This is a genomic window from Ensifer adhaerens (assembly GCF_002940685.1).
Lineage (GTDB): Bacteria > Pseudomonadota > Alphaproteobacteria > Rhizobiales > Rhizobiaceae > Ensifer > Ensifer adhaerens_E.
Window position 1 is genome coordinate 168,995 of sequence record NZ_PNFP01000004.1, and the last position, 226,215, is coordinate 395,209.

The 226,215-nt window shown below is 63.3% G+C and carries 214 protein-coding genes, 1 pseudogene and 1 riboswitch (2 of these 216 only partly in view); of the genes and pseudogenes, 104 read left to right on the top strand and 111 right to left on the bottom strand.

All coding sequences use genetic code 11. The features are described 5' to 3' along the window. The 6 genes from C1A35_RS09420 to C1A35_RS09445 form a co-directional block, all read right to left on the bottom strand. A protein-coding gene (locus C1A35_RS09420; protein ID WP_104664072.1) for an SUF system Fe-S cluster assembly protein crosses the window boundary here: on the bottom strand, positions 1–96 show its start. Its footprint begins 285 nt before the window's first position; 96 of the gene's 381 nt are visible here — the first part of the coding sequence; it begins with the start codon at positions 94–96; its stop codon lies beyond the left edge, outside the window. Between the two features lie 69 nt (positions 97–165). Further along, complete coding sequence (locus C1A35_RS09425; RefSeq protein WP_104664073.1) at positions 166–1,407, bottom strand: cysteine desulfurase; 1,242 nt, start codon at positions 1,405–1,407, stop codon at positions 166–168. Between the two features lie 130 nt (positions 1,408–1,537). Next, the gene (sufD, locus tag C1A35_RS09430; protein ID WP_104664074.1) at positions 1,538–2,818 is read right to left on the bottom strand and encodes a Fe-S cluster assembly protein SufD; all 1,281 of its coding nucleotides are present in this window, start codon (positions 2,816–2,818) and stop codon (positions 1,538–1,540) included. A gap of 22 nt (positions 2,819–2,840) precedes the next feature. Beyond that, complete coding sequence (gene sufC / locus C1A35_RS09435) at positions 2,841–3,596, bottom strand: Fe-S cluster assembly ATPase SufC (RefSeq protein WP_034794631.1); 756 nt, start codon at positions 3,594–3,596, stop codon at positions 2,841–2,843. A gap of 80 nt (positions 3,597–3,676) precedes the next feature. Further along, on the bottom strand, positions 3,677–5,146 hold the full coding sequence (gene sufB, locus C1A35_RS09440) for a Fe-S cluster assembly protein SufB (protein WP_104664075.1): 1,470 nt from the start codon (positions 5,144–5,146) through the stop codon (positions 3,677–3,679). Between the two features lie 150 nt (positions 5,147–5,296). Then, positions 5,297–6,463 (bottom strand): cysteine desulfurase family protein, encoded by a 1,167-nt coding sequence (locus C1A35_RS09445; protein ID WP_104664076.1) that lies wholly within the window; start codon positions 6,461–6,463, stop codon positions 5,297–5,299. A gap of 224 nt (positions 6,464–6,687) precedes the next feature. On the opposite strand from C1A35_RS09445, the gene C1A35_RS09450 reads away from it, so the two are divergent. Both C1A35_RS09450 and C1A35_RS09455 read left to right on the top strand, forming a co-directional pair. Then, positions 6,688–7,365 (top strand): alpha/beta hydrolase, encoded by a 678-nt coding sequence (locus C1A35_RS09450; RefSeq protein ID WP_065777154.1) that lies wholly within the window; start codon positions 6,688–6,690, stop codon positions 7,363–7,365. Between the two features lie 195 nt (positions 7,366–7,560). After that, entirely contained in the window at positions 7,561–8,382 is an 822-nt protein-coding gene (locus C1A35_RS09455) for an alpha/beta fold hydrolase (RefSeq protein WP_104664077.1), read from the top strand. On the opposite strand, the gene C1A35_RS09460 is transcribed toward C1A35_RS09455, so the two are convergent. Both C1A35_RS09460 and C1A35_RS09465 read right to left on the bottom strand, forming a co-directional pair. Beyond that, on the bottom strand, positions 8,377–9,576 hold the full coding sequence (locus C1A35_RS09460) for a GGDEF domain-containing protein (protein ID WP_104664078.1): 1,200 nt from the start codon (positions 9,574–9,576) through the stop codon (positions 8,377–8,379). The two genes, C1A35_RS09455 and C1A35_RS09460, sit on opposite strands and share 6 nt — an antisense overlap. Before the next feature lie 140 nt (positions 9,577–9,716). Next, a complete protein-coding gene (locus C1A35_RS09465; protein WP_104664079.1) occupies positions 9,717–10,850 on the bottom strand; it encodes an anhydro-N-acetylmuramic acid kinase in 1,134 nt (377 codons plus the stop codon). Between the two features lie 98 nt (positions 10,851–10,948). Between C1A35_RS09465 and tyrS (C1A35_RS09470) the strand changes: the two genes are divergently transcribed. Beyond that, positions 10,949–12,202 carry a tyrosine--tRNA ligase gene (tyrS, locus tag C1A35_RS09470; protein ID WP_104664080.1) on the top strand — a complete coding sequence of 418 codons (1,254 nt, stop codon included), beginning with the start codon at positions 10,949–10,951 and terminating at the stop codon, positions 12,200–12,202. Between the two features lie 50 nt (positions 12,203–12,252). On the opposite strand, the gene C1A35_RS09475 is transcribed toward tyrS (C1A35_RS09470), so the two are convergent. Continuing rightward, positions 12,253–15,645, bottom strand: coding sequence for a YhdP family protein (locus C1A35_RS09475; RefSeq protein ID WP_104664081.1), 3,393 nt, complete (start codon positions 15,643–15,645; stop codon positions 12,253–12,255). Between the two features lie 127 nt (positions 15,646–15,772). On the opposite strand from C1A35_RS09475, the gene C1A35_RS35860 reads away from it, so the two are divergent. From C1A35_RS35860 to C1A35_RS09500, 6 genes are all read left to right on the top strand, one after another. Then, positions 15,773–16,000 (top strand): hypothetical protein, encoded by a 228-nt coding sequence (locus C1A35_RS35860; RefSeq protein WP_158665031.1) that lies wholly within the window; start codon positions 15,773–15,775, stop codon positions 15,998–16,000. A 55-nt stretch (positions 16,001–16,055) separates the two neighbouring features. Next, positions 16,056–16,523: a peroxiredoxin gene (locus C1A35_RS09480; RefSeq protein ID WP_104664082.1), complete on the top strand. Its 468-nt coding sequence runs from the start codon at positions 16,056–16,058 to the stop codon at positions 16,521–16,523. Between the two features lie 7 nt (positions 16,524–16,530). Next, positions 16,531–17,358, top strand: coding sequence for a ferritin-like domain-containing protein (locus tag C1A35_RS09485; RefSeq protein ID WP_104664083.1), 828 nt, complete (start codon positions 16,531–16,533; stop codon positions 17,356–17,358). 105 nt (positions 17,359–17,463) lie between these two features. Then, positions 17,464–18,798, top strand: coding sequence for a M23 family metallopeptidase (locus C1A35_RS09490; protein ID WP_234822841.1), 1,335 nt, complete (start codon positions 17,464–17,466; stop codon positions 18,796–18,798). A gap of 185 nt (positions 18,799–18,983) precedes the next feature. Beyond that, positions 18,984–20,492 carry a DEAD/DEAH box helicase gene (locus C1A35_RS09495; RefSeq protein ID WP_104664084.1) on the top strand — a complete coding sequence of 503 codons (1,509 nt, stop codon included), beginning with the start codon at positions 18,984–18,986 and terminating at the stop codon, positions 20,490–20,492. A gap of 8 nt (positions 20,493–20,500) precedes the next feature. Further along, positions 20,501–20,932, top strand: coding sequence for an NUDIX domain-containing protein (locus tag C1A35_RS09500; protein WP_104664085.1), 432 nt, complete (start codon positions 20,501–20,503; stop codon positions 20,930–20,932). Positions 20,933–21,026: 94 nt separating this feature from the next. Here the strand turns inward: C1A35_RS09500 and C1A35_RS09505 are convergent, their stop codons facing one another. The 7 genes and pseudogenes from C1A35_RS09505 to C1A35_RS09535 form a co-directional block, all read right to left on the bottom strand. Then, a complete protein-coding gene (locus C1A35_RS09505; RefSeq protein ID WP_077961152.1) occupies positions 21,027–21,344 on the bottom strand; it encodes a TfoX/Sxy family protein in 318 nt (105 codons plus the stop codon). Position 21,345: 1 nt separating this feature from the next. Next, entirely contained in the window at positions 21,346–22,962 is a 1,617-nt protein-coding gene (locus tag C1A35_RS09510) for an NTP transferase domain-containing protein (RefSeq protein ID WP_104664086.1), read from the bottom strand. Next, the gene (locus C1A35_RS09515; protein ID WP_104664087.1) at positions 22,959–23,663 is read right to left on the bottom strand and encodes an XdhC family protein; all 705 of its coding nucleotides are present in this window, start codon (positions 23,661–23,663) and stop codon (positions 22,959–22,961) included. The genes C1A35_RS09510 and C1A35_RS09515 overlap by 4 nt, the downstream gene beginning before the upstream one ends. A 2-nt stretch (positions 23,664–23,665) precedes the next feature. Beyond that, the gene (locus C1A35_RS09520; RefSeq protein WP_104664088.1) at positions 23,666–23,998 is read right to left on the bottom strand and encodes an XdhC family protein; all 333 of its coding nucleotides are present in this window, start codon (positions 23,996–23,998) and stop codon (positions 23,666–23,668) included. 23 nt (positions 23,999–24,021) lie between these two features. Further along, positions 24,022–25,278, bottom strand: coding sequence for a vWA domain-containing protein (locus tag C1A35_RS09525; RefSeq protein WP_440271514.1), 1,257 nt, complete (start codon positions 25,276–25,278; stop codon positions 24,022–24,024). Next, entirely contained in the window at positions 25,278–26,207 is a 930-nt protein-coding gene (locus C1A35_RS09530) for an AAA family ATPase (RefSeq protein ID WP_104664089.1), read from the bottom strand. Before C1A35_RS09530 ends, C1A35_RS09525 begins: the two co-directional genes overlap by 1 nt. Before the next feature lie 113 nt (positions 26,208–26,320). Then, positions 26,321–26,847 (bottom strand): annotated as a pseudogene (locus C1A35_RS09535) (flavin reductase family protein). A gap of 260 nt (positions 26,848–27,107) precedes the next feature. On the opposite strand from C1A35_RS09535, the gene C1A35_RS09540 reads away from it, so the two are divergent. The 7 genes from C1A35_RS09540 to C1A35_RS09570 all read left to right on the top strand — a co-directional run bounded on the left by C1A35_RS09540 (position 27,108) and on the right by C1A35_RS09570 (position 33,076). Then, positions 27,108–28,199, top strand: coding sequence for a branched-chain amino acid ABC transporter substrate-binding protein (locus C1A35_RS09540; protein ID WP_104664090.1), 1,092 nt, complete (start codon positions 27,108–27,110; stop codon positions 28,197–28,199). Next, positions 28,196–29,203 carry a P1 family peptidase gene (locus C1A35_RS09545; RefSeq protein WP_199772898.1) on the top strand — a complete coding sequence of 336 codons (1,008 nt, stop codon included), beginning with the start codon at positions 28,196–28,198 and terminating at the stop codon, positions 29,201–29,203. The genes C1A35_RS09540 and C1A35_RS09545 overlap by 4 nt, the downstream gene beginning before the upstream one ends. A gap of 76 nt (positions 29,204–29,279) precedes the next feature. After that, positions 29,280–29,957, top strand: a complete 678-nt coding sequence (gene rpe / locus C1A35_RS09550; RefSeq protein ID WP_104664369.1) for a ribulose-phosphate 3-epimerase — start codon at positions 29,280–29,282, stop codon at positions 29,955–29,957. Further along, positions 29,954–30,697, top strand: coding sequence for a DUF2259 domain-containing protein (locus C1A35_RS09555; protein WP_104664091.1), 744 nt, complete (start codon positions 29,954–29,956; stop codon positions 30,695–30,697). The genes rpe and C1A35_RS09555 overlap by 4 nt, the downstream gene beginning before the upstream one ends. Beyond that, the gene (locus tag C1A35_RS09560; protein WP_104664092.1) at positions 30,694–31,254 is read left to right on the top strand and encodes a hypothetical protein; all 561 of its coding nucleotides are present in this window, start codon (positions 30,694–30,696) and stop codon (positions 31,252–31,254) included. Before C1A35_RS09555 ends, C1A35_RS09560 begins: the two co-directional genes overlap by 4 nt. A gap of 62 nt (positions 31,255–31,316) precedes the next feature. Continuing rightward, positions 31,317–32,618 (top strand): adenylosuccinate lyase, encoded by a 1,302-nt coding sequence (gene purB / locus C1A35_RS09565; protein ID WP_104664093.1) that lies wholly within the window; start codon positions 31,317–31,319, stop codon positions 32,616–32,618. Positions 32,619–32,770: 152 nt separating this feature from the next. Further along, the gene (locus C1A35_RS09570) at positions 32,771–33,076 is read left to right on the top strand and encodes a PilZ domain-containing protein (RefSeq protein ID WP_077961142.1); all 306 of its coding nucleotides are present in this window, start codon (positions 32,771–32,773) and stop codon (positions 33,074–33,076) included. Between the two features lie 90 nt (positions 33,077–33,166). Here the strand turns inward: C1A35_RS09570 and C1A35_RS09575 are convergent, their stop codons facing one another. Continuing rightward, positions 33,167–33,982 carry a DUF2189 domain-containing protein gene (locus C1A35_RS09575; RefSeq protein ID WP_104664094.1) on the bottom strand — a complete coding sequence of 272 codons (816 nt, stop codon included), beginning with the start codon at positions 33,980–33,982 and terminating at the stop codon, positions 33,167–33,169. A gap of 262 nt (positions 33,983–34,244) precedes the next feature. Between C1A35_RS09575 and C1A35_RS09580 the strand changes: the two genes are divergently transcribed. Together C1A35_RS09580 and C1A35_RS09585 are read left to right on the top strand one after the other, a co-directional pair. Then, positions 34,245–34,799: an RBBP9/YdeN family alpha/beta hydrolase gene (locus C1A35_RS09580; RefSeq protein WP_104664095.1), complete on the top strand. Its 555-nt coding sequence runs from the start codon at positions 34,245–34,247 to the stop codon at positions 34,797–34,799. A gap of 166 nt (positions 34,800–34,965) precedes the next feature. Beyond that, positions 34,966–37,488, top strand: coding sequence for a sensor domain-containing protein (locus C1A35_RS09585; protein WP_104664096.1), 2,523 nt, complete (start codon positions 34,966–34,968; stop codon positions 37,486–37,488). 73 nt (positions 37,489–37,561) lie between these two features. On the opposite strand, the gene C1A35_RS09590 is transcribed toward C1A35_RS09585, so the two are convergent. Continuing rightward, positions 37,562–37,876, bottom strand: coding sequence for a DUF1476 domain-containing protein (locus tag C1A35_RS09590; protein ID WP_104664097.1), 315 nt, complete (start codon positions 37,874–37,876; stop codon positions 37,562–37,564). A 331-nt stretch (positions 37,877–38,207) separates the two neighbouring features. Between C1A35_RS09590 and purC the strand changes: the two genes are divergently transcribed. The 4 genes from purC (at position 38,208) to C1A35_RS09610 (ending at position 40,541) form a co-directional block, all read left to right on the top strand. Beyond that, positions 38,208–38,972 carry a phosphoribosylaminoimidazolesuccinocarboxamide synthase gene (gene purC / locus C1A35_RS09595; RefSeq protein ID WP_034794646.1) on the top strand — a complete coding sequence of 255 codons (765 nt, stop codon included), beginning with the start codon at positions 38,208–38,210 and terminating at the stop codon, positions 38,970–38,972. 16 nt (positions 38,973–38,988) lie between these two features. Next, complete coding sequence (gene purS, locus C1A35_RS09600; protein ID WP_034794427.1) at positions 38,989–39,231, top strand: phosphoribosylformylglycinamidine synthase subunit PurS; 243 nt, start codon at positions 38,989–38,991, stop codon at positions 39,229–39,231. Between the two features lie 174 nt (positions 39,232–39,405). Then, positions 39,406–40,077 carry a phosphoribosylformylglycinamidine synthase subunit PurQ gene (gene purQ / locus C1A35_RS09605; RefSeq protein ID WP_104664098.1) on the top strand — a complete coding sequence of 224 codons (672 nt, stop codon included), beginning with the start codon at positions 39,406–39,408 and terminating at the stop codon, positions 40,075–40,077. Positions 40,078–40,133: 56 nt separating this feature from the next. Continuing rightward, entirely contained in the window at positions 40,134–40,541 is a 408-nt protein-coding gene (locus C1A35_RS09610; RefSeq protein WP_104664099.1) for a hypothetical protein, read from the top strand. A gap of 96 nt (positions 40,542–40,637) precedes the next feature. Here C1A35_RS09610 and C1A35_RS36360 read toward each other — a convergent pair whose 3' ends face one another. Beyond that, entirely contained in the window at positions 40,638–40,943 is a 306-nt protein-coding gene (locus tag C1A35_RS36360; protein ID WP_234822842.1) for a DUF1127 domain-containing protein, read from the bottom strand. A 31-nt stretch (positions 40,944–40,974) separates the two neighbouring features. On the opposite strand from C1A35_RS36360, the gene C1A35_RS09620 reads away from it, so the two are divergent. From C1A35_RS09620 to C1A35_RS09655, 8 genes are all read left to right on the top strand, one after another. Next, complete coding sequence (locus C1A35_RS09620; RefSeq protein WP_104664100.1) at positions 40,975–42,393, top strand: aminotransferase-like domain-containing protein; 1,419 nt, start codon at positions 40,975–40,977, stop codon at positions 42,391–42,393. Between the two features lie 92 nt (positions 42,394–42,485). Further along, positions 42,486–43,064 (top strand): acyloxyacyl hydrolase, encoded by a 579-nt coding sequence (locus C1A35_RS09625; protein ID WP_104664101.1) that lies wholly within the window; start codon positions 42,486–42,488, stop codon positions 43,062–43,064. A 197-nt stretch (positions 43,065–43,261) separates the two neighbouring features. Continuing rightward, complete coding sequence (purL, locus tag C1A35_RS09630) at positions 43,262–45,493, top strand: phosphoribosylformylglycinamidine synthase subunit PurL (RefSeq protein WP_104664102.1); 2,232 nt, start codon at positions 43,262–43,264, stop codon at positions 45,491–45,493. 236 nt (positions 45,494–45,729) lie between these two features. Next, complete coding sequence (locus tag C1A35_RS09635) at positions 45,730–45,963, top strand: BolA family protein (protein WP_034794447.1); 234 nt, start codon at positions 45,730–45,732, stop codon at positions 45,961–45,963. Positions 45,964–45,969: 6 nt separating this feature from the next. Next, the gene (locus C1A35_RS09640; protein WP_104664103.1) at positions 45,970–46,215 is read left to right on the top strand and encodes a hypothetical protein; all 246 of its coding nucleotides are present in this window, start codon (positions 45,970–45,972) and stop codon (positions 46,213–46,215) included. A 131-nt stretch (positions 46,216–46,346) separates the two neighbouring features. Further along, on the top strand, positions 46,347–46,685 hold the full coding sequence (gene grxD / locus C1A35_RS09645; protein ID WP_104664104.1) for a Grx4 family monothiol glutaredoxin: 339 nt from the start codon (positions 46,347–46,349) through the stop codon (positions 46,683–46,685). Positions 46,686–47,162: 477 nt separating this feature from the next. Further along, the gene (locus tag C1A35_RS09650) at positions 47,163–48,401 is read left to right on the top strand and encodes a multidrug effflux MFS transporter (protein WP_104664105.1); all 1,239 of its coding nucleotides are present in this window, start codon (positions 47,163–47,165) and stop codon (positions 48,399–48,401) included. A gap of 101 nt (positions 48,402–48,502) precedes the next feature. After that, the gene (locus tag C1A35_RS09655; RefSeq protein ID WP_104664106.1) at positions 48,503–49,795 is read left to right on the top strand and encodes a multidrug effflux MFS transporter; all 1,293 of its coding nucleotides are present in this window, start codon (positions 48,503–48,505) and stop codon (positions 49,793–49,795) included. A gap of 71 nt (positions 49,796–49,866) precedes the next feature. Here C1A35_RS09655 and C1A35_RS09660 read toward each other — a convergent pair whose 3' ends face one another. From C1A35_RS09660 to C1A35_RS09680, 5 genes are all read right to left on the bottom strand, one after another. Further along, positions 49,867–50,691 (bottom strand): inositol monophosphatase family protein, encoded by an 825-nt coding sequence (locus C1A35_RS09660; protein WP_104664107.1) that lies wholly within the window; start codon positions 50,689–50,691, stop codon positions 49,867–49,869. Further along, positions 50,688–51,572, bottom strand: a complete 885-nt coding sequence (gene ttcA, locus C1A35_RS09665; protein WP_104664108.1) for a tRNA 2-thiocytidine(32) synthetase TtcA — start codon at positions 51,570–51,572, stop codon at positions 50,688–50,690. The genes C1A35_RS09660 and ttcA overlap by 4 nt, the downstream gene beginning before the upstream one ends. A 132-nt stretch (positions 51,573–51,704) precedes the next feature. Continuing rightward, positions 51,705–52,652, bottom strand: coding sequence for a glutaminase (locus C1A35_RS09670; RefSeq protein WP_104664109.1), 948 nt, complete (start codon positions 52,650–52,652; stop codon positions 51,705–51,707). A gap of 153 nt (positions 52,653–52,805) precedes the next feature. Continuing rightward, entirely contained in the window at positions 52,806–53,423 is a 618-nt protein-coding gene (gene rpsD / locus C1A35_RS09675; RefSeq protein ID WP_104664110.1) for a 30S ribosomal protein S4, read from the bottom strand. 228 nt (positions 53,424–53,651) lie between these two features. Next, positions 53,652–54,179, bottom strand: coding sequence for a MarR family winged helix-turn-helix transcriptional regulator (locus C1A35_RS09680; protein ID WP_104664111.1), 528 nt, complete (start codon positions 54,177–54,179; stop codon positions 53,652–53,654). 109 nt (positions 54,180–54,288) lie between these two features. Between C1A35_RS09680 and C1A35_RS09685 the strand changes: the two genes are divergently transcribed. Then, positions 54,289–54,624 carry a cupin domain-containing protein gene (locus tag C1A35_RS09685; protein WP_199772899.1) on the top strand — a complete coding sequence of 112 codons (336 nt, stop codon included), beginning with the start codon at positions 54,289–54,291 and terminating at the stop codon, positions 54,622–54,624. A gap of 79 nt (positions 54,625–54,703) precedes the next feature. Here C1A35_RS09685 and C1A35_RS09690 read toward each other — a convergent pair whose 3' ends face one another. Further along, positions 54,704–56,224: an ATP-binding protein gene (locus tag C1A35_RS09690; RefSeq protein WP_104664113.1), complete on the bottom strand. Its 1,521-nt coding sequence runs from the start codon at positions 56,222–56,224 to the stop codon at positions 54,704–54,706. A gap of 343 nt (positions 56,225–56,567) precedes the next feature. Between C1A35_RS09690 and C1A35_RS09695 the strand changes: the two genes are divergently transcribed. After that, a complete protein-coding gene (locus tag C1A35_RS09695) occupies positions 56,568–56,753 on the top strand; it encodes a hypothetical protein (protein WP_104664114.1) in 186 nt (61 codons plus the stop codon). Here C1A35_RS09695 and murI read toward each other — a convergent pair. From murI to C1A35_RS09710, 3 genes are all read right to left on the bottom strand, one after another. Continuing rightward, positions 56,750–57,595, bottom strand: coding sequence for a glutamate racemase (gene murI / locus C1A35_RS09700; protein ID WP_104664115.1), 846 nt, complete (start codon positions 57,593–57,595; stop codon positions 56,750–56,752). The genes C1A35_RS09695 and murI overlap by 4 nt on opposite strands. Next, positions 57,582–58,427, bottom strand: a complete 846-nt coding sequence (locus tag C1A35_RS09705; RefSeq protein WP_104664116.1) for an RNA methyltransferase — start codon at positions 58,425–58,427, stop codon at positions 57,582–57,584. Before C1A35_RS09705 ends, murI begins: the two co-directional genes overlap by 14 nt. Positions 58,428–58,491: 64 nt before the next feature. Next, on the bottom strand, positions 58,492–60,468 hold the full coding sequence (locus tag C1A35_RS09710) for an FUSC family protein (RefSeq protein WP_104664117.1): 1,977 nt from the start codon (positions 60,466–60,468) through the stop codon (positions 58,492–58,494). A 278-nt stretch (positions 60,469–60,746) separates the two neighbouring features. Between C1A35_RS09710 and C1A35_RS09715 the strand changes: the two genes are divergently transcribed. Beyond that, on the top strand, positions 60,747–61,961 hold the full coding sequence (locus C1A35_RS09715; RefSeq protein WP_043614565.1) for an NADP-dependent isocitrate dehydrogenase: 1,215 nt from the start codon (positions 60,747–60,749) through the stop codon (positions 61,959–61,961). Positions 61,962–61,984: 23 nt separating this feature from the next. Beyond that, a complete protein-coding gene (locus C1A35_RS09720) occupies positions 61,985–62,581 on the top strand; it encodes a demethoxyubiquinone hydroxylase family protein (RefSeq protein ID WP_104664118.1) in 597 nt (198 codons plus the stop codon). A 30-nt stretch (positions 62,582–62,611) separates the two neighbouring features. Here the strand turns inward: C1A35_RS09720 and C1A35_RS09725 are convergent, their stop codons facing one another. Together C1A35_RS09725 and C1A35_RS09730 are read right to left on the bottom strand one after the other, a co-directional pair. Continuing rightward, positions 62,612–63,607 (bottom strand): carbon-nitrogen hydrolase family protein, encoded by a 996-nt coding sequence (locus C1A35_RS09725; protein WP_104664119.1) that lies wholly within the window; start codon positions 63,605–63,607, stop codon positions 62,612–62,614. Positions 63,608–63,814: 207 nt separating this feature from the next. Beyond that, entirely contained in the window at positions 63,815–64,666 is an 852-nt protein-coding gene (locus tag C1A35_RS09730) for an AraC family transcriptional regulator (RefSeq protein ID WP_104664120.1), read from the bottom strand. Between the two features lie 281 nt (positions 64,667–64,947). On the opposite strand from C1A35_RS09730, the gene C1A35_RS09735 reads away from it, so the two are divergent. Beyond that, positions 64,948–65,682: a metallophosphoesterase gene (locus tag C1A35_RS09735; protein ID WP_104664121.1), complete on the top strand. Its 735-nt coding sequence runs from the start codon at positions 64,948–64,950 to the stop codon at positions 65,680–65,682. 166 nt (positions 65,683–65,848) lie between these two features. Here the strand turns inward: C1A35_RS09735 and alaS are convergent, their stop codons facing one another. Both alaS and recA read right to left on the bottom strand, forming a co-directional pair. After that, positions 65,849–68,512 (bottom strand): alanine--tRNA ligase, encoded by a 2,664-nt coding sequence (alaS, locus tag C1A35_RS09740; protein ID WP_104664122.1) that lies wholly within the window; start codon positions 68,510–68,512, stop codon positions 65,849–65,851. Positions 68,513–68,743: 231 nt separating this feature from the next. Further along, the gene (gene recA, locus C1A35_RS09745) at positions 68,744–69,832 is read right to left on the bottom strand and encodes a recombinase RecA (protein WP_104664123.1); all 1,089 of its coding nucleotides are present in this window, start codon (positions 69,830–69,832) and stop codon (positions 68,744–68,746) included. 320 nt (positions 69,833–70,152) lie between these two features. Between recA and C1A35_RS09750 the strand changes: the two genes are divergently transcribed. From C1A35_RS09750 to C1A35_RS09760, 3 genes are all read left to right on the top strand, one after another. Beyond that, the gene (locus tag C1A35_RS09750; protein ID WP_104664124.1) at positions 70,153–71,100 is read left to right on the top strand and encodes a carbohydrate kinase family protein; all 948 of its coding nucleotides are present in this window, start codon (positions 70,153–70,155) and stop codon (positions 71,098–71,100) included. Positions 71,101–71,131: 31 nt separating this feature from the next. Continuing rightward, positions 71,132–72,061 carry a pseudouridine-5'-phosphate glycosidase gene (locus C1A35_RS09755; protein WP_104664125.1) on the top strand — a complete coding sequence of 310 codons (930 nt, stop codon included), beginning with the start codon at positions 71,132–71,134 and terminating at the stop codon, positions 72,059–72,061. A gap of 76 nt (positions 72,062–72,137) precedes the next feature. Continuing rightward, a complete protein-coding gene (locus tag C1A35_RS09760) occupies positions 72,138–72,416 on the top strand; it encodes a hypothetical protein (protein WP_104664126.1) in 279 nt (92 codons plus the stop codon). A gap of 61 nt (positions 72,417–72,477) precedes the next feature. Here C1A35_RS09760 and cckA read toward each other — a convergent pair whose 3' ends face one another. Next, complete coding sequence (cckA, locus tag C1A35_RS09765) at positions 72,478–75,114, bottom strand: cell cycle histidine kinase CckA (RefSeq protein WP_104664127.1); 2,637 nt, start codon at positions 75,112–75,114, stop codon at positions 72,478–72,480. Between the two features lie 267 nt (positions 75,115–75,381). On the opposite strand from cckA, the gene C1A35_RS09770 reads away from it, so the two are divergent. Continuing rightward, positions 75,382–76,347 carry a flagellar biosynthetic protein FliO gene (locus C1A35_RS09770; RefSeq protein ID WP_104664128.1) on the top strand — a complete coding sequence of 322 codons (966 nt, stop codon included), beginning with the start codon at positions 75,382–75,384 and terminating at the stop codon, positions 76,345–76,347. A 177-nt stretch (positions 76,348–76,524) separates the two neighbouring features. On the opposite strand, the gene dksA is transcribed toward C1A35_RS09770, so the two are convergent. Continuing rightward, the gene (gene dksA / locus C1A35_RS09775; protein WP_034794589.1) at positions 76,525–76,944 is read right to left on the bottom strand and encodes an RNA polymerase-binding protein DksA; all 420 of its coding nucleotides are present in this window, start codon (positions 76,942–76,944) and stop codon (positions 76,525–76,527) included. Between the two features lie 90 nt (positions 76,945–77,034). Next, positions 77,035–77,364 (bottom strand): hypothetical protein, encoded by a 330-nt coding sequence (locus tag C1A35_RS35865; protein ID WP_158665032.1) that lies wholly within the window; start codon positions 77,362–77,364, stop codon positions 77,035–77,037. On the opposite strand from C1A35_RS35865, the gene C1A35_RS09780 reads away from it, so the two are divergent. The 3 genes from C1A35_RS09780 (at position 77,345) to C1A35_RS09790 (ending at position 80,580) form a co-directional block, all read left to right on the top strand. Further along, on the top strand, positions 77,345–77,854 hold the full coding sequence (locus C1A35_RS09780) for a SixA phosphatase family protein (protein WP_104664129.1): 510 nt from the start codon (positions 77,345–77,347) through the stop codon (positions 77,852–77,854). The genes C1A35_RS35865 and C1A35_RS09780 overlap by 20 nt on opposite strands. A 147-nt stretch (positions 77,855–78,001) precedes the next feature. After that, on the top strand, positions 78,002–79,498 hold the full coding sequence (locus C1A35_RS09785; RefSeq protein WP_104664130.1) for a YcjX family protein: 1,497 nt from the start codon (positions 78,002–78,004) through the stop codon (positions 79,496–79,498). Then, positions 79,495–80,580: a YcjF family protein gene (locus C1A35_RS09790; protein WP_104664131.1), complete on the top strand. Its 1,086-nt coding sequence runs from the start codon at positions 79,495–79,497 to the stop codon at positions 80,578–80,580. Before C1A35_RS09785 ends, C1A35_RS09790 begins: the two co-directional genes overlap by 4 nt. A gap of 15 nt (positions 80,581–80,595) precedes the next feature. Here the strand turns inward: C1A35_RS09790 and C1A35_RS09795 are convergent, their stop codons facing one another. Continuing rightward, on the bottom strand, positions 80,596–81,387 hold the full coding sequence (locus C1A35_RS09795; protein ID WP_104664132.1) for a molybdopterin-binding protein: 792 nt from the start codon (positions 81,385–81,387) through the stop codon (positions 80,596–80,598). Further along, entirely contained in the window at positions 81,384–82,247 is an 864-nt protein-coding gene (locus tag C1A35_RS09800; protein ID WP_104664133.1) for a cytochrome b/b6 domain-containing protein, read from the bottom strand. The genes C1A35_RS09795 and C1A35_RS09800 overlap by 4 nt, the downstream gene beginning before the upstream one ends. A gap of 236 nt (positions 82,248–82,483) precedes the next feature. On the opposite strand from C1A35_RS09800, the gene C1A35_RS09805 reads away from it, so the two are divergent. Further along, positions 82,484–83,035 carry a hypothetical protein gene (locus C1A35_RS09805; protein ID WP_104664134.1) on the top strand — a complete coding sequence of 184 codons (552 nt, stop codon included), beginning with the start codon at positions 82,484–82,486 and terminating at the stop codon, positions 83,033–83,035. An 84-nt stretch (positions 83,036–83,119) separates the two neighbouring features. Here C1A35_RS09805 and folK read toward each other — a convergent pair whose 3' ends face one another. The 3 genes from folK to folP form a co-directional block, all read right to left on the bottom strand. Next, positions 83,120–83,644: a 2-amino-4-hydroxy-6-hydroxymethyldihydropteridine diphosphokinase gene (folK, locus tag C1A35_RS09810; RefSeq protein ID WP_104664135.1), complete on the bottom strand. Its 525-nt coding sequence runs from the start codon at positions 83,642–83,644 to the stop codon at positions 83,120–83,122. Then, a complete protein-coding gene (folB, locus tag C1A35_RS09815; RefSeq protein WP_077961106.1) occupies positions 83,634–84,002 on the bottom strand; it encodes a dihydroneopterin aldolase in 369 nt (122 codons plus the stop codon). The genes folK and folB overlap by 11 nt, the downstream gene beginning before the upstream one ends. A gap of 118 nt (positions 84,003–84,120) precedes the next feature. Beyond that, entirely contained in the window at positions 84,121–84,972 is an 852-nt protein-coding gene (gene folP, locus C1A35_RS09820) for a dihydropteroate synthase (RefSeq protein ID WP_104664136.1), read from the bottom strand. A gap of 107 nt (positions 84,973–85,079) precedes the next feature. Between folP and C1A35_RS09825 the strand changes: the two genes are divergently transcribed. Next, positions 85,080–85,709 carry a DUF922 domain-containing Zn-dependent protease gene (locus C1A35_RS09825; RefSeq protein ID WP_104664137.1) on the top strand — a complete coding sequence of 210 codons (630 nt, stop codon included), beginning with the start codon at positions 85,080–85,082 and terminating at the stop codon, positions 85,707–85,709. Positions 85,710–86,149: 440 nt separating this feature from the next. Here C1A35_RS09825 and C1A35_RS09830 read toward each other — a convergent pair whose 3' ends face one another. Further along, entirely contained in the window at positions 86,150–86,470 is a 321-nt protein-coding gene (locus tag C1A35_RS09830) for a 2Fe-2S iron-sulfur cluster-binding protein (protein ID WP_104664138.1), read from the bottom strand. Between the two features lie 233 nt (positions 86,471–86,703). After that, positions 86,704–87,072 (bottom strand): Hpt domain-containing protein, encoded by a 369-nt coding sequence (locus tag C1A35_RS09835; RefSeq protein WP_104664139.1) that lies wholly within the window; start codon positions 87,070–87,072, stop codon positions 86,704–86,706. Between the two features lie 854 nt (positions 87,073–87,926). Here C1A35_RS09835 and C1A35_RS09840 point away from each other — a divergent pair. Further along, positions 87,927–94,190 (top strand): kinesin, encoded by a 6,264-nt coding sequence (locus C1A35_RS09840; RefSeq protein WP_440271517.1) that lies wholly within the window; start codon positions 87,927–87,929, stop codon positions 94,188–94,190. A 286-nt stretch (positions 94,191–94,476) separates the two neighbouring features. On the opposite strand, the gene C1A35_RS09845 is transcribed toward C1A35_RS09840, so the two are convergent. The 6 genes from C1A35_RS09845 to C1A35_RS09870 all read right to left on the bottom strand — a co-directional run bounded on the left by C1A35_RS09845 (position 94,477) and on the right by C1A35_RS09870 (position 102,503). Next, entirely contained in the window at positions 94,477–94,860 is a 384-nt protein-coding gene (locus tag C1A35_RS09845) for a hypothetical protein (RefSeq protein WP_104664141.1), read from the bottom strand. A gap of 650 nt (positions 94,861–95,510) precedes the next feature. Beyond that, a complete protein-coding gene (locus C1A35_RS09850) occupies positions 95,511–96,380 on the bottom strand; it encodes a cytochrome c1 (RefSeq protein ID WP_104664142.1) in 870 nt (289 codons plus the stop codon). 32 nt (positions 96,381–96,412) lie between these two features. Beyond that, positions 96,413–97,693, bottom strand: a complete 1,281-nt coding sequence (locus C1A35_RS09855) for a cytochrome b (RefSeq protein ID WP_104664143.1) — start codon at positions 97,691–97,693, stop codon at positions 96,413–96,415. Positions 97,694–97,707: 14 nt separating this feature from the next. After that, positions 97,708–98,286, bottom strand: a complete 579-nt coding sequence (gene petA / locus C1A35_RS09860) for a ubiquinol-cytochrome c reductase iron-sulfur subunit (protein ID WP_034794992.1) — start codon at positions 98,284–98,286, stop codon at positions 97,708–97,710. Positions 98,287–98,665: 379 nt separating this feature from the next. Beyond that, positions 98,666–100,531, bottom strand: coding sequence for an ABC transporter ATP-binding protein (locus C1A35_RS09865; protein WP_104664144.1), 1,866 nt, complete (start codon positions 100,529–100,531; stop codon positions 98,666–98,668). Between the two features lie 118 nt (positions 100,532–100,649). Then, positions 100,650–102,503 (bottom strand): ABC transporter ATP-binding protein, encoded by a 1,854-nt coding sequence (locus C1A35_RS09870; protein ID WP_104664145.1) that lies wholly within the window; start codon positions 102,501–102,503, stop codon positions 100,650–100,652. 483 nt (positions 102,504–102,986) lie between these two features. Between C1A35_RS09870 and C1A35_RS09875 the strand changes: the two genes are divergently transcribed. Continuing rightward, a complete protein-coding gene (locus C1A35_RS09875; protein ID WP_104664146.1) occupies positions 102,987–103,448 on the top strand; it encodes a tRNA (cytidine(34)-2'-O)-methyltransferase in 462 nt (153 codons plus the stop codon). An 84-nt stretch (positions 103,449–103,532) separates the two neighbouring features. Here C1A35_RS09875 and C1A35_RS09880 read toward each other — a convergent pair whose 3' ends face one another. Next, entirely contained in the window at positions 103,533–104,108 is a 576-nt protein-coding gene (locus C1A35_RS09880; RefSeq protein ID WP_104664147.1) for an NADPH-dependent FMN reductase, read from the bottom strand. A 76-nt stretch (positions 104,109–104,184) separates the two neighbouring features. Here C1A35_RS09880 and soxR point away from each other — a divergent pair, with 76 nt between their 5' ends. Next, positions 104,185–104,655, top strand: coding sequence for a redox-sensitive transcriptional activator SoxR (soxR, locus tag C1A35_RS09885; protein ID WP_104664148.1), 471 nt, complete (start codon positions 104,185–104,187; stop codon positions 104,653–104,655). A 22-nt stretch (positions 104,656–104,677) separates the two neighbouring features. On the opposite strand, the gene C1A35_RS09890 is transcribed toward soxR, so the two are convergent. Both C1A35_RS09890 and C1A35_RS09895 read right to left on the bottom strand, forming a co-directional pair. Next, positions 104,678–105,871: an MFS transporter gene (locus C1A35_RS09890; RefSeq protein ID WP_104664149.1), complete on the bottom strand. Its 1,194-nt coding sequence runs from the start codon at positions 105,869–105,871 to the stop codon at positions 104,678–104,680. Between the two features lie 143 nt (positions 105,872–106,014). Beyond that, positions 106,015–106,275 carry a hypothetical protein gene (locus C1A35_RS09895; RefSeq protein WP_060585034.1) on the bottom strand — a complete coding sequence of 87 codons (261 nt, stop codon included), beginning with the start codon at positions 106,273–106,275 and terminating at the stop codon, positions 106,015–106,017. A 210-nt stretch (positions 106,276–106,485) separates the two neighbouring features. Between C1A35_RS09895 and hemF the strand changes: the two genes are divergently transcribed. Both hemF and C1A35_RS09905 read left to right on the top strand, forming a co-directional pair. After that, entirely contained in the window at positions 106,486–107,397 is a 912-nt protein-coding gene (gene hemF, locus C1A35_RS09900; RefSeq protein ID WP_104664150.1) for an oxygen-dependent coproporphyrinogen oxidase, read from the top strand. A gap of 292 nt (positions 107,398–107,689) precedes the next feature. Further along, positions 107,690–109,162, top strand: a complete 1,473-nt coding sequence (locus C1A35_RS09905) for a hypothetical protein (protein WP_104664151.1) — start codon at positions 107,690–107,692, stop codon at positions 109,160–109,162. A gap of 86 nt (positions 109,163–109,248) precedes the next feature. Here C1A35_RS09905 and C1A35_RS35870 read toward each other — a convergent pair whose 3' ends face one another. After that, complete coding sequence (locus C1A35_RS35870) at positions 109,249–109,425, bottom strand: hypothetical protein (protein ID WP_158665033.1); 177 nt, start codon at positions 109,423–109,425, stop codon at positions 109,249–109,251. A gap of 154 nt (positions 109,426–109,579) precedes the next feature. Here C1A35_RS35870 and C1A35_RS09910 point away from each other — a divergent pair, with 154 nt between their 5' ends. Beyond that, positions 109,580–109,852 carry a BON domain-containing protein gene (locus C1A35_RS09910; protein WP_104664152.1) on the top strand — a complete coding sequence of 91 codons (273 nt, stop codon included), beginning with the start codon at positions 109,580–109,582 and terminating at the stop codon, positions 109,850–109,852. 6 nt (positions 109,853–109,858) lie between these two features. On the opposite strand, the gene C1A35_RS09915 is transcribed toward C1A35_RS09910, so the two are convergent. From C1A35_RS09915 to C1A35_RS09930, 4 genes are all read right to left on the bottom strand, one after another. Next, positions 109,859–110,473 carry an ABC-type transport auxiliary lipoprotein family protein gene (locus C1A35_RS09915; RefSeq protein ID WP_104664153.1) on the bottom strand — a complete coding sequence of 205 codons (615 nt, stop codon included), beginning with the start codon at positions 110,471–110,473 and terminating at the stop codon, positions 109,859–109,861. An 86-nt stretch (positions 110,474–110,559) separates the two neighbouring features. Continuing rightward, on the bottom strand, positions 110,560–111,930 hold the full coding sequence (locus tag C1A35_RS09920; protein WP_104664154.1) for an MlaD family protein: 1,371 nt from the start codon (positions 111,928–111,930) through the stop codon (positions 110,560–110,562). 82 nt (positions 111,931–112,012) lie between these two features. Next, positions 112,013–112,822, bottom strand: coding sequence for an ABC transporter ATP-binding protein (locus C1A35_RS09925; protein WP_104664155.1), 810 nt, complete (start codon positions 112,820–112,822; stop codon positions 112,013–112,015). A gap of 13 nt (positions 112,823–112,835) precedes the next feature. Then, positions 112,836–113,963, bottom strand: a complete 1,128-nt coding sequence (locus C1A35_RS09930; protein ID WP_440271518.1) for an ABC transporter permease — start codon at positions 113,961–113,963, stop codon at positions 112,836–112,838. Between the two features lie 260 nt (positions 113,964–114,223). On the opposite strand from C1A35_RS09930, the gene dgcA reads away from it, so the two are divergent. Next, positions 114,224–115,207: an N-acetyl-D-Glu racemase DgcA gene (gene dgcA, locus C1A35_RS09935; RefSeq protein ID WP_104664157.1), complete on the top strand. Its 984-nt coding sequence runs from the start codon at positions 114,224–114,226 to the stop codon at positions 115,205–115,207. Here the strand turns inward: dgcA and C1A35_RS09940 are convergent. Then, a complete protein-coding gene (locus C1A35_RS09940) occupies positions 115,159–116,379 on the bottom strand; it encodes an MFS transporter (protein WP_104664158.1) in 1,221 nt (406 codons plus the stop codon). The two genes, dgcA and C1A35_RS09940, sit on opposite strands and share 49 nt — an antisense overlap. 97 nt (positions 116,380–116,476) lie before the next feature. Continuing rightward, positions 116,477–117,316: a UDP-2,3-diacylglucosamine diphosphatase gene (locus C1A35_RS09945; protein ID WP_104664159.1), complete on the bottom strand. Its 840-nt coding sequence runs from the start codon at positions 117,314–117,316 to the stop codon at positions 116,477–116,479. Positions 117,317–117,489: 173 nt separating this feature from the next. Here C1A35_RS09945 and C1A35_RS09950 point away from each other — a divergent pair, with 173 nt between their 5' ends. The 4 genes from C1A35_RS09950 (at position 117,490) to C1A35_RS09965 (ending at position 122,829) form a co-directional block, all read left to right on the top strand. Further along, a complete protein-coding gene (locus tag C1A35_RS09950; protein ID WP_104664371.1) occupies positions 117,490–119,802 on the top strand; it encodes an NADP-dependent malic enzyme in 2,313 nt (770 codons plus the stop codon). A gap of 270 nt (positions 119,803–120,072) precedes the next feature. Then, the gene (locus C1A35_RS09955) at positions 120,073–120,810 is read left to right on the top strand and encodes a helix-turn-helix transcriptional regulator (RefSeq protein ID WP_104664160.1); all 738 of its coding nucleotides are present in this window, start codon (positions 120,073–120,075) and stop codon (positions 120,808–120,810) included. Between the two features lie 140 nt (positions 120,811–120,950). Further along, a complete protein-coding gene (locus C1A35_RS09960; RefSeq protein ID WP_104664161.1) occupies positions 120,951–121,595 on the top strand; it encodes an acyl-homoserine-lactone synthase in 645 nt (214 codons plus the stop codon). A gap of 154 nt (positions 121,596–121,749) precedes the next feature. Continuing rightward, complete coding sequence (locus tag C1A35_RS09965; protein ID WP_234822843.1) at positions 121,750–122,829, top strand: DUF2865 domain-containing protein; 1,080 nt, start codon at positions 121,750–121,752, stop codon at positions 122,827–122,829. A 13-nt stretch (positions 122,830–122,842) separates the two neighbouring features. On the opposite strand, the gene bluB is transcribed toward C1A35_RS09965, so the two are convergent. The 3 genes from bluB to C1A35_RS09980 form a co-directional block, all read right to left on the bottom strand. Further along, positions 122,843–123,535 (bottom strand): 5,6-dimethylbenzimidazole synthase, encoded by a 693-nt coding sequence (gene bluB / locus C1A35_RS09970; RefSeq protein WP_104664162.1) that lies wholly within the window; start codon positions 123,533–123,535, stop codon positions 122,843–122,845. Positions 123,536–123,581: 46 nt separating this feature from the next. Further along, a riboswitch (cobalamin riboswitch) is annotated at positions 123,582–123,791 on the bottom strand. 28 nt (positions 123,792–123,819) lie between these two features. Then, positions 123,820–124,632 (bottom strand): SDR family oxidoreductase, encoded by an 813-nt coding sequence (locus C1A35_RS09975; RefSeq protein ID WP_104664163.1) that lies wholly within the window; start codon positions 124,630–124,632, stop codon positions 123,820–123,822. Between the two features lie 89 nt (positions 124,633–124,721). Continuing rightward, positions 124,722–125,915: a phytanoyl-CoA dioxygenase family protein gene (locus tag C1A35_RS09980; protein ID WP_104664164.1), complete on the bottom strand. Its 1,194-nt coding sequence runs from the start codon at positions 125,913–125,915 to the stop codon at positions 124,722–124,724. Positions 125,916–126,018: 103 nt separating this feature from the next. Between C1A35_RS09980 and C1A35_RS09985 the strand changes: the two genes are divergently transcribed. Continuing rightward, a complete protein-coding gene (locus C1A35_RS09985; RefSeq protein ID WP_104664165.1) occupies positions 126,019–127,032 on the top strand; it encodes a LacI family DNA-binding transcriptional regulator in 1,014 nt (337 codons plus the stop codon). A gap of 21 nt (positions 127,033–127,053) precedes the next feature. Here the strand turns inward: C1A35_RS09985 and C1A35_RS09990 are convergent, their stop codons facing one another. The 5 genes from C1A35_RS09990 to C1A35_RS10010 form a co-directional block, all read right to left on the bottom strand. Further along, positions 127,054–128,553, bottom strand: a complete 1,500-nt coding sequence (locus C1A35_RS09990; protein ID WP_158665034.1) for a sensor domain-containing diguanylate cyclase — start codon at positions 128,551–128,553, stop codon at positions 127,054–127,056. A 238-nt stretch (positions 128,554–128,791) separates the two neighbouring features. Continuing rightward, on the bottom strand, positions 128,792–130,528 hold the full coding sequence (locus C1A35_RS09995; protein WP_104664167.1) for an ankyrin repeat domain-containing protein: 1,737 nt from the start codon (positions 130,526–130,528) through the stop codon (positions 128,792–128,794). A 164-nt stretch (positions 130,529–130,692) separates the two neighbouring features. Beyond that, positions 130,693–131,520 carry a TolB family protein gene (locus tag C1A35_RS10000; protein WP_104664168.1) on the bottom strand — a complete coding sequence of 276 codons (828 nt, stop codon included), beginning with the start codon at positions 131,518–131,520 and terminating at the stop codon, positions 130,693–130,695. A 24-nt stretch (positions 131,521–131,544) separates the two neighbouring features. Next, positions 131,545–131,880 (bottom strand): hypothetical protein, encoded by a 336-nt coding sequence (locus C1A35_RS10005; protein ID WP_104664169.1) that lies wholly within the window; start codon positions 131,878–131,880, stop codon positions 131,545–131,547. Between the two features lie 3 nt (positions 131,881–131,883). Beyond that, positions 131,884–133,566, bottom strand: a complete 1,683-nt coding sequence (locus tag C1A35_RS10010; protein WP_104664170.1) for an NAD+ synthase — start codon at positions 133,564–133,566, stop codon at positions 131,884–131,886. 268 nt (positions 133,567–133,834) lie between these two features. On the opposite strand from C1A35_RS10010, the gene C1A35_RS10015 reads away from it, so the two are divergent. The 5 genes from C1A35_RS10015 (at position 133,835) to C1A35_RS10035 (ending at position 139,970) form a co-directional block, all read left to right on the top strand. Continuing rightward, positions 133,835–135,763, top strand: a complete 1,929-nt coding sequence (locus C1A35_RS10015) for an LTA synthase family protein (RefSeq protein ID WP_199772909.1) — start codon at positions 133,835–133,837, stop codon at positions 135,761–135,763. Positions 135,764–135,878: 115 nt separating this feature from the next. Then, positions 135,879–136,427 carry a DUF1003 domain-containing protein gene (locus tag C1A35_RS10020; RefSeq protein ID WP_104664172.1) on the top strand — a complete coding sequence of 183 codons (549 nt, stop codon included), beginning with the start codon at positions 135,879–135,881 and terminating at the stop codon, positions 136,425–136,427. Positions 136,428–136,710: 283 nt separating this feature from the next. After that, the gene (locus C1A35_RS10025) at positions 136,711–137,133 is read left to right on the top strand and encodes a TadE/TadG family type IV pilus assembly protein (protein WP_104664173.1); all 423 of its coding nucleotides are present in this window, start codon (positions 136,711–136,713) and stop codon (positions 137,131–137,133) included. A gap of 1 nt (position 137,134) precedes the next feature. After that, positions 137,135–138,868, top strand: coding sequence for a pilus assembly protein TadG-related protein (locus tag C1A35_RS10030; RefSeq protein WP_104664174.1), 1,734 nt, complete (start codon positions 137,135–137,137; stop codon positions 138,866–138,868). Between the two features lie 184 nt (positions 138,869–139,052). Next, positions 139,053–139,970: a hypothetical protein gene (locus tag C1A35_RS10035; protein WP_104664175.1), complete on the top strand. Its 918-nt coding sequence runs from the start codon at positions 139,053–139,055 to the stop codon at positions 139,968–139,970. 4 nt (positions 139,971–139,974) lie between these two features. Here the strand turns inward: C1A35_RS10035 and C1A35_RS10040 are convergent, their stop codons facing one another. The 3 genes from C1A35_RS10040 to C1A35_RS10050 all read right to left on the bottom strand — a co-directional run bounded on the left by C1A35_RS10040 (position 139,975) and on the right by C1A35_RS10050 (position 142,562). Continuing rightward, the gene (locus C1A35_RS10040; protein ID WP_104664176.1) at positions 139,975–140,373 is read right to left on the bottom strand and encodes a GFA family protein; all 399 of its coding nucleotides are present in this window, start codon (positions 140,371–140,373) and stop codon (positions 139,975–139,977) included. A gap of 180 nt (positions 140,374–140,553) precedes the next feature. Further along, positions 140,554–141,927 carry a class II 3-deoxy-7-phosphoheptulonate synthase gene (locus C1A35_RS10045; protein WP_104664373.1) on the bottom strand — a complete coding sequence of 458 codons (1,374 nt, stop codon included), beginning with the start codon at positions 141,925–141,927 and terminating at the stop codon, positions 140,554–140,556. Positions 141,928–142,307: 380 nt separating this feature from the next. Then, on the bottom strand, positions 142,308–142,562 hold the full coding sequence (locus C1A35_RS10050) for a hypothetical protein (protein WP_104664177.1): 255 nt from the start codon (positions 142,560–142,562) through the stop codon (positions 142,308–142,310). A 153-nt stretch (positions 142,563–142,715) separates the two neighbouring features. On the opposite strand from C1A35_RS10050, the gene C1A35_RS10055 reads away from it, so the two are divergent. Then, positions 142,716–143,579 (top strand): LysR family transcriptional regulator, encoded by an 864-nt coding sequence (locus C1A35_RS10055; RefSeq protein ID WP_104664178.1) that lies wholly within the window; start codon positions 142,716–142,718, stop codon positions 143,577–143,579. A gap of 6 nt (positions 143,580–143,585) precedes the next feature. Here C1A35_RS10055 and gor read toward each other — a convergent pair whose 3' ends face one another. The 3 genes from gor to rpiA form a co-directional block, all read right to left on the bottom strand. Beyond that, a complete protein-coding gene (gor, locus tag C1A35_RS10060) occupies positions 143,586–144,974 on the bottom strand; it encodes a glutathione-disulfide reductase (protein WP_104664374.1) in 1,389 nt (462 codons plus the stop codon). Between the two features lie 197 nt (positions 144,975–145,171). After that, the gene (locus C1A35_RS10065) at positions 145,172–145,717 is read right to left on the bottom strand and encodes a DUF2059 domain-containing protein (protein WP_104664179.1); all 546 of its coding nucleotides are present in this window, start codon (positions 145,715–145,717) and stop codon (positions 145,172–145,174) included. A 118-nt stretch (positions 145,718–145,835) separates the two neighbouring features. Further along, entirely contained in the window at positions 145,836–146,531 is a 696-nt protein-coding gene (rpiA, locus tag C1A35_RS10070; RefSeq protein ID WP_104664180.1) for a ribose-5-phosphate isomerase RpiA, read from the bottom strand. Positions 146,532–146,754: 223 nt separating this feature from the next. Here rpiA and C1A35_RS10075 point away from each other — a divergent pair, with 223 nt between their 5' ends. Further along, positions 146,755–147,429, top strand: coding sequence for an HAD family hydrolase (locus C1A35_RS10075; RefSeq protein WP_104664375.1), 675 nt, complete (start codon positions 146,755–146,757; stop codon positions 147,427–147,429). 42 nt (positions 147,430–147,471) lie between these two features. On the opposite strand, the gene C1A35_RS10080 is transcribed toward C1A35_RS10075, so the two are convergent. Continuing rightward, positions 147,472–149,361 carry a L,D-transpeptidase family protein gene (locus tag C1A35_RS10080; protein WP_104664181.1) on the bottom strand — a complete coding sequence of 630 codons (1,890 nt, stop codon included), beginning with the start codon at positions 149,359–149,361 and terminating at the stop codon, positions 147,472–147,474. Between the two features lie 509 nt (positions 149,362–149,870). Between C1A35_RS10080 and fumC the strand changes: the two genes are divergently transcribed. After that, a complete protein-coding gene (gene fumC / locus C1A35_RS10085) occupies positions 149,871–151,262 on the top strand; it encodes a class II fumarate hydratase (protein WP_199772910.1) in 1,392 nt (463 codons plus the stop codon). A 192-nt stretch (positions 151,263–151,454) separates the two neighbouring features. Then, positions 151,455–152,525: a GGDEF domain-containing protein gene (locus C1A35_RS10090; protein WP_104664183.1), complete on the top strand. Its 1,071-nt coding sequence runs from the start codon at positions 151,455–151,457 to the stop codon at positions 152,523–152,525. Between the two features lie 99 nt (positions 152,526–152,624). On the opposite strand, the gene C1A35_RS10095 is transcribed toward C1A35_RS10090, so the two are convergent. Both C1A35_RS10095 and C1A35_RS10100 read right to left on the bottom strand, forming a co-directional pair. Continuing rightward, positions 152,625–153,233 carry a pyridoxamine 5'-phosphate oxidase family protein gene (locus tag C1A35_RS10095; RefSeq protein ID WP_104664184.1) on the bottom strand — a complete coding sequence of 203 codons (609 nt, stop codon included), beginning with the start codon at positions 153,231–153,233 and terminating at the stop codon, positions 152,625–152,627. Positions 153,234–153,359: 126 nt separating this feature from the next. After that, positions 153,360–154,268, bottom strand: coding sequence for an alpha/beta fold hydrolase (locus C1A35_RS10100; RefSeq protein WP_104664185.1), 909 nt, complete (start codon positions 154,266–154,268; stop codon positions 153,360–153,362). 47 nt (positions 154,269–154,315) lie between these two features. Here C1A35_RS10100 and C1A35_RS10105 point away from each other — a divergent pair, with 47 nt between their 5' ends. Continuing rightward, positions 154,316–154,798: a MarR family winged helix-turn-helix transcriptional regulator gene (locus C1A35_RS10105; protein ID WP_199772900.1), complete on the top strand. Its 483-nt coding sequence runs from the start codon at positions 154,316–154,318 to the stop codon at positions 154,796–154,798. A gap of 54 nt (positions 154,799–154,852) precedes the next feature. Here C1A35_RS10105 and C1A35_RS10110 read toward each other — a convergent pair whose 3' ends face one another. After that, complete coding sequence (locus C1A35_RS10110; RefSeq protein ID WP_104664187.1) at positions 154,853–155,227, bottom strand: gamma-butyrobetaine hydroxylase-like domain-containing protein; 375 nt, start codon at positions 155,225–155,227, stop codon at positions 154,853–154,855. 300 nt (positions 155,228–155,527) lie between these two features. Between C1A35_RS10110 and moaA the strand changes: the two genes are divergently transcribed. Next, on the top strand, positions 155,528–156,577 hold the full coding sequence (moaA, locus tag C1A35_RS10115; protein ID WP_104664188.1) for a GTP 3',8-cyclase MoaA: 1,050 nt from the start codon (positions 155,528–155,530) through the stop codon (positions 156,575–156,577). Between the two features lie 138 nt (positions 156,578–156,715). Here the strand turns inward: moaA and C1A35_RS10120 are convergent, their stop codons facing one another. Continuing rightward, complete coding sequence (locus tag C1A35_RS10120; RefSeq protein ID WP_104664189.1) at positions 156,716–159,259, bottom strand: methyl-accepting chemotaxis protein; 2,544 nt, start codon at positions 159,257–159,259, stop codon at positions 156,716–156,718. Positions 159,260–159,714: 455 nt separating this feature from the next. Between C1A35_RS10120 and C1A35_RS10125 the strand changes: the two genes are divergently transcribed. From C1A35_RS10125 to mobB, 3 genes are read left to right on the top strand one after another with little or no spacing between them, the layout of a single operon-like run. After that, positions 159,715–160,623: a DMT family transporter gene (locus tag C1A35_RS10125; RefSeq protein ID WP_104664190.1), complete on the top strand. Its 909-nt coding sequence runs from the start codon at positions 159,715–159,717 to the stop codon at positions 160,621–160,623. A gap of 9 nt (positions 160,624–160,632) precedes the next feature. Further along, entirely contained in the window at positions 160,633–161,298 is a 666-nt protein-coding gene (mobA, locus tag C1A35_RS10130; protein WP_104664191.1) for a molybdenum cofactor guanylyltransferase MobA, read from the top strand. Continuing rightward, positions 161,295–161,834: a molybdopterin-guanine dinucleotide biosynthesis protein B gene (gene mobB / locus C1A35_RS10135; protein ID WP_104664192.1), complete on the top strand. Its 540-nt coding sequence runs from the start codon at positions 161,295–161,297 to the stop codon at positions 161,832–161,834. Before mobA ends, mobB begins: the two co-directional genes overlap by 4 nt. On the opposite strand, the gene C1A35_RS10140 is transcribed toward mobB, so the two are convergent. From C1A35_RS10140 to C1A35_RS10150, 3 genes are all read right to left on the bottom strand, one after another. Then, positions 161,831–163,426, bottom strand: coding sequence for an SEL1-like repeat protein (locus tag C1A35_RS10140; RefSeq protein ID WP_104664193.1), 1,596 nt, complete (start codon positions 163,424–163,426; stop codon positions 161,831–161,833). The two genes, mobB and C1A35_RS10140, sit on opposite strands and share 4 nt — an antisense overlap. Positions 163,427–163,618: 192 nt before the next feature. Further along, positions 163,619–164,362 carry a polysaccharide deacetylase family protein gene (locus tag C1A35_RS10145; RefSeq protein WP_104664194.1) on the bottom strand — a complete coding sequence of 248 codons (744 nt, stop codon included), beginning with the start codon at positions 164,360–164,362 and terminating at the stop codon, positions 163,619–163,621. Positions 164,363–164,503: 141 nt separating this feature from the next. After that, a complete protein-coding gene (locus tag C1A35_RS10150) occupies positions 164,504–166,762 on the bottom strand; it encodes an OmpA family protein (RefSeq protein ID WP_104664195.1) in 2,259 nt (752 codons plus the stop codon). A 417-nt stretch (positions 166,763–167,179) separates the two neighbouring features. On the opposite strand from C1A35_RS10150, the gene C1A35_RS10155 reads away from it, so the two are divergent. From C1A35_RS10155 to C1A35_RS10170, 4 genes are all read left to right on the top strand, one after another. Then, the gene (locus C1A35_RS10155; RefSeq protein WP_104664196.1) at positions 167,180–167,962 is read left to right on the top strand and encodes an ABC transporter substrate-binding protein; all 783 of its coding nucleotides are present in this window, start codon (positions 167,180–167,182) and stop codon (positions 167,960–167,962) included. A 170-nt stretch (positions 167,963–168,132) separates the two neighbouring features. Next, positions 168,133–168,936, top strand: coding sequence for an ABC transporter permease (locus C1A35_RS10160; RefSeq protein WP_104664197.1), 804 nt, complete (start codon positions 168,133–168,135; stop codon positions 168,934–168,936). Beyond that, a complete protein-coding gene (locus tag C1A35_RS10165; protein WP_104664198.1) occupies positions 168,933–169,763 on the top strand; it encodes an ABC transporter permease in 831 nt (276 codons plus the stop codon). Before C1A35_RS10160 ends, C1A35_RS10165 begins: the two co-directional genes overlap by 4 nt. A gap of 164 nt (positions 169,764–169,927) precedes the next feature. Further along, positions 169,928–170,194: an usg protein gene (locus C1A35_RS10170; RefSeq protein ID WP_104664199.1), complete on the top strand. Its 267-nt coding sequence runs from the start codon at positions 169,928–169,930 to the stop codon at positions 170,192–170,194. Between the two features lie 103 nt (positions 170,195–170,297). Here the strand turns inward: C1A35_RS10170 and C1A35_RS10175 are convergent, their stop codons facing one another. Then, complete coding sequence (locus C1A35_RS10175; protein WP_104664200.1) at positions 170,298–171,023, bottom strand: DUF2270 domain-containing protein; 726 nt, start codon at positions 171,021–171,023, stop codon at positions 170,298–170,300. A gap of 183 nt (positions 171,024–171,206) precedes the next feature. Between C1A35_RS10175 and C1A35_RS10180 the strand changes: the two genes are divergently transcribed. From C1A35_RS10180 to C1A35_RS10190, 3 genes are all read left to right on the top strand, one after another. Next, positions 171,207–172,034, top strand: a complete 828-nt coding sequence (locus C1A35_RS10180; RefSeq protein ID WP_104664201.1) for a class I SAM-dependent DNA methyltransferase — start codon at positions 171,207–171,209, stop codon at positions 172,032–172,034. A 112-nt stretch (positions 172,035–172,146) separates the two neighbouring features. After that, positions 172,147–173,016 (top strand): NAD(P)-dependent oxidoreductase, encoded by an 870-nt coding sequence (locus tag C1A35_RS10185; RefSeq protein ID WP_104664202.1) that lies wholly within the window; start codon positions 172,147–172,149, stop codon positions 173,014–173,016. Further along, positions 173,013–173,714 carry a DNA alkylation repair protein gene (locus C1A35_RS10190; protein WP_104664203.1) on the top strand — a complete coding sequence of 234 codons (702 nt, stop codon included), beginning with the start codon at positions 173,013–173,015 and terminating at the stop codon, positions 173,712–173,714. The genes C1A35_RS10185 and C1A35_RS10190 overlap by 4 nt, the downstream gene beginning before the upstream one ends. A gap of 19 nt (positions 173,715–173,733) precedes the next feature. On the opposite strand, the gene C1A35_RS10195 is transcribed toward C1A35_RS10190, so the two are convergent. From C1A35_RS10195 to C1A35_RS10205, 3 genes are all read right to left on the bottom strand, one after another. Further along, positions 173,734–174,222 carry an Lrp/AsnC family transcriptional regulator gene (locus C1A35_RS10195; RefSeq protein WP_104664204.1) on the bottom strand — a complete coding sequence of 163 codons (489 nt, stop codon included), beginning with the start codon at positions 174,220–174,222 and terminating at the stop codon, positions 173,734–173,736. Positions 174,223–174,287: 65 nt separating this feature from the next. Further along, positions 174,288–174,926, bottom strand: coding sequence for a uracil-DNA glycosylase family protein (locus tag C1A35_RS10200; protein WP_104664205.1), 639 nt, complete (start codon positions 174,924–174,926; stop codon positions 174,288–174,290). Next, on the bottom strand, positions 174,919–175,506 hold the full coding sequence (locus tag C1A35_RS10205) for a thermonuclease family protein (protein ID WP_104664206.1): 588 nt from the start codon (positions 175,504–175,506) through the stop codon (positions 174,919–174,921). Before C1A35_RS10205 ends, C1A35_RS10200 begins: the two co-directional genes overlap by 8 nt. A gap of 308 nt (positions 175,507–175,814) precedes the next feature. On the opposite strand from C1A35_RS10205, the gene C1A35_RS10210 reads away from it, so the two are divergent. Next, positions 175,815–177,350 carry a sensor histidine kinase gene (locus C1A35_RS10210; RefSeq protein ID WP_104664376.1) on the top strand — a complete coding sequence of 512 codons (1,536 nt, stop codon included), beginning with the start codon at positions 175,815–175,817 and terminating at the stop codon, positions 177,348–177,350. Positions 177,351–177,353: 3 nt separating this feature from the next. Next, a complete protein-coding gene (locus tag C1A35_RS10215) occupies positions 177,354–177,911 on the top strand; it encodes a GNAT family N-acetyltransferase (protein ID WP_104664207.1) in 558 nt (185 codons plus the stop codon). Here C1A35_RS10215 and C1A35_RS10220 read toward each other — a convergent pair. Both C1A35_RS10220 and cobT read right to left on the bottom strand, forming a co-directional pair. Then, complete coding sequence (locus C1A35_RS10220; RefSeq protein WP_104664208.1) at positions 177,901–178,314, bottom strand: diacylglycerol kinase; 414 nt, start codon at positions 178,312–178,314, stop codon at positions 177,901–177,903. The genes C1A35_RS10215 and C1A35_RS10220 overlap by 11 nt on opposite strands. Positions 178,315–178,542: 228 nt before the next feature. Beyond that, complete coding sequence (gene cobT / locus C1A35_RS10225; protein WP_104664209.1) at positions 178,543–179,559, bottom strand: nicotinate-nucleotide--dimethylbenzimidazole phosphoribosyltransferase; 1,017 nt, start codon at positions 179,557–179,559, stop codon at positions 178,543–178,545. Between the two features lie 245 nt (positions 179,560–179,804). Between cobT and C1A35_RS10230 the strand changes: the two genes are divergently transcribed. The 3 genes from C1A35_RS10230 to C1A35_RS10240 are packed head-to-tail and all read left to right on the top strand — an operon-like array spanning position 179,805 to position 181,548. Continuing rightward, positions 179,805–180,593 (top strand): adenosylcobinamide-GDP ribazoletransferase, encoded by a 789-nt coding sequence (locus C1A35_RS10230; RefSeq protein ID WP_104664210.1) that lies wholly within the window; start codon positions 179,805–179,807, stop codon positions 180,591–180,593. Positions 180,594–180,628: 35 nt separating this feature from the next. After that, entirely contained in the window at positions 180,629–180,850 is a 222-nt protein-coding gene (locus tag C1A35_RS10235; protein ID WP_104664211.1) for a DUF1289 domain-containing protein, read from the top strand. Continuing rightward, a complete protein-coding gene (locus C1A35_RS10240) occupies positions 180,847–181,548 on the top strand; it encodes a TIGR02281 family clan AA aspartic protease (RefSeq protein ID WP_104664212.1) in 702 nt (233 codons plus the stop codon). The genes C1A35_RS10235 and C1A35_RS10240 overlap by 4 nt, the downstream gene beginning before the upstream one ends. A gap of 27 nt (positions 181,549–181,575) precedes the next feature. Here the strand turns inward: C1A35_RS10240 and C1A35_RS10245 are convergent, their stop codons facing one another. From C1A35_RS10245 to C1A35_RS10285, 9 genes are all read right to left on the bottom strand, one after another. After that, complete coding sequence (locus C1A35_RS10245; RefSeq protein ID WP_104664213.1) at positions 181,576–182,337, bottom strand: ABC transporter permease; 762 nt, start codon at positions 182,335–182,337, stop codon at positions 181,576–181,578. Next, the gene (locus C1A35_RS10250) at positions 182,334–183,260 is read right to left on the bottom strand and encodes an ABC transporter ATP-binding protein (protein WP_104664214.1); all 927 of its coding nucleotides are present in this window, start codon (positions 183,258–183,260) and stop codon (positions 182,334–182,336) included. The genes C1A35_RS10245 and C1A35_RS10250 overlap by 4 nt, the downstream gene beginning before the upstream one ends. A 106-nt stretch (positions 183,261–183,366) precedes the next feature. After that, on the bottom strand, positions 183,367–183,852 hold the full coding sequence (locus tag C1A35_RS10255) for a YeeE/YedE family protein (protein WP_104664215.1): 486 nt from the start codon (positions 183,850–183,852) through the stop codon (positions 183,367–183,369). After that, entirely contained in the window at positions 183,849–184,256 is a 408-nt protein-coding gene (locus tag C1A35_RS10260) for a YeeE/YedE family protein (RefSeq protein WP_104664216.1), read from the bottom strand. The genes C1A35_RS10255 and C1A35_RS10260 overlap by 4 nt, the downstream gene beginning before the upstream one ends. After that, positions 184,253–184,585 carry an ArsR/SmtB family transcription factor gene (locus C1A35_RS10265; protein ID WP_104664217.1) on the bottom strand — a complete coding sequence of 111 codons (333 nt, stop codon included), beginning with the start codon at positions 184,583–184,585 and terminating at the stop codon, positions 184,253–184,255. Before C1A35_RS10265 ends, C1A35_RS10260 begins: the two co-directional genes overlap by 4 nt. 638 nt (positions 184,586–185,223) lie before the next feature. Then, positions 185,224–186,474, bottom strand: coding sequence for an extensin-like domain-containing protein (locus tag C1A35_RS10270; RefSeq protein WP_104664218.1), 1,251 nt, complete (start codon positions 186,472–186,474; stop codon positions 185,224–185,226). 327 nt (positions 186,475–186,801) lie between these two features. Beyond that, entirely contained in the window at positions 186,802–187,353 is a 552-nt protein-coding gene (locus tag C1A35_RS10275; RefSeq protein WP_104664219.1) for a Kazal-type serine protease inhibitor family protein, read from the bottom strand. 258 nt (positions 187,354–187,611) lie between these two features. Further along, a complete protein-coding gene (locus tag C1A35_RS10280) occupies positions 187,612–188,049 on the bottom strand; it encodes a barstar family protein (protein ID WP_158665035.1) in 438 nt (145 codons plus the stop codon). A 9-nt stretch (positions 188,050–188,058) separates the two neighbouring features. Then, entirely contained in the window at positions 188,059–189,873 is a 1,815-nt protein-coding gene (locus C1A35_RS10285; RefSeq protein WP_104664221.1) for a methyl-accepting chemotaxis protein, read from the bottom strand. Between the two features lie 273 nt (positions 189,874–190,146). On the opposite strand from C1A35_RS10285, the gene C1A35_RS10290 reads away from it, so the two are divergent. From C1A35_RS10290 to C1A35_RS10300, 3 genes are all read left to right on the top strand, one after another. Then, a complete protein-coding gene (locus C1A35_RS10290) occupies positions 190,147–190,536 on the top strand; it encodes an acyl-CoA thioesterase (RefSeq protein WP_104664222.1) in 390 nt (129 codons plus the stop codon). A gap of 11 nt (positions 190,537–190,547) precedes the next feature. After that, on the top strand, positions 190,548–191,138 hold the full coding sequence (locus C1A35_RS10295; RefSeq protein WP_104664223.1) for a hypothetical protein: 591 nt from the start codon (positions 190,548–190,550) through the stop codon (positions 191,136–191,138). A gap of 127 nt (positions 191,139–191,265) precedes the next feature. Next, complete coding sequence (locus C1A35_RS10300) at positions 191,266–191,910, top strand: TerC family protein (RefSeq protein ID WP_104664224.1); 645 nt, start codon at positions 191,266–191,268, stop codon at positions 191,908–191,910. A gap of 93 nt (positions 191,911–192,003) precedes the next feature. Here the strand turns inward: C1A35_RS10300 and C1A35_RS10305 are convergent, their stop codons facing one another. Then, positions 192,004–192,357, bottom strand: coding sequence for a DMT family protein (locus C1A35_RS10305; RefSeq protein WP_104664377.1), 354 nt, complete (start codon positions 192,355–192,357; stop codon positions 192,004–192,006). Between C1A35_RS10305 and C1A35_RS35875 the strand changes: the two genes are divergently transcribed. Then, positions 192,356–192,544, top strand: a complete 189-nt coding sequence (locus C1A35_RS35875) for a hypothetical protein (RefSeq protein WP_158665036.1) — start codon at positions 192,356–192,358, stop codon at positions 192,542–192,544. The two genes, C1A35_RS10305 and C1A35_RS35875, sit on opposite strands and share 2 nt — an antisense overlap. Before the next feature lie 296 nt (positions 192,545–192,840). Next, on the top strand, positions 192,841–193,284 hold the full coding sequence (locus tag C1A35_RS10310) for a TIGR02594 family protein (protein ID WP_104664225.1): 444 nt from the start codon (positions 192,841–192,843) through the stop codon (positions 193,282–193,284). A gap of 68 nt (positions 193,285–193,352) precedes the next feature. Here the strand turns inward: C1A35_RS10310 and C1A35_RS10315 are convergent, their stop codons facing one another. From C1A35_RS10315 to C1A35_RS10325, 3 genes are all read right to left on the bottom strand, one after another. Further along, complete coding sequence (locus tag C1A35_RS10315) at positions 193,353–193,868, bottom strand: GNAT family N-acetyltransferase (protein WP_199772901.1); 516 nt, start codon at positions 193,866–193,868, stop codon at positions 193,353–193,355. 269 nt (positions 193,869–194,137) lie between these two features. Next, entirely contained in the window at positions 194,138–194,452 is a 315-nt protein-coding gene (locus C1A35_RS10320) for an EthD family reductase (RefSeq protein ID WP_104664227.1), read from the bottom strand. 160 nt (positions 194,453–194,612) lie between these two features. Continuing rightward, on the bottom strand, positions 194,613–195,110 hold the full coding sequence (locus tag C1A35_RS10325) for a GNAT family N-acetyltransferase (RefSeq protein WP_104664228.1): 498 nt from the start codon (positions 195,108–195,110) through the stop codon (positions 194,613–194,615). A 254-nt stretch (positions 195,111–195,364) separates the two neighbouring features. Here C1A35_RS10325 and C1A35_RS10330 point away from each other — a divergent pair, with 254 nt between their 5' ends. Together C1A35_RS10330 and C1A35_RS10335 are read left to right on the top strand one after the other, a co-directional pair. Beyond that, on the top strand, positions 195,365–197,119 hold the full coding sequence (locus C1A35_RS10330) for an adenylate/guanylate cyclase domain-containing protein (RefSeq protein ID WP_104664229.1): 1,755 nt from the start codon (positions 195,365–195,367) through the stop codon (positions 197,117–197,119). A 6-nt stretch (positions 197,120–197,125) separates the two neighbouring features. Beyond that, positions 197,126–199,297, top strand: coding sequence for a CHASE2 domain-containing protein (locus C1A35_RS10335; RefSeq protein WP_104664230.1), 2,172 nt, complete (start codon positions 197,126–197,128; stop codon positions 199,295–199,297). 185 nt (positions 199,298–199,482) lie between these two features. Here C1A35_RS10335 and C1A35_RS10340 read toward each other — a convergent pair whose 3' ends face one another. Beyond that, complete coding sequence (locus C1A35_RS10340; RefSeq protein ID WP_104664231.1) at positions 199,483–200,451, bottom strand: FecR domain-containing protein; 969 nt, start codon at positions 200,449–200,451, stop codon at positions 199,483–199,485. Between the two features lie 250 nt (positions 200,452–200,701). Between C1A35_RS10340 and uvrB the strand changes: the two genes are divergently transcribed. From uvrB to tyrS (C1A35_RS10355), 3 genes are all read left to right on the top strand, one after another. Further along, positions 200,702–203,695, top strand: a complete 2,994-nt coding sequence (gene uvrB / locus C1A35_RS10345; RefSeq protein WP_104664232.1) for an excinuclease ABC subunit UvrB — start codon at positions 200,702–200,704, stop codon at positions 203,693–203,695. Between the two features lie 337 nt (positions 203,696–204,032). Continuing rightward, positions 204,033–206,375, top strand: coding sequence for a protein kinase domain-containing protein (locus C1A35_RS10350; protein WP_158665037.1), 2,343 nt, complete (start codon positions 204,033–204,035; stop codon positions 206,373–206,375). Between the two features lie 371 nt (positions 206,376–206,746). Beyond that, positions 206,747–208,009, top strand: coding sequence for a tyrosine--tRNA ligase (gene tyrS, locus C1A35_RS10355; RefSeq protein WP_104664234.1), 1,263 nt, complete (start codon positions 206,747–206,749; stop codon positions 208,007–208,009). A gap of 133 nt (positions 208,010–208,142) precedes the next feature. Here tyrS (C1A35_RS10355) and C1A35_RS10360 read toward each other — a convergent pair whose 3' ends face one another. Beyond that, complete coding sequence (locus C1A35_RS10360) at positions 208,143–209,741, bottom strand: arylsulfatase (RefSeq protein WP_104664235.1); 1,599 nt, start codon at positions 209,739–209,741, stop codon at positions 208,143–208,145. A gap of 178 nt (positions 209,742–209,919) precedes the next feature. Here C1A35_RS10360 and C1A35_RS10365 point away from each other — a divergent pair, with 178 nt between their 5' ends. Beyond that, on the top strand, positions 209,920–210,906 hold the full coding sequence (locus C1A35_RS10365; RefSeq protein WP_104664236.1) for an AraC family transcriptional regulator: 987 nt from the start codon (positions 209,920–209,922) through the stop codon (positions 210,904–210,906). A gap of 35 nt (positions 210,907–210,941) precedes the next feature. Here C1A35_RS10365 and C1A35_RS10370 read toward each other — a convergent pair whose 3' ends face one another. After that, entirely contained in the window at positions 210,942–211,283 is a 342-nt protein-coding gene (locus tag C1A35_RS10370) for a winged helix-turn-helix transcriptional regulator (protein ID WP_234822845.1), read from the bottom strand. Between the two features lie 163 nt (positions 211,284–211,446). Here C1A35_RS10370 and C1A35_RS10375 point away from each other — a divergent pair, with 163 nt between their 5' ends. Beyond that, positions 211,447–212,331 (top strand): NAD(P)-dependent oxidoreductase, encoded by an 885-nt coding sequence (locus C1A35_RS10375; protein WP_104664238.1) that lies wholly within the window; start codon positions 211,447–211,449, stop codon positions 212,329–212,331. 186 nt (positions 212,332–212,517) lie between these two features. Here C1A35_RS10375 and C1A35_RS10380 read toward each other — a convergent pair whose 3' ends face one another. Beyond that, positions 212,518–213,249, bottom strand: a complete 732-nt coding sequence (locus C1A35_RS10380) for an LssY C-terminal domain-containing protein (RefSeq protein ID WP_104664239.1) — start codon at positions 213,247–213,249, stop codon at positions 212,518–212,520. 210 nt (positions 213,250–213,459) lie between these two features. Continuing rightward, a complete protein-coding gene (locus C1A35_RS10385) occupies positions 213,460–214,047 on the bottom strand; it encodes a J domain-containing protein (protein ID WP_104664240.1) in 588 nt (195 codons plus the stop codon). A gap of 642 nt (positions 214,048–214,689) precedes the next feature. On the opposite strand from C1A35_RS10385, the gene C1A35_RS10390 reads away from it, so the two are divergent. Next, complete coding sequence (locus tag C1A35_RS10390; RefSeq protein WP_065774817.1) at positions 214,690–214,902, top strand: cold-shock protein; 213 nt, start codon at positions 214,690–214,692, stop codon at positions 214,900–214,902. A gap of 303 nt (positions 214,903–215,205) precedes the next feature. On the opposite strand, the gene dusA is transcribed toward C1A35_RS10390, so the two are convergent. The 3 genes from dusA to C1A35_RS10405 all read right to left on the bottom strand — a co-directional run bounded on the left by dusA (position 215,206) and on the right by C1A35_RS10405 (position 217,611). Further along, complete coding sequence (gene dusA / locus C1A35_RS10395) at positions 215,206–216,285, bottom strand: tRNA dihydrouridine(20/20a) synthase DusA (RefSeq protein WP_104664241.1); 1,080 nt, start codon at positions 216,283–216,285, stop codon at positions 215,206–215,208. A gap of 167 nt (positions 216,286–216,452) precedes the next feature. Continuing rightward, a complete protein-coding gene (locus tag C1A35_RS10400; protein WP_104664242.1) occupies positions 216,453–216,815 on the bottom strand; it encodes a hypothetical protein in 363 nt (120 codons plus the stop codon). Positions 216,816–216,828: 13 nt separating this feature from the next. Further along, positions 216,829–217,611 (bottom strand): hypothetical protein, encoded by a 783-nt coding sequence (locus C1A35_RS10405; protein ID WP_158665038.1) that lies wholly within the window; start codon positions 217,609–217,611, stop codon positions 216,829–216,831. 438 nt (positions 217,612–218,049) lie between these two features. Between C1A35_RS10405 and C1A35_RS10415 the strand changes: the two genes are divergently transcribed. Then, positions 218,050–219,102: a hypothetical protein gene (locus C1A35_RS10415; RefSeq protein WP_158665039.1), complete on the top strand. Its 1,053-nt coding sequence runs from the start codon at positions 218,050–218,052 to the stop codon at positions 219,100–219,102. Between the two features lie 114 nt (positions 219,103–219,216). On the opposite strand, the gene C1A35_RS10420 is transcribed toward C1A35_RS10415, so the two are convergent. After that, a complete protein-coding gene (locus tag C1A35_RS10420) occupies positions 219,217–220,017 on the bottom strand; it encodes a glycosyltransferase family 25 protein (protein ID WP_158665040.1) in 801 nt (266 codons plus the stop codon). Here C1A35_RS10420 and C1A35_RS35880 point away from each other — a divergent pair. From C1A35_RS35880 to C1A35_RS10450, 8 genes are all read left to right on the top strand, one after another. Further along, positions 220,016–220,417 carry a hypothetical protein gene (locus C1A35_RS35880; RefSeq protein ID WP_158665041.1) on the top strand — a complete coding sequence of 134 codons (402 nt, stop codon included), beginning with the start codon at positions 220,016–220,018 and terminating at the stop codon, positions 220,415–220,417. The genes C1A35_RS10420 and C1A35_RS35880 overlap by 2 nt on opposite strands. A 142-nt stretch (positions 220,418–220,559) precedes the next feature. Next, complete coding sequence (locus C1A35_RS37090) at positions 220,560–220,682, top strand: hypothetical protein (RefSeq protein ID WP_272939259.1); 123 nt, start codon at positions 220,560–220,562, stop codon at positions 220,680–220,682. Between the two features lie 174 nt (positions 220,683–220,856). Beyond that, positions 220,857–221,249, top strand: a complete 393-nt coding sequence (locus C1A35_RS10425) for a hypothetical protein (protein WP_104664247.1) — start codon at positions 220,857–220,859, stop codon at positions 221,247–221,249. 169 nt (positions 221,250–221,418) lie between these two features. Then, positions 221,419–221,607, top strand: coding sequence for a hypothetical protein (locus C1A35_RS10430; RefSeq protein ID WP_104664248.1), 189 nt, complete (start codon positions 221,419–221,421; stop codon positions 221,605–221,607). A 196-nt stretch (positions 221,608–221,803) separates the two neighbouring features. Beyond that, positions 221,804–222,040: a DUF982 domain-containing protein gene (locus C1A35_RS10435; RefSeq protein WP_104664249.1), complete on the top strand. Its 237-nt coding sequence runs from the start codon at positions 221,804–221,806 to the stop codon at positions 222,038–222,040. Positions 222,041–222,366: 326 nt separating this feature from the next. Next, the gene (locus C1A35_RS10440) at positions 222,367–222,573 is read left to right on the top strand and encodes a hypothetical protein (protein WP_043625188.1); all 207 of its coding nucleotides are present in this window, start codon (positions 222,367–222,369) and stop codon (positions 222,571–222,573) included. 249 nt (positions 222,574–222,822) lie between these two features. Beyond that, entirely contained in the window at positions 222,823–223,509 is a 687-nt protein-coding gene (locus C1A35_RS10445) for a fumarylacetoacetate hydrolase family protein (RefSeq protein ID WP_104664250.1), read from the top strand. 76 nt (positions 223,510–223,585) lie between these two features. Beyond that, a complete protein-coding gene (locus C1A35_RS10450; RefSeq protein WP_104664251.1) occupies positions 223,586–224,119 on the top strand; it encodes a gamma carbonic anhydrase family protein in 534 nt (177 codons plus the stop codon). A 48-nt stretch (positions 224,120–224,167) separates the two neighbouring features. Here C1A35_RS10450 and C1A35_RS10455 read toward each other — a convergent pair whose 3' ends face one another. The 3 genes in view from C1A35_RS10455 to C1A35_RS10465 are tightly spaced (each overlapping or abutting the next) and all read right to left on the bottom strand, a layout consistent with a single transcriptional unit that may run on beyond the window. Further along, positions 224,168–224,563 carry a Fur family transcriptional regulator gene (locus C1A35_RS10455; RefSeq protein ID WP_104664252.1) on the bottom strand — a complete coding sequence of 132 codons (396 nt, stop codon included), beginning with the start codon at positions 224,561–224,563 and terminating at the stop codon, positions 224,168–224,170. Continuing rightward, positions 224,563–225,393 carry a zinc ABC transporter permease subunit ZnuB gene (gene znuB / locus C1A35_RS10460; RefSeq protein ID WP_104664253.1) on the bottom strand — a complete coding sequence of 277 codons (831 nt, stop codon included), beginning with the start codon at positions 225,391–225,393 and terminating at the stop codon, positions 224,563–224,565. The genes C1A35_RS10455 and znuB overlap by 1 nt, the downstream gene beginning before the upstream one ends. Beyond that, on the bottom strand, positions 225,386–226,215 hold the 3' portion of the coding sequence (locus C1A35_RS10465; protein WP_104664254.1) for an ATP-binding cassette domain-containing protein. Its footprint extends 76 nt past the window's final position; the window shows 830 of its 906 coding nt (coding positions 77–906); the start codon falls outside the window, past its right edge — the gene reads right to left on this strand; the stop codon is at positions 225,386–225,388. The genes znuB and C1A35_RS10465 overlap by 8 nt, the downstream gene beginning before the upstream one ends.

Below are 226,215 nucleotides of genomic sequence, written 5' to 3' on the forward strand. Positions count from 1 at the left end.
GTCGTCGCTGAGGCGCGCAAGTTCCTCGGCCGGGATCGCCGAATGCACGATGCCCTCGCGGACGTCGACCTTTTCTTCCGTAGCATCAAGGCTCATGTCGGCCTCCTGGACTTTCTCTTGTGGTTCAGAAGATTAGGGTAAATCCTTGAACCTTTTGCAAACTTCCTAAGCGAAGAACTTTCGGGCGTGCTCCAGCGCATCCACCAGAGCATCGACTTCGGCCCGCGTGTTGTAGAGCCCGAAGGATGCACGGCATGTGGAGGTCACGCCGAAGCGTTTCAAGAGCGGCTGCGCGCAATGGGTGCCGGCGCGAACGGCGACACCGGCGCGGTCAATCACCATCGACACATCATGCGAATGAATGCCGGCAAGCTCGAAGGCGAAGATGCTGCCCTTGTCGGGAGCGTTGCCGAACACGCGCAGCGAATTGACCGTGGACAGGCGTTCGCGCGCATAGGCCGTCAGGTCGGCCTCATGCGCCTGGATGGCGGCGCGGCCAATCTTTTCCATGTAGTCGAGCGCATAGCCAAGGCCGATCGCCTGGACGATCGGCGGCGTGCCGGCCTCGAAGCGGTGTGGCGGGTCGTTGTAGGTGACATAGTCCTCGGTCACCACCTCGATCATCTCGCCGCCGCCGAGGAAGGGCTGCATTTCCTTCAGGCGGTCGGTCTTGCCGTAGAGCACGCCGACACCGGAGGGGCCGTAGAGCTTGTGGCCGGTCATCACATACCAGTCGCAGTCGATGTCCTGCACGTCGACAGGCATGTGCACGGCACCCTGGCTGCCGTCGACCAGAACCGGAATGCCGCGCTCGCGGGCGATGCGGCAGATCTCCTTGACCGGAACCACGGTTCCAAGCGCATTCGACATGTGGGTGATGGCGATGAGCTTGGTCTTGTCGGTCAGGCACTTGACGAAATCGTCGACGTTGAGCGCGCCGTCGTCGTCGACCGGGATCCAGACGAGCTTGGCGCCCTGGCGTTCGCGGATGAAGTGCCAGGGAACGATGTTGGAGTGGTGCTCCATGATCGAAAGCACGATCTCGTCGCCTTCCCCAAGCTTCGGCATGCCGTAGCCATAGGCGACCGTGTTGATCGCCTCGGTCGACGACTTGGTGAAGATGACATTGTCGACCGAAGGGGCGTTCAGAAAGCGGCGCACCTTCTCGCGTGCCGCCTCATAGGCTTCCGTCGCGGCATTCGACAGAAAATGCAGGCCGCGATGGACGTTGGCATATTCGTTGGAATAGGCATGGGAGATCGCGTCGATGACCACCTGTGGCTTCTGTGCCGATGCGCCGTTGTCGAGATAGACGAGCGGCTTGCCATAGACGGTTTTCGACAGGATCGGAAAATCCTTGCGGATCGTTTCGACGTCGTAGGCGGGCACCGGTACCGAGTGTTCCATGTCTTCAATCCAATTTCGCCACAGCGCCGCGCGTCCGTGCGGACGCGCTAAGCGCACTGCAACATGTTGAAGCGCTGCGCAATTTTACCCTCAAATCGATGCCGATTTAAGGAATTACGCAGGCAGCCCGTCAGGCGTGCTTGTCGAGCCAGGTCGAGATGACCTCTTCGAGGGACTCGACCAGCGCTTCGTGGTCTTCCAGCTCCTCGACGATCTCCGCGACGAAGGCATTGACGAGCATGGCCCGCGCCTTGTTCTCCGGAACGCCACGCGCCATCAGATAGAAGAGCTGCGTGTGGTCGATGTCGGCAACCGTCGCGCCGTGACCGCACTGCACGTCGTCGGCAAAGATCTCGAGTTCCGGCTTGGCCGACAGGTCGGCGTCGTCGGACAGAAGCAGCGTGTTGCACGCCATCTTCGCATCGGTCTTCTGCGCGTCCTTGGCGACCAGGATCTTGCCCTGGAACACGCCCTTGGCGCGGTCGAACACGACGTTGCGGATGATCTCCGTCGACGTGGTGTGCGGCACGTTGTGGCCGAGCGTGAAGGTCACGTCCGTATGGGTCTCGCCGCCGAGCAGGTTGATGCCGCGCAGCTTGAAATCCGCGCCCTCGCCGCTCGTCTTGCCGTGGATCTCCTGGCGCACCAGCTTGCCGCCGGCGTTGATCACGAAGAGATGCAGCTTGGCGTTCTTGCCGAGGTCGAAGCGGATCTGGCCGAGATGGGTATCGGCAGCACCCTGCTGCTGCAGGATGATCCAGACGACGTCGGCACCTTCGTCAAGCGTCACGTCGCTGACGGACGAAACGAAGCTCTCGCCGTCCTTGGTCGACAGATGCCGCTCAATCACGGTTGCCTTGGCATTGGCGCCGAAGGTGACCGGGAAGCGCGTATGGGCCTGGCCGAGGCTCTGCACCAGCTGGATTTCCAGCGGGTCTTCGAGCGTGGTTTCGGCTGCGACAGCGATTTCGAGGCCGCCGCGGACAAGGCCGCCATTGATGCGGCCGATCGCGTCGTCAAAGCCGAGCACGGCAAGGCCGGCGGCAGCCGAACCGTCAAGCAGGCTGTCGACGTAGGAACGGACCGTTACGCCTTGCGGCGGGTTGCCCTTGAGGTCGGCCTGGCCGTTGCGGATGGAGAGCACCGTCGAGCCCGGTACCAGCGCGTCGACACGGTCGGCGAAGGCTGTCGGGTCGGCGGCGGGAACGGCGCGCAGCAGCGTGCGCAGGTCGGTGTAGTGCCAGGATTCGACGCGGCGGGTCGGAAGGCCGGCCGTGCGCAATTCGTGCACCAACGTGTCACGAACCGAAAGCACGGAGCCGTCACCCGGCAGATCGCCGATCTGCGCGGTATAGGCGTCGACGAGCGCCGTCTCGGCAGCCGTCATCTTGATTGCCTGTTGCATATTCATTCGAACACTCCTTCAACAGGCGTCAGGCCGCGGCCTCGATGATATCCGCGTAGCCGTTGGCTTCGAGTTCGTGCGCCAGCGTCTTGTCGCCCGACTTGATCACCTGGCCCTTGTAGAGCACGTGCACCGTGTCCGGCACGATGTAGTCGAGCAGGCGCTGGTAGTGGGTGATGACGACGACGGCGCGGTCCGGCGAGCGAAGCGCGTTGACGCCATCGGCGACGATCTTCAGCGCGTCGATATCGAGGCCGGAGTCGGTTTCGTCGAGAACGCACAGCTTCGGCTGAAGCAGCGACATCTGCAGGATTTCGGCGCGCTTCTTCTCACCGCCGGAGAAACCGACATTGAGCGGACGGCGCAGCATTTCCGGAGCGATCTTGAGTTCGGCGGCCGCTTCCTTGACGCGACGCATGAATTCCGGCGTCGTCAGTTCATCTTCGCCGCGATACTTGCGCTGCTCGTTCATCGCCACCTTCAGGAACTGCATGGTGGCAACGCCAGGGATTTCGACCGGATACTGGAAGGCAAGGAAGATGCCCTTGGCCGCACGCTCGGACGCGTCGAGTTCCAGGATGCTCTCGCCGTTATAGAGGATGTCGCCTTCGGTGACTTCGTAGTCTTCGCGGCCCGACAGGATGTAGGACAGCGTCGACTTGCCGGAGCCGTTCGGGCCCATGATGGCGGCAACTTCGCCGGCCTTCACGGTGAGGTTCAGGCCACGGATGATTTCGGTGCCGTCTTCGGCGATGCGGGCGTGCAGGTTCTTGATTTCAAGCATTTCTATCGTCCTCTTGGGAAACGAACGTTTGTTCGCGCGCAAACTCGTGGTGCGCGCCATTCAATTTTCAGTCCAGTGCCTTAGCCGACCGAGCCTTCCAGCGAGATGCCGATCAGCTTCTGCGCTTCGACGGCGAACTCCATCGGCAGCTCCTGAATGACTTCCTTGACGAAGCCGTTGACGATCAGGGCGATCGCCGCTTCGGTCGGGATGCCGCGCTGCAGGCAGTAGAACAGCTGGTCCTCGGAAATCTTCGACGTCGTCGCCTCGTGCTCGAACTGTGCCGTCGAGTTCTTCGCCTCGATGTAAGGAACGGTGTGCGCACCGCACTTGTCGCCGATGAGCAGCGAATCGCACTGGGTGAAGTTGCGGGCGTTCTCAGCCTTGCGGTGGGCCGAAACCTGGCCGCGATAGGTGTTTTCCGAGACGCCTGCGGCAATACCCTTGGAGACGATGCGGCTCGACGTGTTCTTGCCGAGGTGGATCATCTTGGTGCCACTGTCGATCTGCTGATGGCCGTTGGAAACGGCGATCGAGTAGAACTCGCCGCGCGAACCGTCGCCGCGCAGGATGCAGGACGGATACTTCCAGGTGATCGCGGAGCCGGTTTCGACCTGCGTCCAGGAGATCTTGGAGTTCTTGCCACGGCAATCGCCACGCTTGGTGACGAAGTTGTAGATGCCGCCCTTGCCTTCCTTGTCGCCCGGATACCAGTTCTGCACCGTCGAATACTTGATCTCGGCGTCATCGAGCGCAACGAGTTCGACGACGGCAGCGTGTAGCTGGTTCTCGTCGCGCTGCGGCGCGGTGCAGCCTTCGAGATAGGACACGTAAGCACCATCTTCGGCGATGATCAGCGTGCGCTCGAACTGGCCGGTGTTCTTCTCGTTGATGCGGAAGTAGGTGGAGAGCTCCATCGGGCAACGAACGCCCTTCGGCACGAAGACGAAGGAGCCGTCGGTAAAGACCGCGGAGTTCAGCGTCGCGTAGTAGTTGTCGGTCGTCGGAACGACGGAGCCGAGATACTTCTTCACGAGATCGGGATGCTCGCGGATCGCCTCGGAGATCGACATGAAGATCACGCCGGCCTTCTTCAGCTCTTCCTTGAAGGTGGTGACGACCGAGACGCTGTCGAAGACGGCGTCGACGGCGATCTTCGACTTCTGCACGCCCGCGAGGATTTCCTGTTCCTTCAGCGGAATGCCGAGCTTTTCGTAGACCTTGAGGATCTCCGGATCGACTTCGTCGAGCGACTTCGGACCCGTCACGCCCTTGGGAGCGGCGTAATAGTAGATCTCGTTGAAGTCGATCTTCGGGTAGCTGACGCGCGCCCAGGTCGGCTCTTCGAGCGTCAGCCAGCGGCGATAGGCCTCAAGACGCCACTCGAGCATCCATTCCGGCTCGTTCTTCTTCTCGGAAATGAAGCGAATGATATCTTCCGAGAGACCCTTCGGGGCCTTCTCGACTTCGATGGTCGTCTCAAAACCGTATTTGTACTGGTCCACGTCGATCTGACGGACCTGATCGATGGTCTCCTGCACGGCAGGCATGTCGTTCTCCAATCTTGCCGGATCCAAGGTCCGGCAGCTTGTCAACACGATGCGCTCGGCGCACCGCTTATGTAATGGCTAAAAGGCGCTTTTCACCCTGTTTGCCAAGCGGAAAATTGCTTTTCCGCAATTTCGTCCTGTCCGGCCGTCTCAGGCCGCTTGCCCGGGCGCTCGTCTTCTTGCTGCTACCTTTGCAAAGACCGCTGCGCAACGTTCGATATCTGCCTGTGTCGTCGCCTCGCCGATCGAGATCCTGAGCGCACCCTGGCGCGGATCATAACCCATCGCCGTCAGCACGTGGCTTTGCCCGACCTTCCCGGACGAACAGGCGGAACCCGCCGACAGCGCCACGCCTTCGAGGTCGAAGGCGATCTGTCCCGTCTCGGCCTTCAGCCCAGGAAGCGTGAAGAAGATCGTGTTGCCAACGCGCGAAACGTCGCGGCCGTGAATGACAACGTCGTGAGCGGCTGCAAGCATCTCGGCTTCCAGCCTGTCGCGCAGCGCCGCAATCGCGCTCATCCGCTGGCCCACGCCTTCGCTCGCCTTTCTGGCGGCTGCGGCAAAGCCGGCAATCGCCACCGTGTTTTCCGTGCCCGACCGATGCCCCTTCTCCTGTCCGCCGCCGCGGATCAGCGGCACTGGCATCATCACCTCGCCGCGCGCCACCAGCGCGCCGACGCCCTTCGGGCCGCCGATCTTGTGCGAGGAGAGAATGAGGAAATCGCAACCGAGGTCTTCGATCGAAATCGGCACGCGGCCGGCGGCCTGCACCGCATCGACGACGAGAATGCCGCCATGGGCGCGCACGATCTCGGCGATCTCTGCGACCGGCTGGATGATGCCCGTCTCGTTGTTGACCAGCATGACGGCGACCATAGGCAAGCCAAGCTGGCGATCATGCGCCGCCAGCAGGTCCTGCAGCGCCGAGATCTCGACGACGCCGTTCGACGTGACCGGGATTTCGCTCAGCGCCTCGCGGGCAAAACGTCCGCCTTCGCGCACGGCCGGATGCTCGATTGACGAGGCATAAAGCCTGCCGATCTTCAGCGGCGTGCGGCCCATGCGGAAATCGGGTGTCAGCACCAGATTGGCGGCTTCCGTTGCACCGCTGGTAAAGGTGACGCTGGCAGCTTTCGCACCGCAAAGTGCAGCCACGTCGCGGCGGGCGTTTTCGATGAGCGTGCGTAGCGCGCGGCCCTCGCCATGGACGGACGAAGGGTTGCCGACGAGGTCGAGCGTCGACAGGCAGGCCTCGCGCGCTTCGGGAAGAAGCGGCGCCGTGGCGTTCCAGTCCATATAGATGCGCGAACCCGACATGATTTCCTTCGCTAGATCAACAGGCCGCAAGCCGGCAACCTCTGGCGATGCATTTTCCTTGAATTTTCCGCGCCGCTTGTCCTATGAGACGAAGCACAAGGCGGAATGCCCGCACAGAAGTTTTGAACGGTTCTAAACTAGGTTTTAGAAAAGCTGACTGCTTTCGTCAAGACTGATCGCGATCTGAACCCAAGATTCGAACCAGGAACACTCCCGGAGAGCCAATGCCCGAAATCATCTTCAACGGACCCGCTGGCCGCCTCGAAGGCCGCTATCAGCCTTCGAAGCAGAAGAGCGCGCCGATCGCCATCATCCTGCACCCGCATCCGCAGTTCGGCGGCACGATGAACAACCAGATCGTCTACCAGCTCTTCTACATGTTTCAGAAGCGCGGCTTCACCACGCTGCGGTTCAATTTCCGCGGCATCGGCCGCAGCCAGGGCGAGTTCGACCACGGCGCCGGCGAACTCTCGGATGCGGCCTCCGCGCTCGACTGGGTGCAGAGCCTGCATCCGGATTCCAAGAGCTGCTGGGTTGCCGGCTATTCCTTCGGCGCCTGGATCGGCATGCAGCTCCTGATGCGCCGCCCGGAAATCGAAGGCTTCATGGCGGTCGCACCGCAGCCGAACATCTACGATTTCTCGTTCCTGGCACCCTGCCCGTCCTCGGGCCTGATCATCAACGGCGATTCCGACAAGGTCGCGCCGGAGAAGGACGTCAACGGTCTCGTCGAGAAGCTGAAGGCCCAGAAGGGCATTCTGATCACCCACCGCACCGTGCCCGGCGCCAACCACTTCTTCAACGGCCAGGTCGAAGGCCTGATGACGGAATGCGAGGACTACCTCGACCGTCGCCTCAACGGCGAACTGACGCCGGAGCCGGCCGCCAAGCGTATTCGCTGAAAACCCGGCCAAGTACAGGAGCGCCGCGTACCCTTCGGGTGCGCGGCGTTTTTTATGACGCCCGGTGGTCGGGCGCCCGAAGGCTGTGACACCGCTCACCCGATAGGATGAGTTTCAGCGCCGTGTGATCGGCGTATAGTGCAAGTCTAGGCTGTTTGGGTGGGCAGAACCGAGCAATATTCACGGGAGGGGGCCATGTCGCAGGTGTCGAATGTGACGGCGTGCGAACCGAGGTGGCTAACCCTGCCCGCCACTCCACAGCGTCCGGCCGGCGGTCGAGAGGGTGTTGTCGAGGTTGCAGACGCCAGGATCTGGTACGCTGTGTACGGTTCGGGCGCTCCCGTCATTCTGCTGCATGGCGGGCTCGGCAATTCCGACTATTGGGGGCTTCAGGTCGGCGAGCTCGCCAAAACCTGGCAGGTCATCGTGATGGACAGCCGCGGCCACGGACGCAGCTCCCGAGGCAGTGGGAGCATGAGCTATGATCTGATGGCAGGCGATGTCATGGCACTGATGGCTCACCTGACGTTGCCGAAGGCGGCCATCATCGGCTGGAGCGACGGTGCGATTATCGGGCTCCTGCTGGCGATTCGGCATCCGGATCTCATAGCCGGTGTCTTTTCCTTCGGGGCGAACAGCAATCCGTCCGGAACACACGATTTTACCAAGAGCGTAGTCTTCAACGCCTATATCGCGCGAACGGGCGAAGAGTACGCCCTGCTGTCGTCGACCCCGGGGGGATTTAAGCGCTTCTTCGACGAGATGATGGTGATGTGGACTTCGCAGCCGAACATCGCAGCCGGCGACCTTCAGAAAATCCGGGTCCCTGTCTGGGTGGTGGATGGCGACCATGAGGAAGCCATCAAACGGGACGAAACGCTGTTCATCGCCGACAACATTCCGGGGTCCGGCCTGCTGATCCAGCCTGAGGTCAGCCATTTTTCGATACTGCAGAACCGAAGACATCCTCCGGTTTCTCCGAGAGAAATGCATCGCCTAGACGCCGGTCGTCTATGACCGCCCGATCCAGTGCGGAACGCTGGGGTTGACGACCGTGGTCGGTGCTTCGGCACATTCGACGCGGTTGCGGCCATTCGCCTTGGCGGCATAGAGCGCCTTGTCGGCGCGTTGTATCACCGGATCCAGCGCCTCGCCGCTGCCGACGGCGGTGACGCCGAAGCTCGCCGTCACCCTTGCCGCTTCCGGAAGTCCGCCGATCTGCTGGGACATGATCGCCGCACGCATGCCGTGGGCGACGACGCGCGCTTCGGACAGATCCGTGCAGGGCAGGAAGACCGCGAATTCTTCGCCGCCCAGGCGGCCGGCAACGGCACGGTTCGGCATCACGTCCATCAGCACCCGCGCGAACCGGCGAATGACCTCGTCGCCCGTGAGGTGGCCGTAGGTGTCGTTGACGAGCTTGAAGCGGTCGAGGTCGGCGAGGATAAGCGTGCCGGGCGTCGGGGTGGCGCGGGCGTGCAGGAGTGGCATGACCCGCTCGATGAAGCCTCGGCGGTTGTAGAGGCCGGAGAGCAGGTCGATCTCCGAGCGCGCCTGTGCATCGTCGACGATCTCCTTGACCATGACACCGAGCATGGCAAGGCCGGCACCGACGATGAGGATCGCGCCAAGCGCCTGCGAAATGAGCGCGAAGGGACTTGAAACATAGTCCTGGGCGGTTGCGCCGGAACCGGCAGCCACCGCTGCGTAGATCTTTATCAGGTAGTAGGCGGCAGAGAGCGCCAGCAGGCCGAAAAGCACCCAGTCGAAGAACGTGCGGCGGCCGGAGCGAAGGACGACGGATGCCGTCCACGCCTGGATCACGACGAAAGGTGCCTGGTACGGGATGGCATGCTGCCAGGTGCCCCTGGGCAGGTCGTAGATCGCCAGGTCCAGGACGACGCCGGCAGCGAAGAAGGCACCGAGCAGGGGCAGCCGCGCCGGCACCTGATAGAAAAGACCGAGGCCGAAACGCAGAAGACAGAAGCCGCCGAGCACGCAGGCAAACGCGCTGACGGCGAAGAGCCGCGGGGTCGAGGAAAAGGGAACGATGGTTTCGCAGACGGCGGCAAGCGAGGCGACGGCAAATCCGGCGGCGCACCAGAGAGCCGCGCGCCGCTGCCGGCTCTTTGCGGCAATGATGAGAAATGCGGCCGTGAATATCTGCGCGATGATGAAGTTCACAGCCAGCAGAGAAATCGCACCACCCATCGACGAACCTGAAACCTCGTGCGGCACCGGGCCGCTCTTCGCCACCTTCTGTGGCAGCGGCCAGGATACTAAGTCGCTGTTGCGAAAATTTGATTAATCCGTTCGGGTGGCAAGTAAATGCCAGGCTCGAACGATCAATGTCAAGTTTTCCCGGCGAACCGGCCGCCGCTTACGGGATGCCGGACGCCCGTCGTCCCCGGATAGGTGAGCGGCAGACCCTGCAATGCCCGCACGGCGAGGTATGCCCAGGCTTCGGCCTCCATCGAATCGCCATTGAAGCCGACTTCCTCCGCCGCAAGCACCGTGGCCCCCTCGCCTTTGGCGAGCGAGGTGAGGTCGCGCATGATCACGGGGTTGAGCCGGCCGCCGCCGCAGACGATATAGGTGGCCGGCCGTTCCGGCAGATGCCCGGCCGACGTGATGATCGCCGCCGCCGTGACGTAGGCGAGCGTGCGGGCACCGTCGGCGAGGCCGGCATCGCTTCCGGCCGGCGGCCCAAAATCGTTGCGGTCCAGCGAGCGGCGCGTGGTCGCGGTGAAGAAGGGGTTGGAGAGATAGCGTTCGGCAAGCGCCGGCAGCACCGTCCCCTCGCTGGCGATCATGCCGCCCTGGTCAAAGGGAATGCCGGCATGAGCCTCGACCCATTGGTCGATCAGCGTGTTGCCGGGCCCGCTGTCATAGGCAATGAGCGTCTCGCCTTCGCCGATGCCCCCGCCGATGAAAGTGAGGTTCGAAATGCCACCGATGTTGACGAAGACAACCGGTGCCGCAAGGCCGGCCGCGCCCCGAGCGAGTGCCGCGTGGTAGGCGGGGATCAGCGGCGCGCCCTGCCCTCCATGTTCCATGTCGTTGGCGCGCATGTCGTAGATCACGTCGACGCCCGTCTCGCGGGCCAGCAGCGGGCCGTCGCCGATCTGCACCGTCAGGGCCTCGTCGGGACGGTGCAGCACCGTCTGCCCGTGAAAGCCGATCACGTCGATGTCCGCCGCCGACAGGCTGTTCTGCTTCAGAAAGGTCTTCACCGCTTCCGCATGCCGCAGCGTCAGGTCGCGCTCGAGGTCGGCAAGTGCACCCGGCCTTTCATCGCGCTGCGTGATGGCCTTCGCATCGACCAGTCCCTGCTTCAGCCGGTCGCGGAAACGCGCGTCATAGGAAAAGCCCGCGGATGGACCGCGTTCGACGACGGTTTGCCCGTCGGTCCTCAGCAAGGCGACATCGATGCCGTCCATGCTCGTGCCACTCATCAGGCCGATTGCCGTTCTTGTCTGCGTCATGCGGTCAACATTTCCAGAATCACTTTTGAAGTGATTATGCGCAAAAACAGTGCTAAACGCCCGTTCGTTCAAAAACTCCCCCGCAAGAGAGACAGATCATGTCCGGTTTCAAGTCCGATTTCCTTCACACCCTCAGCGAGCGTGGTTTCATCCACCAGATCTCCGACGAGTCTGGTCTCGATGAACTGTTCCGGAAGGAAACCGTGACGGCCTATATCGGCTTCGACCCGACGGCGCCGAGCCTTCATGCCGGCGGCCTGATCCAGATCATGATGCTGCACTGGATGCAGGCGACCGGCCATCGGCCGATCTCGCTGATGGGCGGCGGCACCGGCATGGTCGGCGACCCGTCGTTCAAGGACGAGGCGCGGCAACTGATGACGCCGGCGACGATCGAAGCCAACATCGCCAGCATCAAGACGGTCTTCTCCAACTACCTCACCTATGGCGAGGGCTCCAAGGACGCGTTGATGATCAACAACGCCGACTGGCTGCTGGGCATCAACTACCTCGAATTCCTGCGCGACGTCGGCCGCCACTTCTCGGTCAACCGCATGCTGTCGTTCGACAGCGTCAAGACGCGGCTTGATCGCGAGCAGTCGCTGTCCTTCCTCGAATTCAACTACATGATCCTGCAGGCCTACGACTTCGTCGAGCTGCACAAGCGCACCGGCTGCCGCCTGCAGATGGGCGGATCGGACCAGTGGGGCAACATCATCAACGGCATCGACCTCGGCCACCGCATGGGCACCGAGCAGCTTTACGCGCTAACTTCGCCGCTGCTGACCACGTCGTCGGGCGCCAAGATGGGCAAGTCCGTCAACGGCGCCATCTGGCTCAACCCGGACATGCTGTCGGCCTATGATTTCTGGCAGTACTGGCGCAACACCGAGGATGCCGACGTCACCCGCTTCCTGAAGCTCTACACGACGCTGCCGATGGCCGAGATCGAGCGGCTCTCCAAGCTTGGCGGGTCCGAGATCAACGAGGTCAAGAAGATCCTGGCAACCGAAATCACCGCCATGCTGCACGGCCGCCCAGCCGCCGAGCAGGCGGCGGAAACCGCCCGCAAGACCTTCGAGGAAGGCGCGCTCGCCGACAACCTGCCCTCGGTCGAGATCCCGGCCGCCGAGCTTGAAGCCGGCCTCGGCCTCTTGACGCTGATCGTGCGCGCCGGCCTTGCTGCGTCCAACGGCGAAGCGCGTCGGCACGTGCAGGGCGGCGCCGTCAGGATCAACGACGAAGCCGTCAGCGACGAGCGCCGGGTCATCGGCACCGGCGACGTGACCGCCGACAACGTCGTCAAGCTGTCGCTGGGCAAGAAGAAGCACATCCTGGTGCGCCCGGCCTGAACCGAGCCGCTTCAGATGGAATGAGAAGGCCGGCCCAGCGCCGGCCTTTTTCATTGGAACTCGAAGATGCTGCGGAAGACGCCCGGCGCGATGATCGACAAGGGATTGATCGTCAGCTTGGGCTGATTGAACGGGCCGTTGAGCTTGAAGGTGATGCCGAGCAGGCCACGGTCGCGGCCGTTGCCGAGAAGCACGCCGATCAGCGGCAGTTCGCCGAAGATGCGGTTGAGGCCATAGGCAGGCATGAAGGTGCCGGTCATGTCCATGATGCCGTTGTTGTCGCGAACAGTCCCCTGGAACGTCGCGCCGACATCCGTGCCGCGCAGGACGCCGCCGTCGACGCGGATCGCGCCGCGGTCGAGCGCAAGCTGGGCGAAGCCGCGCTCGAACCGGGCCGAGCTCACGTCGATGTCGCGGCGCACGGCCTGATTGAGGCTCCGGCCGTCCGCGCCTGTCGGCGTCGACACCATCGATTGCAGGCGCTGTTCGCCGACAAGCTGGAACTTGCGGATATCGACGCTGCCGCGCCAGGAGCGGCCACCGCGGTCGCGCAGCTTGAGATTGAGCAGGCCGCCGCGCATGTTCTGGTAGATGTCGGCAAACCGCGCCAGCGCCCCGGCGTCGCCGGAGGTCAGTTCCAGCGTGTTGTCGGCGCCGGCCTTGGCGAGCCGGGCGACGAGCGCCTGGCCGCTGCTGGTGACGGCCGAAAGATTGACGTCCTCGATCTGGCGCCCGCGCTCGCCATAGACGAGATTGACGTTGGACAGGAACTCGCCGTTGAAGCCGGTAACGCGGCCAAGCTGCGCCTTGATCGTGACATCGTCGCCCGCGTCCTGGCTCTGATCGCTTCCGGCCTTCAGCTGGGCCAGGATCGGCCTGATGTCGGCAGCGGCACCCGTCAAGACCGCTGTGTAGCCGCCCTTGTTGCGGTCGACGGAGACCTTGAAGTCATCTCCCTGTGCCAGGCGCACATTGTCGAAATCGGCCGATACGAGGCCGCCATCGTCGACATGCAGAGCGCCGCGCGCGCCGAAGCCGTCGCCGGAAATGGCGAAGTCGCTGATACTGGCCCCATCGTCGCCTTCGCTTGAGACGAACTGCGCCTCGGCGGGTATGCCCACGCCCTTGCTCCAGCCGATCCAGGGAAGCGAAAGCGCAGCCTTGGCGAGCCCGATCTTCACTTTTTGCTTGCCGGTCTCGTCGATCGTCACATCTATGGCGATCGGTCCGGAGATGATGCGCGACAGGCCCGGCGTGAGGTTCCGCCAGACGGCATCGTCGAGCGTGCCGAAAATCCGGCGCGAGCGTTTCACGGTCGAGTTCGATTCGACCGGCTCCGTCAGGACGACCTTGATCTTGGCCCCTTCAACGCGGGCGTCGGCATCAAGGAGCGCCTGCTGATTGTCCACCCGGAAGGTGCCGACGATGTCTTCGGCCGAGCGTCCGAACATCGCCTTGTTCACCGTAACGCCGTCAAGCTGCATCTCCACCTGATAGAGCGGCTTCGGCGGATGCTGGTCCGAGATCAGTCCGAAGCGCGCCCCGACGACGGCCGTCAACGGGCCGCTGAAATCCTCCGGCAGCAGCGGTGTCTTCTGCAGCGCCTGGATCGGCTTGTAGCTGACGAGTTCGGCGATCGCGTCGGCATTTCCGCCGACCTCGATCTTCATCTCGGCCATAAGAGGTTTGGTGTAGACGTCGGGCAGGATGAATTCGCCGCCGTTGAGCGCGACCGAGCGTCCCGACGGGAAGAAGGCGGTGCCTTCCTCGATCCGGGCGGTCATGCGCTGGCCGCTCAGCTTGAATTTTCCGGCCGTGTCGCGCAGCGGCGGTATTTCGCCCGTGATGTTGATGCGCGTGTCGTCGATATCGAAGTTGATGTTGAGTTCCTGCTCGTTGAGCTTCAGTTCGCCTTCGTTGTTGGCGATTCGGCCCTCGGCGACCGACACTTCGATGCGTGCATTGGTGACCGTGCCGCCGAAGAGGTTTGCGATCGCCCAGCGGCGGGCGCCCTTGGCCAGCCACCACGGCCACAATTGCTTGACGGCCGTCGCCTCCATGCGATCGCTGACCGAGGCGAAGCTGATCTGCGGCGAGGTCTTGCCGAAGGCGACCGAAAGCGAGCCGTACATGGAGCCGAGCGGGCTCGATACCGCGAGCTGATCGAAGATCAGCCGGCGCTTGTCCGACACGAAGCGACCATTTGCCTTGGCATCGAAGATCAGCGGCGGGTCGGCAACGTCTTCCGGCGCCGAGCTCGCGTTCTTCAGCAGGAGATCGATGGCGAAGCCCTTGTCCGTGGCGCCGGCAATCTTGTCGAGGTCGATGATCGCGCCGGTAAACGGAAAGGTCGAGCGGCCAATCTTGACCATCGACGGCAGGATCTCGACGGACGAGCGCTCGAAGTCATAGGCGACCTCCATCTGCGAGGCATTGAGCGTCGAGACGAGGTTGCCGGCATGGAATTCGCCCTTGGACGTGCGCACCGTTACGCGCAGATCCGGTTTCGCGTTCCCGGCTGCCCGTGTCGCCTTCAGTTGCAGCCCGGCCGACGCGACCACGCCGAAGGGCGGCTCCGAACCCGATTTGCCATGGTAGAAGAATGGCGCGAGCGGCAGGTTGGTGATCGCCGCTTCGAAGCCGGTCACGTGTCCCTTGTCGCCAAGAGCGTCTGCGCTGAGATCGACATCCACCCCGTCGACCGTGACGCTGCCCTTCACGCTCATCGAGCCGCCGGCATCGCGGTTGAACTCAATCGCGTTGGCGACAATGGGGACGATGCGATCGCGCGAACCGATGACGGAGAAACTGAAATCCGAAAGCGTGACCGTCTGGCTGCCGCGGCCAGCCGCCATCTGCGACATGCGGTCCACGTGGGAGAATATTGCCTCCAGGGCATCGCCGACGTCGGCAATGCGAATCCTGGTCAGATCGAGCGGTTCGCCGCGGGGCAGCAGCCCGGTGTCGAAATCGCCGCCTTCCGCTTCGAGGTTGGAGACGGCGATCCGCCCGGTCACCAGCGCCAGCGGGTCGAGCGCGATCGAGATGGCGCGGAGCTTGGCGACCGGCTGGCCGGTGGACGCTTCGCTCAGTGCCACTTCGCGCGCCCTGAGCGCGATCGCGCCGCTTGCGGTCATGCGCACGACCGTGCTGCCGACCTCGGCGCGGTAGTTGTCGCCGAGCGCGGAATTGAGCGCGCTGCGCGCGCGCGCGTTGAGCGTGCTGTCCATCAGCCCGCTTTCGATGACAACGACGAGGATTGCAGCGATGGACAGCGCAAGCAGCGACGTCAGCAGCGCAATCTTGGCGCACAGGCGCACGGCTCTGCTCTTGCGTGGCGCGTGCACGATCATGGGCTCGTGCGCCTGCGCCGAAGGCAACGCATGCAACGCGACGATGTCTTTCTTGCGAAAGCCGACTTTTTCGCCGCGGATCTCACTCATCAGCGCGGACGTCCTCCGTTCGATACGAGTTTTGCCGGCGCCCCTTCTCCATCGTTTCGGGGGCGACCGCTTCTCGCTTCCTGTAGACCACATGTCGTCATGCCGAGTCACCAAGGGGTGCCGGACCATGCTGTGGAAAGGCACCACCTGCGATGGGAATCGCGCGCGCAGGCGACTGCAACGTTTCGTAGCGGCCGATGCCGTCCGAAACCTGTCGAATCTAGCACAAATGCGCTGGACGGCAGTCGACGATTTTCGCTATGCCCAAGAGCGCCGCGCGCCTTGCGGCGCGCACATGGCGCTCTGGCACATCGAGCACTGCACGTTTTGCCCTCAGATCGGCAAAGACCAATAAAAACATGCAGTAACGCGCGATTGTCTGCAAAACTTGGCGGAAGGAAGGTTTAATCATGGCAAGACCCGCTCCCGGAGATGTCGCTCCCGACTTCACCCTGCCGCGCGACGGCGGCGGCACGATCTCGCTCTCTGCCCTGCGCGGCCGCCCGGTCGTGCTGTTCTTCTATCCGAAGGACGACACGCAGGCCTGCACGCTTGAGGCGATCTCGTTCTCGCAGCTTGCCGACGAATTCGCGGCATCCGGCATAGCGCTGATCGGGCTCTCGCCTGATTCGGTGAAGAAACACGACCGCTTCGCCAAGAAGCACAACCTGACGGTGACGCTGGCCGCCGACGAGGAGAAGTCTGCCGTCGATGCCTATGGCGTCTGGGTCGAGAAGATGATGTACGGGCGCAAGTATATGGGCGTCGAGCGCTGCACCTTCCTGATCGGCCCCGACGGCTTCGTCGCCAAGGTCTGGGAAAAGGTGAAGGTCGACGGCCACGCCCGCGAAGTCCTTGAAGCCGCAAAGGCGCTCTGAGGAAGCGATGACCGAGTTGCCCGTGTTTCACAGCTTGCGGGGCGGTGCCGTCGAAGCGATCCGCGCCGCGGACCTTGAGGTCAAGACCGCGCTCGCCCAGGAAGCCGCGCGGCGCTGGCAGCGCCGCACGCTGTCGCTGCGTTCGCCGCTCGACCGGCCGGTGCCGGTGCGCCCGGGCCGGCCCGACAAGCCGGTGCTGACGCCGCCGACGCAGGTCAAACGCCGGTCTCTCGGCTCGTTGAAGGGCCGCATCGCGCTCCTGCACTCCATCGCCCATATCGAACTGAACGCCGTCGATCTCGCTCTCGATATCGTCGCCCGCTTTGCGACCGAGCCGGTGCCCAATTCCTTCTTTGACGGCTGGATGCGCGTCGCCTTCGAAGAGGCAAAGCATTTCCGCATGGTCCGTCAGCGCCTGAACGATCTCGGCGCCGACTATGGCGACCTGCCCGCCCACGACGGCCTCTGGCAAGCGGCGCACGATACGCGCAACGACCTGACGGCACGGCTTGCCGTCGTGCCCCTCATCCTCGAAGCACGCGGTCTGGACGTGACGCCGGCGCTTCAGGCCAAGATGCGCGAAACCGGCGACTTCGAGAGCGCGGCCGTGCTCGATGTCATCTACGAGGATGAGAAGGGCCACGTCGCCGTTGGTGCCAAATGGTTCCGCTTTCTGTGCGCCCGCGAGAAGAAGGATCCGGCGGCGACCTTCCAGGCGCTGGTGCGCGCCAATTTCCGCGGTCCGCTTAAGGCGCCGTTCAACGACATCGCCCGGGCGGAGGCCGGCCTGACGCCGTCCTTCTACCGCTCGATGACCGCGTCGACCAACCGCTAGGCCGATATCACCTTCCCGCAATGATCCTTACCGATTGTTAACCCTAACGAAGTGTAATGATCCGCAGGTGATGCGAGGCAACGCGCACATGGCGGGAGAGAACGGGTGTCTGGACATCAGGCAAATCGTGCCTTTGGAAAACGCAAAGAGAATCATGTTCTGATCCTCGCCAGTGGCGACAAGGTCCGGCACATGACCGTGCGCCCCTGGATGGCGGCGCTCGCCGTCTCCTTCGCCGGCGTCTGCAGCATCGGCTATCTTGCCGCCACCTCCTATCTGGTTCTGCGCGACGACCTCATCGGCGGCACGATTGCCCGCCAGGCCCGCATGCAGCATGAGTACGAGGATCGGATCACGGCGCTGCGGGCGCAGGTTGACCGGGTCACCAGCCGGCAATTGCTCGACCAGCAGGTGGTCGAGGAGAAGGTCGAGAAGTTGTTGCGCCAGCAGATGGCGCTGACATCGCGCAACGGCAAGCTCGGCGCCCTGGTCGAAAGGGCGGAGAATTCCGGCGTGACGACGGCAACCGACGCGCCTGCCGCCATCGAACCGCTTGCCTATGAAAAACGCGCCGATGCGAGCAGCAGCGGCAGTGTGAAGGCAATCGAGAAGCTGATGGGACTGAACGTTGCGCCGGTCAGTGCTGCGACTGTCCCCGCCCTCGCCTACGCCGCGCCTTCTGTCGGCGAATCAAGTTCCGACCGCGCCGACCGGATTTTTTCCAAGGTCACGCTTTCGCTGAAGGATGTCGAGCGCGAGCAGATGGCGCGCGTCCAGCGGCTGACGGACGGTGCCGCCAGGACGTCGGACGCGATTCGCTCGATCGTCGGGCGCACCGGAGTCGATCTGCCCGTCGACGACGTTGCGGCGATGATCCCGGCCAGCGAAACATCCGGCTCGGCCGATACGGCGATTGGCGGTCCGTTCGTCGAGCCTGCGAGCAATGACGATTTCGGCCGCTCGCTTGCAGCGCTTGATACCGCGCTCATCGAACTCGACCGCACGCGTGCGCAGGCGCGCAAGCTTCCATTCGGCAATCCCTCGCCGGCCAGCGACATAACCAGCGATTTCGGCAATCGGCTTGATCCGTTTCTCGGCCGCCTGGCACTCCACGCCGGCATCGATTTTCGCGCAACGATCGGTACGCGTATCCGCTCGGCAGCGCCCGGCACGGTTACCAATGCTGGGTTGACAGGGGGCTACGGAAACATGGTCGAGATCGACCACGGCAATGGCGTCTCCACCCGTTATGCCCACCTTTCCACCGTGCTGGTAAAGGCCGGCGACCAGGTGAAGGCGGGCGAAGTCATCGCCAAGTCCGGCAACACGGGGCGCTCCACCGGACCGCACCTGCACTACGAAATCCGGCTGAACGGCGAGGCCGTGGACCCCATGCGGTTTCTGGACGCCAGCACCAAGCTTGCGGGCTATATGAACTGACGCCGACGCGCGGTTCCGCTTGACAAGAAATGCGACAGATTCGCCACTATTTACCTTTTACTGCTTCAACGTGCTGGATTTCTTGACTTTCAGCGGCGTTCAGCTTAAGAGCGCGGCCACGTGCTCGTGCGTTTTCCATTGATCGATCAGTGTTCTATTGAACCGGAACGGAAACAGATTTCCCTTTGACCAATTTTGCTGACCTTGGCCTGAGCCAAAAAGTTCTCTCCGCTGTCACCGATGCGGGCTACACAACCCCGACCCCGATCCAGGCTGGCGCCATCCCGCCGGCGCTGCAGCGTCGCGACATCCTGGGCATCGCCCAGACGGGTACGGGCAAGACGGCTTCGTTCGTGCTGCCGATGCTGACGCTGCTCGAAAAGGGCCGCGCTCGCGCTCGCATGCCGCGCACCCTCATCCTGGAGCCGACGCGCGAACTCGCTGCACAGGTCGCGGAGAACTTCGACAAGTACGGCAAGAACCACAAGCTCAACATCGCGCTTCTGATCGGCGGCGTGTCCTTCGACGAGCAGGATCGCAAGCTCGAGCGTGGCGCAGACGTGCTGATCTGCACGCCCGGCCGCCTGCTCGATCATTTCGAGCGCGGCAAGCTTCTGATGAGCGGCGTCGAGATCCTGGTCATCGACGAAGCCGACCGTATGCTCGACATGGGCTTCATTCCCGATATCGAGCGTATCGCCAAGCTGATCCCGTTCACGCGCCAGACGCTGTTCTTCTCGGCGACGATGCCGCCGGAAATCCAGAAGCTTGCCGACCGCTTCCTGCAGAACCCGGAGCGCGTCGAAGTCGCCCGCCCGGCTTCCACGGCGCAGACGGTGACGCAGCGCTTCGTCGCAGCACATGCCAAGGATTACGAGAAGCGCGCGGTACTGCGTGATCTGATTCGTGCCCAGGACGAACTGAAGAACGCGATCATCTTCTGCAATCGCAAGAAGGATGTCGCCGACCTCTTCCGTTCGCTCGACCGCCACGGCTTCTCCGTCGGCGCACTCCATGGCGACATGGACCAGCGGTCGCGCATGACGATGCTGGCCAACTTCAAGGATGGCAACATCAAGCTGCTCGTCGCCTCCGACGTTGCGGCCCGCGGCCTTGATATCCCTGATGTCAGCCACGTCTTCAACTTCGACGTTCCGATCCACGCGGAAGATTACGTCCACCGCATCGGCCGTACCGGCCGTGCCGGCCGCTCGGGCGCGTCCTTCACGCTGGTGACCAAGCGCGACACGAAATTCTCCGACGCCATCGAAAAGCTGATCGGCCAGAAGGTCGAATGGCTGAACGGCGATCTTTCCAATCTGCCTGAGCCGATGGAAAGCCACGACACCGGCCGCCGTGAACGCGGTCGTGATGGCCGCAAGGACCGGAAAAAAGATGGGGATCGCGGTTCCAAGGGCCGTTCCGATCATAAATCCGATACCGTGCGCGCCGATAGTGAGGCCGAAATTGAAACAGTCGTGGAAAGGGCGGAATCGGTGAAACCGGCACGCAGCGCAGAGAACAAGCAGGCACAGAACAACCGCGGCGATCGTCCGGTGCGTGCATCGAACCCTGCCAACGACGACAATCGCGACCGCCGCAACCGTCACCGCCGCGACTATGACGATGGCCCGACGCCCGTTGGCTTCGGCGACGAAATCCCCGCCTTCATGCTGATTGCCGGCAAGGCCTGATCGCGACCATGGGTCTGCCGGGAATCGATTTTCCGGGCCTTGGCTGCGGACTTGTCATCGTGCGCGATGGCAAGATCCTGCTCTACAGGCGCGTCAACGCGCCTGAGGCCGGACATTGGAACATCGTCGGTGGCAAGGTCGACCACATGGAACGTTCGCAGGCTGCGGCCTGCCGCGAGGCCGAAGAAGAATCCGGCCTCAAGATTGGCTCCACCGAATTTCTCTGTCTCAGCGAACAGGTGATCGACGCCGATCGGCAGCACTGGATCTCGATGATCTACGTGACCCGGGATTTCTCGGGCGAACCTCAGCTCACCGAACCGGAGAAACTGTCCGAATTCGGCTGGTTCGATCTCGATGCTCTGCCCGAGCCGCTCTCGCGTTTTTCCGCCGATGCTGTCGAAGCGTTGCGCAAACAGGAGCAGAGCGTCGCGGCGTAACCGCGCCCCAGGCGCGCCTCGCTAGGCCTGTTGCCCGCCGCAATCGCGATCACTTTGCTCGCTCGACCAGCCGGACTGCATTGGCAGGTCCGGCTTATTTTCTTGAGCGTAGCGCCGCCTCATAGGCAAGCCGTACCCAGCGGGCCATTTCGTCGGGGTCATCGAAGGCATCTTCCGGAATGCTCCAGTAGGGCATCTTCACCGGCTTGCCCTTTCCGTCATAGGCCCATTGCCTCGATCCTGCCGCCTCGAACTCCGGCGCCGTCTGTTCGTCGCCCTTCAGCAGGATTTCGCCGTCAACTTCGAGCGCGAAGATCACGCCCTGGCAATAGATGCCCTTGCCGCCGAACATCCGCTTGATCGTGACCGGCCCGAGCGTTTCGAACATTTCCTCGATCGCAACATTGTCCACGCTATTTCTCCAGAATTCCGCCGGCGGCGATGATCTGTTCCGGCGTGTCGAGGTCGAGACGTGCCTGAGCCCCCAGTTCGACGTCGATCACCGGCAGCCCGCTCTTTTCAATGATGTGCCTTGCACCAACGTCGCCAACCAACTGCCGGATCGCCGAAAACGTCTGCCGCGGCAGGACGACGGGATTGCCGCGCTGGCCGCCCGCGGTCGCGCGGACGATCGAGCGTCCGCCTTCGCCGACAAAACATTCAATCAGCCGGCGCAGGTCGTCGCCGCTAATGCCGGGCATGTCGGCGAGCATCACCAGCATGCCGGCCGCGCGCCCGCTAATCGCCGAAAGCCCCGCCGTCAGGGAAGACGCCATGCCCGAGATGTAGTCGGGGTTGGAGACGAAGGTCACTGGCAGCCCTTCCAGCGCGCCACGGATATCGACTTCGCGATGGCCGGTCACGACGCTGACCTTGCCCGGCGCAGCCGCGAGTGCGGCTTCGACGCTGCGGCGCACGAGTGGCACCCCATCGAAGGTCGCGAGAAGCTTGTGCCCTCCGTCAGCGCCCATCCGGCTCGCCTGGCCGGCGGCAAGAACGACGACCGCGACCGCCTCGGACTGCAACTGCGTTGCCGGTTCGCGGGGTTGCGGACGGGTCGGAATTTCGCTCAGCAAGCCGCCGACGCCGAGCCCCGTAATGTCGTCGAAGCTCGGCCATTCGCCGGCAAGGATGCGGTCGAGTATCCAGTCGAAGCCGTTCTCGCGCGGGCTGCGGGCGCAGCCGGGCGCGCCGACGACGGGCGTTTCGCCGACACGTCCGAGAACGAGAAGATTGCCCGGATCGACAGGCATGCCGACGTGATCGACGGCACCGCCGGCCCGCCGGATCGCGGCCGGAATGACATCGTCGGGATCGGCGACGGCGGAGGCGCCGAAGACCACCAGCAGGTCATGATCCGGCAGCAAATCGTCGATTGCCGCAGCGACCGCGCTTTCTGTGTGGGCGACGCGCCGCTCGGTCAGAAGCTCGCTTCCCGATTGCCTGAGGCGGGCCGCCAGGATGGTTTTGGTCTTGTCCATGACCTGCGGCTTCAAGGTTGGCAACTGAGTTGCTATAAGCGCCGCGCGCCGCGCGGCAAAGGGCTTGACTTCAAAGGCAGCGTGGCTCTGAAGCAGCGTCTGCGCTTCCTCGACGAAGTGGCCCGCCACCGCAAGCGGGATGATCTTGATCGTCGCGACCATGTCGCCGGGCTGCACGGGCACATGGTCGGCAAGGCAGGCGAGCGTGATTGCCGGATCGATGCGGTTCAAGCGATCGACGGTCTCGCGTGTCGCGACGAAGAGGCCGGCGACCCGCGAATAGACGTTCACCCGCCCGGTTGCTGCCCCGGAGAAACGCAGGTGATCGGGTGCGATTGCCGCTGCAATCAGCCTTGCCGCCTCGTCTTCCATGAGATCGCCAGGGTCGAGGCGCGCGACGACGACCTCCAGCGTGCCGCAGGCGATCAAGGCGGCGATATCGGCGGGCGAAAGCCGGTGGCCCTTTGGCAGCCGGGTTTCATCCATCTTGACCGCATGCGCCAGAATGGCTCCGTTCGCCTCACCTGTCTTGATGGAGCCGAACCTCACGCGATCGCTCCCTGGATCTGGCCGGTATCGCGGCGCCGAAGCGCCTCGATGATCTCGGCGAGGATCGCAACGGCGATCTCTGCGGGGCTCGCCGCACCGATGTCGAGCCCGATCGGCGCACGGATGCGGGCGATCTCGGCATCGGAAACACCGGCCTGCCGCAACCGCTCGACCCGCGTCGCATGGGTTTTCCGGCTGCCGAGCGCGCCAACATAGAAGCAGCCGGCCGCAAGGGCGGCACGGATCGGTCCGTCGTCGATCTTCGGGTCATGGGTGACGGCGACGAGCGCAGTGAAGCGGTCGAGCGGCCTCTCCTTCAACGCATCCTCCGGCCACTCGGCGATGAGTTCGACCTCGGCGAAGCGCTCCGGCGTTGCGAAGGCTGTGCGTGGATCGATGATCGTCATGTCGAAGCCGGCGACGGGGGCCATCCTGGCGAGCGCCTGCGAGATATGCACGGCGCCGATGACGAGGATCCGTGGCGGCGGCACGTAGACATTGAGGAAGAAGGCGCCCTGCTCCGTCTCCACTATACCGGCTCTGCCGGACTGGAGGGCGCTGGTGACGGCAAGGCGCCAGGGCTCGGGACAGTCGTCACCTTCGAGATGCACGCGGACGCCGCCCGTGAGATCGCTGATCGTGACGGCGGCGCGTCGGGCCGCGCGCGCACGGTTGAGTGTTTCGAGGATCGTCCGTTCCATCGTCAGCCGTCGACCCTTTCCACGAGGACCCGGATTCTGCCGCCGCAGGAAAGACCGACGCGCCAGGCGGTCTCATCCGCAACGCCGAAATCGAGTATTTTCGCGGCACCTGAAGCGATGACGTCGGCCGCTTCGGTAATGACCGCGCCTTCGACGCAGCCGCCGGAAACCGAGCCCTGGAAATTGCCGTTGCCGTCGATGACCAGATGGCTGCCGACGGGACGCGGCGCCGAACCCCAGGTCTCGATCACCGTTGCGATCGCCACCCGGCGTCCCTCCTTCAGCCAGGCTTCGGCGATCTCGAGCGGATCGAGAACATTTGCAGCTTCCAGCATGTTGCCACCTCCCGCCGGACCGGTCACCGTGATCCAAGGAACCGTCGCGGGTCAGCCCGCCGGGAGCCCAGCCCGGAAAGCGCCTTCACCAGTTCCCCAATCGATTCAAGATTGTGTACGGCCCGGAATTCGTCAACATGCGGCAGCATCGCCCGCACGCCGCGCGCCCGCGCCTCGAAGCCGTCGAAACGCAGCAGCGGATTGAGCCAGATCAGCCGTCGACAGGACCGGTGCAGCCGGTCGATCTCGGTTTCGAGATCGCCGACGTCGTCGCGCTCAAGCCCGTCGGTGATCAAAAGCACGATGGCGCCCTGCCCGAGCACGCGTCGCGACCAGCGCCGGTTGAACTCATGCAGGGTTTCGCCGATCCGCGTGCCGCCGGACCAGTCCTTGACTGCGGCCACGCAGTCGTCGATCGCCGCATCCGGGTCGCGATTGCGCAAATGGCGCGAAACGTTGGTCAGCCGGGTTCCGAACAGGAAAGTGTGGACGCGCCGTCGCTCCTCGGTCAGCGCATGCAGGAAATGCAGGAAGATCCGGGTGTACTGGCTCATCGAACCGGAGATATCGGCGAGCACCACGATCGGCGGATGGACCACGCGTCGCTCGCGGAACCGCGGCAGGATCAGTTCCCCGCCGAAGCGCATGGCGTCGCGCATGGTGGCGCGCGGATCGATACGGATCTGCCGCTTCGAAGGGCGGAAGCGCCGTGTGACGACGCGGTCCATCGGCAGCGTCAGGGCCGAGAGCGCGCGCTTGGCTTCGGCAAGCTCGGCAGCGCTCATCTGCGCGAAATCGGCTCGGCGCAACAGCTCGCGACCGGAGACCGTGAAACGTGCGTCGACTTCGATTTCCGGCTCGTCGCGCGCAGGCCGTTCCGCCTCATGCCCGGACAGCAGCGCGTCGCTGACGCGGGTCTCGCCGGCCCGTCGCTGTTGGCGTTCGCTGTCGCGCTCCGGCGCCAGCGGCGACATCATCGCGATCATCTTTTCGACGAGCCCGCGTGAGCGCCAGAACAACCGGAAAGCTTCGTCGAACACCGGCTGGTCCTCGTGGCGTTTGACGAAGACGCATTGCAGCGCGGCATAGAACGCGTCCCGCCCGCCGATCCCGATCAGCGCCACTGCATCGATGGCGTCGGCGATGGCCCCGGGACCGATCTTGATGCCGGCGCGCCGGAGCGCGCGCGCGAAGAAGACGATATTGTCGGCAAGCCGTCCGTCGCTTGCCGCGATTGGCGGGGGAACATCGTTCCGGTGCTGTTCCCGTGTCTCCATCATCAGTTCGTCGCCAGCAGTTCCGCCTTGACCTCGGATAGCAGTTTTCGCCCCTCGGCCCCTTCGATCCTGGCGATGTCGTCCTGGTATTTCAGCAGCGTTCCGAGCGTGTCGGCAATCGTCTCCGGATCAAGCGCCAGCCGGTCGAGCTCCGTCAGCGCCGTTGCCCAATCGATGGTCTCGGCCACGCCCGGGTTCTTGAAGAGGTCGATCGTGCGCAGCCGCTGCACATAGGCGATGACTTCCCGCGACAAGGTCGCGTTGCAGCCGGGAACCTTGCGGCGGATGATCTCCAGTTCCTGCGCCGCCTTGGGGTAATCCACCCAATGATAGAGGCAGCGCCGCTTGAGCGCGTCATGGATCTCGCGGGTGCGGTTGGTGGTGATGATCACAACAGGCGGTTCGTCCGCCCGGATCGTACCAAGTTCCGGAATGGTAACCTGGAAATCGGACAGAACTTCCAGCAGGAACGCCTCGAAGGCTTCATCTGTCCGGTCGAGCTCGTCGATCAGGAAAACCGGTGCACGCCCGCCATTCGACGAAATCGCCTGCAGAACCGGGCGGCGGATCAGGAACCGTTCGGAAAAGATGTCGCTCTCGACCCGCTTGCGGTCGACCTTGCCGGCTGCTTCCGACAGGCGGATTTCGAGCATCTGCGCCGGATAGTTCCATTCGTAGACGGCCGATGCCACGTCGAGGCCTTCGTAGCACTGCAGCCGGATCAGCGGCCGGTCGAGCGCCTTTGCCAGAACCTTGGCAATCTCGGTCTTGCCGACCCCTGCCTCGCCCTCGAGAAAGAGCGGGCGCTTCATCCGCAGCGCAAGAAACAGCACGGTCGCGAGCGCCGTGCCGGCAAGATAGTCATGCGCCTCCAGCAGCGCCATCGTCTCCTCGATGGACTGCGGCAGGCCCGCTGTCGCCTGTGTCGCCATGTCTCCTCCGCCACGGCTGGAATCGATTCTTTGAAGCCGATAATTGCACCGGAGATTCAAAGCATTATAGCGATCTTCTCATGTCAAATGAACAGTCGATCACTACATGAAACTTATAGCGAGTGGTATCCGCGGTCCACATAAATGAGCGGCGGGCGGGACGGCCCGATCGCGACATCGACGACCTCGCCAAAGAGCACCAGATGCGTTGCGATCGTCTTCACTTCAACCAGGCGGCAATCGAAAGCGGCAATGGAATTGACGAGGATCGGTGCGCCGGTCGTAAGCCGCGTCCACTGTCCGAGCGCAAAGCGCAGATCCATGTCGAGCTGATCACGGCCGGAGAAGGCATGGGCCAGCGCCCGGTGCTCGTCGCCGAGCAGGTTGAGCGCGAAACTGTCGTTGCGGGTGAAGATCTCGTTGCGCGGGTTGGCGCCGTTCAGGCAGACGAGAACCGTCGGCGGGCTGTCGGAAACCGAGCAGGCGGCAGTAACGGTGACGCCGCGCCGTTCGCTGCCGTCAGCGGCGGTGATGATCTGCACGTGACCGGCCAGACGGCTCATCGCGTCGCGATAACTGATAGGGTCCAGCCGGGTCTTCTCCAACACATCTTTCTCCGGGCGATGTCAGGCACATACATAGACGCTGGCGGAAAATATGAAACCCGCCGGAGGGAGATTCTTGCACATCTGCGACGTGGCCGTGACGCGGATTGAACCTTCTTCGCCAGGAGCGGCATCTTTTCCTTTGACGCCGCGGGGCACATCCTTAAAACATGCGGCAACGACCGTGCCTCGCGTGTGACGTGAGCGGCAACGGAAGAGGAAGCTGTGGTGGCTCGCCGTAGGAACTTGCCCGGATCGGTTCGGTTGGGGAAGCATGCGGCGGCGGAGTAAGTGAATGCGTCGATCCATTGTCACCAGTCTTATCCTTGCCGGACTGGTACAGGCGACGCCGGCGATCGCTGCCGGCGTCAAGGTTGCGGTCGTCGCGCCGGTTGAAGGCCCGTTTGCTCCGTTGGGCAAGCAGATCATCGACGGCGCCGGCTTCAAGGCCGGTGATCGCGGCAGCGAGATCGTCGTCATTCCCGAGACCTGCGATACCGCCGGCAACGAAGCGCTGTCCAAGGCGCTGCTTGCGGCTGGCGCCGAGGCGGCCGTCGGCTTTCTCTGCACCGAGAGCCTGGATGCAACGCTTCCGGCGCTCACCGAGGCGGGTCTGCCGGCGATCACGCTCAGCGTGCGCTCCGATATCCTGATGGAAGACGCGCTCAAGAACAAATGGCCGCTTTTCCGCCTCGCGCCGAGCGGCAATGCCGAGGCTGCGGCCATCGTGGATACCATCGTCAACCGCTGGAAGGACAAGCCGATCGCGCTCGTCGACGATGGCACGATCCACAGCCGGGAGCTGGTCGAGGCCGTGCGCGCTGCCCTTGCCGAAATCGGCATGACGCCGGTCTTCAGCGACACCTATCGGCCGGCGCAGGAACAGCAGATCAACCTGGTGCGGCGCCTGGTGAAAAGCGGCGCAACCCATGTCTTCACCGGCGGCGACCGGCAGGATACCGCAGTGATCGCCCGCGACGCCCTGGCGGAAGGTGCCAACCTTGCCTTGCTCGGCGGCGATGCCCTGAATGCGGCCGATCTCACGGTCCCGCTTGCCGACGGCGTGCTGGCGGTGACGCTGCCGGATGCGGCGCAATCGCCGGAAGGCAAACCCTTCGCCGACGAAATGCGGGCCGCCGGCATCGAGCCGGAAGGCTACGTGATGCCGGCCTTCGCCGTGATGGCCTTGCTGGAGGAAGCCAAGGACCGGGCTGCCCAGGATGAAAAGTCGCTGATCGAGGCGATCGCCGGCAAAGGACCGTACCCGACCGTTCTCGGCCTTACCGCCTTCAACGCTCAGCATGAACGTGCCGACAATCCCTACCGTTTGATGCAGTGGCAAGGCAGCCGTTTCGTGCCCGCGGCCGCTGAAGGAGTTACCCCATGATGCGTAGCGGGCCGCTGAACCTGATCACCGATGTCAGAGGTCTGGCGGTCGGCAACGCCGAAGACCATCGCCTGAAGTCGGGCGTCACCGCGATCGTCTGCGACCCGCCGGCTACCGCTGCCGTTCAGGTCCTCGGCGGTGCGCCGGGAACCCGGGAGACCGACCTTCTCGACCCGCACAACACGGTGCAGACGGTTGACGCGCTCGTGCTTTCGGGCGGTTCGGCCTTCGGGCTGGATGCCGCCTCCGGCGCCCAGGCCGCGCTCAAGGAAATGGGCCGGGGCTTTGCCGTCGGTCCGCACCGTATACCGATCGTACCGACGGCGATCCTCTTCGACCTCATCAACGGTGGCGACAAGGATTGGGGACGCTTCCCGCCCTATCGCGAACTCGGCTTCGAGGCCGTTCAGCGGGCCGGCGCTACCTTTTCGACCGGCTCGGCAGGCGCCGGTACCGGCGCGCTGACGGCCACCTTGAAGGGTGGTCTCGGATCGGCATCGACCGTTCTGCCGAACGGCATAACCATCGGGGCTCTCGTCGCCGTCAATGCACTCGGATCCGCCACCGTCGGAGAGACCGGGCATTTCTGGTCCGCGCCCTTCGAACTGGGCGACGAATTCGGTGGGCTTGGCCTGCCCCATCCCTTGCCGGCCGACGCGGCCGACATCCGCATCAAGTTCCGCGACCGCCAGGCGGCCGTCGCCAACACGACGATCGCGGTGATCGCGACCGATGCGGTGCTGACCAAGGCCGAGGCGAAGCGCCTGGCGATCGCCGCCCATGACGGTTTTGCCCGCGGGCTCTGGCCGGCCCACACGCCGCTCGACGGCGACCTGATCTTCGCGCTTGCGACCGGGGCCAGCGGCAAGACGCCGACGCTTGAGGATTTCATCGATCTCGGCGCGGTTGCCGCGTCCACCATGGCACGCGCCATCGCCCGCGGCGTCCACGATGCGACACCGGCGGAAAACGATCTCATGCCCTGCTGGTCTGAGCGCAGCTGACGCAGCTTTGATCGCAGGCATGTTGTTTGGCAGGCTCGGCGGTGCTATTCCCGCCGAAAACACGCTGGAGTGCGCCATGACCCACCCTATCCGCATTGCCCCGTCGATCCTGGCGGCCGATTTCTCCAAGCTCGGTCAGGAGGTTCGCGATGTCGTCGATGCCGGCGCGGACTGGATCCATCTCGATGTCATGGATGGTCATTTCGTGCCGAACATCACCTTCGGCCCCGATGTCATCAAGTCGCTGCGCCGCTACACCGATGCGACCTTCGACTGCCACCTGATGATTTCGCCGGCGGATCCGTTTCTCGAAGCCTTCGCCAAGGCCGGCTGCGATATCCTGACGGTTCACGCCGAAGCCGGTCCGCATCTTCACCGTTCGCTGCAGACTGTCAGGTCGCTCGGCAAGAAGGCCGGCGTTTCGCTCAATCCGGCAACGCCTGAAAGCGCCATCGAATACGTGCTCGACCAGGTCGACCTCATCCTCGTCATGACCGTCAATCCGGGCTTCGGTGGTCAGAAGTTCATCGATGCCACGGCCGAAAAGATCCGCCGCATCAAGGCGATGATCGGCGATCGGCCAATTGAGATCGAGGTGGACGGCGGCATTGCGCCTGAGACGGCCGCAATTGCCAGCGGCGCCGGCGCCAACGTGCTCGTGGCTGGTTCGGCGATCTTCAAGGGCGGTTCTGTCGAAGCTTATCGCGCCGGGATCGAGGCGATCCGCGCCCCTGCGGAGAAGGCCTATCGATGAAGCGACGCGCGGCACTTTCCGGCGTACTTTCGCTTGCTGCCGCGGCAGTGGCATCGCCGGCCCTTGCCGGCGACTATGCCGCACTGCAGCCGATCGGCTTTTCGGCCGACGGCAATGTCTTTGCCTTCGAGGAGTATGGCGTTCAGGACGGCTCCGGCTTTCCCTATTCGACCATCTATGTGATCGACACGCGCAATGACAGCTTCCTGCCGGGTGCACCGGTGCGTGCCGTCAGCCGCGAGGATGGCAGTCCGCTGTCGAAGGCTCGCCACGATGCCCGCCGCCGGGCGGCACCCCTGATCGACGCCTATCGCCTGGCCGACGCGCCCGGACTGCTCGCGGCCTTCAATCCGATCACGGAAACCAACGCCAAGCCACTGGCGCTCACCTACGATTCCTTTGCGGCAGACGAAGCCTTCCGCGAGACCTATGCGGTGACCCTCGAAGAAAAGAGCTTCGAACCGGAAGGCATCTGCAAGGATTTCCTGAAGGAGGCCAAGGGTTTCCGTCTGTCGATGACGATGAAGGCGGGCACGCCGGCAAGCGAGGTGCTTCAGGACGACAGCCGCATACCGGAAAGCCGTCGCTGCCCGACCGGCTACCAGATCGGTGGCGCCGTCACCCACAGGAACGATGACGGTTCGGAGACCCATGTGATCATGGTGCTGGTGAAGTCGCTCGGTTTCGAAGGCACGACCGACGGGCGCTGGATCGCGATCCCGACGCGGATCGCGAAATGAACGAAACGGCCGCCAGCGTCGAAGCGAAAGCGGGGCGTGCGGCGGCTGGTGCCCGGAAACGGACCCGTCTCGCCCGGTCCGTGCCGAGCGTTCCGTTGCTGCTCGTTGGTGCACCGTTGTGGAGCGCGTCGATGACGCTATCGGCGTGGTTTGCGCTGTGGCTGCGGGAACGGGACGTGACCTTTCATCTGGCCGAACTTCTTTGGATCTTTGGGGCCGGCGCTTTGCTCGCCTGGCCGTCTGCGCTGTTTCTCGCCCGCTTCGCGGCGATCGGACGCCGCGCGGAAACGCGTTTCGCCGCCTATCTCTTCTTCCTTTCGCTCGGCACGATCGGAATGACGGCACTGCTCTTTGCGCTCGACTACCGGGAGTTCTATTCGCAATGGCATGCCCCGATCGGAACCCGGACCTGGTTCTTCCAGTTCGCCTTTACGACGCTCATCGCCTTCTACCAGTTTCTCGTCATGGGACTTCGCCTCTATTTGCCGGTCGGCGGTGTTATACTGCTTGGTGTCAGCCTGTGGCTGGCAAGCGACCGCAGCAAGCAACGGCGTTGAGCTTCACGGCTATCTTTGCTAGAGGCACGGCCATCCTCCACTGACGACGAAAGCTTAAGCCCATGATCCCCCGCTACTCCCGACCGGAAATGGTGGCCATCTGGTCGCCGGAAACGAAATTCCGCATCTGGTTCGAGATCGAGGCCCACGCCTGCGATGCGCTTGCCGAAATCGGCGTGATCCCGAAGGATGCAGCCCGCACGATCTGGGAAAAGGGTGGCGCCGCCACCTTCGACGTCGCGCGCATCGACGAAATCGAGGCGGTCACCAAGCACGACGTCATCGCCTTCCTGACGCATCTTGCCGAATTCGTCGGTCCGGACAGCCGCTTCATTCACCAGGGCATGACCTCGTCCGACGTGCTGGATACCTGCTTCAACGTCCAGCTGGTGCGCGCCACGGATCTGCTGCTTGCCGACCTCGACAAGCTGCTCGAAGCCTTGAAGCGCCGCGCCTTCGAGCACAAGGACACGGTGACGATCGGCCGTTCGCACGGTATCCATGCCGAGCCGACCACTTTCGGCGTCAAGCTGGCGCTCGCCTATGCCGAGTTCGATCGCTGCAAGCAGCGCCTCATCGCCGCGCGCGAGGAAGTCGCCACCTGCGCGATCTCGGGCGCCGTCGGCACCTTCGCCAACATCGACCCGCGCGTGGAGGAGCATGTCGCCAAGGCGCTTGGCCTCAAGCCGGAACCGGTTTCCACCCAGGTCATCCCGCGTGACCGCCATGCGATGTACTTCGCCACCCTCGGCGTCATCGCTTCGTCGATCGAGCGTCTTGCAACCGAGATCCGCCATCTGCAGCGCACAGAGGTTCTCGAAGCCGAGGAATACTTCTCGCCGGGCCAGAAGGGCTCGTCGGCGATGCCGCACAAGCGCAATCCGGTCCTGACCGAAAACCTCACGGGTCTTGCCCGCATGGTGCGCGCCTTCTCTATTCCGGCCATGGAAAACGTTGCCCTCTGGCATGAGCGCGACATCTCGCACTCCTCGGTCGAGCGCATGATCGGCCCGGATGCAACGGTGACGCTCGATTTCGCGCTGGCCCGTCTGACCGGGGTCATCGACAAGCTGCTCGTCTATCCCGAAAACATGACCAAGAACATGAACAAGTTCCGCGGGCTCGTGCATTCGCAGCGCGTGCTTCTGGCGCTGACGCAGGCCGGCGTGTCGCGTGAGGATGCCTACCGCCTCGTGCAGCGCAACGCCATGAAGGTCTGGGAACAGGGCAAGGACTTCCTTGAAGAACTGCTGGCCGATGCGGAAGTGCGCGCGGCGTTGTCCGAAGAAGACATCCGCGAAAAGTTCGATCTCGGCTACCACACCAAGCACGTCGACACGATCTTCAAGCGCGTCTTCGGCTGACCTCCGCGCTGAACGGACGGCCGTAGGCCATTGGTTTTGTTGTTATGCCCGCATTTGGAGCACGTCGCTCAAATGCGGGCATTTCCGTTAGCAGGAAATTCACGCATCGCGTGTAAAAATCAGGGCCTGTCAACCCAGGTTCTGAGGATCACATGGCCTACAAGGACAGTGTCGAGCGGGCGACGCAGCGCACGCAAACGAAAATTACGGGTACGGTGACCGTCAAGTCCGGCTCCAGCAACGGCATCGTCAAGGATCTTTCGGCCGAGGGCATCTGCTTTCAGCTTCTCTTCGACATCGGCGCCAAGACGGGACAGGAAGTGACGATCAGAAGCGAGGAACTCGGCTTCCTGACCGGCATGGTCCGCTGGTATCGCGGCGACAAGATCGGCATCAAGCTCAACCTGTCGTCCAACACCGCGGCGCAGATTTCATCCTACTACAAGCACTTTCGCTAGACCGGTATCTCGCCGGCAGATACGCCAGAAGCGCCGCAGATCGATCGACCTGCGGCGCTTTCTCATTGGGCGGTTGCGTCGTCCCTGCAGTTATCGTGAACGGGCGCGTGGACCGGGCTCCACCATCTTGCGATAGAGGTGCCAGGTGGCGTGACCGAAGATCGGCATGATGACGGCGAGGCCGACGAAGACCGGGATTGAGCCGATCACCAGACCGGCGGCGATGATGAAGCCCCAGACGGCGACAGGCACCGGGTTGACGAGGGTAGCGCGGATGGAGGTCTCGACCGCGGACACGGCCCCGACGTCCCGATCGATCAGCAGCGGGAAGGACACGACGGACGTCGCCAGCACGATAACGGCGAAGACGAAACCGACAGCGTTGCCGACGAGGATGAGGTTCCAGCCCTGTTCGGTGCTGACGATGCCATTCCAGAAGGCGGCGATCGAATCTGGCGGTGCCGCCCCGAAGATCTGCACATAGAGCGCCTGCGCAACCAGGAGCCAGAGAATGAACACGACGAACAGCATGGCGGCCACGGCCATGATCGACGGCAGCGCCGGCGAGCGGTGCAGACGAAGCGCATGCGGCCAGGAGTAGTCCATGCCGAGTTCACGCCGTCGGCTGATTTCATAAAGGCCGATCGCGGCGACCGGGCCGATGAGAGCGAAGCCGGAGGCAAGAGGATAAAGCAGCGGCAGCATATTGGCACCAGCGCTCCAGGTGATCAGAACGGCGCCGGCAATCGGGTAGATCAGGCACAGAAAGACGTAGTGCGACGGCTTTTCGCGAAAATCGTCAAATCCAAGACGCAGGGCGTCGAATACATCCGCGACGCCGATCTTTTTTATTCCGGGATGGGCGACACTCGCGTCCGCTCCCGACAGGACATGGAATGTTGTCATGGCTCACACTCCTCAACGAACCAGAGCGGCCACGGAACAGCGATGCGACGAAACCAAGCCGCACCATCCGCGACCGTCGGTCCGATTATACAGAAAATGCGACCGCTGTCGCCTGCCGCCTCTTTCCGTCGATAAGCAGCTGATCGACGGGCGAAACACCAGGCCGTTCGTGCCGCCTCCATCGGCCTCCGGCACGCCTTGATGGGCGCGCAACGCCGCGGGCCTTGACTTCCGCGTCTTTCAGCGCCACATCGCGGCCACCATGAAAGTATCCGACGCTCATATCCTCATCGTTCCAGGTTACACCAACTCCGGACCGGAGCACTGGCAGACCCGCTGGGAGCGCAAGATGTCGACCGCGCGCCGCGTCGAGCAGGCCGAATGGTCAAAACCCGTCCGCGACGACTGGGTGGCCCGCATGGTCGAAGAGGTCAATGCTTCGGAAAAGCCCGTGGTGATCGTCGCCCATTCGCTGGGCGTCGCGACTGCCGTCCACGCCCTGCCCCATTTCAAGAAGCCGGTTGCCGGCGCTTTCCTGGTGGCGCCGCCCGATGTTGCCAACCCGGCGATCCGTCCGAAGCACCTGATGACCTTCGGCCCCTATCCGCGCGATCCACTTCCCTTCCCGTCGCTGATGGTCGCCAGCCGCAACGATCCCTTCGGCTCCTATGAACACGCCGACGATATCGCCAACGCCTGGGGTTCTCTGCTCGTCGACGCCGGAGAATCCGGCCACATCAATACCGAGTCCGGCCATGGGCCGTGGCCGGAAGGAACGATGGTGTTTGCCCAGTTCCTGAGCCGGCTCAAACCCTGACGCGCCGCTTCGGAGCGCTGACGCCTTATTAATCCGACGTTCATTGTCCGCGGTCATCATCGCGCGGCATGACAATGCGACTCGTCTCCAGGATGGTGCCGAGCGCCGTCGGACTTGATTTGCGGCCCTCCGCCTGGTTGTTGACCGCAGATACTGGACATGGGAAGTGGCCGTAAACGAACGTCTCACCAAAGGTGCGCCTGGCGCACCGGGGCATACGGATGCTCTGACGCAGGCCACCTTGGAACGGTTGCCGGCCGGGGCAATCGTTGTGGATGCAGCGGGCCGGATCCGCGCGGTCAATGCCCGCGCCGCCCAACTGCTCGCCCGGACACCGGGCCACCTCCAAAACATGTTCCTCAGCGACCTCGTGCCGGACGAGGCCCGGTCCCTTCTCCCACCGCGCGCAGCGTCGGCCGCAACCGAGACGATACATTTCCTAGGGGCCGCCGGTTCCCTGCCGATGCAGGTTTCCTGTTCGCAGACACGCTTCGGCGAGCAAGGCGAGTGGTTGCTGCTGCTGTTGCCGGCCGATGATTTCGTCAACGAGATCGCCCGATTGCGCAGTGACGAGACCCGCTGGAAATATGCGCTCGACAGTGCGCTCGAGGGGGTCTGGGACCACGATTTCGAGACCGGCAACCTCTTCTACTCCGCCACCTGGAGGCGGCTGCGTGGCCTGGCTGACGATGCCGAGGTCGACGGCACCCTTGAAACCTGGATTCAAAACGTCCATCCGGACGACCATGCGCATGTGCGCGCCGCGATCGAGCGTCAGGATTCGGGCGAGGCCATCTTCAATACCTTCGAATATCGCGAGCGCCATGCGGACGGCCACTGGATCTGGATCGAAAGCCGTGGCGCCTCGGTTGCCTATTGGCCGGATGGCAGGCCAAGCCGGATCATCGGTACCGATACCGACATCACCGCCCGCAAGGAGGCGGAGGCACGGCTCGAGGAGGTCTCCCGCCGGCTGAGGCTGGCGCTCGGCGTCTCGAAGATCGGTGTCTTCGATTTCAATCTCGACATCGAACGCGACGATTGGGACGAGCGCATGTTCGAGATCTACGGGCTCGATCCGAGCGGTGGGCCGCCCAGCTCCGAGTCCTGGGAGAACTGCCTTCACCCCGAGGATCGCGATGCCGTCATCGCCAGGACCAAGGAAGGCATCGCCTCCGGAAAACCCTATAGCAACGCCTTCCGTATCGTGCGGCCCGACGGTTCCGTCCGCCACATCCGCTCCAATGCCGCGACCTATGTCGATCATTTGGGAACCCGCAAGCTCATCGGCGCCAACTGGGATGTCACCGAAGACATTGCGCTGCAGGAAGAGCTGCGCCACGCCAAGGGCTCGGCGGAGGCCCGCAACCGCGAACTCGAGCAGGCGCGCATAAGGATCGAGTACAACGCGCTACACGACTACCTGACCGACCTGCCGAACCGTCGTTATCTCGATCAGATGCTGGCGGAGAATGTCGCCGTCAACGCGATCCTGCATATCGACCTCGACCGGTTCAAGCAGATCAACGACACGCTTGGCCATCAGGCCGGCGATGCGATGCTGACGCATGCGGCTGCCATCCTGCGCGCCCATGCCCGCCATGACGATTTCATCGCCCGCATCGGCGGTGACGAATTCGTCATCCTCTGCCGCCGGGACCGCGATCTGCCGCAACTGAGCGAACTTGCCGAGCGCATCGTGCATGCGTTTCGCCGCCCAATCCCCTATGACGGCCAGCTCTGCCGCCTGGGTGCAAGCATCGGCATTGCCTGGAAGGGGGCCGAGGACGTCGACGCGAAACAGTTGCTGATGAATGCCGACATCGCGCTCTATCGGGCAAAGAGCCTCGGGCGTGACCGGGTCGAAGTGTTTTCCGAGCTCATTCAAACCCAGATCCTGACTGCCAAGCGCATCGGCGACGACATCCGCCAGGCGATCGAGGAAGGGCAGTTCACGGTCTACTACCAGCCGCAATTCCATGCGCGCACGCTGGAGATATCCGGCGTCGAGGCTCTGGTGCGCTGGAATCATCCGGAACGCGGTATCCTCGCCCCATTCCATTTCCTGAAGGTGGCCGAGGAGATCAACGTGCTGCCGGCGATCGACCGGAAGGTGGTCGAAATCGCCTATCGCGACTTTCAGTCCTGGCAGCGTGAGGGCCTGGGCGTTCCCAAGCTCTCGGTCAACATGTCGTCGCCGCGCCTGCGCGATCCCGGCCTGATCGCCGACCTCAGCGACATGCAAATTCCGCCCGGTGTGCTTTCGCTCGAACTTCTGGAGTCGATATTCCTCGATGACCCCGAGGACGAGATAGCCGAGACCATCTCGGCGCTCGGCGACCTCGGCATCGAAATCGAGATCGACGATTTCGGCACCGGACATGCGTCGATCATCGGCCTGCTCAATCTCAATCCGGCCCGGCTGAAGATCGACAGGGCGCTCGTCGGCCCGATGACCGAAAGCGCAAAGCAGGCAAAGCTGGTACGGGCGATCATCGACATCGGCCACTCGCTCAACATTGCCGTCGTCGGCGAAGGCGTGGAGACCTGGGAACACGCGGCGATGCTGCGGGATCTCGGCTGCGACGTGCTTCAGGGCTACGCGCTCGCGCGGCCGATGGACCGCCTGGAGCTGGAACAGCGATTGCGCCGCGGCTGGAAGCCGGTCTTTGGCGGCCCGGAAGAATAAAGCCGCACAAATGAAAACCGCCCATCCTGGTGGACGGGCGGCGCTTCAATTCGTGACGTGACAGCCTTTCGGCTTACTTGCTCTGAACCTGCTGGACCGCTTCACCGAGCAGCTCGAGCATCCGCACGCGGATCTGATCTTCGGTCTGGGCGACGCCCGCCGCGTCGAAATCCGCCTTGATCTTGCGCACGACGTCTTCGTGGCCGGCCTCTTCGAAATCGGCGGCCACAACTTCGTTGGCATAGGCGTCGGCGTCGGCCTTGCCGAGCAGGCCGGCGGCCCACAGGCCGAGCAGCTTGTTGCGACGCGCTTCAGCCTTGAACCTCAGCTCTTCGTCCATCGCAAATTTCGCTTCGAAGGCCTTTTCGCGATCCTGCATCGACGTCATCAATCAATCTCCCTGAGAATTCCATGTCTGAAATCAGTTTATCGCCATAAATCAAAACACAGGTCAAACTGCAATGCGAACTTTTCCGGTTTGATGACTTTCATGTTACCCTTTGCGCGTTCCTTAAATCGCATCTGATCGCGGACGAGAGCATCGCCGCCTCGTGAGGCGGCAGTAACCTTGGCGCACTTTGAGAAGACGCGCGGCGCCCTATGCAAATCAGGGGAACGGGAAGATACGCCGATTGTGAAATCGGTTCTTTTCGGCTATGGACCCCGAGAGATAGTCCACGCGCGTCCCGAGAGCGCCAACAACCACAGAGACAAAATCCATGAATCGTCGCCGCCGTATCTACGAGGGCAAGGCCAAGATCCTCTATGAGGGTCCGGAGCCGGGCACGCTCATCCAGTTCTTCAAGGACGACGCGACCGCCTTCAACAAGAAAAAGCATGACGTCATCGACGGCAAGGGTGTGCTGAACAACCGGATTTCCGAGTATATCTTCACCCACCTCAACAAGATCGGCATCCCGACGCACTTCATCCGCCGCCTCAACATGCGCGAGCAGTTGATCAAGGAAGTCGAGATCATCCCGCTTGAGATTGTCGTGCGCAACGTGGCCGCCGGCTCGCTGGCCAAGCGCCTCGGCATCGAGGAAGGAACCGTCCTTCCCCGCTCGATCATCGAGTTCTACTACAAGGCCGATGCGCTCGAAGACCCGATGGTCTCGGAAGAGCACATCACTGCCTTCGGCTGGGCAAGCCCCCAGGAACTCGACGACATCATGGCGCTTGCCATCCGCATCAACGACTTCCTCTCGGGCCTGTTCCTCGGCGTCGGCATCCAGCTCGTCGATTTCAAGATCGAGTGCGGCCGCCTTTTCGAGGGCGACATGATGCGCATCGTGCTTGCTGACGAGATCTCGCCGGACAGCTGCCGTCTCTGGGACATCGAGACCCGCGAGAAGCTCGACAAGGATCGTTTCCGCCGCGACCTCGGTGGCCTCGTCGAGGCCTATCAGGAAGTCGCCCGCCGTCTCGGCATCATGAACGAGAACGAACCCGTGCGTGGCACCGGTCCGGTTCTGGTAAAATAACTTCGGGGAAATCAAAGTGATCAAGGCACGTGTAACCGTGACGCTGAAGAACGGCGTTCTCGATCCGCAGGGCAAGGCAATCGAAGGCGCACTCGGCGCGCTCGGCTTCGACGGCATCGGCCAGGTTCGTCAGGGCAAGGTCTTCGACCTGCAGATCGAATCCGCAGACAAGGCCAAGGCCGAGGAAGACTTGAAGGCCATGTGCGAAAAGCTGCTCGCCAACACGGTGATCGAGAACTACAGCATCTCGTTCGCCTGATCGGCTGGCCCTCGGGCCCGATCCGAACCACGGTCCGCGCCTCAGGCGCGGAACCGACGCTATAAACGCCAAGGCAGTCGACGCCCTCGGGGCAGATCTGCTTGAGGCGCAGGAGGTGCCAGGCTCGTTCGGGTGCGGCATCGAAACCACCTCGCCGCTTACGGAGACAGAGTTATGAAGTCAGCCGTCGTCCAGCTTCCGGGCCTCAACCGCGACCGCGACATGATCGCGGCCCTCACCAAGATTTCCGGCAAGGCTCCGGTCACCGTCTGGCAGACGGAAACCGACATCCCGGATGTCGACCTGATCGTCATTCCCGGCGGCTTTTCCTATGGCGACTACTTGCGCTGCGGCGCGATCGCCGCGCGCATGCCCGTCATGCAGGCGATCAAGGCCAAGGCCGAAAAGGGCGTCAAGGTTCTGGGCGTCTGCAACGGCTTCCAGATCCTCGTCGAGGCCGGCCTCCTGCCCGGCGCGCTGATGCGCAATGCGTCGCTCAAGTTCGTCTGCCGCGAGGTCAAGCTCGAAGTGGTCAACGCCGACACCGACTTTACCCGCGCCTATTCCAAGGGCCAGGTGATCCGCTCGCCGGTCGCCCACCACGACGGCAACTATTTTGCTGACGCCGAGACGCTGAAGACGATCGAAGGCAATGGCCAGGTCGTGTTCCGCTATGCCGAGGGCACCAATCCGAACGGCTCGATGAACGACATCGCCGGCGTCATGAATGGCCAGGGCAACGTGCTCGGCATGATGCCGCATCCGGAAAACCTGATCGAAGCCGCGCATGGCGGCTCCGACGGCCGCGGCCTCTTTGCTTCTGCGCTTGAAGTAATCGCCGCTTAACCATCCGGCTGATAGAAGGCATTCGACCCATCCCCCATTTGCGAGCGAGACAGTCGATGCCTTCTTTCCTCCCCGGACGCCTCACCGGCCTTGCCTGCGCCACGTTCGGTCTGGCTCTTCTGGCCTCGTGCCAGTCGCCGAAGCCGCCGGCGCCGAGCCCGAACACGGCGGCATTGCCGACCATGGAGCGCGTGGCGCTCGGCGCCAACAGCTGCTGGTTCAAATCCGGCGATGCCGCCTTCAAGTCCTATCGCCTGGCCCCGGAGCTCAATTCCTTCTCCGGCCGCCCGCGCATCCTGATCGTGCCGCGCAAGTCGCCGGAAGCGCGCCCCCTCGCCGTCGTTCAGGCCGAAGGAAATCCGGCCCGCCTGCAGGCCTTCGGGCCGCTGATGAGCGAACCGACGGGAACACGCATGGCCGCCGACATCAAGCGCTGGGCCGCGGGCGGACAAGGCTGCAAGTAGCCCCAAGTCGAATTGTCGAATGATCCAAGGGCCGGTCGACCTCAAAAGGGCGCCGGCCCTCAGTGTTTTGTCTGACAGTCGTACCGCTCTGATCGGTCAGCGCCAGAACGGGACATTCGACTCCTGGCGCGCATCCTTTTCGCAAATGCCGATATCCTTGAGCTGCCAGTCGCTCATTTCACCGAGCGCGAGCCGACCGCGACGCTTGGCCGCCAGTGCGCAGTAGAGCCCCCACAGTCGCTTCAGCAGGCCTTCGCGTTCGTCCGAATAGTTGCCGCCCAGCAATGTGCTGGTGCGCTCGATGGACCGTGCTTCCGAGCGGGACAAACAAATTGTATCAATTGTACTCATTGATAACCCCAATGCAGCGATTGTTACCGTTATATCGGTGATAATTGACATATTCTCTGCTGTAATCTAAAGAATTGTCACTATGACAAATTGGCTCCCGGACATTCAGCAAGGTCACGGTCCGCTCTATGCGCGGATTGCCGATCAGATCGAGCATGCAATTGGCAACGGCGCCCTGCCCGTCGGCGCCAAATTGCCACCGCAACGCAACCTCGCCTACGATATCGGGGTGACAATCGGCACGATCGGTCGAGCGTACAATATTGTCCGCGAGCGCGGCCTGGTGAGTGGCGAAGTCGGGCGCGGCACCTATGTGCTAGACCACCCCGAAAGCCGCCCGCCGGAGCAATCGGACCCGCTGACGACGTCCCTCGCCGGCACCCGGCCGCTGGTGGCGCCGGTCGGCAAGCTCCGGTTTGACAGCACCGCCGCGCCGGATATCGGCCAGGGCACGGTCTTGAGCGACTTGCTGAGCGAAATCAGCCACGAACATCATGCCGATATCGCAAGCTACGCGCGCAACTTCCCGGATCACTGGTTCGAGGCGGGCTGCCTGTGGCTGGGGCGCGGTGGCTTCCGCCCTAGGCCGGAAAACATCGTGCCGACGCTCGGCGCCCATGCGGCGGTCGTTGCCGTGATCGCCGCGGTGACGGCCCCCGGCGATCGCATCGCCTTCGAGACGCTGACCTATTCGCAGGTCAGTCGCAGCGTCGGCCTGATCGGTCGCCGCACGACGATGGTCGAATCCGACGCTTTCGGCATGATCCCCGACGACTTCGAGCGCGTCTGCGCGCAGCAGCATCCGAAGCTCGCCTTCCTGATGCCGAGCGCGCAAAATCCGACAGTGGCGGTCATGCCACTCGCACGCCGCCAGGCGATCGCCGATATCGCCCGCAAATATGGCGTGTGGCTGGTCGAAGACGACCTCTACGGTGCCATGACCGGCGATCAGACCCCGTTGCTCGCCGAACTGGCGCCGGAACGCACTTTCCTTGTCGGTGGTCTGTCGAAATCGGTCGCCGCCGGCGTCCGCGGTGGCTGGGTCGCCTGCCCTCCGAATTTCGGCCAACGCATCCGCATCGCCCACAAGATGGTCAGCGGCGGCTTGCCTTTCATCCTCGCCGAACTCTGCGCCCGGCTGGTGCTTTCCGGTTCGGCCGCAGCCTTGCGCAGCCAGGGCATCGAGGAGGTACGCGCCCGCGAGGCAATCGCGCGGGAAGTCTTCGAAGGCATCGAGTTCGCCTCCCATCCCTGCATTCCGTTCCTCTGGATGAAGTTGCCGGATCCCTGGCTGTCCGGCACCTTCAAGCAGGCAGCGCTGCAGGAGGGCGTGCTCGTCGACGACGAGGACGAGTTCAAGGCCGGCCGCACCGATCGCGTCTTCCATCGGATCCGAATCGGCTTTTCCTCACCGCCGCAGCGCGCCGAGGTCAGGGCTGGTTTCCAGACGCTCAAGCGGCTGCTCGACAGCGGCCGAGCCGGCTACGACAGTTTCGAGTGACTATCGAAATCGACGGGGTGACTTTCACGCAAGCTTCCGCATCATACTGTTTTAGCAGTCTTGCGTAGATGATTCGTCCCCAAGGATTTCGCATGCCGCTACCGCTCAGTCTTGCCCAGTCACGCCGCATCGCCTGCCTTCTTCTCACCACAACCACGCTGATCGCCGTACCCGCCCTGGCTGCGGACCAGGTTTTCGACGAAATGCGCTTTGGTGTGACGACGTCGATTGCCAGTGGCGACAAGCAGGAGGACGGGGTCTTTCCGTCGTTCACGGTCTACTTCGACCCGTTCGATGCTGATGGTGCGGCCGATCTCGGCGATAAGCTGCTGCGACCGCGCGTCTATACCGGCGCTGCCGTGGCCACCTCGTCGAATGGTGTCAATGAGGCCTATGCCGGCTTGAGTTGGACCTTCGATATGACTGAGCGTCTCTTCGTGGAGTTCGGCGCGGGCGGCACGGTTCACGATGGTGATCTCGACGATCCCAATGGCGATGGTCCGCAGCTCGGCTGTCGCTTGCTCTTCCGCGAATACGCCGCCGCAGGCGTGCGCCTCGACGAACACTGGAACGTTTCGGCGACCGTTGAACACGCCTCCCACGCCAATCTCTGCGACGGTCCCAACAACGGCCTGACACGCGCCGGCCTCGCGCTCGGCTACAAGTTCTAAGGTTGGCTGCCGCAGCCGCCTTTTCCAACGCGTCGCACGGGCGTGAGCCGCTGTTGATCGCCCGTATTTTTCTGTCGCGCCGCGCCGCAGCATAGGTTAAAGAAGCCGCAAAGCGCCCCCTGTTTGTGTTGCGGTTCGCACGCGCCATATTCCTCTTTCGTGGATTGCGCGCCGCCCGAAGGATTTGACGGACGACGATGACGATTTCCAACACTCGCCCCATCACCCCGGACCTCATCGCATCGCACGGGCTGAAGCCTGACGAATACGAGCGCATTCTCGGCCTGATCGGGCGCGAGCCGACCTTTACCGAGCTCGGCATCTTCTCGGCCATGTGGAACGAGCACTGCTCCTACAAGTCCTCGAAGAAGTGGCTGCGCACGCTGCCGACCAAGGGCCCGCGCGTCATCCAGGGTCCGGGTGAAAACGCCGGCGTCGTCGATATCGATGACGGCGATTGCGTCGTCTTCAAGATGGAGAGCCACAACCACCCGTCCTACATCGAGCCCTACCAGGGCGCGGCAACGGGCGTTGGCGGCATCCTGCGCGACGTCTTCACCATGGGCGCGCGTCCCGTGGCGGCCATGAACGCGCTCCGCTTCGGTGCACCGGATCATCCGAAGACCCGCCATCTCGTCTCGGGCGTCGTTGCCGGCGTCGGCGGCTACGGCAATTCCTTCGGCGTTCCGACCGTCGGCGGCGAAGTCGAGTTCGACGCCCGCTACAACGGCAACATCCTCGTCAACGCCTTTGCTGCCGGCCTCGCCAAGAGCGATGCCATCTTCTACTCGAAGGCGGAAGGCGTGGGCCTTCCGGTCGTCTATCTCGGCGCCAAGACCGGCCGCGACGGCGTCGGCGGCGCAACCATGGCGTCGGCCGAATTCGACGAGTCGATCGAAGAGAAGCGTCCGACCGTTCAGGTCGGCGACCCCTTCACCGAAAAGTGCCTGCTCGAAGCCTGCCTCGAACTGATGACGACGGGCGCCGTTATCGCCATCCAGGACATGGGTGCTGCCGGCCTCACCTGCTCGGCCGTCGAAATGGGCGCCAAGGGCGACCTCGGCATCGAGCTCGACCTCGACATGGTGCCGGTGCGCGAAGAGCGCATGACCGCCTATGAAATGATGCTGTCGGAGAGCCAGGAGCGCATGCTCATGGTGCTGGAGCCGGCCAAGGAAGAGGTCGCCAAGGCGATCTTCGTCAAGTGGGGCCTCGATTTCGCGATCGTCGGCAAGACCACCGACGACCTGCGCTTCCGCATCCTGCACCAGGGCGAGGAAGTCGCAAACCTGCCGATCAAGGAACTGGGCGACGAAGCCCCGGAATACGATCGTCCCTGGACCCCGGCCAAGACCGCGGCACCGCTTGCAACCAACGACATTCCGGCTGCCGACGTCGCCGACGCGCTCGTCAAGCTTGTTGGCTCGGCCAACAACTCGTCGCGCCGCTGGGTCTATGAACAGTACGATACGCTGATCCAGGGCAATTCACTACAGCTGCCGGGCGGCGACGCCGGCGTCGTGCGCGTCGAAGGCCACGTCTCCAAGGCACTTGCCTTCTCGTCCGACGTCACCCCGCGTTACGTCGAAGCCGACGCCTTCGAGGGCGGCAAGCAGGCCGTTGCCGAGTGCTGGCGCAACCTGACGGCAACCGGTGCACTGCCGCTGGCGGCCACCGACAACCTCAACTTCGGCAACCCGGAACGTCCTGAAATCATGAGCCAGCTGGTTCATGCGATCAAAGGCATCGGCGAAGCCTGCACCGCGCTCGATTTCCCGATCGTGTCGGGCAACGTCTCGCTCTACAACGAGACCAACGGCCAGGCGATCCTGCCGACCCCGACGATCGGTGGCGTTGGCCTGATCAAGGACTGGTCGAAGATGGCGCGCATCCGTTTTGCCGCGGAAGGCGAAACCATCCTCGTCGCCGGCGCACCTGCCGGTCTCGGCGCGCACATCGCCCAGTCGGTCTACATGCGTGACATCCACGGCCGCACCGACGGTCCGGCGCCGCATGTCGATCTGGCCCATGAGCGCAAGGTCGGCGATTTCGTCCGCGGGCTGATCGTCGATGGTCTCGTTACCGCCGTGCACGATTGCTCGTCGGGCGGTCTGGCGCTCGCCGTTGCCGAAATGGCGATGGCCTCCGGCATCGGCGCCACGGTCGACGCTGTCGCCGGCCATGACCCGATCGCCACCTTCTATGGCGAGGATCAGGGACGCTACGTTCTGACGGTTGCGGCCGGCGCACTCGATGCGGTTGCCGCTCGGGCAAGGGCCGCAGGTGTCTCGCTTCCGGTGATTGGCAAGACCGGTGGCGATACCGTCAAGCTCGGCGATACCAGGGCCGTTTCGATCGCGGAGCTCAGCACTGCGCACGAAGGCTGGTTCCCTGAGTTCATGCACGGCGACCTCGCGCCTGAGAACTAAGAACAGGCAACGGGAGCCCCGCGGTTGGCGGCTCCCGTTCTGCCTTTTGCCAGAGATGGCAAAAGCCCGTGCGGACCGGTTGGAACGCATGTGTTGATCGGCTCTGCCTTCCGTCGATTGGCTTCCCTCACCCAATTCAGCAATTGCGTTTCGCCCCTGAATCGTGGTTCCCTTGTTTCATGGACGACGTCGGCAAAGCTGCTGACGTTGCAGAATAAAAAGGGAGTTGGCGTATCATGCCCATGACACCAGGCGACATCGAAGACATGATCAAGGCGGGGATTCCCGGAGCCAAGGTCACGATCCGCGATCTGGCCGGTGACGGCGACCACTATGCCGCCGAAGTCGTGGCCGAGGCGTTTCGTGGCAAGAGCCGCGTGCAGCAGCACCAGATGGTCTACAATGCCTTGAAGGGCAATATGGGCGGCGTGCTGCATGCGCTTGCCCTGCAGACGAGCGCGCCGGAGTGACCCGGCGTGGCTGATCTGATCAAGGAACTCGTCAGCGGCGTCGTCGACAGCGCGCTGAAGGAAATTCTGAGGAAGACCGGCGTCAAGCGCACGACCACCAAGCGGACGAAGCGCCGGACCAGGACCACGTCTTCCGGCGGCGGCATCCTCGGGGATATCCTGGAGGCGGCGATCCGCAAGCCGGCCAAGAAGCAGGTCAGCCGTCGCAAGACGGCTGCGGCACGCAGCAAGACCCGTCGCCGCACGGCTTGAGTGGTATTAAAACCACATCTTGAGGCCCATCAATATTTGTTGCGATTGGGTGGTGAAAATCACCGATATGCATGCTATCTAAGACCCAATCGATATCCGGCCCTTGAAGCCGGCGCAGGAAGGAAGACAGGATGAGCGGAATTCACGAATTCATCGACAACGAAGTCAAGACGAACGATGTGGTGCTCTTCATGAAGGGTACGCCGCAGTTCCCGCAGTGTGGCTTCTCCGGTCAGGTGGTCCAGATTCTCGACTACATCGGCGTCGACTACAAGGGCATCAATGTGCTCGCCGACGCGGACTTGCGCCAGGGCATCAAGGACTATTCCAACTGGCCGACGATCCCGCAGCTCTACGTCAAGGGCGAATTCGTCGGCGGTTGCGACATCGTGCGCGAGATGTTCCAGGCCGGCGAACTGCAGTCCCACCTTTCCGAGCAGGGTATCGCCGTCAAGGGCGCTGCCGCCTAACGCAAGGACGCCTTGTCCCGATCGATCGGAGAAGGCGGGCAACCGCCTTTTTTGATTCGGACATTCCCGTCCGGATTTCGATTTTTGTTGTCTTCCCAAAGGCTTTGCGCGCTTGGTTCGCGCAATGACCGTTTGAATGTTTGTGAAAGCAGGCTTCCTTCCTGAAACGTTTCCGGCGTTCTGAGGCGGAGCTTGGGGCCGATTTTCGGCCTGTCATGAAGCAGTCGCGATCGTTCGGCATAAGCAGCGGCGGTTCCCGCTCCGGCCCTCCCGGCCGGAAATGAACCCGTCGCTGTCACTCGATGCTCCCGTCTTTTCATGCAGGCCCCGGTCCATATGGTGCGGCTGTCCGGTCGCTCCTGCCTGAAATCCCCGTGCCGACCGGCATCAAGCCAGCCGACATCATTCTTGTCCGGACGCGTCCGGACCCAGACCTGTTTCGTACGCGCCAAGGGCGCGCCGCTAGGACTTTTGACAATGACCAGCACGACCAACGACGACGCCCTGCCCGGCCTCACGAAGTTCCAGTTCATTGCGCTGATGGCCACGCTGATGGCGACGAACGCGATCTCGATCGACATCATGCTGCCGGGCCTCCAGGAAATCGGCGCGAGCCTTGGCGTCGCGAGCGAGAACGAGCGGCAGTACATCATCACGGCCTACCTGCTTGGCATGGGCGTGGCGCAACTGTTCTTCGGTCCGCTGTCGGATCGTTTTGGCCGCAAGCCACCGCTTCTGGCCGGCCTTGCCCTTTATGCGGTCTGCGCGATCGCGATCGCGGTCGTGCCAACCTTCGGCCTCATGCTCGCCCTGCGCTTCGTACAGGGTGCGGGCGCTGCGGCAACGCGCGTCATCACTATCTCGATCGTCCGCGACGTCTATGGCGGCCGGCAGATGGCCGAGGTGATGTCGCTGGTCATGATGGTGTTCATGATCGTGCCGGTGATCGCGCCGTCGATCGGCCAGCTCATCATCAGCCTTGCCGAATGGCACATGATCTTCGTCGTCGTCGCGCTCTATGCCGTGATGAACATCGCAATCGTGCTGTCGAAGCTCGGCGAGACGCTTGATCCGGCGCATCGCCGCGCCTTCACGCCGTCGGTGATCCTCAACGGTTTCCGCATTGTGCTGACGAACCGCGTGTCGTTGCTCTATACGCTCGCGACCTCGGTGATCCTTGGTGCGCTCTTCGGCTTCATCAACTCGGCGCAGCAGGTGCTCGTCGGCGTCTACGACCTCGGCGTGTGGTTCCCGCTTGTATTTGCGGCTTTCGCGAGTATGATGGCTGTCGCTTCCTTCACCAATTCCCGCCTCGTCCGCCGATTCGGCATGCGGCCGCTGTCCCACGCAGCACTCTGCGGCTTTACGCTCGCAAGCTTCGTCTGGATGTCGGCCTCGCTCTATGCGCCGCTGCCCTTCCCGGTCTTCGTGGTCCTTTACTGCGCCACGATGTTCCAGTTCGGGCTGATCGCACCGAACTTCAACGCCATGGCGATGGAGCCGCTCGGCCATGTCGCCGGCACGGCCTCTTCGGTTCTCGGCTTCATGCAGACGATCGGCGGCAGCGTGATCGGAGCCTTCATCGGCCAGTCCTTCGACGGAACGGCCACCCCGCTTGCCGCCGGCTACTTCACCGTAGCTGCGATTGGCCTCGTTTTCGTCCTGATTGCCGAACGCGGCAAGCTGTTCAAACCACACCATCAGCCGGCCGGCTGATCTCTACAGCGCCACGCGTCTCAAAAGACGCGTAAAGGTCGCTGTAGCGCTCTCAAGTGCTGGCCAGCCTTTTCCAAAGATTGAACTTACGGGTTTTCCCAATGTCCACCATCACCAATCAATCCGAACATGTCGACGGCGTCTCCGGCGCCGAGCGCCTCAACATGGGCATCGTCGAATTCATCATCACCATCGCCGTCATGACGGCGAGCGTTGCGATTGCCATCGACAGCATGCTGCCGGCGCTGCCGGCGATCGGCCAGTCCCTGAACGTCACCAACACCAACGATAGCCAGTTGGTGATCGGCGTCTTCTTCCTTGGTTTCGGCCTTTCGCAGATCTTCTTCGGCAGCCTCTCCGACGCGTTCGGCAGGCGCCGCGTGCTGCTCGGCGGCCTCGCCTTCTTCACCGTGTCGATGTTTGCCGCCGCCCTGACCGAGAGCTTCGAGACGCTGCTGATCCTGCGCTTCATCCAGGGCATCGGCGCTGCTGCGATCCGCATCACCACCATGGCGATCGTGCGCGACTGCTTCGGCGGCCGCGAAATGGCGCGCGTCATGTCCTATGTCATGATCGTCTTCATGATCGTGCCGATCGTCGCGCCCTCGATCGGTCAGCTCGTGATCCTCTATGCCAACTGGCACTGGATCTTCATCCTGATCGGCGTCATCGGGGCTATTCTCTTCGTCTGGGCCTTTTCCCGCATGAAGGAGTCCCTGCCCCGCGAGGAGCGCATGCCGCTCTCCGTCGGCGCGGTCGCCTCGGGCTTCAAGACCGTTCTCACCAACCGCATCACCTGCGGCTACATGATCGGCATGACGCTGTTTACCGCCGTCATCTGCGCCTACATCGTCACCGTCCAGCAGATTTTCGGCGAGGTTTACGGCCTCGGCGATTGGCTGCCGATCGCTTTTGCCGGCACCGCCGGCGGCATCGCGGTTGCCAACTTCGCCAACGGCTTCTTCGTCCGCAGCTTCGGCATGCGCCGTATCTCGCACGTCTCGATGATCCTGTTCACGCTGCTCTCGGTCGCGGGCTTCGTGATGTCGCTGTCGGGCACGCCGGCCTTCGTCGTCAGCTACCTGATGTTCTCGGTGCTTTTGATGTTCTTCGCGGTCATCGCAACGAACTTCACCGCGATCAGCCTGGAGCCGATGGGCCATCTCGCCGGCACCGCAACGGCGATCACCGGCTTCGTCTCGACGACCGGGGGCGCCTTGATCGGCGGCACCGTCGGCCAGCTGTTCAACGGCACGCTGCAGCCGCTCTTCGGCGGCTTCGCCCTCTTCGGCCTTCTGACGATCCTTGCCACGCTCTGGGCCGAAAAGGGCAAGCTCTTCACCCATCCCGGCGACAAGGACGTCAGCATGGATCACGGTGGCGGGCACATGTAAGCGGCTCAAATGACATGAAAAAGCCCGCCCGGAGCGATCCGGGCGGGCTTTTTGTTGGAGCACGGACCGTATCAGACCGTGAAGACCTCGCGGCGAAGCGTCTCCCAGCTTTCCTTGTCGGTCGCCAGCAGCAGGCCGCCATTGAGATGCGCGGGCAGATAGGGCGAGCCGTCGAAGCGGGCGGCATAGGCGCCGGCTTCCTGCGAAATCAGCGTGCCGGCCAAGTGGTCCCAGGGCATCAGCTTCTGGTACATCAGGAAGTGGATGTGCCCGCCGGCAAGCATGCGGTATTCGTGCGCGGCGCAGCGGTAGCTCGTGGCTATGCGAACCTTGGCCATGTTGGCCATGACTTCGCGGCGAGCCTCCTGCTTGTAGAAACCGGTCGAGGCGCCGCCGACCATGGCTTCGAGCGCGACGCCTGCGGTGACCGACATGCGCTCCTGCGTTCCGTCCGGACGGCACATCCAGGCGCCTGAGCCCTTCTCGGCGATCACCCAGTCGTTGCCGAGCGGGTCGTAGATGATGCCGGCAACCGTCTCGCCCTTGGCAACGACGCTCGCCATGACGCCGAACAGCGGCACGCCGGCGGCGAAATTGAAGGTGCCGTCGATCGGGTCGACGACGACGGCGAGATCGGCGTCCGAGAGCTTGTCGAGCAGCGCCGGATCGGCCGCAACCGATTCCTCGCCGACGAACAGCGCACCCGGCGCGACATCCTCGATGCGCGACTTGATCAGCCGCTCGGCCGCTTCGTCGGCTTCGGTCACGAGGTCGATCGCTTCCGATTTCACCCTGACGTCGCCGGCATCGAGGTTGCGGAACCGCGGCAGGATTTCTTTGACCGCCGCTTCCTGCAGGAGATTGGCAAGGCCGGCAATGTCGACGGAATGGCTCATTCTTTGGGCTCCGGTGTGAGGGACTTGAAATCGAACAGCTTGGGATCGAGCAGATGCGACGGGTTCACATGACCGAGCGCACGCAGCATCGTGTCCTTGCGGCCCGGCATGCGCCGCTCGATGTCGGAAAGCATTGCCTTCATCGCATTGCGCTCGAGGCCGTCCTGCGAGCCGCAGAGGTCGCAGGGGATGATTGGAAACTCCATGGCAGCGGCAAACTTGGCGAGATCGTCCTCGGCCGCATAGGCAAGCGGGCGAAGCAGCATCAGGTCGCCCTCGTCGTTCAAGAGCTTTGCCGGCATCGAGGCGAGCCGGCCGCCGTGGAAGAAGTTCATGAAGAAGGTTTCGAGAATGTCCTCGCGGTGATGACCGAGCACCAGCGCGTCGCAACCCTCCTCGCGGGCGATGCGATAGAGATTGCCGCGGCGCAGCCGCGAACAGAGCGAACAGTAGGTCGCGCCCGTCGGCACCTTCTCCTTCACGATCGAATAGGTGTCGCGGTACTCGATGCGATGCTTGACGCCGATCGAAGCCAGGTACTCCGGCAGGATATGTTTCGGGAAATTCGGCTGGCCCTGGTCGAGATTGCAGGCGATGAGCTCCACCGGCAACAGCCCACGCCATTTGAGGTCCATCAGCAGCGCCAGCAGGCTGTAGCTGTCCTTGCCGCCGGAAAGGCCGATCAGCCAGCGTTTGGCGCCCGTGAGCATGCCGAAATCGTCCAGCGCCTGGCGGGTCTGGCGCAACAGGCGCTTGCGCAGCTTGTTGAACGAGACGGATGACGGCATGCGGCTGAACAGCGGATGCTGACCGGCGTCGATCTCGGCATCATCGAAAAGGGTTTCAGCCGGGTCTTGTGACGCGTTGAGCGTAAGGTCCATGGCGGGGATCCTGTGCGGCAGGCGCGGGCGCAACCGGCGCCCGGCAATTCTTGCGCCAGCACTTGCCCGCTCCTGCCGTCAAGATCAAGGGAAATCGCCCGGGCCGCATTGATCGGGCCGTCGGGGGGTGGCTCAGGAGCCGAACACCGACCAGCCGGTGCGAGCGGCAAGCATTTCCAGCGCCAGAGATCCGAGTAGCGAGTTGCCGTTCTCGTTGAGGCCTGGCGACCAGACGGCGACCGAGGCCTTGCCGGGCGCGACCGCCATGATGCCGCCACCGACACCGCTTTTTCCCGGCAGGCCGACGCGGTAGGCGAAATCGCCCGAGCCGTCATAGTGGCCGCAGGTCAGCATTAGCGCGTTGATGCGCCGCGCCCGCTGGCGCGAGACGACGTTGTGGCCCGTCAACGGATTGCTGCCGCCGGCCGCCAGAAACAGGCCGGCCTTGGCGAGCTGGCTGCAGGTCATCGACAGCGCGCAATGGTGGAAGTAGACGCCGAGCACGTGGTCGACCGGGTGGTCGAGCTTGCCGAAAGAACGCATGAAATTGGCGAGCGCGAAGTTGCGGTAGCCGGTGGCCGTCTCCGAGCGCGCGACCTCATGGTCGATCACGATCTGGTCGTCGTCGGCGAGGTAGCGGACGAACTGCACGATCTCGCCGATCAGTTCCCGCGGCGTGTGGCCGGCAAGAATCAGGTCGCTGATGGTGATGGCGCCGGCATTGATGAAGGGGTTGCGCGGCTTGCCGCCCTCGTGCTCCAGCTGGACGATCGAGTTGAAGGCCGAGCCCGACGGCTCGCGGCCGACCCGGTGCCAGATGTTTTCGCCGTGCTTGCCAAGCGCGAGCGTCAGGGTGAAAACCTTGGAGACGCTCTGGATCGAGAACGGCACCTCCGCGTCACCGACGCGATAGATCTTGCCGTCGGTGGTCACGATCGCCATGCCGAAATGCTTGGGATCGACGCGGGCGAGCTGCGGGATGTAGTCGGCGACCTTGCCCTGACCGAACCTTGGGCTCAGCTCCCGATGAATGTCGTCGATGATCGCCTGCAGATCCTGCGGCTTCTGCTCTTCGGGCATCGGGCTTCCCTCTTGGTCGTCGCCTGAGGATCGAAACGACGAAACGGCGCATGTTCGCTGGGGTCCGCGGTTGCGCGGATGCTGATCGGCACGGACAAAAAAACCGCCCGTTTCCGGGCGGTTTTCGAAACGTCACAAGGCGTGAGCCCCGGATTAACGCGAATAGAATTCGACGACCAGGTGCGGTTCCATGACGACGGCGTAAGGCACGTCGGAGAGAACCGGAACGCGGACGTAGGTCGCAACCATCTTGTTGTGGTCGACTTCGATGTAGTCCGGAACGTCGCGCTCAGCGAGCTGAACCGATTCGAGAACGGTTACGAGCTGCTTGGACTTTTCCTTGACTTCGATGACGTCGCCCGGCTTGCAACGGTAGGAACCGATGTTGACGCGGACGCCGTTGACCTTGACGTGGCCGTGGTTGACGAACTGACGGGCAGCAAAGACCGTCGGAACGAACTTGGCGCGGTAGACGATCGCGTCGAGGCGCGATTCGAGCAGGCCGATCAGGTTTTCCGGGGTGTCACCCTTGCGGCGGGCAGCTTCAGCGAAGATCGCGCGGAACTGCTTCTCGCGGATGTCGCCGTAATAGCCCTTGAGCTTCTGCTTGGCGCGCAGCTGTACACCGAAGTCCGAGAGCTTGGACTTGCGGCGCTGGCCGTGCTGGCCCGGGCCGTATTCGCGGCGGTTCACCGGGGACTTCGGACGGCCCCAGATGTTTTCGCCCATACGGCGGTCAATTTTGTACTTGGACGATTCGCGCTTGCTCATCGCATTTCCTTTCAAACAGTTACACCGGCCTGTTTCCAAACCGGATCAAGGAAACACGCCCTCCTCTGAACCCATTTTCGAAGGTTCTGACAGGTTTCTCACGATCACGCAGACGGAGAAGCCACGGGACATGTCAAATGAAACACCGGACATTTCTGCCCGGCGTTGGGGCGGCTTTAGTGGGTCCGGCCCACATTGTCAAACGAAATCGTGGCAAACGGGATTGGTTCAGGCCGGGTCCACAGGTCGAACCGTCTCCAGCGAGACAAGCAGCTTCCTGAGCAGCCCCGCCAGCGCAGCCCGGTCTTCCTTGCTCAGGCCCTCCAGGTATCGCGCTTCGCTCTTCATATCCGCGCGAAAGGCCGTTTCCGCAAGGGCTCTTCCCTTCTCGGTCAGCCCCACGACGCTGCTGCGGCCGTCCGCTGCCGAACGTTCGCGCACGATCAGCCCTGCCTTCTGCAGCCGATCGAGCCGGTGGGTCAGCCCACCCGACGAGATCATCAGAAGCGTATAGAGGTCGGTCGGCGTCAGCCGGTAAGGCGGTCCGGATCGCCGAAGCGTCGAGATCACGTCGAACTCGCCGCGGTCGAGGCCGAAGGAAGCGAAGGTCTCCTCGATCGAGGGGCGCACCAGATTGGAAAGGCGGTAGGCCCGCCCGAGGATGGTCATCGGTTCGGTATCGAGGTCGGGCAGCTCGGCCGTCCACTGCGCCTGCAGCCGGTCGACATGGTCTTTTTCTTCATTGCCGCTTCGCATCGCGCACTCCGACTTTATTGACATATCTTGACGAGAAGATAGTTTTGCATAATATCTTCTCGTGAAGATAACTCATTGCAACCGGCCAGCCAAGTCGATGGAGGCGAGCATGTTTCATGTCATTCCGCGTAGCGCGCAGAAGCCAAGCCCCAAGCGGACGATCCTTTTCGAAGGCGGGCAATACGGCACGCCGATTTCGCTGTTCCTGATGGATGCGGAGCCGGGTCAGGGGCCGGCGCTGCACGTTCATCCCTATCCGGAGACATGGCTCATCCATTCCGGCGAGGCGGAATTCACAGTCGGCGAGCAAACGCTGGTCGGCACGGCCGGCGACATCATCGTCGTCGATGCCGGCACGCCCCACCGCTTCGTCAATTCGGGCACGACCCGGCTCGAAATGACCTGCATCCACGCCTCCGAGCGGGTGATCCAGGAATGGGTCTGAATAACGCTGTCGCGACCGGCGTCGCGCGTACGCCGTCTGAATAGTGTCTTTGAGAATGCTGCCTCGGCTGGTCCGGGGCTCACTCCGCCGCAGCGGCAGCAGCCGGGTCGACTGTATCGGGCCCGTTGGCATCACCCGGTGCGGTTTCGCTGCCAAGATCCGGGAAGGCAACGATGCGTTTTCCCGCGAAGTCCGCATGGATGACGATCAACCCGTGCTCCTCGAAGTAACCGAGCAGACGACGGGCCCGCCTTGCGGAATGGGTGCCATAGGCGCGCGCGATCATCGCGTCTGAAGGACACGGCAGACCACGGACGGCAGCCTGCGCCATCATCAGGAAAACGGCCTGCAGGTCCTCGGTGACGCGATCGGCAAGCTGCAAGGCCTGCGCCCAGGTTTCCGTTGCAGCGGTCTCCGCGTCGATACCGGAGCGCGCGACGGCCATCTTGCGGCGGAAGGCGCTGAGCGACATTGCCGCCCCGGACGGTAGCCGGCGAATGCGGCATCGGACCAGGAAGTCCTGAAACAGTTCCGCATCGGGGCGAAACGCGGCTTCGGGATTGCTGAGGATTTCCGCAAAGACACCGTCGAGCAGGCTCTCTTTTTCCTCGGTCGACAGCTCCGGCTGCGCCGGCCTTGCCTCGACCGGCGCGGCCGCTTCCGATCGAGGACGCGACAATTCGGCGAGGATGTCGGTCGTCGGGCGCGGCGGCGCAACCGCGCGGCGCATGATCGGCCGCGTCAGTTCCTCCGGGTCCGGCGTGAAGATCAGGTCTTCGACATCCTGCGGCGCCTCCGGCAGCGGCATCAGCTTCGGGCTCGTCGAGCGGGCCGAGGTCTCGACCGCTCCGATCGTTACCTTGAGCGGCCGGCGCGACAGCGCCGGGCCGAGCGCGACGAACGAGCCGCGCTTCAGGTCGCGGAACATTTCCGCCGTGCGCCGGTCCATGCCGAGCAGATCGGCCGCGCGCAGCATGTCGATGTCGAGGAAGGTGCGGCCCATCAGAAAGTTGGAGGCTTCCGCCGCCACGTTCTTGGCAAGCTTCGCCAGGCGCTGCGTGGCGATCACGCCGGCAAGGCCGCGCTTGCGGCCGCGGCACATGAGGTTGGTCATGGCGCCGAGCGAGATCTTGCGCACCTCCTCGGTGACGTCGCCGGCAACCGAAGGCGCAAACATCTGCGCCTCGTCGACGACGACGAGAACCGGATACCAGAATTCGCGGTCCGCATCGAACATGGCGTTCAGGAACACGCCGGCATTGCGCATCTGCTGCTCGATATCGAGGCCTTCCAGCGACAGCACGCAGGAGACGCGGTGCTGGCGGATGCGGTTGGCAATGCCGATCAACTCGGCGTCGGTCCGCTCACCCTCGACGACCACATGGCCGAACTTGTCGGCGAGCGTGACGAAATCGCCCTCGGGATCGATGATGCACTGCTGCACCCAGGGTGCGGACTGTTCCAGCAGGCGGCGCAACAGGTGCGACTTGCCCGAACCGGAATTGCCCTGCACCAGAAGACGGGTGGCCAGAAGCTCCTCGATATCGAGCGAGGCCGATGTCCCTTCGGACGTCGCTCCCATGTCGATGCCGACCTTCATGTCCACCTCTTCGTGCGAATGCGGCCCTGATGACAGGAACCGCCGTATCTTTACGTTTTCACGCTCTTCCGGTCGCAAGACCGGCGCGTCGCTGCTCAATGCTTTAGATGATTCGCGATCGCGCGGAGACCGCCATTCGGGCGACACCTAACATGGTTTTCCCGGAATGCGTGGCGCCAGGAGCGAAAACCCACAGAGAAAACGCCCACGAAAATCGCTGTTGAACTCAGGTCGCGCTGCTTTTTCCACAATAAGAAGTTGAATTGCACGCGCCCGTAACTTTCGAGAGCGCAAACCTGTCCCCATATAGGGTGACAGACGCTGAGGATTGCGTGGGGGACCGATGCAGCAGAACGAAACGGAACGCCACTTCGAGATGAACAATCTCGATCAACGGATGCGTGACGCCTACGAGCAAGGCCAACCCGTCATCTCGAAGGCGCAAGCTGAAAATACGGGCCGCAAGAACTTCCTGCTGGCGTGCGCCTTGGTCTCCCTGATCGCCATACTGCTGGCGATCCTGACCTAGTCGGCTATCTCGACCTGCCCTGCCCGCTCGGCAACGGCTGCATTTGCCGTCACCGTCAGTCCGAACCCCTGCATCAGTCGTCTCGTGGCGAAGTCCGGTTTGCCCGAGGTGAAGATCGCCGGATCGTGGCCGTTGAACGGCGCAAAGCCGTTCGGCTGCGGCACCAGCGAGCGTGCACGCCGGGCAATCGCCTCGGCCGGGTCGAGCCAGTCGACCGGCCATGGCGCAAGCCTGCGGAAGAGATTGGCCATGAAGGGATAATGCGTGCAGGCAAGCACGACGATGTCGGTCTTACGGCCGTCCAACTCGACGAAGCATGGGGCGATTTCGGCAAGCACGGTCTCGTCGTCGAGCTTTTCGCCGCGGATATAGGCCTCCGCCATCTTGGCCAGGTTCTCCGAGCCGACGAGCCGCACATGGCATTGGCTGGCAAAGGACTGGATGAGATCGCGCGTATAGGCACGCTTGACGGTACCCGGCGTCGCCAGCACGGAAACGAGCCCGGAGCGCGTGCGCTCGGCCGCCGGCTTGATCGCCGGCACCGTGCCGACGAAGGTCATCTGAGGATAGGCCGCGCGCAGATCGGCGCCGACGAGCGTGAAGGCGGTGTTGCAGGCGATCACACAGATTTCCGGATCGTGCTCGGCAAGCAGCTTGCCGAAGAGTTCGATGACCCGCTCTTTCAGCGCCGCCTCTTCCCAGCCGCCATAGGGAAAGCCGGCATCGTCGGCGACATAGATGAAGTGCCGCTCGGGCATCAGCACCCTCGCCTCGCGCAGCACGGTCAGGCCGCCGATGCCGCTGTCGAAGACGAGGATGGGTTTCAGTTCACTCGCTGTCACCTTTGTCTCGCGCTTTCCTGCTGTGTTCACCCCTGCTGTGCTCGCTTGGAGCGCCGGAGCCCCGCGGGTTTTCCCGCGTGAACCGGTCGAGCGAAGAAATGACGCCGCGCAGCACCTGGATTTCGGATTCGGTAAAGGACGGTCTGGTCAGAACCGCGCGCAGGTTCTCGATCAATTTCGGCTTTTTGTCGGCGGAGCGGAAATAGTTGCGCGCGTCGAGCGCCTCCTCGACATGTTCGAAGAGGCCCTGCAGATGCTCCTTGGTCGCCGGCCGCTGCTCGATCGCCTGGAACGAGGTCTGGTCCTCCGATTCCATGCCGGTCTTCAGCCACTCATAGGACATCAGAAGCACGGCCTGCGCGAGATTGAGCGAGGCGAAGGCCGGATTGACCGGAAAGGTCACGATCTCGTCAGCGAGCGCCACTTCCTCGTTGGTCAGGCCCGTGCGCTCGCGCCCGAAGAGGATGCCGGTCTTTTCGCCGCCCTGGAAGCGCTGGCGCAGCGTGCGCGCCGCAACGATCGGCGAGCGCACCGGCTTGTAGCCGTCGCGGTCGCGTGCCGTCGTCGCATAGACGAAGTTGAGGTCGGCGATCGCCTCCTCGACCGAACCATAGAGCTTGGCGGTGTCGATCACGTGGTCGGCGCGGCTTGCGGCAGAGCGCGCCTTTTCGCTCGGCCAGCCGTCGCGCGGATTGACGAGCCGAAGCTCCGCCAGGCCGAAATTCGCCATTGCGCGGGCGACCATGCCGATGTTTTCGCCGAGCTGCGGATAGGCGAGAATAATCGCCGGTCCTTCCGCCAGAAGTTCGCGCTCGCTGTTCGTACCTGCCATTTCCGTAGCCTTCGCCTTTCGTTCGGCGCTTCCCTTGCACAAATGGCGCAGAAATTAAAGTCCGCTACAAATGAAGCCGGTTGAGAGAGACGCCGATCATCTCCAGACCCAGCTCCGCATCGTCCTTCGAGATCGGCAGATGGCGATCGACCGGCGCGCCGATCCGGCCGACCTCATAGAAATAGGCCGAAGCCTTCTCGCGCACCGACTGCACGAGCGCGAGATTGATGTCGATGTCGCCCTTGAAATCGGATCCTTCCGGCTCCGCTTCCGTGTTGACCCGCCGCGCGAAGACCCGGGCCCAATAGGTGCAGGCCATGAAGATCGCCAGCGCCTGACGCACATGGCCCGGACGCGTCACCAGTTGCCACGGAAGCCCGAGCGGCTTTGCCGCCGCCGCGAGCTCGCGATAGGCTCGGTCGAGCGCCTGGGAGCGGGCAACGAGACCCATTCCGGACGTGCCGTCCCGCGCGGCCTGCAACAGGCCGATGAGTTCGTCGCACCAAGTCGCGACAGCGGCATCGAGCGTCGTGCGGGTCCGTGTCGGGAAAACGACGAAGGCAACCGCAGCGCCGGCGATCGAGCCGATCATCGTTTCCTCCAGGCGCAGTTGCAGCAGATGCGGGCTCAGCACGCCCATCAGGCTATAGACCAGCGACAGAACGACGGAGATGAAGAAGGTCATCGTCGCATAGGAGACGGCGAGGAAATAGAAGGCGAGAAAGACGCAAAGCGCGCTGAGCGGCAGCACCAGGTAGATATTGCCGGCTACCAGCGTACCGACAATGATGCCGACCACAATGCCAAAGAGTGTGCCGGCCGAGCGCTGCAGCGCCTTGACCGCCGTATCGCCGCGCGAGCGCGTATTGGTGAAGACGAGAAACGCCGCAAGCACGGCCCAGAACCAGCGCTCGCGCGACAGCATCAGCCCGAACACCATGGCGATACCAGAAGCGAGCGTGATCTGGATCGCCGCCTTCAAGGCCGGATCGTTCAGCGACGGCCTCCAGCGGGCGGCAACGCCGCTCAAGTGCAGGGGCGGCTCTTCCAGATCGGCCGGCGTCAGCTTTGCAAGGCTTCGGGCGAGCCTTTGCCGGACGTTGCGCAGCCACAGCAGCGCCGTCACCGTTTCCTGTCGCCTTGGTGCCGGATCGCCGAGCCGCGCGATCTCCTCGTCGATCCGCCCGCCGTCGCGGGCCACCATCGCCTCCACCAGCGCCGGCGGCGGCATCGACTGGAAACTCACCACGATCACGCTTTCGGCCGCCAGATGCAGATCGAAGAGATTGACGACGACATCGGCGGAGGCAAGGCCCGGCTCCGGTTCCGGCCGCCGGTTTTCGGTCGGAATGAAGCTTTCCGCCATCAGCACCGCTTCCTTCAGCCGCTCTTCCGCCGTGTGCAGCCGGCGCCGGTCGACTTCGGAAAGAACCGGCTTGCGGGCGATCTCTGCCAGTTGCAGCAGCATCTGGTCGACGCGGCGCTGCACGCTCGCCGTCGCGCGCAGGAGATCCTGGTAGCGGTCATCCGGCAGCAGGCGCGTGCGAACGAGATGCGCGACCGTGGCGGACACGGCCGCCCCGAAGAACAGCGCCGGCAACTGGTCGAGTGTCGGTCTCAGATAGGCGCCGGTGAAATAGGACATGAAGGCGAACATGCCGACGGCAAAACCGCGAGGCCCGAAGGCGCGGCCATAGACCGCGAGGAAGATGATCAACAGGGAGACGACGTCGGAGACGTAGCGGTGATTCTCGAGCACCGAGGCGAGCCCGACCATGGAAACACCGACGAGCACGGCGATGATGCGCGTCAGCCGCTGGCCAGCAACAGTGCGATCGCGCACCGCGAGGCCTCCTTCGATCGACAGCGACGCGGCAAGGCCGAAGGCCGCCGGCGGCAACGGTGCGACGAGGTAATGAAACGCCATCAGCAACAGGATGGAGACAACGATCGTCGCGGTGATGCGCGAGGCCTGCCGCAGGCGGGAGAAGGCCGGATCGTTGGCAAGAAGCCAATCGCGCATGCGGGAACGAAGTGCCATCGGTCGCCTTTGCCTGTCCCGCGGTCGCCTGCTGATGCGCGCCGCTTTCGCCGGTTCTTCCTGCATAACGACAGGATCGATCTTTTCAAGGCCTGCGGGATGAAAGCCACCCTTGAAAAGCCGTGGCAAAGCCGCGCTCGGCGCCCGTCTCAACCTCCGTCCAAAGTTTCAGCCAAGCATGCTTTGCCTTGTCGGTTCTGAGTGCTATAGGGCACAGGATTTTTCAGAGAGGAAGGGACATCGCTCCCGCTGTCCCGCATAAGCTACGAGGCATATTCATGGCAAAGATCAAGGTCGCCAATCCGGTCGTCGAACTCGACGGCGATGAGATGACCCGCATCATCTGGCAGTTCATCAAGGACAAGCTGATCCATCCCTACCTCGACGTCGATCTGGAATATTACGACCTCAGCGTCGAAAACCGCGATGCCACCGAAGACCAGGTGACGATCGACGCCGCCAACGCCATCAAGAAGCACGGCGTCGGCGTCAAGTGCGCCACCATCACGCCGGACGAAGCCCGCGTCGAGGAGTTCAAACTGAAGAAGATGTGGAAGTCGCCGAACGGCACGATCCGCAACATCCTCGGCGGCGTCATCTTCCGCGAGCCGATCATCTGCAAGAACGTCCCGCGCCTGGTTCCGGGCTGGACCAAGCCGATCATCGTCGGCCGTCACGCCTTCGGCGACCAGTACCGCGCCACCGACTTCAAGTTCCCGGGCAAGGGCAAGCTGACGATGAAGTTCGTCGGCGAAGACGGCAAGGAAATCGAATACGACGTCTTCGACGCACCGTCGGCCGGCGTTGCCATGGGCATGTACAACCTCGACGATTCGATCACCGAATTCGCTCGCGCGTCGTTCAACTACGGCATCCAGCGCAAGGTTCCGGTCTACCTGTCGACCAAGAACACCATCCTCAAGGTCTATGACGGCCGCTTCAAGGACATCTTCCAGCAGGTCTTCGACGCCGAGTTCGCCGACAAGTTCAAGGAACTGAAGATCTGGTACGAACACCGCCTGATCGACGACATGGTCGCTTCGGCTCTGAAGTGGTCCGGCGGCTACGTCTGGGCGTGCAAGAACTACGACGGCGACGTGCAGTCGGACATCGTGGCCCAGGGCTTCGGCTCGCTCGGCCTGATGACCTCGGTTCTGATGACGCCGGATGGTAAGACGGTTGAAGCCGAAGCCGCGCACGGCACGGTCACCCGCCACTACCGCCAGCACCAGAAGGGCGAGGAAACCTCGACCAACTCGATCGCCTCGATCTTCGCCTGGACGCGTGGCCTTGCCCACCGCGCCAAGCTCGACGGCAACGCCGAACTGGCAAAGTTCTCCGAAACCCTCGAGAAGGTCTGCGTCGACACCGTCGAAGCCGGCTTCATGACCAAGGACCTGGCGCTCCTCATCGGTCCCGATCAGCCGTGGCTCTCGACCACCGGCTTCCTCGACAAGATCGACGAGAACCTGCAGAAGGCCATGGCTGCCTGATAGGCTCGACAGAGCCTGAAAAAATGATCGCGCCGATTTCCCCGCGCAACGCCCTGACGATCGCTCGCATCGTCAGGGTCAATCACGCCGGGGAATTCGGCGCGATCCGTATTTATGGAGCCCAGATCGCGGTCGCACGCTGGCTCTATAAGGATTGCGTGCCGATGCTCTCGGAAATGCTCGGCCACGAGATCGAGCATTGCGCGCTGTTCCGCGCGGCCATGCCGGCGCGAAAATCGCGCCCCTGCCGCATCATGCAATTCTGGAGCTTGGGCGGCTGGCTTCTCGGCTTCGTAACGGCTCTCTCCGGTCGCCGCGCCATCTGGGCATGCACGGCAGCCGTGGAAGCCGCCGTGCATCGCCATCTTGACGATCAGTTGCATTTCCTCGCCGACAAGGATCCGGAGCTGCATGCCCTCATCCTGTCGATCCGCGAGGAGGAACTGGCTCATCTTGATCACGCCGAGGCGCAGCTCTCGGGTGAAGACAGGTTCGCCAAAGCGCTCCGTGCCGCCATTTCCCTTGCCACCAATACGCTGATCTGGCTTTCGACCTGGGGCGATTCTGCGCGCATGGCGTCGGCCCTGCGGCAGGCCTTGACGCAACCCAGCCCACGCTAGGCGTCGTCGCGCCGACCGCAGGAACGTCCATTAGAACATGTCGCGGCCATTGCTTCTCGGGTCGTCGTCCACCCGATACGGATCGTAGATCCCGCCGCGCGCCTGTCGACGCCACGGGCGGGCCGGATCGCCAAGGTCTCTGCCGATATCCGAAACGACAATCGCAGGTCCATCTCCGGTGCATCGCGCCGCCCATTGGCCGTCGGGAGCAACGATGCCCGACGGGGCCGCAAGGCCCGGCCGCGAAAGGGCGGCAAAACTCGCCCAGTACCGGTTGGTCGATGCATGCCCCTGCACCTCGGCGGCAAAGGCAAGGTCGATCGGCAAGGGACCACCGCTGGTCGAGAACAACACGCAATCGACGTTCAACCGCTCGTATTCGATGAAAAGCTCGGGAAAGTGGCACTCGAGGCCGAGCGCGCAGCCGAAGCGCACGCCATCGACCTCGAAGGTCACCGGAATGGAGCCGGGCGTATACATGTACGAGATCTTCGTGTTCGACAGCATGCGTTCGTCGTAGCGCGTCGCAACCGTTCCCTTGTCCGAGATCACATAGAGGCTGTTGTGCGGTCGATGAGGTTCGGTCAACGGGTGTACGGAACCGAGGACCGTCCATAGACCGAGCTCTCGCGCCAGCGTCCGTGTGGCATCGAGCTCCTCGCGCAGAACCGCCCACTCGAAGCGCCGCCAATCGGAAGGGCCAATTTCGCGGGGACCGATCGCAGACATGATGCGCTTGTTCGGAAAGCATGTCGCGCCCTCGGGCAGATGCAGCACGCGCGCCCCTGCCCGATGCGCCGCCCGCATCAGGTGGCGGACTCCTTCGCCGGCAAGGCGAAGTTCCGCTGCGTCCCTGGGATCGTCGAAGTAGCTGGATTGCGCTACGGCCAGGCGCAGCGATCTTGGTTGTGGAGGCGCCTCTTCCGCCGAAGCGTGGCGAAGATGCATGCGTGCCGTCGTATAGGATTCGCCGGTCTTGGCGGCACGGGCACGCACGCGGCGTTTGAAGTTTCGGTTTTCAGTCATGACAGGGCCTTTCGCGTCTCGGGCAAGTTCCCCAGCAACCGGACCCGAAACGGTGGGACCGAGATTGCGGCCCGAGACTGAAGTCCCTTTGCCTCCGTGAAGGACCGTGCTGGGGACGATCTTTGGAGGTTCGGCGCAGGCCACGCCGAACCAAAGGTGCCGATCGGCCGCCGATTCGTCAATTCCGGACCGGCGGCCGCATGCCCGTCACTTCAATGGCAGGTAGATCTCGCTCAGGAGTTCCGTCGGCGGAACCTCGCGGGGATTGTTGAGATACTTCTCGAACATCAGGCTGTCGCGGATCTCGCGGCCGGATTGCGGCAGCCAGGTGCCGTAGAGCCATTGATAGGCCTTCGGCATATCCGCGTAGGGGCCCTTGTGGCGCAGCACCGCGTAACGGCCGCCATCGAGATGCTGCGGCGTCAAGGGAGCATCCGTCGGCATGGGTTCGCTCGTGCTGACGCAGGCAAACGAGCGCAGCTTGTCGGTCGGCACCAGTTCCGGATCGTCGAGGTAGATGCCGATCATCTCCATGTCCGGCCGGAACAATTGCCGAGAAAAAAGGGTGCCGTAGAGCGTCTCGAACGCTCGTCCGATCTCCATGTAGGAGCCGCTATGACCGACGCCGACGAGGTCGAAGGCCTTGATGTCCTTGAGGGTAACTTCGTACATGTCTGGGATTCCTTCCGTTGAGGCGGTTTCAAAGGCCACATGGCTCCCCTCCTTCCGGTAACGCGCCGGCGGCAGCCCGTAGGCGGCCTTGAAGGTGCGGTTGAAGGATTGCAGATTGGGGTAGCCAGAGCGCTGCGCGATCGTTTCGACTGGAAGATCGGTCTGTGCGAGATCGGCCGCGGCCCGCTGCAGCCGCAGTCGCTTCACCGTCCCGGCCAGGGTCTCGCCGTGGACGGCCCGGTAGATCCGGTGCCAGTGGTGCGGCGACAGACAGGCAATCTCCGAGAGACGATCGAGGTCGAGATCGCCGTCGAGATGGCCGTAGATGTAGTCGCTGACCCGGTGCAGGCGCCGTTCATAGGTCGCCCACGCTACCCGCTCTTCCATGTCCAACCTTTCGTGCTTTGCTCACGGATCGGTAGACCATAGATCAATTTGACAAATCCTGCGGAGTTGCGCGCGTGCTCCGACAGAGATTTGTGCTTGCCGACAGCGATATATGACCACAGAACCAGGCGTCGCTCCGCCCTCCTGCGCGTCCCGCAACGGTGCCCTTGGACAGCTCTCCGATTTGGAAGTCGCGCAACGCGCAACCCAAGATTGCTCTTGACCGATCTGGCCGATATCCGATCCTATCGCGCCACGCTCGATATCAAGGGGGAAAAACCGTGCTCATCGCGCAGATCTCGGACATTCACGCAGGCGTGGACAACGACAACCTTCAGCGCCTCGATCGCGCCCTTTTCTGGCTCGATGTCCTCGCACCGGATGCGCTGGTGGTCTCCGGCGATCTGATCGACGAAGGATCAGAGGAAACCTACGCGGCAATCGCCGAGCGCCTGGATAAAATAGCCTATCCGGTCTTGGTACTCCCGGGAAATTCGGATGACCGAACTCTGGTGCGATCCTTCTTTGGCGGCAGCCATCGTGTCGAAGGGCTTCGCGGCGCAGCGCATTTTACCACGCGGATCAATGGGCTCCGCCTGATCGGCATCGACGCCAGCATAGCCGGTTCGCCCACAGGCGATGTCACCAACCACCTGCCCTGGCTGAAGGAAGCGTTGGATGAACCAGGCACCGATGCTTCCCTGGTGTTCCTGCATCATCATGTCGTTGCCAGCGGCATTCCGCCGATCGATGCGGCCATATGCCAGGGAGCTCAGGAACTCGGCCGGCTGCTTGCAGACCATGCGCGTCCGCCGCTCGCGCTTTCGTCCGGCCATGTCCACCGGCCGATGGCTGGAATGCTCGTCGGCATTCCTGCGCATGTCTGCGGCTCCATTTGTCCCGCCAATCCATTGTGGTTCGGAACGGCCGCCGCCCCGCCGGTCAACGACCCGCCGATGCTCATGGTTCATCGGCTGGCAGGCGGCATCCTGGTGAGCAATCACATTTCGGTTTGAACGTCCAAGGCGAGGAGGCTCCGTTCGCGCGCGCTGGTGACCCCGGCCGCCATGACGCGTACGGCTCGGGTTGGCTCGCGGGACCGCGACCGCGAAGCTGGGTGCCGATGCAAACAAAAAGGGCGCCGCAACGGGCGCCCCTTTCCTATTCTGCTGTGGGTGGCAATCAGCCGGCGAGTGCGACGGCCACGGCCTCGATCGCTTCGGCTGCCTTGTCGCCATCCGGGCCGCCGGCCTGGGCCATGTCGGGACGGCCACCGCCGCCCTTGCCGCCAAGCGCAGCAGATGCGATGCGGACGAGATCGACGGCGCTGAGCTTCGAGGTCAGGTCGTCGGTCACGGCGACGACCGCGCTGGCCTTGCCGTCGCCGGAAACGCCGACGAAGGCGACGACGCCCGAGCCGAGGCTCTTCTTGCCGTCATCGGCAAGGCTCTTCAGGTCCTTGGGCTCGACGCCCGAGACGACCTTGCCGAGGAAGCGGACGCCGGCGATATCGCGGGCTGCGTCGGCGGAACCCGCCTCGCCGCCACCGCCGAGCGCCAGCTTCTTCTTGGCTTCCGTCAGTTCGCGCTCAAGCTTGCGGCGCTCGTCGAGCAGCGCTTCGACACGGCCGAGCACGTCGCCCGGCTGGACCTTCAGCGTGTTGGCAAGCGTCTTCACGCGCTCGTCCTGCTCGTTCAAGTAGGCGCGCGCAGCTTCGCCGGTCAGCGCCTCGATACGGCGAACGCCGGCGCCGACGGCGCTTTCGGAGACGACGCGCACGAGACCGATGTCACCGGTGGCCGACACATGGGTGCCGCCGCAGAGTTCGACGGAGTAGGCGCGGTTGGCCTTGGAGCCGTGGATGCCGCGGCCCATGGAGACGACGCGCACCTCGTCGCCGTACTTCTCGCCGAAGAGCGCCATCGCACCTTCGGCAATGGCATCATCGACGCTCATCAGACGGGTGGTCACCGGCGTGTTCTGCACGATGATCTCGTTGGCCATCTCCTCGACGATCTTCAGCTCGTCGGCCGTCATCGGCTTCGGATGGGAGACGTCGAAGCGCAGGCGTTCCGGCGCCACAAGCGAGCCCTTCTGGGCCACATGGGTGCCGAGCACTTCGCGTAGCGCCTCGTGCAGGAGGTGCGTTGCCGAGTGATTGGCGCGAAGACGCGAGCGGCGGGCATGGTCGACGTCGAGCTGGGCGGCGTCGCCGGTCTTGACCGTACCTTCGGCAACGGTCGCGAAGTGCACGAAGAGCCCCTCGCCGCGCTTCTGCGTGTCGGTGACAACAAGCTTGCCGCCTTCTGTCGTGATCGTGCCGGTGTCGCCCATCTGGCCGCCAGATTCGCCGTAGAACGGCGTCTGGTTGAGCACCAACTGGACGGTCTCACCCTTGGCGGCGCTTGCTACGACGGCGCCGTCGCGCACGATCGCCTGGATCACGCCTTCGGCGGTCTCGGTGTCATAGCCGAGGAAATCGGTGGCGCCGTGCTTTTCCTTGAGCTCGAACCAGATCGTCTCGGTCGCAGCCTCGCCGGAACCGGCCCAGTTGGCGCGCGCTTCGGCCTTCTGGCGCTCCATCGCGGCCGTGAAGGCGTCGGTATCGACGGTGATGCCCTTGGCGCGCAGCGCGTCCTGGGTCAGGTCGAGCGGGAAGCCGTAGGTGTCGTAGAGCTTGAAGGCGGTCTCGCCGTTGAACTGGTCGCCTTCGGTGAGATCGGCCGAGGCGTCCGAGAGCAGGTTGAGGCCGCGCTCGAGCGTCTTGCGGAAGCGGGTTTCCTCAAGCTTCAGCGTCTCGGAGATCAGCGCTTCGGCGCGCACCAGTTCCGGATAGGCGCGGCCCATCTGGCCGACGAGTGCCGGCAGCAGCTTCCACATCAACGGATCCTGGGCGCCGAGCAGCTGCGCGTGGCGCATGGCGCGGCGCATGATGCGGCGAAGCACGTAGCCGCGGCCTTCGTTCGACGGCAGAACGCCGTCGGCGATCAGGAAGGCGGACGAGCGCAGGTGGTCGGCAATGACGCGGTGGCTGGCGCGACGGTCGCCTTCGGCTTTGATGCCGGTTGCCTCTTCCGAAGCGGCGATCAGCGCGCGGAACAGGTCGATGTCGTAGTTGTCGTGTTCGCCCTGCAGCACGGCTGCCAGGCGCTCGAGGCCCATGCCGGTGTCGATCGACGGACGCGGCAGGTTGACCCGCTCTTCCTTGGTGATCTGCTCGTACTGCATGAAGACGAGGTTCCAGATCTCGATGAAGCGGTCGCCGTCCTCATCGGCCGAGCCCGGAGGTCCGCCCCAAATGTGGTCGCCGTGGTCATAGAAGATTTCCGAGCACGGACCGCAGGGGCCGGTATCGCCCATGGCCCAGAAGTTGTCGCTGGTCGGGATGCGGATGATGCGGTCGTCGGAGAAGCCGGCAATTTTCTTCCAGAGATCGAAGGCCTCGTCGTCGGTGTGGTAGACCGTGACCAGCAGGCGCTTGGCGTCGAGGCCGTATTCCTTGGTGATCAGGTTCCAGGCGAGCTCGATGGCGTTCTCCTTGAAGTAATCGCCAAAGGAGAAGTTGCCGAGCATCTCGAAGAAGGTGTGGTGGCGCGCGGTATAGCCGACATTGTCGAGGTCGTTGTGCTTGCCGCCGGCGCGAACGCACTTCTGCGCCGTCACGGCCGTCGAATAGGGGCGCTGCTCCAGGCCGGTAAAGACGTTCTTGAACTGCACCATGCCGGCATTGGTGAACATCAATGTCGGGTCGTTGCGCGGCACCAACGGGCTCGACGACACGACCTCGTGACCGTTCCTGCGGAAATAGTCGAGAAAGGTCGACCGGATTTCATTCACGCCGCTCATCTTGCGTCCTATTCTTAAGCACCGATTCCGGCCCGGGTCCGGCCCACGCCGCGCCACCAAGCCATTGTCCCTAAACCCTGCGGCCACCGATGGCGACCGCACCCTCCAACGCGCTGGGTCGCCGGAACCAAAGGCTTTTATCGCTCACATATCCGACTGTCCAGACGCCAGCAAAAAACCGGCCGCCCATGGGACGACCGGTTTTCTGGTAACCGCGGTGGACCGGACGGCTTATGCTTCCGGCGGCTCGTCACCATCGTCTGCTTCCGGACCGCCATTCTCAAGGAACCGGTCGGCGATCAGGCCGGCGTTCTGGCGCAGCGCCGTCTCGATTTCGCGCGCGAGATCCGGATTGTCGCGCAGGAACGTCTTGGCGTTCTCGCGGCCCTGGCCGAGACGCTGGCTGTTATAGGAGAACCAGGCGCCCGACTTTTCGACGATGCCGGCCTTGACGCCGAGGTCGACCAGTTCGCCGGTCTTCGACACGCCTTCGCCATACATGATGTCGAATTCGACCTGCTTGAAGGGAGGCGCCATCTTGTTCTTGACGACCTTGACGCGGGTCTGGTTGCCGACGACCTCTTCGCGCTCCTTGACCGAGCCGATGCGGCGGATGTCGAGGCGAACCGAGGCGTAGAACTTCAGCGCGTTGCCGCCGGTGGTGGTTTCCGGCGAACCGAACATGACGCCGATCTTCATGCGGATCTGGTTGATGAAGATGACCATGCAGTTCGACTTGGAGATCGAGGCGGTCAGCTTGCGCAGCGCCTGGCTCATCAGGCGGGCCTGCATGCCCGGCAGGCTGTCGCCCATTTCGCCTTCGATTTCGGCGCGCGGCACGAGTGCGGCAACGGAGTCGACGACGAGAACGTCGATCGCGCCGGAGCGCACCAGCGTGTCGGTGATCTCAAGCGCCTGCTCGCCGGTGTCCGGCTGCGAGATCAGGAGGTTTTCGAGATCGACGCCGAGCTTGCGGGCATAGACCGGATCGAGCGCGTGTTCGGCGTCGACGAAGGCGCAGATGCCGCCCTTCTTCTGTGCTTCGGCGACAGTCTGCAGCGCAAGCGTCGTCTTGCCCGAGCTTTCCGGTCCGTAAATTTCAATGATGCGGCCCTTCGGCAGGCCGCCAATGCCGAGCGCGATGTCGAGGCTGAGAGAGCCGGTCGAAACCGTCTCGATCTCGATGATGCTGTCCTTCCCACCGAGCTTCATGATCGATCCCTTGCCGAACGACCGTTCGATCTGGGAGAGTGCCGCTTCAAGTGCCTTGCTTTTATCCACCGATTTGTCCTCTACGAGCCGCAAAGAGTTTTGTGCCATTTGGTCCACCTTTAGGTTATTGAAGCTACCGAGGCAATGAAGCCGCCGCAGGAGTTTTTGTACATGTTTTGTTCCGTATTTGCAAGGGCGCGACAAAGCATTGAAAAACAATAGCTATCTTGAATTCGTTCGATTCTTGTTCACGGATTGAAACCACAGGTTCTCACGTGCGCGCTCTCTCCCTTCAAACCGCCCGGACAAGGCCCGATCGATTCGCCCGCTGCTGAGATATCGACGACGCCGGGCACTTGGGATTGGTGTTTCGAAATGGCAAAGAGCCAACAGAAAATTCGGCCGTCGGGCCAAGCAGAGGAATACCCATGACGCAAGCTGAGATCGCCGTTTTCGGCGGCGCGCATATCGACAGGCGCGGCCGCATATCGGGAACGACAGCGCCCGGATCGAGCAATCCGGGAAGCTGGTTCGAGGAGGCAGGCGGCGGGGGCTTCAATGCCGCACGCAACCTTGCGCGTCTCGGCCACAGCGTGCGCATGATCAGCACCCGCGGCGGTGATGCGGCCGGCGAAATGGTGACCGCCGCAGCGGCGGCCGCCGGCGTCATCGACAGTCCCCTCACCTTTCTCGACCGCCAGACGCCGAGCTATACCGCGATCCTCGAAAACGACGGCAATCTGGTCATTGCGCTTGCCGACATGGACCTCTACCGGCTGTTTTCGCCACGGCAGTTGCAGCGGCGGGCGCTGCGCGAGGTCATCGCCGCGAGCCGGCTTGTGCTGACAGACGCCAATCTGCCGGAAGAAACGATCGCCGCACTTGCCCAGTCGGCGACCGGCAACGGCCGTCTCATCGCCGGTATTGCCGTTTCGCCCGCCAAGGTCATTCGTTACCGGCCGTGCCTCTCGCATCTCGCGTTCCTGTTCATGAACGAATCCGAGGCGCGGGCGCTGACCGGCAAGGAGGCCGCGGAGGCGGAAGAGTGGCCGTCACTGTTGAGAGGCCTCGGCATCAACGGCGGCGTCGTGACCCGTGGCGGCCGGGCGGTCGTTGCGTTCGAGGGCGACAGCACCTGCATCGTCGTGCCGCCGGCCCTGCCAGCACTTGCCGACGTCACCGGCGCCGGCGACGCGCTCGCCTCCGGCTTCCTTTCCGCCCGCCTTGCCGGCCGCAACATCGCCGATTGCCTGCGGCACGGCATCGCAGCCGCCGGTTTAACGTTGCGTTCTCCCTTGGCCGCATCCGAAGAGATGTCCGCGGCCAATCTCGAACAGGCGCTGGCCCTTGTGCCCGCGCCCCAAATGCTGTCATGACATTTGCCAGCAGAACTCCCAAGGAAAGACCATGACCAAACCCGCTTCCCCCTTCCTGCCGATGGAATATTCCGACGAGGTCGCAGCCGCCAAGGCGCGTGGCGCACCGATCGTGGCGCTGGAATCGACCATCATCACCCATGGCATGCCCTATCCGGGCAACCTGAACATGGCCCGCAGCGTCGAAGCGATCATCCGCGAACAGGGTGCTGTGCCGGCGACGATCGCCGTCATCCATGGTGTTCTGCACATCGGCCTTGACGACGCCAAGCTCGAAGAACTGGCGAAGACGCAGGGCGCGATGAAGGTCTCGCGCGCCGATCTCGCCTTCGCGATCGCCGAGCGCCGCACCGGTGCGACTACGGTTGCCGCGACGATGATTGCGGCTGCCCGCGCCGGCATCCGCGTCTTTGCGACCGGCGGCATCGGCGGCGTGCATCGTGGCGCCGAGCTCTCCTTCGACATCTCCGCCGACCTCGACGAACTCGCCCGCACCGGCGTCATCGTCGTCTGCGCCGGCGCCAAGGCGATCCTCGACATTCCGAAGACGCTCGAAGTCCTGGAAACCCGCGGCGTTCCCGTCGTCACCTATGACAGCGAGATCTTCCCGGCCTTCTGGTCGCGCGACAGCGGCCTCAAGAGCCCGCTGATGCTGAACAGCCCGGCCGCGATCGCCAACTTCCAGACCATGCGCGAACTGCTCGGTGTCGAAGGCGGTATGCTGGTTGCCAATCCGGTTCCGGAAGCTGCCGAGATCCCGCGCGAAGAGATGGAAATCTATATCGCCCGCGCGCTCGACAATGCCGAGAACGACGAGATCACCGGCAAGGCGGTCACGCCCTATCTGCTTAGCAACCTCTTCGAAATGACCGAAGGCCGCAGCCTCGAGACCAACATCGCGCTGGTCGAGAACAATGCCCGGCTTGCCGGCGAGATCGCCGTCGCGTTGAACGCGAAGTAGTCCGGTAGAAACGGCGAGAAATAGAGAAGCCCGGCCCGCAAGCGCCGGGCTTTTTTTACATTGGGGAAGGCTGACTATGCGTTGGAAGTTTGATCAAGCACATGATGTTGCCTGCGTTACCTGCCGCTCGGTGGTCGCGGGGCACCCGGTTCTCGTCGCAACGCATCATGAAGACGATCATTCATGGGCGTTTACAGATGGCGCACCGATCGACATGGCGAAAGTGCTGGTGGTCGCGATGTCTGAGGTCGTCGAGCGTCACCCCGACCTTGACGAGATTGCCGATCTGCCCCCTGGCTGGTCGGCAACGCGCGTCGCTGCTGATCAGCCTTGGTCAAGGCAGCAGAACGGCTAGGGGCGGAAGCTTAACGTACCCACCGCCGACCCCGGTCGATATCCCCTGGCGTTCAACGGCCCTAAGAATCGAGCATCTCGCGCACGGAAACCGCCAGCTGCTTCAGCGAGAAGGGCTTCGGCAGGAAGCCGAACTTGGCGTCGGCCGGCAGGTTGCGGGCAAAGGCGTCTTCGGCATAGCCGGAGACGAAGATGAACTTCAGGTCCGGATACTTCTTGCGCAGTTCGGTCAGCAGCGTCGGCCCGTCCATTTCCGGCATCACCACGTCGGATACGACGATATCGACGGCACCGTTGAGCTCGTCCATGATGTCGAGCGCCTCGACACCGGAGCCGGCCTCGTAGACGGTGTAGCCGCGCGTTTCGAGCATGCGCTTGCCACCACGCCGCACCGCCTCTTCATCTTCGACGAGCAGCACCACCGCCGAATCCCCGGTGAGATCGGTCGGCTCTTCCTGCTTTGCAGCCGGTGCAGCGATCGCCTGCTGAGACGGGGCCGGAACAGTCTGCGCCGTCATCGGTGCTGTTGTCGCGGCCTGCACCAGCTCTTCCGCGGCGACCGGCACCTCGATATGGCGGGGCAATAGGATGCGGAAGGTCGTGCCCTTGCCGACCTCCGATTCCGGATAGATGTAACCGCCCGACTGCTTGACGATGCCGTAGACCATCGACAGGCCGAGACCGGTGCCCTTGCCGACCTCCTTGGTCGTGAAGAACGGCTCGAAGATCTTGTCGAGGATTTCAGGCGCGATCCCGGTCCCCTGGTCGGAGACCTCGACCATCACGAAGTCTTCGTCCGGCAGCTCCCGCCGTCCGATAGCCGAGACCTCAGCCGCCGGCAGATTGCGCGTGCGAAGCGTGATCGTGCCGCCACCGGGCATCGCGTCGCGGGCATTGACGGCAAGGTTCAGGAGCACCTGCTCGAACTGGCCGAGATCGGTCCGGACCGGCCAGAGATCGCGGCCGTAATCCACTTCGACCTTGACGTTGGTGCCGGTCATGCGGTCGACCAGCATGCGCAGGTCGCCGATCACGTCGGTCATGTTGAGCACCGTCGGCCGCATCGTCTGCTTGCGTGAAAACGCGAGCAGCTGGCGCACCAGCACCGCGGCGCGGTTGGCGTTGCGCTTGATCTCCATCAGGTCGGCAAAACTCGGATCGGCCGGGCGCGCGGACAGAAGCAGATGGTCGGAGGACAAAAGAATGGCGGTGAGCACGTTGTTGAAGTCGTGCGCGATGCCGCCGGCGAGCGTGCCGACCGCATTCATCTTCTGCGTCTGCGCCATCTGGTTTTCGAGCGCCTTCTGCTCGGTAATCTCCAGCGCGTAGATGATCGCCGCCTCCTCGGGCGCCTGATCCGTCTGGTCGATCACGGCATTGACGTAGAAGCGGAAGTGGCGCTCGCCATCGCTCGGGTGCAGGGCGTCGATCGGCGCGATATCACCCTGCCGGTCCTTGGCGGCTGCCAGCGCCTCATGCAGGCGGCCCTTCTCGGTCGCATGCACGACCGTCTCGATCAGCGCGCCGCGCTCGACGTCGTCCTGCGAAACGAGACCTGAAAACAGCTTCAGGAACGGCGCGTTGGTGCGCAGGATCCGGCCGTTGCCGTCGACCGAGGCGATTGCCATCGGCGTATTGTTGAAGAAGCGGGTGAAACGCATCGCCGCGCTCGAAGCCGACTGCTCGTTGTCCTCGCCGCCTTCGCGCGACATGACGATCGTGCGGCTTTCACCGGGCGCGCCGTCGCGGGTCGAGGAAACGCGGTGGATCATGCGCACCGGCAGGCTCTGGCCGTTCATCTTGCGCAGATCGAGGTCGAGCATCTTGGTCTTCTTCAGACCGGGTTCGGCCTGCACCGCCTGGACGAGTGTCAGCCCCTCGCCCGCGACGAGATCGCCGATGCTGATCGAGCCCGGCTGGAACTTGGTGAGATCGATGCCGAGCCAATCGGCCAAGGTGGCGTTGATGTAGAAGATCTCGCCCTTGCGACCGGCGGAGAAGAAGCCGGCCGGCGCGTGGTCGAGATAGTCGATGGCGTTCTGCAGTTCCTTGAAGAACCGTTCCTGATCGTCGCGCTCGGCGGTGATGTCGGCGATCTGCCAGAGATAGAGCGGGTTGCGCTCGCTGTCTTCGAGCGGCAGAACGCGCGCCTTCAGCCGGAACCAATGGGCGCCGGAGCCGCTGGAAGCCGCGGTGGCGAACGGCTTCAGCAGGCGGAATTCCTCATGCCCCTGCTTGCCCTCGTGCAGGCCGTTGGTGAGCCTGTAGATCGCTTCCGTCGCCTCGCGATTGCGCGACAGGATGGTTTCGAGCGACTGGATGCCGGCGGCGTTCCTGGCGCCCGTCAGCGCGCCATAGGCGGCATTGGCGTAGATGATGCGCCCTTTGCGGTCGGTGACGATGGTGCCGTCTTCATGCGCATCGAGAAAGGCGCGCGCCAGTTCGTCCGGGCGCGACTGCGGCATCACCTCGATGAAGCCGATGACGGACGACACGAGGAAGAAGATGCCGACCATGGCGAGAACGCCGAGGATGCCGAGCACGATCTCGTTTTCCATCTGGTTCCGGAAGATCACGAAGGCGATCGCCGACACGGTGAGCACGATCGCGAGCAGCACGATCCGCAGCACGGTCCCCGGCCTGACGCCACGGTCAACAACCGGCATCTGGTAGTCGCCTGACTGCCGCAATTTCGTCATCGGGTCCTCTTATGCGGCCGGCGCCGCGCGCGGGCGCGGCCCAGCCCTTCCGGCCGGCATCCGCTCAAACCGCCGGGCAAATCGGTCGTTGCCGACACGCCCTCGATCATTCGGACAAGAATCATCTTTAACAATCAGAGATAACAGCAAAAAGCACCTGTGCGGAAGCATTCGAGCCAATTCACAGGGAATGTCGGCGAAGTGCTTGTCCGAGCCCGAAAAAAGCCGTCAAATACTGCCACTCGAAAGGCAGAAGGAGTTCAGCCTATGATGGAAACGATCATCGCCGACAACGGCAGCCGGTTCGTCGTCGCCGCTGCGGCGGTCGCGATTGGGCTTGTCTGCCTCGTGGCTGTGCTGTGGATCATGCGCAACCGTCCCTCGTCGCCCTTCATTCGCGGCGGCAAGAACCGCCAGCCGCGCCTTGCGGTGCTCGATGCCGCCGCCGTCGACACGCGACGCCGTCTCGTGCTCGTGCGTCGCGACGATGTCGAGCATCTGATCATGATCGGCGGACCGACGGATATCGTCATCGAGAGCCGGATCGTCGCGCCCGGCGACGAGCGCCCGGCCGTCAGCGAACGCAAGCCCGCCGAACCGGTAGCCGAAAACCGGCCGGCAGTCCGCGAACCCGCCCATCAGCCCCAAGCCTCGATTCAATCCGAGCCCGTCGCCGTCACGCCGGTGCGCCCCATCGCCCGGAGCGAGGAACAGCCGGCCGCCCGCGTCGAGCCGGCAGCACCCATGCGCGTTGTCGCGGAACAACGCCCGGTAGCCGCACCTGCCCTTTCCGCAGAGCAGCGCCCCATCGCCCGGCCGGTTGCACAGCCGGCGCCCGAAGTCATCCCGGCAGTAACCGCGGTTGCCGCCCCCCAGGTGAACCTCGATACGGCCGTAAACAGACCGACGGCAATCGCCCAACCGGTGCAGCCGCAACCCATTCAGATGCAGCCGACCCAACTCCAGCGCCCGGCACCCGTCATCCAGCCCCAGCCGGCGCCCGCCGCCGGCTACTCCGATTTTGAACGCCTGCTCGACGCCGAGATCAGTGGCGACCTGCAGCGCCTGGGGCCGGCAACGCCAGTCACGCCGGAAAACCGGGCGCCAAGCCATTCCGGCCGTCAGGAGCCCACCCTTGGCGCGCCCGTCGCCGAAGGCGGACACAAGGAGCCGACGATCGAAGAGGAGATGAACCGCATGCTCGCCGACATCTCCGCCGGGCGTAAGCCCTGATGGCCGCATCGGCCTGACGCCAGTCGTCAGGCATCGCGGCAGCGACGAGGCGCGTTTCTGAGCCCAGGCGTTGAAGCGAAGAGCGGTTTCACGTCTTCCTCGCAAGACGTTCGGGACAACGAAAAAGGCGCGGTTTGACCCGCGCCTTTTTTCAGACTGTTACGATAGCCCGAAAGCTTACTCGTCCCGGTAGACCTTTTCCCGCCGCTCGTGGCGCTCCTGCGCCTCGATCGAAAGGGTTGCGATCGGACGGGCGTCCAGTCGCTTCAGGCCGATCGGCTCGCCTGTTTCTTCACAGTAGCCGTAGGTGCCTTCGTCCAGCCGTTGCAACGCCGCGTCGATCTTGGAGATCAGCTTGCGCTGCCGGTCCCGGGCTCTGAGTTCGATCGCCCGATCTGTTTCGGAAGAAGCTCTGTCTGCGAGATCCGGATGATTGGCGCTCTCCTCTGCCAAGTGATCCAGTGTCTCGCGTGCCTCGCGAAGGATGTCATTCTTCCAAGCGTTCAACTTGGCCCGGAAATACGCCCGGTGGTTGGCATTCATGAATTCATCGTCCTCGGACAGGACGAAGGTACTAAGATCGATCTTCTCACTCAACGCGATTCTCCTGAAGAACATCTCATTGCGGCGGTGTATAGACCTATGGAAGCCGTGATTCAAGCCTCGGAACAGACACTCAACCGTATTTTAATATTGCTCCCGTTTCAGGCTAACTGGCGAATATTTCATCAAAATTACAGATCGGATCTTGATTTCCGACTTGCGCCCACCAATGCCTGCGCCGCCGCTCGCCGAAAAGTGACAATGATGTGTTTGCGCCATTTGATCTTCCATTCGCGACCGCGGCAAAGCGCAGCAGCCGGCAGTCCCCGAAAAAATCAGGCGGCCAGCTTGATCTTTGCGGTGCGGGCGGGGAAAGGTGGCGGTCTGCCGGCCGACGCGAAAGCCGACAATATTATACCCTGCTGCAACCGGCAGGCAGCTCCGGAACCATTCGATGAAAGACAGCGCTCCCAAGGCCCTCCGCCTCTACCTCCTGCGGCACGCGCGTTCCGGCTGGGCGCTGCCGGGGCAGCGGGATTTCGATCGGTCGCTGGACGAGGTTGGCTATATCGACGCGGAGCGGCTTGCCCAGACGGCCGCGGACCGGGGCATCCGCCCCGATCGCATCCTGTGTTCGACCGCCGTGCGCTGCCGGGAGACGGCTGAGCCGTTCTTCCGGACGGTCAGCGAAGTGCTGGATATCCGCTACATCGACGCACTCTATTCCGGCCCGACGAGCGTCTATTTCGACCTCATCGATGCGCACAGGCATCTGAACACGCTGATGCTGGTCGGCCACAACCCGATGATCGAACAATTGCTCTATCGCCTGGTTGGAGACGATGCCGCCCGCGAGGCGCTTCCCGACGGCTACCCTCCGGCGGGTCTGGCAACACTGGATCTGCCGGCTGCCGGCGACGCCGCCTCCGCCCGCCTGGTATCGCTGCTGCTGCCGACCTCCTAGAGGCCCACGACGAGAAGAAATGCCGTGCGCGCTTTGCGGCGCCGCAATTAGTGCCTATATCGCGGAAGCAGCCCGCAACCGATCGTTAATCGGCGGGCTCGACGATGCGAACGACCCCGGGAAACACGCCGCAAGAAAGACCAAGACTTGGCGCCTAACCTGACCAGCTTCAAAGACGACGCGCTGATTGCGCTCGACAATCTCACCGATCGTGCCTCCGGCCTCGTCAATCCCTCGATCCGGCTCGGCGTCACCGGCCTTTCCCGTTCGGGAAAGACGGTCTTCATCTCGTCCCTGGTGCACAATCTCTTGAACGGCGGACGCTTGCCGGTGTTCGAGCCGGTGCGCTCCGGCCGGGTCTCGAAGGTCAGGCTCGAACCGCAGCCGGACGATGCCGTGCCGCGCTTCCAGTATGAGGATCATATTGCCGCCCTGGTCCGTGATCGCATCTGGCCGGACTCGACCCGCGCTATCTCGCAGTTGCGCATCACCCTCGAATACGAGAGCGCCAGCGGCTGGAACCGGCTGTTCTCTCCCGGCCGACTGTCGCTCGACATCGTCGACTATCCTGGCGAATGGCTGCTCGACCTGCCGCTTCTCGCGCAGGATTTCCGTCAGTTCAGCAACAATTCCGTGGCGCGCGCCCGCGCGCCGGGCCGGGCCCAGCTTTCGGCCGCGTGGCTGACGCTTGCGTCGTCGGCCGGGTCCACAGCGACCGCCGACGAAGGCAGCGCCCGCCGGCTGGCCGAGAGCTTCACCGATTACCTCAGGGCCTGCAAGGCGGACGAACGCTCGCCCTCGACCCTGCCGCCCGGGCGTTTCCTGATGCCGGGTGACCTCGAAGGTTCGCCGGCGCTCACCTTTTCGCCACTTCCGGATCTGCCCGAAGGCCGCGCGCCGAAGGGCTCGCTCTGGGCGATGATGGAGCGGCGCTACGAAGCCTATAAGAAACATGTCGTAAGCCCGTTCTTCCGCGAGCATTTCGCCCGGCTCGACCGGCAGATCGTGCTGATCGACGCCCTGCAGGCGATCAATAAGGGGCCGGAGGCGCTGCTCGATCTCGAGCAGGCGCTGGCCGACGTGCTCGCCTGCTTCCGCCCCGGCACCAACAGCTGGCTCTCCTCCTTCCTCACACGCCGGATCGACAAGGTGCTGATCGCCGCAACCAAGGCCGATCACCTGCATCACGAAAGCCACGACCGGCTCGAGCGCATCGCCGCACGCCTGGTCGATCGCGCCGCCGAGAGCATCGGGCTGAGCGGCGCCGGCCTGGAGGTGATGGCGCTTGCCTCGGTTAGGGCAACCCGCGAAGCGACTGTCAACCACGACGGCCATGCGCTGCCGGTCATCGTCGGCACCCCGATATCAGGCGAGAAGATCAACAGCGAAATCTTCGATGGAGAAAAGAAAACCGCGATATTTCCCGGTGACTTGCCGGCAGATCCTGAAGTTCTTTTCAAGACGATGGAGACAAGGTCCGGCACAACGACCTATATCGAAAGCGCGCATCCGCTGCCGGAACTCAGCTTCGTTCGCTTCCGCCCCCCGCATCTTGAGGAAACCGGCGGCGGACTGAAGCTGTCGGTGCCGCATATCCGGCTTGACCGAGCCATGCAATTCCTGTTCGGAGACCGGCTCGCATGAGTGACGACAGCAACGGTCGCAGCCGCCGTCCCGGCGCCTTTTCAGTCGGCGAAGACAAACCCGCCGAGGCCGGTCCGCAGCTACGCACGCGACGCGCGCCCGCAAGTTTCGACGACAACGTCGTGCTGACACCCGATGCGGAAGACCCGTTCCGCGAGACCACGCTTGCGGTGGAGGCCCTCGCCCTGCCCGAAGCAAGTCCTCGCAAGCGCCGGCTGTCGGTCGGCAAGATCGCGACCGGCGCGCTCGGCATCATCCTGTCGCTGGCTGCCGGCCTCTGGGTCGACCGCCTGCTTCGCGATCTCTTCGCGCGTGCCGATTGGCTCGGCTACACCGCGCTTGCCGTCGTCGCGATCGGGCTCCTCGCACTTTTGATCCTCGTTGCCCGCGAGCTCTCGGGCCTGATGCAGCTCACGGCCATCCAGAAGCTGAAATCGGAAACGGAGGCTGCGGCCGCTTCGGCCAATGCGAAACCCGCGCGCGCAGCGCAGGCAAGGCTCGTCCACCTGCTGGCCAGCAATCCCCGAACGGCGCGCGGGCGCACACGGCTGAAGGAAAGCGAAGGCGAGATCATCGACGGGCCGCACGTGATCGAGCTCACCGAACGAGAATTGCTGAGCCCGCTCGACCGCGAGGCGCGCCGTCTCATTCTCGCAGCGTCCAAGCGCGTCTCGATCGTCACGGCGGTCAGTCCGCGCGCGCTCGTCGACCTCGGATACGTACTCTATGAATCGGCCCGCCTGATCCGCGCCATGGCCGAACTCTACGGCGGCCGCCCCGGCACCCTCGGCCTTCTGCGGCTGATGCGGGACGTCATCGCCCACCTGGCCGTCACCGGCTCGATCGCCGCCGGCGACAGCCTGATCCAGCAGGTTCTTGGCCACGGGCTGGCTTCGAAACTCTCGGCCCGCCTGGGCGAAGGCGTCATCAACGGCCTGATGACCGCACGCATCGGCATCGCGGCGATGGACCTCTGCCGTCCCATGCCATTCCGGGCGCTGAAACGCCCGGGGATCGGCGACTTTCTCGCCGACCTCAGTCCGGGTGCCGGACGCGTGATCGGTGAAAGCGGCGAGAAGTAGCACGCCCGCGCAAAACTAGATCCCCGCGTACCAGTCGTAGCCGAGATCTTCCCAGTAGCCGCCGCGCCCTCGCCCGAAGGGCGCGAGATCAGCAACGACTTCGATCGCGCGGATGTATTTCGCCATCTTGTAACCCAGCTGGCGTTCGACCCGGACGCGCAGCGGTGCACCGTTGGCGACCGGCAAGGCCGCACCGTTCAGGCCGTAGGCGAGGATCGTCTGCGGGTGACGCGCATCGACCATGTCGATCGATGTGTAGTAGGCGGCCGAGCCGGCAAGCCCGAGCGGCATGCTGTCGAAGCAATGAAAGACCACGTAGCGCGCCTCGGCCTTCACGCGCGCCTCATCGAGGACACGAGCAAGGGCAACGCCGCTCCACTTGGCGATGCAGCTCCAGCCTTCGACGCAGTCGTGTCGGGTGATCTGCGTGCGCGACGGCATGTTGCGCAGCTCCTCGAGCGTCAGATGCAGCGGGCGCTCGACCAGGCCGGAAACATGAAGCCGGTAACCGGCAAAGTCTTCCTGCTTCAGCGCGAGATAGGTTGCGTCCCCCGGATCGGTGGAGCCGTTCGGCCGCTGCCCCTGCCGGATCTCGCTCTCGGCAAATTCCGGTGCCAGCCGATCGGCCGGCACGAGCAGCCGCTGCGCCCGGTAAGTGAGGCTGTTGGCGGACGCGAGAAGGCCCCGCACGGAACTGCCGGTTCCCATGAGGCCGTCGAGCGCGTCGCAGCCTGCAAGCGGCAACGCCGAAACCGTTACCCCCGCCGCCGTCAGGAAGCGCCGGCGATTGAGCTGGAACGCGCTCATGTTCGTTCTCCCCGGCCCGCCGAGCGCCGGACGCGATACCGTCCTGTTATCATCGAGCGCATCTCGTTGATCGGACCGGCCGCAAACACCATGGCGATGTGCACCGCGAAGAAACCGCCGAGCAGTAGCATCACGGCGAAGTGGATCGTGCGAGCCGTCTGCCTGCCGCCGAAGAGTTGAACCAGCCAGGGCCAGCCGGCGTTCATGCCCGGCGACATGGTCAGACCGGTCGCGATCATGAGCGGAAAAAAGACCAGAAGAACAATGCCGTAGGAAAGTTTCTGCAAGCTGTTGTAGCGCCCGTCATGCTCAAAGCGAAACCGCAGATGCGCGACGAAGGTGGCGGGCAAGGCGCGGATATCGGCCAGACCGGGAAGAATGTCCCGCCGCAGGTGACCGTTGACCGCGCTCCCGACCAGCCAGACGGCATAGACGGCGGCAAATATCCAGGCGAAGAAGAAGTGCACGACACGGCCGGTTGCGAGGTCCTGATAGGAGGGCAGGGTCAACCAGGCCGGAAAAGCCCGATAGGTTCTCTCCTCTTCAGGCCCGCTGACGCCAAGAACGCCGGTGGTGTCGAAGCTTAGCCCAAAAACTGTGGTCAGGCCGCGAACCTCACCGCTTCGCTCGCGAACCGGCCCTATCGACAGGACGCTGTTGTCGAAGGCAAAGCCCGATTGCTGCCCGACATAGAGTGCCGGATGCGCGTTGAAGATCTGCAGACCGCTGAGGATGAGAAAGAACAGCGCGCCGGCCCAGGCCCAATGGGTCAGCCGGGTGGTCAGCCGGTGCCGCGATATCGTCAGGCCTTGCTGCGTGTCCGACGCGGTCGATTCCGAATCATGTCCTGCCGTATCCATGGGAAGTCTCCCGTTTCCATGGTCATACGTAGCGCGAACGGGGCAAGTTTCATGTCCCCGCACGATGCCTGCCAAAATTCGCCAACCCATTGTTTTTCTGAAGCCAAAAATGCTGTGGCCAATCCGCTTTCCGGCCACAAAGAAGCCGCAACGCGCACTGCACGGAAACCGTCCATTAACCATTTGTGCGCAAATGTGGCTTTCAGTTTCGGACGTTGACCCATCAAGGATCGTTTATGTTCTCGCGCCCTTCTTTGATCGCTCGCGGCGCTGCCGCCTTCGCGCTTGCAGCTACCGTCGGCCTTGCGACACCGGCTTTTTCCGGCGCCAAGGACAAGGCCTTCTTCGAGAAGGTCTCAGGCCAATGGAAGGGTCCGGGCGAGATCGTCGCGGGCAAGTACAAGGGCACCAAGTTCACCTGCGACCTCTCCGGTGAGCCGGTCGCCGGTGACGATACCGGCATCAAGCTCGACGGCTTCTGCCGCGTCGGCGTGTTCAAGCAGCCGATGTCGGCGCTGATCACGCAGAAGGGCAACACCTATACCGGCAAGTTCCTCGACGGCGCCGAGGGCAAGGGGCTTGATATCGTTTCGGGCAACGTCGCCAAGGACAAGGTGGTCGTCGGCATCAACCGCAAGAAGCTGAACGGCGCCATGATTGCCCGGCTGCAGGACGATCAGACGATGAACATCACCATCTCGGTCAAGGTCGAGGAAACGATGGTGCCGGTCATCGGCGTCAGCCTCAACCGTCAGATCGACACGATCGCCGTCGGCTCGATCAAGTAACGTTCAGCATCCAATCAAACGACAAAGCCCCGGCATCGACCGGGGCTTTGTCGTTTCGGGCACAGTGCAGACAGAAGGGCTCGGTCAGCCTTTCGTGCGCCACCAGTTCATCTCGGCATCGGCGACCTCGATACCGGCCACGTCGGCCTGCTGCAGCCAGTCGGCGATCGTTCGGCCGAAAACCGGCATCTCAGCGGCGAAGTCGGCGAGTGGCATCAGCACGAAGCCGCGCTCGGTCATCCTTGGATGTGGCAGCTCCAGCCGCGGTGCCGCCTGCACCACGCCTTCGAAGGTCAGGACGTCGATGTCGAGCGTGCGCGGTCCCCAACGCTCGTCCCGCACGCGCTTCATCGCGCGCTCGATCTCAAGGCAGGTATCGAGCAGAGCCTCGGGCTCCAATGTCGTTTCGATCCGCGCGCACGCATTGAAGAACCACGCCTGGTCGGTCTTCCCCCAGGGTGGGGTGCGATAGAGCCGCGACACGGCGGTAACGCTACAGTCGTCGCGCGCGTCGAGCGCCTGCAGCGCCTCGGCCATCGCCTTGCGGGGATCGCCAAGGTTGCCACCGAGCCCAAGCGTGGCGACGCGCCAGTCAGCCTCAGACGACATGCTCGACCGTCACTTCGACGTAGTCGAGCACGCCCGGCACGGGCGCATTCGGCTTGCGGATCGAAACCTTGGCGCGCTTGATCTGCGGGAAACGAACGCACAGCGTCTTCGCCACTTCCAGCGCCAGCGCCTCGATCAGATATCGCCGCCGCCCGGTCACGATGCGCTCGATCTCCTGGAAGGCGATGCCGTAGTGCACGGTGTCTTCGATCGAGTCGTCGACCAGCGCCGTTCCCTGCTCGACCTCCAGTTCGGCGTCGACGAAGAAACGCTGCCCGAGCAACTCTTCCTCATCGAACACGCCGTGACGGGCGAAGAAGGCACAGTTCTTGAGAGTGATGATGTAAGTCGGGCTCATGCTTCTCCGTCCCGTCTATTGTTTCTGGATCGCGATGATTTTTCGTCCGATCGACTGAAATCATGACCGTGATCGTTTTTGTTGGAGCGGACTGCGGGCAAAACGGCAGGCACCTTGCTCACCCCGCTCTGGCGTTCAGCATAGCATCCGCCACTGCCAGCGCATCCTTGCTGTTTGCGACATCGTGTACGCGGAAAATCGAGGCGCCGGCAGCGCGCAGCAGCGCCGTCGTCGCGGCCGTGGCCACATCCCGGTCGGCAGCTTCGCGGCCGCTGACCGCGCCGACGAAGCGCTTGCGCGACGTACCGACGAGGAACGGCAGCTCGAAGCGGTGCAGTTCGGCAAAACGCGCCATCAGCTCGAGGTTCTCGTCGGTGTCCTTGGCAAAGCCGAAGCCCGGGTCGAGCACGATGCGATCCCGCTCCACGCCGGCCGTCCCGGCGATCTCGAGAGAACGCTCGAGGAAATGAAACTGATCGGCGATCACGTCGGGCAGTTTTTCCCGATCCCGGCCGGTATGCATGATGCATAGCCCGGCTCCGGTGTCGGCGGCGACAGCGGCGATATCCGGCTCGCGCTGCAGGCCGTGCACATCATTGACGATATGCGCGCCGGCCTCCACTGCCAGGCGGGCAGTCGATGCCCTGTAGGTGTCGACCGAGATCACCGCATCGGTATCGCGTGCGAGTGCCGAGATCACCGGCAGGATGCGCGCCTGCTCCTCTTCGGCGCTGACGGGAGCTGCGTCCGGTCGCGTGGACTCCCCGCCGATGTCGAGGATCAGGGCGCCCTCCTCCAGGCAGCGCACCCCTTGTGCGACCGCGGCAACGGCGTCGATGAAACGACCGCCGTCGGAGAAAGAATCCGGGGTAACATTGACGATTGCCATCAAAACGCCATGCGGGCCGAGTTCGAGGCTGCGCCCATGCGCAAGCTTCCAGCTAAATTTCTGAAATGGATTGTAAGTCATTTTCCCTCACGATCCGCATTCGGCCGAGAGCCATCGTTTTGCTGTTGCACCGGCGCTGGCTATGCCCCAAGCTTGATTGAAGTTCAACCGAAGAGAACCACGCATTGATGTCCCGAGTACGCGTCCCGTTCAAAGTCGCCCTTCTGACCCTCCTGGTTGCCACCCCGCTCGGTGCAGCCTCGGGTGAAACCGTCGTCAACAAGAGTTTTTCGTATTTTTCGATCGGTGGCAGAACGGCTGAAGAGCTGGACAAGGCATTGTCGGCAAGCGGACCGCTGATGAAGTCGACCGGCGCCCGCCATCCAGGCGCCACGCGCATCAAGTTTGGCGGCTCGATCACCTATGTCAGCCGCGGCGGACGCTGCGCCGTGGGTTCGGCGCGCGTGACGCTCAACACGCGCATCATTCTGCCGAAGTGGAAGTACCGCCGCCAGGCCGGTCGCGACCTGGCCCTCGTCTGGGACACGCTGTCGAGCGACATCAAGCGCCACGAGGAGCGCCATGCGGAAATCGCCCGCAACCATGCACGGCGGATGGAAAAGACGTTCCTGGCGCTGAAGCCCCAGGACAGTTGCGAGGAAATGCAGGCAAGCGTCGCGCGCGCCAGCGCAATCGCGATCGAGGCGCATGACAAGGACCAGGCCCGGTTCGACCGCACCGAGGCCGCCAACTTCGACAAGCGCATGATCCGACTGCTGCAATACCGGCTGGAAACGCTCAAGAAAGCGCAACAGTAGGTAGCAAGACCGACACCTGGAAGAAGAGCCGGACTATAGTCCCGGCTCGGCCCATTTCGGCGGCAATACCCACAGTATTTTATTGGTGAAATATAACGATGGCTGCCGGCCAGCGACTCATCTATATTCAAATCATGGACAGAGGGGCCGGGACAAAGACTAGCCCCACGAAACCAATAGATTAAGCGCGACGCAGTCGCGGCGCGATAAGCTTAGATGTTGCCTTTACTTTGAATTGCGCAACGTTGTTCACTTGAAAAGAAAAAGAACAAATCGAACAGCGGAGCCGGAACGGGTTCTCCTGGCGTGTCTTGGTGCAGCAGATGTTCCCTCCCTCATCTGTATGCGATGCGCCCTCCTCGCCTCGCTTGTCCAACGACCGGCGAGGCGCTTTTTTTTGCGGGGATCCCAGAAGCAAGGCGTAGGGGGCAGCCGCGCCGTCAGGCTTGGCGTTCCGGCACATGGACGACGAGACCGTCCAGCGCATCGCTCATCTTGATCTGACAGGAGAGCCGCGACGTTGGCCGCACGTCGTAGGCAAAGTCCAGCATGTCTTCTTCCATGGCTTCCGGAGCGCCGACGGTCGCCGCCCAGGCGTCGTCGACATAGACATGACAGGTCGCGCAGGCGCAGGCCCCGCCGCATTCTGCCTCAATGCCGGGAACAGAATTGCGCACGGCGTTTTCCATGACCGTGGAGCCGTTCTCGACATCAAGTTCATGGCGCGCGCCATCAAAGGCAACGATCGTAAGTTTTGTCATGTCTCTTTCCGGAATAAACTGGTGGATTGGCCGGGCGCAAGGCCTGTTGAGAAGGAACGCCGCGGGCGCAAATTCAGGGAAAGTTCTTCCAACAAATCGGCCGGCCAGTCAACAACGGCCATCATTCCGTGTATGGCATCTGCCGCCATCACCGTCGGCACGATGCCTTGCCGCAAGATGTGGGCATCGGTCGGGGGATCGGGGCCGGCAGGGCCCCCATCCATTCTTGAGCCTTAGCGGCAGAGCTTCAGAATGAAGTGTTCGGCTTCGAGCACGGCTGCTGCGAGCGTGTCGCAGAACGAGGCTTCGGCCGGATTGTGTTCGATCGCGCCGGCGACGCTTGCGACGTCGACTGCGCCGACGGCAAGGGCTGCGCCCTTCAGCCGATGTGCGGCCTGGGCACGCACGATGCCCTCGCTCTCGACGATCTCCTTCAAGACCTGGCGCGCCTGGCGCGCAAAGAGTTGCAGCACTTCGATTTCGAGCGCCTTGTCACCCATCGTCTGAACGGCGAGGTGGGCAAAGTCGATCGGCTTTTTGCCTGACGCAGAAGAGTTTCCCGGACTGTCCGGGGCTTCAAAGGCAATCCTGAGGGCCGCCATGAGCCAATTTCCCTATTGTTTGTTTGATGTTGGGCTGTTTCGGCATCGCTTCCATAAGCGAGCGGTGCCGGCGCCCGCACTCTCAAGACTTCCATCTTCGGCGGGCCGCGGCACCTATTGGCTTAAAACCGGGCGCAATATAGGCAGGATTCTGGGAAAATGGTTAATACCCGTTAAACTCTCTGATTTCCTTATCTTTTCCGGCTTTTCCGCCCCTACCGCATTAAGAATTCATTAGGATTTTAATCAACCCCGAGCGCTCTTAATTGTAAGAACCCAGCTAATGTGTCACTACGATACGCTTAGGAACGGCCCCGCGTACGAAAATGGCAACCGTTCCGGTGGATAAGCTCTGCGCGTGGTCCCTTTCGGCCACAAATGCGACTATCCGTCGAGGCAATGCAGTGGGTGATCAGTAGGGTAATGCGTAGATCCGATGCGCGTATCTTGCCGTCACCGCCCATGAAGAAGATGCCCTGCCCGCTACGGGCGAGAGGCCGTTTTCCCAAGTTGGGCAAAAGGTAATGAGGCGTATCCCTATGGCGACGAAAAAGAGCAATGAGTCGATCGACGAAAAGGCGTTCCAGGCTCTGGAAGCGGCCCTGAAGATTGATTTCGACGAGCTTGCATCGAGCCCGAATGACAAGACTTCCTTGGATGATCCGGAGGAAAATGTGTCTCAGCCCACCAATCAGGCGGCGACGCCCGATCAGAATAAGAAGGCGCGGCCTCAGCCGGAACCATCCCGCGGGGCGCGTGCTGCAGAAGCGGCCAAGACGCTCGCTCCGGAACCTGCGCCCAAGTCCCCGTCCCTTTCCGCCGCCAACGACGATGGCCGCCGTTCGCCGGCTGCGATGCTACGCGCGCTCGACGTGCGCTCCAATCGCGCCGCGATCCGCGTTGCCGCATTGGTGTCCGTCGTCTGGGCGGTCGCCGGCCTCGGTGTCGCCAACCTGCTTTACGGGCCGCAGATCTGGCAGATCCGCTCGCTGAGCGACCTCGCCGCCACCCCCGGCGCCGTCGGCGTCGCGATCGGCATCGTGCTGCCGATCATGCTGTTCTTCTCCTTCGCCATCATGATCGCCCGCGCGCAGGAACTGCGCAACGCCGCGCGGTCGATGGCGGAAGTCGCGCTCCGTCTTGCCGAGCCGGAAACGGCTGCTGCCGATCGTGTCATGACCGTCGGTCAGGCCGTCCGCCGCGAAGTCTCGGCGATGAACGAAGGCATCGAGCGCACCATTGCCCGGGCCACCGAGCTCGAAACGCTCGTGCATTCCGAGGTCAACGCGCTTGAACGCAGCTACAGTGAAAACGAGCTGCGCGTGCGCACGCTGGTGCAGGAACTCGGGCTTGAGCGCGAAGCCATCATCGGCCATTCCGAGCGTATCCGTTCGGCCATCTCCGGTGCCCATGGCAAGCTGAAGGACGACCTGGAGCAGGCAAGCGAAGACATTGCTTCGCGCATTGCGATCTCGGGCGAAGCCTTTGCCTCGCTGATCGATACCCGCGCGGCCGCCCTCAGCGAGAAGTCCGACAACGCGCTGCAGACGATCGGCACCATGCTGACGACCCGCACGGATGCGCTGCTTTCGGGCCTGACCGCCGCCGGCCTCGGTCTCAGCACCGAATTCGACACCCGGCTCGACCAGCTCAGCGACACGCTGACGAAGCGCGGCGAGGATCTGCTCAGCCAGTTCGAAACCCGCGCCTCTTCGCTCGATGCCAGCACCGAGAAGCTGAATGCGGCGCTCAACGAACGCGCACGCCAGCTCAACGAAACGCTGATCGCCCGCACCCGCGACCTCAACGAGAGCCTGAGCGTCGGCCAGCAGGCAATCACCGGCGGCCTCGACCACGTGCTCGCCTCGCTCAACGCCACGCTCGACGAAAAGGGCGCGAGCTTCCGCCAGAGCCTGCGCTCGAGCGCCGACGACGCGATCATGGACCTCGACCTGCGCGGCGGCTTCTTCGAAGAAAAGCTGCAGACGACGGTCGGCCAGCTGGCAACGGCCTTCGACGAACGCTTCCACGAGTTTGCCTCCGCCTTCGACAAGCGCGCGAGCCTGCTCGACACCAAGCTCATGGAAAGCCTGCACCGCATCAACGAGACCGTCTCGGGCGGTTCGGAAGCGATCGGCGGCGCACTCGACAGCAGCATCGAGAAGATCGGCTCCGCCCTCTCCGACCAGTCGCTGACGCTTGCGACCACCCTTGGCGCGACCCAGGACTTCATCGAGGAAACGATCGCGAGCCGCACCTCCGAGCTCGGCACCATGATCGGCGATGCCCACAGCCGCATCGACGCCGTGCTCTCCGAAAAGACCAGCGGCCTCATGGGCGCCCTCACCCAGGCCCAGGACCGCATCGAGAACGGCTTCGGCCAGCGCGCAGACGCCCTTTCGAGCGCGCTGACGACCAGCGAGCAGCGCCTGACCGAAGGTCTCGACAGCCGCACCGCGGCCTTCGTCGACGGACTGCAGGCAGCCCACGCCCGCATCGAACAAACCCTCAGCGGCTCGACCGACGAGATCACCAGCGCGATCGCGGCCAGCCAGCATCGTCTCGACAACACCCTGTCGGAACGCACGCTCGCCCTTTCAACCATACTGTCGATGGGCGCGGACTCGATCGACAGCGCCGTCAGCGGCACTGCCGACCGGCTGGAGCGTGTGCTCTCCGAACGCGGCGAAGCGATCTCCGACGCGCTCACCAATCAGACCTCGGCCCTTGACGGCGTGCTCGCAGAACGTGCGGCAGCCATCACCTCGACGATGTCGTCGCGCGCCAACGAGATGGCCAACACGCTGAGCCGCCATGCGGAAGACGTGGCTGACAGCCTGACCTTCCGGGCGACCGCGGTTGCCGAAACCATGACCGATCGCGTCGGCGACATCGAGCAGAAGCTGTCGGAGACCGTCTCGGCCGTTGCCGAAAACCTCGGCGGCCGCGTCAGCCTGATTTCGGACACCCTCACCCAGACGAGCGCCCGCATTGCCGAGGATCTGAGCGGCCGTGTCAGCAAGATTTCCGACACGCTGACCGAGACCAGCGCGCACATCGCCGACGCCCTGACGGCCCGCACCACCGAAGCGACGGCGTCGCTCGCCGGCAAGGCAGCGGAAATCGAGGAAACGCTGAGCGGCCGGGCCGAGCACCTGCGCGACACTCTGTCGTCCACGCACGACCAGATCCGCGCCACGCTCGACGACCGCATCAATGCCATCAACCTCGCCGTCGGCCAGGGCCGCGACCAGCTCGAAGGCATGCTTTCGGATCAGTCGACCTCGATCGCCACCACGCTCGCCACCAGCGCCAGCATGCTGGAAATGTCTCTGGAAGAGCGCCAGTCGGCGCTTGCCGGCGTCATCGACCGCAGCGGCGAAGCGCTCGACAGCCGCATGCGCTCGACCACCGGCCACATTGCCGAGCGTCTGGCCGAAACCGCCAACCAGATCAGCCTGGCCGCCGACAGCCTCACCAACCGCGTTGACCTGTCGATCAACGGTCTCAACGATCGCCTTGACGATACCGGCATGCGCGTTGAAACCAGCCTCGGCGCTCTCGAAGAACGCATGCGCGAAAGCGCCGGCAACATCGGCTCGATCGTCGACGAAACCGGCATGCATATCGAAACCCGCGTCGGCGTGCTCGAAGACCGCATTCGTGGCACCGTCGGCAATGTCGGCGCAGTGGTCGACGACACCGGCGCACGGATCGAAAGCAACCTGGGCGCGCTGGAAAACCGCATTCGCGGCAGCGTCACCAATGTCGGCTCCGTCGTCGACGACGCCGCAGCCCGCGTCGAAGGTGGCCTCAATGCGCTCGAGGACCGGATCCGCGGCAGTGTCAGCAGCGTCAACGCAATCGTCGGTGACACCGGTACGCTAATCGAAAACAGCCTCGGCGTCCTTCAGGATCGCATCCGCGGCAGCGTCGACAACGTCAACACGCTGGTCGACGATACCGGCCTGCGTCTGGAAGTCAGCCTCAGCTCGCTCGAAGACCGCGTTCGCGACAGCGTCGGCAGCGTTGGTGAGATCGTCGATGGCGCCGGACAGCGCATCGCCGCCAGCCTCGGCGAACGGGCCGGCGACATCGATCGCATGAGCGAAATGGCGGCGACCCGGATCTCCGGCGCCATCGAATCCGGTGCGGAACGCATCGCCGAACGTCTCGGCACGATGGATCGTGCCCTCAACATCGGCCTTGATAACGTCAACCGCACCATCGAGGGCAAGGCGGCCGTTCTGGTCAGCAGCCTGCGCGGCGCGGTCAGCGAAGCAACGCAGGATCTGGACGCCGAGGCAGCCCGCCTCGAAGGCAAGACATCCGACATCGTCGGTCACCTGCGCAGCGCCTTTGGCGGCGTGGCGGAAGAGTTCGGCTCGGAAGCCGTGCGCATCGAGGACAAGGCCGCCGGCCTCGTCAACACGCTTCGCAACGCCGTTGGCGATGTGGCGCAGGAGTTCGACGCGGAAGCCGTGCGCATCGAAGACAAGGCCGCTGGCCTGGTGAACAGCCTTCGTGGCGCGATCAACGATGCAGCCCAGGAAATCGACGCGGAAGCCGCCCGTTCGGCCGGACTGCTGTCGAAGGCAGGCGAGGACTTCGCCTCCGCACTTGCCGCGCGCCAGGCGGATTTCGCCAACACCATCGACCAGACGGCGGCCGCTACAGCGGCCCGCCACGCCGATCTCGCCAGCTCGATCGAGCAGAAGGCGGCAGCCACCGCAGCCCGTCACGCCGAGCTTGCCCGCTCGATCGCCGATGCGGCGGACACGGCGACCGCACGTCTGGCCGCGACGCATAGCCAGATCGCCAACCATGCCGACAACATCCACCAGGGCCTCACCAATACGGAGAAGGCACTGGAAGCCCGAGGCGACGCGATCCGCAACACGCTCGACGAGCGCACCCGCGAGCTCAACTCGATGCTCGCCGGCCGCTCGATGGAGCTGTCGCGCCTGATCGACGAGCAGGCACGCCCGGTCATCGATCAGTATGCGGCGACCGGCCGCGAGGCAGCTGAACGTATCGCCGCCGTGACGCAGGAAAGCGCCGACCGCCTGCGTGCGGAAAACGCAGCACTGGTCAACGCCATCGCCGAGCGCACCGGCGAGACGCTGAACGCGATCTCCTACCGCGCCGAAGAGACGGCCAAGGCGATGAAGATGGTCGAAAACCGTCTGCAGTCGACCGCCCTGGGCCTGATCGACCAGCTCGCCAACAACAATGCCGCCATCGCCACGGTCATCGACCAGGCGAGCAGCAATCTCGGCGAAATGGACCAGCGTCTGGAATCGACGATCGCCCGGGTCTCGGAATCCACCCGCCAGGCCTCCGACATGCTGTCGACCTCGACCCGTCTCATCGAAGGCAAGGTCGACAAGCTCTCGGATATCTCGGCCTCGACGCTCTCGCAGATCGGCGGCATCGTCGGCCGCTTCGAGGACCACTCGCGGGTCCTCGGCCAGGCCTCCGACCTGCTCGGCGCCGCCCAGTCGAACCTCGTCAGCACGCTCGAGGAGCGCCAGGATGCGCTGCGCACCCTGTCGGTCGGCCTCGTGCAGCGCTCGGAAGAGATCGAACGCACGATGCGTGCGCTCGAGGGCTTCGTCGACGGCGCCTTCCAGCGCGCCGAAGAGCGTTCGGGCCTCGTTGCCGGCAACCTGCGCAACGGCATCCAGCAGTCCTTCTCGGATGTCGGTCGTCTGCTGTCGAGCACGGAGCAGCGTGCTGCCGAAGCGGCGGAAGCCATGCGCAACGCACTCGCCCAGGCCGGAGACGAAGCCGGCGCCTCGGTCGAGCAGGTCTTCAGCCGCGCCGAGGAGCGTTCGCGCCAGATCGCCAACACCCTTCGCTCCGGCGTCGAGACCTCGTTTGCCGACGTCAACAAGACGCTCTCTTCTGTCGAAGGCCGCGCGCTCGGCGCATCGGAAGCCCTTCGCCAGGCGATCGCCAAGGTCGGCGAAGACGCCGGCGCATCGATCGAGGGTGCCTTTGCCAATGCCGAGGAGCGCTCCAAGGAAGTGGCCTCGCGTCTGCGTGGCAGCGTTGCGGCCTCGGTGTCCGATATCGAGCGCATGCTCACCGAGAGCGGCAAGAAGTCCGATGGCGTCGCAGGCCAGCTGCGCGACGCCGTTCGCGGCGCCATCGACGAGGCGATCGGTCGCTTCAGCGGTGCGACCGACGAAATCCGCCGCTCGGCCGGCGAGATCCGCAAGGAACTCGACATGACCCGCGAAGAGCTGAAGCGCGGTGCCTTCGACCTGCCGGAAGAAGCCAAGGAGAATGCAGCCGTCATGCGCCGCGCCGTCGGCGAGCAGATCAAGGCGCTGCAGGAACTGTCGGATATCATCGGCAAGTCCTCGACACAGCTCGAAGTCGCCCAGCCGCTGCGCCAGCAGCCGGCCGCGGCTCCGGTCGCCCGCCCGGTGCAGCAGCAACAGCCGGTACCACAGGCGCAGCCCGTCGCCCAGCAGCAGGTCGTGCAGCAGCCTGTCGTACAGCAACCGGTAGCCCAGCAGCCGGTCGTTGAGCAGCCGCGCCGCCAGGAACCGGCGCCGGCACTGCGGGGCAGCCTTAGCATCGAACAGCCGGCGGTGCGCCAGCCGGCGCCGTCGCAGGCGGTCAGCAACGAGGTTGCCGAAGGTGGCGGCTGGATGCGGGACCTGCTGCGTGCAGCCTCGCGCGAAGAGGCACCCTCGCCGGCCCCCCAGCGTCCGGCCGAGGCCCAGCCGACGGCCCGTGCCGGCGACAGCCGCAACCCGCGTCACGTGGTTGAATCGCTGAACTCGCTTTCGGTCGATATCGCCCGCGCCATCGACCACGATGCCTCGGTCGAGCTGTGGCGCCGCTACCAGCGCGGCGAGCGCGACGTCTTCACCCGTCGCCTCTATACGCTGAAGGGCCAGCAGACCTTCGACGAGATCAAGCGCAAGTACGACCGCGAGCCGGAATTCCGCACCGCCGTCGACCGCTACATCGCCGATTTCGAAAAGCTGCTCGCCGATGTCGCCCGCAACGACCCGGACAAGCGCATCACCCAGACCTACCTGACGTCGGATACCGGCAAGGTCTACACGATGCTCGCCCACGCCGCCGGCCGCTTCAGCTAAGCGGATTGCATAGAGAACAAAGGAAACGGCCCCGTCTCGCGACGGGGCCGTTTTCGTTTGCGGGCCCTTGAGGAAGGGAAGTGATCGATCGCTTCCATTGTGCGCGGCCAATCGATCGCGCTCAACGGGTACCGCAAGCCCCTAACATTGCCGGGCGCTTCACCGCCGCCACCCGACCCGCTCGTCCCCTTAGGTACCCAGCGAAAGCCGTAGCGTGTCGAGCTGCCGCATGCCCGGCGTTCGCCTTCGTCCAGGGCTGAAGGAAAGGTGCGGCGGTCGAGCCGGTTCAGCGCAGCGGCGAGCAGCCGCCCACGTCAGCGGCCTTGACGCGGCCGGCCTGGAGATCCTTCAAATAGGGCTTGTTCGGATCCGACCCGCCGAGCGCGCCGTCATAGGTCGCACGGTCGATCTTGAGCATTCGGCCGCTTGCCGTGAAGCTCACCATCTCCTTCTTGTTGACGTAGGCCGAGGCGACATTCATCCGGCAGAAGAACTTCTTCTCGCCGTTGCCGACGACCCAACCCCAGGCTCCGGATTTGCCTCTGGAGAGCTTGCCGGTCGCATAACCCTGCTTAGCGAGTACCGAATAGCTCTCCGCCTGTGCCATACCGGGAACGAAAGCAAGGCCGATCGCGGCCGCGACCGCGATTGGCCCGAATGAAATACGCATTGGATTTCAATCCTTTGATTACTGAGTGACATCATCTTGTACGCGGCCACAAACAGTTAATGCAACCATAACATGCAGATGAGCTTAACGCGGATCCAGCGATCCAAGGCGGAGTGGGTGTTGCTGAAATGCAATCGTTTGCATGGGGCGGGAACCAAGGCAAATGCCAAAGGCATGTACCAGGGGACTTGATGTTATGCTTTCTCGGTGGTGGCACCTGGCGGGAACGCCGACTGCCTCGAGCTCGGGTTTAGGCGGCGAAGATCGACGACAGCCGGCAGCCGATCGGCGCCGCAACTGGCTCATGGCAATCCGGGAACTGCAGCGTGTCATCCTGAAGTCGATCGGATGTGGCTCGGGAGTTCGCCGGCAAAATGATTGCGCTGAGTTCAGCGAGCCGTAGCCCCTGAACTGGCATCGGCGATGTCGGCGAGGTTCATCCCTGCCCGTCTCCTGGCAGATCATTGGCTGACCAGCGCGGTCTCTCCGAACGGTGCTCCGCGGCCTTGCGAACGAAGCTTCTCCTTCACCGAAGCTTCTCACCCGGGCAGCCACGATGACGCGTCGAGAAGCCTGAAAAACGAAAAGGCCCCGGACGAACCGGGGCCTTTCGTTGGATCTCAATCAGAGCCAGCGTCGCTGGCGGCCGATCAATGTTCCTTGTTGGCGTAGACTGACTTCTTCGTGAGGTACACGAGGCCGGTGAAGATCAGCAGGAACACCATGACCATGAAGCCGGTGCGCTTGCGATCTTCGAGGTGCGGCTCGGCAGCCCACATCAGGAACGCCGAAACGTCCTTGGCGTACTGGTCGACGGTCTGCGGCGTGCCATCGTCATAGGTGACCTGGTCGGCGGAGATCGGCTGGGCCATCGCCAGAGCGGCAGCGTTTGCGAAGTACGGGTTGTAGTGCGTGCCTTCAGCCACTTCGACGCCCTGCGGCGGGTCCTGGTAACCGGTCAGCAGTGCGTGGATGTAGTCCGGGCCGCCTTCCTGGTAAGGCCAGAACATGTCGAAGATGAACTGCGGGAAGCCGCGTTCGATGCCGCGCGCCTTGGCGATCAGCGAGAAGTCCGGCGGAGCTGCACCGTTGTTCGATGCGGCAGCGGCTTCCTTGTTCGCGTAGGGCGACGGGAAGTGATCCGAGGCGACAGCCTTGCGGGTGAACATCTCGCCGTCGGCGTTCGGGCCGTCCTGGACTTCGTAGTTCGCCGCAAACGCCTTGACCTGCGCGTCCGAGTAGCCGAGGCCTTCCAGAGTGCGGAAGGCCACCAGGTTCATCGAGTGGCAGGCCGAACAGACTTCGGCGTAGACCTTCAGGCCGCGCTGAAGCTGCCCCTTGTCGTAGTGACCGAAGGGACCGGCAAAGCTCCAGTCCTGCTGTTCCGGCTTGTGGATCGGATAGTGGGGCGTACCGCCGCCATGCTCCTCGCCGCCCTTTGCCTCTTCGGCAACAGCCGCACCGAGACCGAGACCAGCGACGACAGCGAGTGACAGAATGCCTGTAACAAGCTTTTTCATTGTTGTGGGTTCCTTATCAATCGCTGTTCTGATCAGGCGCGTACGGCAGCCGGCTGCGCCTTGGCATTCTTCTTTTCCAGGACCGCTTCGGTGATGGAATTCGGAATGCGCTTCGGCGTTTCGATCAGGCCGAGGACCGGCATGATGACGAGGAAGAAGCCGAAGTAGTACAGCGTGCCGATCTGCGACATCACGACATACAGGCCTTCTGCCGGACGCGAGCCGAGCCAGCCGAGCAGGATGGCGTTGGCAACGAAGATCCAGAAGAACAGCTTGTACCACGGACGGTAGACGGCCGAGCGAACCTTGGAGGTGTCGAGCCAGGGCAGGAAGAACAGGATGATGATCGAGCCGAACATCACCAGAACGCCGCCGAGCTTGGAGTCGATCGGGCCGATGTTGAAGGTGATGGCGCGCAGCATCGCGTAGAACGGCAGGTAATACCATTCCGGAACGATGTGAGCAGGCGTCTTCAGCGCGTCAGCCGGAATGTAGTTGTCCGGATGGCCGAGGAAGTTCGGCTGGTAGAAGACGAACCAGGCATAGATGATCAGGAAGACGGAAACGCCGAGCGCATCCTTCAGCGTCGCATAGGGCGTGAAGGGAACGGTGTCGGTCTTGGACTTCACTTCAACGCCGGTCGGGTTGGTCTGGCCGGTGACGTGCAGGGCCCAGATGTGCAGGACGACGACGCCGGCGATCATGAAGGGCAGCAGGTAGTGCAGCGAGAAGAAGCGGTTCAGCGTCGGCTGGTCGACGGCAAAGCCACCGAGCAGGAACTGCTGGATCCACTCGCCCACCAGCGGGAACGCGGTGAAGAAGCCGGTGATGACGGTCGCGCCCCAGAAGGACATCTGACCCCAGGGCAGAACGTAGCCCATGAAGCCGGTCGCCATCATCAGGAGGTAGATGACCACGCCGAGGATCCAGAGGATTTCGCGCGGAGCCTTGTACGAGCCGTAGTAGAGACCGCGGGCGATGTGCAGGTAGACGGCGATGAAGAAGAAGGATGCGCCGTTGGCATGCATGTAGCGCAGCAGCCAGCCGTGATTGACGTCGCGCATGATCTTTTCGACCGAGTTGAAGGCGACGGTCGTTTCAGCGGCGTAGTGCATGGCCAGCACGATACCGGTCAGGATCTGGACGATCAGCATGACCGAGAGCATGGCGCCGAAGGTGTAGGCGTAGTTCAGGTTCCGGGGAACCGGGTAGCTGATGAAGCTATCGTGAACAAGACGCGGCAACGGCAGACGGGAATCAACCCATTTCTCAATGCCAGTCGTCGGCGTGTAGGTTGAATGTTCAGCACTCATTATCAGTAGTCCCCTCAACCGATCTTGATAACTGTGTCGGATACGAACGAGAAGGTCGGCACGTGAAGGTTCTCCGGCGCCGGACCCTTACGGATGCGGCCGGCCGTATCGTAGTGCGAACCGTGGCAGGGACAGAACCAGCCACCGAAATCACCGGCCTGGCCGAGCGGCACGCAACCGAGATGGGTGCAGGAACCGATCATGACGATCCAGTTTTCCTTGCCTTCGCCGGCGGAGCGATCGAGGTCGCTCGCGCTCGCGTCGGCCGGAAGGTTGGCGTTGCGCGCAACCTGGTCCTTCAGCTCGTCGAGCTTGACGGCCTTTGCCTCTTCGACTTCCTTCTCCGTACGGTTGCGGATGAAGATCGGCTTGCCGCGCCATTTCGCCGTCAGTGACATGCCGGGCTGCAGGCTCGAAACGTCAACCTCGATCGAGGCGAGCGCGAGCGTGGATGCATCCGGACGCATCTGGTCGATGAAGGGCCAGGCGACGGCACCAGCGCCGACGACGCCTGCCATTCCGGTAGCCAGATAAAGGAAATCGCGGCGTGTGGGCTCGCCCAAGGCCTCGCTTGAAGTGTCGTGTTCGCTCACGGCTAAACCATCCTCTCACGCAATATTGCGGAAACCGCATCCGCCCCCGGCGAAATTCCTGCCCCTTGCGGTTTGATCCAGGTCAAGGAACCACGCCCTATTCATAGTGCTGATGCTCCGTCGCCCTGCAGTTGCAACGCGACATCGGCACCAGAATCCGGAAAAACTCTGCGCGCACACAGCCCGCAGAATCCCCGTCAATCCGGCGCGTTCTATGCTTGATCGCAAATTATGTCCAGCCTTGACAAGGGGATGTGGGCAGATTGTCGCGGGGAAAAGCGCGGCCAATTGGCACAAGGACTTGACGGCCATCAGTTAGGCGGAATTTGTGCCCGCCAGATGGGCTTGAAGGTGCCCCCGAGGGTGCTCTTGCGGTACCCTACTCCGCCGCCTCTTCCCGGGCGAGAAATCCGCCTGACTGGCGTGACCAGAGCCCGGCGTAGAGACCGCCGCGGGCAACGAGTTCGGCGTGCGTGCCCTCTTCGACGATCCTCCCCTTGTCCATGACGACAAGCCGGTCGAGGGCGGCAATCGTCGACAGCCGGTGCGCGATCGCGAGCACCGTCTTGCCCTGCATCAGGCGGTCGAGATTGGACTGGATCGCCGCTTCCACCTCTGAATCAAGTGCGGAGGTCGCTTCGTCGAGCACCAGGATCGGCGCATCCTTCAGCATCACCCGGGCAATCGCGATGCGCTGCCGTTGGCCGCCCGAAAGCTTGACGCCGCGTTCGCCGACATGGGCGTCGAGCCCCTTGCGGCCACGCTGGTCCTGAAGGTCGACGATGAAGTCATAGGCCTCGGCCTTGCGCGCCGCGGCGATCAGCTGTTCCTCGTCGGCATCCGGCCGGCCGAAGAGGATGTTGTCGCGGATCGAGCGGTGCAGGAGCGAGGTATCCTGGCTGACCATGCCGACCTGCGCCCGCAGCGATTCCTGCCTGACGGCGGCAATGTCCTGGCCGTCGACCAGGATGCGCCCGCTTTCGAGATCGTAGAAGCGCAACAGGAGGTTGACGAGCGTCGACTTGCCGGCGCCGGAGCGACCGACGATACCCACCTTCTCGCCCGGCCGGATCACCAGCGAGAAATCGTCGATGACGCGCTCGCCCTTGCCGTAGTGGAAGCGCACATGTTCGAAGCGGATTTCCGGCTTGCTCACCGCAAGGTCCGTCGCATCGGGCCGGTCGACGAGACCGATCGGCTGCGAGACCAGCTCGGCCGAGTTCTGGATCGTGCCGATGTTGCGCATGATCGAGTTGAACTGGGTCATCATGCGGCCAAGCAGCATGTTGAGCCGAAGCACCAGCGCCAGGGTGAAGGCGACGGCGCCGGAGCTGATCGAACCTGCGAGCCAGAGATGGATCGCATAGACGGCGATCGCCGTGATCATCAGGCCCGAAAGCAGCGCCAGCGAAGCGCGCACCGCCGTCAAGAGCCGCGTGAACGGGATCACCGCACGCTGGAACATGTCGAAGCCGGAGCGGATGTAGCGGTCGTTCTCCTCGTCGCGTCCGAAGAGCTTCAAGGTCTGGATGTTGGAATAGGCGTCGACCATGCGACCGTTCAGCATCGAGGCCATTTCGGCCGTGTCGCGGGCGTGCTTGCGAATGCGCGGAACGAAATAGCGCGCCAGCGACAGGAACACGACGATCCAGAAGGCGACCATCGCCGCCAGGCGCCAATCGAGCTGCGCCACCAGCGCCATGGTGGAGGCTGTGTAGATGACGATGAACCAGACGACCTGCAGCAGCGAGACGATGAGGTCGCTCGTCGCCTGCGCCCCGGACCAGACCTTGGTGACGATCCGCCCGGAAAAGTCGTTCTGGAAGAAGGTCAGGGATTGGCGCGCGACGTGCACATAGGACTGCCAGCGCACCAGGTTGAGAAACCCTGTCGTGATCGATTGCTCCTCGACAAGGGCTGCCAGCGACACCGCCACGAAGCGGAAGAGCAGCACGGTCAGGAGCATGAACAACAGTTCCGGCCCGTTGACCGCGATCAGGCCGTTCCATCCGGCCTCGGGCTTAACGGTGTCGAGCACATCGACAAGCCTGCCGACGAAATAGAAGAGCCCCGCCTCCAGCATGGCGACGAGCCCGCCGAGCACGGCCATCGCAATGAACGGCCCCTTGGCCTGACTGGCATAGAACCAGGCGAAGCCTGAGAGCGATTGCGGCGGCTGCAGGCGCTCGCGCGGTGCGAAAGGCTTGATCCAGTTCTCGAAGAGGCTGACGATGGCGCTGAGCATGGTTCCGATATAGGCGGTTCGGCGGGAACAGCAATCGGTTTCGACACAATTGCAGATTACAAATGCGTAACATCTAAGAGAGCGGCCCGCCGCTCTTGCGAACGGCGGGCCGCTGTTTCTATTCTGCTGCCTCTTCCTTCTCGACATCGTCGGCGATGAAGCCGCCCGACTGGCGCGACCAGAGATCGGCGTAAAGTCCGCCATGGGCGACGAGTTCGGCATGCGAACCCGTTTCCACGATCCGTCCGGCCTCGAGGATCACCAGCCGGTCCATCTCCGTCAGCGTCGACAGGCGATGGGCGATCGCAATCACCGTCTTGCCCGCCATCAGCGCGAACAGGTTCTCCTGGATCGCCTGTTCGACTTCGGAATCGAGCGCCGAGGTCGCCTCGTCGAGGATCAGGATCGGGGCGTCCTTGAGGAAGACGCGGGCGATCGCGATGCGCTGGCGCTGGCCGCCGGACAGCTTGACGCCGCGTTCACCGACCTGGGCATCCAGGCCCTTGCGGCCCTGGTTGTCCTCGAGCCCCTGGATGAACTCCCAGGCATTCGCCTTCTTCGCCGCGGCGATGATCGCCTCGTCGTCCGCTTCCGGGTGTCCGTAGGCGATGTTGTCGCGAATGGAGCGGTGCAAGAGCGAGGTATCCTGCGTCACGACGCCGATCTGCGAACGCAGGCTGTCCTGCGTCACGGCTGCGATGTCCTTGCCGTCGATCCGGATCGCGCCGTCCTCCAGGTCGTAGAAGCGTAAGAGCAGGTTCATCAGCGTCGTCTTGCCGGCGCCGGAGCGACCGACCAGACCGATCTTCTCGCCCGGCTCGATGTTGAGCGAGAGGTGATCGATGACGCCCTTGGCCTTGCCGTAATGGAAGCGGATGTTGTCGAAGGCGATTGCCCCCTTGTCCGCCTTCAGCGCCTTGGCGTCCGGCTCGTCGACGATGTCGTGCGCCTTGGTCATCATTCCGATGCCGTCATAGACCGTGCCGATATTCTCGAACAGCGCCGAGACTTCCCACATGATCCACTGCGACATGCCGTTGATGCGCATGGCAAGACCGACGGCGATCGCGATCGCGCCGACCGAGATGGCGCTCGTCAGCCAGAGGTGGATGCCAAGGGCTGCGATGGCAAAGAGCGCGATGCTGTTGTTGGCATAGACCAGGATATGGAACAGCGTCACCTTGCGCATCTGCCGATGCACGGTGTCGAGGAAGCCGTCCATGCCGTCGCGGGCATAACCTTCCTCGCGGCCGGCATGCGAGAACAGCTTGACCGTGCCGATATTGGTGTAGCTGTCGACGATCCGGCCCGTCATCATCGAACGCGCGTCGGCCTGTTCCTTGGAGATCTTCTGCAGCCGCGGCACGAAATAGCTGACGATGCAGATATAGATCGCCAGCCAGATGGCGAGCGGGATGACGAGCCGCCAGTCGGCGGTCGCGACGACGGCGAGCATGGTGACGAAATAGCTGACGACGTAGACGAAGACGTCGAGGATCTTCATCACCGTCTCGCGCACCGCAAGCGACGTCTGCATCACTTTCGTTGCCACGCGTCCGGCGAACTCGTTGGCAAAGAAGGTCATGCTCTGGCGCAGCAGGTAGCGGTGCATCTGCCAGCGGGCGATCATCGGATAGTTGCCGAGCAGCACCTGGTGCATGATCAGGGAATCGATCGCCACCAGGCCCGGCAGGCCGATGAGAACAAGCGCTCCCATCCAGAAGAGCTTGCCGCCCTCGGCTTCAAGGAACGTCTCGCGGTTGGCGCTCGACAGCCAGTCAACCATGTTGCCGAGGAACTGGAACAGGGCCACCTCGCCGATGGCGATCAGCGCCGTGCAGACCGACATGATGACGAGCCAAGGCACGGCCGGCTTGGAATAATGCCAGCAGAAGCCGAACAGCGTCTTCGGAGGGACCGTCGGCTCCTCCGCGGGATAGGGATTGAGGCGGGATTCAAACCAGCCAAACATTGCATTGCTCCTTCAGAGTATTTTGAAGGAAAGCGGGAATTCGTCCCGCATTCTTATGATGAAAAAGTCAGTCCGGAAATGCTGGCCCGAAAAGGGCTTCGTCTTCCGGAGTCCCGGAAGCGCGTCGATCTCGGTTAAAAGATAGGTCGCGGAACCGGTCAGGCCAAACGGTGGCCCACTACTCCTGGAAGGCGTGTCAACATCGATACAGTCATGTTTGCCTCCGTCGGTTCGCGTTGAAGAGGCTCGATCTCTACCCCTATTCGCGTCGCCATGCCAGATTGTCGCAGACTGTTTCGTGCACATTTTTTCATCGCTCGCGCATCTGTTGCCGTTTCGGCACAGATTAGCGCCGGCAAAATCAGCGGCACGAAATTGAAGGTGGCGCGTCCCTCCGAAGGGTGGATCGCCCCACGGTTCGGTGCGATAGGAGCCGAGACCGCCCTCCGTTCCGTTATCGCCTTCAGGAGCAGCCGCAGCCAAATGAACAACCTGCGCATCGCCCTCTACCAGCCCGACATTCCCGGCAACACCGGCACGATCCTGCGCATGGCCGCCTGCCTCGGGCTTGGCGTCGATGTCATCGAGCCGGCCGGCTTCGACCTTTCGGACCGCAACCTGAAGCGCGCCGGCATGGATTACATCGCGTCGGTGGCGCTCACCCGCCACGTCAACTGGGAGCGCTTCGAAGAATGGCGCGTGGAAAGCGGTCGACGCCTCGTGCTCGCCTCCACCAAGGCTGCCCTGCCCTATACCCGTTATGAGTTCCGTCCCGACGACATCCTGCTCTTCGGACGGGAGAGCGCCGGCGTGCCCGATCATGTGCACGAGCGCGCCGACGGCCGTATCCTCATTCCGATGGCCGAGGGCCAGCGCTCGCTGAATATCGCGATCTCCGCCGCGATGATCGCCGGCGAAGCGATCCGGCAGGTCTGTCCACTCTGACAGCGCAAACATCGCGACCTCCTTGGTTGTTGGCCGTGGCCGGCGTCGCCGAAGGCGAAACCGGCCACTGTGGGCAGTTGGCGTTTACGCCGCTACCTCGTTGTAAGGCGCGCTCTTGCGCGCCTGTTTGAGGACGCGGGCCCACCAGGTCAGCCGGTCCATCATCAAGAACAGCGGCGCGCGCAGTTCCTCGGGCTTGTAGAGATTGCCAGCCGCATCGAACTTCGACCACGCCTTGGCAAGCGAAATGCCATCGCGCAGCGTCACCGTATGCAGTTCCCCGAAAACCTGGCGCAATTGCTCGACGGCGCGAATGCCGCCCGAGGCGCCGCCATAGGAGACGAAGGAAACGGGCTTGGCGTGCCAGGGTTCGTAGACCGAATCGATCAGTTCCTTCAGCGCCGCCGGGTAGCCGTGATTGTATTCGGGCGTGACGATGATGAAGGCATCGGCCTCGGCGATCTTGCGCTCCAGCCATTCGCCGGGATTGACCGCCGCGCCGAGACCACGCGAGGTTCTGAGCCGCGCCGGATCGATAATCGTCAGGGTGAAGGTCTCGGACGCCGAAAGTTCCCGGATCAACCAGTTGGCGACCGTATCGCAGAAGCGACCCTGGCGCGCGCTGCCATAGATTACGGCAAGGGTCATTTTCTCAGTCATGGGGTCAGGCTCCTGTTGTCTCACTCATGGAGCCAATGCTATAAAACCTCAACAATAGTTGAGGTCAATAGGCATCATGACGATCGTGAAGAATAGCGAACTGCGCCGTGAACTGACCGTGGGCGAAGTGGCGGAGCGCAGTGGCGTCGCCGTCTCCACCCTGCACTTCTATGAGACCAAGGGGCTGATCCGCAGCAACCGCACGCGCGGCAACCAGCGGCGCTATCCGCGCAGCGTGCTGAGGCGCGTCGCCGTGATCAAGGTGGCGCAGCGGACCGGCATCCCCCTGTCGGAGATCCAGGACGCTTTGTCGGTTCTGCCGGACGATCGTCCGCTGACGGTCGAGGATTGGGGCAGATTGTCCGAAAACTGGCGCGAGCAACTGAACGAACGCATCACCAGCCTGATGGCCTTGCGCGACCACCTGACGAGCTGCATCGGCTGCGGCTGCCTCTCCCTGCGTGAATGTCCGCTGCGCAACCCGCACGACGTCCTGTCGATGGAAGGCGCCGGCCCGCGGCTGATGGATGAAGACAGCCACCCCTGAAGAGGAGCCGCGACCGAACGAGTTACGAAGGCGTTTCGCTCGGCGGTCGCAGCCGCGCGAGGGCAACCATGCTTGCGAGCGTCCCGAGCGAAAACAGCATCGCTATGGACAGCGCCCACCGATTGCCGACGGCGCCTAACACATAGGAGAAGAACGGCGCCGCGACGGCAAAGGCGAGGTTGAGCGGCAGAGCGAGACGCGCCATGACCGAGGCATAGTCTCCGGCCGAAAAGAACACGAGGGGCATGGTCGCCCGGCTGACGGACATGGCGCCGCTCGACAAGCCATAGAGAAGCAGGAAAAGGACGATCGACCAGTCGCTGCCGTTGCCTGCGATGAGCGCAATCAGTGCCAGTGGCATGATGATCGCGGCGACGAGGCCCGTTGAAAGCCCGTCCCAGCGATTGCCGCCAAGGAAATCGAAGAGGCGCGCCGAAAGCTGCACGACGCCGATCGCCGATCCGAAGCCGACCGCCAGGTGTTCGGGTACGGAGAAGCTGCGAAAGAGATCGATCGCCACCAGTTGGAAACCCCAGGTAACAAAGCCGTTGAGCGCGACGGCGACCGTGATCAGAACTGCGACACGTCCGGGCGGTGCGGCTCGGGCAATCGCGCCGATCTGGTCGGGCCGCACGCCGGCCGTCGCCGTCTTGCCCTGCGATGCCCGCGGCAGCGCGAGCAGATGCAAGGGCGCGCAGACGAACAGCATCGCGCAGCCATAGGCAAACAACGTCAGGCGCCAGCCGAGCAGCGACTGCAGCAGGACCGTTGTTGGCCAGGAGATGCTCGGCGCCAGGGCCATCGCCAGCATCTGTGCTCCGATTGCCCGCCGTGCGCCGGCCCCGGCGATATCGCTCAGAAAGATGTGCGCCGATGTCGTGAGCGTCGCTGACCCTGCAACGCCGAGGATTGCCCAGGCACAAAAGTATGTGACCGCCTCCATGGAAATGGAAAGCAGCCAAAGTCCTGGTGCGGCCAATGTCGAGCCTGCCGCCAGGATCAGTCGCGCACCGTAACGCTCATAGAGCGGCGCCAGGAGCGGTGACACCAGCGCCATCGCCACCAGCATGACGGTCGGACCGAGATAGACGGTCGAGGGGTCGAGCGCGAGGTCTCGCGCCATGTCCGCAGCCGTCACCGAGACGGCCATGAACATGACGCCCCAGGCGACGATCTGGGTGACGGAGAGAACGGCAACGGAGCGAAAGACGGGCATCGGAGGGTCGAGGGGAAAGAGGGGAGCGGCGGCGGTCCCTCCCTTCTAGCCCTGAGGTTGTGACACTGTTGCGACCGCAGGTCGACAGATCGCGGGATTTGCGAAGAGCGACGATACGGCACCGTCGCCGCCGGACCCTATGGTCAGTCGGCAGTCGGCAGTCGGCGCATGGTGAACTCGATCTCGTCGCCCTCGAGCTGGCGCCAGCTTTCCACCTCTGTCCAGTAGGCGGCCTTGGGCCAGGTGTCGAACCATTCCCGGGCTTTCGCGCGGGCGGCACTGCGATCGAGCCGAAAGGTTTCCCGCACGAAAAGGCCATCGCCTCGTGTCGGATTGTCCCGGCGGTGCCGGGCGATCTGCCGCCGCAATCCATCGAGCGGCGGGCCTGCAGGTATTCTCGCCATGGGCTATACCTCTGATCTGTAAGATAGTGAGGCAACCTCGCCTTTGCCAGAGCTTTGTGCGGGTTCGGTTGGGGCGTGCTGCGCCAGCCGCGACAGAGTGGCCGAGGCGCTGGACCGCCGTTGCCATCAGCGCCAAAGTGTGAACTGTGGCGACTTCAATCGAATCGGCGGCATTTCATCGGGATATCCCGCCAACAGGACGTATTTTTCATGGAACGACCGCAGCTACCCCAGGGCCTCCCCGCAGACATCGAAGACAAGAAGGCGGAGGCGCGTGCATGGTTCGAGGGGCTGCGTGACACCATCTGCGCCGCCTTCGAAGCTGTGGAGGACGACCTGACCGGGCCCTTGTCCGACCGCGCCCCCGGCCGCTTCGTTGCCAAGGACTGGAGCCGCGAGGACGGCAAGGGCGGCGGTGGCCGCATGTCGATGATGGAAGGCCGCGTCTTCGAAAAGGTCGGCGTCCACACCTCCACCGTCTATGGCGAGTTTTCGCCCGAATTCCGCAGCCAGATCCCGGGTGCGGCCGAAGATCCGCGCTTCTGGGCGTCCGGCATCTCGTTGATCGCCCACCCGGTCAATCCCAACGTGCCGGCGGTTCACATGAATACCCGCATGGTGGTGACGACCAGCAACTGGTTCGGCGGCGGCGCCGACCTCACCCCCGTGCTCGATCGCCGCCGCGTCATGACGGATCCGGACACGCAGCTCTTCCACCGGGCGATGGAGATCACCTGCGGCCGCCATGCGGTCGCCGATCATGCCAAGTTCAAGAAGTGGTGCGACGACTACTTCTTCCTGCCCCATCGCAACGAACCGCGCGGAACCGGCGGCATCTTCTACGACTGGCTGCATTCGCCGGAAGAGCAAGGCGGCTGGAATGCCGATTTCGCCTTCACCCGCGATGTCGGCAAGGCTTTCGCCATCGTCTATCCGAAGATCGTGCGCACCAACTTCAATACGCCCTGGACCGAGGACGACCGTGACGAACAGCTGGTGCGCCGCGGCCGCTATGTCGAGTTCAACCTGCTCTACGATCGCGGCACCATCTTCGGCCTGAAGACCGGCGGCAATGTCGAGTCCATCCTGTCGTCCCTGCCCCCGGTCGTGCGTTGGCCGTAACGGCGTTTGGGGAAGCACCGGCCAGACCGGCTTTCCTGATCGAGGCTGTCGGCAGATTGGATGCCGGCAGCTGACGTACGCCGCATGTGACTGATCGCGGCAAACGAGCTCGCGTCGACACCTCTGGCAACCGTTTGCCAGGGCGGACATTCACCGCGCCTCTGTTGGCCGCAAGTGTCCTTCACGCGGTCTTCTCGAAAATTCTCTGCAACCTATTGTCCTTTTCCAGAGCCATATACATCTACAGGACGTGCTATCAACAAGCCTTGGCGCGAGCGGGAAGGACGAATGCATGTCGAAGGAGAACGCTGCGCCGGAAAGCAGCCGAAGCCAGGGGCGTTTCAGGCGGTGGCTCAAGCTTTCCGCAATCGTCGTTGCGTCGTTGCTCGTCCTTACGGTTGGCCCCCTTGCCTTCCTGCTGCTTTATCCGGAGCTGAGATCCTACCCCGAACCTCCGGCGAAGCCGGCCGTTTCTAAGCTCGAGAGAAATCTGCAGGACCTTGAACATTTGCGGCATTTCGTCGATTTCGAACGAAGCTTCACGCCGGAAACCGAGGCCGAGTTCAAACGGGCGCTGAGTGCGATGGAACAGCGCGCCGGCGATATGGACCGGGCCGATCTCGCCATGGGCGCTGCAAAGGCAGTGGCGCTGGTAGACAACGGCCATACCAACGTGCTCGGACTTGTCGGTGACCGCAGTTTCAACGCGGTGCCCATTCGTCTCGGCTGGTTTGCCGACGGGCTGTTCGTGATAGCCGCCGCCGAAGACCAGGCTCACCTGCTTGGCGCGCACGTTCTCGGCGCAAACGGCAAGGCGGCGGACGCCCTGCTTGCGGCACTGCGGCCATATGTCGGCGGGCCTGCCAACCTTGCCAGGGAGCTGGCGCCGAACTTCCTCATTTCGCCGGAGCTTCTCCATGCGGCGGGCCTCGCCGAAACGGCAGGAAGCATCCGCTACGACATGCGCCTTGCCGATGGCAGTGCCCTTACGGTCGAGCTCGCAGCGCGTCCCGGCACGCAGGGGCCGTTGAAACACACTTTCTGGCCGGCCCGTGACCTGAGCCCGATCGCCCAGGCTGACCAGCCTGCGGGTTGGCGACATGTGCTTGATGGCGTGGCGCCACCGGCCTATCTCGCCCAGCCCGATCGCAACTATTGGCATTCCTATCCCAGGCCGGACCTGCTCTATGTTCAGATCAACCGCGTCAGGGACGAGGCACCGATTGCTCTATCGCAATACCTTGCCGACGTGCTCGATGAAGCAGCTGAAAAGCACGTTCGCGACGCCGTCGTCGACCTCAGGTTCAACAACGGTGGCAACTATCTGCTTTCCGCGGATTTCGCCCGACGTCTGCCGGAGCTTCTGCCATCGACGGGGCGGTTGTTCGTCCTGACCACCGCCAACACGTTCTCCGCCGGCATCAGCACCGCCGCGTGGCTGAAGTATTATGGCGGTGCGCGGGTGACAATCGTCGGCGAGAACATCGGCGATCGCATGCAGTTCTGGGCCGAAGGCGGCGCTGCCATGCTCCCGCATTCCAAGCTTGCGGTCCAATACACCACCGGATTTCACGACTGGGAACATGGCTGCAGCCTGTCGAAGATCACGACGTGCTTTATCCTGAATTACCTCTATGACGTGCCGGCCGGCAGCCTCGAACCTGATATTGTTGCCCAGCCGACCTTTGCGGACTACCTGGCGGGCAAGGATCGGGTTATGTCGATCGTCTTGGAAGCGCTCGCGACCGGTCGCCCCTCCAGCTGAAGTCGCCGTGGTATCCGGTGGCCGAGCGTTGCCCGAGCACTCGTGCGAGCGACGCCCTGTGGCCAGGAGACCGAAGATGCCGGACCTCAATTGCAAACGCGCACCCTCTTGAGCACAACCCTGCCGTAGGCGCCGTAGGTCTTCGCAGTCTTGACGACGCAACCCGGCTTGCAGCCGTAACTGTAGTCTGCAGCCTTTGCCGGCATGGCGAAGGCAAGTGTAATGGTCATCGCCAGAGCCGTGGCGAAGCAAGAACGGCGCATTTTTATGTATCCCCGTATGATCTGACTGCGACGGAGCCGCCCGTCGCGTGAAACGAGCCATCGCACGGATCGGCCACATCCCGCTGTTTCGAATGAAACAGGCGAACAAAGCACGCGATCAGGCGTTTCACCTTCGTCGAGCGAGGTGAAAACGATGATCTTCAAGAAGCGGACATTTTACGGCGACGAGCCGGAGCGGCAGGCCGCGGAGCACCCGGCCGAACTGGAGCGCCGCGTCGCCCATCTCCTGGCGGTCACGCCCGGCCTCGATGCCGCCGATGTCACCGTGACCGGCAAAGGCAACACGATCCTGCTTGCCGGCTTCGTGGCGACGGCAGCCGAAGCCTCCCGCGCCGAGGCGGCGGCAAGGACCGTCCAAGGCGTCGCGGAAGTGATCAACCGGATCGAGACGGTCGTTGCAAGATGAGCGTCGTCAGATCGAGCCGAGCGTCCAGCTGACGATTTCCGCGGAAACATTGGCAAAGGCCTGGTCCATCGCCTTGATGAAGGCCGGGTTGCCCGTGCCCCTCACGCCAGCCGTCGCGCGAAATGCCTTTTGCGCCAACACCGTGCCGTTACGGTCGTTGAGGATCTTGGCAAAGATTTCGACGACGGCCGTATCGGCACCTTCCGTCGAGATCTCGAAGGCGCGGATTTCCGTGATGATCTGATAGTCGATCGCCAGGCCCTGGCCGGGCTTGCCGACGCCGCCGATCTTGCCCGTATCCTCGAAGGCCTGGACGAGCTTCGCCTGTACCAGCTTCGGCAGGCGGTCGCTCCACTGAGCCTTCGAGAGATATTGCAGTTCCGCGCCGGAGAGGCGGATGACGACCTGATCGCTGTCGAGCGCCTTCAGCGCCGTCGGCTCGGGCACGAGGATCTGCTTGCCGGTCGATGCGCGGCCCTCGACGGCCGGCCTTGCCGAAAGACTGTACGTGTCATTGACCGCTTTGGTACCGCAGCCGGCAAGCCCTGCTGCCAGCATGATAATCAGGGCGGAGCGCCACGCTCCCGTCACTCGCACGCCCACCAGCCCTGGAAAACTCATACTGCCGTTACCTTTGTCCCACACAACCTGGGCGCATTCCTGATCGAAACACACCGCCCGGCCCCACGCCGGCTGTGCCCACCGACTCAGCGTCGGGTGCGGCCATCATATTGCTTTACCGTCTCGCCGCCAAAGAGGAGGCGCTGCGGATCCTTGTCGAATGTGGAGATGGTGTTCTCCAGGCTCTGCACCGTGCGGCGCGTATCGGTGACGAGCGCCTCGACGTCGCGCAGCCCCGAGCCCGAGAAGCGCTTGAGGTTCTCCGCGATCGGGCCGATCTGCGCATTGAGATTGTCCGCCATCTTGCGGAACGAGGCGAGCGTCGCGCGGGCATCGGCCGAAAGCGACGGCGCGTCCGCATCGCCGAGGAAACCGTCGACCTTGACGAGAATGCTGTCGACCCGGTTGGCCGAAGCGTTCAGCTTGCTCGCCAGCTGCGTCACATCGGTGATCGTGCGGTCGATGTCCTGCTGGCGCGCCGTGATCTTGTCGGCGAACTGCGAGATGTTGGCCACCGTCTTGCGGGCGTCGGCAGTCGCAGCGGTGATGTCGTTGACGACGAGCTCGACCTTCTGCTTGTCGACCGACGCCACCAGCGTATCGACCCGCTCCAGCGTCTTCTGGGCGTTCTTGCCGAACTGCTCGTAGGTTTCGACCGTCCGCCGGAAGGCGGCGATGGTTTCGGAAACGCCGCCCGAGGCCGCCTTCAGGTCGTTGCTGATCTGCTCGACGTTCGAGACGATCTGATCGATCTTCTTCGGATCCACCGACTTCACGAGGGTCTCGGCGGTCTCCAGCGTCGAATCGAGCTTCTTCGATGCCGCACTGACCGAACCGGAGAGTTCCGTCACGCTCTTCAGGAAATCGTCGATCGCGCCGGAATTGTTCGCAAGCGCCTTGGAGAACGTCTCTGCATTGCCGATCGTCTTCGTCAGCGGACCGCGCACGTCGGTGACGAAGCCCTGGATGTCGGTAATGGCGCTGTTGGCGCGATCCATGATCTGGTCGGCCGTGGCGAGCAGGCTGGTGACGCTCGACTGGTCCGCAAGGATCCGCGCCTGCGTGCCCTTCTCGATCGCGGTCTTCAGGATGTTTTCGTCGCCCTTGTGGCCACCGCTGAGCTCGATATAGGCAGCACCCGTCAGGCCCTGCACTTCCAGCGTCGCCTTGGTCGACTTCAGCACCGGCGCATCGACCGAAACCTCGGTCAGCGCGATCGAATAACGCGGATCGTTGGCATCGATCGCAAGGTTGCGAACCGTGCCGACGGGAATGCCGTTGAAGCGCACCGGAGAGCCGACGGAAAGGCCGTTGGCGGACCCCGGAATGTTGACCACCAGCTCGACCATCTCGCCGCTTCGGCCATACTGCGACATCCAGTAGACGAAGCCGAATGCGGCCGCGACCACGAACACCGTGAAGAAACCGACAATGGCGTAGTTCGCTTTCGTTTCCATTCCTACCGACTACCTTCGTGGCCGCTTCACCGGCTCTTCCTCCGATCTGGACGCCTGGGCATCGAGATCGCCTTCTCAAAACTCATTGATCGTTTCTGACGATCGAACGTGCCCGCTTGCCACGGAAATAGGACTGCACCCAGGGATCGTCGCAGGCCAGCATGTCTTCCACCGTACCCTCGACCAGAACCCTCTTCTTGCCGAGAACCGCGATGCGGTCGCAGACGGAAAAAAGGCTGTCGAGGTCGTGAGTCACCATATACACGGTCAATCCAAGCGTGTCGCGCAGCTTGGCGATCAACTCGTCGAACTCCGCAGCCCCGATCGGATCGAGCCCGGAGGTCGGTTCGTCCAGGAAAACGAGGTCCGGATCGAGCGCCAGCGCCCGGGCGAGTGCGGCGCGCTTGATCATGCCGCCCGAGAGTTCCGACGGGTACTTTTCCGCCGCCTCCGGCGCCAGGCCGACCAGCTCGATCTTCACCCGTGCCAGCTCGTCCATCAGGCTCTGCGGCAGGTCGAGATATTCGCGCATGGGCACCTGGATGTTCTCGCGCACCGTCAGCGCCGAGAAGAGCGCGCCGTGCTGGAAGAGAACGCCGAGACGCATGTCGAGCGCGATGCGCTCGCCCTCAGTGATCTTGTCGTAGTCCGCACCGAGAATTTCGATCTTGCCGGAGCGCTTCGCCAGCAATCTCAGAACCGTGCGCATCAGCACCGACTTGCCAGTGCCCGACGCGCCGACGAAGCCGAGGATTTCGCCGCGATAGATCTCGAGGTTCAACTTGTCGAGCACGATGTTGGACCCGAATCCGACAGTCAGGTCGCGAACGGAAAGCACCGACTCCCGCCCGTTCGCCTCAGTTTCCTCATGCCTTCTTTCGACCGGGTTCACGCTGTTCTCCGCATCAGAAGTTAATCGCCGCGTAGAACATGGCAAAGAGACCGTCGATCAGGATCACGACGAAGATCGACTTGACCACGGAAGACGTCACATGGCGGCCGAGCGATTCCGCGCTGCCGCCAACTTTCAGGCCCTCGACGGCCGCCACGACGCCGATGATCAGCGCCATGAACGGCGCCTTGATCATACCGGCGGCCACCGACGAAAAATCGATGGCTTCCTGCAACCGGGCAAGGAAGGTCGGGATGGTGATGCCGGAATAGCCCCAGGCGACGAGCGCCGCACCGACGAGGGCCGCAAAGTTCGCGATGATCGTCAGAAGCGGCAGCGCGACGGTCAGCGCCACCAGCCGCGGGAAGACGAGAACGCCGACCGGGCTCAGCCCCATCACCTTCAGCGCATCCACCTCTTCGCGCATCTTCATCGAGCCGATTTCGGCCGTGATCGCGCTGCCGGACCGGCCGGCGATCATGATCGCCGTCAGGAGCACGCCGATTTCACGCAGTTGCAGGATGCCGACGAGATCGACGACGAAGACTTCGGCACCGAAGTAGCGCAACTGGAACGCGCCCTGCTGCGCGATGATGGCGCCGATCAGGAACGACATCAGCGTGATGATCGGCACCGCCATCACGCCCATGCGGTCGATCTGGTGAACGATTGCCGCCGGCGAGACGCCGCTGTGCCGTCCGAGCTTCAGCTGCGCGCCGCGCACGGCCGACCCCAGAATGTACATCGCCGCGACGATATCTTCCCACGTCGCCGCCATCACTTCGCCGACCGGGGCGAAGATGCGCTGGAACAGCGACAGCCGCTCGCCGCTCTTTTCCGGCGAACGCAGTTCCGCCGGCAGGGCGTCGATCAGTTCGACATAACGCTGCCCGCCCTCGGCAAAATGCACATCGTCACGCGACGGGCCGGCGACGCGGGTCATGAAGCGGCGGATGATCCAGGCGCCAGCGGTATCCATGGCCGTCACGCCGGACAGATCGAACCGGGCGACACCGTCACCCTTGCGCGGAAGGCCGTCGAGCTTTGCAGCCATGGCTTCGGCCGTCTCGTGCCGCCACGCGCCGGTGAAGACATAGCTTCGCCCGCTGCCACTTTCGGCCAGCGCGACATCGGCGGTCATCTTGCGGGCGGCTTGCGACACGTGTCTTCTGTTATCCCGATTTGCCTCTGCACAACGCCTGCAATCTCAACTGATTTGAGGACAAAATTATGCAGCAGACCTAAAGTGTTATCGCGACCGTTGGGTGTCCGAGCGGACGCAACGACGGTGTAAAGATTCGTAAATCCTTACACCGTCATAACGGCTCGCACCTTTGCTGTCACCCGAACGTTACGGCACCATGACGCCGGGCCACCAGATTACCTGCCGGAGACGCTTTCATGTCACTTACCCTCGACGCCGCCGTGGAACATTTCCCGATCGCGGGCACCTTTACGATCTCGCGCGGCTCCAAGACGACGGCAAGCGTCGTCACCTGCCGTATCGGCGACGGTGTCCATGTGGGCTCCGGCGAATGCGTTCCTTACGGCCGCTACGGCGAAACGATCGACACGGTGCTTGCTGAAATCGCAGCCGTCCGACCACGCATCGAGGCTGGCCTCAGCCGTGCCGACCTGCAGCGCGAGATGAAACCGGGTGCAGCCCGAAACGCCGTCGATTGCGCCCTGTGGGACCTGGAGGCAAAGAAGAAAAACCAACCGGCCCATATTCTTGCCGGAATTTCTTCACCCGAAGCATTGACCACGGCCTATACGCTTTCGCTCGCAGAGCCCGATGTGATGCGCGAACAGGCGGCGAAATATGCCCACCGTGCACTGCTCAAGATCAAGGTCGGCACACCGGACGACGCGGCGCGCATCCGTGCCGTCAGAGCCGGCGCACCGGACAGCCGCATCATCCTCGACGCCAACGAAGGCTGGACGCCCGAAACACTTGCCTATCACTTCGCGATCTGCGCGGAGGAACGGATCGACCTGATCGAGCAGCCGCTGCCGGCCGGCCGCGACGAGGCGCTGGCGACGATTGCCCGCCCCGTCCCCATTTGTGCGGATGAAAGCGTGCACGCGACCAAGGACCTCGTTGCTCTCGTCGGCCGCTACGATGCGGTCAACATCAAGCTCGACAAGACCGGCGGCCTCACCGAGGCGCTGCGCATGCGCAACGAGGCCGTATCACTCGGACTGAAGGTCATGGTCGGCTGCATGGTCGGCAGCTCACTGGCGATGGCGCCGGCGATCCTGGTTGCCCAAGGGGCGGATTTCGTCGATCTCGACGGCCCCTTGCTGCTGGCGCAGGATCGCGAGCCGGGCCTGCGCTACGAAGCCTCGCTCGTCTTTCCGCCGGAACCGCGTCTCTGGGGCTGAAGATACCAGGCACTGACCGCGAAGCAGCAGCCGGCGAAGGCGACGACCGACATCGAATAGAAGCCGTTCACCCCGTACCAGGCATAAAAATAGCCCGACAGGAAGGTGAAGATCGCGGTGAAGATGCCGGTGTAGAAGAAATAGAGTCCCTGGGCCGACGCCTCCTGGGATTCCACCACCCGCTCGACGAGCTTGTGCTGCATGCCGGTGTGCATGATCGCATAGGTGAAGGCGTGGAAGCACTGCAGGATGAAGTAGCCGCCGAAGCCGAGATCCATCGGGAAGATGATCCAGCGCACCACCGCCAGGAAACACCCTGACAAAATCATCACCCAGACGCTGAAGCGGCGGCTGATCGCCTTGGCGAAGATGAACATCGTCACTTCCGCCGCCACGCCCGCGCTCCAGAGCAGGCCGATCTCGGTGCCGCTGTAGCCGATCTGCTGCCAGTATATTGCCGAGAAGGCGAAGAGCATCGCGTGGCTGGCATTGACCAGCGTCACGCCGATCAGAAGCAGTTGCAGGTCGAGCTGCCGGAGCGACTTCGGCGGCGGCTCGGTGAGCGCGGTGATCGGCGACGGCCGCCGCGGCTTGCCGACGCGCGGCGCCCCGTAGGCCATGGCGATGGTCAGGCCGAAACCGACGGCCATCGCCGGCAACACCATGTCGCTGCCGAAAATGCCGACCATCCAGCCGCCGAGCATGGTCGCGCCGATGAAGGCGACCGAACCCCAAAGCCGCATATGGGCATAGTCGAAGCCCCAGCGTCGCACGCCGGAGAGCGCGATCGCCTCGACGATCGGCACATAGGGCGAATAGACCGCCGACTGCAGCGTATAGATGACCAGCACCGGCCAGAAGTCGCGGAAGTAGAACAGCACCAAAGCGGTGCCAAGTGACAGGAAACCGGACCAGATCAGGACGATCGCCCGCTCGCCGAGCCGGTCGGCAATAACGCCGGCGATCGGCGCGGTGATGACGCGCACGAACATCGGCAGCGCCAGAACCACGCCGATCTCGAAGTCGGTCATCGACAGCGTGTGGAGCCACATCGGAAAATACGGCATCGCAAAGCCGTTGACGATCAGCGGCGCACAGAAGAGCAAAGCAATGCGAAGCGCAAAATGGCGCGGCGGAGGGCCCACATAGGCGGGCGCTTGGGAGGGAATCATCGTCTGACCTGATGGCTGTGCCCGATCTCTAGCACGAGCCGGGCGCCCCTCGCCATAACCTAGTTTTCGCGACACGACTTTCGGTGCGGCGCGAAGCTCACGCCGCGCGCTGGGTCAGAAGTTGGGCGAGCAGCTTGTCGGCTTCGGCCGAAGCTTCGCCTTCGCTGGCGCCGCCGCGCATCCGGTGCCAGGTGATGAGCTCCATCGTGCCGTCGTGGTGCTCGGCAATCGCCGTGCAGCTTTCCACCCAGTCACCGGTGTTGATGTAACGGATGTCGCCGATCTCCTCGATGACAGCGTGATGGATGTGGCCGCAGATCACGCCCTGCGCATCGTGGCGGCGCGCCTCCTCGGCAACCACCTTCTGGAACTCGCCGATGAAGTTGACGGCGTGCTTGACCTGGAGCTTTGCCCAGGACGAGAACGACCAGTAGGGCATGCCGAGACGCCGGCGGATTGCGGCGAGACCGATATTGATGGCGATCGCCGTGTCATAGGCCCAGTCGCCGAGATAGGCGAGCACGCGGGCATTGCGCACGACCACGTCGAATTCATCACCATGCAGCACCAGATACTTCCGGCCGTCGGCCCCCTCGTGCATGTAGCGCTGCGCCACCTCGATGCCGCCGAAATGTACGCCGGGAAAGTCGCGCAGGAACTCGTCGTGATTGCCGGGGATGTAGACGATGCGGGTGCCCTTGCGCGCCTTGCGCAGGAGCTTCTGCACCACGTTGTTGCAGTTCTGCGGCCAGTACCAGCTCCGCTTCAGCCGCCATCCGTCGACGATATCGCCGACGAGCACGATCGTCTCCGCTTCATGATGCCGCAGGAAATCAAGCAGATAGTCGGTCTTGGCGGCTTTCGAGCCGAGATGGACGTCGGAGATGAACAACGTCCTGAGCTTTCGTACGGAGTTGTCTTGCTGCGCCGCCATCATGCCAGCCTCGTCTTAAGGTTACGCTTTCTGCCCTCGTGAGAACCAGACTCGTGTTTCAGGAAGATGACATCAGCATTGCGTCGCCGGTCCGCCCGCTGAATTCAGCGCTGCAAACTGTACCTTGCTTCGAATTCATGCCAAAAGGCACGACCACGAATGAGGAATGTGAGAGCATGAATACGGGCGACAAGACGAAATCCCATACCGGTCCGGCCAGCGGCGACATCGACCAGCAGGCCCTTTTCTTCCACCGTTATCCGCGCCCGGGTAAGCTCGAAATCCAGCCCACCAAGCCGCTCGGCAACCAGCGCGACCTGGCGCTCGCCTATTCTCCGGGTGTTGCCGCCCCTTGCATCGCCATCCGTGACAACCCGGAGCAGGCTGCCGATTTCACCGCCCGCGCCAACCTGGTCGCGGTGATCTCCAATGGCACGGCCGTGCTCGGTCTCGGCAACATCGGCCCGCTGGCGTCAAAGCCTGTCATGGAAGGCAAGGCCGTCCTGTTCAAGAAATTCGCCGGCATCGACGTCTTCGACATCGAGATCGATGCGTCGAGCATCGATCGCATGGTCGACGTGATCTCGGCGTTGGAGCCGACCTTCGGCGGCATCAACCTCGAAGACATCAAGGCACCGGAATGCTTTGAAGTCGAACGTCGCCTGCGCGAGAAGATGCAGATCCCGGTCTTCCACGACGACCAGCATGGAACCGCCATCATCGTCGCCGCCGCGATCCTCAACGGCCTCGAACTCGCCGGCAAGGACATCGCCAAGGCGAAGATCGTCACCTCGGGTGCGGGTGCGGCCGCTCTTGCCTGCCTCAACCTGCTCGTGACGCTCGGTGCCAAGATCGAGAACATCTGGGTCCACGACCTCGAAGGCCTGGTCTACAAGGGCCGCGAGGTGCTGATGGACGAGTGGAAGTCCGTCTACGCCCAGGATAGCAGCAACCGCGTTCTCGCCGACAGCATCGGCGGCGCCGATGTCTTCCTCGGCCTTTCTGCCGCCGGCGTGCTGAAGCCCGAACTGCTGGTGCAGATGGCGGAAAAGCCGCTGATCATGGCGCTTGCCAACCCGACGCCGGAAATCATGCCGGAGGCCGCCCGCGCTGCCCGTCCCGACGCGATGATCTGCACCGGCCGCTCGGATTTCCCCAACCAGGTCAACAACGTCCTCTGCTTCCCGCATATCTTCCGCGGCGCGCTCGATTGCGGCGCAAGCACGATCAACGAAGAAATGAAGATGGCCGCGGTGCGCGCCATCGCCGGCCTTGCCCGCGAGGAGCCGTCCGATGTCGCCGCCCGCGCCTATTCCGGCGAGACCCCGGTCTTCGGCCCCGACTATCTGATCCCCTCGCCCTTCGATCAGCGCCTGATCCTCCGGATCGCGCCGGCGGTTGCCAAGGCTGCGGAGGAGAGCGGCGTCGCCACCCGTCCGATCCAGGACTATGACGCCTATCTCGACAAGCTGAACCGCTTCGTCTTCCGCTCGGGCTTCATCATGAAGCCGGTCTTTGCCGCCGCCAAGAACGCCCAGAAGAACCGGGTCATCTTTGCCGAAGGCGAAGACGAGCGCGTGCTGCGGGCGGCCCAGGTGCTGCTAGAAGAAGGCACGGCCCGCCCGATCCTGATCGGCCGTCCCCAGATCATCGAGACGCGCCTGCGTCGCTATGGCCTGCGCATCCGTCCCGATGTCGATTTCGAGGTGGTGAACCCCGAAGGCGACCCGCGCTACCGCGACTATGTCGAGGACTATTTCGCCCTCGTCGGCCGTCTCGGCGTCATCCCGGAAGCCGCCCGCACCATCGTGCGCACCAACACGACCGTCATCGGCGCGCTCTCGGTCAAGCGCGGCGAAGCGGATGCGCTGATCTGCGGCGTCGAAGGCCGCTACAGCAAGCACCTGCGCGACGTGTCGCAGATCATCGGCAAGCGCGACGGCGTGCTCGATTTCTCGGCGCTCAGCCTGCTGATCTCGCAGCGCGGAGCCACCTTCTTCACCGATACCTATGTGAGCTACTGCCCGAGCGCGGAAGAGATCGCGCAGACGACGGTCATGGCGGCGCAGGAAATCCGCCGGTTCGGCATCACGCCGCGTGCCGCCCTCGTGTCGCATTCCAACTTCGGTTCGCGTGATTCGGAAAGTGCCACCAAGATGCGCAAGGCCCTGCAGCTCGTGCGGGAACTGGCGCCCGACCTCGAGGTCGACGGCGAAATGCACGGCGACGCGGCGATCTCGGAAGCGCTGCGTCAACGCGTCATGCCCGACAGCAGCCTGACGGGCGAAGCCAACCTGCTGGTCTTCCCCAATCTCGATGCCGCCAACATCACGCTCGGCGTCGTCAAGACCATGACCGACAGCCTGCATGTCGGTCCGATCCTGCTCGGCTCGGCGCTGCCGGCACATATCCTGTCGCCGTCGGTCACCTCGCGCGGCGTCGTCAACATGGCGGCCCTTGCGGTCGTCGAAGCCAGCCATCCGGGCTGAGATGGAGACGCGGAGATCGCTACCGATCTTCGCCGACTTCGGGCGCCACGCCGGCGCCGGCAAAACCGTATCCGGGTGTCGCGCCTGCTTCAGGCGCGGCATCGCTCGCCCATCGGATTGCCCGCGGTTGGGCGCCCCTCACGCAGCCGCCCGGCAATCACAATCAAGACGCGCACAATTGGTATTATACACTAAACAGGAAAGTTTGCGCTGGACAAAAGGTGAACCTCTAACCATGCTGGGACCTCGGACGAGATTCGGTGTTGTGGCATGACTGAGCAGCAGGCTGTCCTCGACATGCTGGAAATCCTGGAATGCGGCGGCTGCGTCGAGCCCGCTCATTTCTTTACCCTGATGCGTCGTACTTTTCGCATCGCCCACCTGCTTTACCTCGAGGCCGAACCCTACGCCGACGAACTCAAGGTCTGCCGGCTGCATCACACTTTCGGTGCCTATGCCGCCGAGATCTACCGCGCGCGCGGCCTTCACCGCATCGATCCGATCCTGAAACTGGCGCTTGGCGGCGTGCGGCCGGTGGAATGGACGATGGCGCGGCATCGCTTCCCCGAATGCGAACCGCTGTTCCAAGCGGCCCAGGAAATTGGCATTTCGACCGAGGGTGTCGCCCTGCCGCTGCCGTCGCCGGCCGGCCGCATGGCGCTTCTGGCGATCAACGTCAACATGTCGGCGGGCGAGTGGACAACCTATAGGCGGCATCACCTGCGCGATTTCCAGCTGGCCGCCAATCTCTTCCACGCCGCGATGCTGGAGCATGGCGCCATGGCCGGCAGCATTTCGACCCGCGACATGCGGCTCACCGGCCGCGAAACCGAAGTCCTGACCTGGGCTGCCGCCGGCAAGAGCTATTGGGAAATCGCCACGATCCTCGGCATTTCCGAGCGTACCGTGCGTTTCTTCATGACCAATGCGCGACGCAAGCTGAACGTCGTTTCCAACACCCAGGCCGTGGCACAGGCCGTGCGGCACGCGCTGATCCCCTCCGTTTGACACCCGACAAGACACCTCCACCGAAACCCCTCGAAATCTAGTGGCAAATATCGCGCATTTGAACTGTCGCTACTGACAGTTACGCAACCGCCGCGAGCCTGACAGCATCGCCCCATCCCCAAACTCGGATGGAGAAATCGATGATCAGGATCCTGAACGGAAAGACCCGCGCACAACACCCGGCGGCCGTCGACGACATGTTCCGGTTGCGCAAGCGCGTCTTCCACGACTTCCTGAAATGGGACGTCAAGACCGAAGGCGAATGGGAGATCGACAATTACGATCAGGCCAACCCGCTCTACGTCCTGTCCTATGCGCCCGACACCGGCCGGCTGCGCGGCGCCCTGCGGCTCCTGCCGACGCTTGGCCCCAACATGCTGGACGATACCTTCCCGATCCTGCTCGGCGACAATCCGGAAATCCGCAGCGCTTCCGTCTGGGAATCCAGCCGCTTCTGCATCGAGCCGGAGATTTCGCAGGACCGCGCGTCCAATCAGGTGACGGTCGCGGCGGCCGAACTGATGTGCGGCGTCGGCGAACTGGGTCTCGCCTCCGGCATCAGCCACATCGTCACGGTAACGGACGTGTTCCTCGAGCGCATGTTCCGGCGCATGGGATGCCCCGGCGAACGCATCGCCGAACCGCATCGCATTGGCTCGGTCTTTGCCGTCGCCGTCGCCTGGGAAGTGACCCCGGATCTGCTTTCGCGGATGAAGGCGGTCGCCGCCATCGAAGGGACCGTGCTTGAACGTCCGATGTCGCTGGAAACCGCGCGCGCCGCCTGAGTGCGTCAGTCGATCGGCGCTGTTAACGCAAACCGTCGCTTGTCGTTGCACGATCATCGGCAAGCTCTATGATGGAGGGCGAAACAGGAATGCCGCTGGCAGCCGCCCGGAGAAGGTTGGCGCCGACCTGGCAACAGGAAGAGACTTTCGCCCCGTGTTCACGCGCCTGAAACACGTCGCTGCGGCCCTTGTGCCATTGGTTCTGATCGGTGCCGGTCCGTCACTGGCATCGACGACCTGCGACCGCCTGAACGCCCGCCTCGCGCAACTGCCCGATTACGTCGCCAGCAATGCCGATGCGCGAGATTACGCGAGCGCCATCTCGCGCCAGAACATCGAACTGCGGCGGGCGAAGAACGACCGCCGCCGCGCCGGTTGCGGTGGCGGCAACGCCCCCGTCTTCGACGGCGGCGACGCCGACACTTGCGGCGGGCTGAACAGCCTCATCGCCGAGATGGAAGACAATCTGCGCATGCTGAAATCCGAGCGCGAGCAGATCGTCGCCGGCGGCAGCGACGACAGCCGTCGCCGCATCCTCGCCGCGCTCGAGATCAACGGCTGCTATGGCGACCGCGAGGAATTCGCGAGCGTCGAACCGGACGTGCCGGAAAGCCACCGCAACATCATTGCCGACCTGCCGCCCGAAGACGCCTACGGCCCGATGCTCGGACACGGCGAAGACGGTTACGCGCCGCAGGATCGCTACTACGCCGGCACGCTGCGCACCATGTGCGTGCGCACCTGCGACGGCGCTTTCTTCCCGATCTCGTCCGACGCGACACCGGCAGACTTCCCGCGCGACGAACAGGCCTGCCGGGCGCGTTGCCCGGGTGCCGAGACCGAGCTTTATTTCCATGACCTCAACACGGAAGAGAGCGACAAGATGGTCTCGGCCGTGACCGGGCGCCCCTATACCGAAATGCCCAACGCCTTCGCCTATCGCACCCGCACCGTCGGCAAGCCCGGCCAGTGCGGCTGCCAGATACCGCAGACGGCCGCAACCACGCCGAAGGCAACCGGAACGAAGATCGGTGACGACCAGTCGTCCATCATCGTAATCGAGACCAAGAAGCCCGCCGATACCTCGACGGCCAAAGCGCCGGCCGAAGAACGCCCCTACGACCCCGAGAAGAACAGGGTGCGTGTCGTCGGCCCGACCTACTTGCCGCAGGAAGAAACCTCGATCGACCTCAAGCACCCGAAGGGACCGGCCTATCAACCGGTCCAGAACTGATCCCGTCGCGGCTTTACGCCTTTTCGCAGCGCCCCCAGCCTTCCGAAAAGACGAGTTCTTCCAGCGGCAGGCGCTGCCGCCAGCCCTTCACCGCCAGTTCCGGCTGCTGATAGAGGCGATCGACATAGCCGAGGCAGAGCCAGGCAACGATCTCGATATGGTCGGGAATCCCAAGAATCGCCTTGATCTCGGCCTCGTGGAAGATGCTGACCCAGCCGACGCCCACCCCTTCGGCCCGCGCCGCAAGCCAGAGGTTCTGCACCGCACAGACGGTGGAATAGACGTCCATCTGCGGATTGTGGGTGCGCCCGAGCACGACGGCGCCGCCGCGCGTGCGGTCGCAGGTAACGCAGATGCTGAGCGGCGCCTTGCGGATGCCTTCGAGCTTCAGCGCACGGTACTTGGCCTGTTGCTCCGCCTCGAACATCAGCGCGGCCTCGTCATTGGCGCGGCGAAACGCCTGCCAGACGCGTTCGCGCGTCTCTTCGGCCCGCACGAGCACGAAGTTCCAGGGCTGCATGAAGCCTACCGACGGCGCGCTGTGCGCGGCGGTCAGCAGGCGCCTGATCAGATCATCCGGCAACGGCTCGGGCAGGAATTCGTCGCGCACATCACGGCGTGTTTCGATGGCACGGTAGACGGCCTCCCGCTCGTCTTGCGAGAAGGCACCGGCAGCCGCAAGGCCACCCTTCGGTTCAGTCAGCATCGTTCGATCCCCAACAATGCGAAAACCTCCCGCCGTCCACGCGGGGTTCGGTCTATCTCGCCAGGCCGGTCTTCTGACTGCGGTTCAACCGGCCGCCCCGCCTTCCCAGATCGATTGAAGATCCAGTGGCAAAACCTTGAATCAAATCAAGGCACTTGGAGGCGACCGTCCCCGTCACAGCGTTGGGCACGTTCCGGAATGACACCGGATTCCCGATTCTCCCGCTCGCGCGGGCACCTGACGGCGCCATAAGGGCACAGCGCCGGCGGAAAGACAAGCGCAGCTCAGAGCGGCGCTACCGGGTGCGGCGAACCGTCATAGGCGCCCCAGACGGACTGGTCGAAGCAGATCATCGATCCGGTCATCAGGCCGGATTCAGCCGATGACAGGTAGGCGCAGGCCCGGGCCACCTCGGCCGGATCGACGAGCCGGCCGAACGGCTGGCTGGCAGCCGCCTTTTCGAGCCAGTCGGCAGACGCGCCGTGAAACTCGCGCTGGATCCGGTCCTCGCCTTCGGACGCCATCCAGCCGATGTTGAGCCCGTTGACGCGGATCCGGTTGCGCAGGAGCGCGTAAGCCGTGTTCTTGGTGAGTGTTTCCAGCGCCCCCTTCGACGAGCAATAGGCAGCAATGAACGGCTGGCCGGCCATCGCCGACATGGATCCGATGTTGACGATCGTGCCTTCGGTCTTCTCGCGCCGCATCACCTTCACCGTTTCCTGCATCAGGAAGAACGGTGCGCGCACATTGATCGCAAACATGCGGTCGAACAGTTCCGGTGTCGTGTCGAGGATCGTGCCGCGGTCGGTGATGGCGGCGGCATTCACCAGCGCATCGATCCGGCCGAATTCCTCATCGCAGGCGGCGACCACCTTGCGGGCGTCCTCCACCCTTTCGAGATCGGCCTCGACATAGATCACCTTCGCACCGCTCGCCTTGCCGATCTGCTCGGCCTTCGCCCGCCCCTTGGCGGCGTTGCGTCCGCAAATAACGATGCCTTCAGCACCCCGTTCGGCAAAGAGGCCGGCAATCGTTGCGCCCAGTCCCTGCGTGCCACCGGTGACGATGGCGATCTTGCCTTGCAATTGTGCGCTCATCGAATTCCTCCCTTGGAAATGATCGTTGGAAACGGCTTCGGCTCCCGGCCGAAACACGCCGGGAGCCTGTCGAATGCGAGGCTGAGCCGTCAGCTCAGCTTGCGCTTGGCCTGCGCCTCGAGCGCCGCGCGAAAATCCGCCTCGTCCGTTCCGGCCGCCAGAGCCTCGCGCATCAACTGCGCCTGCGTTTTCGGCGCCAGTCCGCCGAGCGGTGGATCGCGGTCGAGATTGGTCGGGAAGGAGTAGCCTTCGGCACAGGAGGCGATGGCATTGGACGCTTCCGCGTCCGTCAGCTTGCCGCCCGCCAGCAACGCCCGCAAGGCCGGGTAGAGCGTCGCGCTCATCGTCAGCCGATCGACCGTCTCCATCGCGCGCCCGAGGGCCGAGGACACCTGCAGCAGGTTGGCGACGCGGCGGATGTCGGCGGAACGATTGGTGCCGGCGGCATGGAAGAGCGCCGGATTGAAGAAGACGACATCGCCTTTTTCGAGCGGAAGCTGCACGTGATGTTCGTCGAAATAGGCGCGGAATTCCGGCCGGTTGAGCGCCAGATAGCCCGGCACGTAGGTTTGGCTATAGGGAAGGAACAGCGTCGGCCCGCTTTCGAGCGGCATGTCGCAATGGGCGACCGCCCCTTGCAGCGTCAGCACCGGCGAGAGTTTGTGCACGTGCGCCGGGTACTGCTCGATCACGGCGGCCGTCTGGAAGCCGAGATGGTAGTCCCTGTGCGCCGACTGCGCCGCGCCGCCCGGATTGACGCGGTTGACTTGCGCCGTCATCTGATAGTTCGGTCCGAGCCAGGCCTCGCTGACGAGCGCGATGACGGCGTTGCCATAATAGGCGGCGAAGTTCTCCGGTGCCTTCAGACAGTGCTTTTCCAGCGAGTTCCAGATGCGGTCGTTGGCGCCGGGCTTGGCGAAATGATCGCCGCCGCCGCTGTTGCTTAGATGCTGCTCCTCGATGATCGCGTCGAAGACGGCGCTGGCGGCATCGATCGGCGCCGTGTCGGCAAAGGCGCGCTTGAACACCGCCACGCCCGGCCCCGTTGCCAGCACCTCGCAGATTTCCGCCAGAACCGCCCGCCGCGTTTCGGGGCCGCCACAGGCCGCAAGCAGTTCGGCGCTGTCATAGATCAGGACGTTCTTTTCGCAGCCAGACGCATGGGGATAGTCGGCCAAGCTGGTCCGGCGCTCGACTTCCGCCCGGAACGCTTCGAGATCGCAGGCCTCCTCGGTCAGCCAGACGCGCTCGATCCGCTGGCGCGCCTTGTTGTCGGTCTTCATCCCGTTTCCTCCTCTGGAACATCCCGATGAAGACGACTATAGGCGGCGGCAAAACATGATATAGAGCAAGAATCCATCAAAAAACCATCAGCAGAGCGAGGCGATGGCGCATCCGTTTCTGGTCAAGGACATCGCCTTTCAGGCCGGTCTCAGCACCGCGACGGTCGATCGTGTGCTCAACGAGCGCGCCGGTGTGCGCCGCCAGACCATCGCCCGCGTTCGTGCAGCCATCGAGGAGCTGGAGAAGCAGCAGGCCGGCCTCGACATCCAGGGCCGCAAGTTTGCGATCGATATCGTCATGGAGGCGCCGGAACGCTTCACCGACGCGGTGCGCCGCGCGTTTGAAAGCGAAGCGCTGACCTTCGCGCCGACCATCTTCCGCTGTCGGTTCCACTTCGCCGAGACGATGCGCCCGCAGGATACGGTGCAACTGCTCGACCGGATCCGGCTGCGCGGGACCGACGGCCTCGTATTGAAGGCGCCCGATGTGCCCGAGATCGTCGCCGCCGTCGGCCGCTTCGAGACGGGCGGCATTCCCGTCGTGACGCTGGTGACCGACCTGCCCCATTCAAAGCGGACCGCCTATGCCGGCGCGGACAACCGGGCAGCCGGCGAAACCGCCGCTTATCTCATCGGCGAGCGCTTTTCCGGCGCCGCGGCGACGGTGCTGGTGACATTGTCGAGCGGCCGTTTTCGCGGCGAGGAAGAACGTGAGATCGGTTTTCGCCGGGTGCTGCGCGACCGTTATCCTGCGATCCGGATGGTCGAGATCAGCGAGGGCCACGGCCGCGACAGCGAGACCGGTATCCTGGCGCATGTGGCGCTCGCGGCCAATCCCGATATCAATGCCGCCTATTCGATCGGTGGCGGCAACCGCTCGGTGCTGGCGGCCTTCGAACGCCTCGGCCGCCACTGCGCACTCTACGTCGCGCACGATCTCGACGGGGACAATCGGGCGCTGCTGCGCGATCGGCGAATTCACTTCGTGCTGCATCACGATCTCAAGACCGACGCCCGCACCGCCTTTCGGACGATGATGCTTCGGCCGGGTACGCCTGCGATCGGCCCGCAGCTTTCCGCCGTCGTGGTCATCACGCCCTACAATGTCCCGGAGTAACATCCCCGCCTGCCAGCGCCTTCAGGCGGCCGACTGGTCGCCGTCCTTCTCCGCCGGCAGAACCATGTCGTCGGCCGTTTCGAAGCGATTGCGGCCGCGCCGCTTGGCGAGGTAGAGCGCCTCGTCGGCCGCCAGAAGCAACTGGCGCGCCGTCTGCCCGTGCCGTGGCGCAAAGGCGATGCCGGCGCTGCCGCCGACGACCAGCATCTGCCCCTCGAAGGCGACCGGCGTCTGCGCATCGGCGATCAGGCCGGCGGTCAGGCTGCGGGCGTCGGCCTCACTGCAATCACCGAGAATGACCGCGAACTCGTCGCCCCCAAGCCGGGCGACCATGCCCTTCGGCCCCGCGCGGTTGCGAAAGCGCTCGGCCATGGCGACAAGCACAGCGTCGCCGGCGGCGTGACCGTAGCGGTCGTTGACCGCCTTGAATTCGTCGAGGTCGGCATAGACGAGCGTGAAGGGATGCGTCGTTGCCCGCAGCAGCGCTGCTGCCAGCATGTCGTCGAAGCCGCTGCGGTTCATCAGCCCGGTCAGGCGGTCGTGCTTGGCGAGGTGCCGGTTCAGCGCTTCGCTCTGCTGCAGGGCGGCAAACAGCGTCGAGAAGCGCAGCGCCACGAAGGCCATCAGCAGCGCTGCGACGATCGCCATGATGATGACGCTCGGCAACAGCTCGGCGCGCACGAACCCGCCGGGTGATTTCGGCATCCAGGCCGCCACGAGACAGGACGCATCGGAGCAGCGCCCGACCAACGCGTAAGCGCTGCCTGCCGGACGCTCGTTGAGGGGAACGAAGGTCAATCCCCGGATGCCCAGCCGTGCGGCGATCTCGCGCGTCATCTTCGGGGTAACGGGGCGAACGGAAACCATCAGCACCGGTGCGCGCCGCTCTGTCGGGACCAGCAACGTCTCGGGAATGACCGCCTGCACGACGGCCACGCTCATGCGTCCTTCGATCTCGCGCAGGTCCACCGCATGGATGCCGGGCACGGCGGGGATCACCGATTGCGGGTCCGGCGTCACGACATCCAGCTGATAGGTGCCATGGTTGTTTCTGAGTACGTTGTCATAGCGGCGCCTGGCCTCCTCGATGAGATCGTCGACCTCATCGAGCGGTCCGCGCGCCATCGCGGCTGGAACCGACGCGCCGTCCTTGAGTGCAGTCGACACGTTGCGTTCCGGATCCGTGAAGATGATCCAGGAGAAACCGTAGTCTTCCCACAGCCATCCCGTCAGCTCGTCGCCGACGAAACTGTCGCTGACATGACCGGCCTTCAGTTCCGCGTAGGTCTTGTCCCAGAAGGAAAGCTGAGCCTGGAATTGGACGGCTGCATCCATCTGGTGGCGCAACTCGTTTGCGACGAGCCGCCGTTCCGCCGAAAGACCGAAGCGATCGGCCTCCCTGACCGATCGGTCGAGGACATAGATGAGGCTTGCGATGATCAGGACCGCGACCAGGGTACAGGCGGCGTGGATCGCCCAGACCGTCTTGTCCCGCTTTGCCTGCCGCAACGCCTTTTCCACCACGCCAGTCCCCCTCGTCCGTACCGGCCATGCCGGGCATTCTAGCACTTGTGGAGTGCGATGCGCGACGACGGCAGCCGATACTGCCGCACCCTAGCGGTCAAAATCGAAGTTTGGCTTAAATAAGCTGGTGTTGAAATACTTAACGATTTCAACCGGCTGAATCCGCTGACAATCAGCGGTCGCAGGGGATGGAAGAGGGCGCGGATCATCGTCCGCGCCCTCTCCCGGCACCTCGTTATTGTCGAGCCGCCTTTGAAGCGCGCAACAAGGCGATGATCTCCTCATTGCCACGTTCCAGGGCGAGCGCGCTTATCGACGGGCCGGCAGCGCCATCGCGCAAGCGCGCATTCGCTCCCCTGTCGAGAAGCAGCCGCACCGCATCCGCCTGCCCGTTGATCACGGCAAAGGCGAGCGGCGTCATCCAATCGTGCTGCGGCTCCGGCCGCCCGCGGCCACGGAACGTGCCGAACGCCGTCTCGATCAGTGCCGGCTGCCGGTCGAGGATCTCCGCCAGCCGCCCGGTCACGCCAAAGGATGCGGCGGCAAAGACATCGAGCGGCTGCGCCTTGAGGAAGCGCACCATCTCGGCCTTGCCGTTATACTGCGCCCAGCCGATCGGCGGCGCGTGGTGGTAAGGGTCACGGGCCATGGCATCGGCTCCGTGATCGAGCAGGAGCCTTGCCATGTCGATATGCCCATGCAGCGCCGCCTCGTGCATCGGCGTGCGCGAGGTCATGCGGTTGACGTCGAAGCCGAGCGACAGCATCAGCGCGACCGCATCATGCCGGTCCTCACCCGCCGCCTCGTGCAGCATCGCCGGATGCGCGGCTTCGGTCCGGGCGACAAGCGTCGGATCCGCGTCGACGAGTTCCCTCGCCTCGTCGACCTTCACTTCCCCAACGGCACGGGCCAGCCGGTCGACATCACCAAGGGGCATCACCCTCGCGCCACGCGAAACGAGATACTGCGCCAGTGCCGGATCACCGCCGAGTTCCGCCCATTGGTAGGGCGTGCGGCCCTTGATCGGGCGGTTGACGTCGGCGCCGTGTTCGACAAGCAGCCGCACCCGGTCGGCCATGCGTTTTTCCAGTGCCCAGGCAAGCTGGTAGTCGAACACGCGCTCGCCGTTTTCGACCAACTGGCCATCGTTGCGCACAAGCCAGTTGTTGCGGTCGTCGGCATTGAGGCCGTGGTCGAGCAGCAGCTTGAGGCAAGTGTTGTCGGGCTCGAACATCCGGTTGTAGAGCGCCTGGCTGTCATTGGCCCGGGCACCGGCAGACAGCAGCAGCCGCGCAAAGGCGACGCAATCCGGATGCGGCGGCTGCCGCTCCGGTCCGGCTTCGCCCTCGCCGAAAACCCCGGTCAACGCCGTGAAACGATACTGACCGTCGTCGAGCCAATGGGCGTTCGGGTCGGCGCCGCGGGCGATCAGCCGCGCGGCAGCGGGTAGCGACGAACGACCGGGCACGCGGGCATAGGCGGTGTAGAGCAGCGGCTCCCAGTCGTAGGGACCGCCACGCTTGTTTGCGAGCTTGGGGTCGCGATCGAGCCAATGGTCGATCGCCTCGGCGTCGCCGAGCGCCGCGGCCACATGAATGCTGTCGCCGGCGATCTCAGGGTGTTCGTCCAGGAGGGCAAGTGCCTGAGAAAACCGTTCAGGATCTGCCGCTATGTCACTGAAATACGAGACCGATGCGAGACCGAGAAAGCGATTGGCAAGCTGCTCTGTCGCCGGCTGCGCGGCGCCCGCCTTTTCAAGTTGCCGCTTCAGCCGCGTCCAGCTCGCAAAGCCGAATTCGCGGGCAAGCACGAGCTGGGCATCCTGGAGACCCATTTCGGCAGGATCCGAGAAATAGGGAAGCGCCCGCTGGCGGGCACTGGCATCGCCGGCCTTCACGGCTTTCAGAAGAGCCTTGGCCTGCTTGCGGATGGTATCGAGGGTAAGGTTCGCGGAAAGATCGCGCGTGATCATGAAAGACCTCCTTTCATTCACGTCCGGTATCCGCGCCCACAGACTGAAAAGAGGTGTGGCAACCAAGTTCAGTGAGACAGGTGGGCCTTGCCCTTCCCGCGGATCGGATGCGCCCTGCGAACGAACGAAGCGCTAGCACGCGGGATTATACTTGTCCAGCGTCCTCATCTTTCGGGCTCGTAGCGCACGAAGGCGAAGCGGTCGCCTGATGGAGACCAGTTGGGAACGTTGATCGTTCCCTGTCCGCCGAAGAGCTCGAACAGCTCCCGCGCATTGCCGCCGTCCATGTTCATCAGTCTCAGCCGCACGTCGAGGTCTCTTGGATGATCGAAGACATCGCCGTCATAGGAAAGCACCAGCAGGTTCTTGCCGTCAGGCGACGGATGCGGGAACCAGTCGCCATAGGGGCTGTCGGTGATCCGCGTGACGTCGCTACCGTCAGGCCGCACGCGCCAGATCTGCATCTGCCCGGTGCGGCTGGAGTTGAAGTAGATCCATTCACCATCGGCCGACCAGTCGGGCCCGTCGTTGCGGCCCTCGCCATGGGTCAGGCGCGTCTCCTCGCCGCCATCGACGGAGATCGTGTAGATGTCGAAGACCTGGTCGCGGATGCCGCAATAGGCGAGCGTCTGCCCGTCCGGCGACCAGCCATGCCAGTAGGACGGCAGGTTGCGGGTGACGAGTCGCGGTCGGCCACCTTCCGCCGGCAGCAGATAGATCGCCGATTTTCCGAACTCGGTCTTGTCGCTGATCGCAAGTGTGCGGCCGTCCGGCGAGATGCCGTGATCGTTGTTGCAGAGCGTCGCAAAGCCGGTGTCGATCTCCACCGGCTCGGAACCATCAAGACCAAGCCGATAGAGCCTGCCGTCGCCGTTGATGATCAGATGCGATCCGTCCCGCGACCAGTTCGGCGCCTCGACCAGCCTGTCCGTCTGCCAGACGACCCGCGTTTCGCCGCTTGCGATGTCATGGATTTCGACGGAACTGCGCATTCTCTTCTCCCGCCTGGAAAGCAGCTACTTGCGTTCTTCACCCGGCGACAGTGTCGCCAGAATTTTGGCACAGACCGATTGCATCAGGACGGAATCGCGTCGCTCCCGCCACGTCGAAACCAACCCCCAGGCGAGCAGGAGCAGGATGCAGACGAAGGCGACGCCGATCATGGTGAGGCTGCCGGTCGCAAGGCCGTAGATCCCGAAGATAGCCGGTGTAGCGAAATAGGCGATCTGCGCCGAAAGCTGCCGGCCGGCGGAGACATCGCTGAGCGACCACAGCCGCATCAGCCGGATTTCCTCGTCCGTGAACGCTGGACGGCCTTGCCGGCCGTCCTCTTCTGCGGAGAGGGCGTCCATCTCCTAACCCCGGTCGCGGAAGCGATTGGTGATCGGGTAGCGGCGATCGCGGCCGAAATTCTTCTTGGTGATCTTGACGCCCGGCGCCGACTGCCGGCGCTTGTATTCGGCGATGTAGAGCAGATGCTCGACCCGGTGCACCGTCGCCTCGTCGTGGCCGCGCGCGACGATTTCGTCGGTCCCCATCTCCTTTTCCACCAGGCACTCGAGAATGTCGTCGAGCACCGGATAGGGCGGCAGCGAATCCTGGTCCGTCTGGTTGGGGCGAAGCTCGGCCGAAGGCGCCTTGTCGATGATGTTCTGCGGAATGACGATGCCGGAAGGACCGAGCGCGCCCGGCGGCACGGTTGCGTTGCGCCAGCGCGAGATCGCATAGACCTGCATCTTGTAGAGGTCCTTGATCGGGTTGAAGCCGCCGTTCATGTCGCCGTAGAGCGTGGCGTAGCCCACCGACATCTCCGACTTGTTGCCCGTCGTCACCACCATAGAGCCGAACTTGTTGGAGATCGCCATCAGGATCGCGCCGCGCGTGCGGCTCTGCAGGTTTTCCTCGGTGATGCCGGATTCGGTGCCTTCGAACGTATCGGAGAGCGCGCTGAGGAACCCTTCGACCGGCTCCGAGATCGGCACGATGTCGTAGCGGCAGCCAAGCGCTGCGGCGCATTCCTTGGCGTCCTTCAGCGATTCCTGCGAGGTGTAGCGGTAAGGCAGCATGACGGTGCGCACCCGCTCCTCGCCGAGCGCATCCACCGCCAGCGCCGCACAGATGGCGGAATCGATGCCGCCGGAAAGGCCGAGCACCACGTTCTTGAAGCCGTTCTTGTTGACGTAGTCACGGAAGCCGAGCATGCAGGCGCGGTAGTCCGCCTCCTCCCGTTCCGGCAGCCGCGACTTCAGGCCGCTCTCGCAATGCCAGCCGCCCTCGCCCTTCTTCCACTCGACGATCGAGATCGCCTCTTCGAACTGGCTCATCTGGAAGGCGAGCGACTTGTCCGTATTGAAGGCGAAGCTTGCGCCGTCGAAGACCAGTTCGTCCTGGCCGCCCAACTGGTTGGCGTAGATCATCGGCAGCCCGGTCTCGATCACCTGCTTCAGCACCACCTGGTGGCGCACGTCGACCTTGCCGCGATAATAGGGCGAACCGTTCGGCGACAGCAGGATTTCTGCACCGCTTTCGGCCAAAGTCTCGCAGACGCCGAGATCGCCCCAGATATCCTCGCAGATCGGAATGCCGATGCGCACGCCACGGAAATTGACCGGCCCAGGCATCTCGCCCGGATCAAAGACGCGCTTTTCGTCAAACTCGCCATAGTTCGGCAGATCGACCTTGTCGCGGATCGCGATCACCTTGCCGCCGTCGAGCACCGCTACCGAATTGTGCCGGCCAGTCTTTGCCTGGCGCGGGAAACCGATGATGACACCCGGTCCGCCGTCGGCCGTTTCGGCGGCAAGCTTTTCGACCGCCTGCAGGCAGGCCTTCAGAAAGGCAGGCTTCAGCACCAGATCTTCCGGCGGATAGCCCGAGATGAAGAGCTCCGTCAAAAGCAGGAGATCGGCGCCCTGGCGCGCCGCATCGGTGCGCGCCTCGCGCGCCTTGACCAGGTTTCCGGCGATGTCGCCCACGGTCGGGTTGAGCTGGGCGACGGCGATGCGAAGGAGCGAGGGGGCGTTTTTATGGGCGGTCATGAGCGGGCCTGTCGGTCTGTTCTGAACGATTGCATCTGACTTTCGCAATGTTCTTTAGCGCAATCTGCGGGAAAATACCCACAGGCAATCGCCGACACGCGAAAAAATCCGAAAAATTCTGTTTTTCCCGGTCCTTATACCGGGCTGTTCGCGCGTCTTCACGCCACGAAAAGCCCCCCTCCATCCCGGTTAAGAAACCATTCATCCCCTGTTCAAAATGACGGGCGTATGACAGTTACACGACGCATTTATGAAATTGGAGAATATGTTGGCCAGTATCGATTCCGCTGTCGCGAGAGGCTCACGTGTCTATGTCGACCGACCCGGCTTCACCGCGCGGCACGCCAAGACGCTCGCTTCCACGCGCAGCGCACTGTTCTCCCTTTTTGTTGCAACTGCCCTTGTCTTCGCCGTTGAACTGATCGTCCGTCAGTCGCTGACCGATACCGTCGCCTATGTGCTTGATCCCACGCGCCCGGCGCTAACGACCATCGGCATATTCTTTCTCATTCTGCTGGCTGTCGACGGCATTTTCGGTCGCGAGCACAAGTCGGCCGTGGTGATCGCGCCGCTCGCGCTCCTGCCGGCCGTCATCTGCCAGCAGAAGCAGGTCTTCCTGTCCGACCCGCTCTACCCGACCGACTTCCTGTTCGGCCGCCAGATCATGGAACTGATGCCGGTACTGGTGAAGGACCGCCCGTGGACGGCCGTCGGCATCGCGGTCGGCCTCGTCGCCACCGTCGTCGCCATCGCCCTTCTCCTGCGCTTTGCCTGGCGGACCTTCCCGAAGCTTTCCAAGCGCGAGCGCGTGGCGCGGCTCGCCTTCGCGCTGCCGCTGCTGGTCGCCTTCTGGAACATCATGGACTACAACCAGTTCTCCTGGATCCGTGATCGCCTGAAGGTCATCCCGATCATGTGGGATCAGACCGAGAACTACAAACACAACGGCTTTGCGCTCGCCTTTGCCATCAACCTGCCGATGGCCAATGTCAGCGCGCCCGCCGGCTACATGGTCGACGCGATCGACCGCATTCCGGTCAAGCCCCTTCCGGCCGGCACCTCGCATCGCGGCAAGCCCGACGTCATCGTGCTGATGAGCGAATCCTTCTGGGATCCGACCCGCCTGCCGAACGTCAAGCTCTCGCCCGACCCGATGCCGACCATTCGCGAAATGCAGTCGGGCAACGTCTTCTCGCCGGAATTCGGCGGCATGACCGCCAATGTCGAATTCGAGGCGCTGACCGGCTTCTCGAACGCCTTCCTGCCCTATGGCAGCATTCCCTACCAGCAGTACATCCGCAATCCGATCCCGTCGCTTGCCACGTTCTTCCGTGGCGAGGGCTATGTCTCGCGCGCCATCCACCCCTTCCAGAGCTGGTTCTGGAACCGCACCGCCGTCTACAAGGCCTTCGGCTTCGACATGTTCAAGTCGGAAGAGAACATGCCGGCGATGCAGAAACGCGGCATCTTCGCCTCGGACGAATCTCTGACGAAGGAGATTATCCACCAGGCCGACGCGATGGACGATCCGTTCTTCTTCTTCGCCGTCACGCTCCAGGGCCACGGCCCCTATGAGGCGAACCGCTATGCCCAGAACACCATCAAGGTCGAAGGCGACCTGCCGGAAGCCGATCGCCAGGTGCTCGCCACCTATGCGCAAGGCATCAAGGAGGCCGACGACAGCCTGAAGATGCTGATGGACTGGGCGAAGAAGCGCGACCGCGAAACGATCATCGTGCTCTTCGGCGACCACCTGCCGCCGCTCAACACGGTCTATACCAGCACCGGTTTCATGAAGGGCGTGACGGCGGAGCGCAAAGGTTCGAAGGAGCAGATGAAGGCGCAGCACGAAACGCCGCTCGTCGTCTGGTCGAACAAGACCGGCCCGAGGAAGAACGTCGGCACGATCAGCCCGGCCTTCCTCTCCTACCAGATCCTCAAGCAGTCGGGCTACGAGCACCCCTACTACACCGGCTTCCTCGGCAAGGTTTACGACCAGTACCGCGTCGTCGACCGCTACATGCTGATCCGCAAGAACGGCAAGGAAGTCGCCGAGTGGTCGCGCCAGCCGAAGGTGCCGGCGCTGCTGCGTGACTACCGGTTCCTGCAGCACGACATGATGTTCGGCGAACGGTTCTCGACCGACCGGTTCTTCAAGTCGCATGCGGATCTCTTCGCAAGCGTCGAGACCCATTAAGCAACCGGACCGGAGCGGCAGCAGTCGCTCCGGTCCCGCAGCATTTTCCGCTGCTTGACGATTTCCTTGCGGAACTGACGCGTTAGATTGTCTCCGGCCAACTCCGGAGATCGCCATGCCGCACTTCAACGACATTTCAAAACAGCTTTTCGGCAAGCCGCTCAGCGAGCTTGGAGAGATCGAGCGCCGCATTCTCGCCCACGCCCGCGACCGGCGCGCGATCGCGACGGATTCACATGCGACCTTCGCTGCCGGCCTCTCCTTCGGCGAAAGGCTCGCGGACAATATCGCGCGCATCGGCGGCTCGTGGAGCTTTATCATCGGCTTTTGCGGCTTTCTCGTATGTTGGGTGCTTCTGAACACCGTCCTGCTCGCCGCGGGTGCCTTCGATCCCTACCCGTATATTTTTCTCAATTTGATGCTTTCGATGCTCGCGGCGCTCCAGGCGCCGGTCATCATGATGTCGCAGAACCGCCAGGCCGAGCGCGATCGCTTCGCCGCCTCGAAGGACTACGAGGTCAATCTCAAATCGGAGGTCGAATTGATCGCGCTGCACCACAAGGTCGACGACGTGCTGCTGCGCGAGATCTCCGAGCTGCGCGCTGACCTGGCAGCGCTCAACCGTCAGCTCGAACGTTACCGCGCGCCGCCTGCGCAGGAGTGACCGCACACCGACCAATGCGGGCCGGCGCGCAAGCGAAACGGGGGCAGCGCTCAGCGCTTTTCAGGCATCACGGAAACGGTGCGTGCAGCCCGCGTGACAGGGCGAAAACTGGCTCACTTTCATAAACCCTAATTCAACCACGACTACACATTTTACAACAAGCGCGAAAATTGCATCGATTCAACAACTTATCGGAGTATGAAAAAATTAATATTTGAGGATCACGTTATGGGTGCAGGGACATTCGAAAGATACAGCAACGTGGGTACGCGGAGATGCTGCAATGTCCAACTTCAAGCGCCTGTTCGGTGGCCGAGACGGGGCCGCCGCGATCGAATTTGCAATCATAGCACCGCTGTTTTTTATGTGCGTGCTGACCTTGATCGCCTATGGCATCTACCTCAGTGCCGCCCATTCCATCCAGCAGATCGCCGCCGATGCGGCCCGCACCGCAATCGCCGGCCTTTCCGAAACCGAGCGTGAACGGCTCGCGACCGACTACATCCGTCGCACGACGATGGACCAGACCTTCATCAAGTCCTCGCGGATGACCGTCACCGTCAAGGATGACGCCAACAACTCGAACCAGTTCACCGTCCGCATCAAGTACGACGCCGGCGACCTGCCGATCTTCAACCTTTTCACGTTCGCCATGCCGAGCGAACAGATCGAGCGCTTCGCAACGATACGCATCGGGGGGGTCTGATATGCTGTGGAAACCTGTTCGGGCCCTTGCCCGAGAGCGCAGCGGCAATATCGGCATCTCGGCCGCCCTCGCCATGCCCCTGGTCATCACGTCGATGGCCCTTGCGATCGACTACGGCTATCTCACCGTCCAGAAGCGCGAAATGCAGACGGCGGTCGATCTCGCCGCCATAGCCGCCGCCGCCAACGTCAGTGGCGCCGAGAAGGCCGTGCTCAACCACTTTGCCAGCAACGGCCTGAAATACGGCGTTATGACCGCGAGCGGATTGATGACCGTCGACGGCAAGGTCCTGGCACCTGGCGACCTCAACATCGCCAAGGTTGACGGCGTTGCAACCGTTGTGCGCGGGCGCTACATCCCCGACCCGTCGGTCGATGCCGGTCAGCGTTTCGTCAAGGACGCCACGCCGACCGACGCCGTACAGGTGCTGCTCGAAAAGAAGGGCGACATCTTCCTCGCCTCGATCTTTACCACCGCGCCGGATCTCAGCGTCGTCGGCACGGCGGCGAGCTCGAAGATCGCCGCGTTCTCCGTCGGCTCGCGCCTTGCCAGCCTGAACGAAGGGCTGCTCAACTCCATCCTCGGGCAGATGCTCGGCACGACGGTTTCGCTGAAGGTCATGGATTACCAGGCGCTGATCGCTGCGGACATCGATATACAGCCGTTCCTGAAGATCATTGCGACCCGTCTCAGCCTCACCACCGCGTCCTATGAAGACGTGCTCAAGGCCGAACTGACGATGCCGCAGTTGCTCTCCTCCATGCGGCTCGTTCAGGGCCTGTCCGGAACCGTGACAGCGGCCCTCAGGAGCATCGAGCTTGCGACCGCGAACGACAAGCGCACGTTCACCCTGGCGCAGATCCTCAACCTCGACCCGAAGAAGAGCCTGCAGATCGACGCCGGCTCCAACTGGGCGATGCGGGTGAGCGCGCTGCAGATCGTGTCTGCTGCAGCGGCGATTGCCAATGGCAAGAACCAGATCGCGCTGAATGCCGTGGCCGGCCTCCCCGGCATCGCGTCTGCCAAGGTCAAGCTCGCGATCGGCGAGCCGCCCGTCGAAACGCCCAGCCACCGCCTCGGCACGCCTGGCGCTGCGGTTCGCACCGCCCAGACCCGCCTTGCCGTCGAAGTCAACGTCGATGGGCTTGCGGCACTTGCCGGCATTCGCATCCGCCTGCCGATCTATGTCGAGCTCGCCTATGCGGAAGCCAAGCTCGCCGATATCCGATGCTATGGCGGCACGCCTGAGAATGCCTCGGTCACCGTCGATGCAGTGCCTGGCGTAGCCGAGATCGCAATCGGCGAAGTCGATCCGGCGGTCCTGTCCAACTTCTCGTCCGATGCGCGCGTCCAAAGAGCCAAGCTCGTCGACGCCCTGGTGGTCAAGATCGATGCGCTCGCCCATGTCGAGGCGCAGAACCTCAAGGCAACGCGCCTGAGCTTCAGCCCGTCCGAGGTCGCCGCCCGGTCGATCAAGACCGTTTCGACCAAGGACATCCTGACGTCGACGACGCAGACGCTGCTCAACAATCTCGACCTGAACATCCAGGTCCTGTTCCTGACGCTCGGCAGCCCGACGATCGTGCAGCAGGCGCTGGCCCAGACGCTCGGAGCGGTCACCAAACCGGTCGACGATCTGCTCTACAACCTGCTTCTGCTGGTCGGCGTCCGCGTCGGCGAGGCCGACGTCCGCGTCACCGGCGTCAAGTGCCAGTCACCGGTGCTCGTTCAGTAAGCAGGACCGAACGCGTGATCGGGGCGCCCGGCGACAGACCGTCGGGCGCCCCGATGAACAATTTCGTGAGTTGACACGTTGTGCGCAAGGTAGCCCTGTTAGAGCGGGCGGAGCTGAGTGGCGATCTGTGGCCTCGAATCGGGCATTGGACGCGCCGCGCGAGCATTGGGGGTGTGCGCAGCAGATGCGTGTGATGGCAGAGCAGGAAGGCGCAGCGCGGGATGGCTCGCTCGCCTTCACCGCGGAAGGATTTCTTCGTCATCCGGATTTGCGCAGCGTGCTGCAGGCGAGCGCACGCGATCTCATGGCCGCCTACGACATGTTCCCCCGCATCGCCCGCCTTGTCGCCTCCCACCAGAAATGGACGCTGAGCCAGGCGGTCTACGCCCTTCACCTCGAGCGTGAGCCCGGCAATCCCGAAACCGGGATCACCACCGCGCGCCTCCTGAAGTTCATCCACGAGACCGGCGGCGCCAGCCGCAACACGGCCGCGGCCTTCATAGCCGAACTGGTGACCTACAAGCTTCTGCGCGACGCGGAAGGCGGGCGCGCGCGCAAGAAGATCCGTCCGCTTGAGCCGACGGAAGTCAGCGAAGGCGCCATGCTGCGCTGGTTCATGAGCCAGATGGGAACGCTCGACCGCTTCGACGGCCAAAGCCGTGTCGCACGCGTCGAAGCCGACCGTTCGATTTTCGAGCGGGCGCAGCCGATCGGCGCGCGCCTCTTGCTTTCGGACCGCCGCTGGACCGAACCGCCGGAGGGTGTCGCGGCGTTCGTCTGGACCGAGTGCGGCGGCCTCCTTCTCGACGACCTGATGGCGCGACCGAAAAGCCTGGACCCCGTGGACGGCAAGGTCTGGCTGGAAGCAAACCTCTCGGATCTCGCCACGCATTACATGATTTCGAACACCCATATCCGACGCATCTTCACGCGGGCGCAGGACCTCGGCCTGCTTGGCAGGGCCGATCAGGGGCAGCGCGGCCTGTTCTGGCTGAGCGAGCGGCTGATTGAGGAATATTGCCACTGGCAGGCCGTCAAGCTGGCGGGCCTTGCCAATGGTTTCCGGCAGGCCGAACGGCCCGCGGAAAGCGCGCCGGAGTAAGAGTTCACACCCGGCCGGCCGCGAATTTCGGCAGATCGTCCTTGATCTCGTAGAAATCGCCCTGATCTTCACAGAAGATGTGATAGCCTGCCTTCAGCTCGGTCGGCTTCTCGAAGGCGCCAGCGAGGATCGAGGTGTAATCCGAACCGTCCGCCTTCCAGAACAGCGCCGATCCGCAGCGCCGGCAGAAGCCTCTACTGGCGCTGTCGCTGGCCCTGTACCAGGTCACGTTCTCCGCACCTTCCAGTTCGAAGTCCCGGTCCTGCACATTGGTCGCGGCGTAGTAGAGCCCGGTCTGCTTCCGGCACTGGCTGCAATGGCAGAAGATCAGTTCGCGCAATTCGCCGCGCGCCTTGAAGCGTATGGAACCGCAAAGGCAGCCCCCGTGATGAACGTCCTGCATCGCCCCTCCCAAGAGTCATGATCGCTCCATCCTGCCATGGAGCCGCCAGGCGCAAGCAATCGCCTGCGCCGCGCCCTGCTCCAGACACGAAAATGCCGGGCCAGCTTCCAGAGCCGGCCCGGCATTGTCAAATTCAAAGCATCAAGTCGAAGTTCAGAAAACCTGAACCATGACAGTAGCTTAACCGTTGACGACCATCTTCTTCTCGTCGCGGCCGCCCTTCATGCGCTCGGCGAGCAGGAACGCCAGTTCCAGCGCCTGGTCGGCGTTGAGGCGCGGATCGCAATGGGTGTGGTAGCGGTCGGCGAGATCGTCGCCCGAAAGCGCACGCGCACCGCCGGTGCATTCCGTCACGTCGTTGCCGGTCATCTCGATATGGATGCCGCCCGGATGCGAGCCTTCGGCGCGATGGATCTGGAAGAAGCTTTCGACTTCCGACAGGATCCGCTCGAACGGACGGGTCTTGTAGTTGTTGAGCGTGATCGTGTTGCCGTGCATCGGATCGCAGGACCAGACCACCTTCTTGCCCTCGCGCTCGACCGCGCGGATGAGGCGCGGCAGATGCTCGGCAACCTTGTCGTGGCCGAAGCGGCAGATCAGCGTCAGGCGGCCGGCTTCGTTGGCCGGATTGAGCAGATCGATCAGCTCCAGGAGACCGTCGGCCGTCAGCGACGGGCCGCACTTGAGGCCGAGCGGGTTCTTGATGCCGCGGCAGTACTCGATATGCGCATGGTCGGGCTGGCGGGTACGGTCGCCGATCCAGATCATGTGGCCCGACGTGGCGTACCAGTCGCCCGAGGTCGAATCGACGCGCGTCAGCGCCTGCTCGTAGCCGAGCAGCAGCGCCTCGTGGCTGGTGAAGAAATCGGTCTCGCGCAGGCTCGGATGGTTTTCCGAGGTGATGCCGATCGCCTTCATGAAGTCCATGGTCTCGGAGATACGGTCCGCAAGCTTGCGGTAGCGTTCCGCCTGCGGGCTGTCCTTGACGAAGCCGAGCATCCACTGGTGCACGTTGTCGAGGTTGGCATAACCGCCCATCGCAAAGGCGCGCAGGAGGTTCAGCGTCGCGGCCGACTGGCGGTAAGCCATGATCTGGCGTTCCGGGTTCGGAATGCGCGCTTCCTCGGTGAACTCGATGCCGTTGATGATGTCGCCGCGGTAGGACGGCAGCGTCACGTCACCCTGCTTTTCGACGCCCGAGGAACGGGGCTTGGCGAACTGGCCGGCGATACGGCCGACCTTGACCACCGGCTGCTGCGCACCGAAGGTGAGCACGACGGCCATCTGCAGGAAGGCGCGGAAGAAGTCGCGGATCGTGTCGGCGCCGTGTTCGGCGAAGCTCTCGGCGCAGTCGCCGCCCTGCAGCAGGAAGCCGCGGCCTTCGGCAACGTTGGCAAGGGCACTCTTCAGACGACGGGCTTCGCCCGCAAACACCAGCGGCGGATACTTCGCGAGGCGCGCTTCGGTCGCCTCAAGCGCTGCCAGGTCCGGATAGTCCGGCACCTGCTGGATGGGTTTCTGCCGCCAGCTGTTTGGAGTCCAAGTCTGTGCCATTTCGATCACCTGTTGTCTGCCGCGGTTCCAACCGCGCGGGTCACGCCCCGACGGCCAAGGCGGCCGCCCGGTATTCTGAAATTTCACTCACCATCCGCTCGCCCTGCCCCGGTCACTCGGCCAAGCCTCGTGCCCGCCCAGCCGGAAACGCCGCGGAATGCGGGCTTATAGACGTTAAGGAAACGCTTGGAAAGCCATCCTATCAGAATTCATTGCTTTGCAGGACGCCCGGTGCGCAAGGATATGTCCACAGGGCGCATGATCCCGAAAGCATAGCCCCATATATCGAAAGAACTGTGCGCGGTTTCAATAGGATAGTGGCGCCGGCGCGCCGCCGCCACGGCCGCGCGGCGACGCTGCCGCGACAGGAAACGGTGTGTTCATCGATGGTGTCCGGCGGCCTGCGGCCTGCAACGGCCCGCACTCCCGTCCCGGTGCGCCCCTGCGGGCGCGGCAACGGCGCGCGTCGACCACGCGCCCGGCCTGCGCCGGCCAAGCAGGAAAGAGAAGACCGGCAGCACCCAGTGCAGGCCGCGCCATTCCGGCCCGTCGAGCGGATCGTCCAGGCCGCCGCGCTGCCCGTGGCGGCCTTCGCGATGCAGAACCATCCACATGACAGCCCAATGTTCAAACATGGTCTCGCCTCCTTTGCCTTGAGACAATGGGAGACCTAATGTCTTGGCGGGCAGCGTTGTAGGCGCACCGCTGAAAGACGTCTTTCATCCGCGAACGGAAGCCAAGGCGGGCGACTGGCGTTAGGACGAGACAATGACCGCCATGGAGTGCTTATGGCCGAGGCAGCCTGGGACGACTTGAAACTGTTTTATCACGTTGCGACCGAGGGCGGATTGAGCGGTGCTGCGACGCGCACAGGCTTGAGCGCGCCGACCATCGGCCGCCGCATGCTGGCACTCGAGCGAGCGACCGGCCGGGCGCTGTTCATCCGCAGCCAGCAAGGTTACAGCCTCGCCCACGATGGCCAGATCCTGCTCGAACATGTCCGCGCCATGCAGAATGCGGCCGAGAACATCTCCGACTGGCACCGCGACGCCTTCGCGCTGCCGATCGTGTCGGTCGCAAGCGACGCCTGGGTCGCAGGCTTCGTCGCCGATCATTCGACCGACATCCGCGCCTCCGGCGATGGTTTTCGCTTCTGCTGCAAGCACGCGCATCGCGGTCTCGACCTGACCTTCAGAGAGGCCGACGTCGCCGTGCTGCACGAACAGCCCCGCTCCGGCAACGTTGCGGTACGCCGTTCGGTAAACATCGCCTACGCCGTCTATCGCGCCGGCAACATGCCGGAGCGCGACGACTTTCCCTGGATATCGATCGGTACCGAAGTCGCCAGTTCGCCCGCCGAGCGGTGGGTCTTTGAAAACCGCGAACAGCAGATCCATACGTGGACCGACAGTGCCGCCCTTCTAGTGCCGCTGATCCGCAACGGCGCCGGACGTGGCGTCCTGCCCGCCTTCGTCGGCGACGGTGATCCGCTCCTCAAGCGCGAAGGCGGGTTGATCGAGGGCCTGAAGCATCCGTTGTGGATCGCGGCCAACGACGACGACCGGCGCCGCCCGGAAGTCCGGACGGTCATCGACAGGCTCGCGGACCTGTTCAAGCGCGAGGAAGCACGGTTTGCGGGCGAGTCCGCCTGAGATCGCTCAGACGCGCTCGCCTTTGCGGATGCGGTAGGATGGCGCGTACATCGTCACAAGTTCTTCCGCCGCCGTCGGGTGTACTGCCATCGTCCGGTCGAAATCGTCCTTGGTGCAGCCGGCCTTCAGCGAAATGCCCAGCAGTTGCGCCATTTCGCCGGCATCATGGCCGAGGATATGGGCGCCGAGCACCTTGCGGTCGGCGGCGTTGACGATCAGCTTCATGATCATCTTTTCCTTGCGCCCCGAAAGCGTGGCCTTCATCGGCCGGAACTCGGCGCGGTAGACTTCAAGCTCGTCGAAGCGGCGCGCGGCGTCCTCTTCCGTCAGGCCGACCGTGCCGATTTCCGGCTGCGAGAACACGGCCGTTGCGATCAGATCGTGATCGGGCGACGTCGGATTGTTCTTGTATTCGGTCTCGATGAAGCACATGGCCTCGTGGATCGCGACCGGCGTCAGCTGCACGCGGTCGGTAACGTCGCCGAGCGCATAGATGCCCGGCGCGCTGGTGCGCGAGAACGCGTCGACGACGATGGCGCCGCGCTCATCGGTCTTCACGCCGGCAGCGTCGAGGCCGAGCCCCCTGGTGTTCGGCACGCGGCCGAGCGCCAGCATCACCTGGTCGGCGGCGATGTCGCCGTGCTTCATGGTGTGGGCGACACGCTTGCCGTCGGCATCGAGCGTGACCGACTGGATGATGTCCTCGCAAAGGATGCGGATGCCCTTCTCCTCCATCGCCACATGCAGCCCGCGGCGCAGGTCCTGGTCGAAGCGCGACAGGATTTCCTTGCCGCGATAGATCAGCGTCGTCTCGACGCCGAGGCCGTGGAAGACGTTGGCGAATTCGACGGCGATATAGCCGCCGCCGGCGATCAGGATCGATTTCGGCAGTTCGGCGAGGTCAAAGGCCTCGTTGGACGAGATGCAGTGCTCGTGGCCCGGCAGCGCGTCATGCGGCGTCGGATGGCCGCCGACGGCAATCACGATGCGCTCGGCCGTCACGGTCTTGCCGCTGTCGGCCAGACGGACCGTGTTCGGGCCGACGAGCTCGGCGCGCGTATGCAGGATTTCGGCGCCGGCATTGTTGAGGCCCTTCTGGTAGAGCCCTTCGAGCCGGGTGATTTCCTGTTCCTTGGCGGCGACCAGCTTCTTCCAGTCGAACCGGCTTTCGCCGACCGTCCAGCCGAATCCGGCCGCATCCTCGAAATGCTCCGAATATTGCGACGCGTAGACATAGAGCTTCTTCGGCACGCAGCCGCGGATGACACAGGTGCCGCCGTACCGGAACTCTTCGGCGATCGCCACCTTCTTGCCGAGGCTTGCAGCCAGGCGCCCGCTTCTGACGCCACCCGAACCACCGCCGATTACGAAGAGGTCATAGTCGAAAGCGGGCATGGCAGTCTCCTGAAAGCAAGCGGGCCGAAAAATGGCGATCTGAAAAGCGCGCCGGTCGATCTTGGCGGCGACGCGCAACCGGGCGCAGCCAAAAGGCCGCGCCGCAGGCACATATAGTGGAGCCCCCGGCCAAAAGAAAAGCCCGGATCGCTCCGGGCTCCTCGAAACGTGATGATGAAGGCGCCCGGCGCCGCGGCTTATTGTGCCGGTGCCTGAACCGCGCCTTCCGGTACGGGCTGGGTGCTGCCGACCTTTTCGTCGAGCGACTTGGTCGCTTCCTGGGTGAGATCGCGCGAAACGCCGGACGCCCAGATGTCGGCGGCCTTCAGGAGTTCGCGCGAGGCGATCGGACCGTCGTTCAACAGCTTCTTGCCGGCGGCAGAGTTGTAGAACTCGGTGATTGCGTTCAGCTCTTCGAGCGAAAACGTCTTGGCGTAGATCGTCGCTGCTTCGTTCTCGAGATCGGCGCGGCGGGCGGCGAGGGTCAGTGCCTTCTCGTCGACGGTCGCGGTGATCAGCTCCTGGTGGTTCGGCGACGCCTGGATCAGCGTGTTCTTCAGGCGCTCGGCAAGGTTCGGCAGAATGTTGTCGAAGCTGTTGGTCACGCCGAGAGCGGCAATCGTCGCGCGCGCCGCCTTGATCTGGTCTTCGGAGACGTCCTGTGCCTTGACCGCCGGAACGGACGCGGACAGCAGAACCGCGGTGGCAGCGAAAGTGCGGACAAGACCTGCGAGTTTGTTCATTTTTACCCTTGCTCCTGTTTTTGTCGCATGCTGCCCGGGCGATTGCCGCCGCCAGGCCCGCATGTATGGAAACCTGTTGTCTTCACCGCCCCTGCCCCTTGAGGGCTAAGAGGCCGGCTCAGGACGCCGTCAGCGTGCGCGCGCCTTGCGGCCCGGCAATGATTGCCAGCGAAGCGATACCGATGAAAAGCCCGTGCTCGACGACGCCGGGAATGGCATTCAGCTCCCCCGCGAGCGCATCTGCATCAGGAATACGGCCAAAAGATGCATCGAGAATGAGGTGTCCGCCGTCCGTCAGGAAGGCGCCGTCATGGGACTGGCGCACGGCAATTTCACCCGAAAGCCCGAGGCGCGAGGCGACCTTCTCGATCGCGATCCGCGTCGCCACCTGACCGAAGGGATTGACCTCGATCGGCAGCTTGAAGGCGCCGAGAACATCGACGACCTTCGTCTCGTCGGCAATCACGATCATGCGCTTGGAAGCGGCCGCCACGATCTTTTCGCGCAACAGCGCGCCGCCGCCACCCTTGATCAGCCGCAGCCGGCCATCGACCTCGTCGGCGCCGTCGATCGTCAGATCGAGCTCCGGCAGTTCGTCGAGCGACTTCAGCGGAACGCCGAGTTCGAGGCAGAGACGCGCGGTGCGCTCCGAGGTGGGAACACCTTCGATGCGAAAGCCTGCGGCGACCTTCTCGGCCAGGAGCCGGACAAACTCCTCGGCCGTCGAGCCCGTACCGATGCCGAGACGCATCCCGTCCTCGACATATTCCAGCGCCGCGGCCGCGGCTTTGATTTTCATTTCGCGGGCGTCCATGCGCCGGTCGCTCCCTTGTGATTCGCACGGGCAGCAGGCCGCAATCAGCGAACGGCCGCCCGTTTTCCGCTGTGACACTTACACGCCCGACGGCGCAAACAAAAGTCAAAATGAATCAGCGTTCAGGATTCCGCCTGGCTGGTCGCGCCGGCCTGCCATTGCAATCGCCGACCAGTTCGCCTACCCGATCAGCAACGGTTTTCAGCACCAAGAGGTTTTCCCCTTGTCTTCTCCCATTGTCGTCTTCGATCTCGACGGAACGCTCGTCGACACCGCGCCGGACCTGGTCGCCAGCCTCAACCACGCCGTCACCCAGGCCGGCGTCGAGCCGGTCACCTACGGCGATCTCACGCATCTCGTCGGCCACGGCGCCCGCGCCATGATCGAGCGCACCTTCGCGCTCAGACAGAAGCCGCTCGCCGAAGACACGCTGGAATGGCAACTGAAGGAATTCGTCGATTTCTACCACGGCTCGATGCCGGGCGATTCGCTGCCCTATCCGGGCCTGATCGATGCGCTCGACCGTCTCTCCAGCGCCGGCTTCAAGCTTGCCGTCTGCACCAACAAGCCCGAGAAGCTCGCAACCCGCCTGCTCGAGCGGCTCGGCCTGATCGAGCGCTTCGCGGCGATCTCGGGCGGCGACACGTTCGAAGTACGCAAGCCGAATGCCGAGCACCTTCTAAGGACCGTTGCCAATGCGGGGGGCCTTGCCGAGCGCGCGGTGATGGTCGGCGACAGCCTCAACGACTTCCTGGTCGCCCGCAATGCGCAGGTCCCCTCGATCGCCGTTCCCTTCGGCTATTCCGACGTTCCGGTCGAAAGCCTCGAACCGACGGTGATCATCCGGCACTTCGATGAGCTGACGCCGGACCTCGTGTCGGGCCTGTTCAGCCGATAGAAGACAAGAAAAAGGCCGCTCGAAGCGGCCTTTTTCAATGCTTTATCCTTCTGCCCGACGGGCGCCCCGCGTCGCGTCGAACGCCCGGTTCATATACATGTCGCGCTCATAGACGTCGTTGAAGTACTCGACGACGCCGTCCTTGTTCGGCCATGCCGTGAAATAGGCGACGTAGACTGGAACCTTCACCGGAACCTGCAGCGCCTTGTTGTGGCCGCCGGCGATCTCCTTGCCGACATCCTCGACGCTCGTGCCGAGCACGGCCGCCGCCATCAGGCGCGGATCGGCAAGCCGCACGCAGCCGTGGCTGAGCGCGCGATTGTCACGCTTGAAGAAGCTCTTCGACGGCGTGTCGTGCATGTAGATCGCGTGGCTGTTGGGGAACAGGATCTTCAACTCGCCGAGCGCATTGTCGCTGCTCGGCGGCTGGCGCACCGCGACCGAAGCGGTCGAGCCGTTCCAGTTGACCGATGCCGAAGGTACAGGCCGGCCGCCGACCTCGACCTGGTAGCCCATGCGGTCGAGATAGTTCGGGTCGCTCCTGAGCTTCGGCAGCATCTCGTTGACGATGATCGACTGCGGCACGCCCCAATAGGGATTGACCTCGACGGTCTGGATCTCGTCCTGGAAGAAATAGGTCTGGTTCGCCTTGGAGCCGACGACGACGCGCATGGAAAACTGCTCGGCGCCCTTGTCGGCGTAAGTGGCGGTAAAGGCCGGCTGGTTGATGAAGACATAGCGGTCGCCGAGACCATCGGGCAACCAGCGTGCCTGCTCCATGGCGATTTCGAGCTTGTTGATCTTGGAGGAGACCGTGTCGCCGCCAGTCAGGATGCGAAGCGACGCCTGACCGACGACACCGTCGGCCTTGAGCCCATTCTCCTGCTGGAACGCTTCGACCACGGCGACCAGCTCCGGCGTGTACTCCGGCGTTCCCTGGTAGGCGGCAAGCACCGTGGCGTGGTCGGTCTTCAGCGTCTCCGAGCCCTTGAGGCGAATGCCCGCAATGATGTTGGCAAGCTCGGGATTGCTCTGGCCCGGCTTCAGCAGCGTGCCAGGCGCGATCTCGACGCGCTGCTCGACGTTCGTTTCCGCGCGCAGCTTGGAAAGCTCGGCCGAGAGTGCCGCAAACTGCGCGCTCTTCGGGTTCTGCTCATTGAGAAGGGCTGCAACGTCTGTGCTCGTCGACATCCTGTCGAGAAGCGGCAGAAGCTCGACCGTCTTGCGCTTGAAATCGTGGTAGCCGGAGATCTTGTTCGGATCGATGCGGCCGCGCACCGTATCCTGCGCGTAGCTGAGCGCCGCTGCCGAAAGCGCGATCTCGAACTGCACCAGTTCCTTTTCGCGGGCGATCATGTCACCCCGGTCAAACGTATCGGAGGGCACGCTGACGGCGTAATCCTGCGGGTCGAGACCGACCTTGCCGGCATCCGCGAGAACGGCAATCGCCGCCTTTGCCTTGGCGTTCACGCCTTCTGCGCCGATCCAGATGTAGTCCATGCGGGCGCCGTAATGGGCTTCGACCGCCTTTGCGACATCGCCCGAAGCGCGCACGTCGATGCCGGGGAGGAACTGTCTCGCATCGGCAAGCGGCGTGCGCAGCATCGGCGGCAGAGCTTCGTTGCGCACGGAGCCGGTCACGACGGGATCGAGCAGCTTGTCGGTTGCGATCCGGCGCAGCGGTTCGGCCTTGTAGGTATAGTATTTCGGGCCGGTGATCTTCGGCAGCGGCTTGGCCGCCTGCTGCGGGTCAGCCATCGTGCCGACGCCGGGGAGCGGCTGGGTCGGCTGCACCTGCTGCGCCTCGGGCTTCTTTCTGCCTGCCCGGATGAAATCGCCGAACGTGAAGGCCGAAGCCGGCCGCGCGTCCATGGTCGCGATCGCACAGCCACTCATGAGCGCTACGATCGCTGCCGTTTTAAGAACTCTCATATGAAACTACGTCCCCGTATCGCGTTGTCGCCGAATTCGGCTGAAGCCAGATTCTCGCCACGCCCTCGTGCGCTAAAAGTTATAGAAAAGGATGGTGAATGAAAAGGAAACGCGCCAAAACCGATCGTCCTTGAACCTCCCTGCGAAATCTCCCGAGCGCCTCATTTTCAAGACGTTCGGGCGGTTATAAAAATTTGATCCCAATGGATTTTATTTGGCTGGACGCATCTGCGCCGACAACGGCGGGCGACCGGCGCCGGAAAAGAAGACGGCGTCTGTGACCGAAACATCACAACGGCGCGGCAGGCCGGCAAGGACCGAATCACCATGGCTGCGCGCGCCTCCCGCTGCGCCATCGGGTTTCAAACGATTGTAGCATAGCCAGCCAAGGCCCGCCCCTTTACAAGCACCGGCCGTCGGGGCAGAGAGAGGCCCGGCACCCTGGAGAGAGACGCCACGCGGCCCCTCACCCAGGCTTCATGAACCGCATGATCAAGGCAGGTATCACGATGACATCGACGCGCACGGAAACAGATACGTTCGGCCCCATCGAAGTGGCAAACGACCGCTATTGGGGCGCCCAGGCCCAGCGTTCGCTCGGCAACTTCAAGATCGGTTGGGAAAAACAGCCGGCCTCGATCGTCCGGGCGCTCGGCATCGTCAAGCAGGCGGCTGCCCGCACCAACCAGGCGCTCGGCCGGCTGGATTCGGGTGTTGCCGATGCCATCGTCAAGGCTTCCCAGGAAGTGATCGACGGCAAGCTCAACGACCACTTCCCGCTCGTCGTCTGGCAGACCGGCTCCGGCACCCAGTCGAACATGAACGCCAACGAGGTTATCTCCAACCGCGCCATCGAACTTCTGGGCGGTGTCATGGGTTCGAAGAAGCCCGTGCATCCGAACGACCACGTCAACATGAGCCAGTCGTCGAACGACACCTACCCGACGGCCATGCACATCGCCTGCGCCGAGCGCGTCATCCATGACCTGCTGCCGGCACTCAAGCACCTGCACAAGGCGCTGGAGGCCAAAGTCAAGGCCTTCGACCACATCATCAAGATCGGCCGCACCCACACACAGGACGCAACGCCGCTGACGCTCGGCCAGGAATTCTCCGGCTATGCAGCCCAGGTCGCTTCCTCGATCAAGCGTATCGAAATGACGCTGCCGGGCCTTTGCGAACTCGCCCAGGGCGGCACGGCCGTCGGTACCGGCCTCAACGCGCCTATCGGCTTTGCCGAAAAGGTTGCCGAAGAGATCGCCAAGATCACCGGCATCGCGTTTACGTCCGCCCCGAACAAGTTCGAGGCACTCGCCGCCCATGATTCCATGGTCTTCAGCCATGGCGCCATCAACGCGACGGCCGCCGCCCTCTTCAAGATCGCCAACGACATCCGCTTCCTCGGCTCCGGCCCGCGCTCGGGCCTTGGCGAACTGTCGCTGCCGGAAAACGAGCCCGGCTCGTCGATCATGCCGGGCAAGGTCAACCCGACCCAGTGCGAAGCGCTGACCCAGGTCTGCGTCCAGGTGTTCGGCAACCACGCCGCACTCACCTTCGCCGGCAGCCAGGGCCATTTCGAGCTCAACGTCTTCAACCCGCTGATGGCCTACAACTTCCTGCAGTCGGCGCAGCTGCTCGCCGATGCGGCGGTCTCCTTCACCGACAACTGCGTCGTCGGCATCGAGGCGCGCGAAGACAACATCAAGGCGGCGCTCGACCGCTCACTGATGCTGGTAACGGCGCTTGCACCGAAGATCGGCTACGACAACGCCGCCAAGATCGCCAAGACCGCCCACAAGAACGGCACGACGCTGCGTGAAGAAGCCGTCGGTGGCGGCTATGTGACGAACGAAGAGTTCGACGCGGTCGTTCGTCCGGAAACGATGATCAGCCCGGCCTGATCCATTTTGATACACCACGGCGCCGGCTTGGCGCCGTGGCTTCAAGTCGCAAACGCGCGCAATCGAGCGGCTGAACGGCCGCGATCGAACGACTGGCGGCGTCGCGGCGGCGGCAAATATTAAGACTTCGCAAATCATTTGCCCCTAAAAATAACGACCAGTAAGCAGCGATTCATACTAGGGGGTTTGCAGATGCAAACGGCAAACTCGGGCAAGGCTCAGACGCCCGATATCGCAGCGCAGGTAACCCATGCGATGCGCATGATGGGTGTGGCACCCATCCCCCGCAACTACGAGCTCTATTACGAAGCCTATCTCGGCTCCAATCCGCAATTGTCGAAGGAACTGGCAGCGCTCGGCAGCCGCGCCACCCAGGAAGAGCTGGACGCGATCGGCGCCCAGTACTTCAGTCACATTCACCGCTCGCACGGCATCGAGCGTGCCCATACCACGCTTGCGGCGAAACTTGCCGAACTCGTGACCCTGCTGCGCGACGAGCAATACGCGCTCGAGACCTACAACAAGGTTCTCGACGAAGCCTATGTCAACATCGTCAGCAAGAGCGCGTCGAGTGCCGATATTCTGCGCCACGCGATCGGCATCCTGACCGAGGCGACGGCCGAGACCATGAGCCAGGGCAAGGAGCGCGTCGAGACCGTCGTGCAGAAATCCTTCGAGATGGAAGTCATCCGGCAGGAGCTCGACGAGTACAAGCGCATCGCCAACACCGATTCGCTGACCCGGCTCGCCAACCGCCGCGCCTTCGACGACAATCTGGCCGCCGTCTACAACAATGAGCACCTGAAGAATTTTACCGGGCTGCTCGTCGCCGACATCGATCATTTCAAGAAGGTCAACGATACCTTCGGCCATCCGGTCGGCGACAAGATCCTCGCAACCGTCGGCGGCGTGCTTCGCGCCAATCTGCGCCGCGAGGCCTTCGTCGCCCGCACCGGCGGCGAGGAATTCGCCATCATTCTCAGCGACAGCAGCCAGGAAGAGTGCCTGCAGATCGCCGACCGCATCCGCACCGTGCTTGCCGCAACGCCGTTCCGCAATTCGAAGACGGGCGTCAATTACGGCCCGATCACGCTTTCCGTCGGCGTCTGCATGGCGACCGCAGCGGAGGATCCGGTCGACCTCTACAACAAGGCAGATATCGCGCTCTATTCGGCCAAGAATGCCGGCCGCAACAAGACGACGCTGTTCGAAGACGGTATGCGCAAGGAATCGGGCCGCAACTGGCTGATCTACCGGCGCTGACGCACGGGCGCTCCCGTTCAGATCGACAAAGGCGCCCTCTTGGGCGCCTTTGTCGTTCCTGTTCACGGCCGTGGAACGGGTAAGCTTCCCCGCGGCAGCCTACCACATGGTCTTGGCGGCGCGCTCCGGCCATTCGCGGTCATAGGTGTCGCGATCGAAATCCGCCTTGGCGGCCTTGAGCAGCGTGCCCGGCGTCGGCAGCGATGCCGGATCGAGGAAGCGTTCGGGGTTCCAGAGCTGCGCGCGCATGACGGCGCGGGCGCACTGGAAATAGACTTCGCCGATGGTGACGACGATGACACTGCGCGGATGTTTGCCGTCGACTTCGAAGCTCTCCGTCAAGCCAGGATCGATGCTGAGGACGGCCGTGCCATTGATGCGCATCGTCGTGTTCGAGCCGGGGATCAGGAACATCAGCGCCACACGCGGATCGCGCACGATGTTGGCAAGCGAATCGACCCGGTTGTTGCCGCGCCAGTCGGGCAGAAGAATCGTCCTGTCGTCGGCGATCCGAACCACGCAGTCGTCATCGCCACGGGGCGAGCAATCAAGCCCCTCGGGCCCGACGGTCGCGAGCGCACAGAAGGGCGAAGCCTCGATCATCTGACGATATTCCGCCGTCAGCGCCTTGGTGACCTTGGCCACCGACGCTTCGCTGACACCGCCATAGAGCGCGCTGAGTTCCTCGACCGAGGTGATGACCGACATGCCGTCCTCCAATGCTGCCAAAATCCCGGGAAAGAATGAGGGGCGCGACGTTGCGCAGAGAATCCCGGGCTTGCGACCCTTCGGCCGATAGCATGACAGTCTGATGACGAGGTCAACGAAAAATGGTCAGGCGGCGGCTTTTTGATCTTCCGCGTGTATGAAGGCATTGACCCGCTCGATCACCGGAGCAGCCGAAACGATGCGCCGATGGCCAAGGCCGTTGGCCCAGTGCATCTCGACATTCGGCCCGGCCGCCGCATAGCGCCGTGCATGGTCGGCCGAGACTTCCTTGTCGTCTTCGGCATGGATGACGAGCGTCTGCGTGCGCAGGTTACCCACGACCCTCGCCGCATCGAAATCCTCCAGACGACGCCCGGCGAGGCGCTCCACGACGCCCTCGAAGGCAGCCTGCGTCCTTGGCGCGAGGCGAAGAACTTTCCCGAAGCCCTTGAAAAGCCAGGTCATCTCGCTGGGCGCGCCGATCAGCACCATCTTTCGTGCCACATGATTGCGCACGTCGCAGACGATGCCGCCGGCCGCACATGCCAGGCTGCCGCCGCCGAAGGAATGGCCGACGCAGACATCGAAATCGCCGAAATGCCGCCAGGCGGCATCGATCGCCCTCACCGCCGCCGGCATCGTCAGCGTGCGCCCCGGCGAGCCGCCGTGCCCGGGCCAGTCGAGCGTCACCACCTCGGCGCCCCCCTTGACCAGTCCGTCGATCATCACGGCCAGATAGTCGCTGCGCGATCCCCACCCGTGCACGAGCAGAACACGCTTGACGTTGGCAGCCGTGCGCGCCGGAAAGAACTGGCGTGCGAGCACCCAGCCTCCGGCATAGGAAAGGGTCACCGGCTGCCCCTTGGCAATCACCGGCGCTGCAGCGGCGAGCGCCGCCTTTTCCTTGGCGTTCCTGGGCTTTCGGCCGGGCGTAAGGGTGAACAGCCTGAAGGCGAGCTTGCCGGCTGCCTCGGGTGAGAACGCGGCGACGCCTTTTAGCGCCTGACGGATGACCTTGATCGCAAAGGGTGCCATAGTGGGAATCTCTAAATATGTTCAATGCTGAACATAATTGTACAACGATGAACAAAAATCAAGTGACGACAGAACATCATTTTCCCTGGGACCACCCCCGCTTCCGCAGCTGGATCGCAGTTGCCCGTGCCTGCCAGTTGATGCAGCAGACCGTGACACGCGAGATCGCCCATCTCGATATCAAGCCGCCACACCTCGATATCCTGATCAATCTCTATCGCTTCGATGGCATTTCGCAGCAGGAGCTGGCGCGCAAGCTTCTGGTCGGCCGCTCCAACATGAGCATGCTGTTGCCGCATCTGGAAAAGCGCGGCCTGATCGTCAGGCGCGGCGACGAGAAGGACAAGCGGGTTCTCAGGCTATCGCTGACCCCCGAGGGCCGGACGCTGACGGAGGCCGCGATGGAGATCCACACCGCGCTGATCGAAAAATTGCTCGACGACGAACCTCTGGATGATTGCCTGGTCGTTACCCGATCCATGGAACGGCTGATCGGCCTGCTCCTGAAGGCGGAAGGCGAACTGGCCTGAGACGGGCGCGATGCGACCGTTGCGCGTCCGGAAGCGCGCGCGGTACGGTCGTCCTCAGCGCGGCTTTTCGGCCTTGTCGCGCGACATGCCCTTGTCGGTCAGTTCCTGCTCATAGGACGCAAACAGGTCCGCACCTTTTTCGCCGAGTTCCCGCAGGTAGCTCCAGGTGAAGATGCCGGTATCGTGAAAATCGTCAAAACCGATGCGCACCGCATAGTTGCCGGTCGGCTGGACCGAAATGATCTGCACATTGCGCTTGCCGGGCACCGTCACCCGTTGGCCGGGTCCATGGCCCTGCACTTCGGCCGACGGCGAAAGCACGCGCAACATCTCCGCCGACAGATCGAAGGAAGCACCATCGTTGAACGTGACGACCAGCCGGTGGCGATCCTTCGACACCCGCAGTTCCGTCGGCCAGATTTCGCTCATGTGATCTGCTCCCGTTCGCGCCCGGCAAACTCGATGCCGCTCTTTCGCCGCTATCCAAATTCCTGACGGCGGATATGCACCAGCCTAGGGCATCCTGTTTTCAAGTGGAATCACTTAAAGGAGAAAGATGCACTATAATCAAGGTGCTAGAGTGTCCTTTGTGCGTTCGCATGAACGCATGGCGTTCTGGAAATCGGCCCGCGAGAATTACCCGTCTCTTCCGATCAACACTTTGCGACAGTATGCGCCTTGACGCGAGCGGCCTCGACGACGACATTGAAAGGGCTGGGAGAAAGACGATTGAACACAGCGACGATAGACAGATTTGGCGCTTTGCCGCTCGAGCAGAAAACCGCTCCGATGATCGACCCGTTCGGCCGGGCGATTACCTATCTGCGCGTGTCCGTCACCGACCGCTGCGATTTTCGCTGCACCTACTGCATGGCCGAGCACATGACCTTCCTGCCGAAGAAGGATCTGCTGACGCTCGAAGAACTGCAGCGTCTCTGTTCCGCCTTCATCGAAAAGGGTGTGCGCAAGCTGAGGCTGACCGGCGGCGAGCCGCTGGTGCGCAAGAACATCATGTTCCTGGTGCGCGAACTCGGCAAGGAAATCGAAGCCGGCCGGCTCGACGAGCTGACGCTGACGACCAACGGTTCGCAGCTTGCGAAATATGCCGCCGAACTCGCCGACTGCGGCGTCAAGCGCATCAACGTTTCGCTCGACACGCTCGATCCGGCGAAATTCCATCAGATCACCCGCTGGGGCGATCTTTCCAAGGTTATGGAAGGCATCGACGCGGCCCAGGCCGCCGGCCTGAAGATCAAGATCAACGCAGTGGCGCTGAAAGGCTTCAACGACGCCGAGATCCCCGATCTCATGCGCTGGGCCCACGGCCGCGGCATGGACCTGACGCTGATCGAAACCATGCCGATGGGCGAGATCGAGGAAGACCGCACCGACCATTACATGCCGCTCTCGGACATGCGCCGGCAGCTGGAAGAGCAGTTCACCTTCTCCGACATACCCTATCGCACCGGTGGTCCGGCCCGTTATCTCGAAGTGGCGGAAACCGGCGGCCGCCTCGGCCTGATTACGCCGATGACGCATAATTTCTGCGAGAGCTGCAACCGCGTCCGCCTCACCTGCACCGGCACGCTCTATATGTGCCTCGGCCAGAACGATGCCGCCGATCTCAGGACGGCGTTGCGCGCCTCCGAGGACGATGCCTATCTCAGCCAGGTGATCGACGAGGCGATCGGTCGCAAGCCGAAGGGCCACGACTTCATCATCGACCGCGAGCACAACCGCCCCGCCGTCGCCCGCCACATGAGCGTCACCGGCGGCTGATCGCTCCGCACAAGTTGACCTGAAAAACAACCGGCAGGCGGCCCCTCAACCGCCTGCCGGCACCTTCTCCACGCAATTGGGAGAAGGGATGTGGGGAACACATGCGTGTCCCCACGTACCCCTTGTGACTATGGAGCCCTAAGCCGCGTAACTCGCACGACCGTTTCCGCGCCCACCGATCCCCTCGGTGCCGGTACGAAACCGCTCGATCTTCTCGTTCAGCGCTTCGACCTGTCGGCGCAGCCCGTGGATCTCGGCCGTGTTTTCCTCGACCATGGCAGCATTCTGCTGGGTGATCAGCTCGACCTCGTGCACGGCCGAATTCACTTCGTTGAGGCCGGTGTACTGATCGGCCGCGGACGCCTCGATGTTGCTGACGAGGTCGTGGATCGTTCCGATGTGGCTGTTGATGACGGTGAGCGCATCGCCGGTTTCCTGGACGAGGGCGACGCCGCTTCTGACCTGTGCCGAGCTTTCCGAGATCAGCCCCTTGATCTCGCGGGCAGCACCGGCGCAACGCTGGGCGAGCTCGCGCACTTCCTGCGCGACGACCGCGAAACCACGGCCGGCCTCACCCGCGCGAGCCGCTTCGACGCCGGCGTTGAGCGCCAGCAGGTTCGTCTGGAAGGCGATCTCGTCGATCACGCCGATGATCGTGCTGATCTTCTCCGAGGAGCGGTTGATCTCGGCCATGGCATCGATCGCCTTGGCGACCACCTGTCCGGAATGCTGGGCGTAGGAGTTGGTTTCGCCGACCGAGACCGTCGTCTTGCGCGCGCTTTCGGCCGTTGCGCGAACGATGTCGGTCAACTGCCGCAGCGCCCGCGAGCTTTCTTCGAGCGCTGCCGCCTGCTGCTCGGTCCGGCGCGCGAGATCGTCCGCCGACGAGGCGAGATTGCCCGTACCGCCGGTGATCTCGCCGGTGACGACGCGCACGTCGGCAAGCGTCGCCCGCAAGGCCTCCACCGCGTTGTTGTAGGTGCGGGCCATGATCACGTAATCGGCCGGCAGGTCTTCCGACATGCCTTCCTCAAGGTCGCCGTCGGCAAGTGCTGCGAGCACGTCGGAGAGCGCATTCAGCGCCTGCATCTGCTCGGCCTCGACGCGCGCACGTTCCGCGGCGCGTCGTGCCTCCTCCTCGGCCGAAAGCGCGCGTGCTGCTTCCGCCTCGCGTCCGAGCCGCACGTTCTCGACCGCATTGTCGCGGAAGACGGCGACCGAGCGCACCATGTCGCCGATCTCGTCGCCGCGGTTGCGGCCTTCGATCGCGACGTCGAGATCGCCGCCGGCAAGCCGCGTCATCGTTTCGGTCACGCGCTTCAGCGGTCCGCGCAGCGTTTCAACCAGCATCAGGCCGCCGATGATGGCGAGCAAGGTGCCGGCGATCATGGCGACGATCGAGACATCGGCCGAGCGCTGGCTGTCGACCTTGCCGGCTTCCTGGGCGCTGCTGACGAAGCTTTCGAGCGTCGTGCTGGCAGTGGCGACCATCGTTGCCGCTTCGCTCTTTGCCGCCTGCCAGCGGCCGCCGACGTCGATCAGTGCGGCGGTGCCCTTGTCGATATTGTCGAGCGACGGACCGAGCTTGCCCGGAAGATCACGGAGAGCCGCATTCTTGCCGCCGAGTTCGCCGAGCTTGCCCGCGGTTTCGCGCACCGCCTGGATATCCGCCATGACCGGCTCGCGGCCGGCGGCATCGAGCTTGCGATGCAACTCGCTGATGTGCAGCCGCGTGCTGTCGAGCCCCTTGAAGGTGTCGCCCATCAGCGCGATCAGCGTCTTCAGCTGCGAGATCTCGGCATCCATGCCGACGAAACGCTTGGCTGCGGTATCCGAATTCTTGGCCGCTTCCTTGGCGAAGCCGGCCTCGTATTTCGAGAATTTGCTGAGGATCGGCACGAGCGCATTCTTCTTCGCCTCGTTGTCCTCGCCGCCGGCAAGGATCGCCTGCACCTTGAGCGCCTGGTCCTTCACTTCGGCGATCGGCGCCTGCACCTTCTCCGAGGCAATCTTTTCCGCCTCTTCGATCTGCTTCAGGAGATGCGGCAGAAGCTTGCCCGCCTGGTCGACCTTGGCATCCGGATTGACGGCCATCGTCACCGGCAGGCGGAACTTCTTGATCCGTTCGGCAAGCCCCTGATAGGCGGCCGCATCGAAGAGCAGCGCCTTGGCAAAGGCTTCCTTCTCGCCCGATTCCTTGCGGATGATGTCGATCTGCTTATAGGCGCCGTTGCCCTGTTCGGTCATGTCGGCGAGCGCCTTGTCGAGCGACGCCGTCACCTGGTCGCGCTCGAGCTTGGTCGCCCAGAGTTTTCCCGTCTGGCCGCGCATCGCCTCGCCCAACGCCAGCACCGAGGCTATTTCCGCCTTGTCTTCACCGCGCGTCAGCAGGCCGTCGAGTGTCTTCACACCGCTTTCCTGCTGGTCGATCTGGCTCGAGAGCGCCGTGCGCGTTTCCTCGCTCGGCGCATCCGAGAAGGCCTGCAGCGCGCCGCGCAATGCCTGGAAGTCCGAGAGGTTGTTGATGGTTTCGCGCGTCACGGTCATGTGGCCGTTGAGCGTGCGGGCGGTAAAGAAGCCGATGAGACCAATGCCGGCGATGAGCGCCACGAGCGGGACCACAAAAAGCAGAACCTTGGTGACGATACGCAGCCGTTGCAGCAAGCGATCGATGAAAGACATTGCGCACCCCTGATTATTCTTATGGGAAGCAGGCCCGCGCGGCGGCTTATTTTGGTGGGAACACCGACGGGAAGCAGGCCGCAGGCTCTCCCAAGCCTTGGGCAACGTCCCTGGAATGGCCACCCTGCAAGGTCTGCTGCGGCGCCACCCCGCCGATCGCGTCATGCGAATGGATGCGGAATTGTGGCGACGATAGGCAGCGAAACTTAAGATTCCGCGAATAAGCTTATGTTCGTTCGCACCGTTTTACCGGCTTGCGGGCAGTCTTTCCGGCAAGGGGGCTCGCCCGAAAGCATGCTTTTTACTTGTCGGAGAAGAAAAGTCGCGGCGACATGCGATCCCGTTTGCACAAGCCGGCAGCCAATGCTTAAACATTGGGCGATCCCATCCCGTGGATTCGCCTCCCATCCGCCGGCAGCGCAAGCCCGCTTGTCCGGCGTCGCAGGACAACCCGCATGCAAGCCTCCACCAATTTCCGCGGCATTCTCTTCATGTGCCTGGCGATGGTCACGTTCTCCTGCAACGACGCCCTCGTCAAATCCGTCACCGGCGCCATGAATGTCGGCCAGATCATCTTCGTGCGTGGACTGCTGACGACACTGATGGTGCTGCTCGCCGCCTGGCACTTCCGCGCCTTTCGCCCGCTCGCAACGCTGATGCGCCCGGCGATCCTGCTGCGCATCGCCATGGAGGCACTGGCCTCCGTCACCTATATCTCGGCCCTCGGTCAGATCCCGCTCGCCAACGCCTCTGCCATCATGCAGGCGCTGCCGCTGGCCGTCACGCTTGGCGCCGCACTCTTCCTCGGCGAACCGGTCGGCTGGCGGCGCTGGACAGCAATCATCGCCGGCTTCATCGGCGTGCTGATCGTGCTCAGGCCCGGTCCCGAGGGCTTCACGCCGGCGGCGCTGACCGTTGTCGCCTGCGTCTTCGTCACCGCGACCCGCGATCTCTGTACCCGTCGCATCGGCCACGACGTGCCGTCACTCTACATCACCGTGTCGACCTCGCTCGTCACCACCATCGTTGGCGCCCTGCTCATCCAGCCGATGGGCGGCTGGCAGCCGATGTCGGCGACGACCTTCGGCCATATCGCCGCGGCAAGCGTGCTCTTGATGCTCGGCTACCAGACGATCGTTCTCGCCATGCGCGCCGGCGACATCTCGGTGATCGCGCCCTTCCGCTACACCAGCCTGATCTGGTCGATCGCGATCGGCATCTTCTTCTTTGCCGAAGTGCCGGATCACTGGATGCTGGTCGGTGTCGCGGTCATCATCGGTTCGGGCCTCTACACCTTCTATCGCGAGACGCTACGCGGCCGCAAAGCCGTCGCCCAGCGTTCGCTGACCGGCCCGCTGGAATAGGAGCTGCCGATGCCGGAAAGCCGTCCCTCGCCTCTGATCAGCGCAACGCCGCCCGCAGTCGTCCTCGCCGGCGGCTTGTCGCGCCGCATGGGAAGCCCGAAGTCCGATCTTCAACTCGGCGGCCGGACGATGCTGTCGCGCATCGTCGCCCGGCTGCGACCGCAGGTTGGAAACATTGCCGTCAACCTCAACGCCGAGCCGGCAGTCGGCATCGACGGCAGCATCCCTGTGATCGCCGACACGGTTCCGGGCTTTCTCGGGCCGCTCGCCGGCGTGCTCACGGCCATGCGCCACGTTGCGGCGACCACCCCAGACGCCAGCCACGTCGTCGTCGTTCCGACCGATACGCCGTTCTTTCCGCATGATCTCGTCTCGTATATGGCCGCCGCAATGACCGAGCATCAGCAGATTGCCGTTGCGGCATCCGTCGGGCAGATGCATCCGCTGTTCGCACTCTGGCCGGTGGCGCTTGCGGATGATCTGGAAAGTTGGATGGCCAAGGACGCGAAGCGGCGCGTCCGCGCCTTCATCGAGCGCCATGCCTCGGTCACGGTCGATTTTCCGGTTATCATGACGTCGAAGGGCGCGTTCGACCCCTTCTTCAACGTCAACACGCCTGAAGATCTGGCCGAGGCGGAGGAATGGTTGCGCTTCTTCGAGGGAAACAAACCATGAGTGCCATGAAGATCTTCGGCATCGCCGGCTGGAAGAATTCGGGAAAAACCGGGCTGATGGTGCGGCTTGTCAGCGAGCTGACGCGGCGCGGCTACGTGGTCTCGACCGTCAAGCACGCGCATCACGACTTCGACATCGACAAGGTCGGCGCCGACAGCTACCGCCACCGCGAGGCCGGCGCCCACGAGGTGACGATCGTTTCGGGCACGCGCTTCGCCATCATGCACGAGTTGCGTGGCGCGCCCGAGCCTTCCTTCGGGGATATCCTGGCGCGGCTTGCGCCCTGCGATCTCGTGCTCATCGAAGGCTACAAGCGCGAGCCGATCCCGAAGATCGAGGCTCGCCGCCTGGAATCGGCGAACCGCGAGCCGCTGGCTCCCACCGATCCGCACATCTGCGCGATCGCCGCCGATCACCCGGTCGCTGACAGCGATCTCCCGGTCTTCGACCTCGACGATACCCCGGCGATCGCCGATTTCGTCGAGAAGGTCACGGGCCTCAAGCGCACGGCCAAGGTTTCCTCGCCCAACGATTAAGGCGGATCCGAGCCGCGAAACTCCTTCGGCAGTGCGTTGAGCCCCTGTTGCGCCTCCGCTTTCCCCTGGGCGGCCGCCTTCACATACCATTTCGCGGCTTCCGACAGGTCCTGCGCCACACCGACGCCCTTGGCATAGGAGATGCCGAGGTTGAGTTGTCCATCGGCAAATCCCTGCAAGGCCGACTTGCGAAACCACGAGACAGCCACGGCCGGATCGAGCGGAACCCCGATACCGTTGAGATAGGCCATTCCGAGATTGTTCTGGGCGACTGCGTACCCTTGCTCGGCGGCAAGCGTATAGAGCCGCGCCGCCTCCTTTTCGTCCTTCTCGACGCCACGGCCATCCGCATACATCAGCGCCAGATTGAACTGCCCGGACGGGTCGCCGCGGTTGGCCAGGAGCCGGAACCAGCGTTCGGCCTCACCGTAATCCTGGGGAACACCCCTGCCTTCGAGATACATCACGCCGGCATTCATCTGTGCCTTCGCATGCCCCCGCTTGGCGGCCTGGAGCAGCCAGCCGAAGCCGGTGGCGTCGTCCTTTTGGACGCCGCGGCCCAGAATGTAGAATGTCGCAAGATCGGCCTGTGCCTCCGCCACGCCTTGATCAGCCGCCTTGCGGCACCAGGTTACCGCCTCCCGGTCATCTCGCTCGACGCCGACTGCGCGCGAATAGATACCGCACAGCAGGTACTGCGCAGCCGGGTGGCCTTTTTCCGCCGCGGCACGCAGCAGGCGCAAGCCTTGCCTGTGGTCCGTCCGCCCTGCCGCCGGATCGAAGTAGCGCCTGCCGGCATTCACTTGCGCCTGAGTATTTCCTTGCTCGGCCGCGCGCAGATACCAGCGCATGGCCTCCGCATCGTTGCGCACGACGCCGATGCCCTTTTCATACATGTAGCCGAGATTGTACTGCGCGCTTTCATGCCCCTGGATCGCCGCTCTCGACATCAGCCGGTAGGCTTCCTGTTCGTCTTTCGCCGTTCCGGTACCGTGCACATAGGCCAAAGCGAGATTGTGCGCGGCTGCAGCCAGCCCCTGGTCCGCCGCCTTCCTGTACCAGCCGACCGCCGCCGTGTCATCGCGCGCCGTGCCACGCCCTTGCTGCAGCATGATCGCCAGGTTGTATTGCGCCAGCGAATAACCCCCGTCGGCCGCCCGCCGATAGTGCGCCGCCGCCTGAGCTTCGTCCTTCTCGACGCCCAGCCCCTGCTCGTAGATCACGCCGAGATTGTAATCGGCGCCGGACGATTTCTGTTGCGCCGCCAGCCGAAGCCAGCGCGCAGCCTCGGCATAATTCTGCTTCACGCCATCGCCGCCGGCGAAATAGAGGGTGCCGAGATAAAACTGGGCTTTGGCGCTGCCCCTTTCGGCTGCCTTGCGATACCAGCCGATGGCCTTCATCGCGTCGCGCCCGACGCCGTCACCCGTCTGGTAGCGCAAGCCGACGCTGACCTGTGCTTCGGGGTCGCCGTTTTCGGCGCGGGCCAGCACCTGTTCGAACGCCGGCGCGCTGCCACTGTCGGCAAGCACCGGCAGGGGGCGCACGGGCGACATCAGCACGGCCAACAGTCCGACGACGACACGCTTCATCAATACCTCCCGTAGCGCACGCGCAGCGCTTCGATCCTATGATGAGGTTTCGGCCAGGAGGACTTGATTTCGACGGACCGCTTCAAAGCGTCGAGCAGCGGCTTTCAAGGTGCACGCTCGCACCTGCACCTGCCAGATCTCAGGCATGCCTCAATGCAGCGGACATTTTCCGGCCAAAGCCGTCGTTTTCCGTCAATTCGTCGCGCCGACGATCATTTCGTCCGGAATATCGTTGAGACGCACGAAGCTGTAGCCCTTCGCCTTGAGGTCGAGGATGCCGCGGGCAACGCCGGCGCCGGCCGAATGGGTCGGCTGGTTGATGTGGGCGATGATCACGTCGCCGTCCTTGGCGCTGCGGATGCGCTTCTCCGCCATCGCAGCACCCAGCAGCGAGCCGCCGTCGCCGTTCACCGAATAGCCGGCGATGCGATAGCCCATGGCGCGGATCTGGCTCATCGACGAATGGGTGTATTTCGCTGTCGCGCCGCGAAACCATTTCGGCGCCGGCAGGCCATGCGCCTTGATCGCGCCGGCCCCGCCATCGACTTCGGCTGCTACCGCCGCTTCCGAGCCCGCTGCAGCGATACCGTAGACCGAGATCTTCACGTCGATCGGCGGCACGTGCATGGCGCCGTGGTCCTCGATCTCGAACAGGTCCGGATGCGCCTTCATCACTTCGACGACGAGGCCGTTGCGCTTCAGCCAGCGCGCGGTGACGAAGATCGTCGCCGGGATCCGGTTCTCGATCAGGGTTCCAAGGATGCGCATGTCGGTGGCCCCGCTGCAGGCATCGAGCGTCAATGCGACTCGCGGCGAACCGGCCTTTCCCTCGGGATTGGCCGGCAGGCGCAGATCGGGCTCGACAAGCCCGGGCGCGGCTGCAGCCGTCTGGGCAAACAGAGTGGCGGCGATAAACGGCAAGGCAAAGGTCTTCATGGCAATCCGGGGAATGAAATGATGAGAGGCGATATCAGAAACGACAGAAACCCGCCTTTTGCGAGGCGGGTTTCCGGGATTTAGGCGGGCAGTCCTGCCCGAAGCTTGATCCGCGCCGGAGACCGGCGCTGACCCGCTTTGTTAGCGCTGCGCGACCGGGCGAACCAGCGGCGTCACGCGGCGAATGGTGACGCGGCGGTTCTGCTGTTCGGCATCCTGCGTGCGCACCTTCAGGAAGCGCTCGCCATAGCCCTGAGTCACCAGGTTTTCCGGCGGGATGCCGTAGACCTCGGTGAGCAGCGACGCGACCGATTCGGCGCGCTTGTCGGAGAGCACGAGGTTCGAGCGGTCGGAACCCACGGCATCGGTATGGCCTTCGATGAAGAAGGTTTCACCCGGATCCTTGGCGAGGACCTTCTCCATGGCGGCAGCAACCTTGCGCATGGTCTTGGCCTGAGACATCGACACTTCGGCGCTGCCCGTCGGGAAGGTGATCGTGTCGAGGTCGACGCGGCGCACCTTGTCGCGCAGGCGAGCGGAGTGACGGACTTCGTCGATCGTGTAGACGCGCTCGACGCGCTCCACCGGCGGCTCGGCCAGGAACTCGTAGTAGTCGCGGTCCGGATCGTCGGAAACGTCGGCGATGTAGTCGCGCACCGGAATGCGCAGGCGCATCGGCGGCAGTTCGTAGCCGACGTCGATGATCGCCGGACGCGGACCTTCGTCACGCTCGGGTGCGTAGATCATCAGGTATTCGTTGCCGTCGCGGTCGACGCGCGAGCGCTGCAGGATGTCGCCGTAACGGTTGTAGACGGTGACGATCCGGTAGCCGCCGGGGCGCACGATGGTTTCGCGGGTACGGCCGCGCGGCAACTGGTCGTAGAAAGTCTCTTCGGCGTCGTAGCGCAGGCGCGGACGATCGTCGCCGCGCACGAAGATCTGGTCGCCGACACCGAGGATCACGCGGTTGTCGACCTGCTCGACGATCTTCACCTCGGTGATGTTGTTGGTGATGTTGTTGACCGTCGTGTTGTTGTTGATCACCGTGTTGTTGATGATGGTGTTGTTGACGATGTTGGTCGTCTCCGGAACCACGAAGACCGGGGCCTCGTCGACGCGCGTACCCTTTTCGTTGAGGTTCGCCTCGATCTTCTGCGGCAGGTCGGCCTGGATTTCAGCGGCGATCGCAGCCTGGGCAGCGGCATCGTCGGCCGGCGGCGGCGCGTCCTCTTCCTTGGCGCGCAGTTCCTCGCGCAGCTTCTGGCGCTCTTCGCGCGCCTGGTTGCCGCCGGCGTTGTCGGCGTCCTTGTCGCTGTCGAGCACGGCCGCACCGTTTTCGACCGGCAGGACCACGGTTTCGTCGGTCGCCGCCGGGTCGTCGGCGATCTTCACCTTCTCTTCTTCCGTGCGGGTGTCGACCACTTCCGGAACCGGCTGCTGCACCTGCGGCTGCTCGGCAGTTACCGGCTGCTCAGTGCCTGGGGCCGGCTGACCTTCGCCGGTCTGCGGCTGCTCGGTACCGGGTACAGGCTGGCCTTCGCCAGTCTGCGGCTGCTCCGTACCGGGCGCACGCTGGCCTTCGCCGGTCTGCGGCTGCTCGGTACCGGGAGCGGGCTGGCCTTCGCCAGTCTGCGGCTGCGGCTCGACAGCCGGCGCGGTTTCGCCACCGGCCTTCTGTTCGTCAGTCGTGGCCGGCTGGTCGGCAGCCTTCTGTTCCTCGGCAGCCTTCTGTTCCTCGGCAGCCTTCTGTTCCTCGGCAGCCTTCTGCTCCTCGGCAGCCTTCTGCTCGTCGGCAGCCTTCTGCTCGTCGGCAGCCTTCTGCTCTTCGGCAGCCTTCTGCTCGTCGGCAGCCTTCTGTTCCTCGGCAGCCTTCTGCTCCTCGGCAGCCTTCTGCTCTTCAGCAGCCTTCTGCTCTTCAGCGGCCTTCTGTTGTTCGGCAGCCTGACGGGCAGCTTCCTCTTCAGCAGCCTTCTGCTGCTCGGCAGCCTGGCGTGCGGCTTCCTCTTCGGCAGCCTTCTGCTGCTCGGCGGCCTGACGGGCAGCTTCCTCTTCGGCAGCCTTCTGCTGCTCTGCAGCCTGGCGCGCGGCTTCCTCTTCGGCAGCCTTCTGCTGCTCGGCCGCCTGACGGGCGGCCTCTTCCTCGGCGGCCCGCTGCTGCTCGGCGGCCTGACGGGCAGCCTCTTCCTCGGCGGCACGCTGCTGTTCGGCGGCCTGACGTGCGGCTTCCTCCTCGGCCTGGCGCTGCTTCAACAGCAGCTGCTCTTCGTCAGGCTGACCGCCGCCCTCCTGTGCAACCTCGAATGGCTTCATCAGGTTGTCGGCGATAGCGGGCGGAACCGCCACGGACACCGACAGCACCGGCAGCGCAACGGTCGCGAAAAGTTTGGATCGAATCGACACTTTGTCTTCCTTCCTCTTCCTGGGAGGTCCTGGCCCGCATCCATTTTCCGATCCATGACATATGGAAGAATCGAATGCGAACGTGAATTCTTACGGGGCCTTGACCCAAGGTTCCGGCTTTTTTGTGTTGGCCGCGTAACGCCCGGTCCAACGCAACGCCCGAACCACGAACCGGTTCCTCCACTAGGGCTAGCGAAGCGAAGATTAACCGCCGCTGAACGCGCCGTTCATGTTCATTGCGCCACCGCGAACGCAATCTCCGGTCGAAATCCTTTTCCCGGTGACGGCCTTCGCTTTCCTGTTGATTTTTACTGGAAAAGAGTACGAATATCGCCACAACCGGCGGCAGACGCCCCGGCTGAAATTGGCATCCGCGAAAAACAGAAAACCGGATGTCGGCCAACAGAGAGGACTATCATGCGTATTTCCAAGCGGCTGGCAGCCGCCGCATCGGCTGCCGTTTTCGTGCTCATGGCAGGCTCGGCCATGGCCGACGGCGAAAAGGTCGTTATCGGCACGGAAGGCGCCTACCCGCCCTTCAACAACCTGGAAGCGGACGGCACGCTGACGGGCTTCGACGTCGACATCGCCAAGGCGCTTTGCGTGGAAATGAAGGCCGAATGCACCTTCGTGACGCAGGACTGGGACGGCATCATTCCGGCGCTGATCGCCAAGAAGTTCGACGCCATCATCGCGTCCATGTCGATCACCGCCGAGCGCAAGGAAAAGGTCGACTTCACCAACAAGTACTACAACACCCCGCCGGCAATCGTCGTGCCGAAGGATTCGCCGATCACCGAGGCGACCGCAGCCGCCCTTCAGGGCAAGGCGCTTGGCGCTCAGGGCTCCACCACGCACTCCAACTATGCCGAAGCGCATATGAAGGGCGCGGACATCAAGCTCTACCCGACGGCTGACGAGTACAAGCTCGACATCGCCAACGGTCGCATCGACGCCGTCATCGACGACGTGGTCGTTCTCTCGGAATGGCTGAAGACCACCGACGGCGCCTGCTGCAAGCTGCTCGGCACCCTGCCGATCGACCCTGTTATCAACGGCGATGGCGCCGGCATTGCCGTTCGCAAGGGCGACGACGCGCTGCGCGAAAAGTTCAACAAGGCGATCGAAGCGATCCGCGCCAACGGCAAGTACAAGGAAATCAACGAAAAGTACTTCCCGTTCGACGTTTATGGCAGCTGATTGACGGTTTCCGGCACGATTTCCTAGTGAATCATGCCGGAAAAACGTCGGTTGATGCGAAAATTGCAACGGCGGATGGCTTGCCCTTCCGCCGTTTTTGTTTGACAAGAGCCTAATACAAAAGCGCGATCGATACGCATAAGAACAGCGCAAAAGGGGAAATCTCTGACATGAGCGGGTTGTTTGCCGGCTTCTATTCCATCCTCTCCTGGATCGGATCGATCGTCGATCCATTCTGCGGCCCGGTCGGGGTCTTCACCTGGTTCGGACCGGGCACCCTGCTCGCCTGCGGCGACACCGGTTGGGGCGACGATATCGCCCATGGCTTCATCATTACCGCAAGCCTCGCCATCGCAACGCTGCCCGTGGGCCTGCTGATCGGCTTCTTCATCGCTCTCGGCAAGCAGTCCGAAGAGCGCACCGTGCGACTGGCCTCCAACATCTACACGACGATCTTCCGCGGCCTGCCCGAACTGCTGACGCTCTTCATCGTTTATTACGGTCTGCAGATCCTCGTTCAACAGCTGCTGGCGTCGCTCGGCTACGAGGGGCCGGTCGAGATCAATGCCTTCTTCGCCGGCATGATCGCACTCGGCGTCGTCTTCTCGGCCTATTGCTCGGAAGTGCTGCTTTCGGCGTTCAAGGCCATCCCGCATGGACAATACGAAGCCGGTGACGCCCTTGGCTTCCATCGCGGCCGGACCATGCGCCTTATCATTCTGCCGCAGCTCGTGCGTATCGCGCTTCCCGGTCTCGGCAATCTCTGGATGGCGCTGCTCAAGGACACCGCCCTCGTCTCAGTCGTCGGACTGACGGACATCCTGCGCCAGACCGGCATTGCCGCCCGCGTCACCAAGCAGGCTTTCGAGTTCTATGGCGTCGCCTGCGTGCTCTTCCTGATCCTCGCGATGATCTCGTCGATCGTCTTCTCTCACCTCGAACGTCGAACCAAACGTGCGGAGATGGGCCGATGAGTGTCGTTGCAACGATGATCCCGCCGCAGGCGCCGCCACCGGTTCCGCCGAAGCCCTATACGCTCACCCGTTTCGTCGGCAGCGTCGCACTCGGCATCTGGCTGGCGCTCGCCGTCGGCATCTTCCTCACCGTCGTCGGCGGCTGGGACCCGGACAAGTTCGCCAAGTACGGCCCGCGCTTCCTCAACGGTCTCGGCGTCACGCTGATGCTGGTGGGCCTTTCGATCGTCATGGGCGCCATCCTGTCCCTGCCGATTGCCTTTGCCCGCATGTCGAAGAACAGGTTCCTGTCCTGGTTCGCCTATGCCTATGTCTATTTCTTCCGCGGCACGCCGCTGCTCGCGCAGCTCTTCCTGATCTACTACGGCCTGGGCAGTTTCCGCCCGCAGCTCGAAGCGATCGGCGTGTGGTGGTTCTTCCGCGACGCCTGGAACTGCGCGATCTTCGCCTTCACGCTCAACACGGCAGCCTACCAGGCAGAGATCCTGCGCGGCGCGATCGAGAGCGTGCCGCGAGGCCAGCGCGAAGGCGCGGCCGCACTCGGCCTGCCCGGGCGCGTCGCGTTCTGGAAGATCATCCTGCCGCAGGCGATGATCGTGGCGCTGCGCCCCTATGGCAACGAGATCATCCTGATGATCAAGGGCTCGGCGATCGTCGCGATCGTCACCGTCTTCGATCTCATGGGCGAAACCCGCTACGCCTTCTCCCGCACCTTCGACTTCCAGATGTATATCTGGGCCGCGCTTCTCTACCTCGTCATGGTCGAGATCCTGCGCAACATCTGGAGCCTGCTGGAAGCGCGGCTCACGCGCCATCTGAAGCGATAAGCACGCGCCGTTCACGTCCGAAAGCTTGGCAGCACTCCCCAGGATATGCTGCCAAGCTTTTGTTATTTCACGAGAAAGTTTCACTTCGGGACAAATATTAGCCCTTGATTAATAAATCAGGCGTTTCATCATAGGGACCAACCTTTGCGAGAAGTGAGGTCCACATGACGAACGAGATGGAACTTCAGCTCAAGGGCTACGGACTGACGACGGCGCAGATCCTCTATCGCCTGCCCGACCACCCGGCCTTCCTGCAAACCTATATCTGGCAGCACTACGACATCGCCCCGGACTTTCCGGAGATGCGCAGTTTCCTGAAATTCTGGGAAGAGAAACTGGACGGCCCGCTGCATTCGGTGCGCTACGTCCACCGCAAGCTGATCTCGGCGACGGAATGGCGTGCACTGAAGGGCGAGTTCATACTGCATTGAACGATGGGGCATAGCCTGCGCGTCTTGAGCAGCCACCGTCAGCCGATCAGCCTGTGTCAGCGTGACCCGTTAACGTCGGCAGCCGCAGCTGGCATGGCCAGCCTCAGACATGCACTTCCCCATGCGCGAGTTCCCCTTCGCGCGGCTCCTTGTGCAGCGAGCCATAGAGTACCAGCCCGTAAAACAGCGCGACAGCGATGATCACCGGCCAGCCGGGCACCGGACCGAGCGCCGCGTTCTGGGCGACATCGGCCCAGGAGCGCACATGGCCGAAAGGCTCGCCATTGGTAGAGATCTTCGGAGAGGAGATCTTCAGCGCCCAGGCAAGGAGCAGGATCAGGTACATCCAGCAATAGTTGCGCTGAAGCCGCCGGCAGACCGCCTCGCGGTAGCTCATCAGGAAGGCGGGCTTGCGCAGGCTCTTGGCGATGGAAGCGGCCCAGTTGAGGTTCGGCGTGCCGTCGGGGGCCAGGATCTGCGCGAAATATCCGCGCTCCAACTGGCGCACGCGGGCGCGATAGACATCGAAGAAGCGATAGCGCCGGGCCTCGATGAGGAGCAGCAGCGTAATCAGCAGCATGGCGAACAAAAGCACGCCATGATGCGACGACGGCGTCGACAGAGAGACCGAAAGCAAGGCCGCAACGACGGTGATCGCCCAGTTGGAGGTCCGGTCGATGCGATCGCGCCAGCCGGCCATGCGTCCCATTTCACCGCGATAATAGTGCACCACCGCGTTGATCTGTTCCTGCGACGTCTGCGGCAAAGGCGGGCCTTTCGGCTCCTTGATCTCGGTGCTCAAGATCAGCGGCCCAAGCTCGGCGGACATCGGCATTCCTCCCGTCTTTTCTTATGCTTATGATCATGACTCCTTTCCGCCCGCCGATAAATCCCGACAGCGCCGCGTCGCGGCGTTTTTCGGCGTTGGAACCGCGTTTTGCTGCCGGCTTTGGCCAGGGGGCGGGCGCGGGAGGCGATTGCCAAAACGGGTCCGCGGACGTATGAAGCGCCCATGACCCAAAAGAGCACGAAAATCGACGAGGAAGCGCTGGCGGAAGCCTATAACCGCGCCCTCTCCCTGGAAAAGTCCGGCAAACTCGACGCGGCGGCGCAAGCCTATCACGAGGTGCTGGCGCTCGATCCGGAAGACCACGGCGGTGCTGCGGTGCGGCTGGCCTCGATGGGACGCGGCGAGACGCCGGTGAAGGCGCCCGATGCCTATGTCGCTACCCTCTTCGACCAGCACGCCGAAGTCTTCGACAACGTGCTCGTCGACCAGCTCGGCTACTGCGTGCCGCTTCTCGTGCGCCAGCGGCTACAGGCGCTCGAACTCGGCCCCTTCGATCGCGTGCTCGATCTCGGCTGCGGCACGGGCCTGACCGGCGGGGCGCTCCGCGACATGGCGGAAGACATCACCGGCGTCGATCTCTCGGAAAACATGGTCGAGATCGCCCATGAGAAGGACCTCTACGAAACGCTCTACGTCGCCGAAGCCGTCGACTTTCTCGACGACAACGACGACGCGCCCTTCGATCTGATCGTCGCCACCGACGTGCTGCCCTACATGGGCGCGCTCGAGGCACTGTTCTTCGGCGCCGTCGACAATCTGGTTCCCGGAGGATTGCTGATCTTCTCCAGCGAGACCTTGCCGGCAGAAAGCTTCGCCGGACGCGATTTCATGGTCGGCCCGCATCAGCGCTTTGCCCACGCCGAAAGCTACCTGCGCGACCGGCTTGCGGCCACCGGCTTCGAGATCGTCGAGGTCGGCGACATCACAGTGCGCCTGGAAGAGGGCGAACCAATCGCCGGCCATCTGGTGGTCGCCCGCTTCAAGCCCTGATCAGACCCGGATAGCATCATGAAAAGGGAGCATCGCACGATGCTCCCTTCTCTCTTTTCCGTGCGCCCGCCATCAGTTACACCAGAGCGAAAGCAATGGGAGCATACTGAAAATGGCAAAGGTCGCATTCATTGGTCTCGGCGTGATGGGATATCCCATGGCCGGCCACCTCAAGGTCCGCGGCGGACACGAACTCACGGTCTATAACCGCACCTTCGCCAAGGCCGAGAAATGGGCGGCCGAATTCGGCGGCCGCGTAGCGCGCACGCCGGCCGAGGCCTCCGACGGCGCCGATTTCGTCTTTTCCTGCGTCGGCAATGACGACGACCTGCGCTCGGTCACGACGGGCAAGGATGGCGCCTTCGAAAGGCTTGGCGCCAACGCGGTCTTCATCGACAACACCACCGCGTCGGCCGAAGTCGCCCGCGAGCTCTATGAGGCCGCGAAGGCGCGCAACGCCCACTTCATCGACGCCCCCGTCTCCGGCGGCCAGGCGGGTGCTGAAAACGGCGTTTTGACCGTGATGTGCGGCGGCGACGAGGCCGCCTTCGATCGCGCCAAGCCGGTCATCGAGGGGTTTGCGCGCATGGTCGGCCTGATGGGTCCGGCCGGTGCCGGCCAGATCACCAAGATGATCAACCAGATCTGCATCGCCGGTCTCGTCCAGGGGCTCGCCGAAGGCATTCATTTCGGCAAGAAGGCGGGCCTCGACATCGAGAAGGTGGTCGACGTCATCTCCAAGGGTGCTGCGGGCTCCTGGCAGATGGAAAACCGCCACAAGACGATGAACGCCGGCAAGTACGATTTCGGCTTTGCCGTCGACTGGATGCGCAAGGACCTCGACATCGTGCTCGCCGAGGCCCGCCGCAACGGCGCCAAGCTGCCGGTAACTGCCCTCGTCGACCAGTTCTACGGCGATGTCCAGGAAATGGGCGGCAATCGCTGGGACACGTCCTCGCTGCTCGCCCGCCTCGAAAAGTGAGCCTCGCCCCCTCCTCGACCGCAGACGAGATCATCGCTCATCTGCGGTCTCTCGGGTCTGAAGACAATCTCGCCGGCATGGCACGTTTCGGCATCGTCACCGACACCGCCATCGGACTTTCCAATGTCGAATTGCACAAGATCACCCGGCTGGTGAAGACCGACCACCGCCGGGCCCGTGAACTCTGGCAATCCGGCATACGCGAAGCGCGCATTCTTGCCGCCTTTACCGCCGATCCAAAGGCTCTGACGCTGGACGAGGCGCGCCGTTGGGCCGACGATTGCAATTCCTGGGAGGTCGTCGATACCGTTGCCGACCTTTTCGTCACCGCCCGCTTCGAGCGCGACCTGATCCCGGAATTTGCGGCCGACGAACGCGAATTCGTCCGCCGCATCGCCTTTGCGATGATCGCGACGGCGGCAGTTCATCTGAAGAAGGAGCCGGACTCCGCGCTCATCGCCTGGCTGCCGCTGATCGAGCGGCATTCGATCGATGGGCGCAACTTCGTCAAGAAGGCGGTCAACTGGGCGCTCAGGCAGATCGGCAAGCGCAACGCTTCATGCCATGGCCCGGCGCTGGCGCTCGCAGAACGCCTGGCCGAAAGCACAAACCGCGCCGCCCGCTGGACGGGCAAGGACGCGGTTCGCGAGTTGACGAGCGAAAAGGTGCGCGTGCGGCTGGGCCTGACCGAGGGCTGAGCCCCTCGCCGCAGGCGTCTCAATCCTCGGCGGATTTCGCCTGGTCGATGACCATGTAGTCGAGCGGCAGCTCGGTCGTGTACTTGATCTGCTCCATGGCGAAGGCCGAGGAAACGTCGCGGATCTCGATCTTGGCGATCATGCGCTTGTAGAACGCGTCATAGGCGGCGATGTCGGGCACGACCACGCGCAGCAGATAGTCGACGTCGCCGCTCATGCGGTAGAATTCGACCACTTCGGGAAATTCGGAAACGACCTCGGAGAACCGGCGAAGCCACTCGATCGAGTGGGAATTGGTGCGGATCGACACGAACACGGTAACCTTGGTGTTGATCTTCACCGGATCGAGCAGCGCGACGCGGCGGCGGATGACGCCGTCCTCTTCCATCTTCTGGATGCGCCGCCAGCACGGCGTGGTCGAAAGTCCCACCTTCTTGGCAAGGTCGGCGACGGCCAGCGTGGAATCCTCCTGCAGCAGGCGCAGGATTTTGCGGTCTAGGCGATCCATAAGAGTCCCTCTCGAATTATTTTTCCCTCTATAACGCGAATTTGGTGAAGATAAAGAAAATTGTTTCAGTTCGTTAGAATAGACACGCGCTCGCGCAGGAATGGCAGCACGTCCGCTTCGAACCAGGGATTGCGCTTCAGCCAGCCGGTGTTGCGCCAACTCGGATGGGGCAGAGACAGAATGGCGGGGACTGCGTTGCGCATCGCGTAGCGCCGCCAATCCTTCACGGTCTCGGTCATCGACTTCGGGCAATCCCGACCGATATGCCAGCGCTGCGCATAGTGACCGATCGCGAGCACCAGCTCGACCTGTGGCATCTGATCCATCACGCGCTGCCGCCAGAGAGGCGCGCATTCGCGCCGCGGCGGCAGGTCGCTGCCATGCGCGTCATAGCCGGGAAAGCAGAACCCCATCGGCACGATCGCGAAATGTTCCGGATCGTAGAAGGTCGCGCGGTCGACTTCCAGCCATTGCCTGAGCCGGTCGCCGGAGGCGTCGTTGAACGGCAGACCGCTGTCATGAACGCGAAGCCCCGGCGCCTGCCCGGCGATCAGGATGCGTGCGGTCGTCGAGATCACCGCGACCGGCCGAGGTTCATGCGGCAGCCGGTCGTCGTCGCCGCGCAGCGGGTTGTCGCGACAGAGGCGGCAGGCGGCGATTTCGGCTCTCAGCCGTTCGAGTTCAGGAATACGGTCCTCAGGCATCGGCGATACCGGAAACGAGCGCGGTCAGACGCTCGAGCAGCCAGCCGCGGATCGCCGCCAGCCAGCCATCGATCAGGTGCGGCTCCTCGACCGGATGGCCGTTCGTCCGGCGCCACTCCTGCGGCTTGACGAACTGGCCCGCCCAGAGCCCACGCTTCTCCTTTTCGGCCCTTGCCTCTTCGGCCTCGTAGCGGCCGTAGCTGACTGCATAACCGGAAAGCACCATTTCGCGCCCCACATCGCGACTGGCGGCATCACAGACACCGAGTTCGCGGCCGTATTTGTCACGACCATGAAAACGACAACGCACATCGCCGGCCGTTACGAGCGCCTTCAGCCGGTCGCGCGCCTCGCGCCCGCAGTCCCACGGGGCGCCGTCACGCTTGCAGGTCTGGCCAAGCTCCGGCGCGTCGATGCCCTCGATGCGGACGCGCTTGCCGTCGATCCGCAGGCTGTCGCCGTCGCTTGCAATGGCCGCGCCACGGGCTTCCCCGGTTGGCGACCTCTCGCCCACGGGCAACCGGTCGGCAAAATAGGCACCGATCGCGAGCAGCAACAGAATGGCCCATCCCCCGGCCATGCCGCCGCGGCCGCCGGGCCGCGTGCCACCCTGCGTCCTGCCGCTGCCCCTCGGCTGCCGATATGTCGTCCGTCCGAATTTCACGTCTGTCCCAACCTTGATTGTCTGCACGACTGCCTCGCAGATCGGCGCGTCATAAACATGGTCGATTCCAAAAGATTAGAGAAGGAACTTCAGATGCCGCACGATCTGTCGCGACCTTGGACACGGCGGCGCCACAATGGTTGTCGAATCCTTCACACACCGCAGCAACTTCTTAAGGATTGCTCACTAGACTGCAACGCAATCGCAACCCGTCGCATATGAGCATGAGTATCGCTGCCAGCACATCGACCGATAAGATTATCGTCGACAAATCGAGGAGCCATCGAAACAAGGCTGTTTCGAGGACGGTCCGTGCCACGCGCGAACGGCTGCAAACTGGCTCGTCGGTGCCCTCGGGCTTCGAGCGCGAGATGCTCAATCACTACATCGACAGTGCTCTGCATGGCGCAATCGCCATCCCGGTGCTCGTCACGCTGATTGCGGCGGTCGCCATCTACCTCTCCGGCGAACTCGGCTTCATCCTCTGGGCGGTCATGACCCTGTCGGCCCATGCCGTCACGCTCTTCCTCGCCCGCAAGGCTCGCCGGGAGGACATGAGCGCCGAGAAGGTTCCGGTCTGGCGGCGCCGCTTCCTGCTCGGGCAGGTGCTGATGGGTCTCTGCTGGGCGACCTTCGTGGCGCAGGATTGCACGAGCTGCGGCAATGTGCGCTTCGGGTTCTTCGAAGGCACGGTGCTGCTCGTCGCCCTTGCCGCGACCGCCATGGGCACGTTCCTGCTGCGCAATGCGCTGCTCTACACCTTCGCTCCGGTCGTGGCGGCGCTCGCCTTCGCATCGCTCACCACAGGCGACCCGATCTATGTCGGGCTCACCGGCGTCATCTCGCTGTCGCTGCTCTTCCTGGTGCTGATGACCGACCGCATGAACCGCGCAAGCGTGCATATTCTCTCCGTCCAGTCGGAGAAGGACGACCTGATCGCGGAGCTCGAGGTCGCAAAGTCGATGTCGGACGAGGCCCGCCGGCGCGCCGAGGAGGCCAACCTCGCAAAGTCGCGCTTCCTGGCATCGATGTCGCACGAGCTACGCACGCCGCTGAACGCCATTCTCGGTTTCTCCGAGGTGATGTCGACCGAGGTTCTGGGCCCGCTCAGCAACCCGACCTACAAGGAATACACCAACGACATCCACCGCTCGGGCGAGCACCTGCTCAATCTCATCAACGAGATCCTCGACCTCTCGCGCATCGAGGCGGGCCGTTACGACCTCAACGAGGATGCCGTCAGCCTCGTCGACATCGCCGAGGATTGCACAGGCATGGTGCAGCTGAAGGCTCGCGCCAAGAACATCACGATCCACCAGCAGTTCGAGCACGGCATGCCCTCGGTCTGGGTCGACGAAAAATCGATGCGCCAGGTCATTCTCAATCTGCTGTCGAATGCGGTGAAGTTCACCAATACCGGCGGCGAAGTCACCTTCAAGGTCGGCTGGACAGCGGGTGGCGGCCAGTACCTCTCGATCAAGGACAACGGCCCCGGCATTCCCGAGGAAGAGATCCCGATCGTGCTTTCGGCCTTCGGCCAGGGCTCGATTGCCATCAAGAGCGCCGAACAGGGCACCGGTCTCGGCCTGCCGATCGTCCAGGCCATTCTCGCCAAGCACAATGGCGAATTCATCCTGCGCTCCAAGCTGCGCGAAGGCACGGAGGCGATCGCCATCCTGCCGGCCCGCCGCGTGCTCGAAAGCTTGCCGGCGATCGAGGATGTCGCAGCGCCCGTTCGCCGCCGCAAGAGTTTTGCCTGATCCATGCAGATTGAAACGCAGCGCCTCAGGCTCCGGCCCTGGGAAGAACGCGACATTGCGCCCTTTGCAGTCGCCAATGCCGATCCGGAAGTCCGGCGCTATTATTACCCGGCCATTCTGACGCGCGAGGAAACGGCGGCGATGATTGCCGATTGCGCCCGCCACCTTGCCGACCACGGTTTCGGCTTCGTCGCCGTGGAACGCAGGTCCGATGGCGCGCTCATCGGCGGCCTCGGCCTTTCAAGGGCTGGAGACGAAATCCCCGGCGGACCCCATGTGGAAATCGGCTGGATCCTCGCCCGTCCCTACTGGCGACAGGGTTATGCGCTGGAGGCGGCAAGCGCCTGCCTGGACCACGCGTGGCAAACGCTCGGGCTTGGCGAGGTCATCGGCTACACCTCGCGCATCAATCACCCGTCGCGGGCACTGATGGAAAAGCTGGGCATGCGGTCGGATGCGATCGAGGATTTCGACGACGTGACGGTGCCCGAAGGCAATCCGTTGCGTCCGCACGTGCTCTATCGGCTAAAGGCTGCGGCCCTTTCGCCGATCACTTCATGAAGCCGTCGAAGATCACGACATAGCCGGCATAGACGGCGTTGGCGACGATCAGGCAGAGGCAGGCGAACGAGCCCAGATCCTTGGCGTTCTTGCCCATTTCCGAGATCTCCGGAGAGACGCGGTCGACGATTTCCTCGATCGCGGTGTTGATCGCCTCGAAGGCCATCATCAGCAGGAACAGGATCGCCATCGCCACATATTGGAAGAAGGTCGCTCCGACGATGACGAAGGCGGTCATCGCAACGGCAAAGGCGATCAGCTCGTGGCGAAAGGCAGCCTCGCCGATCAGCCGCTTGGCGCCGCCGAGCGAATAGCTCGCGGCGGCAAAGAGATGCCGAATACCGGTCTGCTTCTCGACGGGACCCGTCTGTCCAATGCGGTGCGTGGTGTTCTTGGCGTCCATTTCTTCTCGACTGGGCTTGAAACCGTGCTTGCTTCGACATCGTGATTGAGGCGAATGCAAGGCGGTCTCGGTTGCAGGCACCCCAGACTATAGCTAGGGCGCGCATCTGCGCTTTGGATAGGCGACAAGGACGCATCCATCAAGGCCCGACACGCGGCGGCATTGCGCCCGTGACAGGCCTTGGACAGAAACCGGCCGGCCTTCCGGCAAAGCCCGGCCGAACCTTCACTATTCCTTGTTGCTGACGCCGGCCTGCGCGAAGGTCGCCATGCCGCTGTGGCAGGCGGCCGCCGCCTTGACGATGCCGGCGGCGAGCGCCGCCCCGGTACCCTCGCCAAGCCGCATGCCGAGCGCGAGCAGCGGCGTCTTTCCGAGCTTCTCGATCGCACGGATATGGCCGGGCTCGCCCGAGACATGGCCGATCAGGCAATGGTCGAGCGCCGACGGGTTGGCCGCCTTCAGGATCGAGGCCGCTGCGGTCGCCACGTAGCCGTCGATAATGACCGGAACCTTCTGGACGCGGGCAGCCAGGATGGCGCCGGCCATCGCCGCGATCTCGCGGCCGCCGAGACGGCGCATCAGTTCGAGCGGATCGGACAGGTGATCGCGATGCAGCGCCACGGCCTTTTCGACCGCCGCGATCTTGCGCTTCAGCACGTCCCCTTCCGAGCCGGTGCCCGGACCGACCCATTCCTCCGCCGTGCCGCCGTAGAGGCCGAGATTGATCGCAGCCGCGATCGTCGTGTTGCCGATGCCCATTTCGCCGATGCACAGAAGATCCGTGCCGCCGGCGATGGCCTCCATGCCGAAGGCCATGGTCGCCGCACAGTCGCGTTCCGACAGCGCCGCCTCCTCTGTGATGTCGCCGGTCGGGTAGTCAAGCGCGAGGTCGAAGACCTTCAGCCCGAGGTCGTGGCTGACGCAGATCTGGTTGATCGCAGCACCGCCGGCGGCAAAATTCTCGACCATCTGCGCGGTGACGGAGGACGGGAACGGGGTCACGCCCTGACGGGTGACGCCGTGGTTGCCGGCAAAAATCGCGACCAGCGGCCGGTTGACGGCCGGCGCCTTACCCGTCCAGGCGGCAAGCCAGAAGGCGATCTCCTCGAGGCGTCCGAGTGCGCCCGGCGGCTTCGTCAGCTGGGAATCCCGCTCCCGCGCGGCAACCAGCGCGGCTCCGTCCGGGCCCGGCAGGTTGCGCAGCAATTCGCGAAAATCATCAAATGGCAGGCCGCTGGCACTCATGGGAAGAATCCTTGCATCATCGTGAAGCTCAATCTACGCCCCTCATAGAGGGCCCCGAAAAATCGGGCAATGACATTTGCGCCAATCGGCGTCGCCGTTCGGGCTCAGCGGCGTTGGCAAGCGGTCTAGGACGGGTGCTGGAAAAGTGTGCGCGGCGTTCGCCCATACCTCGTCCCGGCTTGCGAGACTCGCCGGGGTCGGCGAGTTTGGCGGCGGCCGATCAGTGGCCGGAACTTGGAGGAGCCATGGGCTTCGTTGGCGATTTCTGTGACGATGTGGCACGGTCGATCGGCTTCTTGAGCCGCATCCCGATGCCCGCGCGCCATTTCGAAGGTTACGACGGGCGCTTGAGCCGCGCCGTGCGCGCCTTCCCGTTCGCCGGCCTGCTGATCGCATTGCCATCGGCCGCCGTTGCAGCAGCGCTCGTCGCGCTCCATGTAAGCTCGCTCTTTACCGCCTTCGTCGTCGTCGCCATTCAGGCGCTCGTCACGGGCGCACTGCACGAAGACGGGCTTGGTGACACCGCCGACGGCTTTGGCGGCGGTCGCGACCGCGAAGCGGCGCTCACGATCATGAAGGACAGCCGCATCGGCACCTATGCGGCGGTCGCGCTCATCCTCTCCTTCGGTTTGCGCGTGTCGGCGCTCGCTTCGATCCTGCCGCTCTTTTCGCCGCTCGGCGCCGGCATGGCGATCCTTGGCGCAGCGGCCCTTAGCCGCGCCGCGATGGTCTGGCACTGGTCGTCGCTTCCGCCGGCGCGCAGCGGCGGCGTTGCCGCCTCGGCTGGCGAGCCGCAGCCGGCAGCGACACGCTTTGCGCTCGGATCCGGCCTTCTCGCCGCGCTGCTGCTCTTCTATCTTGCGCAGGTTCCGGCCCCCGGCCTCGTCTTTGCGCTCGCCGCGTTCCTCGCCACCGTGAAGGGCTTTGCGCGCCTCGCGATGCGCAAGATCGGCGGACAAACGGGTGACACGATCGGGGCCACGCAGCAGCTGACGGAAATCGCCGTGCTCGGTGCCCTTGCACTGACGGTCTGAAGCATCGATATATCAAGGGAAAACTGAGCAAGCCCATGGAATCTCCCTGCATTCTCGTCTGTTCGATCGACGACAAGACCGGCTACTGTTTCGGCTGCGGCCGCACGCGCGACGAAATCGGCCGCTGGACGCTCTACACCGATGGCGAGCGCCGCGCGATCATGAACGCGCTGCCCGCCCGCCTGGATACCGTCGAACGCAAGCCGCGGCGCGAAACCCGCCGCAGCCGCATGGCGAGGGAACGCGGCCAAGCATGACTCGTTTTGCCATCCTGCTTTCGATCCTGGCCATCGGCCTCATTCTGCTGATCATCAATCATGATGCCGGCCGGACACTCGGCCTTGCCAATGACGACTTCGGACAGCTCGTGTCGCTCGGCGCGATCGCCACACTCATCGGCGCCGGCATTATACAGAGCCGCCGGCGCTTCGGCGAAGGGCTGCGTCAGGTCGCCCTGTGGCTTTTCATCGTGCTGGCGCTGGTTTCGGCCTATGTCTACCGCTTCGAGCTGCAGGGCTTCGGCAACCGCCTGCTCGCCGGCCTGGTTCCGGGACGCGCGACCATCATCACCGATAGCGAGGGCCAGCAGGAGGTGGTGCTGCACAAGATGCTGAACGGCCACTTCGAGACCGGCGCCACGGTCAATGGCCAGGAGATCAGCATGCTGGTCGATACCGGCGCCAGCAGCATCGCGCTGACTTATGAAGATGCCGAAAGGATCGGTCTGGACCCGGCCAACCTCAACTACATCGTCACGGTCATGACCGCCAACGGCCGCGCCCAGGCCGCCCCGGTGATGCTTGAGGAGATTTCGATCGGCCCGATCACCCGCCGCAACATCGGCGCGACGGTTACCGCCAAGGGAAAGCTCGACCAGAGCCTGCTCGGCATGAGCTTCCTGTCGACGCTCGAAATGCTGCAGATGCGCTCGGACGAGTTGCGTCTGCGCGACTGACCGGTTGGCTCGGAAACTGCCCGACGGTCAGTTTCTCAAGCGATAACCGGTGCGGAAGATCCACGCCAGCACCGACATGCAGATCGTCAGAAAGGCGAGGATGATCACCGCGCTGAAGATCGGGTTGACGTCGGAGACCTCGAAGAAGCTCCAGCGGAAGCCGCTGATCAGGTAGAGCACCGGATTGAAATGGCTGACCGCCTGCCAGAAGGGCGGCAGCATCTTCACCGAATAGAAGCTGCCGCCGAGGAAAACGAGTGGCGGGATCACCAGCATCGGGATCAGGTTCAACTGCTCGAAATCCTTCGCCCAGATGCCGATGATGAAGCCGAACAGGCTGAAGGAAATGGCGGTCAGCACGAAGAAGAACACCATGACGAAGGGATGGGCGATCGTCAGGTCGACGAACAGCGAGGCCGTGAGCAGGATGATCGTTCCGATCATCAGCCCCTTGGTCGCCGCCGCGCCGACATAGCCAAGCACGATCTCGACCATAGAGACCGGCGACGACAGGACCTCGTAGATCGTACCGGTGAATTTCGGGAAGTAGATGCCGAAGGAGCCGTTGCCAATGCACTGCGTCAGAAGCGTCAGCATCATCAGGCCGGGCGTGATGAAGGCGCCGTAGGACACGCCGTCGATCTCCTGGATGCGACCGCCGATCGCCGCACCAAAGACGATGAAGTAGAGCGAGGTGGAGATGACCGGCGACACGACGCTCTGAAGCAGGGTGCGGCGGGTGCGCGCCATCTCGAAGAAATAGATCGACTTGATCGCTTCGATGTTCATCGCCCTGCCCCCACGATTTCGACGAAAATGTCTTCCAGCGAGCTCTGCCGCGTGGAAATGTCCTTGAGCCGGATACCGGCTTCGGCGAGCGCCGCCAGCAAGGTGGTAATCCCGGTCCGCTCCGCGCTGGTGTCGTAGTCGTAGATCAGGCAGTGGCCGTCGCCTTCCAGCGTCAGGTTGTAGCTCGACAGCACGTCGGGAACATCGTCCAGCGGATGGGCGAGATCGACGCGCAACTGCTTGCGGCCGAGCTTCGACATCAGCGCCGCCTTGTCCTCGACCAGCAGGATCTCGCCGCCATTGATGACGCCGATGCGGTCGGCGATCTCCTCGGCCTCTTCGATGTAGTGCGTGGTCAGGATGATCGTCACGCCCGAGGCGCGCAGCTTTTCGACGACGTCCCACATGCTCTTGCGCAGGTTGACGTCGACGCCCGCCGTCGGTTCGTCGAGGAAGAGCACCCGCGGCTCGTGTGACAGCGCCTTGGCGATCAGCACGCGCCGCTTCATGCCGCCCGAAAGCTCGCGCAGCATGTTGTCCTTCTTGTCCCAGAGCGACAGGTCCTTCAGCACCTTCTCGATATGCGCGGGGTTCGGCTTCTTGCCGTGCAGGCCGCGGGAAAACGTAACCGTGTTCCACACCGTCTCGAAGGCGTCGGTCGTCAGTTCCTGCGGCACGAGCCCGATCATCGCACGGGTCTCGCGGAAATCGCGCACCACGTCATGGCCGCCGACCGTCACGGTTCCGCCGCTCGGATTGACGATGCCGCAGATGATCGAGATCAGCGTCGTCTTGCCGGCGCCGTTCGGCCCGAGCAGCGCGAGAATCTCGCCCTGCTCGATATCGAGGCTGACGCCCTTCAGTGCCTTGAAACCGGAGGCATAGGTCTTCGACAGATTGGAAACGGAAACGATGGGCGCCATGAAAACTGATCCGGAAGGAGGGGCAGAGTCGTGAGGTCCCGCCCTATATGGGACAATTCATTCCGATTTGCAGCCGGCTGGAATTAAAAAACAAGATGACTGTGCGTCAACGGGGCTGTGACAGTCGCGTGCCGGCGCCCGTTCCGGCAGATGTCTGCCCTGGGACTTTGCGGCCAACCAGCCGGTCATGGACCAGCATTCCGGCCACCATCGCCGCCACGAAGACCATCGTCGCCGGCAGGCCGAGCGACAGCGAGGCAAGTGCCGGGCCCGGGCAGAGCCCGACAAGTCCCCAGCCGACGCCGAAGATCGCCGACCCGACGATCAGTCGCCTGTCGATGACCTGGTTGTCCGGCAGATGAAAGGCCTCGTCGAACAGGGGGCGCTTCAGCCGGCGCGTCACGAGAACGCCGAGCGCCGAAACGAAGACGGCGCCGCCGAGCACGAAGGCAAGGCTCGGGTTCCAGTTGCCGGTGATATCCAGGAATGCCCGCACCCGGGCCGGATCGAGCATGCCGGACAACGAAAGGCCGAACCCGAATAGGACGCCGGAGACGAGGGTTGCCACGGGGCGGAGCAAGGTGCTGTTCATGCGAAGAAGCCCGCAAGGAAGACCGTGACGATCGCCGCCCCCATGAAGGTGGCGACCGCGGCGATCGAACGACGCGACAGCCTTGCGAGCCCGACGACGCCATGGCCGCTGGTGCAGCCCGAGCCCATGCGCGAGCCAAAGCCCACCAGCAGGCCGCCAGCCACGAGCAGCGGCCAGGAGGCCGTTACGGTCACCGATGGCCAGGCAGCGAAAATGAGGCGGTAGAGCAGCGGCCCGGAGACCAGACCCAGCACGAACAACGCACCTGACGAAACCTGCATGCCCTGCAACAGGCGTCCCGCGATGCCGCTGATGCCGGCCACCCGGCCATTTGCCACCATCAGGATCGCCGCCGACAGACCGATCAGAAGCCCGCCTGCCAACGCATTCCCGTATTCACTCATGCCTTTGAACCATCCCGACAGAAGATCTGATAGAGCGCGCCGACGAGACGCGCTACCTTGTCGTGGCTGAGCCGATAGAACACCTGCTTGGCCTGCCGACGGGTCGAGACAATGCCGGCATCCCGCAACACCGTCAATTGCTGCGAAAGCGTCGGCTGGCGAATGCCCAGCGTTTCCTCGAGCGCAGCGACCGAATGCTCGCCTTCCAGCAGCGCGCTCACGATCAGCAGCCTGTTACGGTTGGCAAGTGTTCTCAGGATCTTGGAAACTTCGCCAGCATGCACCGCCATATCGCTGCGCATTCCCGGAAATTGCATGACCGTTCCCATTTCGTCCTCCTGTGGCGCCAAGGCGTGTGCGGGCCTCAATGCTTGTGGCAGCCAACCAGACACCACCCAAGATTGTTATACAAAATTATATAATATCGTATTACTTATTGCGAAACCAGACGAAAGGGAAAAGCGACGGCGGATCCGACATCCTGCCGTTTTGGCACCTCTGCGACAAACTATAAAAAATTCATGTAGTTACAAGAAGTACCGGAAATGCGGGAATTCGCCATATTTGGGGCAACCGGCTGGAGCGGGATCCGCAGCAGTATAACTTAAAGTATAATACTATTTATTTCGATCCAGACACCGACGGACGACTCCTCCTCGGCAAGCGGCCGAAGCGCACGCAAACGACAGCCGGCGCAAGATTTCCTCGCCCGGCCATGGCAATTCCACGGCCGCTGTCACGAAACCGTGACGCTCTTCGATCAGTTTGCGTCGCGCGGGTTGCGACATCGCCCTTTGATTCGCACTCGTGATTTGCACACCGGAGCCTCCCCCTTTTGCTCCGGTCGTTGGGCCGGCCTCCCCGCCGGCCTCTTTTTTTGCCGGCTTTCGAGATTTGGTAGCCGGAGGCCATTAATCGCGCTCGACACCGCGAGCCGAAAGCGCCCGGTCGCAGCTCGGAACAGGACCTAGTCGCAGTGCCGGTAGCCAGTCTTGCGGGTTCTCAGGTCGAAGTGGAAATGGTCCTTGTGGAACGGATCGCTGCCGGGGCCGAGCACGGTGTTGAAATATTTGCAGCTGTCGGAACGAACGGCCTTCAACAGCCCCTTTTCACGGAAGGCAAAAAAGCCCGGCTTGCGCACGTCGATTTCCTTGCCGTTCTTCAGCACGAACTTGCCGACGTCGATGGCATTGCCGCGCGCATGTTCGGACATCGGATTGCCGCGGCGCGAATTCATCGTGCGGCAGGAATAGCCGCCGAGCGGCTTGATCGTCTTGACACCGGACCAGTAGCGGTAGCGCGACGATGGCGCGAGCTCGTACTTCACCCACTTGGCGAAGGCCTCGGTCACCTCGCAATTGAGCTTGACCGCCGGCTTCACGCCGATACCGCCGGACAGGCCGCTAAGTTCGATCGGATAGTCGATGCCGCAGGACGGCCCGTTGCTGATGCGCGGAATGTCGCGGAAGACGACGCCGAGCTTTTTCAGGCGCTGGCGGCAGGCAATTTCGGAACCCGGCATCTGGCCCGTGTATTCAGGCGTTGCCATCGGATTGTTGGCGCGCGGCAGGAAGGCGACCTGTTGCGGCTCCTGCGCCCGCTGACGGGCGCGCTGCTGTTCCATTGCGCGGGTGCGCTGCGCCTCCTCCGCCGCCATCTTCTCCGGCGACAGCGGCGGCAGGTCGGGGTCGTAGCCAAGGTTCGCCTCGGCCGGCGCAGAGCCGCTCGTGCCGCCGAGCTGGCGCACGTTCTCCTCGCCTATGCCGCCGACCACCGGCTGGCTGGCATTGCCCTCGGCGATGTCGTTGCTCTGTTCCTCCGCCAGCCCCACCACCGGCTGCTCCACGCCGAGCATGGCGTCCATGTTGACGCCCTCTTCGGGAATGGCGGCCGACCCGGCGCTTGCCGGCTGCGCCCCCGAAGCCACCGCCTCGTCGCTATCGATCATCGGCAGGGCGCGGCGCGTCTGCCGGGGCGGCTGCGTGGCCACGGCATGTTCCGGATTGCCGTTGAAGGTCGCCGCCGGTGCGGCGGCGGGATAGGCTGCCACCTCTTCCTGCGGCACGGCATCGACGGGCACGGGGCCGATCGACCCGACACGCGCGCCGCCATCGATGCGACCGGGCGGCGAAAGCGCATCATCGGTCGAGCAGGCGACGAGCGAAAACGAGAGTATGAGTGCCGTCAGAGGGCGATGGAGACGAGTAACATAGGCCATACCGAACTGCGCCTTCCTCCGGGTGGCCAGAAAAGACCACCGTCATCGCCCCGCTGCCCCGTCAGCTCCATTGCGCTCGATTGGCACGCAATGGTTGCTGCAGCACCTGCAATTGCTGCCTTTTGCCTGTGTCGCAAACCGGGCACAGCGGCAGAAAAGGCTGATTTGCCGTACATTTTATTCAAATACGGTAAACGAAGGCTTGCGCATCACGCCCACGAAATCGGGTGCGCCAGGCCAGAGCCGGCCACTCCAAGACCGACAAAAAGAGAGCCCGCGTCCTCGTCGGACGCGGGCTCGCATGCTCAACGCTTGACCGCTCTGATGTTAGCGGCACTCGCCCCGGTGGATGACCTGGAAGCCGGCACCACCCGCCTCGCAGGCGTTCGGGAAGGTTTCGATGCGGCTGCCGCGCTGACCGCAGACCGGCGCATATTCGCGGGTGCAGAACTGGCCTTCGGAGGGACGGTCGTCCTCGCGGCGGCATTCGCCGCGGCCGATCACCTGGAAGCCCTCGGAACGCGCCTGGCAGGCGTTCGAGAAGGTCTGCGTGCGACGGCCGCGCTGGCCGCACACCGGATTGTATTCCATGGTGCAGGCCTGCGGCTCGCGATCCGGCGGGCGATAGTCCGGACGGCATTCGCCGCGGTGGATGACGTTGAAGCCGTCGGCGCGCGCCTGGCAGGAGTTCGGGAAGCTGCGCATACGATTGCCGCGCTCGCCGCAAACCGGCGCATATTCCATCGTGCAGGCCTGCGGGCGAGTCGGCCTCGGCCCCGGCCGCGGCTCGTCGACGACGACGGTACAGGCCGAGAGAAAGCCGAGCGCCAGCATCAGCACGGCGATCGGCCTGGTGAGAAGTAGTTTGAGAAGTGCCATGGTGTCCCCTCTGGTGCAGCGGTCGGCAACCGGAGCGACGCCCCGTCGATTGTCTCCCGCTTCTCGCGTATCTATCCCCAGCCACGATCAGGTCAAGACGGAGATTCTCGTCGTGCACGGTAACCGGAGGCGAGATCGGCAGATAGGCCACAATCGTTGTCACAGCATTGCGATTGCCGGCAGCCCATCGTTGCGACGACGCCGCAATCGAAGCCCGCGAGCGTGTCCGGTTTAGCCGGCTGACGAACGCTGTCGGCCTTAGATGAACTTGACGCTTATCGTCGTCACTTCGCTCGCGATCGTTTTCAGCGCATCGAGAAATAGCACGTTGCCCTTTCCGGTTCGTACCCCCGCCAATTCGTCGGAGTTCGAAAAAACGAGCGCAACCTCACCCGGCCATCCCGGTCCACCGCCCTCAACGGCATCCCAGAATGCATCGAGGTTGCAGCCGAACATGCCCGCACCCTCCGGCTTCACGACATCGAGATAGCGCTGCCAAAATTCGGCGGACGATCGGATTCCGGAACAATCGACAACAACTTCTTTCATATCCCGACCATGACCATTGCCTGGAACGACAGTCAACCTTCCGGTTGTCGCCGCACTTTGCGCACGGCATGAGGGTGGCAAACGCCCACGGTGGCAGGGCGCGAAAAACCCGCGCGGCATGCCGCGCGGATGTAACAAGAACTGCAAGCCTTGTGCTCAAGCTGCGCGGCCGTAACCTGCGTGCGACGCCGAAGGCTGCAGCCGGAACTTCGTCAGCAGCGACTTCAGCTCGCGGCTCTCGGCGGCGAGCGTCTGGCTGGCGGCCGTCGTTTCCTCCACCATCGCGGCGTTCTGCTGCGTCATCTGGTCCATGCTGTTGACGGCGACATTGACCTCCTGCAGCCCGGTCGCCTGCTCGCGCGCGGCAGTCGCGATCGAGGCCACCTGCTCGTTGACCCGATTGACCTGCGCCTCGATCTCCGACAGCGCCTCGCCCGTCGAGCGGACGAGATCGACGCCGGCGCCGACCTCGCGCACCGAGGCGCCGATCAGTTCCTTGATCTCCTTGGCGGCACCGGCGGAACGCTGCGCCAGTTCGCGCACTTCCTGGGCGACGACGGCAAAGCCGCGGCCCGCCTCGCCCGCACGCGCCGCCTCGACACCGGCGTTGAGTGCAAGCAGGTTCGTCTGGAAGGCGATCTCGTCGATGACGCCGATGATCTGGCCGATGCGGCCGGACGAGCTTTCGATCCGCCCCATGGCGTCGATGGCGTTGCGCACGATGCCGCCGGACCTGGCGGCACTCACCCTGGTCTGATCGACCATCTCGCGTGCCTCGTTCGCCCGCTCGGAGGCGTGGCGAACCGTCGAGGTGATTTCGTCCAGCGCCGCGGCCGTCTCTTCAAGGGCGGCTGCCTGCTGCTCCGTGCGGCGGGAAAGATTGTTGGCGGCCTCGGAAATGTCGCCGGCGCTGGCCGTGACGATCTCGGTCGAATGCGAGATCGAGCCGATGACATCGCGAAGGGCTGCGACGGCGGTGTTGAAGTCGTGCCGCAGCTTGCCGTATTCCGGCGCGATATGGCCGATCTCGGCGGTGAGGTCGCCGCTCGCCAGGAGTTCGAGCGCCGCACCGACGGTTTCCATCGTCTCGGCCTGCGCTTCAGCCGTCGCCCGCTGGCGCTGCTCGTTGCCGCGCCGCTCGGAACTCAGTCGCTCCTGCTGCTCCGCCTCGCGCGAGCGCAGCTCCAGCCGTTCGCGCACCGAGTCGCGCAGGACAACGAGGACCTTGGCCATCTGGCCGATCTCGTCGCCACGGTCGGTTTCCGGAACCTCCGAGGAAAGATCCTCGTCTGCGATTGCCCGCATCGAGGCCTTCAGCTTTTCGACCGGCTTGACGACGCTGCGCACGATCGCCAGTGCCGCCATCAGGATGGCAAGCGCGGCAGCGGCAAGAATACCCGCCACCTGAAGGGCGCGCTCACGGAACATCGCCGCCAGATCGTCGGCATAGACGCCAGTGCCGACCACCCAGCCCCAGGGCTTGAAGCCGGCGACATGGGAATATTTCAGCACCGGCGCATCGGCACCCGGCTTCGGCCAGTAGTAGTCGACGAAACCCTGGCCGCTCTTCTCCACGGTCTTTACGAACTCGACGAAGAGCTGCTTGCCGTTGGGATCCTTGTTTTCAGTAAGGTCCTTGCCGTCGAGCTCCGGCTTGATCGGATGCATCACCATGGTCGGATGCATGTCGTTGACCCAGAAATAGCCGCTGCCCTGGTAGCGCATCGCCTTGATCGCCTCGAGCGCGCGCTTCTGTGCTTCCTCGCGCGACAGCGTGCCGGCCGCTTCCAGCTTGTGGTAGGCGTCGAACACCGAGATCGCGTTCTCGTCCATCGCCGCGAGCATCGCCTTGCGTTCGCCGACGAGCTTCTCCTGCGCCTGGAACAGACCGAAGGTCAGCGCCGCCGCCATCGTCAGAAGCGCAAATGCCACCAGCGCGTAGAGACGCGCCGAAATCCTGAATTTCTTCATTGCCAATCCCCTGCCCCTCGGCGCTCCCCGCGCCGCCCCAAATCCTGGCTGCCGCGGCAAAGCCGGCAGGCACTCCCAGAGCCTGCAGGTTAGGATGAGGTCTTTGCAAAGCTCCTAACGAGCACCCCCTAAATTTGACAATTCTCAATCAGCTTATGCGAAAGTCTAACGAGCAGGCGGTTCAAGGGCCGAGCCGGCATTTGTGCGGCACCGGGTCTTCCCTCCAGAAGTGCGCTCGGGTTACATCTTTTCTCCAACAGGGAGACAGGCTGCATGACCTCACAGACGAGACCCACCGGCGAACTCACCTTGCGCACGCTCGCCATGCCAGGCGATGCCAATGCGGCCGGCGATATCTTCGGCGGCTGGGTGATGGCGCAGATGGACCTGTCCTGCGGCATTCGCGCGGCCGAGCGCGCCCGCGGCCGCGTCGTGACTGCGGCCGTCAAGGAGATGGCCTTCGCGCTGCCCGTCAAGATCGGCGACACGCTCTGCATCTACACGGACGTCGTCAAGGTCGGCCGCACCTCGATGACGCTCAAGGTCGAGGCCTGGGCGCAGCGCTATCTGTCGCATCTCATGGAAAAGGTGACGGACGCCATCTTCGTCATGGTCGCGCTCGACGAGCACGGCAAGCCCAAGCCGGTGCCGGCGGAAGAATAGGAGCGGCGCACATGGAGCCTGTCCAGACCGACCCGGAGATCTTCTCGCATATCCGCGTCGTCATGGGCATGATCGTCAGCCTCAGCCTGGCGCGGCTCTTGAGCGGCGTTGCGCTCTTCGTCCAGCACCCCGGCAAGACGCGCGTCTACTGGATCCACCTCGGCTGGGTCCTCTTCATGTTCGTCTTCCTCGTGCATTTCTGGTGGTGGGAGTTCCACCTGCATTCGCTGGCCGTGATCGACGTCAGCGTCTACCTGTTCGTCGTCCTTTACTGTTGCGTCTTCTTCTTCCTTTGCGTCATGCTGTTTCCAACGACGCTCGACGACTACAGCGACTACGAACACTACTTCATGTCGCGCCGGGCCTGGTTCTTCGGCGCGCTGGCTGTGGCCTTTGCCGTCGACCTCGTCGATACCGCGCTGAAGGGCAAGATGTATTTCGCCTCCTACGGCCTTGAGTATCCGCTGCGCAACGCCGCCTACATCCTCTTCTGCGTTGCTGCGGCCTGGACCCCGAACCGGCGCTTTCACGCGGCTTTCGTCGTCGCGGCCGTCGCCTACCAGCTCATCTGGATGTACCGGGCCTTCGACCTGCTGGATTGAGACGCTGCAATCGCGAGGCCGTCGTTTAAGGATTTCCGTCCGGCGGTCTTGATCCGGCGGCCATGCAGTGCTTTATCCGTTAGTCATATCTATATCTCGCATATGCAGGTCGGGGGACTGTTGCATCATGGAAATCTTTACCGCTGCCGGTCTGGCGGCGCTTCTTCAAGTCATCGTCATTGACCTCGTTCTCGCCGGCGACAACGCCGTCGTGATCGGTCTCGCCGCCGCCGGACTGCCGACGGACCAGCGCAAGAAGGTCATTCTGGTCGGCATCATCGCAGCGACGGTGCTGCGCATCGCGCTGGCAAGCGTCACCGTCCAGTTGCTGGAGATCATCGGCCTGCTGCTCGCCGGCGGCATTCTGCTGCTCTGGGTCTGCTGGAAGATGTGGCGTGAAATTCGCGAACAGCAGGCGGCGCACGCGGCAGGCGAAAGCGGCGCTGCCAGCAATGCGCCGCAGAAGACATTCATGCAGGCGGCGATCCAGATCGTCATCGCCGACATCTCGATGTCGCTCGACAACGTTCTCGCCGTCGCAGGCGCTGCCCGCGAACATCCGACGATCCTGGTGATCGGGCTTGCGCTCTCGATCGCCATGATGGGCGTGGCGGCCGGCTTTATCGCCCGGCTGCTCAACCGCTACCACTGGATCGCCTATATCGGTCTCGCGATCATCCTCTATGTCTCGCTTGACATGATCTATCGCGGCGCCATCGAAGTCTGGCCGCATCTGGCGCCGGCCGTCGCCGCGGTGGCGGCCGTGGTCTAACGCCACCCCGCGAAATCTACGCATGCAAAAAGGCAGGGGTCGCGCCCTGCCTTTTTCTTTGCAGCCGTTTCAGGCGATGCCGCGCGAGGCCGGTCATCCCTTGAAGATGAAGGAAGCACCCGCAGCGATCAGCGCGAAACCGACCAGATGGTTCCAGCCGATCGACTCCTTCAGCCAGAAGACCGAGAAGGCTGCAAAGACGATCAGCGTGATCACCTCCTGCATCGTCTTCAGCTGGGCCGCCGAATAGACCTGGTGGCCGATACGGTTTGCCGGCACCGCCAGGCAATACTCGAAGAAGGCGATCCCCCAGCTCGCGACGATCGCCATGTAGAGCGGCGACGACGTGTACTTCAGGTGGCCGTACCACGCGAAGGTCATGAAGACGTTGGAGATCAGGAGCAGAAGAACGGGCCAGAGATAGGCCGGTGCAAGGGTGAACGACATGAAGAACCTCGGCGCGCGAATCACGCTGAGACGATGCGCCGCCGCCCCGTCCGTGCGCAAGCGCCGCCCGTATTTCGATGCCCGGACCACTACCGATGCGCGCGTGATCACGATTTTTCTAGTACTTACGGTGGCGAACCGGCGCGAATCGCTCAGCAATTTCGCGAGTTTGCAATCCCTGCCCTAGTTTTTTACGGGTTTTGCCACAATTTTGCACCGGCGCATGGTCAATGAAGCCTTGCTGCCCGACGGGGCAGACAGGGGAATACCACACTTCGAAACGGCAGTTGCCGTGAAGCTGGCTCCGCGGTGTGACGCGGTTCGCCGACGTGCCCGATGCGGCGTCTCGGACGCCTGCACGCGCGCGCCCGCTGATATCTCCCCGCCCAACATTGGAAACCGTTGAGCAACCGGGTGCCATGCCGGCGATTGCCTGGCCGCCCCAACCGTTCGCACCAAGCAACTTGTCAAGGAGACCTGACCATGAAGGTCCTGGCGTTTCTTGCGGCTGCCTATGTCGCGCTACTGACACCTGAATTCGCCAATGCGGGCATGCTTGCCCAGGCGCAGCAATACAAGGGCCTGCACGAGGTCAAGAACAACAAGACCCTTCGCGCAGCGCTCGGCATCAATCCGGCCCGCACGCCCTGGTGCGGCCATTTTATGGGCATGGTCGCCCGCAAGGCCGGACGCAGCCCGCCGCAGAGCTTCGGCATCGCCCGTTCATGGCTGCGTTTCGGCGCGCCGGTGAAGCTCGGCTATGCCCGTCCCGGCGACGTCGTCGTCGTGCGCACCGGCCGCGGCTATCACGTCGGCATCCTGTCCACGCTGTCGAAGTCGACGGCCCAGCTGATCGGCGGCAACCAGTCCGGCGGCGTCAGGGTCTCGCAGTTCGCACGCGGCCAGGTCGTCGCCATCAGGCGGTAGCGCGGCCACAAGCCACGCCCGATCGAGCTGATTTCAGGACCGGCTTTCCGGATAGACGACACGCGCCCTCAACGCAGGGACAATCGCATGGCGCACCGGCGCTCCGGCGGCAAACCGTGCGCGGCCTCGTTGGCAAGGATTTGCGCGAGACGCGTGTCGAGCGCGCTTGTGTCGAGCGTCACGAACCCGAGTTTGCGGTAGAAATGCTCGTTCCAGGCAAGATCGCGGAACGTCGTCAACGTGACGGCGGCGAGCGATGTCACACGCGCATGCGTGATCGCCGCCAGCATCAGCATGCGCCCGAGCCCCTGCCCCTGGCGCTCCGCCTCGACGGCAAGCTGCCAGATGTGCATGGCATCTCCGGCAACGTTCGCGCAAAGAAAGCCGATCGGCCGGTCGGCGGCATCGACGACCACCACCGACAGCCCGCTGCGCAGGAATTCGCGATGGGCTTCGGCCGATTGCACGTCGTCGTCGGCAATCCAGGCAAGCTCGGGAATGGCTCGGAACACCTCGCCCGAGGAGCGCTCGATGGCGGGAAGCAAGGCGGCGTCGTCTTTTCGTGTGGGTCGAATCAAAGGCATGATGGCGCCATCCTACCGCTGCCGGGCGCCACGTCGACACCTGCGCTGCAATCCCTTGGCCGACTGCCATGTCGCTTAGGTCACCGACGGACAAAGCGTATCCAGATTTGGCTGAAGCGCGTTTGACGAGAGCAAGGTCGTTTTCGCTTCGACGGTAGCTGCACCTTCCCGATCGTCGACCGGTTCGGCACCGGCTACGTCACCATGGATCAGTTGGGACAGCGCTACGCCGATCCCCGAGAGTTCAACGCTACGCCGACGCGAAACCCCTACTCTTCAACGACTTCGCTGATCTGCACGATGGGGGCGATGTCCGTATAGCTGGCGACGTCCGCGGCGATCTCTGCGCGGTGAGGACCCAACGCCTCCTGGAATATCGCCAGACTCGGCGAGTAGACGTGGCACGCCGCGACGAACTCCGGCGCGCTTCCAGGTTCGCGACCCGCAAGGCCCTTATCGATCTCGTAGCGCAGGCAGGCATCGCCGAGCCGTTCCTGGATCAGTGGCATATGGCGGGTGCGGTAGTAGTCGTGATCGAACTTCGAACCGCCATCGGACGGATAGTAGACACTCATCTTGATCATGGTCGGGCTCCTGCCTGAACGCCTCTGCGAGCGTTCGAGGGGCATTTCTAGCTCACCGACTCGTAAAGCGCATCCAGATTATGGCTGAAGCGAGTTTGACGAGAGCAAGGTTTTCGCTGTGCTTTTCGACGCGGGTGGCGACGGCACGGAAGTGCGCGACCTAGAGCGGCAGCGCCATCAGCATCTCGTCGAAATAGGCATCGTCGACCCGCAACGCCCGCTGTTCCAGCCCGTATTCGACAAATCCCGCATTCCGGTAAAGGTTGAGGGCAGCGGCGTTGGACAAAACGACCGTCAGCAGCAGCCGTTCCACCCTGCCGCGCGCCTCCGCGATGATCCCGTCCACCAGCAGGCGCGAAAGCCCGCTGCCCCGCGCTTCCGGCAAGACATACATGCCCCAGAGGGTGCCCTTGTGCCTTGCCTTGACCGCCGTCGGGATTGCGAGGCCAGCAACCCCCATCAGCTTTTCGCCGCGATCGAAGGCACCGAGGACGAAGCCGCCGTCGAGGCGTTCCGCCGTTACCGCGAGCGGCCGGCCCGCCTCGTCGTCGTAGGATGCGCCAAAGGCCTCCGGATGCTTCAGCAGCCCGTCGAGCCGGACCTCCCGATAGGCCTCGGCATCACAGGAGTTGAGCCGGCGAATGGAAAAAGGCGCCATCACTGTCGATCCCGTGCGCGATAGAGTTTGCGCACCGAACGAAGCTCGGCGGCATGAACGCCGCGAACCTTGCACAATCGACCGCCTCGTGGAAGTGGCGGCGCCTACAATCTGCCGTAGAAGCCGCGCGGAACATTTTTGCGCATTGCGCAGCGACTCCAGGCCGGATCAGGGCGATTTACGCTTCTCGGACTTTCTAATTTAAGTTACGCTTAATTTCCTTCTGACCAGATGCCGCAGGAGGGCCCGCCGCCTTGGAACGGAAGCTCGCCGTGATCCTTGCTGCCGATGTCGCTGGCTACAGTCGCCTTGTCGCGACCGACGAGGAAGGCACGCTTGCGACGCTGGCCACCTACTGCGAGACGATTTCCGGCCTGGCTGCGGAGCATGGCGGCCGTGTCTTCGGCGCGGCCGGAGACAGCCTGGTGGCGGAATTCCAGAGTGCCGTGCAGGCGGTGCGGGCAGCGGTCGCGATCCAGCGGACGCTGCAGCGCCGCAACGCCGATCTCTCTCCGGAACGGCGCATGGAGTTCCGCATCGGCCTCAATCTCGGCGACGTCGTCGTCGACGGCGGCAACCTGCTCGGCGATGGCGTCAACGTCGCCGCCCGGCTGCAACAGGTGGCGCAGCCGAACGACATCTGCATCTCCGGGGCGCTGCATGACCAGATCGAGGGCAAGCTCGAGTTTCCGATGCAGCGCCTCGGCGAGCGCGCGCTGAAGAACATACCGCGCCCGGTCCTGGTGCACCGCGTCGACTGGCGCGAGGACCCGGCGGGCGGCGATCTGCCCGGCATGCCGCTTTCGCTCCCCGACAAGCCGTCGATCGCCGTCCTGCCCTTCGTCAACATGTCCGGCGACCCCGAGCAGGATTTCTTCGCCGACGGACTGAGCGAAGACATCATCACCGCGCTGTCGCTCTACCGCTGGTTCTTCGTCATCGCCCGCAACTCCTCCTTCGCCTACAAGGGCCGCGCCGTCGACGTCAAACAGATCGGCCGGGATCTGGGCGTGCGCTACATCGTCGAGGGCAGCGTGCGCCGCTCCGGCTCCCGCGTGCGCGTCACCGGCCAGCTGATCGAGGCGGAGACCGGCAACCACCTCTGGGCACAACGCTACGAGCGCGAATTCGCCGACCTCTTCGCCATTCAGGACGAGATCACCCAGCATGTGGTCGCGGCCATCGAGCCGGAAATCCTGATCGGCGAAAACCGCCGCGCGCAGCTGCGCGGCACCGACAATCTCGACGCCTATGAATGCCACATGCGCGGCACGCTGCTGCACAACGCGCAGGATTCCGCCGCGCATTTCGACGAGGCGATCGAGTGGCAGCGCCGCGCGATCGCCCTCGACCCCGAATTCGGCCGCGCGCACATGATGCTCGCCCGCTCGCTCTTTGCCCGCTGCTTCTTCGGCTTCAGCAAGGACATCGACCGCGACAGCGCCGAACTGCAGGCGGAAGCCGCCCGCGCGGTGGTGATCGACGATCACGACCCCTATTGCCACTACGTCATGTGTCTCGCCAACTTCGCCGCCCAGAGGCCGCACGCCGCGGTCGAGGAAGCGCAGCAGGCGATCGACATCAACTCCAACTTTGCGCTCGCCCACATGGCACTGGGCTGGGCGCGCATCTATATCGGCCGCTTTGCCGAGGCGCTGGACCCGCTGCACAAGGCGCTGCGGCTGAGCCCGCACGATCCGCTGACCTACCTCTTCCTCAACCGCATCGCGCTCGCCCACTACCATCTCGGCAGCTACGGGGAGGCCCTGCGCCACGCCGAGCGGGCGCTGCTTCTGCGCCGCACCTATTTCAATCTCGTCATGCTCATCACCTGCCTCGGCCAGCTCGATCGCATCGACGAGGCGCGCAAGCTGTTTCCCGAAGTGATCGCCAATGCGCCGAGCGACGTGCCGCGCTACTGGCGCTTCTTCACCGCCTATGTCGATCCCGCCGACCACACGCATTTCAACGACGGGCTCGTCAAGGCGGGCCTGCCCATCGTTCCGTAGGCCGCCATGACACGATCGCAACTGTTCGGCGTTCTGATCGGCATGACGGTGGTGGCGTTCTTCACCATCCTGCGCACCCAGGATCCGCAACTGCTGCGCCAGGCCCGCGATGTCACCTTCGACGAATACCAGCGCATCGCGCCGCGCCGCTTCGAGGCCATGCCGGTCAAGATCGTCGACATCGACGAGGCGTCGCTGCGCGAACTCGGGCAATGGCCCTGGCCGCGCGACCGGCTGGCGAAGCTGACGAACCGGTTGAGCGAGATGGGTGCCGCCGCGATCGCCTTCGACGTGCTCTTTGCCGAGCCCGACCGCCTCTCGCCGCGCACCGTCGTGCGCGATGTCGGCGGCGTCGATCCGTCCTTCATCGCCACCCTGCCCGACAATGACGAGATCTTCGCTGAGGCGATCCGCGATAAGCCCGTCGTGCTCGGCTTCGGGTTGACGAACGAAGGGAGCTACCTGCCCCCGGTCAAGGCCGGCTTCGCCGTGACCGGCGAGAGTGCGGCCGAGGCGCCGCCGCGCCTGCGCGCAGCCACGCCGCTCAGGCCGCAACTCGAATCCAATGCCGCCGGCCTCGGCCATATCAGCCTCAACCCTGGTTCCTCCTCCGCCGTCGTCCGCGCGGCGCCTCTGTTCCTGAGTGACGGCCAGCAGTTCTATCCGAGCCTGGCCATGGAGGCGTTGCGGATGGCGCAGGGCGCGTCGACCTATGTGCTGGCCGCCGCACCCGACGTCGCCAACACGCTGACCGCCGTCAAGATCGGCGATTTCGTCGTGCCGCTCACGTCGAGCGGCGAACTCTGGCTCTACGTCACGCCCGACACGACCGAACGCTACATCTCCGCCCGCCGCATTCTCGCCGACGGCGACCCTTCGCCGGACATACGCGCCGGCATCGAAGGCAGCATCGTCTTCATCGGCACCTCGGCGGCGGGGCTGCAGGACGTGCGCACCACCGCGCTTGGCCAGAACGTGCCCGGCGTTTCGATCCATGCCCAGATCGTCGAGCAGATCCTGTCCGGCCGCTATCTCTCGCGCCCCGATTGGGCAAACGGGCTCGAAATCCTGTCGATCGCGCTTGCCGGAACGCTGCTGGTGCTGCTCACCACCTTCGTCAGCCCGGTCGTGGCGCTCGTCTGCGGCCTCGCGGTCACGGCACTCGCGCTCGTCGCCTCCTGGATTGCCTTCTATTATGGCGGGCGGCTCTTCGACCCGCTTGCGCCGATCCTTGCCGCCTCGATCACCCATTTCGCGGCCACCGCCTATCGCTTCCTGGTCACCGATCGCGAACGGCGCGAAGTGCGGCAGGCCTTCGGCCGCTATCTCTCGCCGTCGCTGCTCTACCGCATCGAGCATACGCGCAATGCGCTGAGCCTCGGCGGCGACGATCGCGAGCTCACCGTGATGTTCGTCGACGTGCGCAGCTTCACCGAGATGAGCGAGCGCATGACGCCGACCGAGGTCGTCGCCTTTCTCAACACGTTGCTTGATGCGCTGAGCCGGCATGTGCTGGCCAACGAGGGCACGCTCGACAAGTTCATCGGCGATTCGATCATGGCCTTCTGGAATGCGCCGGTCGACGTCGCCAACCATCCGAAAAAAGCGGTGCGCGCGGCGCTTGGCATGCGCGAGACGCTGGCGCGGCTCAACGCCGACAATGCCTTCGGCTTCGGCACCGATCAGGAGGTCCGCATCGGCATCGGCATCCATACGGGGCTCGCCTGCGTCGGCAACATGGGTGCCGAAGCGCGGTTCAATTATTCGGCCGTCGGCGACACCGTCAACATCGCCGCGCGCATCGAGGCCGCCTGCAAGGACGTCAACATCGACATCCTCGTCTCCGAGGCGACCGCCCAGGCGCTGCCGGACCATGCGATGCTCGATGCAGGGGCGCTCAGCCTCAAGGGCAAGACGAACCGAACCCGCGTCTACGCCGTCGCCGGCGACGAAACCCTCGCCGCCTCGCTCGCCTTTCAGGACCTGCGCGGCCTGCACGATCGGCTCGTCGAAGCCCTGCGCACCCGCACCCAGACCAGCCGCAGCATCATCAATGCCGCCAAACTGAAGGCGCCGGCGCTGACGCCGGCACTGACAGGCTTCTACGCCCGCATCGGCCGCCGCGCCGAGCACTTTGCCCAGGCGACGGAAGAGACCGCCAGGCGCCCGGCCGAATGACTCCGCCGCTCAACTGTTGAGATCACGCGCGAGCGACCTCACGCGATACATGCGGAAATAGCCAGAGGCTTCTGATTCACGGGTATTTTCATGCGGAGGATCATCGCCGGAGATCAACGGCCTGGTGGCACGCAACTGGCTTCGGCGTGCAACGGTCGGCGGCGAATCCCGTGCCGACACATGCATCAATCCTGGCTGGGGGCCTGGTCCTGCTGCGCCCCCTGGTCTCCGCCCGACTGGTCTCCGCCGCCGCCGTCCTGCGGTCCCGGGTCGCCGGGGTTCTCGTTTTGCGGACCGGGATCGCCGGGATTTTCAGGCCGCGGTCCCGGATCGCCGGGATTTTCAGGCCGCGGTCCGGGATCGCCCGGGTTCTGCGGCTGCGGACCCGGATCCTGTTTGGGCGGCGGCTTCTCCTCGCGCGGCTTCTCTTCGACGGGAGCCGGACGCTCGGGCACCGTACGGGTGGTGCCCTCGAACTGCGCCGCGCGCAGCCCGCAACCGCCTCCTACCCAGCCGATAGCTCCGGTCAGGCGTTGACCGCCGGAGAGGAACGGCAGAGCCTGGGCATTGCCGAGCGCCTTCAGCGTCGTGCGGCTGACCCGTTTCGGTTCGGTGGCCCGGCGGCCGGGCTTGGCAACGACGCAATCGCAGCGCTGTGTCAGCTGCCGGCAGCCGCCAGGGCCGCAGAAATCGGCAGCACCGCTGAGCAACACCACGGCGGTGGTGCCATCCGGACCGACAAAGAAATCGAAGGCGGTGCCGCGCACGCCGATGGTGCCGGCCGGCGTGACGATCTCGTAAGCCGAGTGGCCGGATTTGCCGCTGATCCAGCGGAACGTGCCTTTGGCGGCCATGATGGTGAGCTTCTTCACCGACTTCTTGTCGTCATAGACGAACTTGTCGATGACGACGGAGGAACCCCAGCCGACGGCAAGCTTGGTACCGTCGTCAAAGACGAACTGTCCGAGCCCGGACTTCGATGTCGATATCCGTTCGTTCTTGTAGACAGGGTCTCGGACCGCAATCGCACCGCGCGCACCGTTGACGGCCGTCCGGATTTCCACCGCCTTGCCGACCGGTTCGGCAGCAATCGCGGACATCGGACCAAACGCAGCGGCACAAAGCACGAGCGCGGCACCACGCAAGCAGAACATGGCGCCCTCCAAAGAACTATAATTATCACGCGGCGGGCTTTGATGTCTTCTCGCCCAATCGAGGTAACCCAGCGTCAGGCCACAACCGCAAGGGTTAGAATGCGACAGGAATCCGACCCGCCTCGGTTGAAGCCCGTGATTCAAGGCGCAAACGGCGCCGGAAGCGACTTCGGCAACCGGGGCGAAATGTTGCCTATTTGTACTCCCTCGCCCCTTCACTTTCCGCCGGACTCTCTCCATATTCCCCGCCATGACCAAAGCCCCGAAGAATGCTCCCCAGAAAACCTCCCCATCCGGTTTCGAAGAAGCGCCACAGGCGCCGCTCTCGGGCACGCCTCTGTCCGGCAATGTCTCCGACTGGGTGAAGCAGCTCGAGGCTGATGCGGAGGCCTCCGCCTTCGAAACCCAGCGCCAGATCGCGTCGAAGGCCGGCAAGCACCGCAAGACGGTGGAGATCGCCGCCTCCAAGGCGGCGCGCAAGGCCGCCGGCGCGGATGAGGAGGCGCAGCCGAAGAAGGGTGCGAAAAAGGGCAAGGTCGAGATCGTCGGCAGCAAGTCCGCTCGCGGCACCTCGATGGGCGGCTCGACCGACCCGAAGACCCGCGCCGCCGCCGGCCTCAATCCGGTGGCCGGCCTCGACGTCTCGCTGGAAGACGCCGCCAAGCTGACCTCCACCTCGGGTGTCACCGCCACCGTCGAGGCGCTTTCGGCGCTGATCGAAAGCGGCAACCCGCTGTTCAAGGACGGAAAGCTCTGGACGCCGCACCGCCCGGCCCGGCCGCCGAAATCCGAAGGCGGCGTCGAAATCCGCATGGCCTCCGACTATCAGCCGGCCGGCGACCAGCCGACGGCAATCGCCGATCTGGTCGAGGGCCTGAACTCCGGCGAGCGCAGCCAGGTGCTGCTCGGCGTCACCGGCTCGGGCAAGACCTTCACCATGGCCAAGGTGATCGAGGCGACGCAGCGCCCGGCGGTAATCCTGGCGCCGAACAAGACGCTCGCCGCCCAGCTCTATTCCGAGTTCAAGAACTTCTTCCCGGATAACGCGGTCGAGTACTTCGTTTCCTACTACGACTATTACCAGCCGGAAGCCTATGTGCCGCGCTCGGATACCTTCATCGAGAAGGAAAGCTCGATCAACGAGCAGATCGACCGCATGCGCCACTCGGCCACCCGCTCGCTGCTCGAGCGCGACGACTGCATCATCGTCGCCTCGGTCTCCTGCATCTACGGTATCGGCTCGGTCGAGACCTATACCGCCATGACCTTCCAGATGAGCGTCGGCGACCGGCTCGACCAGCGCCAGTTGCTCGCCGACCTGGTGGCGCAGCAGTACAAGCGCCGCGACATGGATTTCCAGCGCGGCTCGTTCCGCGTGCGCGGCGACACCATCGAGATCTTCCCGGCCCACCTGGAAGACGCGGCGTGGCGCATCTCCATGTTCGGCGACGAGATCGACGCCATCACCGAGTTCGATCCGCTCACCGGACAGAAGACCGGCGACCTGAAGTCGGTGAAGATCTACGCCAACTCGCACTATGTCACGCCGCGCCCGACGCTGAACGGCGCCATCAAGGCGATCAAGGAAGAGCTGGTGCACCGGCTTGCCGAGCTGGAAAAAGGCGGCCGCCTGCTCGAAGCGCAGCGGCTGGAGCAGCGTACCCGCTACGACATCGAGATGCTGGAGGCGACCGGCTCCTGCGCCGGCATCGAGAACTATTCGCGCTATCTCACCGGCCGCAATCCCGGCGAGCCGCCGCCGACGCTGTTCGAATATATTCCCGACAACGCGCTGCTGTTCATCGACGAGAGCCACGTTTCCGTCAGCCAGATCGGCGGCATGTATCGCGGCGACTTCCGCCGTAAGGCGACGCTGGCCGAATACGGCTTCCGCCTGCCCTCCTGCATGGACAACCGCCCGCTGCGCTTCGAGGAGTGGGACGCGATGCGCCCCGATACCATCGCCGTTTCGGCGACGCCCGGCAGCTGGGAACTGGAACAGTCCGGCGGCGTCTTTGCCGAACAGGTCATCCGCCCGACCGGCCTGATCGACCCGCCGGTGGAAGTCCGCTCGGCGAAAACCCAGGTCGACGACGTGCTCGGCGAAATCCGCGAGACGGCGGCCGCCGGCTACCGCACGCTCGTCACCGTGCTCACCAAGCGCATGGCCGAGGATTTGACCGAATACCTGCACGAACAGGGCATTCGCGTGCGCTACATGCACTCCGACATCGACACGCTGGAGCGCATCGAGATCATTCGCGACCTGCGCCTCGGCGCCTTCGACGTGCTCGTCGGCATCAACCTGCTGCGTGAAGGCCTCGACATTCCCGAATGCGGCTTCGTCGCCATCCTCGACGCCGACAAGGAAGGGTTCCTGCGCTCCGAGACCTCGCTGGTCCAGACCATCGGCCGCGCCGCCCGTAACGTCGACGGCAAGGTCATCCTCTATGCCGACCAGATCACCGGCTCGATGCAGCGCGCCATGGACGAAACCAGCCGCCGCCGCGAGAAGCAGATGACCTATAACGAGGCCAACGGCATCACGCCGGAATCGGTGAAGGCGAAGATCTCCGACATCCTCGACTCGGTCTACGAGAAGGACCACGTCCGCGCCGACATCTCCGGCGTCGCCGGCAAGGGCTTTGCCGACGGCGGCCACCTCGTCGGCAACAACCTGCAGGCCCACCTCAACGCGCTCGAAAAACAGATGCGCGACGCCGCCGCCGACCTCGACTTCGAAAAGGCCGCCCGCTTGCGCGACGAAATCAAACGCCTCAAGGCCGCCGAACTGGCCGCGATGGACGACCCGATGGCGCGGGAAGAGGCGAAATCGCAGGAGGGTGCGACCGGCAAAGGCAACAAGGGCGCCTCCTCTCCGTCGTCATCCTCGGCCTCGAGCCGAGGATCCAAACCCACGAGCGACAAGTCCCTCTTCCAGAAGCCTTCGCTCGACGACATGGGCCCCGGCACCGACACGGAAACCCCACTGTTCCGCAAGCCCGACCTCGACGAAATGGGCCGCGACGTCGCCACGCCAGCCGGCGCGGACAAATCGCTGTTCCGCCGCAACACCCTGGACGAAATGACCGTCGGCCGCACCGAAAAACCGGTCATCGGTCACGTCCCGGAAAAGCCGATCCTTACGCGGGCGAAGCCGGGTGTCGGGTCCTATGAAGACCCGGCGGACCAGAAGCGGCAGAAGGGCCGGACCAAGGGAAAGACGGGGCGGCCCGGGCGGTAGTCTGCGCTCAGAAGACGCCATGTGGCCCCGCAACGGTATCCAGCACAATCTCCCGACAAAGCGGAGATCATCTAAGAGCTACTTCCAGAAGCCATCCCTCTACCACATGGGCACCGAGACTGAGCGCCCGCTGTTCCGCGAAAACCCCGGACAAGCAATCGTCGGCCGCACCAAAGCCGGTGCCCGGCCACATCCCGACGAGACCAATCCTGCCCGAGTTAAACCGCTCGTCGGTCCTCAAGTGCCGCTTGCTACTTGTTGACGTGTCGTTAGGATGCAATCAACGGGCACAACCCTAGATCAAGCACATCTAAAACAAGAAAGAAATCGCATCATCATGCAAACACTACATGACCAATTGTACTTTAAGAAACTTTCAAAAATATATGCCGAAAAGACAAAGAGGCTCATTGTATTTTGCGGAGCTGGGGCTTCACTTGAAGCAGACGTACCAAATTGGATTGGACTAATTGACGTACTCAAAACCCATTACCTAACGTCTGCTCACACAACGTTAGGTGAGAAAATTGCCGAGGGTTTCTCCGAACAAATAGACGCTGAACCAAGCAACTGGAATAAGAGGGGGATGCTCAAGGAGGCGCTCGGCGAGCAATACGAACAAATTGTTAGAGCAGTACTGCAGCCAAAACCGGGAAAAATCCCAACGTTTCACAAGAGGATTTGGGATCTAGAGCCCCACGCTTTACTTTCATTCAACTTAGACAATCTGACCAACACTTCATTTGCCGAGAGAAAAACAGGCGCTGTCCCGAATTATCTCTTAGGAAAAGACGCAGCATCAAGTCGCACGAGTTTGGGTGACGGCCGTCCGCTAATCGTAGATCTCCACGGCAATATTGAAAATCCAAGATCGTGGGTGCTCACGAACACTGATTTAGGCGAATTGATTAACGACTATTCGTACATAGAATTTCTAAAGAGCATGTTCACTCACAACCTAGTGATATTCTATGGAGTTGGCGTCGATGATCTGTCAGTCACAGGACAATTGAACTACTTGAAGTCAATAAATTTTGTCACTGGAGACTATTTTCTTATTAAACGAAAAGAAGAGACGCGAGATCTGGATATATCCAAAAGCATACCGTTAAACATTATTTACACTGGAGAAGACAAAAGCTGGGAAGAAGGGTTCTCATACTTTGTTGACGAGCTGAAGAAGGCTAGACCGAAGGAACCAACGGCTGCTCCAGTGTTATCAATCATCGAGGAACACAATGCTATTCCAAGCCTCGATGAAATGCTGAAGCTTACGCCGGACCAAATTCGTCTACACCTGGCTTCTGCCACAAAGCATTTCTCCGAAGATGGAAACTTTGATTATAGAGCCTACCAATCGTTTTGCAGTGAATACGACACAGCCATCCACATATCGACTCGCGTGAATCCAAACTCAAGCGATCAATACTGGCTAGGGAATAGAATATCTTCCGAACTAGGCCGAGGGAACTTCGGAAGGGTGTACCAAGCCTTTGACAAGAACGAGGAGTCGATCGCCATTAAGGTCGCCCACATGGAGGTACGCGACGACGAAGCGATGCTAAACAGCTTTAGGCGTGGCGTAGAATCAATGCGCCTACTCGGCCAAAGCAGCATTAGTGGAATCGTTAAAATAAAGGACGCATCTGAGCTTCCACCAAGTTTGGTTATGGAATATATTCAGGGAGTTGACCTACAGAAATACATAAACGATCACTATACAAAATCAATTTCTGATAAACTTCAAATATGCCTTTGGATATCTGAAATAATATTCGAATGCCACTCTCACGAAATGGCTGTCCTGCACAGAGATTTAAGACCCAGTAATATCATGATTTGCGGAGACTATTGGGAATCTGTTTCAAAGGAGAAGATCCGAGTTCTTGATTTTGATTTGGCTTGGTTCAAGGGGGCGTCTGGTGCTGAGTTTTACATGAATGCGTCCCAAGCATTGGGTTTCCTGGCTCCAGAGCAACTCGATTCCCGATCCAAATACAGCACACGCTCTGCTCTTGTTGACGTTTATGGTCTAGCTATGCTGCTGTACTTTGTCGTATCAAGCGAAATACCGTTAGCAAGCGCGTCAACTCGAACCGATTGGCCCCTGAGAGTTCGAAACGCTTCATCGTCTGTATTCAACAGAGATTGGCGCTCGACGAAATACCTGTTCCAGAAATTGATTTCTCGAGCGACGGACGAAGATCAATCAAAAAGACCGACTCTGCAGGACTTCATTCAAGATCTTAACAGGATCATTGAAATATTCGACAAGAAATACCCACTAGACATTGATTCTTGTGTTCTAGAGATTCTTTCAAGAATTTCCGGATCTGGGGAAGAATTTTCCTTCAATAGAAGTACGAGGGAGGGAAGTTACACCTCAAAAGCTGGAACGAAAATTAATTTCTCCGTTAATGGTGGAAACGCTTTTTGTACTATGGATTACACCATAGGAGAAAGCGCTAACCGTGTCACGAGAGGAAAGACACTTACCAATTCTCTATTTCGGGCGAAAAGTAAGGTTCAGAAGGTTGCCACAGTGGACGAGAGGGGAACTGCGACTAACATGGGCGCAAACAGATTGCGATTTTCCTTCTCACCGCCGTCGTCTTTAAAAGACTTTAATGAAATTGCTAGCGCGATTGACTTTGCTATGACGGAGATATCAAAGGACTAGGCGTTTCGCTCGGCATAGCTCCGCCTCTGTACAGAATATGCCGGGGGGCGCCGGTTAGAAGCGCCCCTCGCGTCCGAGATGTAGTTGGCTGAAGCGTCGAGGTTTATCCTTCTCTGCGACACCTCGATTGAACGGAAACCCGAAATGTGTACCGTGAACGTCGCTTGGAACTGCGCCGCACCCACACCCTTGCCACCTCCCCCACTCCCCGCTACAACCACAGCATGATCAGCACCGCGCACATCGCTGCCACCTATTATGCGACGTCTCCATAGGGAGCGGCGCGTTTCGATCATGCCTTGAAACAAGCCGCCGTCAGGCGGCTTTGTTTTGCTCAGTGCTCCCTGGCGGCAAAGCCATGGAGAGTACCGATGACCCATTCCGACAATCCCACCGATGCCTTTGAGCCGCGCTCGGCGATCGCCCGGACGCTGGTCGAGCGCGGTTATGTCAACCAGGTGACCGACCTTGCGGGCATCGACAGTGCCTTTGCGGCCGGGATCGTGCCTGTTTATGCCGGCTTCGATGCGACGGCGGACAGTCTGCATGTCGGGCATCTCATGCCGATCATGTCGCTCAGGCGGATGCAGCAGGCCGGCCACAAGCCGATCGTGCTGATCGGTGGCGGCACCACCCGCATCGGTGATCCCAGCTTTCGCTCGGCGGCGCGGCCGATGCTGTCGGAGGAGGAGATCGCGGCCAATGTCGCCGGCATCCGCACGGTGTTCGAGCGGCTGCTGACGTTTGGCGACGGGCCGACCGATGCTGTTTTGGTCAACAATGCCGACTGGCTGGACCGGATGGCCTGGATCGACATGCTCCGGGACGTCGGCAAACATTTCTCCGTCAACCGCATGCTCTCCTTCGACAGCGTGAAGTCGCGGCTGGAGCAGCAGGAGAACCTGAGCTTTCTCGAGTTCAACTACATGATCCTGCAGGCGGTCGATTTCCTCGAACTGTTCCGCCGCACCGGCTGCCGGCTGCAGCTCGGCGGCGGCGACCAGTGGGGCAACATCGTCGGCGGTGTCGATCTCTTGCGCCGGATCGAGGGCGCGGAGGTCTTCGGCATGACCACGCCGCTTCTGACCACCGCCTCGGGCGTCAAGATGGGCAAGACGGCGGCCGGCGCCGTCTGGGTCAATGCCGACCGGCTGTCGCCCTACGACTACTGGCAGTTCTGGCGCAACGCCGAGGATGCCGATGTCGTGCGGTTCCTGAAACTCTTCACCGAGCTGCCGCTCGACGAGATCGAACGGCTCGGCCGCGCCGAGGGTGCGGAACTGAACGCGGTGAAGGAGCGGCTCGCCAACGAGGCGACGGCGCTGGTGCATGGGGTCGATGCAGCCCGGCAGGCGCAGGAAACCGCGCGGCAGGCTTTTGGCGCGGGCGAAGCAGCCGAGGGGCTGCCGACGGTCGTGCTCAGCGATGCCGAGCGCCTGAGCGGCATCGGTCTCGTCGATCTCGTGGTGCGGGCAGGACTGGCCGCCTCGAAAAGCGAGGCCCGCAGGGCGATCGCCGGCCGCAGCATCCGGCTTGCCGGAGACGTCGTCGCGGTCGTCGACACGATCATCAGGCCCGAGACGCTGCCGCTGCGGCTTTCCTTCGGCCGCAAGCTGCACGTGGTGGTGAAGTAACCGACGGCGCGCCGGGAGGCGATGGTTCCCGGCGCGTCATCCTGTCGGTCCGTATCAGGCGGACCAGGCACGCTCGCCCGACGCATGGCGCACCCGCATAAGTCGCGCTTGATCCGGCAAGGCGCAACAGGCTTTACTTCCCGCTCGAGGCCTGGAGGTTTTCCATCACCTGGTCGATCGAGAAGCTTCCCGGCTTCTGTCGCGGCGGAAGCTCCTTGAAGGTTTCAAGGAAGCTCGCGACATAGGCCTGGGCCGGCACCATGACGAACAGGTGCTCGACGCGCCAGCGTTCATAGTCCATGCCTTCATGGTCGGCCGTCTCGAACGGATCGGAGCGCAGGTTGAAGAGTTTCGGCAGCCGCAGGGGCACGAAAGGCTCCTGCCAGACATCGAGCCCTTCGGCACGTTGTTCGGCAAAGACGATCTTCCACTGCTCGTAGCGCAGGCCGACCAGCGTCCCGTCGTCGACAAAGTAGATGAACTCCTTGCGCGGGCTCGGGCCCTTTGCTGCGAGATAGTCGGTGATGTCGTAGCCGTCGAGATGGACCTTGAAGGTCTTGGAAGCGGCCTCGTAGCCGGTGAGCAGCTTGTCCTTGACCTTCGGCTCGCTGGCTGCAGCCACCAGCGTCGGAATCCAGTCCTCATGCGCGACGATCTCGTTGTAGATCGTGCCCGGCTTGATCGTGCCCGGCCAGCGCACGGCGCAGGGCACGCGGAAGCCGCCTTCCCAGTTGGTGTTCTTCTCGCCGCGGAAGGGCGATTGTCCGCCATCCGGCCAGGTGAACTTTTCGGCGCCGTTGTCGGTCGAGTACATGACGATGGTGTTTTCGGCGAGGCCGAGATCGTCGAGCGCCTTCAGCATCTGGCCGACCATCTCGTCATGCTCCACCATGCCATCCGGGTAGATGCCAAGCCCGGTCTTGCCCTGGCTTTCGGCCTTGAGCCGTGTCCAGACATGCATGCGCGTCGAGTTCCACCAGAGGAAGAACGGCTTGTTCTCCTCCTTGGCCCGCTTGAGGAAGCCGATCGCCGCATCCGTGACCTCCTGGTCGATCGTTTCCATCCGCTTCCTCGTCAGCGGTCCCGTGTTCTCGATGCGCCCGTCCGCATAGCTGTGCAGCACGCCGCGGGGCCCGAAGCGCTCGCGGAACGCCGGGTTCTTGGGGTAATCGGGGTGTTCCGGCTCGTCCTCCGCATTGAGGTGATAGAGCGATCCGAAGAACTCGTCGAAGCCGTGCGCGGTCGGCAGGTGCTCGTCACGGTCGCCCAGGTGGTTCTTGCCGAACTGGCCGGTCATGTAGCCATGCGGCTTCAGGAGTTCGGCGAGCGTCGGGTCTTCCGCCTGCATGCCCTCCTTGGCGCCCGGCAGGCCGACCTTCAGCAGTCCGGTGCGATAGGGAGACTGGCCGGTGATGAAGGCGGCGCGCCCGGCCGTGCAGCTCTGCTGGCCGTAATAGTCGGTAAAAAGCCCGCCCTCCCGGGCGATCCGGTCGATGTTGGGCGTCTTGTAGCCCATCATGCCCTGATTGTAGGAACTGACGTTCCAGTAGCCGACATCGTCGCCCCACAGGATCAGGATGTTCGGCGGTCGCGTGCCCGTCTGCGCCCGCGCCCGTGTTATCGTCGCCGGTGCAGCGAACATTGCGGCGGCGAGTGCAGTGCTGCCGAGCAGCAGAAGATTGCGACGGCTGAGGCCGGCGGTCGCTTCAGCCCTGATGATGTCCTTGCTCATGTCCCTTCCTCCTCTGGCAATCGTCCATTGGCCGGGCACACGCGTGACTTGACGCACCCGCACGATAGTGAGGAGTTTCGGACCGGCGGCGGCCGGCGGGCTACTTGATTCCCGCAAAAATCGGCCTCAGACTGCAAACAAGCAAGCGGCAACGGTGCGGGAGCGCGGGATCGAGGTCATGGACGCCGTCAGCACTCGCCCGCTCGATCGGTTCCCGCAACTGGCCACGACTGACCCGGACGAACTGCTGACACGGATCTCGGGCCTGTTTGCGGTTCGATCCATCGATTTTCCGGGGCGTGACGGCGGCTTTGATGCCCAGCTCAACCATTGCCAGATGCAGGATGTCGGATTGACTTATGCGCGCTATGGCGCGCCGATGCATGCGGTCGTCGAGCAGGCGGACCACTATCTCCAGGGCTTTCCGCTCAGCGGCAATGGCGACGCGACGATCGACCAGGCATCGGGCACGCTGTCGCGCAACCGGGGGATCGTCGGTGGGCCGGGCGTAAGGATGAGGCTGCGCTACTCGCTCGATTTCGAGCACCTGATCCTCCGGATCAGGCCGGCCGGCTTGGTACGAAAGCTTGCCAACCTGATCGGCGGGCCGGTCGATCCACCGTTGCAGATCATCGCGGAGATCGCCGGCAACGATGCGCAGTTCAGGCTGATCGAGTTCATCGCCGGGGAACTCGGACGATCGGGGGCGAGATTGCCGCCGGTCCTGCTTGCGGAAATGGAACAGGCGATCATGGTCGCCTACCTCTGCAATTCGCGGCACAACTATACGCAGGCGCTGGAGACCGGCTCGCCGGCGGCGGCGCCCTGGCAGGTGCGCCGCGCCGAGGAATACATCCGCGACAACTGGGACAAGCCGATCACCATCGAAGCACTGGCGGCAGCCGCCAACACCAGCGCCCGGAGCCTCTTCCTTTCATTCAAGCGCGCCCGCGGCATTTCGCCGATCGCCTTCGCCCGCCGGGTGCGGCTCACTCAGGCGCATGCCATGCTTTCAGCGCCCGAGCCCGGAACGAGCGTGACCTCCGTCGCCTTCGATTGCGGCTTCGGCAATCTCGGTGCCTTCGCACGCTACTATCAGCTCAGCTACGGCGAGCTGCCATCCGACACGCTGCGGATGGCCAGACCCGTTCGAGACATCGGCTAAGGCGCGAGACGTCGCAGCCGGCGTCGGTGAAAAAGCTATTCAGCCGCGACCGCCCGCGCATCGACAGTGTCGCCGAACTCCTCGCCCCATTGGCAGAGCGCTCCCGCCGCGACATTGAGCGCGGCACCGCGCTTGGTCAGCGAATAGACCACCTTTGGCGGTGTCTCCGGGTAAGTGGTGCGGGAAACGAGACCGTCGGCTTCGAGCTCGCGCAGCTGCTGTGCCAGCATCTTTTCGCTGATCTCGGGGATCGCCTGACGGAGCCGGCCGAAGCGGCGGGCGGCCTTGCCGAGTTCGCAGAGAATATCGACCTTCCATTTGCCTTCGATTGCCCGGAGCGCGGTCATGAAGCCGCAGTTTTCCATCGCATTCGTCACGTCATCCTCCCTTACTGCGGGGTAAGCACTTACCGCCGGGTGCGTATTGCGACCCGGACGCTCCCCCTTACCTCTCTCCAGCGACGGCAACCGCCGCGCGTCGAAAACCAGAGCGGGATGCGGGCGCAAGCGCCTTCCCGCGCCATGGATATGGAGAGTGAACATGCAAGCTGCAATCAGCGTTTTGGGAATGGGGCGGATGGGATCGGCACTGGCGCGCGCGCTGCTCAAGGCCGGGCACCCGACGACGGTGTGGAACCGCACGCGGGAAAGGACAGTGCCGCTCGCCGCTTCCGGAGCGGAGGTGGCGGCGAGCGTGCACAACGCCGTTGCCGCGTCCGAGATCGTCATCGTCAATGTCAGCGACTACGCGGCGACCGAAAGCCTGCTGCGCAACGGCGCTGTCGCCGCGGCGCTTAAGGGCAAGCTGTTGATCGAGCTGACCTCGGGCACGCCGGCCGGCGCCCGCGAAGTGCAGGACTGGGCCGGGCGACATGGCATCCGCCATCTCGACGGCGCGATCCTGGCGACGCCGGATTTCATCGGTACCGAAGCGGGCACGCTGCTCGTTTCCGGCCCGGCCGCCGTGTTTGAGGAAAGCCGCACGGTGCTCGGCGCGCTCGGCGGCAATGTGCAGTTCATCGGCGAGGATCCGGGTCTTGCCAACGCGCTCGACAGCGCCGTGCTCGCCCTGATGTGGGGCGCGCTGTTCGGCGCCCTGCAGTCGATCGCGGTCTGCCGCGCCGAAGCGATCGATATCGAATCGCTCGGAAGGCAATGGTCGGCGACGGCGCCCGTCATCGACGGTCTCGTCGCCGACCTCATCAAGCGCAGCGCCGCCGGGCGCTATGCGGCAGACGACGAGACCCTTTCCTCCGTCTCGCCGCATTACGGCGCCTTCCACCATCTGGTCGAGCTGATGGCCGCCCGCGGCATCGACCGGACGATCACCGACGGCTACGAGGCGATCTTCCGCCGCGCGATCGACGCCGGCCACCTGCACGACGACTTCGCATCGCTGTCGCTGTTCATGGGGCGGCCGGCGTAAGGCACAGGCAGCGCGGCGGCTGGCGGCCGCGCTGCCAACGGCCGACTGAAACCTTCCCTTTTGGTGCCCCCAAGACATGGCTGCACCACCGCTCCTATGCCTGTCACGGGAACCCAGCCGCGCCACACCTGCAGCGCAGGAGGCCTTGACTGCGCAAGCCGGGATCACCCGCAAGATGCCCACACTTCACTTGGCCGCCTCGGCGCTGCGTCCCGGCGCCGGCCCGAGCACGCCGACCAGCACCTTGCCGTCGGTGAAATAGGGATCGCCGCCGCCATTGCGGCCAGCCTTGGTGGCGCCGATGCCGGGGATCTCGTAGGTCGACGCCACCTGCCCGGCCTTGTCGAGGTCGCCGATGATGAGATCGCGTTCGGCATCGAGATCGGGGCCGATATGGTGGGTGATCTGGCCGGTGTCGTGGCTCACGCCCACGCCGCGGTCGAAGCTTGCCGAGCCGAGCCAGAGCGGGCGATCGCCCTCCGCGGGCCTGGCCGTCTGCCAGAAACGCACATGGTTGCGCTGGTCGGCGCTGTGGCCGACCGGTTTCTCGAAGGCCAGATCCTGTTTGCGCCCTTCGTAAAACAGCGGACTGACGGGCGCATCGAGATCCGGGCGGTCGAGCACGACGCTGAGACCGATGTCGACCGAGGACCTGAGCGTGACCTTGTCGGCTGCGTCCCAGCCGGCAGCGCTGAAGGCACGGATGACCTGCTCCCTGGAACCGACCAGCCCGACATTGATCGGGTCACCGGCAATGCCCTGCGCCGTGGACGTCACCATGGGGTTGAGCGGAACCTTCCGGCGGTCATCGTGGAAGAGCCATAGCTCCGGGACCAGAAAATAACTGACAGCGAGATAGCCGGCGAGCACGATCGCCAGGAGGAGAAAGACAACGCGCATGTGTGAGCGGCGGCTCATGCGGTCTCCTTTGCTCCCGACGATGGCTAAGGTCCCGGCCACCCGGGACAGGAGAAGACTATGACACCGCGCGAGGCGCCTGCACAGCAGCACCGCAGAGGCGGATGCAGGTGGCAGAAGGGCGCTGATCACGCGGGCCGCGTGTCCCGCGCGCCTCCTCAATTCATCGCCGCACACGTTTCAGAGGCGATCAGTCGGGACGCCGCCGCCCTATTCCGCCGCGTGCGCGTTCACCTCCAGCGCCTCCAGCTCGTAGGAATAACCTTCCAGCATCTCGTAGGCCTGCTCGATCGTCTTGATCTGCTCGTCGGTGCTCTTGATCGCCTCGGCGATCGAGCGCGACCGGGCGCGCAGCATCGAGCCGAGCACGTCGGTTTCCGGCCGGCGGCCAAGCCGGTCGAGATGCTTGCGCACGCGGGCGCGGTGACGCTCGAGCTCGAGAATATGGAAGCGGCTCTTGACGATATCGTCGGAGAGCTTGCGCCGCATGGCGGCGACGGGATCGAAGCTGCCCGGCTCGCGCTCGTCGAGAATGAACTCGTTGACGAGGGTTTCGAGCATCATCAGGCCCTTGAGGTCGCGCGCGTCGGCAAGCTGCGGATCGTAGCCGGTATCGTCATAGACCTTGCGGCGCACCGGATCCTTGAGCAGCTCATAGGCCACTTGCAGCCGCGCGAACTGTTCGGGATCGCCGCCGGAATCCGGATGCGCCGATTTCGCCGCCTTGCGATAGGCGCTGCGGATTGCCTGATTGTCGGCGTCGCGTTCCAGTCCAAGCAGTTCGTAAGGGTCGATCACGCTGTCCCTCTCCGTATGTCACTCCCGCCACAGGCCGGGGCCTGTCGGCGCATTCTCCAGGCTCGTCACGCCGTCCCGCTTTGCGTGGCCGGCAGCGCATCGCTAAGCCATCGCGGCCGAAGACGGAACCAACCTTCGGTAAAACCTGCGCGTTATCCCTGATATGCGCAAGCTTTATCCCTGGAAGCGGAAGCCTTCGGCAGCGGCCTGGCGAAGCGAAGACCTTCCACCCCGACGTGCGAACGGCCGTCGGCGGCGCGCACGTTCGGTCGTGGTCGGGACGAAATTGTGTCGAGAAAAGGACAGTCCCCGATTTTTCCGCCCGCTGCCCAGCCGCGCGTCGAGAACCGGTCAAAGCCTTGCAAAGGCAGAGACCGCACGCCTCGGCGCGGCCCACAAGGCGCTTGCCTTTTTCTGCAAATCCTGTCACTCCTTGCGCCGTTCGGGCGATTTCTATCCCGGAGACTGGACTTTCAACTGCGCCCGGCCTCGTGCTGGGACCGCCGGCAGCGGCACCGTAGACGTCTTTTCCCCGAATCGTGACCACTCGACGCCTTTCCGCTTGCAAGCGGAAGACGAGATGCCCACATCCCCCAGGGGGCGCGGGCAACGCAAATTGACTGAAGGAAAAGGACTTCTTCCATGGCCACTAAGGGCACCGTAAAATTCTTCAACCAGGACAAGGGCTTCGGCTTCATCACGCCGGATGGCGGCGCGAAGGACGTGTTCGTACACATCTCCGCCGTTCAGGCCGCTGGCCTCGCGACCCTCAAGGATGGCCAGCAGGTCACCTTCGACACCGAGCCGGATCGCATGGGCAAGGGCCCGAAGGCCGTCAACATCCAGGCTGCCTAAGCCGGATCGTCCAGTCGGACATTCATTTGGAAACGGCGCTCCGCAAGGGGCGCCGTTTTCGTTTGGGGGATCATTTCTCCGCACCCTCCCCGTGTCCATGCCAGTCACGGGCATCCATCCGCGGAGCATCGGCACGGCGATAAATGCGCCCGCTGTCGCGCCTTAGTTGCCGCGATAGGCAAAGAGCCCTCCGCGCCGCCGACCCGGCCCGCTGCTGGTTTCCTGTGACGAGCACAGGAATGAAGTCGGACGTCCGGGAGCAACGTTTGCTCGGGTTGAGCCTAGGCCGTCTTCCTCGGCGAGCTATTCCGCCGCCTGCTTGGCCGCCGTCGCCTCGAACACCGCGTCGAAGGCCGCATGGATCACGTCCGGCCCAGCACCCTGGCGGGTCGCATCGGAAGACAGGATCTGGCGATAGCGGCGCGCACCCGCCCAGCCCTGGAACAGCCCGACCATATGCCGGGTCACGTGGATCAGACGACCGCCACTCTCGATATGCGCGGCGGCGTAGTCGGCCATCGCGTCGCGGACACCGGCCCAGAAATCGAGATCGAGGCGATGGCCGCGCTCGGAGAAGATGGCATCGTCTTCGACGACAGGCTTGGCGCCGGTCAGCGGATGCGGGAAATGGCGATCAGCCGCCGTCAGCATGGCGCTGTCGTGATAGGCGGCGCGCCCAAGCATCACACCGTCCAGATGCTGCAGCTGTTCAAGCGCCTGATTCAAGCTTTGAAGGCCGCCATTGATGCCGATGAAAAGATTGGGATTTTCCTGTTTCAGCCGATGCACGAGGCCATAGTCGAGCGGCGGGATCTCGCGGTTCTCCCGCGGGCTCAGGCCCTGAAGCCAGGCCTTGCGCGCATGCACCCAGACGGCGTCCGTGCCGGCATCCACCACCTGCGACACCAGCGTCCTCAGCGCCACTTCAGGATCCTGATCGTCGACGCCGATGCGGCATTTGACCGTCACCGGGATCGTCACCGCCGCCTTCATCGCCGCAACGCAGGCGGCAACCGTTCCCGGTTCCTGCATCAGGCACGCGCCGAAAGTGCCGGACTGCACCCGGTCCGACGGGCAGCCTACATTCATGTTGATCTCGTCGTAGCCGAACGCCTCGGCGATCCGCGCTGCTTCAGCCATCTTCGCCGGATCATTACCGCCGAGCTGCAGCGTTACCGGATGTTCGCAGCCATCGAATCCGAGCAGCCGCTGCCGGTCACCCCTCAGGATCGCCTCGGCGACGATCATCTCGGTATAGAGCAGCGCATGCTGCGACAATTGCCGGGCGAAGAAGCGATAATGCCTGTCCGTCCAATCGATCATCGGTGCAACGGCGAAAACCTTGCCTTTGAAATCGTAGAGTTTTCCCGGATTGCTGGGCATTGTGAGCGCTTTCTCGTCGTACCAGTTTCTAGCGTTTAACGGCGTTTCTTATTTTTTCTAGACAAAAGTACGTCAACTGTCGCACCAAATCGCCATCGTAGAGCACCGGCGTCACCGATGCGCCGTTCGGCGATACCGCCCGCCGCCGGGGCATCAGCCGCGTCGCATCAGGGAGCGAACGACCGATCCACCAAACGCGCCGCGCAGAAGAATGCGCCGACAAACAGCGTAAACAGGAAACCTTCCAGGATCTGAATCGGTAAACCGGGAGTGTCAATATTGTAGAAGAGATAAAGATAGAAAAAGCCCGACAGGAGAATGCATGCGAGGATGACAGCCACGATGACCCCGCTATTGTACTTGTCGTAAATGCGGTTCGCGACCAATATTCCCAGGAATGCGGCGACGACACCGAGACCGTATTGGAAGTATCCTTCCATTCCGAGCGGCGCCGAGAAGAATAGGCCGACGACGGCAGCAATCACGGCCATGCCCTCAACGAATTTGTTCTCCGTTATGAAGGACCACATACGACTTCCCCCATCACTCCGGCGTCAACGCCGAATAGGCGCCCGTGCCGATCAGCCCATTGTCGCCATCCAGGATGAACAGGGTCGCGGTTCGCAGATGCATCGTTGCGCCTATTCCCGCCTTGAGGCCAAGCCCGATCTCGCTCGAAAACACTTCCTTGCCCGTGGAAAGCAGGAGAAGCGACTCGGTCTTGGAGACGTTGGGGATCCAAGCGATGTCTTCGCTGCCCAGCACCTTTGTCGGCTCCGTTACCAGGACTTCCAGATCTTTCTCTTTTGCCGCGGAGTAGATCGCCTCGACATTGGCGACAAAATCGCCCGACTGAACCCACCCCATGGAGCCCAATGCAACCTTCAGATAGGATGGCTCCACCTTCAGGTTGACGTTCAGCGTGTCATTCTCGACGCTTAGATCGAGATTGACGTCGATTGGCGTCGGGATGTTGTCACTGTTCAGGAAGATTGTCCTGAACCTCGAGTTTCCGTTGATTTTCCCCTGCGCCCCATCCCCCTTGTTTTCCGTCCCCGTGCCTGGGTTCACGTTCGGGTCCGTCGCCGGCTGAGCCTGTTGCGCGCCGCCGCCGGATGTCGGCGATGCCGTCGTATCCGGCACATAGATGGCGGCGGAGCGGTTCCGCCCGCTCTGGGTGTAGCGGATCGGCGCATCGTAATCCGGCTGTTCAGCAACCTTTCCCACCGGATGCGGATCATCCTGGCACCCTTTCGGCAACGGATTGCCGGTCGGGCGGCTCAGTCTCGCCTTCTCCCAGACGAAGACCAGGCCCTCGTCGTCCATGTTGCAGACCCAGTGGTTGATCCAGGTTCCGTTGGCGTATGTCTCCGCATCGGATCCGAACCGGAATTTGCCGTTGACGGTGACATCGCTCGTAAGGGCCGGCGGTGGATGTAAATCCTGTGGCGGCGTGTCGTCCGCTGAGCACGCTGAATAAGAGAGCGTGAAAAATGGGATCGCAAAGAAAACGGAAGCGCACCTCATTACCCCTCTCCCTCCATAAGAATAAGAAAAGCAAATGAATTCATGCCGTCAACTGGCGACTACTACCCATGGAAAATGATAATTACATGCAACGCCGCATTTTGATTTTGCTTCCCGACCCGACCAAAATCAGATCCAGGAAATTGCTGATGCAGTACTGAAAGCATATTACATAAAACATAAACTGTCACACGATTGCTACATAAGGACTGCCGCTAAATCGATTTTACTTTAAGAATGCTCCGCGCGACCTTCCGAGGCCACTATGACCTGTTTGCGCGCTCGGTTGCAGAGATTTCCAGGACAGTCTCGCAGCCAGATTGCCGCTGTATCGGCAGCTCGCCGACGCGATCGGTCGACATCTGGTGCCGTGCGGCCGATCAGGCGATGGCGCCGGAGCAGGAGCAGGAGCAGGAGCAGGAGCAGGAGCAGGAGCAGGAGCAGGAGCAGGAATGGCGACACGGCCTCCCCTCTAACTCGTTTACAAACCACAATTTTTGTTTAGTTAGAGCGGATCGCTGCAATGAGGGATTGATGTCGAATATTGTCAACACGGTTTGGATCGGCAAGCAGCTTGGTCCAGTTCATGCCGCCTGTTTGCGATCATTCTTGCGCAATGGTTATGACGTGGTGCTGCATTCGTTTGGTATGCCGGAAGATGCACCTGAAGGCGTGAAATTGTTCGATGCAAGCAAACTGATGTCCTTGCCGGAAGTCGACGCTTTCCGAAAAACCAACAGGTTGGCTTTCGCATCAGATATCTATCGCTATCGCATCCAACGGGAGAACATGGGACTCTACGTTGATTGCGACGTGTATTGCCTGAAACCTTTTGAAGAGAATGACTATGTTTTCGGCTGGGAAAGCTCCAAGCTGATTTGCAATGCGGTCCTCAAGATTCCATCCGGAAGTCGTTTGCTGCAAAAGATTCTGGAAGCGTCCGAGGACCTGCATTTCATTCCGCCGTGGCTACCCCGCCGCAAAAGAAACAAGATGGCACTGCGGAAAAAGCTCGGCTTCCCGGTCCACGTCGCAGATCAGGCGTGGGGCGTCATCGGCCCGCAACTTCTGACGCATTATGTGCGCGAGTTCGAGCTGACGAACCATGCGTCCAGCATCGATAGCTTTTACAACTTGCATTTCGAATGCACGGGTTTGCTGTACGAGCCCGGGCTTTCCGTTCTTGACCTGGCGACCAGGCGTTCCTCTTTTCTTCATCTGTGCAATTCCCGCCTGAAGCCAAGTGGCGTTCCGGCCGGCAGTCCGATGCATGAAATTCTGAACGCGTGACAATTGAGGGCGCCTGAAAGGCCGGGCTCGGGCGAGATCGCCCTGCCCGGCTTTCGTCCCGAGACCTCGCTGTGCAAATGCGTGTCGACCCTGCCGCAATGGGCAGCGTCCGATTTACCCGAAGGGCACGGCCGTCCAGCGGTAACGAATGCAGCGGAAGAGAAACGGCGGCAGCGCCGCTGCCTGCAATGACAGCCGCTTGCACTCGCGCCAGAGCTTCTGGTGCACCTTGAGTTTTGGCTTGACGCGAACCGTGGCGTCGACCGCCTTGCGGATCGTGCTTCCATGCGCGGGATCGGCGCTGTCGAGCAGCACGCCCTGGATACAGACGGCCGGATAGAGCTGATGAATGCGGCAGTCGTCCGGCCGCGGCACTTCATCGTCGAACATGAAATGATCGACAGGGCATGGAAACGCATCTTGCGAGAGCTCGAGCAGTCGCTTTGCATAGCCCTGAGAAATGACGTAGCCGCCCGTGCCGACGTGGCAGCCCCTCAATCCGTGGATCGAGCGCCCGGCATCGGCAAGCACACGGGCACGGCTGAGAAAGACCTTTTGCCGGAAGGTTTCGATCTTCAGCAGCCCCACCTCCGCCGGGATCCAAGCCGCTGACGAGAGCGCATGGGCGGCGCCCGGCGAAAAGAAGACGTCGTCCTCGATCACTGCGCCATAGGCATCGCTGCCTTCCGCGATGATCGCCCAGCACTTCCGATGGCTCATGAAGCAGGCGATCTCCGCCTTGTTCATCCTCTTCCACTGCTTCGACGCCGGCTGCATTGTCAGCACGGCATCATCGAGCTCTCGCCCGTCGACCGCTGCGACGCGCTCGAAATTCAGGCCGAGAATGGAAAATTGGCTTCCGATGTGGGTCAGTCGCTCGGGGGAACGGTCGAGATTGATCACCAGGCAGCGCATGGCAAACGTCCTGTGTCCTTCCATCTTTGCGTGTGCAGGCCCAAAGCGACCGCCGCTTGGCCAGCCTATCGCGCCTGAACACCTGAATTACAGAAAACTCTCCGAAATCAACGGCAACGCGACAAAGCGCATCACCGGGATTCGTATCGCTTTTCTGACCGGCTATCACGGATCGCACCGCGTCACAACGATCAGTGCAACCGGGGCGACTTGCCTGGAAGTTGATCTTGCAGGCTTCCGGCTCGCCACCTACAACCTGCACGACAAGACACAGGAGGGACACGGAATGCTGAAATGCCTTTATCTCCGGCCTGCCGCGCCAGCGCTTTCCGGATGCCAGCCACCGGCACCCGAATCGGTCCTCGTGTCTCAACCTGAACTGCTCGCGATACGCGGCTGACGGCATCCCCACCAAGGCGGCGACGGGACGGCTTGCCGAAATGCCCCCTCGCCGGCCGCCCGCTCCGCCGGCCATGGTTTCCATCTTGTTAACGAAATTCGTCGATTGTTCCGCATCGAGATGATCCTCGTCGGAGCGAAACATGAGCTACGATTGGAGCGGCGCACGGCGCCGGCGAACAATAGCGACCGTCATCGGCGCCGCATTCCTGCTGTTGGCGCTGGCCGCCACGGTGGCAGCATCGGTTGGCAGCGCGCTTTTCTGAGCGACAGGAGCTGTCGGGACCACGCGGGACGCGCACTCGCCGGTGGGGCGAAGGCGAACATTGGGCTTGTCTTCGTCGCGCGGCTGCGCCCCGCTCGGGGTTGACGACGCTCGCGGACAGGACTAGGGCAGCGTTCCTGTATCGTTACCGATCACAGGAATAAGGACGGACGGCATGAAACGCGCGATCGTGGCACTGCTCACGCTTCTATTGGCCGGGTGCCAATCGATGGAGTTGGAGGCGCCCGAAATCGCAAAGCCCAGACCGGCCGCCCCTTCCGTGCCGACGCTCTCGGGCGACGCGCTCCAGGCCTTCCTCGTCGGCAAGACGCTGCGGTACAACCTGAACGGCGTCAATTCCACCTTCTACGCCGACGGCCGCTATGGCTATCGCGACTACGAGGTGCGCGACGGCGGCAGCTACACGATCACTGGCGACGAAGTCTGCATCACCTTCGAGGATGGCGGCCGGCGCTGCGACCAATATGCCCAGATCGGCCCCGACTACTACCGCATCGAGGAAGGCGGCCGCCGCACCAAGGTCGACCGCGTCGTGCCCGCGGCCTAAGCGGGCCAAGCGGAAAATCCCGACCGCATCGGAACCTCTCTGCCCCCTCATTCCCGAGGGGTTCAATTCCTCCGCGTTCTGTCATAGTGGCCGCGGGAATGCGACCTTGCGGGAGGGACGGGTGGCCCCATTGCGTGCAACACAATGCCTGGCACTGTCGAAGACGGACATGGCCAGGCTGCAGCGTGTCTTTGATACGCTTTGCATCGAGCAGGGCTGGGCACGCGACGGCGAGCCGGCGCGGCGCCATGCCCGGATGCTGATCGACGATTATCTCGCAGGCAATACGAGCGAGGGGCGCCTGCTCATTGCCGGTCGCGCCTTCGCCGAGCGATTGCGGCGCAACATGCCGCGATAGCAAACGATCGCGGTGCTTGCACGAGGCGGCGCGGCTGCCCGCGCTTGCAACCTGCCCTATCGAATCCGAAAATCTGCTTACAAAAGCGAACTCCTGCGTTACATTAGCAAGATCGACTGTCGACGTTCTCGAGAGGAGCCAGAGGCCGGCAGTCGCAATGCCGATGTTCATTGAGATGATCTCGAGGAGGAGACGCATGCAATTAGTCTGGAAACAGCCGATCGAACTCGACTTCGTGAGCGGCGATTGCCGTACCGTCAAAGGCCCCTCAGACGCCCTCGCCTGCCTTGCAGACCACTGGCCTCACCGCGGACCATTCTATGTCGCCGCCCGCAGTGCCTGCCGCGCCGCCATCGACGGCCGTCGCACCGCCGAGGAAGCCCGATCGCTGTTCATCTCGGCCGCCGAAGAAGCCGAGCTGCATACACACTAACGCGCCAGCCGGCGCTCGACCGTAGCTGCCGCAGGAGCGCGGCAAGCGCTTGCCACGGGGCAAGCGACACCGTGGTTTTTTTGATTGAAGCAACGGCCCCTGACGGCCGCATGCGATTGTTCAGCCTCCGGGCATTCGCCCGGAAAACGCATCATTTCAGCACATTACTGCCCAATCTCGGGTGATTTTTCCAGAAATGGCCCGATTTCTGTCGTGAAGCATTCATTTCTTTCTACTATATTCTGAGGTGCCTCACAAAAACCAATTTCGGAGCGCCTTAATCCCCGCAAGGGAATTCAAGAAAAACGATATACGGGAGAGAACATATGAGCGAGAGCAATCTCTATCGCATCGTTGAAGTCACCGTGAAGCGTGAAGGTGGCCGTCGTGATCTCGGCATCATGACCGTGCGCCAGGCCCTTGAGCTTCCCCAGGTCCCAAGCCTCGAATACAGCCATCCCGAACTCAACTCGCGTTCGGACGGTCGGTTCCTGACCCGAGACCAGCTTCAGGCCTACGCGCAGTGCGCCTAAGTTTGCCGATGATGGCATCCCTTCGGATGCCGTGATCGCGCGCGCCCATCCGGGCGCGCTCCAGCCGGAACAGTCTTCCCCAATCCTTCCTATATTTTTCTACGGATCGATTCCGGTTCGCGGATTTATGCAGTAACGTCCGGATTCTCTCCTGCCCCGCCTGACACCGAAATCGGTCGACGGGCGAGCGCCCATCAAACGCGGTTCTCCTGTCGGTCAAGACAGGCGGCGCCCCAAGACCGGACGATCATGGAAACCATCATCCCTCCTCCGCTTCCCGTGCTGCTGCCGATTTCCGGCAGCCTCGTCGGATTTCCGGTCCGCCGGGTCTATTGCGTCGGCCGCAACTATGCCGCCCATGCGATCGAAATGGGCCACGACCCCAACCGCGAGCCGCCGTTCTTCTTCCAGAAGAATCCGGACAATCTGCTCGCCGCCGGCAACACCTTCCCCTATCCGCCATTGACCACCGACGTTCACCATGAGGTCGAACTCGTCGTGGCGCTGAAGCGCGGTGGCAGCGACATCGCCGTCGAGGACGCGCTGGAATGCGTCTATGGCTATGCCGTCGGCATCGATTTCACCCGCCGCGACCTGCAGGCCGAGGCAAAGAAGGCTGGCAAACCCTGGGCCGCCGCCAAGGCGTTCGAACATTCGGCCCCGGTTTCGGCGATCGCATCGGCAGAAACCATCGGCCATCCGGTCAATGGCAACATCTGGCTGAAGGTCAACGGCGAACTGCGCCAGCAGGGCGATCTCGACCAGATGATCTGGAAGGTGCCGGAAGTGATTGCCGAGCTCTCGAAGCTCTTCACGCTGGCGCCGGGCGACATCATCATGACCGGCACGCCCTCGGGCGTCGGCCCGGTCGCGCGCGGCGACGAGGTCACCTGCGGCGTCGACGGCGTTGCAGCCCTTGCCGTGACAGTCGTCTAAGCGGCTCAGTTTCGGCAGGCGGCCCGCCGCCTGCCGCCCGGCCCCGATCGGCCATGTTAGGAAAAGGACAGAATGGATGCCGCTTTACGCCCTCGGATCACTTCGCCCACAGACGCCGCCGAAGGGTAGCTATTGGGTAGCGCCGGACGCCAATGTCATCGGCCAGGTCGAGATCGGCGACGAAGTCGGAATCTGGTTCGGCGTGACGCTGCGCGGCGACAACGAGCCGATCCGGCTCGGCGCCCGCACCAACATCCAGGAAAACGTCGTCATCCATGTCGACCCGGGCTTCCCGGTGACGATCGGCGAAGGCTGCACCATCGGCCACAGCGCCATCATCCACGGCTGCACCATCGGCGAAAACTCGCTGATCGGCATGGGCGCGACCGTGCTCAACGGCGCCAGGATCGGCCGCAACTGCCTGGTCGGCGCCAATGCGCTGGTCACCGAAGGCAAGGAATTCCCGGACAATTCGCTGATCGTCGGCGCGCCGGCCAAGGCGATCCGCACGCTCGACGATGCGGCGGTGGAGGGCCTGAAGCGCTCGGCAGCGCATTACGTCAAGAACTGGCGGCGCTACGCCGCCGACCTCAGCCGACTCGACGACTGAGCACTGCTTCCTGAGGAAGGATCTCCGCCCGCCCCGGCGGAGTCGCCTTTACGCGCAGCTCTGGCAATGGCCGCGGATCTCGATCGTCGTCTTCTCGGTCTTGAAGTTCTGCGCCCGCGTCAGGGTCGAAAGCCGCTGCTCGATCGCCTCGTCATGAAACTCCGTCACCTGGCCGCAGCCTTCGCAGATGGTGAAGGCGGTGACGCCATGATCGTGCTCGTGGTCATGCGGGCAGGTGCAGGCGACGAAGGCGTTGAGGCTCTCCAGCCGGTGCACCATGCCGTATTCCTGCAGCTTGTCGAGCGCCCGGTAGACCTGCAGCGGCGCGCGAAAGCCATGGTCGCGCAGCTTGTCGAGAATGGTATAGGCGCTCATAGGCCCTTCTGAATGGCTGAGCGCATCCATCACCAGCGTCTGGTTCTTGGTCAGTTGCGGCGTAGCCATCAGTGATGCCCTCCAGGCGTGGAATGATGCGCTGCCTCGATCGGGCGGCGTCCGATCGGTAGCAGACTGAGAACGAAAAGCCCAACGGCCGCAACGACGATAGATGGTCCCGACGGCGTATCCCAGTGCAGCGAGCCGAAAAGTCCACCGGTCACCGCAAGCGCGCCGATGACGGAGGCAAGCACCGCCATCACCTCAGGCGACGTCGAGAAGCGCCGGGCCGTGGCGGCCGGGATGATCAGCAGCGAGGTGATCAAGAGGATGCCGACGATCTTCATGGCGATCGCGATGACAAGCGCCATCAGCAGCATGAAGAACAGCCGCGTGCGCTCGGGCTTCAGCCCTTCGGCTTCGGCCAGTTCCGGATTGACGGTGGAGGCGAGCAGCGGCCGCCAGAGATAGACGATGGCGAAGATGACGAGGATGCCGCCGCCCCAGATGATGTCGATGTCGGATTCGGAAACGGCAAGAATGTCGCCGAAGAGGAAGCCGACGAGATCGATGCGCACCCAGGTCATGAAGGCGACGATGACGAGCCCGAAGGACAGCGCCGAGTGCGAGAGGATGCCGAGCAGCGCGTCGGTCGAAAGCGCCCCGCGCCGCTGCAGGAAAAGAAGCAGCACCGAGACGACGGCCGCGACGATGAAGACGCTCACCATCAGGTTGAGTTCGAAGAGCAGCGACAGCGCGACGCCGAGCAGGGCCGAATGCGCCATGGTGTCGCCGAAATAGGCCATGCGCCGCCAGATGACGAAGCAGCCGAGCGGGCCAGCCATAACCGCAATGCCGATGCCGGCGATCAGCGCGCGCACGAAGAAATCGTCAAGCATCGCCCTTCTCCTTCACGTCATAGCCATGCAACCGGGTGTGATGGCCGCAGCCGCAATCCTCGCCATGGTCGTGCACGTTTTCCTCGTCGTCATGGTGGTGGCCGTCGCCGGGATAGCAATGTTCGGTGATCGAACCGTCCGCATGCAGCACCCGTCCATCGGGCAGATGGGTGTGGTCATGATGGTGGCTGTAGACCGCAAGCGTACCCGCCGCCCGCCTGCCGAAGAGCTTCTGGTATTCGGGGCTCTGGCTGACCGCCTGCGGCGTGCCGCGGCAGCAGACATGGCCGTTGAGACAAACGACCGTGTCGGTCTCGGCCATGACGATATGCAGGTCGTGCGAGATGAGCAGGATGCCACAGCCGGTGCGGTTGCGGATCTGCTTGATCAATTCGTAGAGCGCGATCTCACCGCTGAAATCCACCCCCTGCACCGGCTCGTCGAGCACCAGCAGATCCGGCTTGCGCGCAATCGCGCGGGCAAGAAGTGCCCGCTGGAACTCGCCGCCCGAGAGATGCTGCACCTCGGCTTTGGCCAGATGCAGAACGCCGGTCGCAGAAAGCGCCTCTTCGATCTCCCGGCCCTTCAGCGGCCCGGTCAGCGTCATCAGCCGCTCGACCGTCAAGGGTAGCGTCCAGTCGACGGCAAGCTTCTGCGGCACATAACCGACCTTGAGCCCCGGCTTGCGCTCGACATGGCCCTCGTCCGCTTTCAGCACCCCGATCGCCGTCTTCGCGGTCGTCGACTTGCCTGAACCGTTCGGGCCGATCAGCGTGACGATCTCGCCCGGGCTGATCGAGAACTCGACGCCGCGCACCAGCC

Excerpts from the sequence above, each read along its gene's own strand:
- C1A35_RS09540 (WP_104664090.1), top strand. The coding sequence starts at position 27,108 with ATGCGTCGATCCATTGTCACCAGTCTTATCCTTGCCGGACTGGTACAG.
- C1A35_RS09620 (WP_104664100.1), top strand. The coding sequence starts at position 40,975 with ATGACAAATTGGCTCCCGGACATTCAGCAAGGTCACGGTCCGCTCTAT.
- sufC (WP_034794631.1), bottom strand. The coding sequence starts at position 3,596 with ATGCTTGAAATCAAGAACCTGCACGCCCGCATCGCCGAAGACGGCACC.
- C1A35_RS09905 (WP_104664151.1), top strand. The coding sequence starts at position 107,690 with ATGTCGAAGGAGAACGCTGCGCCGGAAAGCAGCCGAAGCCAGGGGCGT.
- C1A35_RS10120 (WP_104664189.1), bottom strand. The coding sequence starts at position 159,259 with ATGTCTTTCATCGATCGCTTGCTGCAACGGCTGCGTATCGTCACCAAG.
- C1A35_RS10045 (WP_104664373.1), bottom strand. The coding sequence starts at position 141,927 with ATGGCACAGACTTGGACTCCAAACAGCTGGCGGCAGAAACCCATCCAG.
- C1A35_RS10145 (WP_104664194.1), bottom strand. The coding sequence starts at position 164,362 with ATGAAGACCTTTGCCTTGCCGTTTATCGCCGCCACTCTGTTTGCCCAG.
- C1A35_RS09530 (WP_104664089.1), bottom strand. The coding sequence starts at position 26,207 with ATGGCGACACAGGCGACAGCGGGCCTGCCGCAGTCCATCGAGGAGACG.
- rpe (WP_104664369.1), top strand. The coding sequence starts at position 29,280 with ATGACCCACCCTATCCGCATTGCCCCGTCGATCCTGGCGGCCGATTTC.
- C1A35_RS09465 (WP_104664079.1), bottom strand. The coding sequence starts at position 10,850 with ATGACGCAGACAAGAACGGCAATCGGCCTGATGAGTGGCACGAGCATG.
- C1A35_RS10105 (WP_199772900.1), top strand. The coding sequence starts at position 154,316 with ATGAACAAAAATCAAGTGACGACAGAACATCATTTTCCCTGGGACCAC.
- C1A35_RS10205 (WP_104664206.1), bottom strand. The coding sequence starts at position 175,506 with ATGGCCGGGGGATGGGCCATTCTGTTGCTGCTCGCGATCGGTGCCTAT.
- C1A35_RS09545 (WP_199772898.1), top strand. The coding sequence starts at position 28,196 with ATGATGCGTAGCGGGCCGCTGAACCTGATCACCGATGTCAGAGGTCTG.
- C1A35_RS09825 (WP_104664137.1), top strand. The coding sequence starts at position 85,080 with ATGTCCCGAGTACGCGTCCCGTTCAAAGTCGCCCTTCTGACCCTCCTG.
- C1A35_RS10025 (WP_104664173.1), top strand. The coding sequence starts at position 136,711 with ATGTCCAACTTCAAGCGCCTGTTCGGTGGCCGAGACGGGGCCGCCGCG.
- C1A35_RS09975 (WP_104664163.1), bottom strand. The coding sequence starts at position 124,632 with ATGAGCGCACAATTGCAAGGCAAGATCGCCATCGTCACCGGTGGCACG.
- C1A35_RS09845 (WP_104664141.1), bottom strand. The coding sequence starts at position 94,860 with ATGCGTATTTCATTCGGGCCAATCGCGGTCGCGGCCGCGATCGGCCTT.
- C1A35_RS10265 (WP_104664217.1), bottom strand. The coding sequence starts at position 184,585 with ATGGGAACGGTCATGCAATTTCCGGGAATGCGCAGCGATATGGCGGTG.
- C1A35_RS09980 (WP_104664164.1), bottom strand. The coding sequence starts at position 125,915 with ATGAAGACCGACAACAAGGCGCGCCAGCGGATCGAGCGCGTCTGGCTG.
- znuB (WP_104664253.1), bottom strand. The coding sequence starts at position 225,393 with ATGCTTGACGATTTCTTCGTGCGCGCGCTGATCGCCGGCATCGGCATT.
- C1A35_RS09985 (WP_104664165.1), top strand. The coding sequence starts at position 126,019 with ATGGCGCATCCGTTTCTGGTCAAGGACATCGCCTTTCAGGCCGGTCTC.
- C1A35_RS09455 (WP_104664077.1), top strand. The coding sequence starts at position 7,561 with ATGTCGCAGGTGTCGAATGTGACGGCGTGCGAACCGAGGTGGCTAACC.
- C1A35_RS10160 (WP_104664197.1), top strand. The coding sequence starts at position 168,133 with ATGAGCGGGTTGTTTGCCGGCTTCTATTCCATCCTCTCCTGGATCGGA.
- C1A35_RS10245 (WP_104664213.1), bottom strand. The coding sequence starts at position 182,337 with ATGAACATCGAAGCGATCAAGTCGATCTATTTCTTCGAGATGGCGCGC.
- C1A35_RS09835 (WP_104664139.1), bottom strand. The coding sequence starts at position 87,072 with ATGGCGGCCCTCAGGATTGCCTTTGAAGCCCCGGACAGTCCGGGAAAC.
- C1A35_RS09715 (WP_043614565.1), top strand. The coding sequence starts at position 60,747 with ATGGCAAAGATCAAGGTCGCCAATCCGGTCGTCGAACTCGACGGCGAT.
- C1A35_RS09590 (WP_104664097.1), bottom strand. The coding sequence starts at position 37,876 with ATGACGTCGATGCAGGATCGCGAAAAGGCCTTCGAAGCGAAATTTGCG.
- C1A35_RS10230 (WP_104664210.1), top strand. The coding sequence starts at position 179,805 with ATGGGCTTCGTTGGCGATTTCTGTGACGATGTGGCACGGTCGATCGGC.
- C1A35_RS10030 (WP_104664174.1), top strand. The coding sequence starts at position 137,135 with ATGCTGTGGAAACCTGTTCGGGCCCTTGCCCGAGAGCGCAGCGGCAAT.
- C1A35_RS35875 (WP_158665036.1), top strand. The coding sequence starts at position 192,356 with ATGAAGAACCTCGGCGCGCGAATCACGCTGAGACGATGCGCCGCCGCC.
- ttcA (WP_104664108.1), bottom strand. The coding sequence starts at position 51,572 with ATGGACCTTACGCTCAACGCGTCACAAGACCCGGCTGAAACCCTTTTC.
- C1A35_RS09680 (WP_104664111.1), bottom strand. The coding sequence starts at position 54,179 with ATGCGAAGCGGCAATGAAGAAAAAGACCATGTCGACCGGCTGCAGGCG.
- C1A35_RS10095 (WP_104664184.1), bottom strand. The coding sequence starts at position 153,233 with ATGTCGGTCATCACCTCGGTCGAGGAACTCAGCGCGCTCTATGGCGGT.
- C1A35_RS10080 (WP_104664181.1), bottom strand. The coding sequence starts at position 149,361 with ATGAGAGTTCTTAAAACGGCAGCGATCGTAGCGCTCATGAGTGGCTGT.
- C1A35_RS10340 (WP_104664231.1), bottom strand. The coding sequence starts at position 200,451 with ATGTTCTGCTTGCGTGGTGCCGCGCTCGTGCTTTGTGCCGCTGCGTTT.
- C1A35_RS10290 (WP_104664222.1), top strand. The coding sequence starts at position 190,147 with ATGACCTCACAGACGAGACCCACCGGCGAACTCACCTTGCGCACGCTC.
- C1A35_RS10360 (WP_104664235.1), bottom strand. The coding sequence starts at position 209,741 with ATGAGCAAGGACATCATCAGGGCTGAAGCGACCGCCGGCCTCAGCCGT.
- C1A35_RS09770 (WP_104664128.1), top strand. The coding sequence starts at position 75,382 with ATGATGGAAACGATCATCGCCGACAACGGCAGCCGGTTCGTCGTCGCC.
- C1A35_RS10215 (WP_104664207.1), top strand. The coding sequence starts at position 177,354 with ATGCAGATTGAAACGCAGCGCCTCAGGCTCCGGCCCTGGGAAGAACGC.
- C1A35_RS10235 (WP_104664211.1), top strand. The coding sequence starts at position 180,629 with ATGGAATCTCCCTGCATTCTCGTCTGTTCGATCGACGACAAGACCGGC.
- C1A35_RS10425 (WP_104664247.1), top strand. The coding sequence starts at position 220,857 with ATGAAACGCGCGATCGTGGCACTGCTCACGCTTCTATTGGCCGGGTGC.
- C1A35_RS10050 (WP_104664177.1), bottom strand. The coding sequence starts at position 142,562 with ATGTTTGAACATTGGGCTGTCATGTGGATGGTTCTGCATCGCGAAGGC.
- rpsD (WP_104664110.1), bottom strand. The coding sequence starts at position 53,423 with ATGAGCAAGCGCGAATCGTCCAAGTACAAAATTGACCGCCGTATGGGC.
- hemF (WP_104664150.1), top strand. The coding sequence starts at position 106,486 with ATGGAACGACCGCAGCTACCCCAGGGCCTCCCCGCAGACATCGAAGAC.
- C1A35_RS10305 (WP_104664377.1), bottom strand. The coding sequence starts at position 192,357 with ATGTCGTTCACCCTTGCACCGGCCTATCTCTGGCCCGTTCTTCTGCTC.
- C1A35_RS10320 (WP_104664227.1), bottom strand. The coding sequence starts at position 194,452 with ATGATCAAGATGAGTGTCTACTATCCGTCCGATGGCGGTTCGAAGTTC.
- C1A35_RS10065 (WP_104664179.1), bottom strand. The coding sequence starts at position 145,717 with ATGAACAAACTCGCAGGTCTTGTCCGCACTTTCGCTGCCACCGCGGTT.
- C1A35_RS10275 (WP_104664219.1), bottom strand. The coding sequence starts at position 187,353 with ATGGCACTTCTCAAACTACTTCTCACCAGGCCGATCGCCGTGCTGATG.
- C1A35_RS09515 (WP_104664087.1), bottom strand. The coding sequence starts at position 23,663 with ATGGAACGGACGATCCTCGAAACACTCAACCGTGCGCGCGCGGCCCGA.
- C1A35_RS09685 (WP_199772899.1), top strand. The coding sequence starts at position 54,289 with ATGTTTCATGTCATTCCGCGTAGCGCGCAGAAGCCAAGCCCCAAGCGG.
- C1A35_RS09660 (WP_104664107.1), bottom strand. The coding sequence starts at position 50,691 with ATGAGCCATTCCGTCGACATTGCCGGCCTTGCCAATCTCCTGCAGGAA.
- uvrB (WP_104664232.1), top strand. The coding sequence starts at position 200,702 with ATGACCAAAGCCCCGAAGAATGCTCCCCAGAAAACCTCCCCATCCGGT.
- C1A35_RS10350 (WP_158665037.1), top strand. The coding sequence starts at position 204,033 with ATGCAAACACTACATGACCAATTGTACTTTAAGAAACTTTCAAAAATA.
- C1A35_RS09475 (WP_104664081.1), bottom strand. The coding sequence starts at position 15,645 with ATGAGTGAGATCCGCGGCGAAAAAGTCGGCTTTCGCAAGAAAGACATC.
- C1A35_RS09805 (WP_104664134.1), top strand. The coding sequence starts at position 82,484 with ATGTTCTCGCGCCCTTCTTTGATCGCTCGCGGCGCTGCCGCCTTCGCG.
- C1A35_RS10155 (WP_104664196.1), top strand. The coding sequence starts at position 167,180 with ATGCGTATTTCCAAGCGGCTGGCAGCCGCCGCATCGGCTGCCGTTTTC.
- C1A35_RS10455 (WP_104664252.1), bottom strand. The coding sequence starts at position 224,563 with ATGGCTACGCCGCAACTGACCAAGAACCAGACGCTGGTGATGGATGCG.
- C1A35_RS10420 (WP_158665040.1), bottom strand. The coding sequence starts at position 220,017 with ATGCGCTGCCTGGTGATCAATCTCGACCGTTCCCCCGAGCGACTGACC.
- C1A35_RS10445 (WP_104664250.1), top strand. The coding sequence starts at position 222,823 with ATGGAAACCATCATCCCTCCTCCGCTTCCCGTGCTGCTGCCGATTTCC.
- C1A35_RS09940 (WP_104664158.1), bottom strand. The coding sequence starts at position 116,379 with ATGATTCCCTCCCAAGCGCCCGCCTATGTGGGCCCTCCGCCGCGCCAT.
- C1A35_RS10110 (WP_104664187.1), bottom strand. The coding sequence starts at position 155,227 with ATGAGCGAAATCTGGCCGACGGAACTGCGGGTGTCGAAGGATCGCCAC.
- C1A35_RS10000 (WP_104664168.1), bottom strand. The coding sequence starts at position 131,520 with ATGCGCAGTTCCGTCGAAATCCATGACATCGCAAGCGGCGAAACGCGG.
- sufB (WP_104664075.1), bottom strand. The coding sequence starts at position 5,146 with ATGCCTGCCGTGCAGGAGACCATCGATCAGGTCCGTCAGATCGACGTG.
- C1A35_RS10255 (WP_104664215.1), bottom strand. The coding sequence starts at position 183,852 with ATGAACAGCACCTTGCTCCGCCCCGTGGCAACCCTCGTCTCCGGCGTC.
- C1A35_RS09755 (WP_104664125.1), top strand. The coding sequence starts at position 71,132 with ATGACCAAACCCGCTTCCCCCTTCCTGCCGATGGAATATTCCGACGAG.
- C1A35_RS09795 (WP_104664132.1), bottom strand. The coding sequence starts at position 81,387 with ATGAGCGCGTTCCAGCTCAATCGCCGGCGCTTCCTGACGGCGGCGGGG.
- cckA (WP_104664127.1), bottom strand. The coding sequence starts at position 75,114 with ATGACGAAATTGCGGCAGTCAGGCGACTACCAGATGCCGGTTGTTGAC.
- C1A35_RS10440 (WP_043625188.1), top strand. The coding sequence starts at position 222,367 with ATGAGCGAGAGCAATCTCTATCGCATCGTTGAAGTCACCGTGAAGCGT.
- C1A35_RS09995 (WP_104664167.1), bottom strand. The coding sequence starts at position 130,528 with ATGATCACGCGCGATCTTTCCGCGAACCTTACCCTCGATACCATCCGC.
- C1A35_RS09750 (WP_104664124.1), top strand. The coding sequence starts at position 70,153 with ATGACGCAAGCTGAGATCGCCGTTTTCGGCGGCGCGCATATCGACAGG.
- C1A35_RS35870 (WP_158665033.1), bottom strand. The coding sequence starts at position 109,425 with ATGCGCCGTTCTTGCTTCGCCACGGCTCTGGCGATGACCATTACACTT.
- C1A35_RS09635 (WP_034794447.1), top strand. The coding sequence starts at position 45,730 with ATGCCCATGACACCAGGCGACATCGAAGACATGATCAAGGCGGGGATT.
- C1A35_RS09800 (WP_104664133.1), bottom strand. The coding sequence starts at position 82,247 with ATGGATACGGCAGGACATGATTCGGAATCGACCGCGTCGGACACGCAG.
- C1A35_RS10220 (WP_104664208.1), bottom strand. The coding sequence starts at position 178,314 with ATGGACGCCAAGAACACCACGCACCGCATTGGACAGACGGGTCCCGTC.
- C1A35_RS09560 (WP_104664092.1), top strand. The coding sequence starts at position 30,694 with ATGAACGAAACGGCCGCCAGCGTCGAAGCGAAAGCGGGGCGTGCGGCG.
- C1A35_RS09890 (WP_104664149.1), bottom strand. The coding sequence starts at position 105,871 with ATGCCCGTCTTTCGCTCCGTTGCCGTTCTCTCCGTCACCCAGATCGTC.
- C1A35_RS09920 (WP_104664154.1), bottom strand. The coding sequence starts at position 111,930 with ATGGAAACGAAAGCGAACTACGCCATTGTCGGTTTCTTCACGGTGTTC.
- C1A35_RS09895 (WP_060585034.1), bottom strand. The coding sequence starts at position 106,275 with ATGGCGAGAATACCTGCAGGCCCGCCGCTCGATGGATTGCGGCGGCAG.
- C1A35_RS10400 (WP_104664242.1), bottom strand. The coding sequence starts at position 216,815 with ATGTGGTCCTTCATAACGGAGAACAAATTCGTTGAGGGCATGGCCGTG.
- C1A35_RS10210 (WP_104664376.1), top strand. The coding sequence starts at position 175,815 with ATGAGTATCGCTGCCAGCACATCGACCGATAAGATTATCGTCGACAAA.
- purB (WP_104664093.1), top strand. The coding sequence starts at position 31,317 with ATGATCCCCCGCTACTCCCGACCGGAAATGGTGGCCATCTGGTCGCCG.
- C1A35_RS10390 (WP_065774817.1), top strand. The coding sequence starts at position 214,690 with ATGGCCACTAAGGGCACCGTAAAATTCTTCAACCAGGACAAGGGCTTC.
- C1A35_RS09670 (WP_104664109.1), bottom strand. The coding sequence starts at position 52,652 with ATGCCCGAAGAGCAGAAGCCGCAGGATCTGCAGGCGATCATCGACGAC.
- C1A35_RS09690 (WP_104664113.1), bottom strand. The coding sequence starts at position 56,224 with ATGAAGGTCGGCATCGACATGGGAGCGACGTCCGAAGGGACATCGGCC.
- C1A35_RS09720 (WP_104664118.1), top strand. The coding sequence starts at position 61,985 with ATGATCGCGCCGATTTCCCCGCGCAACGCCCTGACGATCGCTCGCATC.
- C1A35_RS10200 (WP_104664205.1), bottom strand. The coding sequence starts at position 174,926 with ATGCCTGAGGACCGTATTCCTGAACTCGAACGGCTGAGAGCCGAAATC.
- C1A35_RS10175 (WP_104664200.1), bottom strand. The coding sequence starts at position 171,023 with ATGTCCGCCGAGCTTGGGCCGCTGATCTTGAGCACCGAGATCAAGGAG.
- C1A35_RS10335 (WP_104664230.1), top strand. The coding sequence starts at position 197,126 with ATGACACGATCGCAACTGTTCGGCGTTCTGATCGGCATGACGGTGGTG.
- C1A35_RS10270 (WP_104664218.1), bottom strand. The coding sequence starts at position 186,474 with ATGGCCTATGTTACTCGTCTCCATCGCCCTCTGACGGCACTCATACTC.
- C1A35_RS09725 (WP_104664119.1), bottom strand. The coding sequence starts at position 63,607 with ATGACTGAAAACCGAAACTTCAAACGCCGCGTGCGTGCCCGTGCCGCC.
- purL (WP_104664102.1), top strand. The coding sequence starts at position 43,262 with ATGACGATTTCCAACACTCGCCCCATCACCCCGGACCTCATCGCATCG.
- C1A35_RS10140 (WP_104664193.1), bottom strand. The coding sequence starts at position 163,426 with ATGAAGCGTGTCGTCGTCGGACTGTTGGCCGTGCTGATGTCGCCCGTG.
- C1A35_RS10450 (WP_104664251.1), top strand. The coding sequence starts at position 223,586 with ATGCCGCTTTACGCCCTCGGATCACTTCGCCCACAGACGCCGCCGAAG.
- C1A35_RS10325 (WP_104664228.1), bottom strand. The coding sequence starts at position 195,110 with ATGGCGCCTTTTTCCATTCGCCGGCTCAACTCCTGTGATGCCGAGGCC.
- C1A35_RS10250 (WP_104664214.1), bottom strand. The coding sequence starts at position 183,260 with ATGGCGCCCATCGTTTCCGTTTCCAATCTGTCGAAGACCTATGCCTCC.
- C1A35_RS35860 (WP_158665031.1), top strand. The coding sequence starts at position 15,773 with ATGCTGTGGAAAGGCACCACCTGCGATGGGAATCGCGCGCGCAGGCGA.
- C1A35_RS09580 (WP_104664095.1), top strand. The coding sequence starts at position 34,245 with ATGAAAGTATCCGACGCTCATATCCTCATCGTTCCAGGTTACACCAAC.
- C1A35_RS09485 (WP_104664083.1), top strand. The coding sequence starts at position 16,531 with ATGACCGAGTTGCCCGTGTTTCACAGCTTGCGGGGCGGTGCCGTCGAA.
- C1A35_RS09730 (WP_104664120.1), bottom strand. The coding sequence starts at position 64,666 with ATGGAAGAGCGGGTAGCGTGGGCGACCTATGAACGGCGCCTGCACCGG.
- C1A35_RS10195 (WP_104664204.1), bottom strand. The coding sequence starts at position 174,222 with ATGGATCGCCTAGACCGCAAAATCCTGCGCCTGCTGCAGGAGGATTCC.
- C1A35_RS10100 (WP_104664185.1), bottom strand. The coding sequence starts at position 154,268 with ATGGCACCCTTTGCGATCAAGGTCATCCGTCAGGCGCTAAAAGGCGTC.
- C1A35_RS10365 (WP_104664236.1), top strand. The coding sequence starts at position 209,920 with ATGGACGCCGTCAGCACTCGCCCGCTCGATCGGTTCCCGCAACTGGCC.
- C1A35_RS10240 (WP_104664212.1), top strand. The coding sequence starts at position 180,847 with ATGACTCGTTTTGCCATCCTGCTTTCGATCCTGGCCATCGGCCTCATT.
- bluB (WP_104664162.1), bottom strand. The coding sequence starts at position 123,535 with ATGCTGACTGAACCGAAGGGTGGCCTTGCGGCTGCCGGTGCCTTCTCG.
- C1A35_RS35880 (WP_158665041.1), top strand. The coding sequence starts at position 220,016 with ATGGCAAACGTCCTGTGTCCTTCCATCTTTGCGTGTGCAGGCCCAAAG.
- folP (WP_104664136.1), bottom strand. The coding sequence starts at position 84,972 with ATGACTTACAATCCATTTCAGAAATTTAGCTGGAAGCTTGCGCATGGG.
- C1A35_RS09650 (WP_104664105.1), top strand. The coding sequence starts at position 47,163 with ATGACCAGCACGACCAACGACGACGCCCTGCCCGGCCTCACGAAGTTC.
- C1A35_RS10040 (WP_104664176.1), bottom strand. The coding sequence starts at position 140,373 with ATGCAGGACGTTCATCACGGGGGCTGCCTTTGCGGTTCCATACGCTTC.
- soxR (WP_104664148.1), top strand. The coding sequence starts at position 104,185 with ATGACGATCGTGAAGAATAGCGAACTGCGCCGTGAACTGACCGTGGGC.
- C1A35_RS10260 (WP_104664216.1), bottom strand. The coding sequence starts at position 184,256 with ATGAGTGAATACGGGAATGCGTTGGCAGGCGGGCTTCTGATCGGTCTG.
- C1A35_RS09790 (WP_104664131.1), top strand. The coding sequence starts at position 79,495 with ATGAGTGACGACAGCAACGGTCGCAGCCGCCGTCCCGGCGCCTTTTCA.
- C1A35_RS09480 (WP_104664082.1), top strand. The coding sequence starts at position 16,056 with ATGGCAAGACCCGCTCCCGGAGATGTCGCTCCCGACTTCACCCTGCCG.
- rpiA (WP_104664180.1), bottom strand. The coding sequence starts at position 146,531 with ATGGACGCCCGCGAAATGAAAATCAAAGCCGCGGCCGCGGCGCTGGAA.
- C1A35_RS09575 (WP_104664094.1), bottom strand. The coding sequence starts at position 33,982 with ATGACAACATTCCATGTCCTGTCGGGAGCGGACGCGAGTGTCGCCCAT.
- recA (WP_104664123.1), bottom strand. The coding sequence starts at position 69,832 with ATGGCACAAAACTCTTTGCGGCTCGTAGAGGACAAATCGGTGGATAAA.
- C1A35_RS09425 (WP_104664073.1), bottom strand. The coding sequence starts at position 1,407 with ATGGAACACTCGGTACCGGTGCCCGCCTACGACGTCGAAACGATCCGC.
- C1A35_RS09865 (WP_104664144.1), bottom strand. The coding sequence starts at position 100,531 with ATGCTCAGCGCCATCGTCAGCCTCTTCGAGAACTGGATCAAGCCTTTC.
- C1A35_RS09875 (WP_104664146.1), top strand. The coding sequence starts at position 102,987 with ATGAACAACCTGCGCATCGCCCTCTACCAGCCCGACATTCCCGGCAAC.
- C1A35_RS10295 (WP_104664223.1), top strand. The coding sequence starts at position 190,548 with ATGGAGCCTGTCCAGACCGACCCGGAGATCTTCTCGCATATCCGCGTC.
- C1A35_RS10380 (WP_104664239.1), bottom strand. The coding sequence starts at position 213,249 with ATGAGCCGCCGCTCACACATGCGCGTTGTCTTTCTCCTCCTGGCGATC.
- sufD (WP_104664074.1), bottom strand. The coding sequence starts at position 2,818 with ATGAATATGCAACAGGCAATCAAGATGACGGCTGCCGAGACGGCGCTC.
- C1A35_RS09955 (WP_104664160.1), top strand. The coding sequence starts at position 120,073 with ATGACTGAGCAGCAGGCTGTCCTCGACATGCTGGAAATCCTGGAATGC.
- C1A35_RS09525 (WP_440271514.1), bottom strand. The coding sequence starts at position 25,278 with ATGATGGAGACACGGGAACAGCACCGGAACGATGTTCCCCCGCCAATC.
- C1A35_RS37090 (WP_272939259.1), top strand. The coding sequence starts at position 220,560 with ATGAGCTACGATTGGAGCGGCGCACGGCGCCGGCGAACAATAGCGACC.
- dusA (WP_104664241.1), bottom strand. The coding sequence starts at position 216,285 with ATGCCCAGCAATCCGGGAAAACTCTACGATTTCAAAGGCAAGGTTTTC.
- folK (WP_104664135.1), bottom strand. The coding sequence starts at position 83,644 with ATGTCGTCTGAGGCTGACTGGCGCGTCGCCACGCTTGGGCTCGGTGGC.
- C1A35_RS10430 (WP_104664248.1), top strand. The coding sequence starts at position 221,419 with ATGGCCAGGCTGCAGCGTGTCTTTGATACGCTTTGCATCGAGCAGGGC.
- gor (WP_104664374.1), bottom strand. The coding sequence starts at position 144,974 with ATGCCCGCTTTCGACTATGACCTCTTCGTAATCGGCGGTGGTTCGGGT.
- C1A35_RS09460 (WP_104664078.1), bottom strand. The coding sequence starts at position 9,576 with ATGGGTGGTGCGATTTCTCTGCTGGCTGTGAACTTCATCATCGCGCAG.
- C1A35_RS10435 (WP_104664249.1), top strand. The coding sequence starts at position 221,804 with ATGCAATTAGTCTGGAAACAGCCGATCGAACTCGACTTCGTGAGCGGC.
- C1A35_RS09445 (WP_104664076.1), bottom strand. The coding sequence starts at position 6,463 with ATGTCGGGTTCGCGCATCTATATGGACTGGAACGCCACGGCGCCGCTT.
- C1A35_RS10375 (WP_104664238.1), top strand. The coding sequence starts at position 211,447 with ATGCAAGCTGCAATCAGCGTTTTGGGAATGGGGCGGATGGGATCGGCA.
- C1A35_RS09655 (WP_104664106.1), top strand. The coding sequence starts at position 48,503 with ATGTCCACCATCACCAATCAATCCGAACATGTCGACGGCGTCTCCGGC.
- C1A35_RS09625 (WP_104664101.1), top strand. The coding sequence starts at position 42,486 with ATGCCGCTACCGCTCAGTCTTGCCCAGTCACGCCGCATCGCCTGCCTT.
- C1A35_RS09850 (WP_104664142.1), bottom strand. The coding sequence starts at position 96,380 with ATGAAAAAGCTTGTTACAGGCATTCTGTCACTCGCTGTCGTCGCTGGT.
- cobT (WP_104664209.1), bottom strand. The coding sequence starts at position 179,559 with ATGAGTGCCAGCGGCCTGCCATTTGATGATTTTCGCGAATTGCTGCGC.
- mobA (WP_104664191.1), top strand. The coding sequence starts at position 160,633 with ATGCCGGAAAGCCGTCCCTCGCCTCTGATCAGCGCAACGCCGCCCGCA.
- C1A35_RS10010 (WP_104664170.1), bottom strand. The coding sequence starts at position 133,566 with ATGACCGCCCATAAAAACGCCCCCTCGCTCCTTCGCATCGCCGTCGCC.
- C1A35_RS09945 (WP_104664159.1), bottom strand. The coding sequence starts at position 117,316 with ATGATGGCGGCGCAGCAAGACAACTCCGTACGAAAGCTCAGGACGTTG.
- C1A35_RS09950 (WP_104664371.1), top strand. The coding sequence starts at position 117,490 with ATGAATACGGGCGACAAGACGAAATCCCATACCGGTCCGGCCAGCGGC.
- C1A35_RS10170 (WP_104664199.1), top strand. The coding sequence starts at position 169,928 with ATGACGAACGAGATGGAACTTCAGCTCAAGGGCTACGGACTGACGACG.
- C1A35_RS09520 (WP_104664088.1), bottom strand. The coding sequence starts at position 23,998 with ATGCTGGAAGCTGCAAATGTTCTCGATCCGCTCGAGATCGCCGAAGCC.
- tyrS (WP_104664080.1), top strand. The coding sequence starts at position 10,949 with ATGTCCGGTTTCAAGTCCGATTTCCTTCACACCCTCAGCGAGCGTGGT.
- C1A35_RS09710 (WP_104664117.1), bottom strand. The coding sequence starts at position 60,468 with ATGGCACTTCGTTCCCGCATGCGCGATTGGCTTCTTGCCAACGATCCG.
- C1A35_RS10315 (WP_199772901.1), bottom strand. The coding sequence starts at position 193,868 with ATGCCTTTGATTCGACCCACACGAAAAGACGACGCCGCCTTGCTTCCC.
- C1A35_RS10300 (WP_104664224.1), top strand. The coding sequence starts at position 191,266 with ATGGAAATCTTTACCGCTGCCGGTCTGGCGGCGCTTCTTCAAGTCATC.
- C1A35_RS09555 (WP_104664091.1), top strand. The coding sequence starts at position 29,954 with ATGAAGCGACGCGCGGCACTTTCCGGCGTACTTTCGCTTGCTGCCGCG.
- C1A35_RS09910 (WP_104664152.1), top strand. The coding sequence starts at position 109,580 with ATGATCTTCAAGAAGCGGACATTTTACGGCGACGAGCCGGAGCGGCAG.
- C1A35_RS09880 (WP_104664147.1), bottom strand. The coding sequence starts at position 104,108 with ATGACTGAGAAAATGACCCTTGCCGTAATCTATGGCAGCGCGCGCCAG.
- C1A35_RS09500 (WP_104664085.1), top strand. The coding sequence starts at position 20,501 with ATGGGTCTGCCGGGAATCGATTTTCCGGGCCTTGGCTGCGGACTTGTC.
- C1A35_RS10405 (WP_158665038.1), bottom strand. The coding sequence starts at position 217,611 with ATGGACGACGAGGGCCTGGTCTTCGTCTGGGAGAAGGCGAGACTGAGC.
- C1A35_RS10055 (WP_104664178.1), top strand. The coding sequence starts at position 142,716 with ATGGCCGAGGCAGCCTGGGACGACTTGAAACTGTTTTATCACGTTGCG.
- purC (WP_034794646.1), top strand. The coding sequence starts at position 38,208 with ATGAATCGTCGCCGCCGTATCTACGAGGGCAAGGCCAAGATCCTCTAT.
- C1A35_RS10035 (WP_104664175.1), top strand. The coding sequence starts at position 139,053 with ATGCGTGTGATGGCAGAGCAGGAAGGCGCAGCGCGGGATGGCTCGCTC.
- C1A35_RS09930 (WP_440271518.1), bottom strand. The coding sequence starts at position 113,963 with ATGACCGCCGATGTCGCGCTGGCCGAAAGTGGCAGCGGGCGAAGCTAT.
- C1A35_RS09760 (WP_104664126.1), top strand. The coding sequence starts at position 72,138 with ATGCGTTGGAAGTTTGATCAAGCACATGATGTTGCCTGCGTTACCTGC.
- C1A35_RS36360 (WP_234822842.1), bottom strand. The coding sequence starts at position 40,943 with ATGTCAATTATCACCGATATAACGGTAACAATCGCTGCATTGGGGTTA.
- C1A35_RS09695 (WP_104664114.1), top strand. The coding sequence starts at position 56,568 with ATGCAGCAGAACGAAACGGAACGCCACTTCGAGATGAACAATCTCGAT.
- C1A35_RS09830 (WP_104664138.1), bottom strand. The coding sequence starts at position 86,470 with ATGACAAAACTTACGATCGTTGCCTTTGATGGCGCGCGCCATGAACTT.
- grxD (WP_104664104.1), top strand. The coding sequence starts at position 46,347 with ATGAGCGGAATTCACGAATTCATCGACAACGAAGTCAAGACGAACGAT.
- C1A35_RS09840 (WP_440271517.1), top strand. The coding sequence starts at position 87,927 with ATGCTACGCGCGCTCGACGTGCGCTCCAATCGCGCCGCGATCCGCGTT.
- C1A35_RS09960 (WP_104664161.1), top strand. The coding sequence starts at position 120,951 with ATGATCAGGATCCTGAACGGAAAGACCCGCGCACAACACCCGGCGGCC.
- C1A35_RS10185 (WP_104664202.1), top strand. The coding sequence starts at position 172,147 with ATGGCAAAGGTCGCATTCATTGGTCTCGGCGTGATGGGATATCCCATG.
- C1A35_RS10285 (WP_104664221.1), bottom strand. The coding sequence starts at position 189,873 with ATGAAGAAATTCAGGATTTCGGCGCGTCTCTACGCGCTGGTGGCATTT.
- C1A35_RS10415 (WP_158665039.1), top strand. The coding sequence starts at position 218,050 with ATGCTCCGCGCGACCTTCCGAGGCCACTATGACCTGTTTGCGCGCTCG.
- C1A35_RS10020 (WP_104664172.1), top strand. The coding sequence starts at position 135,879 with ATGCCGCACTTCAACGACATTTCAAAACAGCTTTTCGGCAAGCCGCTC.
- C1A35_RS10005 (WP_104664169.1), bottom strand. The coding sequence starts at position 131,880 with ATGGACGCCCTCTCCGCAGAAGAGGACGGCCGGCAAGGCCGTCCAGCG.
- C1A35_RS09780 (WP_104664129.1), top strand. The coding sequence starts at position 77,345 with ATGAAAGACAGCGCTCCCAAGGCCCTCCGCCTCTACCTCCTGCGGCAC.
- C1A35_RS10090 (WP_104664183.1), top strand. The coding sequence starts at position 151,455 with ATGCAAACGGCAAACTCGGGCAAGGCTCAGACGCCCGATATCGCAGCG.
- C1A35_RS09915 (WP_104664153.1), bottom strand. The coding sequence starts at position 110,473 with ATGAGTTTTCCAGGGCTGGTGGGCGTGCGAGTGACGGGAGCGTGGCGC.
- C1A35_RS09610 (WP_104664099.1), top strand. The coding sequence starts at position 40,134 with ATGCCTTCTTTCCTCCCCGGACGCCTCACCGGCCTTGCCTGCGCCACG.
- C1A35_RS10125 (WP_104664190.1), top strand. The coding sequence starts at position 159,715 with ATGCAAGCCTCCACCAATTTCCGCGGCATTCTCTTCATGTGCCTGGCG.
- alaS (WP_104664122.1), bottom strand. The coding sequence starts at position 68,512 with ATGAGCGGCGTGAATGAAATCCGGTCGACCTTTCTCGACTATTTCCGC.
- C1A35_RS10310 (WP_104664225.1), top strand. The coding sequence starts at position 192,841 with ATGAAGGTCCTGGCGTTTCTTGCGGCTGCCTATGTCGCGCTACTGACA.
- C1A35_RS09705 (WP_104664116.1), bottom strand. The coding sequence starts at position 58,427 with ATGGCAGGTACGAACAGCGAGCGCGAACTTCTGGCGGAAGGACCGGCG.
- C1A35_RS10165 (WP_104664198.1), top strand. The coding sequence starts at position 168,933 with ATGAGTGTCGTTGCAACGATGATCCCGCCGCAGGCGCCGCCACCGGTT.
- purQ (WP_104664098.1), top strand. The coding sequence starts at position 39,406 with ATGAAGTCAGCCGTCGTCCAGCTTCCGGGCCTCAACCGCGACCGCGAC.
- fumC (WP_199772910.1), top strand. The coding sequence starts at position 149,871 with ATGACATCGACGCGCACGGAAACAGATACGTTCGGCCCCATCGAAGTG.
- C1A35_RS10180 (WP_104664201.1), top strand. The coding sequence starts at position 171,207 with ATGACCCAAAAGAGCACGAAAATCGACGAGGAAGCGCTGGCGGAAGCC.
- tyrS (WP_104664234.1), top strand. The coding sequence starts at position 206,747 with ATGACCCATTCCGACAATCCCACCGATGCCTTTGAGCCGCGCTCGGCG.
- folB (WP_077961106.1), bottom strand. The coding sequence starts at position 84,002 with ATGAGCCCGACTTACATCATCACTCTCAAGAACTGTGCCTTCTTCGCC.
- C1A35_RS09450 (WP_065777154.1), top strand. The coding sequence starts at position 6,688 with ATGCCCGAAATCATCTTCAACGGACCCGCTGGCCGCCTCGAAGGCCGC.
- mobB (WP_104664192.1), top strand. The coding sequence starts at position 161,295 with ATGAGTGCCATGAAGATCTTCGGCATCGCCGGCTGGAAGAATTCGGGA.
- C1A35_RS09870 (WP_104664145.1), bottom strand. The coding sequence starts at position 102,503 with ATGTTTGGCTGGTTTGAATCCCGCCTCAATCCCTATCCCGCGGAGGAG.
- dgcA (WP_104664157.1), top strand. The coding sequence starts at position 114,224 with ATGTCACTTACCCTCGACGCCGCCGTGGAACATTTCCCGATCGCGGGC.
- C1A35_RS09855 (WP_104664143.1), bottom strand. The coding sequence starts at position 97,693 with ATGAGTGCTGAACATTCAACCTACACGCCGACGACTGGCATTGAGAAA.
- C1A35_RS09570 (WP_077961142.1), top strand. The coding sequence starts at position 32,771 with ATGGCCTACAAGGACAGTGTCGAGCGGGCGACGCAGCGCACGCAAACG.